The following is a 186,730-nucleotide window of genomic DNA, read 5'->3' on the forward strand; positions in this document are numbered from 1 at the left end:
CGCGAACGAACAACTCGGGTTCTCGCATCCAGACAACCCCGATTGGAATCACATCTCTTTTTGCGCCTTCTGCGGCCCCCTTTCCACTACGGACAGCGGGCTGACTGGAAAATCTGCCGTTGCCATCCAGCCGGGCAAGGTCGATCGGTCACCGACCGGAACGGCAGTATCGGCAAGACTGGCGCTGATGGCCGCGAAGGGGCAGATCGCACAGAGCCAGACCTTTGAAGCGGTGTCGATCATTGGTTCGCGCTTCACCGGCAGGATCGTCGGCACCACGCAACTTGCCGATCGCCCCGCAATCATTCCCGAGATTTCAGGCCGCGCCTGGATCACCGGCATCCATCAGCACATGCTGGACCCCGAAGACCCCTGGCCCTCAGGCTATCGCCTCAGCGACACATGGGGCGCATAGATGCCGAACGACACCCGGCAAGGCGTTTCGGAACGTTGACGCCGGACAAGGCGCCGCTTACCCCTGAATAAACAACCCGGAGACCCGCACATGACCCATGCCCTGCTCGTGATCGACGTTCAAAACGATTTCTGCCCCGGCGGTGCGCTTGCGGTGCCGCAAGGGGACGAGGTCATCGCGCCCATCAACGCCATGATGAGCCGGTTCGATGCGGTAATCCTGACGCAGGACTGGCACCCGGCAGGCCATTCCTCCTTCGCCAGCTCACATTCCGGCAAAACTCTGTTCGAGGTGACAGAGATGCCATATGGTCTGCAGGTTCTGTGGCCCGATCATTGCGTTCAGGGCACCGGCGGCGCCGCGTTTCACCCCGAACTAAGAACAGATGCCGATCTGATCCTGCGCAAGGGATTTCGCGCGGCCATCGATAGCTATTCCGCTTTTTTCGAAAACGACCACACAACGCCTACCGGGCTTGAAGGCTACCTGCGCACGCGCGGGATCACCGCCCTGACGATGGTCGGGTTGGCCACTGATTTCTGCGTCAATTACTCGGCCGTGGATGCAGCGAAACTGGGGTTCGACGTCACCGTGAAACTGGACGCCTGCCGCGCAATCGACCTGGACGGCTCACTTGCCGCCGCTCACGAGGATATGCAGAATGCGGGCGTCCGCCTGGAGTAAGGTCAACCGGGCAACAACGGATCCCCAAAGGCATCTGTGGTCACCTCGCAAAGCCCTTCGATTTCCAATCCCAGATAGTCCGGCACGGGGGCGAACCGCGCTTGAGGAATATGTTGAAACTCCAAGGTCGTATAGGGTCGTTTCCACAGCCATTCCCGGTTCTCGACAGCCCAGAGGTCGGGATCTGGCGGTGTCTCATCCGTAAAGGCGTAAAAATGCAGGTCAAATCCGAAAGCCGCCACATCCTGCCGTGACAACAGGCGCAAGCCGAGTGATTTGCACACCTTTTCTTCGGCCTGAATATCGCCCGTGCGCAAGGTAATTTGCCCGATGCCGGCATTGGAAAACGGATGTCCGGGCGTCGTCGCTCGTTCTGGTCGGTTGCCCTCGAAATCATGTTGGAGAAGTTCGATTGCGAACCCCTCCGGATCGGCCAGATGGCACATATATCCGATATCCACGAACTGAACCGGATCGCTGACGGCTACGCCCCGGTCCCGCAGATGGGCGACGGCCAGATCAACATCGGGCAAGGTGATGCCGATTTTCCAGTATCTCTGTCCCCGGTCAGCGACATATCCACCGCCACCGGGAAGCAACAAAAGATCGGCATCCTGCCCGGCATACCCGACGCGCCAGCCTTCGCCCGCGGGGGTTGTTCCCATGCCCAGAACATCGGAATAAAAACGCGCCAGTCCCGCTGGGTCGGCCACACGCAGCCGGACGGCTGAAATCCTCATCCGCACATCTCCGCGATACCCGTGGCGATTTCAGGTTTCGCGGCAAGGCTGTCGGCAACCAGATCGCGGGCAGTTGCCATCAGCGCATCGGCTTCGACAACCCGGTCCACCAATCCAAAGGTATAAGCCTCTTTTGCGGTGATCTTTTGACCCGCCATGAATATGAGCTTTGTCCGCGCCGGGCCGATCAGGGCTGCCATTCGCCTGGGGTCGGAAGGTTGCGGCAGAAACCCAAGCTTCATCACCGGATAAAAGAATTTGGCCGACGGCACGGCAACGCGCAGATCGCAAGCCAGCACCATACCATTCGCACCCCCGGCAAGCGTGCCGTTTAGCGCGGCCACGGTCAGACAAGGCAGCGCGGCGATAGCGCCCGAAAGTCGCTCCCACACGTTCGATGTTGCAAGCCCGGCCCGCGCCTCGTCCAGATCGGCCCCGGCGCTGAACACCTTTCCGATCCCGGTCAGGATCAGCGCCTTGGCATCCACGGCGGCCTCGGCAATAACCGCCAGATCCTCAAGCATCGCCCCGGTCAACGAATTGGCTTTGTCGGGGCGGTTGATGGTCGCGATCCAAAGCCCGCCTTCTTTGGTCAGTTCGATCATGCCAAACCAACCCTCTTGCGGATGCCCTCGTCCCGCAGCGAAATCTCGGTGCCGACATATTCGTCGGCATCCTCGGAACACATCCACAACAACGCCCGCGCGGGCCAGTCGGCGGGAATGTGTGCCTCCCAATCCAATTGACTGACCGGGTTGATGCCGCTGGCCTTGATTTCGCGCTGCATTTGGGTGGCGACCGTTCCCGGCGAAAGGCCCATCGCGCGGATGCCGTGGTGCCCCTCTTCAAGATGCAGGCACTCGGTCAGCATCGTAGCCCCCGCCTTGGAGGCGCAATAGTGGCTCCACGCCTCGATGGGGTTGTGCGCCGCCCCCGACGAGATGGTAAGGATCGATCCGCCACCGCCCGCGCGCATTACCGGCAGCGCGGCGCGCATGCCGTAGAAAACGCCTTTGAGATTGACGTCGATGACATGTCCCCACGTCGCCGGGTCTGCCCGCGACAGATGAGAGATCGGCTCGATCGCGCCGGCATTTCCGATCAGAACATCCAGCCCGCCGAACCGAGCCACGCAGGTGGCCACCGCCGCCTCGACCTGCGCGTAATCGCTGACGTCACACGGCACGGCGACGGCTTTTTCGCCAATTTCCGCCGCCAACGCCGAAATCTGCGCCCCGCCCCGCGCAGCCAGTACCACGTTCGCGCCCGCCGCGGCAAATACGCGCCCCGCTTCGGCGCCAATTCCACGGCTTGCGCCAGTGATCAGAACGGTTTTGCCCTGCATATCCATGAGGATGCCCTCTTTAAATTCCATCTGTCGCAAGTCGTAGCCCGCAAAGGGGGAAAGGGTCCAGCCCTTGCCCCCTTGACGCCCGCGCCCTCAAGCCCGACGATGCGCGCGAAATTGATCGAGAAGGGTTCTCTTATGACTGCTTTCTATCGCCGCAGCTGCGGTGCCGTGCTTGCCTATGTTGTCGCAACCCAGGGCGCGTGGGCCGACCTGACCGCAGCCGACGTTTGGGCTGACTGGCAAGCTTACCTGGGCGGCATGGGCTATGAAGTGACCGGCGAGACAAGCAATTCGGGTTCCGTCATGACGATCGCCAACATGGCGATGACCATGGAACTGCCCGAGGAAGACGGCCAGTTCTCGATGACGATTCCGTCCATGACACTTACCGAGAATGGCGATGGCACGGTTACCGCGGGATTCCCCGCCTCTTTTCCGATGGTCATCGACGGAAAATCCGAGGGCGAGACGTTTCGGGCAGAACTGACCTATTCGCATGATGATCTGAACATGGTGATTTCCGGCACGCCCGAAGACACAACTTATGACTATGCCGCCAACCGTGTCGGCGTTGCGCTGACCTCGGTTGACTTCGATGGTGAAACGCTTCCGCCCGAGGCGCTTTCAGCAGCCATGAACATGGTCAATGTTGCGGGCAAGTCGCAGATGAAAATCGGCGAGATGCGCGACCTCACGCAAAGCATGACAGCCGACAGCCTGACCTATGATGTCGCCTTTGATGATCCCGAATCCGAAGACCAGGGCAAGTTCAAGGGTACAATGAACGGCCTGAGCTTTGAGGGCACAGGAACGATTCCCAAGGAATTCGATCCCGCCAATTACAACAGCCTTGTCGAGTCCGGCTTCGACTTTGACGGCAAATTCACCTTTACATCGGGGGCGGGCGAAATCGCAGGCGTCGGTGATGGCCAGCAGTTCGAGATGTCCAGCCAATCCGAAGGGGGTGATTTCGCAATTGCCATGGATGCCGCACATATCGTGTACGATATCGCTCAGAAAGGCGTCAAAATTGCTGTCTCAACCGCGGACCTGCCCTTCCCGATCGAACTGGCGATGGCAAGTGCCGGGATCAAGTTCGACATTCCGGTTCAGGCATCTGACGAAGAACAACCCTTTGCCTTTGCCATGAACCTGACCGATTTCACCATGTCGGATATCCTGTGGGGCATGTTCGACCCGGCGGGCGCGCTGCCGCGCGATCCGGCAACCATCGCCCTCGACACAAGTGGAACGGCCAAGATCAAGGTGAACTTCCTTGACCCCGCCGTGGCCGAAACACTGGACGCAACCGATGCGGCTCCGGGCGAGCTGCACTCGCTCAGGATCAACGAGTTGATTGTCTCGCTTGTCGGGGCAAAGCTGACCGGCACAGGGGATTTCACGTTCGACAATTCCAACCTTGACGCCTTTGACGGTGTCCCCGCCCCGTCGGGCGAAGCGAACCTGCAATTGGTCGGGGCCAATGCGCTGATCGACAAGCTGATCTCAATGGGCTTTGTATCCGACGAAGACGCGATGGGCGCCCGGATGATGATGGGTCTGTTTGCCGTGCCGGGGGACGCGCCGGACACGCTGAACTCGAAAATCGAGATCAACGACCAGGGGCATGTGATGGCCAATGGCCAGCGGATCAAGTAATCTGAATTTCACGCCGCAAACAAAGGGCTGCCGATGTGGCGGCCCTTTTTTGTTTGCTTTGGCACAAGCCCTTCCGGATCGGGTCGCAACCCGATTCATCACCGATATGCAGCATTCTTTGGTCATCGGGCCTTGCGGCACGAACAGGGCAAGGCTAGGTCCAGAATAGACGACGGAGGCCATATGAAACGGACACCCGAAGAAATCAGCCACGCGCTTTTGGATGCGGCCCGCAAGGCGGGCGCGGATGCCGCAGATGCCATTGTGATCGACGGGTCCTCGGTTTCCGTCGAAACCCGTAACGCGACGCTGGAAAAGGCCGAGCGGTCCGAAGGTGTCGATCTTGGGCTGAGGGTTTTTCTGGGTAAGCGACAGGCCATCGTGTCCAGCTCCGACAGTCGGCCAGAAACCCTCGCCACAATGGCCGAACGCGCGATTGCCATGGCCCGCGAAGCGCCAGAAGACCCTTATGCCGGGCTGGCTGGCTCGGATCAGATCATCAAGGCGTGGGATGTCGAACCGCTGCAGCTGTTTGACCCCACGCCCGAACCCAGCGCCGAGGCGCTGATGCAGGACGCACTGGAAGCCGAGGCCGCGGCGAAAGCTGTAAAAGGCGTGACACAAGTGTCAGATGCGGCGGCGGGCTATGGCGTGCATCGCGTTCATCTGTGTGCGACAAACGGTTTCTCCGGGGGCTATGCACGATCCAGCCGCTCGATCTCTTGCGTCGCGATTTCCGGCGAGGGCACAGGGATGGAGCGCGACTATGACGGTGACAGCCGCACCTTTCAATCCGACCTTCGCTCCGCGCGGGACATCGGACAAACCGCGGGAGAGCGCGCAGTGCAGTTGCACGGTGCGCGAAAGCCCCGAACGGGAACATTTCCGGTTCTGATCGACGAGCGCATATCCTCTTCGCTGATCGGTCATCTTGTGGCGGCCAGCAACGGCGCGGCCATTGCGCGGGGGGCCTCGTGGCTCAAGGACAGTCTGGGCGAACATGTGTTGCCCGACGCGTTGTCACTGGTCGAAGACCCACACCGTCCCCGCATATCGGGCTCGCGCCCCTTTGATGCCGAAGGGTTGCCAACCGCAAAGCGTGCGATCGTGAAAGACGGCATTCTGACTGGATGGACGCTGGATCTGTCCAGTGCGCGCAAGCTGGACTTGCCCGCAACCGGCAACGCCGTACGCGGCGTATCAGGACCACCGTCGCCCAGCAACTGGAACCTGAGTCTGACACAAGGCAGCCAAAGCCGCGATGATCTGTTGCGCGACATGGGGACCGGGCTGTTGGTGACCTCGATGATCGGGTCGACCATCAACCCCAATACCGGCGACTATTCCCGGGGCGCATCCGGCTTTTGGGTCGAGAACGGCGAAATCTCGTATCCGGTCAATGAATGCACCATTGCGGGAAATCTGCGTGACATGCTGCGGCGGATCATCCCGGCCAATGACGCACGCCCCTATCTGTCCCGCGTGGTCCCGTCACTTCTTGTCGAAGGGATGACCCTTGCCGGAAACTGACCTGTCCCTGCTCGTCGAGGCCGCGCTCGAGGCCGGGCGGATTGCCACCCGGTATTCGGGCGATACCGCCCAGCGCTGGGACAAGCCGCAAGGCGGCGGACCGGTGACAGAGGCGGATCTGGCCGTCAACGCCATGCTGGAACAACGGCTGCCCTCGGCCCGGCCCGGTTATGGCTGGCTGAGCGAAGAGACCGAGGATAACGACGACCGCCTGCACCGCGAGCATGTGTTCATCATCGACCCGATCGACGGCACCCGCAGCTTTGCCGAAGGGTCGAAAACATGGGCGCATTCCCTGGCCATTGCCCGCAATGGTGTCGTGACTGCGGCAGTGATCTATCTGCCGATGCGAGACCTGCTCTACGCCGCCGCTGAGGGTGAAGGTGCTACGCTGAATGGCGCAACCATCAGCACCACCGGAACGGGCGATCTGGAAACGGCAGAAATTCTTGCGGCCAAGCCCAACCTGAACGGGCGTCATTGGCGCGGTGGCGAGGCGCCCACGTTTGTGAGGGCCTACCGGCCGTCCCTCGCCTATCGCATGGCGTTGGTCGGACAGGGGCGTTTCGACGGAATGCTCACGCTGAGACCAAGTTGGGAGTGGGACATCGCCGCTGGCGACCTGATCCTGCGCGAGGCGCAGGGGGCCTGCACCGACAAAAAAGGCCAGGCTTTGCGTTTCAACAACCCTAACCCCAGGCTTGACGGTGTCGTCGCGGCCGGGCAACGGCTGCATTCGCTGCTGCTTGCCAAACTCGAGCCGGACGAGGGTTGGACGACATGAGCCGATCACGCTCGCTCAGCCTTAAGGCCTATCGGGTATTGTCCTGGCGCGGCACGAAACCCGATAGCGGCGGCGCGCCACCGCGCCCCAAAGGCGACGTCTTGTGGGTTCATGTGGCAACCCAAGACCACGTTGCCCCGGTCAACGACTTCTGTCGCCATCTGTTGAATCAAAAACCCGATCTGTCCGTGATGCTGACTGTTCCAGACAGTTCTGCCCTGGCAAACTGGACCGGCATGATCGCACCGGTGTTTCAATTGCCCGCCGACAACACAAACTCGGTGCGCAGATTCCTGGATCATTGGCGCCCCAATATGGGTTTGTGGGTCGGGGGCGGTTTGCTACCCAACCTTGTGGCGGACGCAGCGGATCGCAACATTCCCATGATCCTGATGGAAGGGGACGCGGATGTCGTGATCCCCCGCCGCCATCGGTGGCTACCGGAAATTCCACGCCACACCCTGAACTGCTTCCAATCCATCCTCACCACCAGTGACGACAAGGCACGGCAGATCCGTCGGCTTGGCGTCCCGTTTTCCAAAGTATCCATCTCTGCCCCGCTGAAGGTCAGCCCGAACCCGCTTCCATGGCCCGAGGACGAGCTGATCGAAACCAATCACGCGCTGTCCAGCCGCCCAATCTGGCTGGCCGCCTGGGTTCAGGACAAGGAATTCATCACGGTTCTGACCGCTCATCGCCATGCGCTGCGTCTGCTGCCCCGTCTGGTGCTTGTCCTGCACGTCGCCGACGCAGCAGAGGCTGGGCCGTTGCAAGCGCGGTTGAAAGCCATGGATTTGCGCTGCGCCGACTGGGACGCGGGCGATGCGATCGAAGACAACACCCAGGTCATTCTTTGCGCCGACCCTCAGGATCTGGGCCTGTGGTATCGCGTGTCACCGCTGACCTTTCTGGGCAGTTCGCTGGAATACGGGGCATCAGGGCAAAACCCGTTGGATGCGGTGGCGTTGGGTTCAGGCATCATTCATGGCCCCTTTGTCCGGCACCACACGGACGTCTACGCCCGTCTGGCGAATGCCAAGGCCTCGCGCATCGTGCGATCCGCCGACGAACTTGGCCGGGTCGTCGTGCATCTTCTGGCCCCTGATCAGGTGGCCGATATGGCCCTGGCCGGCTGGCAGGTCGTCAGCGAAGGGGCGCAGTTGATGGACCAGTTGACGGATATGGTGCAGGAAACGCTCGACAAACGGAGGGTGGGCGATGCGGGCGCCTGAGTTCTGGAACACACCCGCCGACCGTCTGGACTGGCGGGCGCGGCTGTTGAAACCGCTGGGCGGGATATATGCCCGCGCCACGGCGCGCAGGCTGGCGGCGGGCGACGGGGATCACCCCGGCATTCCGGTGATCTGCGTCGGCAACCTCAACGCCGGGGGTACTGGAAAAACCCCGACGGTCATCTGGGTGGTCGAACAGCTGCGCGATGCGTGGCACAAGCCGCATGTCGTCACCCGTGGTCACGGCGGATCACTGGAAGGCCCGGTTCGGGTCGACCCCTCGCGCCACACTGCGGACCAGGTCGGGGACGAGCCTTTGTTGCTGGCCGCCTTTGCCGAAGTTTGGGTCGCGAAAGATCGTGCCGCCGGGGCGCGGGCAGCGGCGGCGGATGGTGCCAGCGTTATCGTTCTGGATGACGGGTTTCAAAACCCAACCGTGCGCAAGGATCTTTCCTTCATTGTCGTGGATGCGGCGCGGGGTTTCGGCAATGGGCTGTGCCTGCCTGCCGGTCCCCTGCGCGAACCCGTCGATACCGGCCTGCGCCGGGCCGATATCGTCCTGTCGCTCGGGCCACCCGAAGCGCAGGAGCAATTTGCCCGGCTATGGGGATCAAGGCTCATCATCCCGCACGCCACAGGAGAATTGAAGCCGCTGCAAACCGGCATGGACTGGAGCGGTACGACCGTTCTTGCCTTTGCCGGAATCGGACACCCGGACAAGTTCTTCCGAACCCTGCGTGGGCTGGGGGCCGACTTGAAACGGGCCGAAGCGCTGGATGACCATCAACCGCTGACGCCCGCGCTCATGAGCAGGCTGGAACACGAAGCGAAACTGCTGGGTGCACAGATGGTCACCACCGAAAAAGACGCCGTACGTCTGCCGCCCGCATTTCGCAGCAAGGTCATAACCCTGCCCGTTCGCCTGCAAGTCGAACAGGCCGACATGGTGCGCGACATGATGCTGGTCAGGGCGCCGTCGCCCTGATCAGTTGTCCTCGCCCAGTTTGGGCGCAGCCCGCGTCAGGGCCAGCTCAGCGCCTGAAAAGACAAACGGCGACCGCACCCCCGGCACACCGTCCAATTCGATCTGCATGCCGCGTGCAATCACCTGCGGGTCTGCCATGACCTCGTCCAGCGTGTTGATCGGGCCGGCCGGTATGCCCTCGGCTTCGCAGGCGGCCAACAGATCGGCCTTGCCGCGCTGCGCGGTTGCCCCGTTCAGCCGCGCAATCATCACCCGGCGATTTGCCAGACGGTCCTTGTTGCGCAGAAACTCGGGCGCTTCGGCCATGTCATCAAGCCCCAGAACCCGGCAAAGCCGCTGATACTGCCGGTCGTTACCGGTTGCGATGATGATATGCCCGTCGGCGCAGTCAAAAACCTGATATGGCGCCAGATTGACATGGGCATTGCCCATCCGCTCGGGCGCCTTTCCCGTGGTCAGATAGTTCAGCGCCTGATTGGCGGTCACGGCCACCGCCACATCCAGCAGCGCCATGTCCACCTGTTGTCCCTTGCCTGTGCGCTGCCGCTGATGCAGCGCCGCCAGCACCCCGGCGACGGCATAGATACCGGTAAACACATCCGTAATCGCGACGCCGGCCTTTTGCGGTTGGCCTTCGGGTTCACCCGTGATCGACATCAGCCCCGACATGCCCTGAATGATAAAGTCATACCCTGCGCGATGTGCATAAGGCCCGGTCTGACCAAACCCTGTGATAGAGCAGTAGATGAGGCGCGGATTGATTTCCTTCAGACTGTCATAGTCCAGCCCGTATTTCTTCAGCCCGCCAACCTTGAAGTTCTCGATCAGGATATCCGCGTCCGCGACCAGGTCGCGCACGCGCTGTTGACCCTCGGGCGTCGAAAAATCCACCGTGACCGATGCCTTGCCCCGGTTTGCCGAGTGGTAATAGGCCGCCGAAACATCCTCGTCCCGGGTTACGAATGGCGGACCCCAGGCGCGCGTATCGTCTCCCGCCGGGGATTCGACCTTGATTACCTCCGCGCCCAGATCGGCAAATGTCTGGCCCGCCCAGGGGCCAGCCAGAATGCGTGCCAGTTCGATGACCTTCAAACCGGCCAGAGGGGCCGACATCAGTTGCCCAGCTCGTCTTCGATCAGTTTCTTGAAATCGGCATAGGACTGGTTTTCGACCTTCTTGCCGTTCACCACGAAACTCGGGGTTGCGCTGATGTCGTCACGCTCGGCGTTTTCCTGATACCAGGCCACAAGGGTTTGCGCCTTGGTCGAATCCTGCAGACAGGCTTCAAGCTGTTCGTTTTCGATACCCGCAAGCCGCCCGATCTTGCGCAGCTCGTCCACAACTTCGCTTGGACCACCCGCACGCGCCCATTCCGATTGGCCGTCAAAGATCAGATCGGTGATACCAAAGAACTTGTCCGGCCCGGTACAGCGCGCGATCATCGAAGCCCACAAGCCGAACCGGTCGAAATAGACCTCGCGATAGACGAACTTGACCTTACCAGTGTCAATGAAGTCCTTTTTCAGTTCCTTGTAGGGCCCCGCGTGAAACGCGGCGCAATGGGGGCAGGTGTACGAGGCGTATTCGATGATTTCGACCGGCGCGTTCTCGTCGCCCTGAACCATCTCCACGATGGTCGAGGTATCGATATCGGCTTCCTGCGCGTTGGCTTCGGCCACCAGCGGAATCGAAGGAACCCCGGTTGGAGTGCTTGTCAGCCAATAGGCCCCTGCGGCCACGGCGATAGCCGCACAGATCACGGTTGCAATTCGGGTCATGTCCTGCCCTTTCTCAGCTTTTTTGTTTGGATAATACGTTGCGGCCCAGCCGTTCAAGTGCGGCGCGCAAATCATTGTCGTGAACATCGCTTGCGGCCTTGTCGGCCTCGGCAGCGATTTCGGGTGCGATAACGGGTTTTTCGGTCTTCGGCTTCGGTTGGAAACTGGCCTGACCTTCGGCAAACCCGGTCGGCGCGGTCTGAGTGATGCGTATTCGGCTGATCGCGTTGTAGCCGTAGACGGCATTCACCCTGGCGCGCAGCTGTTCCTTCTGCATTTCCAGCATCGGTGCCTGCGGACCGGTCGTCAGAACGGTCAGCGTCGCGCCAAAACCGCCCTTGCCATAGCCGATGTTGACCGGGCGCGCGATTGCCGCGATATCCTGCCCTGCGATTTCGGGCCAATGGGTCAGCAGCCGCGACACCGCAAACCCGCGGCTTTCCCCGGCGCGCCGGATCTGGTCATTCAGCAGCGTCGCGGTGCGTTTGAAACCGCGTGTGGTCGATGGGCGTGGCGGCATCTGGTTTCCGACTCCTCGTCCGCTATTGTAATAGGCGATGGGGCGGGTGCCAGCGAAACCCGACGAGTCGAGGAATAAATCTTGCGTGACGCAATGGACACTGATGTAAGCGCCGCCTTGCTGCGCTGGTACGATCGCAACGCCCGCGACCTTCCGTGGCGTGTCAGCCCCGCCGCGCGCAAGGCAGGCGAATACCCCGACCCTTATCGTGTGTGGCTGTCCGAGGTGATGCTGCAGCAAACCACTGTCGCGGCGGTGCGCGACTATTTCCAACGCTTCACGGCACGCTGGCCCCGCGTTCAGGCCCTGGCCGCCGCCGAGGACGATCAGGTGATGGCCGAATGGGCCGGGCTTGGGTATTACGCCCGCGCCCGCAACCTGCTGAAATGCGCCCGTGTGGTGACCCAAGTTCATCAGGGCCGTTTTCCCGATACCTATGACGCCCTGATCAAACTGCCGGGGATCGGCCCTTATACCGCCGCTGCGATTGCCGCCATCGCCTTTGACCATCCTGAAACGGTGCTGGACGGCAATGTCGAACGGGTGATCGCGCGATTTCACGACATTCACGACCCGCTGCCGGGCGTGAAACCCACACTCAAGGATCTGGCAGCAACCCTGACGCCAATTCAGCGCCCGGGCGACTATGCGCAGGCGGTCATGGATCTTGGCGCCACCATCTGTACCCCAAGGTCTCCGGCCTGCGGAATCTGCCCGCTTCGCGACCGCTGCCGGGCAAGGGAGGCAGGCACCATGGCGGATCTCCCACGGAAAACCCCGAAGAAACCCAAACCGACCAGATACGGATATGCCTATATCGCCCGTCGCCCGGACGGGGCGTGGGTGATGGAACGGCGGCCCGACAAGGGACTCTTAGGGGGAATGCTGGGCTGGCCCGGTCCGGAATGGTCCGAAATACCGGATAAAACACCGCCCTTCATGGCGGACTGGCGCATGCTGCCGGGAGAGGTGCGACATTCCTTCACCCATTTTCACCTCATCCTGCGTATTCGAACCGCCACGCTACCCGATGGCTTTTGCGCCGAAGGCACAACGATTGTCGGCAAGCACGAATTCCGGCCCTCGGCCCTGCCAACCGTCATGCGAAAGGTCTATGATCTGTGGCGCGGCGAATAGGCAGATGGGCATCCCCGATCTGTGCGCCTACTCTCCGCCTAGTTGAATAACGGATCTCGAAAATGAACGCGACCAAAGCTCCGCCCTCCGGGCAATCCGCACTCCCCTACTGGATATCGTACCTGCTGGTTCCCCTGATCTGGTTCACGGCGGTCTTGGGAGGATGGTGGTTGATCCTTGTCCCCCTTGCGACATGGTGGGCATTTGCCGTTCTGGATCACCTGACGGGTCTTGACCTGGCAAACTCCGACCCCGACACGCCCGACGATGCGCTCGGCTGGCATATCCTTTTGACCAAGGTCTGGGTGCCGGTCCAGTTCGTAACCCTGTTCGGCCTGATCTGGTATGCCACCAGCGCTAACCATTTGGATACAGGCGAAAAGATCGCCCTGTTTTTCGGAATGGGGGTGCTGTCAGGCACCATCGGCATCAACTACAGCCACGAATTGATGCATCAGAAAAGCCGGGGTGAACGGTGGCTGGGCGACATCCTGCTGGCGATGACGCTCTATTCGCATTTCCGCTCCGAACACCTGCTGGTGCATCACCGCTATGTCGGAACACCACGGGACCCGGTGACGGCACGCTATAACGAGGGCTTCCACCGGTTCTATCCCCGCGTCCTGCGCCAAAGCCTTTGCTCGGCCTTTCGCGCCGAACGGGACATGCTCGCCCGCAAGGATCTTCCATGGACCGATCCGTCAAATCCGTTCTGGCGCTACTGGGCGTTGCAGGCTGCGATGCTTTTGCTGGCGCTGCTGATCGGCGGATGGGCGGGGCTGGGCCTGTTCCTCGTTCAGGCAGCGACGGCAATCTGGCAACTGGAACTTGTGAACTATGTCGAACATTACGGCCTGACCCGGAAACATCTCGGGGACGGGAAATACGAACATGTCCGCCCCTGCCACTCCTGGAATGCGGCGCACAAGGCGTCGAACTGGCTGCTGATCAACCTTCAACGCCACTCCGATCACCACTACAAGCCCGACCGCCGGTTTCCGTTGTTGCAGAACCATACGCCCGATGCCGCGCCACAACTGCCCTATGGCTATCCGGTGATGACCGTGGCTGCCATGATCCCGCCACTCTGGCGCCGTGTGATGAACCCACGCGTTCGCGCATGGCGGCGGCAGTACTATCCCGAGATCACCAATTGGAAGCCGTATAGCAAGGCCCAGAACCCGGTCCCCCGGTAAAAGGCACGGCCGCATCGCGCGGAGTTTGCCCCGTGCGATGCCCGACCTTACGAGAGGCCGCGCATCATTGATGCGCTTCCAACTGGCGGGAGCATTTCTCAGATCGTCCAGACATCCAGTGGCTGATCGACACCACGGATATTCTGATCCTTACGCAACTCAAATCCTGTCAGCAATTCGGGTGTCGCACCGGCATCCTGCATCGCGTGTCGCCGCAAATCGTCGCTCATCACGATTCGGGTGTCGAAATCGCGGGTCAGCGCCTCAAGCTTGGCGGCAACATTCACCGCATTGCCAATGACCGCGAATTCCAGCCGGTTGGCACCGATATCCCCCAGCACGACCGCGCCGAAATGTATCCCTATGCCGACCCGTATCTCAGGCTCGCCCGCGCGGCGCCGGTCCAGGTTCCACCGGTCGATGACGTCAACCATCGAACGCGCGCAGGCCAGCGCGTTCGATGCATCCCGATCGCCCGCCAGCGGTGTGCCAAAGGTCGCCATCAGACCGTCGCCCAGATATTTGTCGAGCGTGCCACCGTGACGAAAGACCTCGCTTTCCATCCGTGCATGGAAGCCACGCAAAACCTCGATCACCGCATAAGGATCACGAGAGGCGGCGAATTTCGTAAAACCCACTATGTCGATAAACAAAACCGCCACATCGGCCTCGCGCACCTGTTTCAGCGGCTCGTCGTTCTGGCTCAGTTCCTCAACCACATTGGGCGAGAAATAGCGCGACAGGTTGGCCCGCTCCCGCTCCAGCCCCGCATTGGTCATCAACAACCGGTTGAGTCGCCGCATGGACACGCCCAGGGTCACGGCGACCATCACGAAGACAACGACCTGCTGGATACGCTGCGGGATCATGAAGCTGTTGGGATCAAGCAACTGGGCCACATCCGGGAACCCGGCAAAAGCCTTGGCGAACTGCTCGCTGAGACCCGGAACCGGAGTTGCAACCCACCATGCCACGATCCAGCCGACCGTCCACATGGCTGCGGTCCATGTTCCGATGGCAATCACCGTGCGCCAGGAATAGGCCAGCGTTCCGGCAGCCAGGATGATGAAGAAATACTGAAAGTTGTCGAACCGGTACTGCATCGCAAGCGGTCGAACGTCTTCGCTGAACGGGTTCGGAATCACCATGCCCAGCGTCATGATCAGCAAATCGGCAAAGATCAGAAACAGCTCCAACCGCGATTGCCCGACCCGCCCGGCCCGCCGGATCAGCCAGCCATTGGCGCAAATCAGCGCGAGTATGAAATGATAATAGAGAACATCCCAGTTCGGATTGAGAAACACCAAAAGCGGCGCAGTCAGACCCATCGCGATCCAGCGCGCGCGAACCGCCAGTTCCAGCCCCTCGCGCTTGTGTCGCTCCAGTGCGGCTTCGGTGTATTTGTTTTCCAGATCGAACTCATCCGGTCGCGAGATGGAAAACCGATCCAATCGTGAACGGAAGATGCTTGTGTCGGTCATGCCGGGGCCTCTTGCAGTCAAGCAGCAGACGGGAAATTCCCGGTCCATCCAATCACCCCGGACGACAAAGGAAAAGGCCCCGCCGTTTTCGGCGGGGCAAGTCATAGTGCCATGTGTCAGGCCACAGGCACCGGCGGTATGAGTGAGAATTTGAGTGAGTTTCAGTTGTACAATTCGGCACGTACCTGCTGTCGCAGCACGTCAATTGGGACAGTTTTGCCCTCGCGCTTGAAACACCAATAGGTCCAGCCATTGCAGGACGGCGCGTTTTCCAGATGCGCCCCAACCTGATGAATCGAGCCTTTGACGTTGTCTCCGATCAAAGTGCCATCGGCACGTACCTTGGCTTTGTGACGCCGGTTCATCGAGTACAACTCTTCTCCCGGACGCAAAAGGCCACGTTCAACCAACTGGCCAAAGGGAATGCGCGGCTCGGCGCGCTTGCTGGCGCTGACCTCCAACGCTTCACGATCGAACTTGCGCACATTGGCGATGCGCTTTTCTGCGACCTTGCGATAAGCCTCTTCCCGCTCGATCCCAATGAACTCCCGGCCCAGCATCTTGGCTACGGCGCCAGTGGTACCAGTACCAAAGAACGGGTCCAGCACGACGTCACCAGGGTTGGTCGATCCGATCAGCACACGATGCAACAACGATTCCGGCTTTTGCGTCGGATGTGCCTTGTCCCCGTTTTCGTCTTTGAGGCGCTCATGTCCTGTACAAATCGGCAGCACCCAGTCGCTGCGCATCTGTACACCTTCGTTCAACGCCTTCAGCGCCTCATAGTTGAACGTATATTTCGCGCCCTCGGATTTCGACGCCCAGATCATCGTTTCATGAGCATTTGTAAGGCGCTTGCCGCGGAAATTCGGCATCGGGTTGGATTTGCGCCACACGACATCATTCAAGATCCAGTATCCAGCGTCCTGAAGTGCGGACCCTACGCGGAAAATATTGTGATATGATCCGATGACCCAGATTGCACCGTTGGGTTTCAGCAAGCGCCGCGCAGCCTTGAGCCAGTCGCGGGTGAACTGATCATAGACCGCAAAGCTCGAAAACTGGTCCCAGTGGTCATCAACCGCGTCCACCTGGGAATTGTCAGGGCGGTGTAGCTGCCCCTTGAGTTGCAGGTTATAAGGTGGGTCCGCGAAAATCAGGTCCACTGACGCCTCGGGCAGACTGTTCATCGCCTCGATGCAGTCGCCGGAAAGGATCGTGTTCAACGGGAGCGCGGTTGCGCCCTTGGACTTGGTTGTGGTCATTTCTCTGCCTCAGATTCCACGGCGCTTTTGCGCTCATTTGGTTGAGACAAGGATGAGTCAATCCTGATTCGCCGTCAAATTCTTTTTTGAATCATAGGGTTACGAATTACTCTTGATACAATATATTGTGGACAGGTTTGAACGAACGCCTATGGTGTGGGGTCACACCAAGATTTCGGAGCGCCTCTTTGTGCTGTTTTGACGGATATCCGGCGTTGCTCTCCCAGCCATAGCCAGGATGCTGTTGCGCCAAATCCACCATCACCCGGTCGCGCCATATTTTTGCCGCAATTGAAGCCGCCGCAATTGATACGGATCGCGTATCGCCCTTGACCACCGCCTGACTCGGCAGGCCAAGGCCGCGCGGGATCATGTTGCCGTCGATCAACAGATAGTCGGGTGCAGGATCAAGGGCCGCGACCGCGCGCTCCATCGCCAGGTGAGAGGCACGCAGAATGTTAACTCGGTCAATCTCTTCAACGGTTGCCTCAGCAACCGATACCTCGGCGGACTCTCGTAAAATTTGATCCAGCCCCATGCGGCGTTTCGCACTCAACTTCTTGGAATCGTTCAGCCCCTCGGGGATGTTGCCCGGATCAAGAATTACTGCTGCGGCAACAACAGGCCCGGCCAAAGGGCCGCGACCCACTTCATCGACCCCTGCAATCCTGAGATAGCCACGCGCCCGAAGCGCCATTTCAATATCAAAACTGGGCATAGTCATCTTCATGGAAAACCGCGTTTTGCCTCATGGCGCAAGAAAAAAGGAAGGGCGGCCAAGTGCCACCCTCCCCAACGCGGTGCTTCTGCGGCGCCGCTGTGCTCGAAACTCAGCGATACTGGACGACGCGATATCCTTGCTGTCGCAGACAGCTTGGCTCATAGGCGTGACGTACGTGTTGCCCATTCCAGAACCCAACCTTGCAGGACTCGGGCAGCTTGCGAGCATGTTTGTAGTGTTTGTTCAGGCACCGTTGACCCAAGACGGGTCGGTTGCTCCCGTATCCATTGAATGTCCTCAAGCATCTTTGCGGAAGATCGTATCGCGCCACATGTCCCGGAATAGGACGGGCATGACGCCGGTCGCGGCTTCGGCGGTCTAAATTATTGTCATCATAGTGATGCCGGTCATAGCGATTGTCGTAGTAACGGGTCACCGATTGCGACCGATCCTCTTTCTTGTTCTTGTTGTATTGATTGACGGCGGCGCCGATTATCGCGATTGCAGCCAGGCCACCCAGAATGTCATGCGCATCTGCGGCTTTCGCCCTTGATGCAGAAATACCAGTGATTCCGATGGCGGTGGCTACGATCAGAGCGATGAATTTACGGTGCATGGTGCATGTCCCTTCAATGTAATCCGCGATCCATGGGTAAGGACCGCCCTGTGATGCACCGAACCTGTCTGCACCCGCTTCAGACAGGCAATATCGTTCCTTTGTTATCCGATATCATTGCTGGCAAGGCCCTGTGGTTATTGAATATCGCGCGAAGCCCGCGCAGGATGCCGCTTATGAAACAGATCCTCACTTTGTTGGCCACTGCGGCCCTGATATCCCTGACACCCGCAGCGCATGCGGCAGACTGCTATGCCGATTATAAAGCCAAGCAGGATTCACCTTTGCGGCTTCACTATGGGGTTATGCAGGTATCAAACTGCTCGCAGGGTGGCGCGAAACAGGAAGTGTCTGCGCGGCTGAACGCGGCGGGCTGGAAGCTTTTGAATGTGATATCGGTCTTTGGCCCGGAAGGCCTGAACAAGAGGAAGGCGAATGCCGGACAGTTCTATCTCCGTTTCTGAAGCCCGGCGCTCGGGAACGCGGCTGGTCGGACTGGGCATTGCCGCAATCGTTGTGATCCTGATCATCGCAGCAGCGCTTTTGTTCTGGACCCTACCGGATGCAAACGCATTCAATGCGCGGGTTGAGCGGCTGTTTGTTGAAAGCGACCTGACGTCGCAGGCCGAGATCAAGTTGTTGGAAATTCTGGCACAGTCCGGAACCGCGTTTGCGGACACGCTGTCGAGTTACCGGATGGTGATCTTTGTTCTTCTTGTGTTTGCCAGCGCGATGATGATCGCCGCGCTGGTTTTTCTGGCGATGCTTGTCCTGCTGAACCGCCGCATGGCACAGATCGAACGCACTGGGATTCAGGTGACCTCCCTTTTGATAAGTCGCGAAGAGAACACCGTCTATCTCAACAACATGGATTTCAAACTGACCCCGGCAGCGATGGAAACTTTGTCTGTTCTGGCCGAATCCCGACTTGACGACGAAGTTCTATCGGGCGCCGAGATCGAGGGGATGATTTCAGGCAAGCACGCGTCTGAGTGCGACGAAGCGGCCGGAGCCACGCGGATCAAGCGTCTGCGCGACGCGCTGGGGAACCAGATGGTCAGCGAGTTGCTGGTCAAGAACATCGCCCGCAAAGGATATATGCTGGCGATCGAAAAAGACGTCATTCAGATGATCTGAGCGATTGCCAGCTCTCAATCGGTAAAAACATGGAGCGTGCCCTTGGCAAGCGCAGTTGCCGCGCCCATCCTTATGTTTCAGCTCAGGGGAAAGGAGGCCGCGCATGAACGTCCACAGCACCCCGCGCACCAAAGGGTACAGCATCTCGATCGAACCGTTGAAAGGCCGTATTGCCGCCTATCGCGACGACGTTCTGCTGGCCGAGAGCGTTCGCGCCAAGGTCATGTATGAAACGCGCCTGTCACCAACGATCTACTTCCCGAAAGAAGACGTGAAGGTGGCGCTTGGCGCACCGACTGAATTGCAGACCTTTTGCCCCTTCAAGGGCACGGCAACGTATCGCGACCTGGTTTTGGGGGAAACACATGTGCCCAACTCGATATGGGCATACGAAGATGCGCTACCCGAGAGCGAAGGTATTCAGGGTTATGTCGGCTTCATGCCCGGTGCCTACACACGGATCGACCTTGGAGGAAACAAGCTTGTCGAACCCGAAGACGGGAATGTCGGCGGACCCCTGATCAACTGGCTGATGCGCGGAGCGTCGGCGATTGCGACACCCGAAGAATTCACCCAAGAGCTGGCCGAAAAGATGCTGGAACAGGGAATTGCGATCCAACGTCTGGGTATCCTCGTCTGGTCACTGCATCCGCTGATCGCGGGAAAGCACTACATCTGGGAAAAAGGGGAGAAAGAGATTTCCACCTTTGCGCCAACTTACGAAATCTATGACCATCCCGCCTATACCAACAGCCCGCTGCGGCATGTGTCGAACGGGCTGGGAGGAGTACGGCAACGGCTGACCGACGATTTCCCCGAAAACAGCTTTCCGATCATGGAGGATCTGCGCGCCAAGGGGGCGACCGACTATGTCGCCATGCCGATGCCGTTTTCCGACGGGCGGACGAATGTCTTAACGCTGACATGTGATCATCCGCAGGGGTTTACCACGGAAAATCTCGGGCTGGTGTTTGAATGCTCGGCCATCATCGGGCGGTTCTACGAAGTGTTCACACAGCGCGAAAACGCACAGACTCTTCTGGAAACCTATGTTGGAAAACGCACCGGCGCGAGGGTATTGGGTGGAGACATCCGGCGCGGAGACGGGGATGAGATTGATGCCGCGATCATGTTCTGCGATTTGCGCGGCTCGACCATGCTGGAAGAAAAACTGGGGCGAGCAGAATACATCAAGCTGTTGAATGATTTTTTCGAAACCGTCTCTGGTATCGTGCACGAGCATGGTGGTGAAGTTCTGAAGTTCATCGGCGACGCGGTGCTGGCCGTTTTCCCGGCTGGTGATGACCCGGCAATGGCGCGAATTCACTCGCAACGCTCGGCAGTCGAGATTGTCGAACGCTTGGCCGCGTTGCGTGCCACTGGCGTGGGCGCCCGGTGCGATTGCGCAATCGGCCTTTCCTATGGTCGCGTGACATTTGGCAATGTCGGCTCGCAAGAGAGACTGGACTTCACCGTCATAGGTCAGGCCGCCAATATCGCGGCTCGGTTAGGAGATTACGGCAAAACTGCCGGCCACCGAATTGTCGTTTCACAAGACATCGAACCGTCCTGTTCCGACGTGACGCCGTTGGGAAAAGTGCAGCTTCACAACGTGTCAGAGCCGGTTGTTTCGTATGCGGTTCGTACTCAAACCGACTCCGCCGGAATGGGGCACGACTAGCTTTAGTTCTGATTTTCAATCTTTCCGGCTGAATCGACTAGCTTTTCGGGAGCAGCGCAACAATCATCACCGGCCGCGTCGAAGCAAAGTCAGCGCGATGCTGGCCGAGTTGGTTCCTGTGGCAAACGTTGATATCTGCGATTGCGCCAGGAAAACAGTGGTCAGGCTTGCCAGCTTTTGCGGCTGGGTGAATTGCGACAAGTCAGAAGACCCGGTTCGGGCACGCAGTTTATCTTTGAAGACCTCTAGTTGCTTGTCGATGTCAAGTTGCGCAAATGTGGACGGCAACGCCAGCGCCGTTTCCATCATTTCGCGCAAGGGCGGCAGGCTCATCAGTCGGAACCATTTTGCATCTTCCCTACCCGGACCCCCAGCCAGCGCCGGCAACTCATGCTGTGCGTACAGTGCCACCCGCATGGACTCGTTGGATTCACTAACAGAAATTTCAAAACGGGACGACAGGTTTTTGCGAACGATTTCTGCCATTTGCGCGGACGTTCTGGTTGTCGCCGTCTCTCCGGGACCAAATCCGAAAGCGGCCGAAAAGTTACGATATCTTTGGTCCGAGAGCCGGTTCGCCAACGCGTCATCCGCGCGGGTTCCGTCTTCGAGAACCTTGCGAATAAAGTAGGTGTTGTTGATATCTTCCTCTAACCCAAAAGCCCCCAAAGCAACCCGTAGCAATTGCCGGTCGGATACCAGGTCTTTGGCCGATTTGATACTTGGGATCTTTTCGAGGAAATACTGCGATTCCCGCTCCAGCCTCGGTGATTTGGAGAAAGCCTGAAATTGGGTGAGGTAAGTGCGCTGCAAAAACCGCCACCCAACCAAGCCATCCGAGGGTATTACGGGCCGAAAGCTCATTGCCGGTACGCCATTAACCGTTCCTCGCGAGGCAAGAGTGAGCGCAGCGATTTGAGGCATCTGTAAAACTGCCCGGAAATAAGGGCATCAGTTGCCTCTGCCAGAATCGACCGACTGTCAGGATCGGTGAACACCTGGCTCAACTCTTCGACACGACGAAGCAGTGAAAGGCGTGCCGCTTCCCCGCTCATATCCCCCGACAGGACAAGCTGTATTGCATAACACACACGCCTAACCGGGGTTGTGGCTTGATCGGGGTGAATGGCATCGCGCAGCCTCAGCACATTCGCCTGTGGTGTCATGATCGAAAATCGGCTTCGGCGCTCGCCGTTTTCGATCACGACGCCGTTGATCAGAACCCGTTCTTTCGGCGCAAGTTTGAGAACCAGCCCTGTCATGCCGCAAGCTCCACTCGGCGCAACCCCCGCATTACCGCAAGGTTGATTTCTACCAACGGATCCACTGTGGCTTTGCCGGACAAGACCAGGCCGCTGTGGTAATGGGTAAACTCGGCAAGATAGAAGATTCTGGCCCGCAAGTCCTCAGGCAACGCGTTTTCCTTATCCGCAACCTCTGTAGCAAGTAGGGTCCAGAGCCTCCGGTTTTCGTGCAGAGCTTCTGCAAATCGGCCGAACTCGACATTCTGTTTGGAAGCTGCTGATTTCAGTCTGTGTGTAATGCGCGAAATCGCGTCATACTCCGTATCTCGCGGGGTACTGATCGGCACATGCGCCTGCGCATAAGCTTTCTGAGCGAGTGTTTGCGGTGTCACTTGGGATCCTTCCGATTTCTCTCAGGCTGGGTTTTGTTGCCGGAGCGCGTTTCCGCGCTCCGGCGAGGATCCACAATCAGCGGAACAGCGACAGAATCGTCTGCGGCGCTTGGTTGGCGATCGACAGCGACTGAACCGCAAGCTGTTGCTGGGTTTGCAGAGCCTGCAATCTGGCCGAAGCTTCTTCCATATCCGCGTCGACCATCGCCCCGATTCCGGACTTCAGCGAGTCGCTGAGCTTGGAGACAAAATCCGACTGTGTTTCGATCCGACCGCGAGCCGAGCCGAACGAGGCTGCCGCATCGATCGATGTCTGGATCAGGCTTTCGATTTCAGTCAGCGCACTTTTTGCGCCGGCTTCGGTGGACACATCGATACCAGCCAGCCCCTCAAGGCCGCCCCCAATCGCAACATCCGAAGTTTCAATTGCCTGAAGCGACACATTGTTGCCGGTGCCAGTCTCACCTGTGAAGGTGATCGTAGCGACGCCATCGGACGCGACAGAAACCGACGCAGCGAGGCTGGACCCTGCGGACAGCGTGCCGTCCTCAATAGCCGCAGCGACTCGTTCGTTGAACGCCTTGGCCAACCCGTTTGCAACGTCAGCCTGCGTGTCACCATCACGGGCCACATAGGATACGTCCCGGCTCGCATCATCGAAAGCCGCCCCAACCGTACCCGCAGCACCTGAAATGTTGATCTGGATGCCGGTTCCGGCCGTTACGCTGTCGACGACCAAAGTGGTCGTGGGTGCGGTTGCGGCGCCAGTCAATGCGACTGCAGAGGCAGCATCAAGACCGCCACTGATTGTTGCGCCCGATCCAGCCGCCGCAGCGGTGCCAACCGACCAATCAGTCGCTTCGATGCCCAAATCGAACTTACCGACGTCAATGTGGCTTACATCCACCGTGCCATCCGGGTTCCGGTCCAGCGAGCTGAGAACCTGAACTGTGCCAGACCCAGCGGCCGTATCCTTGTTGGTCAGCAGATTGAGGCCGTTGAACTGTGCAGCGCCGACCACCGAGTTGATCTGATCCCGCAGCGCAGAAATGTCGGTCTGGATCTTTCCTCGGTCGACGTTTTCTTCCTGTGCGGCAACGATCTTGCCTTTGATCTGAGTCAGCAGATCGGTCACGGATTCGGCACCGTTTTGCGCCACCGCCACGGTCGATTCCCCCAGCGACAGACTGTCGGAAATCCCCTTGAACCCCTTTACATCGGATTCCATGACCTTTGAAATCGCCCACACCGCCGCGTTGTCCTTGGCGGAGGCGACAGACTTGCCAGTCGAAATCTCGCTTTGGGTCATGCCGAGGTTCTTGTTGACCGCCTTCAAGGTCTGCAGCGCGACCATTGCGCCATTGTTCGTCAGAATACTGGACATTTTATTTCCTCTTTCCATGGGTGATTTGTCACCCTGTTTCATCCCGCGCGGAGTAGCGGGCTTGGTGTCTTTCTGACTTTTGCGATTGACCTTGAGGACATCGCGCCACCCGTTCGTTAGGTGCACCCTCAAATTGGGCGATGATGTCCTAATGGATTGCTAAAGGGTGCGGCCTTCATTTGGTCAATTTGAATCAACGCCGATCTATGCCCGTTTTTCCAGGGTTCGGTCATTGCGTATTGCAAAACGATCTCTGCGACCATCGCGCTGATACACCTCAAACCCTTGCTTGACGCGATTCATTTCCGCGATGCGAGAGGCAACATTATGAATACCTTCCATCGCACCCTGCAGCAGGAACTGATTCCTTTCGATCTGGCTTTGTAGTCCGCGCAGCGCGCCCGTTTCGCCGTCCTGACCATTTTTTAATTCGTTGATCAGGCTTTCTTTTTTTTCCGTCAGGGCCTCCAACTGATCAAGTCGACCCTTGATCAATATGGCCTGCTCTTTCTCCAACACCTCAAATAGCGCGCTGATCAGGTCATTCCGGCCGTCGTGTGCCATTCTCAGCCTCCATCAAAATGTTGAAAATCATTTCGGTCAGGCCGATACCGCCTGCCTTGGTCATATGTTCCGCTTGCTCGCGAACAAGCATGGATGAAAACTGTTCTTCTCCTACCCCACCGCCAAAAGCACCGCCTGATTTCGTTAGGCCTGCGGATTTCAGCATTTCTGCCAGAAAGGTCGCTTCAACATCTTGCGCCGCTTTCCAGGCGGCTTGGGCCTGGTGAGGAATTGCGCTGTCAAAAGGCACAGACGGTGCGTGTCGCGAAATCTGCATAAGACACCTCGAAAATTACGTTCAAACGGGGTGATGAAATCGTATGGCGGTTAAAAAAAAATAACCGGTTGGGGATCAATCTGGGGCGATCAACAATTGCGCAGGTGGCAATGAACACAATCAGCCCCATAAACCCGACCGGCTCTGGCCCGGCCGTAGAGCGCCGGCCCGAAACCGCTCTGTCGCGGGACGCCGCACAGCCCCCAAAAGACGCAAGGCCCTTCGACAGTTTCATGAAAGCGGCTGACGACAATAGCACGGCAGAGTCGTCCGATACCGCGCATTTGCCCGACGCAGAGAATTCGGAAACACCGGATGAGAAGCTGGGTCAGGATGATTTGCAGTTTTTATCAACAGGAGCACAAACCCCGGGTGACGAACGTCTCGAAGATGCTCGTGCATTCGAAATTTCTGGGAAACCCAATGCAGACGCGGGTGCGGGTGCGCCAAATTCAGGAAAAGACCAGGTCACCTTGACCAACGACGCGGAACAGCCGCCCGACCCCTTAAATTCTGTCGTACAGAAGGATGACCGATCTCGGGCAGAACCTGAATTAGGAAAGAACACGAAAGCACCAGAGTTCGCTGGCCCGGGCAGTCAATTTCTATCTGCGGTTACAAGCGATGCAGATTTTCGCGCGCGACAATCGCTAGCGGCCATCCGCGCTGGCGCAATTCTGGACTCCGAGAACAGCGGGGCAGCCGTATCGGAGGCCACTGTCAAAGTGGCGGGAAAACTCGAGAACACCAAGGTCGCTGCGGCGGATCTGGCGACCAGCCACGATTCGGAAGAAAAGATCAGAACAGATGTCACGGCTTCTGCCTCACCCACGCCTGCTGAGAAAGCGGACAGCTCTCTGGCGACTGGCTTCAAAGTGATGGCTCAACCAGTACAAATGTCTGCGATGTCCTTTGGCGTTTCAAACCTCGAACGGTTGCTGGATACTGATCGTGCGCACTCCGAACTTTGGCCAAGTTCGCACAGTGATGACACCATTAGCGGGTTTGACGTGACGCAAGTCGGACTGTCAAAAGAAAACAGTTACATGCCGACGACAAGGGTCGAGACAGTGCGGTTCATCGGCGGACAGTTGTCCGCCGCAATTTCCGCTAAGCCCGGGACTGACAAGATCGAAATAACCCTCAATCCCCAAGAGTTGGGGCGCGTTTCCATGGGGTTGAGCACAAAGGACGACGTCTTGGTTTTATCGATCACGGGTGATCGCGCCGAAACGCTGGACCTGATGCGCCGCCATATTTCAGAGCTTTCCGCCGAGTTTCGCGAACTGGGGTATAACTCTATCTCTTTTGATTTTCACAATCGCGATCAAGGCTCGTCCAGAAAGGAAAAGACACCAAATCCGGAGAGCTCAAGTGACGACCGTGAAATCTTCGATACCCGACCCATTCGAGTTGCGGGATCGGGTCTTGATCTGAGGATTTGAATAATGTCTGGAACTATCGAACCAATCTTGCCTACGAACACCAGAACTTCTGGTACCACATCAGCATCAAGCACGTCCGCACTTACATCCGATTTCGAGACATTTCTCAAGATGCTGACTGCACAGGCGCAAAACCAGGACCCCCTGGAACCTATCGGCTCGTCTGAATATGCGGCACAGCTGGCACAGTTTTCAATGGTCGAACAGCAGGTGAAAACTAATGAAACCCTGTCGGTACTCGTCGCAAAACTGGGACAGCCCGGTTTTTCAGAGTTGGCAGGTTGGGTCGGACTGGAGGTTACTGCAGTTGCACCTGCAAATTACCAAGGCGAGCCGGTGACCATATCCTGGCCTCGTGTACCCGATGCCGACAAAGCTATTCTGAAAATCGTCGATTCAAACGGCGCAACCGTTGACCGAATCGAATTCTCCACCACTACACAATCCGTCGTCTGGAACGGCCAGGACAGCAGCGGAAACGCTGTTCCTTTCGGCCTCTATTCTTTTGCGGTCGAAAGTTATGCCAAGGATGTACTGGTCGAAAACTCTCTGGCGGCGGTGAGTGAAAAAGTCTTTGAAGCGCAGGTGGCAGGTGGCGAAATTACTCTTGTGCTTTCCGGCGGGCAGACGATTTTGCCCTCAGATGTCGCATCGGTGCGAGCGAAGAGTTGATCTAATGGACAGGACAGGTCAAACGGTGGCGAAAAATCGCCAATGCCGAACCGTAATACAAGGAACTCACCTTGACCGTGGACTCGCCTCCTCCGGACGCTTTGATCAAGGACCTGCTGCAATTGGGCGTGTATTGCTCCGGCGACAGGTTCGAAACGCTATATGGCGGGAGGACCAACCGGGTTTGGAAACTCGCGGGCCAGCATTCGGATCAGGTTCTCAAACTGTATCAAAGCGGTTTTGCAAATCCCCTGTTTCGCAATGACGCTCGGCTTGAAGCGGAATGCCTGCGTGTCTTCAAGAGTAGCGGTTTTGTTCCACAACTGAGGGCTACTGGTGTCTGCGGCGCAGAAAGCTGGGTGCTTTATGATCATGCACCCGGATCACCCTGGCGCGAAAACCCCGAGACCGTGGCACATCTTCTGAACAGATTACACAGCAGCAATGTCACGATCCCCGTTCCCGAAGGATGTAACGGAAGCGATGACCTGGCACGCCATGCCGAGGATATCCTGAACCTTTGCGAACCGGATGACCGAGACGTAGTGATGCTCCGCCGCCCCAACGGGGATGTTCCCCCCTTGTCCGACCAACGCTTGATTCACGGCGACCCGGTCGCGGGCAACATACTGATCGCAGGAAAGCGTGCGACGCTCATAGACTGGCAATGTCCCGCCTTTGGCGACCCCTGCGAAGATTTGGCGCTCTTTTTGTCACCTGCCATGCAGTGGCTTTACCGGGGACAACCGCTGAGCCAAGACGAAATCAAGTGTTTTCTGGACGCGTATCACGATGTCGATATTGTCGCGCGATATCATGAATTGCGCCACTGGTTCGGCTGGCGCATGGCTGCCTATTGCCTGTGGCGCAGTCGAAACGGCGCCAAGGACTACGAGACCGGATTGCAGCTGGAACTGGACGCTTTGAGCGATCTCTAGATCACAGATCGGCCAGCCCCATCGCGGCATAGGCCGGCGGCATCAGTATACGACGGCAGCGACCGAACGGGAACTTCTCCGGGCGTCGTGACATCGGGCCGGGGAGACCCGAAGGCTGTCCCATTGCCAAACGCGCCAAGGCGCGCCCGGCATAAGTGCCCATTGCCACGCCGTTGCCATGATAGGCAAAACCCGTGAACACACCGTTTAGACCAGAAACAGGGCCGACGTAAGGCGTCAAGCTGCGCGCGAGACACACCATCCCCGACCACATATTTGTCGCCTCGACCATTGCCCAAGCGGGAAACATACGTTCGAAATCCCGCCTGACTTTTACTCGGATCGCACGCTCAGCGGTTGGGGACGAAAGCAATCCACCGCGCATTCCGAACAGGAACCGCCGATCCGGCATGAGCCGGAAATAGTGCAGCAGATTGCGGGTGTCATAGGCCATCTGATCCGATGTCCAGCCTTGCGCCTCAAGCTCGACTTCTGTCAGCGGGCGCGTCACCATAACCGTGGATTGGGCGGGCATGTACCGACCGGCCAGCCAATCCGGCATGTCCTCGCTTGAATACCCGTTCGTGCAAATCAAAATGGCTTTACATGTAACCCGTCCGTTCGCGGTCGCCACCGTATGGCCCGCCGCCCTGCTTTGGATCGAAAGCGCTGGGCTTTTCTGGAAAAGCCTCGCCCCCGCTTGTTGTGCCGCAAAGGCAAGACCGAACAGATATTTTCGGGGGTTCAAAGCAAAACCGACGGGATAGGTGTAGCCGCCAAAGAATTGGCCACCAAATCCCAATGCCGCCAGATCTTTGTGTTCATGAACAACGCCCCCTGCTTCCGCCCGCCGTCGCACGGCATCCATTGCCCGCGGCGTGTGGGCCAATTGCGTTTCGCCCCTCGAGTGTTTGTCAGCTTCGATTCCGTGATCCTGCAACAATCGAGACACCAGTTCCACGGCCTCGACCTCTGCCGCTTCGAATGCTTCGGTGGCGGTGTGGCCATATCGACGCCGCATGGCATCTTGGCTCAACTTGGACCCGCCGAGACAACAGAACCCGCCGTTGCGCCCGGATGCACCCCATCCCGGTGTTTCGGCCTCAAGCACGGCAGTCGAAACACCGGCTTTAGCAAGATGCAACGCCGCCGAGATGCCTGTGAAACCCCCGCCGACGATGGTCACATCCACCTCAAGATCACCTTCGAGAACTGGCCAAGACGGCGCCTGAATTGTCTGATCCCACCAGCACCCGTTCCGCGGACCAGGCCCATAGGTGTAGTCTGGAAAGATCCGCTTCATTGCGCGCGAGCCGCTGCCTGTTCATCCTGTTTTTGCCGGACCATCGCGCGTTTGGACACCAGCGACGCGGCGATAACCCCTACGGTCACGATGCCGATCATGATGGTGGACAAGGCATTGATTTCCGGGCTGACCCCCAGACGAACCGCCGAGAAGATCTTGATCGGCAAGGTGGTGGCTGAAGGACCGGTGGTAAACGACGCTATGACCAGATCATCCAGCGACAGCGTAAACGCCAGCAACCAGCCCGATATCACCGCAGGCGCAATGATCGGTAGTGTTACCAAACGAAAGGCTTGCGCCGGGGAGCAACCCAGATCAAGTGCAGCTTCTTCCAAGGATTGGTCAAACGTCACCAGACGCGACGAGACCACGACAGAAACGTAGCACATCGAGAACGTCGTATGTGCAAGCACGACTGTGAAAACACCTCGATCCAGACCAATGCCGATAAACAAAAGCAGTAGCGACAAGCCAGTGATTACTTCAGGCATTACAAGCGGGGCATAGATCATGCCAGAAAACACTGTTCGGCCCAGAAAACGGCCACCGCGCACCAGAACATACGCTGCCATTGTCCCGAGAATTGTTGCGAGCGTCGACGAAAACACCGCGACCCGCAGCGTCACCCACGCCGCATCCAGAAATGCTTCATTGCGGATCAACTCCCCATACCATTTGGTCGAGAACCCGGCCCACACGGTAACCAGTTTGCTTTCGTTGAAACTGAAGATGATCAGGATGACCATCGGGATATAAAGAAACGCGAATCCCAGCGTCAGCGAGACAACGTTGAACCAGCTAAGCCTGTTCATTTTTCCGCCTCCGCCTGTTTCTGCTGGTTGCGCTGGAATAGCACGATCGGGATCACGAGGATCAGGAGCAGCACCACGGCCACGGCCGACGCAACCGGCCAGTCGCGGTTCGAGAAGAATTCCTCCCAAAGAACCTTGCCGATCATCAGCGTTCCGGACCCTCCCAAAAGCGACGGGATCACGAACTCGCCGATCACCGGGATCATCACCAGGAAACACCCGGCGATGATGCCGGGGCGCGACAGCGGCACGGTGACGAGCCAGAAAGCCTGTGTACGAGAGCACCCCAGATCCTCGGCGGCTTCGATCAACGAGCCGTCAAGCCGGTCGAGCGCAGAATAGATAGGCAGGATCATGAAGGGCAGATAGGTGTAGACGATACCGACATAGACAGCTTTTTGTGTGTTCAGGATCGTCAGTGGCTCCGAGATAATTCCCGTCCACAACAACAGTTGATTGAGGAAACCCTCGTTGCTCAGAATACCCATCCACGCATAAACCCGGATCAGGAACGACGTCCAGAACGGCAAAATCACCAGCATCATCAGCGTCGGACGCCATTCTTCGGGCGCCCGGGCCATGCCATAGGCGATGGGATACCCCACGAGCAATGTCAGGAATGTCGAGATGATCGCGATTTTGAGGCTCGACAGATAAGCCTTCCAGTACAAGGCATCCTCGGTCAAGAAGATGAAGTTTTCGAAATCCAGCTCGCTAAGGAAGGCCCCGATGCCTTCAGCCCAGTCGAATTGCGGAACGTAAGGCGGTATTGATAGCGCCGTGTCCGACAGCGATATCTTGAGAACAATGGCGAAAGGCACCAGAAACAGCGCCAAAAGCCAGAAATACGGGACGGCGATCAGGACGAAGCGACGCATCAGTCTGCCAGCGGCACCGCAGCCGTAGCTGTCCACGACAGCCAGACAGGGTCTTCCCAAGTGAAGGAGCGGCGCGAGATGCGGCGTGTATTGGCCGTCTGCGCCTTGATGATCGTGCCGTTCGGAAGCTCAACATGATAGGTCGACAAGTTGCCCAGATAGGCAATGTCGTGCACTTTGCCCTGAACGGCATTGGCCGCATCTGCGGGACGCTCGGCTGAAATCGTCACTTTTTCCGGCCGTATCGCCAGATGGCAGGTCTGTCCGGTAGCAAACGTCTGAGCTGATCTGGTTATGATCGGTGCTTGCCCGTCGGCCCAGTCGACCTTGTAAGTATCTTCGCCGTCGGGCGTTGCCCGGCCTTCGATGATGTTCACGTCTCCAATGAAATCAGCCACATAAACCGACGCAGGGTTTTCATAGATCTTGTCCGGCGTGGCCACCTGCATCAGTTTACCCTGATCCATCACTGCGACACGGCTGGCGACGGTCATCGCTTCTTCCTGATCGTGGGTAACGATCACAAAGGTGGTGCCCGTTTTTTCTTGGATGTCCATCAGTTCGAACTGGGTGTCCTGCCTCAGCTTTTTGTCAAGCGCTCCGAGGGGTTCATCCAGCAACAGAAGTTTGGGCGCTTTGGCCAAGGACCGGGCCAGAGCCACTCGCTGTCTCTGACCACCAGAAATCTGGTGCGGTTTGCGGCGGGCGAACTGTTCCAGACGGGTCAGGCGAAGCATTTCCTCGACACGGTTTTCCAGATCCAGTTTCGGCATGTTGTCGCGGCGAAGGCCAAAGGCAATGTTGTCCCAAACGCTGAGATGCGGAAACAAAGCGTAGGACTGGAACATCATGTTCACTGCCCTTTTGTTTGGCGGAATAGGGTCGATATCCTTCCCACCCAGCATGATGTGCCCTTCGGTGGGTTTTTCGAAACCCGCAAGCATCCGCATCATGGTGGTCTTACCGCAGCCGGATGGACCCAGAAGGGCAAAGAACTCCCGCTCGTAGATATCAAGCGAAAGATTGTCGATCGCAGTGAACTGACCAAACCGTTTTGTGACGTTCTGAAATTGGATCAATGGTTTCGCCTGTGGATCTTCCCACGGCGCAAAGACGGAAGAATTCAAAACGGACCCCCGTTGAGTTGACTTCACCGATAGAATTGGCGGAGAAGGCAAAACCTACTCCGCCCATTAAGATCAGGTTCCCGACTTGATCTTGGTCCACAGGCGTGTCGCCGCGCGCTGGGTCTTTGCCGGATAGGGCGTTGTGATAAAGAGGTTTTCCATGGTCGCTTCGTCCGGGTAGATCGCCGGGTCGCCAATCACATCCTCTTCCAGGAACTCCTGGCTCGCCTTGTTGCCGTTGGCATAATAGACATAGTTTGATGCTGCTGCCATGTTGTTGGCATCGAGAATGAAATTCAGGAATTTGTGCGCGCCGTCTGGATTCGGAGCGTCAACTGGAATTGCCATTTGGTCAAACCACATCTGCGCGCCTTCCTTGGCCGCGTGATAAGCGATTTCCACCCCATTATCGGCTTCAGCCGCACGGTCCCGCGCTTGCAGGATGTCGCCAGACCACCCGACAGCGACGCAGATATCACCGTTTGCCAGCGCATTGATGTATTCGGAACTGTGGAATTTCTGGATATGAGGCCGGATCGCCATGAATACCGGCTCGGTCTTGGCGATTACATCCGGATCGTGGCTATCCGGGTCTTCACCGATGTATTTCAGCACCATTGGAATCATCTCTGCCGGCGCATCCAGGAAATGCACACCACATCCCGCCAGCTTCGACATGTTGTCCGGGTTCAGCACAAGTTCAAGGCTATCGATGGGCGCATCTTCTCCCAGGATCTCCTTCACCTTGCCAACATTCACACCGATCCCGGTGGTACCCCACATGTAGTTTATCGAATAGGCGTTGTCGGGGTCATATCCCGCAGTCCGTTCCTGGATTACATCCCAAAGATTGTCTGCATTGGGCAGCTTGCTGGTATCCAGCTTCTGGAACGCCCCGGCCTGGATCTGACGTTGCAAGAACGTTCCCGACGGAACCACAACGTCATAACCCGAGCCACCGGCGAGCATCTTGGTTTCCAGAACCTCATTGCTGTCGAATACGTCGTAGATCAGCGTCAGGCCGGTTTCTTCCTGGAACTTGGTCAGCAGATCCTCGTCGATATAGTCCGACCAGTTGTAGACGCGCACCTCTTCGGCGAATGCAGCCGAGGTCCCCAACGCGAATACGGTCGTGAGTGTCAGCGATTTGAATGTCATGTTTCTCTCCCTGCGAATGTACCGTTATCATCCCGTTTTTTTGGATTTGATCAAGTTTTGCGTTCCACGGCAATACAGTTTATGGTTTCAAGCGGCGTCGTGCGCTGCATTCCGAGACCAACAAGATCAGGATAAACCTTTTGAATATGATCAAAAATAGAGCTTCTGACCGAAATTCAAGCGACGAAAAACGCCCCGCACATGAGCAAGTTTATCACGTGCTCAGATCACAAATCCTGTTCGGCGAGATGGTTCCCGGCCAGCCTGTGACGATTCAAGGGCTGACTGATTCGCTAGGTGCCGGAATGACTCCGGTACGAGAGGCGATCAGACGTCTGATATCCGATGGGGCTCTGGTTTTTCAGGGAAATCGCAGGGTCAGCGTTCCCATTTTGAGCAAGGGCGATATCGAGCAATTGATCTTCGCAAGAAAAGTAATTGAATCAGAGCTTTCAAGGCGTGCCGGAGGTCTTATGACCCCCAAGCAAATAGATGCCCTGGAAGACATCGATCGCCGCGTTGACGAGTGCATCTCTGCTGGTGATGTTGGCGGGTATCTACTGAACAACTATGCGTTTCACACAACAATCTACAGCCATGCCGACGCTCCTGTCCTGTGCGATCTGGCAGAACGTTTGTGGCTACGATTCGGCCCCTCTTTGCGCGTCGTGTGCGGTCGCTTCGGCACGCACAGCCTTCCGGATCGACACAAAGACATAGTGGAATGCCTACGCAATAAAGACGCCGCAGGCGTCGGTCGGGCTATGGCCCATGATGTCGAGCAAGGCATGGAACTTATGGCGGGCGCTCTCTCAAAATAATCATTGCGAAGTGATTCGATTGACTTCGCCAAATTTGATCATATTGTGAAGGTCGACAGATTCCGCAGGAGATTTCACGATGTCCACGATCACCAATCACATGCCCACAGCCGAGCTTCAGGCCCTTGATGCGGCCCACCACATGCACCCGTTCACTGAAAACGACGGACTGGCAAAAAAGGGCGCGCGCGTTATCACCCGCGCCAAAGGCGTGTTTCTGACCGACAGTGAGGGGGAAGAGATTCTGGACGCCATGGCAGGCCTGTGGTGTGTAAACATCGGCTATGGCCGCGACGAGCTTGCGGCGGTTGCCGCGCGGCAAATGCGGGAACTGCCTTATTACAATACGTTCTTTCAGACGACCCATGTTCCTGCGATCGCATTGGCGGAAAAGATCGCTAACCTGGCGCCTGGTGACTTGAATCATGTGTTCTTTGCTGGGAGCGGCTCCGAAGCCAACGACACGAACATTCGATTGGTGCGTACCTATTGGGACAGCAAAGGTAAATCTGGCAAGAATATCATCATTAGCCGCAAGAACGGTTATCACGGTTCCACCGTCGGCTCTGCCTCGCTCGGCGGGATGCCGGCAATGCACGCTCAGGGCGGCATCCCGATTCCGAACATCCACCATATAAATCAACCCAACTGGTGGGCCGAAGGCACTGACATGGACCCCGAAGAATTCGGCCTTGCACGCGCACGTGAATTGGAAGAAGCCATTCTCGAGCTTGGCGAAGACCGCGTTGCCGCCTTTATTGCCGAACCGGTTCAGGGCGCGGGCGGTGTGATCGTGGCGCCCGACAGCTATTGGCCTGAAATCCAGCGGATTTGCGACAAATACGAAATCCTCTTGATCGCGGATGAAGTGATCTGTGGCTTCGGTCGTACTGGCAACTGGTTCGGCTCGGAAACTGTTGGCATCAAACCGCATATCATGACCATCGCCAAAGGCCTCAGCTCGGGCTACGCACCAATAGGCGGCTCGATCGTTTGCGACGAGGTTGCCAAAGTGATTGCAGGTGTGGAATTCAACCACGGCTATACCTATTCGGGCCATCCTGTTGCCGCAGCAGTCGCTCTGGAAAACCTCCGCATCATGGAGGAAGAAGACATTGTCGGGCGTGTGAAAAACGTGACCGCCCCATACCTCAAGGAAAAGTGGGAAGCCCTGATCGATCATCCACTGGTTGGAGAAGCCAAGATCGTCGGTATGATGGCGTCGATTGCCCTGACCCCCAACAAAGAGGCACGGGCAAAATTTGCGTCCGAACCAGGTACGATCGGATACATTTGCCGCGACAAGTGTTTTGCAAACAACCTGATCATGCGTCATGTCGGCGACCGCATGATCATTTCTCCGCCGCTGGTTATCACCCATACAGAGATCGACGAGATGTTTGTCCGCATCCGCAAGTCACTGGACGAAGCTTATGCCGAAATCCTTGACAGGGATCTTTTGAAGGAAGCTGCGTAACACTCGGCCAAAAAGCCAGGACAACTTGAGGCATGGCCGGTCATTTCGAATGACCGGCCCAATTCTTGCAACTTGTGCAACGGCAGCTTCTTCCTGTGAGCAACCAAAACCGGATACACATCCAAAGAATGTCGCATTGTCGCACAATAGTGTCGCTCTGAGTCGCTGCCGCATACCAAAGCTGCATTCAAATTCCAACGACAGAAATCAGTGACCCTATACGCGGTAATGACGAAAATCTTACTTTCGGTCACCGAATTTTATTAATTTCATGCCTAGCGCTCGTTATGCTTGGTGTGATTAGATCACAAAAAGCGCAGAGGAAATCTGCCTAACAGCAAATGGGGAGACAACTTGGCCGACGCTTCGAACAACAGCGCGTTCGTCGAATTTGAGCGCGTGCAAAAAAGCTATGACGGCGAGACTCTGGTCGTCAAAGATCTCAATCTAACAATGCCCAAAGGCGAGTTTCTGACGATGCTCGGTCCGTCGGGTTCCGGAAAAACCACTTGCCTTATGATGCTGGCCGGTTTCGAAACTGCCACTCACGGCGACATCCGGCTTGGTGGTGTATCAATCAACAACATCCCACCCCACAAACGCGGCATCGGCATGGTGTTTCAAAACTATGCCCTGTTCCCGCACATGACGATTGCAGAAAACCTCTCTTTCCCGCTGGAAGTCAGGAGTATGGGCAAGTCCGAGCGCGAAGAGAAGGTCAAGCGCGCACTCGACATGGTCGAAATGGGCGCATTCGGTGGACGCCGGCCGGCGCAGCTTTCAGGTGGTCAGCAACAGCGGATCGCCTTGGCCCGCGCTCTGGTTTTCGAACCGGAACTGGTTCTGATGGACGAACCTCTGGGTGCACTGGACAAGCAACTGCGGGAAAAGATGCAGTTCGAAATCACCCACCTGGCGCACCGCCTGGGTATCACGGTGGTCTATGTGACCCACGACCAGACCGAAGCGTTGACAATGTCCGACCGGGTCGCGGTGTTCAACGACGGCGTCATCCAACAACTCGCTCCGCCAGATACTCTGTACGAGGAACCGTCCAATAGCTTCGTGGCCCAGTTCATCGGCGAGAACAATACGCTCGAAGGCGAAGTCAAGGAAATCAAGGACGGTATCGCAGTTGTCCAGTTGGACGGCGGCGGTCTGATCGATTGCAAACCGGTCAACGTAAGCAAACCGGGGGAACGCACACGGGTTTCCATTCGTCCAGAGCGAGTTGAATACAACAAGGAACGTTTGCAGAAAGGCGCCCACACACTGAACGCCGAAGTTTTGGAGTTCATTTACATGGGCGATATCTTCCGCACACGTTTGCGCGTTGCCGGGAACGATGAATTCGTCATCAAAACCCGTAACGCGCCGGACCAAGTCCGCTTGCAGCCGGGCCAGCAGATTGAGATCGGCTGGCTTCCCGAGGACTGCCGCGCACTTGACGCTTAACAAGGCGCTCTTGCGCGCTGGATTGTCCACTTCGGCGCGCAATCCACCACAAGAACCAAGTTCAACAAGGAGAAAGATAAACATGAAACTTTCGCAACTCTCTACTCTGGTTGCTACGACGGCACTCATTGCTCCTGCCGCGATTGCGCAGGACATGGCCGATGAAATGACCATCGTGTCCTGGGGCGGCGCGTATTCTGCCTCGCAGCAGAACGCCTATCACACTCCGTACTCGGAAAAGACCGGCGTCAAGATCATCAACGACGAAAGCTCGGCCGAAGCAGTCGCAAAGCTCCGGGCAATGAACGAAGCCGGCAATGTCACCTGGGACGTCGTTGACGTCGTGGCATCGGACGCCATGCGCCTTTGCGACGAAGGCTTGGCGGAAGAACTGGATCACGATGCGATTCTCGCCGCGGCTCCCGATGGGACGCCGGCAACTGAGGACTTTGGCGAACTGATCGTTTCCGACTGCTTTGTTCCGCAAATCGTCTATTCGACAACTTTCGGCTATCGCACCGACTTGGTTGGGGATACTCCGCCGACCACCGTCTGCGACGTCTTTGACCTTGAAAAGTATCCGGGCAAGCGTTCGCTGCAGAAACGCCCGATCGACAACATGGAATGGGCTCTCTACTGCGACGGTGTTGCCAAAGAAGACATCTATGACACGCTCAGCACGCCCGAAGGCGTTGAGCAGGCACTGGCCAAACTCGACACAATCAAGGACCAAGTGGTCTGGTGGACCGCTGGTGCGGAAACCCCACAGCTTCTGGCCGACGGCGAAGTTGTCATGGGATCGACCTTCAATGGTCGTTTGTTCTCGGCTATTGCCGAACAGGGGCAGCCGATCGGTATGCTTTGGGACATGCAGTCGTTCGACCTTGATGGTTGGATCATTCCCGCAGGCCTGAGCCCCGAGCGCAAGGCACGCGCGCTGGACTACCTGTTTTTCGCTACCGATACTCAGCGTCTGGCGGATCAAGCCAAGTACATCTCCTACGGCCCGGCCCGCAAGTCTTCGGCACCGCTGGTTGGCCAGCACGCAGAACTGGGAATCGACATGGCTCCGCACATGCCGACCGATCCTGCGAATGCTTCCAACACTCATATCTACGACTACGAGTGGTGGGCAGACAACCGTGACGACCTGAACGCAAAATTCCAAGCCTGGTTGGCGAAGTAAGCCAATACGAAATCTGCAAGGGGGCGCGTCGCCTCCTTGCAGATTTACGAAAAACGACGGTCAAACAAGACCGCTCATGCTGTGAACGGGCAGCAAGAAACGGGGAAAGTAGATGAGCGATACTACGCATACCGGCCGCGTTCTGGCCGCTGATGGGACACCGCTAAAGCGAAGTCTGGCACGGGCATTGCGAATGCAAAAAATGCGCGCGCTCATGCTGATTGCGCCACTCCTGCTCTTCGTGTTGCTGACCTTCATCCTGCCGATTGTGGACATGTTGTTCCGTTCGGTAGAGAACAATATCGTTGCGGACACTCTGCCCAATACTGTCGTTGCTCTACGGGATTGGGACCCGAATACAGGTGAAGCGCCGGACGAGGCGGTTTTCGCCGCAATGGCGGTAGACATGAAGGTTGCCGCCGAAGCCAAGTTGCATACCCGCGTGGGATCGCGTCTGAACTATGAAAACCCCGGGATTTCTTCTCTGTTTCGAAAAGCTGGTCGACGCGTCAGCAAGTGGGATACCGAAAGTGATGGTCCTTTCAAGGAGCAGTTCCTCAAAATCGACGACCGGTGGGCCGATGTCGAAGTCTGGCGCACCATCCAGACCTACTCGCCAAAGATAACCAATGGGTATTTCCTGAACTCTGTCGACCTGCGCAAAGGTAACGATGGTGTCGAAGCCCGCCCGGAAAACGAGCGCATCTATATCACACTGTTCATCCGTACCTTTATCATGTCGCTTGTGATTACCGGCGCTTGCATCGTTCTGGGTTACCCGGTGGCATGGATTCTGGCCAACCTTCCGACCCGGACAGCGAACATCCTGATGATACTCGTATTGTTGCCATTCTGGACGTCGCTATTGGTGCGTACCTCTGCCTGGAAAGTGATGTTGCAGCAACAGGGCGTCATCAACGAAACGTTGGTCTGGCTGGGACTGGTCGCTGATGACTCGCGATTGGTGATGATCAACAACCAGTTCGGCACCATCGTGGCGATGACCCACATCCTGCTGCCATTCATGATCCTGCCGATGTATTCAGTGATGCAGACAATCAACCCGTCATATCTGCGTGCGGCCAAGTCTTTGGGCGCCACCAACTGGACGGCATTCTGGAGGGTCTATTTCCCGCAATCGGTGCCAGGAATCGGCGCAGGTTCGATCCTCGTGTTCATCCTCGCCATCGGCTACTACATCACGCCCGAACTCGTTGGCGGCACCAAGGGTGTCTTCATCTCCAACCGGATCGCTTTCCACATCTCGTCCTCGCTCAACTGGGGTCTGGCCGCGGCGCTCGGAACGATCCTGCTGGCGGTGGTTCTGCTGCTCTACTGGACCTACGACAAGATCGTGGGCATCGACAACGTGAAGCTGGGGTAAGAAAACATGGCACTAACACCCGTCCAACCTCAAACCCCAGGATTCGTTGCCGCCGTAGCCGGCGCTGCCGGGGCCTTCTTTGGTCTCTTCGTCGGCACAGCGCAGGGATCAGGTCTGATCGGCATCGTTGTCGGCGCGGCGCTTCTTGCTGCCTTGGGATTTTTCCTTGCAGGTATGGCCGGCAAGGAAAAAACGCTGCGCTGGATCATATTTGCAGGCTTTCTTGTCGCGGGCTTCGCGCTTGGTGGTCTATCAGCAGCCGTGGTCGGCGCCCTGTTCGGCTGGTTCGCCGGCTGGTTCATCTTTTGGCTGGCAACGTCGCGCTACCGGGCGCATCTGGCCCCCTATCTGACACCAGGACAGGTGCTTTGGCACTACACTTTCCGGGTGATCTGTGGCGCGATTTTCGTGTTCCTCATCACTCCGATCCTTGTGGTGATGCCTCTCAGCTTCAATGCCCAGGACTTTTTCACCTTTACTCCGGAGATGCTGCGCTTTGATCCTGCCGGCTATTCGCTGAAACACTATCAGGACTTCTTCACAAACGATGACTGGCAACAGGCGCTCTGGAATTCGCTGAAAATTGCTCCTATGGCGACACTGCTTTCGGTTGGCTTCGGCACACTGGCAGCCATTGGTCTCAGCCAACCCCACGTGCCGTTCCGGCGTGCGATCATGGCGGTCCTGATATCCCCGATGATTGTGCCGTTGATCATCTCGGCTGCTGGCATGTACTTTTTCTACAGCCGGATCGGCCTGCAAGGTACGTATTTCGGCGTGGTTTTGGCCCATGCGGCCCTTGGCATTCCGTTTGTCATCATCACGGTGACGGCCACGCTGGTTGGTTTTGACCGATCGCTAACTCGGGCAGCCGCGAATATGGGTGCGGGGCCGGTGACGACCTTCTTCCGAATCCAGATGCCTCTGATCCTCCCCGGAGTTATTTCCGGCGGATTGTTCGCATTCATCACGTCGTTCGACGAAGTGGTCGTGGTTCTGTTCGTAGGCTCCGCCGGTCAAAAGACGCTGCCTTGGCAGATGTTCACCGGCTTGCGCGAACAAATCTCACCGACCATTCTGGCGGTCGCGACAATTCTTGTGGTGATCTCGATTGGTCTGTTGACCACGGTCGAGATGCTGCGGCGCCGCTCGGAACGGCTCAGAGGCATGTCACCGACCTAAGACAAAGGGGCCGAAAGGCCCCTTTTCATCTTAGCCGGTTCAAAAGCTGCAGCGAAGGATAGCCATCCGGCAACAGGCCTTCTGCCAACTGATAGGATCGGACCGCGTTGATGGTCAGCGGCCCGATACGCCCATCAATCTTTTCCGTATCGAACCCGGCCCGCGTCAGTCGCCGTTGCAATTCTTTTCGCTCGGAGAAGGATAGGGCGCGATCTCCACGTGGCCAGTTGGCTTGAATCGCGGCACCGCCTCCGATCCGATCCGCCAGATGCCCTACGCCAATGACATAGGCATCGGCGGAATTATAGCGTTCGAGCACTTCGAAATTGTCGAAGATCATGAAAGCTGCGCCCTGACCGCCCGCTGGCAGCAGTATTGACGCAGGTCCGAAATCAGCGACAGACTTGCCATCGGTCCCGACAACCCCCAATGCAGCCCAATCCGACGGCGCCTGTGTGTAGTCGCGTTTGGCACTGGAATAGTCGAACCCTTCGGGAAGCACGACTTCGACACCCCAGGGTTGTCCCTTGGTCCAGCCAAACCCTGCCAGATATGACGCCGTCGACGCCAACGCGTCCGACGGGTCGTCCGCCCAGATGTCTCGTTTTCCATCACCGGTGAAATCGACGGCATGTTCCAGATAGGACGTTGGCATGAATTGTGTATGCCCCATCGCGCCAGCCCAACTGCCCGTCATATCCGAAGGCGCTACATCCCCTGCCTGAACAATCCTGAGCGCGGCGAGCAACTGCGCCTCAAAGAAATGCGCACGGCGCGCATCGAACGCCAGCGTCGCCAATGACCGGATCGTGCTGTTGTTTCCCTTGAAGGAACCATAGGCACTTTCCAGTCCCCAAATCGCCAATACGACTTCTTTTTCGACACCGTATTTAGCCTCGATCCGTTCCAGCGTTGCATTGTGTTTCGCAAGTGCTGCTCTACCATTCTGCACTCGCACATCCGAAACCGCGCTGTCCAGATAGTCCCAGATCGTCTTTGTAAACTCGGATTGGTTACGATCACGCTTCACTACATCCGCGTCATATGTCACGCTTTGAAAAGCCCGATCCAGAGTCGAATGATTGATGCCCTGATCCCGCGCACGCAACTTGAATGCCCCGATCCATGCCTGGAACCGTGCGTTCGACACACTTGCACTCACTTGCTCTACCTCTTCGACCGGGCGCAAAATCGGGCGCAGCGACGTCGTGAGGTCAGCCGATGCCAAGTGAATGACGGCCTGATCGGCCCGCACCTTTGGCCGGTTCGATTGTTGCGATGTGTCCGCTGACACGCCTGTTGCCCAAATTGCGGCTAGGGCAACGCCGTTGATGCACATTTTCATTCCGGATTTCCCGATTATCTGCTCGATAACAGGGTATCGCGAATCCGACTTTTCACAAAGCAGTCAATGTTCTGTTTCGCAAAACTCCGCCGCCCGCACGTCGTGCGCGCATCGACGCCTGAGAACAAAGGACAATTTCATCCGCCCTGCAACTTTTTGGCCGTTCTCCCGCTGCCAGTGACTTTTCTTTCAGCTACTTTTCATCTCTGGCGGCGCTTGCGTTCAATCTTTCGCTTGTTCTTGTCTTTCTTGCGCTTGGTACTGGCGATTTTCCTTTTCACCCCACGGCGGGCCGGCCCACGTCCTCTTGGAACCACTTGATCGTCGATGGACAGCAATTCCAGCTCCAACCCGCCGGTCACCGGAATCGCCTCGGTCAGTCGTATCGTAACACGCTGGCCAATTGCGATCAGCAGTCCGGTGTCGGCGCCCATCAGGGTCCCGGCCTCGCGGTCGAAATGGAAAAATTCACGCCCGAGCGAGCGCACAGGAATCAACCCGTCAGCACCGGTTTCATCAAGCTTAACAAACGCCCCAAAGCGCGCTATGCCGCTGATACGGCCTGTGAATTCGTTGCCGACCCGCTCACTCAGATAGGCTGCAAGATATCGGTCTGTCGTGTCACGTTCGGCCATCATAGACCGGCGCTCGGTATCCGATATGTGGTTTGCGGTTTCCTCAAGGCGATCAATTTCATCCTCGGTCAGACCATCTTTGCCCCACCCATGCGCCGAAATCAGCGCCCGATGCACAATAAGGTCCGAGTATCGTCGGATCGGGGATGTGAAATGCGCGTAATTTCGCAGGGCCAACCCGAAATGGCCAAAATTCTCCGGGCTGTAGTAAGCCTGCGCCATCGAACGGAGGGTGCTGAGATTGATCAGCTCCGCCTCATCCGTTCCCGCCGCCGCATTCAGCAGCGCATTCAAGTGCCGGGTTTGCAGCACCTGTCCCTTGGCCAGGTTCAGCCCTGCAGCCTGAGCGGTTTCACGCAAGGATTCAAGCTTCTCTGGCGCCGGTTCCTCATGTACCCGGAACAGCAGCGGACGCCGCTTGGCGATCAGGGTTTCGGCGGCAGAGACATTCGCCAGAATCATGAACTCTTCGATCAGTCGGTGCGCATCCAGCCGTTCCCGGAAGGCAACGCTTTCGACATGGCCGTTGTCCCCCAACACGATCTTGCGCTCGGGCAGGTCCAGATCCAGCGGCTGCCGCGCCTCGCGAGCCGCTTTCAACGCATGATAAGCGGAATAGAGCGGCTTCAGAACGTCACTTAGCAATGGGTCTGTGCGATCATTCGGATTGCCGTCTATCGCGTCCTGCACCTCGGCATAGTTCAGCGCGGCCGCCGAGCGCATCAGACCTCGCACGAAACGATGGCCAAGCTTGTTGCCATCGGCGTCGATCTGCATCCGGACGGCAATACAGGCGCGCGGCACGCCTTCGTGCAGCGAACACAAATCGCCTGACAACCGATCCGGCAGCATGGGCACTACGCGATCCGGGAAATAACTCGAATTGCCGCGCTTTCGGGCTTCTCGGTCCAACGCCGTACCGGGTCGGACATAGGCGGCAACGTCCGCAATAGCGACCCAGATGACGTGTCCGCCGGGATTCTTCGGATTGTCATCTGCATGGGCATAGCAGGCGTCATCCCGATCCCTCGCATCCGATGGGTCGATCGTGACTAGCGGCATGTCGCGCAGATCTTCGCGCCCTTCCAGGCCCGCAGGTTTGCAGCTGTCTGCTTCTTCGATCACCGCATCCGGAAAATCGTCAGGAATGCCATGCTGGTGAATGGCGATCAACGACACCGCCTTGGGCGCAGACGGATCGCCCAATCGTTCAACAATGCGCGCACGCGGCAGTCCCGTGCGGTTCTTGGGGCCTGCTTGTTCAGCCTCGACCAGTTCACCGTCCTTGGCCCCATGCACGGCCCCTTCCGGCACCAGCCACTCGGTCTGACCCGCCTTGTCGATAGGAACAATGCGGCCGCCTTCAGCGCCTTTCCGAAAGATGCCGACAATTCGGCGCGGATTGGCACCGATACGGCGGATGAGGCGCGCCTCATAGTTGTGATCTTCCTCGTGTACAAGAGTCAGGCGCGCCAGAATCCGGTCGCCTTCGCCCAACGCCGGGTCACTTGCACGTGGGATGACCACCACGATTGGTTCAACCCCTTCTCCATGCCATTCCAACGGCCGGGCGAACAGGTCGCCATCGGCGTTCGGCGCTTTGACTTGCAGAACGCTGACTGGCGGCAAACGATCCGGGTCGCGATAGCTGCGCCGGCGTTTTTCCAGATGTCCTTCGACCTCCAGTTCCTTGAGAACACGCTTGAGGTCAATACGATCCGAGCCCTTGATCCCAAAGGCCTTGGCGATATCGCGTTTCGAGGTCAGGGTTGGGTGCGCCGAGATCCATTCAAGAATCTCCTGCTTGGAAGGAATGCGAGTCATGTTTCCGCCGTAGCACGACCGCAAACCTTCGTCATCGCAAAAGCGACGAAGCCCGCCCGGTCACCATGGTCGCTTCCAGATCGGATGACGTGTCCACGTCCCTAAGCCGATCCACCAACGCGACCCGACAGCCGGAAACGGATGCCAGAGTATCCGCCAATGCGTGCTCGGTCGACCATCTCACATCCCGAAACAGGCTCCGCGGTAGAACACGTGCATGCCGTGCCCCGACCAGCCAGTACCCGCCATCAACTGACGGGCCAAAGACCATGTCGGCCCCGCCAAGGGCCGCGAATGCACGTCTCACATGGTCACGCCCAACGCCTGGAATATCTGCCCCGATCAGGCAGACGGCGCCGTTTTGCACGGACCGCAATTGCCGGGTCATTCGGGCACCCAAATCCCCGCAGCCTTGCGGCGATCGCGGCAAATCAGCGGGCCAGACCCGGCTGGCCAGACCCTCCCGATCCGGCGCAACGGCCAATACGATCCGCCAGCGTGGATCGCGCAGCCGCCGGATCAGCGCGCGCGTTTGATGCCGAAACCACCATGCCGCCCTCACCATGCCCATGTCCCGCCCTAGCCGCGTTTTGACGCGACCGGGACGAGGCTCCTTGACCATGATGACCAGTGTTTTCTGCATCGGTCAGGAAAAATAGTCCCGCAAGATACGGGCATAGATTGCCTTGAGTTGGTGAATCTGCGCAACCTCGACGCACTCATCCACCTGGTGCATGGTTTTTCCGACCAGACCGAACTCGACCACCGGGCAGCGGGTCATAACAAAACGGGCATCCGAGGTTCCGCCCGAAGTTGACAGAACGGGCGATATGCCGGTTTCGGCCTCTACGGCTTTTGCAACTAGATCGGACAGCTCACCGGGAGGTGTCAGGAAACTCTCGCCCGATATCTTGACCTTCACATCGATCTGAACACCGAATTCCCCGGCAACATGATCGGTCTCGCCTTGCAGCCATTCAGTCAGGCTCGCACCTGAGTGGAGGTCGTTAAACCGGATATTGATCGCGCCTGTGCACTGTGCCGGAATGACATTTGTGGCCGAGTTTCCAGTGTCAATCGTGACAACCGCCAAAGTCGAGGGGTCGAAATGGTCGGTTCCGGAATCCAGCTTGTGACTCGCCAGACGATCCATAAGGCGCGCCATCGCCGGCAGGGGGTTCTTTGCCCGGTGCGGATAGGCCGAATGCCCCTGCACTCCGGTCACCGTGAACCATGCTGTCATCGACCCGCGCCGACCGATTTTGATCATCTCGCCCATGCGGTCCGGGCAGGTCGGTTCACCCACCAGACAAGCCGACATGCGCTCGCCTGCCTTATCCATGTAGTCCAGCAGTGCGGTTGTGCCGTCTATGGCGTCCCCTTCTTCATCTCCGGTGATGGTCAGGACAATGGCACCGTCCGGCGGCGTCTGCCGCACGAAATCCACTGCGGCAGCAACAAACGCTGCGACGCCCGACTTCATGTCTGTCGCACCTCGGCCATACAAGGTTCCCTCCCGTATCTCTGCCCCGAATGGAGAGACACTCCACGCTGCCTCGTCACCGACAGGAACCACGTCCGTGTGCCCGTTGAACCCAAAACTGCGGGCGTGCGCCTTGTCGCCCCAACGTGCAAACAGGTTGCTAACGCCGCCGCGGTCAACCCGAACGCAAACGAACCCGGCCTCGGCGAGCACGCGTTCCAACAGAATCAGAGCGCCACCTTCGTAGGGTGTCACCGAAGGGCAGCGGATCAGTTCGGCTGTCAGTTGTGCTGCGTCTGTTGGCGTCATCGGGTCACTCTCGTTTCAGGGTTCGGGTTAAAAGCACTCATTCTATGAATCGTCCAGATTGCCAACCCTTGGGCACGGAATTCCTAAAAGCGTGATGAAACGACAAATTCTACCACAAAAAACCGAAAACAACGCCGAGTGAACTGGCGTTAACCTTGCCCGACTGACCCAAATTGCGATAGAGGGCCGCAAACAGGTGATACACAGCGATGCGCACACTTCTTGCCATACTATGCCTGACTATCGTGGTTCTGTCCCAGCAAAGCCAGGCGCAAACACTGACGGTCACGACAGTGACCCGTCCGCCGTTTTCATTTATCGAGGATGGTGCGGATACAGGTTTTTCCATCGACCTGTTAAACGCGCTCGCACGCTCGCTTAATTTTGCCTACACCATCAAAAGGGTCGACGGATTCTCCGATATGCTGGAAACCGTCGAAAAGGGCGATGCGGAACTGGCCATCGCCAATATCTCGATTACCGCTTCGCGCGAAACGCGAATGGATTTCAGCCAGCCGATATTCGAGGCGGGCTTGCAGATAATGGTGCCGTCCGATGCTGCGCGCAGCCCTTCGCTGCTCAATGCATTGCTGGTCCGAGAACTGTTCATTGCCATTGGGTTGGCGTTCGGCGTTCTCTTGGGCGGTGGAATGGTGATGTGGTATTTTGAGCGACGCGCTCAACCCTATTTCGATCGCAAACTGCACGAGGCCTGGTTTCCCTCGTTCTGGTGGGCGTTGAACCTAGTGGTGAATGGCGGGTTCGAGGAACGTGTGCCAAGAACTGCATTCGGCCGGGTTTTTGGCGTGATACTGGTCGTCTCTTCCCTCTTTATTGTTTCGGTTTTCACCGCCAAGATCACTTCGGTCATGACCGTCGATGCCATCAGCGGCGCAGTAAATTCGATCAACGATCTGTATGGCAAACGGGTCGGAACGATCAGCAACTCCACCGCCGCGAGTTTTCTCGAACGACGCGAACTTGAGTATGCGGGTTACGACGGGTTGACGCCGTTGCTGGCTGATTTCGAGGAAGGGGAACTGGATGCGGTTGTGTTCGATGCGCCCATTCTGTCATATTATGCCACCCATGATGGACGCAAGAAGGCTACGATGGCCGGTAATGTGTTCCTGAGGGAGAATTACGGGATCGCTTTCCCGTCTGGCTCTCCACTGGTCGAAGACGTTAATCAGGCACTTTTGGCGCTGCGCGAAGACGGCACCTATGACAAGATCTATCGCAAGTGGTTCGGTGTCAGGAATTGACCGTCAGATCTGTCCGACCTCGTCGTAAAACGGCGTCATCTGCGCTACGATCACTGCGTTTTCTTCCAGCGCCCTCTGCATCAAGGCACGCTCTTCAGCGTCGATCTCGTGACCTTCCGCCTCACGCTCTTCCAAGGTTCCGTAACCGGTAACGTCCAGCGGGGCAGTATCGGCTTGCTTGAGGATCGCGACCGTCTCGCGCACCGCCTCTGCCTCGTCCACGCCGCTGGCATAGCACATCAGGGCCGCTCCAGTTGCATCTTTGGGCAGCCCATCGCCTTCCTTGCGACCGATCTGGACCAGCAGCGTATAAACCTGCTGGCGCGATGCCTTCTTTTTCTTTTCCATGCAGCCGCCTTACCCTTGCGGCATTGACCGGTCAACCGAATCCGCTCAAGGCAGGCAAGTCGGCAGTCTGAAATCCTGTTGCGCACCTTTCTTGGTGGCCCATTGACCCCCTTGATGACTGCCAGTTCAGTCGCGCAACAACTCATTTATACCGGTTTTCGAGCGGGTCTTTTCGTCCACCCGTTTCACGATCACGGCGCAATACAGGTTGATCCCATTCTTAGATGGCATCGAGCCTGCAACCACCACCGAATAAGGCGGCACTTCACCATACATCACTTCGCCGGAGTCGCGGTCGACGATCTTGGTCGACTTGCCGATGAACACCCCCATGCCCAGGACCGAGCCTTCGCGCACGATGCAGCCCTCGACCACTTCCGAACGTGCCCCGACAAAGCAGTTGTCCTCGATAATGGTCGGACCCGCCTGCATCGGTTCCAGCACGCCGCCGATGCCGACACCTCCCGACAGGTGCACGTTCTTGCCGATCTGGGCGCAAGACCCGACGGTGGCCCAAGTGTCCACCATGGTACCGCTGTCGACATAAGCGCCGAGGTTTACAAACGACGGCATCAGCACCACACCCGGCGCGATATAGGCCGATTTACGCACGATGCAGTTTGGCACTGCCCGGAACCCGGCGGCGGTCCACTCATTGTCGCCCCAGCCCTTGAACTTACTGTCGACCTTGTCCCACCAATGGCCGCCCTGCGGGCCGCCATCCTGTTGCTCCATGTCTTTCAGCCGGAACCCCAGCAGCACGGCCTTCTTGGCCCACTGGTTCACGTGCCAGTCGCCGTTTTCCATCTTCTCGGCCACGCGCAGGTTGCCGCTGTCCAGCGCGTTCAGCGTGGCCTCAATGGCTTCACGGGTTTCGCCGCCGGTGGACGGCGTGACGGTGTCGCGCGCCTCCCAGGCGGCTTCGATGGCGGCTTCCAGCTGCGCGTTGGACATGGGTCTACTCCCTGCAGAATCTCGTCACGTTGGTGTGGCCTATAAGCAAGCAGGGGCCAAGACGCAATGCGACGCTCATTGGCCCCTTTGCGTCAGTCGTCGCCAAGGGCGCCCAACGCCGCAAACATTTCGCGGTCGTTGCCAGTTCCCGCGTTGGGGGCGGTCAGCAAAACATCCCCATAAAAGACCGAGTTCGCGCCAGCCAGGAAACACAGCGCTTGTTCGGCCGTTGAGAATTCAGACCGCCCTGCAGACAGGCGCACGCGCGCCTTGGGCATGATGACCCGGGCGGTTGCCACCATGCGCACCAGATCAAAGATTCCGACCTTTTTGCGATGCGCCAGCGGTGTGCCCTCGATCGGGATCAGCGCATTAATCGGAACGCTTTCCGGATGCGGGTTGAAGGTCGCCAGAACCTGCAGCATCGAGGCGCGATCACGCAGGCTTTCGCCCATTCCGATGATGCCACCGCAACACAGGTCGATGCCTGCGTCCCGGCAATAGGACAGAGTTTCCAGTCGGTCCTGATAGGTTCGCGTCCCGATGATCGCGCCATAGAACTCCGGCGATGTGTCAAGGTTGTGATTGTAGGCGGTCAATCCAGCGTTGGCGAGCCGATTGGCCTGATGCTGCTTCAGCATACCCAAGGTCACGCAGGCCTCCATACCCAGCGCACGCACACCCGAGACCATCTCCAGCACATTGTCGAACTCTTCTCCGTCGCGGACCTGTCTCCAGGCCGCACCCATGCAAAACCGTTCTGCCCCGGCCTCCTTGGCTCGTTTGGCAAGCGACAAAACCTGCTCCGGGTTCATCAGTCTTTCCTTGGTCAACTCTACCTCTCGGTGATGCGCCGATTGCGGGCAATAGGCACAATCCTCGGGACAGCCACCGGTCTTGATCGATAGCAGGCTGGCTTTTTGAATGTCTTCGGGGTCGTGATGAATACGGTGAACCGCATTCGCGCGCCCCACCAAGTCCAGCAAGGGAAGGCGCAACAGCGCCTCCACCTCGTCCACCGACCAATCGCTGCGGAGGGTTTGGCCCTGATCAAGCATCCGATTTGGTCCCGCGAATTTTGGCCATCAGGCCGCCGGGGAGCCCCAGAACAATGATAGCTGCCAGCGTGATTTTGACCAGATCGCCCGCGACAAAGGGAGTAAAGCCGTAGGCCAGCACCTTATCCGACGGCACAAACTGCGCGAGCCAAGCCAACCCAAACCCATAAACCACGCCCAACCCCAACAGCATAGCGGGCCACAGAAATAATCTGCGCAGATTGCCGGCAGCCCAGCCGACCATCGCGGCCGCCACAACAAAGCCCAACAGGTATCCGCCGGTGCCACCGAACATGTAAGCCAGACCGATGCCCTTTTCCGGGGTTCCCGCGAATACGGGGAAGCCGGCGGCCCCCGCAACAAGATATCCAACCAGCGTGGCAGTTCCCAAACGAGCACCGTAAGCGGCGGCTATTGCCATGACCGCGGCTACCTGGAGCGTCATCGGCACGGGCCAGAACGGAACCTGCACCTTGGCGCTGAGTGTCAACAGAAGAACGCCCACGGCTATGCGCAGAGCCTGACCGGACAGGCCCAACGCTCCAAAAGAAGGAAGGGCGGCTTGGTGAGAGGGTTTCATGCATCGCTCCATTTTATAGATTTAATTTATCGACTTTAAATAGTATTACATTTTTTATCTATAAATTATCAAGGCACAAAAAGTCACATCATAACGTGTTGTTATAAATGATTTTAATTAACTACCGGGCACGGCGAATGTGTTTGGTAAGAACCGAGATCGCCGAAGGAGCATCCCGACGCTTCAACGCCTGAATGATTGCCGCATGATCGGCGTCCGTTCTCTGCGCCCATTTCTGACGCCATTGCGCGAACATATGACGAGCATTGGCAATATGCAGGTCATCAATGGCATGCAGCAGCCTTGGCATGGCACAGGGTGTCAGAACCGAGCGGTGAAAGGCGCGATTTCGCGCTTCCCAAGTTGGCATATCCTTCGCCTCGTCGCACGCCGCCCGCGCCTCGTCTGCCGCCTTGATCGCGGTCGGTGTCATGTTTTGAACCGAATGCTGCAGCGCCAGCGATTCCAGCGCCACCCGCATCTCGATCACTTCGCGCACTTCAGCAGGGTTCAAGGCGGTCACACGCATACCGCGGCGCGGCTCGCTTTCTGCCAACCCGTGCGCCTCAAGCCTCAGCAATGCCTCGCGCACCGGAACGTGGCTGGTCTCATAGGCGCGCGCGATATGATCCTGCCGCAACTTTTCACCCGCAGGCAACGTGCCGGTGATGATTTGCCGGCTGAGGCGGTCATAAATCTTGTCGGCAATCGTTGCGGTCATGAATTATAGATAAAACCCGCAAAGCTCATGCTCAAGGCGATAATTCAGGATAAAAACGGGTCAGGCGCGATATTTCCACCGCAGATCAGAACCGCCATTCTTTCACCAGGCTCAGGTCGATAAACACCCGACATCAACGCCGCCAGCGCCGTCGCTCCCGCTGGTTCGACCAGTATTCGCCGCTCTTGCCACAGCGCCCCTTGCGCCCGCTCAATGGCCGCATCCGAAACCAGTACGGTTTCGATTCCCCGCGCCAAACCAAAACAGATATCGCCAATCCGGCGCGCGCCCAGCGCATTGGCAGCAATCCCCGAAACCTCGACATCCACCGGTTCACCCGCCGTCTGCGCGGCATGCAAGGCGCAAGACGTCTCGGGCTCAACCGCCACGACCTTGCGCGCGCCTTGAAACCAGCCCAAGGCACCGGAAATCAGCCCGCCGCCGCCGACCGCAATCAGAACCGTATCCGCCTGCAATCCCTGCGCGTCCCATTCGGCAAAACAGGTGCCCTGCCCTGCAACGGTCATCTGTGCGTCATAGGCGTGGATCTGCATCGCACCGCTTGCCCTTTCATGCTCGCGGGCCAATTCCAATGCATTGGCGTATTCGCCGGGCACCACAGTCAGGTCCGCACCAATCCCTTCGATCAAGGCAATTTTCGATGGTCCTGCCATCTCTGGCACAAAGATTTTCGCCGGATAACCTAGCGTCCGCGCGGCATATGCAGCGGCAGCACCGTGATTGCCGCCCGATGCCGCAACAACTCCGGCCGCCGGCACACTGCAACTCAAAAGCGTGTTGAATGCCCCCCGCGCTTTGAAACTTCCTGTATGCTGCATGTGCTCCAACTTCAACTCGACAGGATAGTCCAATCCGAACCCGCCAACCCGCATCACCGGTGTTTCCTGAACGTGGCCGGCAACCCGTTGGGTTGCCGTTGAAATCTCTGCCTTCCAATCCATTTTCACATCCTTGTCACGGGGCGGTACTGGCGCTCTGTCCGGGAAACCTATAGCTGTTTCACAAACACGCAAGCAGGGATACCCCAGCAATGAGAGAAGACCACCGTCTGAGCCCGTTCCGCGACGCCCATACTGACCGTTCGACCGCGAGCGAGGTTCCGGATACGCCGCAAACCCGTTCACCTGCCTACAAGCTGGCCTTTGCGGATGACGACTTTCTCTGCCGTGACGAATTGCGCCCGGTGCGTCTGCAGCTTGAGTTGCTGAAACCCGAAATGTTGATGGCAGAGCGCCAGATCAGCTCGACCATTGTCATGTTTGGCGGCGCGCGCATTCCTGAACCATCAAAAAAGCACACAGCACGCACGCAAACCTTGGCAAACCTGTCTCAATACTACGATGAGGCCCGGGAGTTTGCCAGGTTGATGACCGAGAAATCCAAGGAAAGCGGCGGCCGCGAAAACGTGATTGTCACTGGTGGCGGACCAGGCGTGATGGAAGCCGGCAATCGTGGCGCGCATGAGGCAGGCGGCTGTTCTATTGGGTTGAACATCGTACTTCCCCACGAACAGGCGCCGAACCTGTTCGTGACTCCGGAACTCAGCTTCAACTTCCATTACTTTGCCATCCGCAAGATGCATTTCCTGATGCGCGCCCGTGCGATCACAATCTTCCCCGGTGGCTTCGGCACGATGGACGAACTGTTTGAGTCGCTGACGCTGATCCAGACCGGGCGCATGGAACGGGTACCCTTCCTGCTGTTTGGCCGGGCGTTCTGGGAAAAGGTCATCAACTGGGAGGCGCTCGCGGATGCGGGCACGATATCGGACGAGGATCTGGACCTGTTCCGTTTTGTCGACACCGCTCAAGAGGCGGTGCACATCATCGAAAACTGGGAACCGGCGCCAGCGCGCGATTCAATTCCCGGGAGATAGCGGGAATCGTGGTAAACTGTGCTTCGACCGCATCCAAGGGAGGAGCTCATGTCCTATGTAACGGTTTCCAACTGGAGTTACGACGACACCCTCGATGAAAGCGCGTTGCTTGCGACGGCCAAAGAAAAGCTCAGCCAACTCAAGGCGATGGGCGCCAGCAGTGGCCACCTTGTCAGGGTCAGCCCCACCGAAGGACTGATCGTAATGGTTTATCCGGACGAAGGCACATGGAACCGCGTGCGCGAGTCGGTCGAACACATGCGCAAGGATACCATTGCGACCGAAGGCGGCGCGATGACGCGCGCATTCAATGGCCCAGCTGTGGTTTCGGTCTGAAACCGCTTAGTGCAGTTCCGACGGAAGAACCCCAAGTTCATCGCCACCAGGCAGCCTTGTCACAACCTGTTTGCCTTTCACATCCTTGATCGCATAGCCGAAACCTGCCAGCCGGAATTTCCATTCCCGCGCGCTCAGCGACTTCGCCCGCTCACGCTGAAGCAGGTCCAGAACGCCCGCCTCAATCCCCGTTCTTTCAAAATTAGCCTGCGCCATTTCTTCCCCTCCATGGCATTGACCCCTGAATGGAAACTAATTGTTCAACAGGGCGGAAATTCACCGGATTTTAGGTGAGTCTTAGGCATTTCTTGTGCTTCCACGGCCACAATTTGAATGCTATGGCGGTTCGAACGTGATCGTCGAAGGGGTAAAAGCCATGTACAAATCAGTGTCGGATGGCCTGAAATTGGGCGAAATGCTCCACCTTCGCGGCAACACGCTAGGCAAGGGCGACCCTGTTGCCCTGCCGCTGGTACAAAGCAGCATGTACCATTTGCCTGGAACACCTGACGGGTTTCCGGGATACGGTCGCGTCAACAATGCGACATGGGAACATCTGGAACATGTGCTGGCGCATCTCGAAGGCGCACCATGTGTGTGCTTTCCTTCAGGCATGGGCGCGATTTCAGCAGCCTTGTTTGCCGTGGTCAAGGCCGGGCAGCGGGTGCTGATTCCTTCGGATGGCTACTATGTGACCCGGCTTTTGGCCGACCGTTTCCTGGCCAAACTGGGCGTCACAGTGATCGAGCGCCCAACCATGAGCTTTGCCGATGGCGGATTTGAAGGGTTTGATGTTGTGTTTGTGGAAAGCCCATCCAACCCCGGTCTGGATATGGTCGATCTGGCGGCTATCGCCCGGGATGTTCGCGCTTTGGGAGGCATTACCATTGCCGACAATACGACTTTGACACCGCTTGGACAGCGTCCGCTGGATCTGGGGATCGACGTAGTGGTGTCCTCGGACACCAAGGCGATGGGGGGGCATTCGGACGTACTGATGGGGCATGTCGCCAGTCGAAATGCAGATTTCATGGAATCCGTCGAAGAATGGCGGAGAGTGTCCGGCGCGATCCCCGGCCCGCAGGAATCCTGGCTGCTGCACCGGGGGCTGGAAACGCTGGATGTTCGGTTTGAACGGATGTGCGAAACGGCAGGGCTGCTGGCCGGAAAACTTGCCGAACACCCGGCTATCCGACGGATCCGCTATCCGGGCCTGCCACAGGACCCGTCGCACAATCTGGCCAGCACTCAGACCAGACGGTTCGGGTTCCTGTTGTCGGTCACTCTGGAAAGCGAGGCCAAGGCCGAACAGTTCATCAATGACTGCGCTCTGATCCGGCCAGCCACGTCATTCGGCGGAGTGCACACATCCGCAGAGAGGCGCGCGCGCTGGGGTGATGCAGTTGACCCGGGCTTTGTTCGGCTTTCGGTCGGTTGCGAACCGGCAGAGGAATTGTGGCAGGCGGTCAGGGCATCCCTCGACGGGTTGCATTGAGACCTCCTATTTTTTCTGTCCACGCAGTTCCTTAAACACGAATATCGGTAGCAGAATCCCCGCGATCAGTGCTCCAAGCCAGACAAGCAAAGTGGCGGCCAGCAGGTTCGATACTCCGCCAATCGTCAACCCGGCGGCAATGAAATCGGTGATCAGCAGCCCGACGAAGATCACGACCAGCGCGATACCGCCCTTGAGAGCTGGCACGTTTTTTTCGCTGACCTTTGCGATCAGGGGTTCGGCGATCACTTGTACAAGCGTAAATATGACCACCACGACGATGAAGGACAGCGGCGCGATGGAAAAGCCCGCAAGAATGGCTGCGGCCAGCAAAAGACCAACGGCGTTGCCGACAAGCAAGGCAACGGCCGACATGAGACGTCGTGACATGAGTAAATCCCTCGCAATCAATCCTTGTTGATATTGAATACGAGCCTAGACCGGGATCAGATCAATTTCATCTTGTTTTTCAAAGGCCCGCTTCGGACTCGATCTGTTTGCGCGACTTGCGCTCGCGTTCGGTTGCGGATTTCAGCTGACCGCAGGCGGCCATGATATCCTCGCCACGGGGCGTACGGATGGGTGAGGCATATCCGGCCTGGTAGATGATGTTTGCAAACGCCCGGATGCGGTTGTTCGAGCTTCGCTTGTAGGGGGCACCGGGCCATTCGTTGAACGGGATCAGGTTGATTTTGGCCGGAATGTTGTGGCGTTTGATGTGCGCGATCAGGCGGCGGGCGTCTTCGTCCGTGTCATTCACTCCGTCCAGCATCACGTATTCAAAGGTAATACGCTCCGAGTTGGATGCCTTGGGATAGCTGGCCAGTGCGCCCAGCAATTCTTCTATATTCCAACGCTTGTTGATCGGCACCAGCATGTCGCGGGTATCGTCTGTTGTGGCGTGAAACGAGATCGCCAACAGACAGCCGATTTCATCCGCGGTGCGCGCGATTTCCGGCACCACGCCGGAGGTCGACAGGGTAATGCGGCGACGGGACAAAGAGATGCCTTCGGGGTCCATCGCGATCTTCATCGCGTCGCGGACGTTGTCGAAATTGTAAAGCGGCTCGCCCATTCCCATTAGTACAATATTGGACAAAAGGCGGGTTTCGTTCTTGGGTTCACCCGGTGTCGGCCATTCCTCAAGATCGTCGCGCGCCATCATGATCTGACCCACAATTTCCGCGGATGTGAGATTTCGTACCAGTTTCTGAGTGCCTGTGTGGCAAAATGTACAAGTCAGCGTACACCCGACCTGCGAGGAAATGCACAGCGTGCCGCGATCTTCTTCGGGGATATAGACCACCTCGACCTCGTGCCCGCCAGCGATGCGGACGAGATATTTGCGGGTGCCGTCCTCGGACACCTTGCGGGTCACCACCTCGGGGATTTCGATCACGAACGCCTCGGCCAGTTGCGCGCGATAGGCCTTGGCGAGGTTCGTCATCTCGGCAAAGTCGCGCACGCCCCATTGATAAATCCATTGCCAGATCTGGTTGACCCGCATCTTGGCCTGTTTCTCGGGCGTGCCATGTTCGATCAGAACCTCGCGCAGCCGGTCGCGGGTGAGGCCCACAATATTGACCTTCCCCTCGGCAGGCAGCTTGCGGGGGATGGTCAGGACGTCATGAGTGATCGGCGCTTTGGCGGACATGGGCAGGGACTCGGCGGATTCTGGAACGGAATGCGCCTCTATATAGGAAAGTCGGCAAAGATCAAAAGGTTTCGCGCAGCGCGACAAGGGGCGTGTTTTCACGAATCTCTTTTTTAAGCTATTCTGAACATAATACTTATGGCGGAGGGGGACATGGCCAAAGGTATTTCGGCGCCTGTGGGTAAGAACAAGGCGAACGATTCCGAGGATGTCAAACAGGTTCAGACCCTGTTGAATCCGTTTGCTCAGGCCGCCGGGTTTCCAAAACTGAAAGTTGACGGAAAATACGGCAAGAAGACTGCGGCCGCGATCGGGGTATTTCAACTCAGGGTGTGCAAGTTCAAACCCGACTATGTCATTTCGCCGGGCAAGACGACGATCAAGACGCTTGTTGCGGGTCCGGCCAAAGCCAAGGCCAATGCCAAAAAGGTGGAACAGGCCAAGGTCGAAGCCAAGAAAAGCGCGCTGAAACAGGCGGTCAAGAACGCCGAAAAGGCGGCAAAGTCCGAAAAGCTGGAAAAGAGCATTTGGGGCGACATCTTTGACAAGGTCGAATCCTATGCCGATGAGCTGTATGACGACTTTCTGAACCTGTTCGAAAAAAAGGCCGAAGCCACACCCGAAGACGCCAAAAAGATCGCGGACAAGGTGATCAAGGAGGCGCAGAAAAAGGCGGCGGACGAGGCCAAGGTTGCCGCCAAGGAAGCGGAAAAGAAACCCGAACCCAAGGCCAAGGGCAAGGTGACCGGCAAGACCAAGGGCGTGAAGAAACGGCTTTTGGATGTTCTCAACGAGGTTTCCGCCTTTTACGACAAGCCCATCCTTGTTGTGTCCGGCCTGCGGTCAAAGAAATATCAGGCCGAGTGCATGTACAAAGGTTGGAACGGGCATCTGAAGCGCGGCAATTACTACTACTATCTGGCCAGAAACCAGAAGCTAAGGGAAGAGTTGGACGGCATCCGGCAGCGCAGTGACGAGAAGGCCTTTATTGAAACGATGATGAAGAAGGCCGACTGGAAACAGGTCTCGTACCACCTGACCGGCAGCGCCGTTGATGTGGCTTTGACAACCGACAAACGGATGATTGCGGCCTTGGCCACCTGCCTGAATCACCTGCGCGAAACCAACAGCGGCAAGGTCGCCTGCCATCACTTTGACCTGAAGAAATGCGAGTGGCCGATCAAGGAGACAACCAGGGCCAAGTGGAAGAAGGCCTGAGAGGGTGGCGACACATTGGGTCTCGCGAATCACGGCAATGATTGAGGCCAACCTCGCCGTTTTTCAAAGTCGGTGCTGCTCTGGCAACTGACCGCACCATTCAAAAGAGGTCCATGGCCTGCTCAGCCAGAGAGACGGCCTAAGCAATGGTCACAGCCACTGTCTGCTAGATCCAGTCCAACACGACCTTGCCGGACAGTCCGGATTTCATGGCGGCAAAGCCCTGACGGAATTCGTCGACCTTGAACCGGTGGGTTATGACGCGGCTGACGTCGAGGCCGTTTTGCAGCATGGCGATCATCTTGTACCAGGTCTCGAACATTTCGCGGCCATAGACGCCCTTGATGGTGATCGCCTTGAACACGATGCGGCTCCAGTCCACCGGGGATTTGCCCGGCGGGATGCCCAGCAAAGCGATCTTGCCGCCCATCACCAGCGACTCGACCATCTGATCCAGCGCCGCCTGCGAGCCTGACATTTCCAACCCCACGTCGAAACCCTGGCTCATGCCAAGCTGGTGGATCACATCGCGCAGGTCTTCGTTGGTCACATCGACCGTTCTGACGGACGGAACCACGTGTTTCGCCAGATTCAGACGGTCGGGGTTGATGTCGGTGATCACCACGTGACGGGCGCCCGCGTGGCGTGCGACGGCGGCGGCCATGATGCCGATGGGGCCCGCGCCGGTGATCAGCACATCCTCTCCCAACAAATCGAAACTCAGCGCGGTGTGGACGGCGTTGCCAAGGGGATCGAGGATCGCGCCGATCTCGTCCGGGATGTCATCGGGCAGCGGTACCACGTTGAAGGCGGGAAGTTTGAGGTATTCGGCAAAGGCGCCCTGTTCGTTCACCCCGATCCCGCGCGTGCCGGGGTCGAGGTGGAATTTGCCGGCCCGGCTTTGACGGCTGTCGGTCTTGATCAGGTGCCCCTCGCCCGAGCAGCGCTGGCCGATTTTCAGATCGGTGACATTGCGGCCAAGCTCGACGATCTCGCCCGCGAATTCATGGCCGGTGATCATCGGTACCGGAACCGTGTGCGCGGCCCACTCATCCCAGTTCCAGATATGGATGTCGGTGCCGCAGATGCCGGTCTTGTTTATTCTGATCAGCACCTCATCCGGGCCGATCTCGGGCACCGGGGCCTGCACCATCCAAAGCCCTTCCTCGGGCTTGGATTTTTCCAGGGCTTTCATTGTATTGGGTCGCATCAGATTACCCCCAGTTCTTTGCCCACCTTGCCAAAGGCCGCCAGTGCCCGGTCAAGTTCGTCCCTGGTCAGCGCCGCATTCATCTGGGTCCTGATCCGCGCCTGACCCCGCGGCACGACGGGAAAGAAGAAGCCCGAGACATAAACGCCCTCGTCAAACAGCCGCGCGGCCATGTCCTGTGCCAGCGTGGCCTCGCCCAGCATGACCGGAATGATCGGGTGCTCGCCCGGCAGCAGGTCGAAACCCAGCTTTTCCAAACCTGTGCGCCAGTACTTGGCATTGCCGAAAAGTTTCGAGCGCAGCATGTCGCCCTCTTCGACCAGACGGATCGCTTCCAATCCGGCGGCGACGATGGCAGGCGGCAGCGAGTTTGAGAACAGATAGGGCCGCGCCCGCTGCCGCAGCAGGTCGATCACTGGCTGCGGCCCGGCGATGTAGCCGCCGATTGCCCCCCCAAGTGCTTTGCCCAAGGTTCCCGTCAGAATGTCCACATCAACGCCGAAATGGTCCGGTGTGCCCGCACCGTTCGGCCCCATGAAGCCGGTGGCGTGGCAGTCATCGACCATCACCACCGCATCGTATTTGTCGGCCAGCGCCCGGATTGCGGGCAGGTTGGCGAGGTAGCCGTCCATCGAGAACACGCCGTCGGTGGCAATCATGATATGCCGCACGCCATCCGCCCGCGCCTGTTTCAGCCAGGCTTCGAGGTCGTTCATGTCATTGTTCAGGTAGCGATAGCGCCTGGCCTTGCACAGCCGCACGCCATCAATGATCGAGGCGTGGTTGAGACTGTCCGAGATGATGGCATCCTCGGGACCCAGGAGGGGTTCGAACAAGCCGCCATTTGCGTCGAAACAGGCGGCGAACAGGATCGCGTCGTCCTTGTTCAGGAATTTTGCCAGGCGCTGCTCCAACTCACGGTGAATATCCTGCGTGCCGCAAATGAACCGGACCGAGGCCATGCCGAACCCGCGCGGTTCCATCGCGCCTTTGGCGGCGGCAATCAGATCCGGATGATCGGCAAGCCCCAGATAGTTGTTGGCGCACAGGTTGATGACCTGACGCCCGCCAACCGTGATCTCGCCGCCCTGGGGCGAGGTGATCATTCGCTCGCGCTTGTAAAGCCCTTCGGCCTCGATCTGGGCGAGCGTGTCGGTGACATGGGTCAGGAAATCTTGGGACATCGAATCCTCCTTCGCTTTCGTGCTGTCTATCATAACGGATTTGATTCCGAAATAAGAGAATTCGATATCACGGAAAATTTTCCCGGATAACGGAATATGCTTTGGTGCTTGTCATCAACACGGAACGCTATTGCCTTGATACCGTGCCGTCTTCCTGGAACTGTTTGGTGCTGTTCGTGCGGGGAGAGAGGTCGCCACGATTTCCAACATCCAGGAAATTGCCCACCAGCTCCCAACCGCCGCAGGTTTCATAGACCAACAGCCGATCCGCAGGGATGGTATGGCGCACTTCCTCGGCATGCGCTTTGAGCACATTGGTGGCATGCAAAGCCTTAATATCGCGCGATTTTTGGCGAATTTCCATTTGAGGAAAACCTGGCGCACTCCGAAGCATTCCCAATAAATTTTGATCCGGAAGGCATACAGCTGCGTAGAAACTGCATTGTTAGTCAGGGAGACAATGAAATGTTGAAAGTCGTACTATCTGCCGCAGCGGTTACCATGATGATCGTCCCGATCGCCTTTGCAGGCCCCGGTCAGGGCAACACCGGCAACGGCAACAGCGGGTTGGCACAGGGAATGGCGGCGTCGGTATCCGGCGGCAACGCCACGCTTGGCGATGCGCTGGGCGGGCCGGGCAAGGGAACTGCCTCGGCCGTCAGTGGCGGCGGCAATGGTGGTTGGGGCAATGTCGGCAGCCAAAGCGGCGTCGCAGGTGCTGGTCAGGTTTCCAACCGCGATGGTGACCGCGGCAAGTAACCTTTTGCCGGTCGCTTCCCGACACGGAGCGACCGGTCAACCTCTAGCCGGTTTTCACGATCAGGAAGACGCGTGCAGGCCCATCGACCGACGTTATCGAATGAGGAACATCCGCCGCGTATCTCGCCGTGTCTCCGGCGGCCAGCTTTTGATCTGCAGTACCGGACTTGACGGTCACGATCCCATCAAGAACCGTAAGCTGCTCGCGGCACCCGCGTGAATGCGGTTGGCTGCGCAAACTGCCCCCCGCTTCAAAGAAGATGTCATAAACTTCGTGCCCGCCGGCCTCTTCGGGTGGGGACAGGATCTTGATGCGGCACCCCTGCCCCATGTTGTCGATGCTGGGAACGTCAGTGTGGCGCAGCACTTCGATCTGATCGCTTGCATCGGTCTCTTCCAGCAATCCCGCGAAATCGACCTGTAGGGCACGTGTCAGGTTCCACAGCGTCGCGATGGTCGGGCTGCTTTCGCCCCGCTCGATCTGGCTGACCATCGACCGGGAAACACCGCTGAGATTGGCCACGGCCTCCAGCGACAGGCCTTGGGCGCGCCGGGCCTCTTTCAGGCGGGCAGGAAGGCGCGTCAGTATATCGTCAGTATTTTCCGTCATGACGGATTCTGTGCGCCCTTGAGCGTCATTTGTCAATTCAGGCTGTGACGGTACGTCCCATGAGACAGGGCAATGCTGCAGGTGCATAATGGCGCGGAATCGAGAGGAGTGAGACATGACCGACATCGTAATCCTGGATGGCGCACGCACCGCCATCGGCACATTTGGCGGGGCGCTGGCCTCGACCGCCCCAATTGACCTCGCCACCGTCGCGACCGAGGCGGCGCTGGAACGCGCGGGCGTCGAGGGGGCGCAGATTGGCCATGTCGTGTTCGGCCATGTGATCAATACCGAGCCGCGCGACATGTATTTATCCCGCGTCGCTGCAATGCAGGCGGGCATTCCGAACGGCACACCGGCGATGAACGTGAACCGGTTGTGCGGGTCGGGTGCTCAGGCCATCGTGTCGTCGGTGCAGGCCCTGATGGTGGGCGACGCCGATTTCGCGCTTGCCGGCGGAGCGGAAAGCATGTCGCGCAGCCCGTTCCTCATGACACAGGCCCGCTGGGGCGCGAAAATGGGTGACGTGAAATCGCTGGACATGATGCTGGGGGCGCTGAACTGCCCGTTCGGGACAGGGCATATGGGTGTCACCGCCGAGAATGTCGCCGATGAACATCAGGTCAGCCGCGAACAGATGGATGCATTTGCGCTGACCAGCCAGACCCGCGCCGCTGCCGCAATCGAAGCCGGTTATTTCGACAGCCAGATCGCGCCGGTGCAGGTCAAGGTCAAACGCGACATGGTCGATTTCAAGGTCGACGAACATCCCAAGGCAACCACTGCCGAGGCTCTGGCCGGTCTGAAAGCCGTGTTCAAGAAGGATGGCAGGGTGACGGCGGGGAATGCTTCGGGCATCAATGACGGCGCGGCGGCACTGGTGCTGGCGACGGCGGGTGCTGCCGAAAAGGCGGGATTGAAACCCAGGGCGCGCATTCTGGGCTATGCCCTTGCGGGCGTACGTCCCGAAGTGATGGGCATCGGACCGGTGCCTGCGGTTCAGAACCTTTTGGCCAAAACCGGATTGTCAGTCAGCGATTTCGACGTGATCGAAAGCAACGAGGCATTCGCAGCGCAGGCCGTGGCCGTGAACAAGGAGCTTGGCCTGGACCCGGCCATAGTGAACCCCAACGGTGGCGCGATCGCGCTGGGCCATCCGGTCGGGGCGACCGGGGCGATCATCACCGTCAAGGCGCTTTATGAGCTGGAACGCACCGGCGGTTCCAAGGCGCTGATCACCATGTGCATCGGCGGCGGTCAGGGCATTGCCCTCGCCATCGAGCGGCTTTGATGCAAGAAACGCCGGGGGCGCCAAGCCCCCGCGCGGCGGTCAGATCAACGCGCTGATCGCCAGCACCAGACCTCCACCGACGACGGCACCGATCAGCGCGGGCCAAAGTATCGCGCCGATGCCGGGCTTGTTGTTTTCTTCCGATTGGGTTTGCGCCATGAGCGCGTTTTCGACCAGACCGGGCAGGCGCGGGCCAAAACGGGCCAGCACCAGCGCTGTTTTCCCCAGGTCGCGGACCATGGCACGGGGGCCAATGGACTGTTTGATATAGTCCTCGACCACGGGCCGGGCCACTTCCCAGATGTTGATGTGCGAATCGAGCGAGCGCGCCACACCTTCGACCACCACCATTGTGCGCTGCAGCAGAATCAGCTCGGTCCGGGTTTCCATTCCGAACCGTTCGGTGACCTCGAACAGATAACTCAGCAACCGGCCCATGGAGATATGGGTGGCGTCCATGCCGAAGATCGGCTCGCCCACAGCGCGCAGGGCGCGGGCAAACTCGTCGACATCCTGATTGGCAGGGACGTAGCCGGCTTCGAAATGCACCTCGGCCACACGTTTGTAATCGCGGCGGATAAACCCGAACAGGATCTCGGCATAGACCCGGCGGGTATATTCGTCGATATGGCCCATGATGCCGTAGTCATAAGCAATGATGTCACCATTTGCGGCGACCTTGAGGTTGCCCTGATGCATGTCGGCGTGAAAAAAGCCGTCGCGCAGCGCGTGCGACAGAAACATGCGCAGCACCCTGCGGGCCAGGTCCGCACGGTCGTGATTGGCGGCATCCAGCGCGTCATTGTCGCCCAGCGCGATGCCGTCGGCCCAGCTGAGCGTCATCACCCGTCGTGCCGATAGCGACCACAGCACCGGCGGCAGCCAAAACCCTTTGTCATCCTTGGTGTTGGCCGCGTATTCCGAAGCCGCGGCGCTTTCCAAGCGTAAATCCAACTCGCCACGAACGACACCGTCAAAATGTTCGATCACGTCCAGCGGGCGCAGACGGCGGGCACCGGGCGCGAACAGGTCGACAATCCGCGCGGCGAAATAGAAGGCGTCGACATCCTTGCGAAACGCGCGCTCGATACCGGGGCGCAGGACCTTGACGGCAACCTCTTCTCCGGTATCGGCCAGTTTCGCCTTGTGGACCTGCGCGATCGAGGCGGCGGCGATCGGTTCGCTGAATTCCAAGAACAGTTCATCCGTGGAACGGCCGAGTTCCTTGGTGACCTCTTTCATTGCCTCGGCGCGCGAAAATGGCGGCAGCTTGTCCTGCAGAACGCGCAGCTGATCGGCCAGTTCGACGCCAACCACGTCGGGCCGGGTCGAAAGCACCTGACCGAACTTGATATAGGCCGGGCCCAGCGCGGTTAGCGCGCGGGTTGCGGGCGGCATCGACGGGTCGCCCTTGTAGCCCAGCCACTGGAACGGCTTGCCAAGCGTATGGGCCAGAATGCGAATGGCGCGTGGGGCCTCGAACGCGTCGAGCACGACGTTCATGGCGCCGGTGCGCTCCAGCGTGGCGCCTGTCCGGATCAGGCGGATGATGTTGTGAGGGCCGCGCATCCGTCAGATCTTCCAGCCCGAATGCAGCGCGGCGATACCCATGCTGAGGTTGCGGTACTTGGCGTTTTCGAAACCGGCTGCACGGACCATGTTCAAAAAGGTCTCCTGATCCGGGAATTTGCGGATCGACTCCACCAGATACTGATAGCTGTCATAGTCATTGGCGATCAGCTTGCCCATGCGCGGGATGACGTTGAAACTGTATAGGTCGTAGAGCTTTTGCAGCCCGTCATTGGGCAATTGGCTGAATTCCAGCACCATCAGGCGGCCACCGGGCTTTAACACGCGATAGGCCTCGTTCAGGGCGTCTTGCGGGCGGGTGACGTTCCGGATGCCAAACGAGATCGTGTAGACATCGAATGTGTTGTTGTCGAAGGGCAACGCCATCGCGTCACCCACCACCCAGTCAAGGCTTGCCACCATCTGTTCGGCCTCGGCGCGCTTGCGACCCTCGACCAGCATCGGTTCGGTCAGGTCCAGAACGGTGGCATGTCCGTGGCCCGCACGCTTCAGAAACCGGAAGGAGATGTCGCCGGTACCCCCCGCCACATCCAGCAGGCGCTGTCCGGGGCGTGGGGCCAGCCAATCCATCATCGCGTCCTTCCAGACCCGGTGGATGCCCATCGACATGACGTCGTTCATCACGTCGTATTTCGAGGCGACCGAGTTGAACACGCCCCGCACGCGCCCGGCCTTGTCGGCCTCACGGACGGTTTCGAAGCCGAAATGGGTGGTCTTGTCTTCTGACATGTCGGGCACCTTGATTCACTTGTGCCCCAGATATAGCGTCCGCCTCAGATTCACAAACGCACAAAACATCGCGGTCATATGTTTGAAAACTTTGGGCAGAGCCTTCTTTCCATTCAGCAGGCTTTTCAGTCGAATCCGAAGCTGTTCACAGGGATATTTCTTGTTGGGCTTTTAATAACCTGGATGAAGTACCGGTTGATCCGACATGGGCTGAATCGATCTCAGAAGCAGAACTATGCTGGATGGGAAATTGCGGCCAAGCGGGGAAAACGCTCGCATCCTACGGGAATCGGCCATACAGAAATTCTGATCATGCGGCCGATAAAGGTCATTCCCATAGCATTGTTCTGTTTGGTGTTCTTTGGTGGCGGGGCCATATTCGTTGCATCCAAAGGACTGCAGGACGCCCGAGCATGGGTTTCAGTAATCGCGGGTGTGATGTTCAGCCTGATGAGCATGTGGCTCATCATGTTTTCCTTTACGCGCATTACGTATGACGGCGAAACCATCGAAAAGCGTGCGCTGTTTCGCCCCGTTGTGTCTGCTTCATTGTCAAAGCTGAGCAAGGTTCGACCGATCAGCAAGACCATTGCAGGGGGCGTGTATCTTGAATTTCGGGATGGCCAGAAAATCCGCGTGGTTTCTCGGATGTCAGGCTATGGGCAGCTTTTGGAGAAGTTGGCGCAGAAAGATCCTAAATTGGCTATGATGTTGCGAATGATCAACAAGCCGAAAAGGGCGATCCAAGATGCCTGAACTGCCCGAGGTCGAGACAGTAAGACGCGGCCTGAGTCCTGCGATGGAGGGCGTGGTGATCGAAAAGGCGGATGTGAACCGGCCGGATCTGCGCTGGCCTTTCCCCGAACGGATGGCCGAACGGCTGAGCGGGCAGCGGGTAGAACGACTGCGGCGGCGGTCGAAATACATCCTGGCCGATCTGGCAAGCGGCGAGACGCTGCTGATCCATCTGGGCATGTCGGGCCGGATGACGGTCTCGGGCGATCCGCTGGGGCAATTCGCGCATGATCATCCCGCACTGCAAAAACATGACCACGTGGTGTTCCACATGGCCAACGGCGCGCGGATCACCTTTAACGACCCACGCCGCTTTGGGGCGATGGACCTGATGCCGACTGCGACGTCGGAGGCGCACAAGCTGTTGGCCGTTCTTGGCCCGGAACCGCTTGGCAACGACTTTCACGAGCAGCACCTGGTCGACTCGTTCCGCAACAAGAACACACCGGCCAAATCCGCCCTTCTGGATCAGGGAATCGTCGCGGGGCTGGGCAATATCTATGTCTGCGAGGCATTGTTTCGCGCCGGGATATCGCCACGTCGCAAGGCCGGGCAAATTTCCAAGGATCGCGTCGCGGCGCTGGTCCCGATCATTCGGCAGGTTTTGCAGGAGGCCATCGAGGCAGGCGGATCTTCCCTGCGCGATTTCCGGCAAGCTGATGGAGAACTTGGATATTTTCAGCACAGCTTTGATGTCTATGGGCGCGAGGGACTGCCCTGCCGGACACCGGAATGCACCGGTGAAATCAAGAGAATCACCCAATCCGGCCGATCGTCCTTTTACTGCGCGCAATGCCAAAGATAGCTTGATCCCGCATTCTCGCGTGATAAGGAATCATCCCTGAACGGAACAACCGAAAGCATATGCCACATGGCCTTTGAGACGATCATCGTCGAAATCGACGAACACGTTGCTCTGATCAGACTGGATCGCCCGGACGCGCTGAACGCCTTGAACACCCAACTTCTGGGAGAGCTGTGCACCGCTCTGGAAGAGGCTGACGCCAACGACAAGGTGCGCTGCATCGTCATTACCGGCTCGGACAAGGCCTTTGCCGCGGGCGCCGACATCAAGGAAATGTCGGAGATGAGTTTTGTGGATGTCTACACCACCAACCTGTTTGCCGATGCCAATGACCGGATCACCGCGATCCGCAAGCCGATCATCGCGGCCGTTGGCGGGTATGCCCTGGGCGGCGGTTGCGAACTGGCGATGATGTGCGATTTCATCATTGCCGCGGACACCGCCAAGTTCGGTCAGCCCGAGATCAATCTGGGCGTCATCGCCGGTATGGGCGGAAGCCAGCGCCTGACCCGGTTTGTCGGCAAGTCCAAGTCGATGGACATGAACCTGACGGGCCGGTTCATGGATGCCGAAGAAGCCGAGCGCGCCGGACTTGTCAGCCGCGTTGTGCCTGCCAAAAAACTCGTCGAAGAAGCAATTGGTGCGGCACAGAAGATCGCCGAGAAATCCATGCTGACGGCGATGGCGGCGAAAGAAGCCGTGAACCGCAGCTATGAACTGCCGTTGAGCGAGGGCATGCTGTTCGAACGCCGTGTGTTCCACTCGATGTTTGCGACCGAGGACCAAAAGGAAGGCATGACCGCGTTTCTGGAAAAACGCACCGCGCAGTTCCGGGATAAATAACAGACCCGTCATCGGGGATTCGGGCGGGCCACGGCCCGCCTTTTTCATGTTTGGTCGGTTTTCCCAAGAATCGACTTGGCAAACCGGGGAAACTTGGATAGTCAGCGCCGCTATACATGCGCGTGCGGCCCGCTTTGGCCAGAATCACACCCGTGATCCCTGACCCGGTGCGGCATTTGCCGTGCGCGACCCGAGACAAACCGAACCGAAAGGTCAGAGACATATGGCAAATTCGCCCCAGGCAAAGAAGCGCGCTCGTCAGAACGAAAAGCGTTTCGCAATCAACAAAGCACGTCGTTCGCGCATCCGCACCTTCCTGCGCAAGGTCGAAGAAGCAATTGCGTCAGGTGACAAGGATGCCGCAACCACCGCTTTGCGCGCGGCTCAGCCCGAGCTGATGCGCGGCGTCTCCAAAGGCGTTTTCCACAAGAACACCGCGTCGCGTAAAATGTCGCGCCTGTCGGCCCGCGTCAAAGCGCTGGGCTAACGCTGCGTCAACTTTTGACGATTCTCAGTTTGAGGGCGCCGCGATTCTGCGGCGCCTTTTTTCGTGCTGTTGCCGGAAAGCCGCGCCCTCAGGAAACCCAGAGATTCTTTCCGACAAAAATCCGAGTCAATACCAGAGTTTCGTTGCCGCCGCGCGCCTCGGCTTGCTACCACTGTTCCAGCGATTCACTCGCTTGGGGGGACAGGCTGTTTTCGGGCGAACCTGACGGGCATCAGGTTAGGACGGAAGCGAATGTCGGATACTGGCGCAAAGCCGGGTCCGGTCTGCTTGGAGTTTCGGGAAACCGAAATTCAAGCCCTGTCTAAGACTGTGATAGTAGCTGTTGGCCTGAGTTCCGGGCACAACTCGTGTTTTTGATGTTGTAGTCGGAGTATTCGGCCTGCGCTATTGCGTACCCGGAGGGTATCTTCGCCGATCCTGTTCGGCGAAACGGTACTGTTGTGCTTGTGAATCCACCCCATAACGCTGGGGACAAGATGATGAATAAGGCGAAAAGCCAACAATTGGGATGCGTGAGGCGCTGGATGACACAAGAGAAATGGGGACAGCTTCGCAACAAGTTGCTGAAGGCGGTTGGAAAGAACAACTATACCACGTGGATCGAACCGCTGGAATTTCAGGAGCTGCAGGATGGGGTTGCGGTTTTTTCTGTTCCGACGAATTTCATGGGCAATTACGTCAGCCAGAACTTTGCCGACCTCATTCTTTATGAACTGAATACAGCCGGCGCCGCAGTGAAGCGTCTGGCGTTTCGCGTTGCGGCCAATTTCCCGGCTCGCCCTGCAAGTCCTGAAGAAGAGCCTGCTGTCGCGAAGGAAGAGATGCAAACGGCATTCAATGGCATCGCAAATCCAGTCGCGGATTCGCTGCAGGCCGCACCGCTGGATACCCGCTTTACCTTTGACACATTCGTGGTGGGTAAACCGAACGAACTGGCCCATGCTGCCGCGCGCCGCGTGTCCGAAGGCGGGCCGGTCACCTTCAACCCGCTGGTCCTTTATGGCGGTGTGGGCCTTGGTAAGACGCACCTGATGCACGCCATCGCCTGGGAACTGAAAGCCAAGCGGCCCGATCTGAACGTTCTTTACCTGTCCGCCGAACAGTTCATGTACCGGTTTGTGCAGGCCCTGCGCGAACGCCGGATGATGGATTTCAAACATCTCTTCCGTTCCGTCGACGTGCTTATGGTGGATGACGTGCAATTCATCGCCGGCAAGGATTCGACCCAGGAAGAGTTCTTTCACACCTTCAACGCGCTGGTGGATCAGAACAAACAGATCATCATCTCGGCCGACCGCGCGCCGGGGGAAATCAAGGATCTGGAAGACCGGGTCAAATCGCGCCTGCAATGCGGCCTTGTCGTGGATCTGCACCCGACGGATTATGAGTTGCGCCTGGGCATCCTGCAAAACAAGGTGCAGATGCATCGCGCAACATATCCCGACCTGAAAATTGCCGATGGTGTTCTGGAGTTCCTGGCGCATCGCATTTCGACCAATGTCCGCGTGCTTGAAGGCGCGCTGACCCGCCTGTTTGCCTTTGCCTCGCTGGTCGGGCGCGAGATCGACATGGAGCTGACTCAGGATTGCCTGGCCGATGTGCTGCGGGCTTCGGAACGCAAGATCACGGTCGAGGAAATCCAGCGCAAGGTGTCTGACTATTACAACATCCGCCTCAGCGACATCATCGGACCCAAGCGCCTGCGGTCTTATGCGCGCCCGCGCCAGGTTGCGATGTACCTGTGCAAGCAGCTGACCAGCCGATCCCTGCCCGAGATTGGCCGCCGCTTTGGCGGGCGTGACCACACCACGGTGATGCATGGTGTCAAACGCATAGAGGAGCTGAAAGTGACCGACGGCCAGATCGCGGAAGACGTGGAAATGCTGCGCCGGGCGCTGGAAGCCTGAGCACCGCTCACCTGTGGTTCAGTTTGCGCCCCGGAGTTCTGCTCCGGGGCGTTTTTTGTGCGGATAGACTCATGGTTGCAACAGATGTGTGCCCTGCAAGTCACCTGCCCCTTGACGGTTTGTGCATTCCAGCCGAGAAATCCGTAAAAAAACCTTGTGCCGCAGGGGTAAACCGCTAGTTTGCCTATCCCGGCTTATGTCAGAGGAATTGAGGGTATGAAGATCAGCATCGAACGCGGCACATTGCTCAAGGCCGTGTCGCAGGCCCAGTCCGTTGTGGAACGTCGCAACACCATCCCGATTCTGGCGAACGTTCTGATCGAAGCCGACGGCGATCAGGTGCAGTTCCGCGCCACCGACCTGGATATAGAAGTTGTCGACAAGGCGCCTGCCCAGGTGGAACGTGCCGGGGCGACCACCGTTGCAGCCACCACCCTGCACGAAATCGTGCGGAAATTGCCTGATGGGGCGCTGGTCACGCTGACTGCCGACAGCGCCGCAGGCCGCCTGACAGTCGAGGCGGGGCGATCGAACTTTTCGCTGGCGACCCTGCCCAAGGAAGATTTCCCGGTGATGGCGTCATCGGAATACCAGTCGAATTTCTCGGCCCCCGCCGCGTTGCTGCGCCGCCTGTTCGACAAATCGAAATTCGCCATATCGACCGAGGAAACGCGGTATTATCTGAACGGCGTCTACATGCATGTGGCTGACGGTTCCGAGGGCGGCAAAGTGTTGCGCTGTGTGGCAACGGACGGGCACCGGTTGGCGCGGATCGATGCCGACCTGCCGGAAAACGCCGCCGACATGCCCGGCGTGATCGTGCCGCGCAAGACCGTGGGTGAATTGCGCAAGCTTCTGGAAGACGATGACATGGACATCGCGGTTTCGGTCAGCGAGACCAAGGTGCGTTTTGCGACGCCGGACATCACCCTGACATCGAAGGTGATCGATGGAACCTTCCCCGACTACACCCGCGTTATTCCGCAGGCCAACAACCGCAAGATGGAAGTGGATGCCGCTGAATTCGCGCAGGCTGTGGATCGGGTCGCAACCGTGTCGTCGGAGCGTTCGCGTGCCGTCAAGCTGCAGCTGGACGGTGACAAGCTGATCCTGTCGGTCAATGCCCCTGACAGCGGCGCGGCAGAGGAAGAACTGGCCGTCGCCTATGGAGACGAACGGCTGGAGATCGGGTTCAACGCAAAATACCTGCTGGAGATTGCCAGCCAGGTGGACCGCGAAAACGCCGTGTTCCTGTTCAACTCGGCCGGAGATCCGACGCTGATGCGTGAAGGCAACGACCATAGCGCAGTCTATGTCGTCATGCCGATGCGCGTCTGATCGCGCTGAAGCGCGATGCCTCCGGCGGGAGTTTTTTTGAAAAGATGAAGGGAGGGGTCATGGGATTGGCCCTGACCGAACTTACGGTCTCGCATTTTCGCTCGCACAAGCTGGCGCGGTTGACACTTGACGGACGCCCGGTGGCGATTCACGGGGCGAACGGGGCCGGCAAGACCAACATTCTGGAGGCGGTATCGCTGTTTTCGCCGGGTCGCGGGCTGCGGCGAGCGAGTGCCGCCGAGATGGTGCGGCGACCAGAGGCCCCGGGATGGAAACTGTCCGGTCTGTTGCAACGGCAGGGGCGGCAATACGAAATCGAAACATGGTCCGAGGGCGGAGCGGCGCGGCAGGTTCGGATTGATGGAAAGTCCGCCAGCCAGATCGAACTGGGCAGGCTGGCGCGCGTTGTGTGGCTGATCCCGTCGATGGACCGTCTTTGGATCGAAGCGGCCGATGGGCGGCGAAGGTTTCTGGACCGGCTGACGCTGAGTTTTGACCCCGATCACGCCGAGTCTGTATTGGCTTATGAAAAGTCCATGCGTGAACGGAACCGACTGTTGAAGGAAAACGTGCGGGACCCGCATTGGTACCGTGCGCTGGAAGACCAGATGGCCGAAGCCGGGCACCGCATCCATCAGGCGCGGATTGCGGCGCTGGATCACATCCGCACCGCACAGACACAGGCCGAAACAACGTTTCCCTCGGCCGAACTGGAGCTGGTGCAAACCGAAGGAGCAATGCCGGATACGGTTGCGGATCTGCGGGACGCTCTTACAGAAAGCCGGTTTCGCGATCTGGCCGCCGGGCGCACGCTGGTCGGGCCGCATCGCACCGATCTTTATGGCGTATTTGCTGCCAAGGGGGTTCCGGCCAAGGATTGTTCGACCGGAGAGCAGAAGGCCCTGCTGGTGTCGCTGATCCTGTCCAACGCACGCGCTTTGTCGGACCTGGTCGGCGCACCCCCGATCGTGTTGCTGGACGAGGTTTCCGCCCATCTGGACGCAGAGCGTCGCGCGGCGCTTTATGACGAGATTTGCGCCCTTGGGGCACAGGCCTGGATGACCGGGACCGAACCGGAACTGTTCGCGGAACTGGGCGCGCGGGCGCAGATGATCGAGGTTCACGATCATGAAGGCGTGTCGGAGGTTTTGCAGACATGACACTCTCAACGGTGGATCTGCTGCTTTATGCCAGTGCGGTTTTCGTTCTGTTCCTGACGCCGGGGCCGGTCTGGCTGGCATTGACCGCGCGCACGCTGACAGGCGGGTTTCAGGCCGCGTGGCCTCTGACGCTGGGCGTTGTGGTGGGCGACATGCTGTGGCCGGTGCTGGCCATCGCCGGAGTCAGTTGGATCACGGCGGCGTCGGTGCAACTGGCGGTCGTGTTGAAAGGCGTCGCGGTGCTGGTGTTTGTCTGGCTGGGCATCGCGACGATCCGCAAGGCCGGCCAGACCTTGCACGCCGACAGCCGGATGACCCGCCCCGGCAAGTGGGCGGGGTTTCTGGCGGGGCTGGTCGTGATCCTTGGCAATCCCAAGGCCGTGCTGTTTTACATGGGCATTCTACCCGGCTTTTTTGACCTCTCCGCCGTCACGCTTCCCGATATTGCCGCCATTGTTCTGGTGTCTCAGTTGGTGCCGTTATTCGGCAATCTGATGCTGGCGGCGTTCATTGACCGGGTGCGGCGTCTTCTTGCCTCTCCGACCGCGTTGAGGCGAATGAATCTGACCGCTGGCGCGATGCTTGTTGCGGTCGGTCTGGTCATTCCGTTTACCTGAAAATGCAGCCTGAAACGCGCGCCGAATTTCTGTGTGCAAAAAACGGTTGCGATGCACAAAATCTGGTGGGAGCGCGTGACAATCCCCACCAGAAAACGTATAAGTTACCAAAATAATATAGGTACAGACGGCATGTCCCAAGACGCACAGGCGCAGCAGGAATACGGCGCGGATTCCATTAAGGTTCTCAAAGGGTTGGAGGCCGTCCGCAAACGGCCGGGCATGTATATCGGCGACACCGATGACGGTTCGGGCCTGCATCACATGGTCTATGAGGTGGTGGACAACGGAATTGACGAAGCGCTGGCCGGACACGCCGACCATGTCACCGTGAAAATCCACGCCGATTCCAGCGTATCCGTGGCCGATAACGGGCGCGGCATTCCGGTGGACATTCACGCCGAAGAAGGCGTTTCCGCAGCCGAGGTCATCATGACCCAACTGCATGCTGGCGGCAAATTCGACTCGAATTCCTACAAGGTTTCAGGCGGTCTGCATGGTGTGGGTGTTTCTGTGGTGAACGCACTATCCGATTGGCTGGAACTGCGCATCTGGCGCAAGGGCAAGGAGCATTTCGCGAAATTCGAGGGCGGTGAGACGACCGAGCACCTGAAAGTCGTTGGCGACTGCGGCGACCGGACCGGAACCGAGGTGCGGTTCCTGGCTTCGACCTCGACGTTTTCGAACCTGGAATACTCGTTCGAGACGCTGGAAAAGCGTCTGCGCGAACTGGCCTTCCTGAACTCGGGCGTGCGCATCATCCTGATCGACGAGCGCCCGGCCGAGCGGATCGAGACCGAGCTGTTCTATGAGGGCGGCGTGCGCGAATTCGTCAAATACCTGGACCGGTCCAAATCCCCGGTCATGCCCGCCCCGATCTATTTCAAGGGCGAGCGCGATGATATCGGCGTCGAGATCGCGATGTGGTGGAACGACAGCTATCACGAGACGGTGCTGCCCTTTACCAACAACATCCCGCAGCGTGACGGCGGCACCCATGTGGCGGGATTTCGCGGCGCTCTGACCCGGACCATCAACAACTATGCCCAGTCGAGCGGCATCGCGAAGCGGGAAAAGATCAACTTCACCGGCGATGACGCGCGCGAGGGGCTGACCTGTGTTCTGTCGGTCAAAGTGCCTGATCCGAAATTTTCGTCCCAGACCAAGGACAAGCTGGTCTCCTCCGAGGTGCGCCCGGCGGTCGAGAACCTGGTGAACGAGAAACTGGCCGAGTGGTTCGAAGAGAACCCGAACGAAGCCAAGCAGATCGTCGGCAAGATCATCGAGGCGGCACTGGCCCGCGAAGCCGCGCGTAAGGCGCGGGAACTGACCCGGCGCAAAACGGCGATGGATGTCAACTATCTGGCAGGGAAGCTCAAAGATTGTTCGGAAAAAGACCCGGCGAAAACCGAAGTGTTCCTGGTCGAGGGGGACTCGGCCGGTGGCTCGGCACAAACGGGCCGCGACCGGCGTACGCAGGCGGTGCTGCCCCTGCGCGGCAAGATCCTGAACGTGGAACGCGCGCGGTTTGATCGGATGCTCGGCAGTCAGGAAATCGGCAACCTCGTGATGGCGCTGGGCACCGGCATCGGACGGGACGAGTTCAACATCGGCAAGCTGCGCTACCACAAGATCGTCATCATGACCGACGCGGACGTGGACGGTGCGCATATCCGCACGCTGCTTTTGACCTTCTTCTATCGCCAGATGCCGGAACTGATCGAGGGTGGTTATCTTTATATCGCGCAGCCGCCGCTTTATAAAGTATCGCGCGGCAAGTCCGAGGTTTACCTCAAGGATCAGGCAGCGCTGGATGACTATCTTATCCATCAGGGTGTCGAGGGCGCGGTGCTGAAACTGGGCACCGGCGAAGAAATCATCGGTCAAGACCTGACCCGTGTTGTGGACGAGGCGCGCCAGTTGAAACGCGTTCTGGATGCGTTCCCGACGCATTATCCGCGCCATATTCTGGAACAGGCTGCCGTTGCCGGCGCTTTTGTGCCCGGCGCGGTGGATGCGGACCTGCAGGGCGTGGCCGACAAGGTTGCCGCTCGTCTGGATCTGATCGCACTGGAATACGAGCGCGGCTGGCAGGGCCGGATAACTCAGGATCACGGCATCCGTCTGGCCCGCATTCTGCGCGGCGTCGAAGAGGTGCGTACGCTTGATGGTCCGATGCTGCGCTCGGGCGAGGCGCGCAAGACAGGCAGCTTCACTCAAAGCCTTCAAGAGATCTATAACACTCCCGCCACCTTGATCCGCCGCGACCGCTCGCAGGCGATTCACGGGCCGCTGTCGCTGCTCAAGGCGATTTTGGATGAGGGCGAAAAGGGCCTGTCGCTGCAGCGTTACAAAGGTCTGGGCGAAATGAACCCGGATCAACTGTGGGAGACCACGCTCGACCCCGACGCGCGCACATTGCTGCAGGTCCGGGTTAACGACATGGTCGAAGCTGATGATCTGTTCACCAAACTGATGGGCGATGTAGTCGAACCCCGCCGCGAATTCATTCAGCAAAACGCACTTAGCGTGGAGAATTTGGATTTCTGAGCTTATTGTAGGTTTGCGCATAACACGTCGCGCACCCCATAAGTTTGCGCAGTTTGCCCATAGTTTTGCGCTGTGGGTTTTTGATATCATGCGCGACATCGATGGTCGGCTTCTACCAGATGAGAGCGAACAGTTCCTCGCGCGATATGTTCATTCCCAGTATCCGGCGATATCGGGCTCTTGTTCTCGACACACTTTTCAAGCTCGCGGGTCACGAAATGCCCTGGCCACGACAGGGCACCGTGTCCAGGTGGAGTATTTCGAGGAATGCGGAGATTCTCTGAATGAAAAGCGACATGGGGCATGTCTTGGTGAGTTTTGGCGGGGTCGTATTTTCCCTGCCAATCAACAGGTTTGCTAGAATTGATTGTTAGCAGGATTGGCTCCGACGGCAGGGGTCGCGCCTATGAACAATTGATCGACGGTCAATTGTTGGTCCCAATTATGAAACACAAGAAAACAAAATCCCTTGCAGCACATTCTTCCGTGAAATTCGATCACACGGCCTGCCAAGCCAACAGCCCAGAGGCGGAACTCTTTGTTTTACTATAAAAAGTGGTGAGCCGTGCAGGATTCGAACCTGCGACCCACTGATTAAAAGTCTTACGGGCAGTGTTTCTGTCTACTCCTTGCAAGTACCATAAGATATTATTTTTATGCCAATTAGTAGAATTTCTGCACACTCCATTTCGACAAATTTCTTTAATTTTCTCTCCGTTTTGCTTACCTATTGCTTACCGGAAATCACCCAAGCAAACTGCGCCATGCCAAAACACCACCTCACGAAATCTAGGATCGATCGCATCGCGGCGACGGAGAAAGAGGTCGTCTACTGGGACGAAGCCCTGCCCGGTTTTGGTCTGCGTGTGAAACCCAGTGGCGTGAAAAGTTTCGTGATCCAGTACCGCAACCGGCAGACAGGGCGGTCCAAGCGCAAAACGCTCGGCCGCTACGGGCCGACGCTTTCACTCAATGAAGCGCGGGAAATGGCGCGCGGCCTGCTCGCAGATGTCCTGCGCGGTGCCGACCCGGTTGCAGAGGCCAGATCGATACGGCAGTCGGCCAAGATGTCGGATCTTGCCGCGCAATACCTTTCGGAACACGCCATCGCAAAGAAACGACCCGGAAGCGTCAGGAACGACCGCTCTCTGCTGGACCGATACATCCTCCCGCAACTCGGCCGTCTCCGCGTTGTGGAAGTCTCGCACAAGGACATCCAGAAACTGCACAATGGAATGAAACCCACGCCTTACCAGGCCAATCGAACACTCGCCCTGCTATCGAAGATGTTCGAATTGTCGATCCGTTGGGGGCTCCGCCCGGACAATCCGGTGCGAGGCGTGGAAAAGTTCAACGAGGAGAAACGCCAACGGTGGCTTTCCGACCAGGAACTGCAACGTCTGCTTAAGGCTCTGTCAGATCACCCCAACCAAGTCGCGGCCAATGCCATCCGGCTTCAATTGCTGACGGGCGCACGGATAGGTGAGGTCTTGTCCGCGACCTGGCTGGACTTTGACCTTGATCGCGGCGTGTGGACCAAGCCCTCTCATCACACCAAGCAGAAGCGAACCGAACATCTTCCCCTCTCAAATGCGGCCTGTGTCTTGCTGCTCAAAATGAAGGGATCCGCTTCGGGCAGCAGCCCGTTTCTGTTTCCGGGACGCAATCCGGAACAACCCTACAAGGACCTCAAGGCGTTCTGGAAATCTGTGACCAAGTCGGCCGGGCTGACCGACTACCGGATTCACGACAACCGCCATACGCACGCGTCGCACCTTGTATCAAGCGGGCTCAGCCTTCCGATTGTCGGCCGACTTCTTGGCCACACCAATCCCGCAACCACTCAACGCTATGCCCACCTCGCGGATGATCCGCTGCGCGAAGCCGCCGAAATAATGGGACGGAAGCTCAAGTTGGATGGTTGAGGTCCAAGATCAAAAAGAAAAATCTGGATGCGTGGCATCGTGCTCAACGCCTGAGATGTGAGCTGTTTGAACAGTGGGTGTTTCTCCTCACCGCTTTGTAGGCTCTCCTTTCGGGTCCGGGTGGGAGGGGGTGGGTCGATCTCTGTGGCCTTGAGGCAGGGATCGGCGGGGACAGGCAATTTCTTCTGTGGGCAAAATGAAAGAAAAACTGGCGGCCTTGGGGCGAGGCACTAGTGAGGAACAACGGTCCACGGCAACTTCCACCAACACCGGACAATGTCTGAAACCAGGTAAGCAGCCAAACCTGCGGACTTTGTGCCCGGTGCTGATGCCGCCCAATTCACCGACGCGCGACGGCCAAGTTGCAGAGCCAGTCGCGGCAACGCAGCACAGTTTCCCCAAGGCGGTCATTGAACTCGGCCAGATTGCCCCGAATCTGAACCGGACGTTCGCCGCACAGGTGCCAAGCGTCTCACATGCGGACAAAGCAGACATATGCTTACGGCGAAACCACAGCGTTGTGCCGCGTCCTTTATGTATTCGAGCTAGCTGGCACCGATAGTATCGAGGAAGAGAGAAAAGAGTTCTCCCTGCGAGTTGATCCTTAGCTTTGCGTAGACGTTCCGGCGGTGAATGCGGACGGTTCCAGGCGAGATCGAGAGCAGTCTGCCGATCGCCTCCGAAGAATGGCCACGCAGCGTCAGCTCAACGATCTGGCTTTCTCGGTCAGTCAGAGCGCCATCGCCGATCGTGTTGAAGGCGTCGGCGACTTTCCGGTTCAGGATGTCCGAGGTCTTGCTTTGGCCCGATCTGTCAACGCTCGACCAATGATGGCGGCACAATCCTTGGACGATGGGTTGGATCTCGGACAAGGCGCGCATCTCGGCCTTGCTGAATTGTTTCTCTGTCCGCATGAGCGATACAACGATCTGGAGCTCAGAATCCACGTCGATCAGAAAACCGACCTCTTCCGCCAATCCGGTCTGAGCATAGTAGCTTCGATAGTACTCGCCCTGATAAAAGCGATCGGGCGCTATGTCCTTCAATCGCCAGATACCCTGCGGAGTGTCGCCGATGCTCGCCAGAAAGAACGGATCAATGAGGTAAGGGCCCTCAAGGTAGTCGTCGACGTGGAGCTTTCGCCGCGCAGGGGTGAAATCGTCAAAGAGCGCCAGCGGCCGCTCTTTCCCCATGTATCCGAAGATCACTGTGAATTCGTAGGGCACCACGCTGCGCAGACCATCGGCGAGTGTCTCGGCGAAGGATGAAGTTCCAACGGCATCGAGGCACAGCGCGGCTTGGCAGTTCCAGTCTGTCGGCATGTCGTCCCTCAAATATCAAAAAAGGCATATAACGAATTGCATATTTACACAAACGCATATTCCACGACTAATTGTGGAATACGCGTTATAGTCGCGATCCCTCGTTTTTTCTGCTCAGGCAAGCCATTGCTGCATCACGAACAGCCCACTGAAAGGATAGAGACGCCCATCGCAGAGTTGCGCGGCGTCACCAAGAGGTTCGGGTCGCTTGTCGCGGTGGATAACATCGATCTCAGCATTGGGTCGGGCGAATTCCTGTCCTTTCTTGGCCCTTCAGGCTGCGGCAAAACAACCGCACTCCGAATGCTGGCGGGCTTTGAAACCCCGAGCGAAGGGCAGGTGTTGATCGGAAACGAGGATGTCTCCGACCTCGAACCGTACCGACGACCCGTGAACATGGTCTTTCAGAGCTATGCGCTTTTTCCGCATATGACCGTCGCTCAGAACATCGCTTACGGGCTGGATCAGCGGCGGCCGAGACTGCCGAAATCCGAAATCGCCGACAGAGTGCAACGCGTGCTCGACACCGTACGCCTGGGCGAATTCGGAAAGCGTCGCATTTGGGAGATGTCTGGCGGGCAGCAGCAGCGTGTCGCCCTTGCGCGGGCGATCGTCAACGAACCCAAGCTGCTTTTGCTAGACGAACCGCTTGCCGCGCTCGACCGAAAGCTGCGCAAGGAAATGCAGATCGAGTTGCAGGATATCCAGCGTCAGTTGGGGATCACCTTCATCCTTGTCACGCATGATCAGGAAGAGGCGCTGTCGTTGTCTGACCGGATTTGCGTAATGCGCGCAGGTGAGATCGTTCAGGAGGGAAGCCCGCAGGAGCTCTACGATCGCCCGACCACGCGCTATGTCGCAGACTTCGTGGGAACATCGAATTTCTTTGACGGAAAGGTCAAGATCGCCTCCAGCGGTGAAAGCGCGATCACGCTCGCCAACGGACAGACCTATTCCTGCGCCCTTGTCGGGGATATTTCCACTGGCCAAGCAGGCTGTCTCAGCGTGCGTCCAGAACAGATCAGACTGAGCCGAACCGAAGTACCGAATGGACTCCCGACGACGGTGCAGAACCGCATCTTCCTAGGCGAGCACACCGAGTACGTCGTCCGTCACGAACACCTTGGAAATATCACCGCACTTGCGCCTCGTCAGGCGGACGTGGGTTTATCGACACTCGGGAAAGGCGACACCGTCTGGGTCCACTGGACCCCTGAGGCCGCCCTAATCCTGAGGCCGGACTGAAGGTCAAAGAGCAGCAACCATCCAACTGGGAGACACGACATGAAAGACAAATCATACATCTCAAAACGGAAATTCATGGAAGAGTTGCGTCGCTACGAAAATGGCTCGGTCACGCGGCGACATTTCCTTGGCGTCACAGGGCTTGGCACCGCGTCGGCCGTGATGGCCGGCGCACTTCCCGGCCTCAGCCCGTCACGCGCGCTGGCCGGCAGCCATATCGGCGACCGTGTCGTTCTGGCGACTTGGCCGAACTATCACGATCCTGAGAACTTCGAGATCTTCACTGATCAGACAGGCGCTTTCACACAGGTGAACGTCTTTGGTTCGAACGAGGAAATGCTGGCAAAGCTTCAGGCCGGGGGCAGCGGCTGGGACGTCTACGTTCCAACGAACTACACGATCACGACCTATGTTGAGGAGGGCTTGATCGAGCCGCTCGATCTGTCGAAACTTCCGAACTATGACCCGGATGCATTCGATCCCCGCTTTGCCGATGCCGGGATCGTTGACGGGGTCGTCTATGCGGTGCCGAAGAACTGGGGTACCACCGGTATCGCCAGCAACACGTCGCACAACGGCGGTGCCGCCATCGACAGCTGGAAAGACTTCTTCGATCGCACGATGGATGACTTCTCCGGCCGCACAATGGTGCACGACTATCAGTTGACCACCATCGGCGCTGCGCTGAATTATCACGGATATTCATTCAACTCAGTCGACGCGGCGGAACTGGCAGATGCCGAAAGACTGCTGATCGACGTCAAACCGCACCTCTTCGCGATCACGTCGGATTACCAGCCCGCAATGCGGTCGGGTGACGCCTGGCTTACCATCTGCTGGACCGGTGACGGCAAGCAACTTAATACCGACATCCCCGAGATTGCCTTTGCGCTGGGCAAGGAGGGTGGTGAACTCTGGAGCGACTACTACGCCATCCCCAAAGGCGCACCGCACATGGAAGCGGCCTATGCGCTGATCAACTTCATGCTCGATCCTGAGGTCAATGCGCGAGAAGTCCTTGCCCATGGTTATCCGGTCGCGGACAGCCGCACGAACGCCTTGTTGCCGGAAGAGATCTTGAACGACCCGATCCTTTATCCGGCGGCAGAGCGCCTTAATGCGCTCGAATTCGGGGCTGCGGCAACCCTGACCGACCCGAACCGCGCCGAGTTGCTCGCGCGCTTCAAGTCGGCCTAATCGGACGAAAGGGATGACGGAGCGCGAAAGGAACTGGCTTCTGGTCGCACCTGCGGGTGCCTGGCTGCTGGTGATGCTCGTGCTTCCGCTCTCCGTTGTGCTGATCTTCAGTTTTGGAGAGCGGGCACCTGCCGGCGGCTGGGTGCCCGCTTTCACCTTCGAGCAATATGCGAACCTGCCAGCGCGCTTCACCGCTTTCAAGAACACTCTCACACTCGCTCCGTTGGGAACTCTGGCGGCGCTGATCATCGCATATCCACTGGCCTATCAGCTTGCCGTACGAACAGACCCCAGATGGAAGACGATCCTGCTCGTTCTGGTGATCGTACCGTTCTGGACCTCGATCCTGATCCGCAGCTATGCGTGGATTTTCATTTTGGGCGGACAGGGATTGCCCGCACTTCTCGAAACCTTCGGCATCGAGGGGGTACGGTTGATCTACACGCCCTTCGCGGTCACCGTCGGCATCGTCTACGGCTACTTGCCGCTTATGGTTTTTCCGATCTACGTGGCGCTGGATCGTCTCGACAAACGGCTTTTGGAAGCCTCGTCCGATCTCGGGGCGAGGCCGTTCACGACCTTTCTCAGGGTCACGCTGCCGATGTCCATCTCGGGCATCGCAACCGGGTGTATGTTGGTCTTCATCCTGCTGATGGGCGAATTCCTGATCCCGGCCCTTCTTGGCGGCGGCAAGGTCTTTTTCGTCGGCAATGCGCTGGTCGATCTCTTCCTGCAATCCAGAAACTGGGCCTTTGGCTCGGCAGTGGCGGTCATGCTCATTCTCGTCATGCTGGTGACGGTCACGGTCTACATGCGTCTTATCGCGCGCCTGAGCGCCACGCGTGAAGACGTGTCGATCATGTGAGGGCCTGATCGATGCGCATCTACTCCCTTTTCGTCTATGTGTTCCTCTACACACCGATCGCTATCATTGCGCTCTTCAGTTTCAGTGCGGGCCGCAGTGCAAGTCAGTTCGAAGGGTTTTCTCTCAAGTGGTACGGGCGGGCCCTCGACAACCCCTTCGTGATGGACGCGCTCGGCAACAGCCTCTTTGTGGCCTTCGTGTCAGCAACACTGGCCAGCATTCTTGGCACGCTGGCGGCGGTTGGCCTGCAAGGGATCAGAGGACCGGCGCGCGCATTCTTCGATGCGATTATCTACATCGCCGTAATGATCCCAGGCATCGTAATCGGGATCGCGACTCTCATCGCGCTGGTGACCGTTTTCGACGTGGTCAACCCGTGGCTGGCCAGTATATGGCCCGAAGGCCGCGAGCCGCCGGCCCTGTCGATGGGCATGCCGTCCCTCATCGCCGCGCATACAATGTTCACACTTGCGCTGGTCGTCCTGATAGTACGTGCCCGTCTGCAGGGACTTGAGGGAGCCTTGTCCGAGGCTTCTGCAGACCTTTATGCACCGCCCTTGCGCACGTTTCGGCTTATAACGCTTCCGCTGATCGCACCGGCGATTCTGGCCGGGTTTCTGCTGAGTTTCACCTTCAGCTTCGACGATTTCATCATCGCCTTTTTCGTTGCCGGCTCCGAGACGACGCTGCCCATCTATATTTTCTCTTCGATCCGGCGCGGGGTGACACCTGAGGTCAACGCCATCGGGACGATGGTGATGCTTGCATCGCTCGTCCTTCTGGTGATCGCACAACTGATTCTACGGCGCGGCGACAAGCGCTGAGAGCAAAAAACCTGGGAGGTTTCAATGCTGCTGGAAAATCGCGTTGCTTTCGTAACGGCTGCTGGCTCGGGGATCGGCGCTGCCGGAGCCGAGGCCCTTGCACGCGAAGGAGCAATGGTCGTGGTCACGGACAAAGACGGAGCGGCTGCCACAGAGGTCGCGAAACGCATCGTGAACGAGGGTCACAAGGCGAGGGCGCTTGAGGTCGACGTCACGGATGATGCTGAACTGGTCGCGACGATCGCCGACGTGGCGCGGGACGAAGGGAGGCTGGATATCCTTCATTCACACGCAGGCGTTCAGATCGAAGGCAAGCTGGAACAGGTCGCGGTCGCGGACATGGACCTGTCTTGGAGGCTCAACGTGCGGTCCCACTTTGTTGCCGCGCAGGCGGCGCTTGCTCCGATGCGTCGTCAGGGAAGGGGAAGCATCATCATCACATCTTCGAATTCCGGCGTTCAGTACGATCGCGAGATGATTGCCTATGCCACGACAAAGCACGCGGTTCTCGCGATGACGCGCCAGATGGCTGCCGATTACGCAAAGGAAAACATACGGTTCAATGCGCTCTGTCCCGGGTTTATCGACACGCCCTTCAACCTCGGTTTCGAAGTTCAGATGGGCGGACGCGACAAGCTGGAGGAATACATCCGCGATGCTATCCCAATGGGCCGCTTCGGTACTGTCGACGAAATCGCGGATGCCATCGTATTTCTGGCGTCGGACAAATCGTCATTCATGACCGGTCACGCCTTTGTGGTCGATGGTGGCGAATGCATCTGAGTACGCAGCAAGGGAGACGAACATGACCGGAAGACTGGCTGGAAAGACGGCGGTGATATCGGGTGGAGCCGCAGGCATGGGGCGCGTCACATCTCTTCTGTTCGCCAATGAGGGCGCGCGCGTTGCCATCATCGACATTCAGGAAGAGGCGGGCCGCGAAACCGTTAAGATGATCCACGACGCCGGCGGAGAGGCCTGGTTCTTTCAGGCCGATGTCGCCAGGTCCGTAGATGTCGACCGCGCCTTTGACGCAATCAAGACGGAGGTTGGCCCCTACGATGTGCTCTTCAATCACGCTGGCACAATCATCGTCAAACCGCTCCACGACTCCACCGAGGAGGACTATGACCGGCTCATGGACATAAACGTGCGGTCTGCCTTTCTAGTGTGTCGGCGCGCCTTGCCGGAGATGGTCGCGAATGGTGGTGGGTCCGTCGTCATAACCGCCTCGATCGCTTCTGAGTTGGGATATGCACTCGAGTCGCTCTACTGCATGACGAAAGGGGCTGTCCTGCAGCTCTCACGCGCCATCGCGGTCGAATATCGCGAGCAGGGCATCCGGTGCAACGCCGTCTGTCCGGGTTTCGTGAAAACCGCACATGGTCTGCGAGAGATCGCCGAACTGGATGCGCAGGGCCAGCACTGGGAAGACGGCGATCTTGCAGCGACCCAAGGGCGCATTTGCGAACCCGAGGAGGTTGCCCACGCCGTCCTGTTTCTTGCGTCGGACGAAGCAAGTTTCGTGAACGGCTCCGCGCTTTACGTTGACAATGGTTGGTACACGCGCGGCTAGAGACCTGTACTTTTGGGTCCAGTGAGGCAAAAACCCCAATCCGACAACACCCAAGAACTGCGGTCTTGATCATGTCTTGCTCCAGCAATTTGCGTTTGCGATATGGCTGCTTTGGGCTCTCAACCGTCGTTGACGGGGCCTTGGCTGTCCGTCCGGTCTCGGAAAGCGAACGGCACCTTATGCCGTTCGCCGTTCATTTACATGTCGATCTTCTCGGCGATTGCCAACGCATCTTCGAGCTCGACCCCAAGGTATCGCACTGTACTGTCGACCTTGGTGTGTCCGAGCAGGAGCTGGACCGCACGAAGGTTGCCGGTCTTTCGATAGATTTGAGCGGCCTTAGTGCGCCTCAGCGAATGCGTGCCGTATCCGCTCGGGTCCAGGCCGATCGCCGATACCCATTCCCGGACAAGGCGCGCGTACTGCCGGGTCGATACATGCAGTCGATCATGGATCCTGCTAGGAAACAGAAACGCACACCCGAACATCTCGGGCGACGAAACCCAGTTCCAGACGGACTCACGCGTGTTTTCCGAGACCTCGAACTGGACCGGTCGTTGTGTCTTGCTTTGGATGACAGAGACACGATCTCGGACACTGTCCCCAACAACGAGGTCAGCGACCTTTAATCGGACGAGATCACAGCCACGCAATTTGCTGTCGATCGCGAGGTTGAACAGGGCCAGGTACCTGAGATTACCCGCCAGTTCGAGGCGGGCACGAATTGCCCAGACCTGTTTCGGGAGCAGTGGGCGTTTCTGTCCAACAAGCCGCCCCTTGTTCCAGGGGCGGCGCATCGGTTTGACAGCTGGGAGTTGGACTTCGGACATGGGATTTCCTCAATCCGTCCCTCCCGCTCCACGCGTCGACACCGTGTAGACGAGGTGATTCTAGCTCAGTCCTTGAATGGCAGGTTCCGAATCCGAAGTTTCGTTTCATGCTGCTGCATCACCGCATGGCGGCTTGGAGCCCACTTTGACCGATGCTGCGCGATGCCCCAATTACAGCTATGCGCAAATTCCGGACTTTGCAAAGTCGAATGCCAAGGACTGAGCAAAGGCTGAACTGGCGCAGACCAGCAGACGCCAAGCATTCTGCGAACCTGACGCACGCTGGCGTGTGGCCAAGCCAAATGGAACATCCCAGACGCTTACCTTTTCCAAATTTGCGACTGCGCGGTTCGTGTCGTATGGACATTATCCCGGCGTGTACCAAATGGGCGAAGTATACGCGCGTTCCTGAGTGATCAGCGGCACCTCCTCAGGGAGGTCCAGATTGAACTTGACCGCGTCGTAGGCCGTCCAACGGGGTGTCGGGATTTCGATCACGCGGGCGTAATAGAATGCCCGTTCGGTAGGATCGAAGTCCGGGTCAATCCAGACGGCGCCCAGTTCTGGTGCACCAATTGTGTTGGTCCAGGATGGGATGCTCAGGTCGACCGTGTTCCCAACGGCGGGCAGTTTTCCGTCTGCGCCTGGCACACGTTTGTCGGACCATGCGACGTCATAGACCTTTTCTTGTTGCTCGCCGTTTTCGTCCAGCCAGCCTTTGACGATCTGAATTCGGTCAAGGTTCGCGCCCATGGGATCGCGCAACGCGTAGACAAGGAAGGACGGAGCCCCATCACCGGGTAACAAGTCCGCTCCCATCGGCACGCCTTTCGAATAGCCAATTTGTGCCAGGTCGCGGCGCAGCGCGTCGCCTTCTTCAAAGTCCCAACCGCCGAACAACCGAACACGTATGCGCGGCCCGGTTGTGCCATAAACTTCGCGGCGCTTCATAGCATCCCATATTGCGCCGCGCGTGTTGTCTTCTGCCCATACCGCCGTCAAACCGGCAGAACTGTAGCGCCAGGATTCGTAGCTCAATCCCGTATCCGGGTTCTGATGCGCGACTTTGGTAGACCGGTTTGGGTTTGGTTCGTAGGCTGCATATTTACCGTAAAAGTTGTCATCGTCGGACGTCGTCATACCAGTATGCGTATCGGTCCCGCTGACCATACCGAACTTGTACGGATTGACGCCAAGTTCGCTTTCCAATTCCAGACCGCGTTTCAACCCGCCGCGGGCATAGTCGCCCGGAAGCATCTCTGGAGTCTTGGCCTCGGTTAGGTTGAGGTTGCCCCAGTCCCACGTCTCATAGTCTGCAAACTCGTCATCCGGTGAAAGGAAAGGGTGTGATTCACTGTCTCCCTTGACCTGGGAGGCCTCAAAGAGCGGCTCCCATTTCTGCCGCTGTTCCGCATACGCCGGATCAAGATCTGGTGACCCGTCAGCAAAGTCGTCCTTCATAGAGAACATCAGGCCGTTTGACAGGTTACCGTTATGTGGAATGGCCAACACGCTTCCACCGGTGACCTGCTCGTAATTTTCCATCCAGGCCCATAGATCGCGCGGGTCTGTGCTGCCAATGGGTGGTGCTGTCGTATAAGGCTCAACCTGACTTGTCCGTTCAGGGCCGTCACGCATAATGACATTTCGGTGCAAGTTGCCACCGCGATAGACGGACGTCCACTCAAAGGCCGCAAAGGTCGTGAATATGCCGGGTTGATAGAACTCCTCAGCCGCGGCAATCACATCATTCCAGACGCGTTTGAAAGCCGGGTTACCCGGCTGATAATTGATTGCCGGAGACAGTGTTCCGTCCGAGAAAACTGTGCTCAACCGAAAAGCCGCTTCTTGCGCTTGCGCACCGCCAGCATTGAAGTCTTCGTGGAATTGTTTGCCCTGCTCATCGGCCATCACATTGGGCGTGCCCTTCAAGACATCAATGATCGCACCCATGCCGTCAGAGTGATCTGTGATCATGTAGAAATCCAGCGGACGCGATAGCTTGACAGGCTGCCCGGTGTTTGACGTGACTTGCTCGCCCCGTGCGAAGCGGTAGCTGTCACGGGGAAGAAGCGTCGTGCCCGCGCCGCCTGCATCGCCCGAAAGCCCGGTGTGCACGTGCGTGTCGCCAAAATACACCTGCGTCGGAAAGGCACGATTGGCGTACGGAGAATAGGGCCGCCCGGCAAACTGATCTTCGGCAGTGTTCAACCCGGCGACGTCCTGTTCTTGCGCTGTGGCAAAAGCGACACTGGACAGAAGGACGGCTGTTGCGATGGACAGGTGTTTCATATCATTGCTCCGTTGAATACCAAATTGGTGAGGAATACGCCCTCTGTTGGCTGATCAGTGGGATGTGATCTGGCAGCTCCAGATTGAATTTGACTGCGTCATAAGCTGTCCAACGCGGCGTCGGAATTTCAAGGACGCGGGCGTAATAGAAGGCTTCGATGGCTGGATCGAAATCAGGATCTTGCCAAACTGTGCCCAATTCCGGCGCGCCAATAGTGTTGGTCCAGCTGGGAACTGACAGGTTGACCGTTGATCCCACGGAAGGGAGCTTTCCGTTTTCGTCAAGTTGACGATCACCAGACCAGGCGATGTCATAGATTACCTCTTGAGGGGTCCCTTCGGCATCAATCCATCCTTTGACGATCTGAATGCGATCGAGGTTCGCGCCCATTGGGTCTCTCAAAGCGAAGACAAGGAATGACGGAGCCCCTTCGCCTTCCGGTAAATCCGCTCCCATAGGCACGCCTTTGCGATAGCCGATACGTCCCAGATCACGGCCCAGAAGATCGCTTTCGTCAAAGTCCCAACCGCCGAACATGCGCATACGAATACGCGTTCCGGTGGTGGCATAAACTTCGCGGCGCTCCATCGCATCAAACAACGCACCGCGTGTATTGTCGGTCGCCCAAATGGCCGTCAAACCGGGCGTCACATACTGCCAAGAATAGTACTCCAAACCGAGATTGTCGTTCTTTTTTGCGACGTGGACAGCGCGTTCGGGCGATGGTTCATAAACGGCGTACTTTCCAAAGAAATTTGCTTCATTTGGCGTGGTCAGGCCCGTATGCGTATCCGAGGCACCAACAAGTCCGAACTTGAATGGATTGACTCCGAGCTCGGACTTTAACTGCAAGCCGCGTTGCAATCCCGAGCGGGCATATTCGCCTGGCAGCATATCCGACTCTTTGGCGGCCGTCAGATCGAGATTGCCCCAGTCCCATGTCTCAAAGTCCGCAAACTCATCCGTTTGAGACAAAGCGGGGTGCGCTTCACCGTCTCCTTTTGGTTGCGTGGTTTCGTACAATGGCTCCCATTTCTGACGCGCTTCTGCATAAGCCACATCGTAAGGCGCGCCGCCGTTGAAATCATCTCTAAGTGCAAACATCATGCCGTTGGACAGGTTGCCATTGTGTGGAATGGCAAGAACGTCACCGCCTGTGACCTCTTCATAGTTTTCCATCCACGCCCAAAGGTCTTTGGGGTCAGGGCTCCCCATCGGGGGGGTTGTTGAATAAGGCACCATTTGCCCAGCCCGCTCGGCCCCGTCGCGGAAGATGACATTCCGATGCAGATTGTTCCCTTTGATAAGCGACGTCCATTCATAAGCGATGAATGTCGTGAACACACCGGGGTCGTTAAACTCTTCCGCGGCAGCGACGATGTCATCCCAGACCCGCTTGTAGGCTGGATTTCCGGGTTGGTAATTCAAGGCGTCTGGCAGTTGTCCCTGTGCAAATATCGAAACGAGTTCCTGGGAGGCCAGCAAAGCCTCCTGTCCGCCTTGCGCAAAACGGTCATGCATATCGCGACCCAATGGATCGGCCATAACGGACGGCGCGGCACTCTTGATATCCGTGATCAATCCCATGCCGTCGGAATGGTCTGTGATAATATAGAAATCGAGTGGTTGTGCGAGCTTTACAGGCTGACCGCTGTTCGAGACCACCTGCTCTCCACGCGCAAACCTGTAGGAGTCGCGCGGCATCAAAGTGGTGCCACCGCCCCCGGCATCGGCGGAAAGCCCTGTATGAACATGCGTGTCGCCGAAATAGACGTTTGTGGGATAAGCGCGATTTGCGAAAGGCGAGTAAGGCGCGCTTGGTGGCCCTGAGATGCCCTCCGGGTTCGTCGCACTCTGAGCTGCAGCAAGCGCGGGCCAAAGTGCAACAATTCCGCAGACAACAGGCAGGGAAAGTGGGAGTCTCATGGTGCCCTCCATCGATGAGTCGCTTTCAACCTGACACAAACCATGTGAGTATGCCGTCCGTATCTGGATGCGTTTGATTGAAACTCTATGGAAAAGAATACGAAAAAACGGCTTCTGTCGGGATGGCTGGGCAAGATCGAGCCGGCGCTCGCAGAGTTAATTTTGGAAAAGGGCCAGTTCGAATACTACCGGAACAAGGAAACGATCTATGGGTTTGACGAAAAACAGACCTGTATTCGCGGGATAGCATCCGGCCATGTTCAAATGTGGGTCACGATGAACGAACAGCCGCCCCAGTTCGGACATCTTGTTGGTCAAGGTTTCTGGTTCGGAGAAACCGAAGTCGTGACGGGCCAAAAGGGCATAATGGAAATGACGGCAGTTGGCGATGTCGAGGTGTTTGCGTTGAATAGAACTCAGATGGATGAAATCGCGGAAATGCACCCTGGCATGTGGCCGTCTTTGACGCTCCTGGCAGTCTTGAATCAGGGATTGGCCATCGGAGTAGCTGAAGATCTGATGTTAAAAACATCTGCGAAAAGACTGTCCGCGACGCTCTTAAGGTTAAGTGCGCAGCGCAATGCCTATCAAGATGTGCCGCCAGTCAATCCAATTCCAGTGAGTTGGGCTGAACTGTCCGATGCGGCAAACCTTTCACGGACAATTGTTGCAAAAACTTTGGCTGAGTTCTCCGAACAGGGTCTTGTGTGCACAAGCCAACGCGCTATTGAAATCCAAGATGCCAGCGGGCTGGCGCGTCTACTCGAAAAATAATTTCTGACGCTCGGACCCGCGATCCAACGGTTTTGTTGAGTGATTAGGCGACCCGGGAATGAACGTAGATTTGGACTGACTGCGGTCATTCTGTTTACGCGGGCCAATGACGGAAAAGTCCGCATGGCAGCCGTTCGTCAGATCGGATCGAATGACCGCTCCTAACCCATTTCAGACACTCCAACACGAACCAACCTTCAGGTATCCGCGATTTTTGGGCCGATGGCGACGACAAGGTGATCTTTCGAAAGGCACTTGATGCACCACCGACCGAACCAGATCGAGAAGGTCCAGTCGGTCGCTCAGCAAACTGGAAACTCATTATATCCCCATCCCCAAAAAAACCCGCAACGTTCGGAGGGAAACCAAGTGAACAACGCGGGCGGTAGTTTTTGGGTGTTGGTGTTACGGTACTGATCGAAAGATGGATCAAAGTTCCCCGCGTCACCTCTATCTGGGATGATGGGCAACGCGGGGATTTAGCCTGACCATGGGACTAGCCAGACTAAGTCGAATGAGCACTTGGCCGCTGTTAGTCAACCAAGTTAGCATGAGCGCAAATTCTGTTCGCTACAGTCAAAGTTCGTCACCCGCCATCTGCACAGCGCAGCCACGTTTTCTGTCGCGGATGTGTAGGTTGAAACAAACAAGAATTTCTCATGCACGCGAGAGCAAACTTTTTGGCGCGCGTAAAATTACTTGATTTGTTATATTTTAGATTCAAGTATTCGAATGCGTGGCTTATTTGTATTACCTCTGTTGCTCGCGCGTTCGCCAGATCCGTCTGGTTGCCTCCCGGAGATTTTAGTGAGTGGTGTCGCCGGGAGGCCATTATTTTCGGTTTAATGTTCAACAAATTAGAGGCCCGTGCGTTACCAAGCTACTGAAACAATATGGCTGCTTTGGTCCGCACAGCAGACCATTAGGGGCTTGAAACGCTCGTTCAGGAATGACAACCCAAAAGGAATCAGCGTCACGTGGGAAATGCCAAATGAAAAACATTTTTCTAACGTGCTGCTTTGGAGCTATTTCTCTAGGATTTGCAGCGTTACCTTCAGCCGCGCAGCCCCGGCTAGGTTGGGCGTATCAGGTTGATGGGCTTGCTGCGTTTCAAGGGGACGCGGATTTGAGTGACGGTGGCGAATTCTCTGCAAGCCGAGCATTTCTACGCGCTACCGCACTTTACAATCTGGAAGGAGGAAGCTCCATCGGACTTTCAACCAGCTTTGGCAAGCTGGATTATGACTTTAGTCAATCGAACAATCAGCCATGGGAGAACATCCGTGACTTGCGCGTTGCTGTTCCCATGCGATTTCGTGCGAGCGATACCGCAACAGTTTTTGTGTCACCACAGATCAGGTGGGATTATCAAAGTGGAGCTACCGCATCTGATGGTAGGACATACGGTGTTTTTGCGGGTATTGCTTGGCAACTTAACGAACGCCTTACGATAGGACCGGCCTTTGGCGCGTTCTCTCAATTTGACGATGGTAATACAGATTTTTTTCCGGCTCTGCTGATCGATTGGGACATAAATGACCGCTGGAACTTGAACACTGGCTCAGGGATTGGAGCGACACAAGGCCCCGGGTTGACGCTGAGCTACACGTTGACTGAGGCCATAGACCTTTCCTTGACTGCACGATCGGAGAGAATCCGATTCAGGTTGGACGGGGAAGGCCTTGCCCCAGATGGGGTGGGTGAAGATAGGAGTATCCCTGTGGTTCTTTCTGTTGGGTTTAATCCAAATCCTGGAGTTTCACTGAGCGTATTTGCAGGCGCAGAATTTGACGGCCGCCTTACGCTAGATGATGCGAATGGAGCAGAAATTAGTCGCCAGAGCTACGATACTGCGCCATTGGTTGGACTGGCGTTTAGGGTCAGGTTCTGATCACAGCATTGAGCCAGTTTGCCAATTGTGCGCGGAGTTACTATTGCGTCTGAGTTCGAACGTCCGCTTTGTCCGGATAGTGTTGAAAAAGTCAGTTTTTGGCGAAAGTCAGTGGAAAAGCAGGCCATGGAACGACGTCACGAGATTTCGGTCAGAGGGTCGGCCAAATCATCAATGCGGCGCTGTATGTGGCGCTCATGACCTGTTGAGCGCAAACCGACACGACTTTTCTCAAGTTCTGAATTTTTGCGGAAAACTAAGAGCCAGGAAATTTCTGACTTTTTCAACACTATCTCCGCACAGCAGACGCTCACGAGTACTTTGCAAATGACCGCATCGAGCCCTTTGCGGACCTCTTAGCCGGTTGCGTCCAACAATGTTTTGACCCTGTGACCAGTCACTTTTGCTGAGCCGGCTCGAGACCATGGCCTTCAATGATGCGTTGCGCCGCGCCCTCTTCGAATAGCGATCTCCAGGCATCGAAGAAACGTTGGACGACAACGGCGTTAGGGTAGTCCTTGCGAATACCTGCGTAATAGAGGATCGCTTTGTCGGCTCCTGCATAGCGGATGCTGTCGCGCAAATCTTCTTCAGCAACGATTCCCCAACCGCGGTCGCGGTTAGAATAGACCGCGTCAAGTCGGCCCGCCGCCAGCTTGCGGATACCGGCCGCATCGTCCGGATGGCCTTCAATTTCGATCGGTGCCTCGCCAACGGCGACCAGCTTGTCACGCAGCTCCCTTAGCTGGGTTTCGGTATTCGAAGGCGCGAATACGCCCACCCTGTAGCCAGCGACCTGTCTAGGAGACTCGTAGACCAGAGTATTGCCTTGCTGGACGAAGAATCCGTATTCGGTGCGGAACATGGGCGGTGAAAAGTTCAACCATTCCTCCCGCGCCTGATTGCGGCCGATAACCATCATGCCATCAGCGTCGCCGGCCGTCATCAGTTCCTGTGCACGGCGCCAAGGGTAGATGTCGAAAGAGCAATTCACCGAAGCTCGTTCGCACACGGCGGCAATCACGTCGCGTCCGGGACCTGCAACTTGCTGATTTTCGCCGTAGATGAAGGGCGAAAACTCCAAGGTGACGAAACGCAACCTGTCCTCAGCGTGTAGTGGAAGAACATTTAGCCAGAGAAAGATACCGGAAAAGATCAGCCTGAACATTTGTACTCTCCACCGCGTTGTCTCGCATTGGGTTATCGAGTTACTATGGAATAAATTACGGTTGGAACACAACGACCGAGGGAGGCTATCCTGAACGGAAACGCGGAGAGGTCCGGGAGCCTCAGAACAACGCCAACGCGCGGATTCCGCACTCTCAGGGCCAAGTTCCTGCGTGTAACGATCCCTCTGATCTTCCTGTCTGTGATCGCGGTGTTCAGTGTGATCGAATATATGACGCACCGCGCTGCAGTCGAACGGTTGGAACGTGGCCTTGAAGGTCAGATCCGAACGCAGGGTGCTGCACTCGCAAATCCGCTCTGGAACCTCGACGATGAACAGATCGGACTGGCACTTGCTGCAGTCGTAACCAGCCGTGAAATCCTGTCAGCCCGCGTACTGGACGAGGATGGAACGTTGATGAGCACGGCGGGCAAGGTGCCTGAAACGGCCTCGCCCGGCGACCTGATGCGCCTGAGCCGGGAGATTGTCTTCGATGCGGGAGCCGGACCGAAGACGATTGGTACATTAGAGTTCGTGGCGACGAGGCAGTACCTGTGGGCGCAGACCCGGAATCGACTGGTTTTCGCGGCGCTGATTGCGCTGGTGGCGGTGACGATCGAAGTTGCGGCCGCCCTCTACGCGCTGCGAACGATCATCGGGCGCCCACTAGCGGCGCTTCTTGCGTCGATAAGTGCGCAGCGCAACGGCGGGGAACGGAAGCGCGTCCCGTGGGAAAGTTCGGACGAGCTTGGCCAAGTCATCGAAGCCTATAACGGGATGCAGGAGAAACAGGCTGTCTACGAAGCGGAACTGCGCGATGCTCGTGACACACTGGAGGAACGGGTGGAGGAGCGGACGGCAGAACTTGCGGCCGCGCGCGACGAGTCGCTCACGGCGCGCGCGCGTCTGAACGACGCGATCGAAGCGATTTCAGAGGGCTTTTCGCTCTACGATCGGCACGATCGTCTGGTGATCGCCAATTCGCAATACAACGAAATCCTCAACATGTCAGACACCGACGTCATGCGCCCGGGGCGGGCCTTTCGCGACATTCTCGCCGCCGCGGTCAAGCGCGGGCTCATCGCGGACGCAGAGAAGGACCCGGAACGCTGGATAGCCGAACGGATCGCGCGACATCACGAGCCGGGCAGTGAGCACGTCCAGCGTTACGCTAATGGCCGTTGGGTTCGGGTCAACGAGCGTCGCACGGAGGACGGCGGCACCGTCGCGGTCTACTCCGATATCACCGCGCTGAAACATCGCGAAGAGCAGCTTGCCGCAAAGTCCTCCCAGCTTGAGCAACTCTCGACGCAGCTTTCCAAATACCTGTCCCCGCAGGTCTACGAATCCATTTTCCAGGGTCGGCAGGAGGTGAAGATCGCCTCCACACGCAAGAAGCTGACAGTGTTTTTCTCGGACATCGCCGACTTCACCGAGACTGCTGACCGTATGGAATCCGAGGAACTCACGCAGGTCCTGAACCACTACCTGAATGAAATGTCGAAAATCGCCCTCGAGTATGGTGCGACGATCGACAAGTTCGTGGGCGATGCAATCCTGATCTTCTTTGGCGACCCCGAGACTCGGGGTGTACGGGAAGACGCGCTCGCGTGCGTTCGCATGGCGATCGCCATGCAAGCGCGGATGCTCGAACTGGCGCAGGAATGGCGGGCAGTCGGAATCTCGCGCCCCTTGCGCTGCCGGATGGGAATCCACACTGACTTCTGCACGGTCGGCAACTTCGGCAGCGAGGACCGGCTCGACTACACGATCATCGGCCGTGGGGTCAACATTGCATCGCGCCTCGAAGGCCTGGCGGCACCGGGTGAAATATTGGTCTCCTACGAGACCTATGCTCAGATTGCACCTGAAATCGACTGCGCGTCGCAGGACGAAGTAGCCGTCAAGGGATTGGCATACCCTGTGGCCAGCTACCGCGTGATCGGCGAGAAAGCAAAGGCAAGAACCGGTGTATCGACGCTGGATCTGGAAGTGCTCGAGCGCGCGGACCCTGCCTCAATGTCGGAAATTGAACGAAAGACCACGATTGAGCGGCTTTCCGAGTTGATGCGACGTTTCGAGACGTGATCGATGATACACAGTCATTCATCCAAAGAAAGGCCTCAATAATTATTTGTTTCGAACGGCAGAAAAGTCCGCATTGTGTGAAATCGTCCACCATCTGATCTTGCTGGTGCAGCGAATGTCGGCAATGCGGGCTGCGATCGCGGCATGGCCGAGGGTTAGTCAAGGTCCGCAAAGGGCCGATTTCCAATTTTCGTCGCATAGTCCGTTGGTTTGCGCAGTTTAGGCGGGCGCAGTACACGGGGCAATTTGCCGGGTTCTATCGCATTGGTCGGTATTCAATTCATTCGAAGAAGCCGAAACCCGATGCACCTATGTCGCAAACTCTAACAGGATGTGCGCACAGGCCGACGGTCCTATACCGGCATATTTGGTTTCTTTCGCAGATCATAACGGATTTGGATCATTCCAATGGAGGAGACCAATATGTCTGCGATTGAAGACAATATACGGCAACCCGGCTTGGTGCTGGCGCTTGTGCCAATAGTGCTCACCCTGTGTGTACTTGGGCTGCAGCTATTCTATTTCGGTGACTTTACGCCGCACATCCCTCTCGCATTCGGGATCGCTATTACTGGTATCGTTGGCCTCATGTTGGGTCACAAATGGCCCAGCATTGAAGAAGGCGTGTTCCACGTCATCAATATCTCTCTGCCTTCGGTCTCGATACTGATCACAGTTGGTATGATCATTGGTGTATGGATCGCAAGCGGCACCGTCCCGACGCTGATCTATTACGGTCTCAAGATCTTGTCGCCCGAGCTTTTCCTTGCCGCAGGAATGATCCTTTGCTCCATAGTCTCTGTTTCATTGGGCACCTCGTGGGGAACAACTGGCACGGTCGGCCTGGCGCTGATGGGGATCGGTGCCGGGTTTGGTATCCCAATGTATTGGACTGCGGGGGCGGTGGTCTCTGGCGCATTTTTCGGAGACAAAATCTCGCCTTTGTCGGACACGACAAACCTGGCCCCAGCAGTGACAGGGACCAATCTGTTCGACCACATTCGCAATATGCTCCCAACGACAGTTCCTTCGATGCTGATCGCGCTGGTGATCTACTTTGTCGTCGGGTTCACTCTGATTGACACGTCTCAGGTTTCGTTTGACCGCATTCACGCAATTACGACTGCATTGGATGATGCGTTCTGGATTTCGCCAATCATGCTGTTTCCGGCTGTCCTGGTCATCGTATTAGCCGTCATGAAACAACCTCCGATCCCATCGTTGTTTGCAGGGGCCGTTGCGGGCGGCATCATGGCTATCTTCTGTCAGGGGGCCGGGCTACATGAGACGTTCACCTTCGCCAACAGCGGATACTCGATTGATACTGGTGTTCCGGAGATCGATCCCCTGCTGAACCGCGGAGGTATTCAGTCGATGATGTGGACGATTTCACTGGTGCTGCTGGCCCTGGGTTTTGGCGGAGCGCTTGAGCGCGTGGGCTGTCTTCAGGCCATCATCAAAGTTGTCATCTCGAAAGTGAAGACGTTCGGTGGAATACAGATCTCGGCTATCATGACATCTGTCGCCACCAATACCGTTGCGGGCGACCCATACTTGTCGATTGCACTGCCAGGCCGAATGTATGCGCCGGTCTATCGCGCGATGGGCTATTCCCCGTTGAACCTGTCCCGGGCCGTCGAAGAGGGCGGAACGCTGGTGTCCCCTCTGATCCCGTGGAATGCGGGTGGCGCCTTTGTCATCACGGCACTTGGCTTGGGGATCGCGGACGGGAACTTCGAAAACCTGCTGTATATCCCCCTCGCATTTGCTTGCTGGCTGTCGCCGGTCATCGGTATCATCTATGCCATAACAGGGCTCTTCTCACCGAAAGCGAGTGAAGATGAGATCCGTTCGTGGGAAGAAAGCGGTGAGCCTGTTGCGCAGATGACCACCTGACCGTTCTGCACCAACACCGCAACAGGTGTTGGTGCCCTTCATCCGTCTTGGTCGATACTGGGAGGAGAGATATGGACCCGAGAAACTTTGTCCCTAAAGGCGCGGCCAGCTATCGAATAGACTATGATGGATCAGCCAGGGAAATCTACTTCCTGCTGTTGCCAAAGCTGACCATGCTGGCCTTTAGCGCCGCAGTGGAACCACTGAGGATTGCCAATCAGGTCACAAACAAAGAACTGTACAAGTGGTTTCTGATCACCGAAGACGGAACTCCGGTTTCGTGTTCGAACGGGATTGAAATAACGCCGGATTTTGCATTGCGCAATCTTCCGCGATCCTCGCGGCTATTTGTTTGCTCAGGCATTGAACCGGCGGAGAGTACAAACCCCAAAGTCCTGTCGTGGATCAGTCGACAGAGAACCTTTGGCTGTAATTTGGGTGGTATTTGCACGGGCGCTTTTGCCCTTGCGAAGGCCGGGGTACTGTCAGGGAAAAGGTTCACATTGCACTGGGAAAACCACCCGGCTTTCGTCGAAAATTTTGTCGATCTGGAGCCATCGGCAAACCTGTATGAAATCGACAACGAACTCATGACATGTGGCGGTGGAAGTGCCGCAACTGACATGATGTTGGACATGATCGAATCCGACTTCGGAAACGATCTGGCGGTCATCGTATCGGACATGTGCATCCACTTCCGATCCAACAACAGCAAAACGCTTCAGAAATCAGCCTTCTCGGTGGCCCTGGGCAGCCGCAACCAATACCTGATCAATGCCATGCAGATCATGCACGAAAACCTGGAAGAGCCTTTGGATATCTCTGAAATAGCAGAAGCCGTACAGATATCGCGTCGTCAGTTGGAGCGTCTCTTCCAAAAGTATGTCGAAATTTCACCTGTGCAATTTTACATCGAACTGCGCGTCGCGAGGGCTTACGCATTGCTCAGCGAGACCGAGATGGCGGTTGCAGAAATTGCGGCAGCTACAGGCTTCAGCAGCGCTACCCAACTTACGGTACGATTCAAGAAACGCTACGGCGAAGCGCCAACTTCATTCAGGAGGGGATGGTCTGAAAGACGCGAATGACTTGCGCCTGACCAGTGTCAGAATTCGAAACTTCAGAACAGCTGATTAAAGTTCGGTGCAGTTAACCAAAGTCCGCTTTGGCAACGCTGCAATGCGGTATCTTTGGTTTGGTGAAAGTCAGCTAAGGGCCGTCCCTGCTGGGGCGGTACGACCCACCCGTTGAACATGCTGCGATCGATCTAACGGCGGCCATGAGCCCATAGTGCGTGATGCTGCGCTCCGCTCGAAATAGTGCAATGCCCGATCAGCGGACATAGCCCATGATGGTGTGGGTCGACTGCGACGATCCCCCGAGCGCCGTGCCGCTGCAACGCTGCTTCGCCAATCCGGCCGTTCGTTTGCCCTCGTGTCCAAAAAATCGTCGCACGTTCTTTGGCGACGCCCGACCAGCAAGCACACACATTCCTTTCCCAAGGTTGGCAGGTGATTGGATGGAATTCGAAATCGACGCTGTTGCAGTGGCGTGAGGAACGCCTCGGGCTCGCCCCGACCATGTGAGTGGTTCTGTCAGGTAACCGCGCGATCACTTTCGCCGAATGACTGGGGCGCGGGACCTATCCGACGTTCCTCGATCAGCACCCATTAGCTAAAACGACGCGTGCCCGGGATTGGCTAGATAGGTTCTCCGCCTTTCCCGCGTGCACGAAACCCTATGTCAATGCAAGGCGCCCGCTTCACCAAGGGCAGATCACTGAGGAACTTCAATTATCGACGAAAACGCGACACCCTTCATGTCATTCCAGAAAGGTACCGGGTGTGTGCCGCGATTGTTCTTGAGATTCGCCAGCGACTGGTTTCCGTTGTAGTTGTCGGGACCTCCGGGTTTCCAGTTTATGTAGTCCAACGGATCACCGTTCAGCCAGTTCCAACCCCCATCCGGCTCCTGTGACCCCGGTTCTTGAACCAGGCCGATCATTGGCCCATTGAACCCTGAATCCGTTTCGATCCAATGCCCTTCCTCTGACATTGACAATTCAAAGACAAAGTCGTTCTCGGCAGCGGAGTTGATAGCAACCAGATGACCATTCAACTGCGAAGCAAGTTCTTCAATCTGGTCAATCGTGCCGCCCCAGGTCCGGATAATGTAATATCTTGAGCTTTCGAATTCGCCATAGGTGACAAGATCAAACTGAGACAACAACTCTTCAGGCGGAAGGTTCTGGTCAAGAATTACATCCAGATCATTTCTGGGCGGACGCGTTTCAAAAATCTGAAAGTAATCCAAAATTAGCAATGCCGAAACTGCACACACCAGGAAGAACAGGGATAGTTGCCAAGCCGTGCTTTTGAAGAACTTGTCACGCGTCCGCACCAACCCCCGGTATCTGTGCGCGAATTCGCCGGTCGTTGAGTAGGCCTTGATCGGCTTGTCGATGTTCTTGACGTAGTGCTCGCCAATCAGGTGGAAGTCGGTTTCAATCTTCCCTTCCACTTGCTCGACAACATTCTTGGAAACGCAGATGCCGCCCGGCACCGCGATCGCCTCCAACCTTGCCGCGATGTTTACGCCATGGCCAAGAATATCTCCATTTCGTTTCTCCGAGACGTCCCCGATGTTTATGCCGATTCTGTACATCAGGCGCTTTGCCTGATCGATTGGCTCATTATAGGATGAGTGACGCCGCTGAATCGTTATTGCCGCGTCAACCGCGTCAACCGCGCTCTGGAAAGCGGCCACGACACTGTCACCAGCTGTATTGGCTATTCTTCCGTTGTGATTGCGGATTTCTTCTTCGATGATGGAATGAAGATTTTCAAGATGATCAAGAGTTTTACGTTCATCTTCGGCAATTAGTCTGCTGTACTCGGCCACATCGGCAGCGAGGATCGTCAGTAGCCTTCTGTCCAGTTCTGCTCTTTCGGATCTTCCTAGAGAACTGTTAGCCATCGCCGAGACAACATCCCTGAATTACGTTTGACGGCACGAGTAAATATGGAGATTGGCGCGCGCGTCCAAAACGACCAGATCCATGCATTTCTTGCCGGGAGCATTCAGGAAAAACACCGATTTCCTGCCTTGCGGACCGTTGATTTTCAGGCGCTGTCCATGAAAAATGCCGTTTCTGTTCAAATAGAAATGCGGGCGCCCCGAAGAGCCTAGATTCCTGATATAGAAGTCTTCATCTCCATCGCCGTCAATGTCGGCGAAGCGAATAAAGTATGTCTCTCCGCCACCCGGGGAAATCACACTTCGGAGTTTGGCACCAGAAACATCGATGAACTTTCGCCCATCAAACTCGAAAAGCTGAAGTGCGTACCCGCTGTGACCTTCCTTGTGTCCGGGAAACTTCTGCGAAGCGAGCGCGACCATCGGGACGCCGTTGACGGAAGTTCCACCGATCCCAAAGGCCGAATTGTCTTTGCCAAAAGGTGGATTTGGCAGGTCGTAGCGATTACCGCCGAAGCCGCCCTTGTTGAATATCACGTACGAAGAGTATCTGTATTTGGTACCCGAAGGTTCAGGTCCGTCTCCCTCCGAGGGCTTCCAGGCCTCTACGGCAAACAAGGCATCGCAGTCGCCATCTCCGTCGATATCCTTGAGTGCGACGAAATTGTTGCTGCCACGACCCAACCACTTGCTTCGAAACACACTCTGTTCAGATCGCTCACGTACACCGCCACCACTAACGGTATAGACGTGAGACTTTAACCGGGGATAGATTTTGAACCGCGCTGCGCCATTGTTGATGTAAAGTTCGGTACGGCCATCGCGGTTTATGTCGCAGGCAGCTGCATTGTCGGATGTGCTGAGCTCCTTCCCTTCGAACACCAGGCCGATTCCAACCTTGCCGCCCTGCTCTCTGATTGAAAAGATGCTCGTGGGTTCACCGGGGTTGTCATACGGTCCGCCAAGTTCTCCGTTTCTGGCCAAAGCGAGGAAAACGGGGCCAGACCGGCCATTCCTGAAAAACGCTCCAGAGAAAGTTCGGTGTGTTCTTCCTGCTTCTCCAAGACTGAACATCGCGAACTTGCCGGCACTTATTTGGTTGAGGCCGAACAAGCTGCTGACCTTAGGAGCGCTGTGGAGATCGCCACTTCTTTTGTTCGGAATTCTTGCGCTCAGAGCAATGTCATCTGCACCGTCACCGTTTACGTCAATAGCGTCCAGGATATACGGTTTTTGAATATTCGCTCCGAACGGAACCTTTACCTTTCCGACTTTCTGGTAAGATGGAACAGCATCAGCACCGGCTTTGGACTCGACGGCAGACAAACATAGAAATGCTACCATGAACAAGAGAATTGAGCCACGATTAAAGGCAGCGCCGAGTTCCATTTCCAATCCCTCGAGTTAGTGCAAAGCGTTAATGCTCTATCGTATACTGCTATTTTGTCTATTCGTACTCGCGCTCTAAAAGGTTGTAATTTGGTTCAACTTTTATCATGCGTATGATGGCCGATATGTCAACATGCGTGCCTTACTCGGCTACATGAGGTCCGCCTTGGGCTATGGGCCGTCATCTGAGCTTTTCAGCTGGATATCCCGTGGCTGAGCGACCGCTTATCCCGTCTTCGTCGAGTTCTGTTTGCAGCTGCAGAAAACTGAGGAAGCCTGTCAAAGCGATGTAGGTCAGGGTCGCGAAGCCGCGGACACCAGCCGTTCATGAGTGGAAGCTGAATGGCAGCAATGTCCGCGAAGCGGTCATAGGTCCGTCCGAAATTACTGCGCCTCCAATGAAGGGTAGCTTTACTTTTTGTGGAGCAACCAATGATTGGTCGGGCAATTCTGCTGCTGGCCCATGCGATCCTTTCCCGGGACGAATTCTCCCGCGGTCCCTGAGACCGGCAACAATGAACAAGTCCCTGTATTCGGACATAATGATAGAGCTGGCGTCCAGACAACGGCCCACAAGGGTCAATGTCCGAGCGCCTTGTCACGCGATCTCGCCGATCTGTCACAAGTTTCGATCCGACGCTCATAAATATCAGCATGTTACCGGCCGCGGGTGTCACGGCTTTCTCGCCCCTGACCACATACATCCGGACCTTTGAGCCACACAATGATGCCATGAAGCCGGGCGTAGTAACGCGCCTTGCAACGAAGCCACGAGGCATTGATGGCGAAGATCACGCAAGAGCAATTGGCGGAGCGGTGGCACCTGTCGCCGCGCACGCTGGAACAATGGCGCTGGCTCGGGAAGGGCCCGCGTTTTCTCAAGATTGGCGCGCGCGTCCTTTATGACGAGACGGAAATCGAGGCCTACGAGAACGCTCAGGTCTGCAAGAACACCAACGACCCCCTGCCGCAGGAGGGCCGGTAATGGCACACCGGCCGTCACCGAAACGCATCAAGACCCACCGCGTCTACGAGGTCTGGGAAGCGGCGGGCACCCTAGGCGTTCACCGCCAGACCGTCATCAGGTGGATCCGGCAGCACGGGTTGCCGGCGGACATCAGCCGCAAGCCCTGGTTGATTCGAGGTCGCGATCTCAAGGCCTTCCTGGGTCAGCGACAGAACCGAGGCAAATGCAAACTGGAGCTGCACCACTGCTACTGTGTCGGGTGCAAGGGTCCCCGCGCGCCGGACGGCAAAATCGCGGATTACACGCAGCAGACAGCCACGAGCGGCCTGCTGTCCGCTCTGTGCCCGACCTGCGGCAACATCATGAACAGGGCCGTCCGCCGGGCCGACCTCGACGTGATCCGGTCCAAAATCGAGGTCACAATCCAGAAGGCAAACACAAGATTAGTGTCCCCGGCAGAGCCCCCCTTGAATGTCACCTTGGAAGAGGACCGGAAGACCCATGTCAAAAAGCACTCGTGAGAACCTGCGCATCAAGCACAAGTACCTGGTCTGGCTCCAGGTTGCGAAAGGCTTTTCGGAAGCAACGATCGACAAGGCCGCAGCCGCGATCTCGGTTTACGAGGCGTTCCTTGGTGGCAAGGATTTCCGTGCCTTTCACTCCGAACGGGCCCGTGCCTTCAAACGGTACCTGGCGACGCAAAAGAACGTGCGGAACGGAGCACCGTTGTCGCCGTCGACGATCAACAGCACCCTGCGGGAGGTGAAGGCCTTCTTCTTCTGGCTCGCCGATCAGCCCGGCTACAAGTCGAAGATTTCCCACTCCGACACCGACTACCTGACACCGGACCAAAAGTCCGAGGCAGCCCGGCGGTCGACCCTATGGAAACCGCACCCCTCGCCGGCACAGGTGCAGCACCTGCTTGAACGGATGCCCACGGACAGCGTGCTTCAGCGCCGGGACCGCGCCCTCGTGGCCTTTCTGTTTCTTACCGGCTCCCGGATTGGTGCCGCCATCGGCCTCCGCCTGGGCCATGTCGATCTGCCGAACGCTTGTGTTCAGTTTGACGGGCGCAGCGTCAAGACCAAGTTCGGCAAGTCCTTCACCACTGCTTTCTTCCCGATCGGTGGCCCGGCCGATCAGATCCTTCGCGACTGGATCGGGGAATTGCGCACCACCCATCTGTTCTCGGATGCGGACCCGCTGTTTCCCAAGACACGGGTCGGTGTTGACGGATCCCGCAAGTTCGCCGCCCTTGGTATCGCACGCGAGCCTGGGTCGAACCCGTCCAGCGCGGCGCGCATCTTCAAGCAGGCCTTCACCGATGCCGGGCTGTCGCCGTTCTCTCCGCACCGGGTGCGCGATACGCTGGCGGAACTGACCCGCGAGTATTGCCGCACTCCGGAGGACTACAAGGCCTGGTCGCAAAACCTTGGGCATGACAATGCCCTCACGACCTTCACCTCGTACGGGGCTGTCGGTCCCGGTCGCCAGATCGAGCTGATGGCCCGGTTCCGCAAGCGCGGGCCGCTCGGCGATGATGATGTCGAGGTCATCGAGTAGGTTTGGCTTTGGGGGCCACCCGAACCTCGACCAGGTCCGGGGCCAGACGGTAGCCTTGCCCGGGAACGCTTTCGATGATGGCCGTCCCACGGTCCTTGTCCAGGCCCGCCGATGCGAACTTCTTGCCCAGTTCGGTGCGCGACCGGTTCACCCTCTGCCGGACGCCTTCGTCGGAGGACAGGTTCAACATTTTGGCCAGCCGCCTTGCCGGGATCGCGGGGAAGTCGAACGGATCCAGCCCCTGCCCCGCGGCTTCAAGAAACGCGTCGGACAGCACCAGTATCAGCCCGGCCGTTGCCCCCTTGGCGAGAACAACCACGCCGTCGACGCTAGCCGTTTCGCGTTTCCGATCAATCACGATGGTCAGTTTCCGAAACTGATGGGTGTCAATCAGACCGCTCACGACCCCCGGCACCCCGGCAAACAACCGTTCCCTCTGCGCCTCTCCGTATAGTCTGGGCAGGCTGTTTTCGGGAAAGGCGTCCAGCGGTTGCGACCCACGAACGGCTTGCATCACGCCCGCAACCGATGCGCCATGACGTTTCAGAAGATCGGCGATCATCGACAACGACGTCTTTGCGGGCTCGCCAAGGCTGCCCACGGCATCCAGAACGGCCGGATAGTGCTGCGCCAGGACGTCCGCTGAGAGATGTTCGAATTGTTCGGCATTGCGGACATAGGACAGGGCGATCTCCTTGTCCTCGACCCGCTCTCTGCGCCCGTTCAACAGATCAACCCGGTAGGCCTCTTCCGGATCATTAGATTCCAGCCCTGCGGCCAACACTGCAAAACGCCGGTCGATACACTGAGAGCAGCGACCACAATGCACATGTTGCTTGGTCTGGTTGTGAACATCCGCGCAACTTCGGGTATGCCGGATTTGATCTGCCGCGCCCAATCGCGCAATCGTCGATACAACCTCCGTCTTCGTGCGCCAGAAGAACGGGTTGTCGACCCTCATTCCGCCATCGAACACTTGTGACAGGAACCCGGTCATCAGGGTCAGGGTCCTGGGATGCGTGGTTCGTGTCGCACGGGTTCCCAACACGTTGCCGACCGGCGGCAGATTGAGGCTGACAATACCGTTCTCGTAAAACGACACGCGATCCCGCCCAAAAGCCTGCGCGGTCATCGCTCCCAACACTGCAAACAGGAAAGACCGGCTTCGATGCGTACCTTCCCTGGTTTTGCCCCCGACAAGCTGGATATGCACCGGAACATGGCGGGAGAGGTCCCTTCCATGTTCATCTGAGAGGTATTCCTGCAAGTGCCGTTGAACTGGCGCTATCTTGGTGGCCGAGAAATGACTGACTAGGGCAGTTCTCTGTTTTTGCTCGACGATCTCTTCGAGCGCACCTGCAAAGGAATCCAGACCACCGGAAAACATCAGAATGCGATCCGCTTTCCAAGCGCTCTTACCGCCGAACTTGAAAAACCGGTTTCGCTCCGCATCAGGATAGAGACGTGTGGTAAACGTGAACTCGAACCGGTCGCCACTCAGGAACATCAGCAGGTCTTCCAGAGCCTGTCCTACTCCGGCCCCCTGCCAATGCGGCAGGTCCCGAACCGGCATCTCCACCACGAACCGCCGATGCCACCGTTTGCCCATGTGCTGAAGCGCGGGACCGCCGCGGCTCACGGCTGAATCCACCGCGTAGACCAATGCCGCGAGTTCGAGCAGATCCAGCGCCCGGTCTGGCAACCCGGCAACCATCTGCCGGTTCAGTTGTGAAATGCGAAGTGAAACGCCATGTTCCTGGCCATCAAGATCAAAACGCAGGACCTCGTCCCCGCCGGCCTTGGTCAGCGGAGCGAGCAGGCGAACCCGGTGCTCAGGCTGCGCGGCGCCGTCCAAGTTCCGACCTCATTTTTTTGAAGGCATATCTCGTGAAGCCGTTGATGGCCTCCTGATCCAGCCTATGCTCTTTCCAGACGGTCTTGCCGTACCAGCCGCCCGCGAACTCCTGCACGATTCGGGAGGCCTCGAACGTGTGCTGTGCCAGCGCTTGCTGGAACTGCACACGTTCGGCATCGGAGGCGAACCTTTTGTCCTCTCCGGTATGATTGGCCAGTTCACGGCTCAGGTAGTAATCCAGCGACCGGTAGGTGAGCCTGGCGAAGAAATCGCGGGCCAGATGCGCGAAATGCTGGCCGCTGCCGAAAGACGCCAGGGCTCGCCGGATTTCCGCTGGCGTGGGCTCAAACAGCGTCGGCAGCCGGTCGTGAAGCTGGACCGACAGGCTTTCCAGCAATGCACCCTTTGCCAAGTCCGCCGCATCGGATGACCGGCCATGTTCAAACGTATTGCGGTCAATCGCCCGGCTCAACCCGGCCAACAGGTCCGTGACCGACTGCACATCGGCACCATTGATACCAAGGTCCTTTAGGAACGCGTGATACTCCGGCGACCGCGCCTTGAGCGGTGCGTTGACCAGCAGGCCGGAAATGAACTGGAAACTTGGATCATCCGAAGCCCGCGCCAGATCCCGCTCCGAGGCATGTACAGCGGCTTCTGCAATCCGTTCGACCGGCGCATCCGCGTCCAGCAGGCCCACGACCTCGCGCCACTTCTTCGACTGCGGCAATGTCCCCAGCCTGATATGGCCCATACGTTTTCCTCCCGTTCACCCAAGGGTTGAATCAGGCAACATCGAAAAGCAACGAAAAAAGAAGAAAACCATGCCCGCAAGCTTACCCCACGCTTACCCGAAGACATGACGTGCGCGGAGGATGTCGTGTAAGTTATTGAAAACAGTGGTGAGCCGTGCAGGATTCGAACCTGCGACCCACTGATTAAAAGTCAGTTGCTCTACCAACTGAGCTAACGGCCCACTCTTTTGGATCTTTTCGATCCGTGGCGCTCTGTAAGGCATTTTACCGGTCAGGTTCAAGGCCTTATTTGCACCGCGCGCCCCCTTTGGTTCAGAACCATCCGGCGACCCGATAGGCGGCCTAATTAGGGAGGTGGCGCGAGGGGGTCAAGCCCTTTTTTGGCGAAATATCGCGACAGGCTGGATTCATCACTACAGCAGCGCTATATGCCCGCCATGCAGGATCAGACACATACCGGATTACCATTCATGAAGATGCACGGGCTGGGCAATGACTTTGTCATTGTTGATGCGCGAGCGCATGAAATCGGAATCACCCCGGCTGCGGCGCAAGGGATCGCGCATCGCCAGTTCGGGGTCGGCTTTGACCAATTGGCCGTGATCCAGAACGGCAAGGGCGATGCGCATCTGGTCTTTTACAACGCCGACGGCACGACCTCGGCCGCCTGCGGAAACGCGACCCGTTGCGTCGCACGCCACCTGATGACCGAGACCGGCAAGACCGAGTTGGTGCTGACCACCGACCGCGGCGAGCTGCGCGCAAGGGACGTAGGCGACGGGCTGACTTCGGTGAACATGGGACAGCCTCAGCTGGACTGGCAGGATATTCCACTGGCCGAAGACGTGGACACGTTGGAGCTGCCGATCGAAGGCGGGCCGGTCGCCACAGGTATGGGCAATCCACATTGTACCTTCTTCGTCGAGGATGCCGAGGCGATTCCGTTGACAGAATTCGGCTCGCGTTATGAATACCACCCGCTTTATCCGCAGCGGACAAATGTTCAGGTGGCCCAGATCGTTGGCCCCGACCATATCCGTATGCGCGTGTGGGAGCGGGGCGTCGGTATTACGCTGGCGTCCGGTTCTTCTTCCTGCGCGACTGCTGTCGCGGCGGCGCGGCGCGGACTGACGGGGCGCAAGGTGCGGGTTGATCTGGATGGCGGCACGCTTTGGATCGAGTGGCGCGAAGACGGGGTCTGGATGACCGGGCCGACCTGCCATGTGTTCTCGGGCACGATGACGCCTGAATTCCTGGACGGGCTGAAATGAACGCGCCCAAATTCACAACGCTCGGCTGCCGCCTGAACGCCTATGAAACCGAAGCGATGAAAGAGCTTTCGCAGCAGGCGGGGCTTGCGGATGCGGTGATAGTCAACACATGTGCGGTCACAGCCGAAGCGGTGCGCAAGGCGCGACAGGAAATTCGCAAGCTGCGGCGGGAAAACCCTCAGGCGCGTCTGATCGTAACCGGTTGCGCCGCCCAGACCGAGCCAGAGACTTTTGCCGCCATGACCGAGGTCGACGCGGTGATCGGCAACACCGAAAAGATGCGCCCCGAAACCTGGAAGGGCATGGCCGCCGATTTCATCGGTCGGACCGAGGCGGTGCAGGTCGACGACATCATGTCGGTCACTGAAACCGCCGGTCATCTGATCGACGGTTTTGGCACGCGCTCGCGGGCCTATGTACAGGTCCAGAATGGGTGTGACCACCGCTGCACCTTCTGCATCATTCCCTATGGCCGGGGCAATTCACGCAGCGTCCCAGCCGGCGTCGTGGTGGACCAGATCAAGCGGCTGGTGGATCGCGGCTTTAACGAGGTGGTGCTGACCGGGGTCGACCTGACTTCGTGGGGTGCTGACCTGCCCGCTCAACCCAAGCTGGGCGATCTGGTGATGCGTATCCTGAAACTGGTGCCCGATCTGCCGCGTCTGCGGATCAGTTCGATCGACTCGATCGAGGTGGATGAGAACCTGATGCAGGCCATCGCGACCGAACCGCGCCTGATGCCGCATCTGCACCTCAGCCTGCAGCATGGCGACGACCTGATCCTCAAGCGAATGAAGCGGCGCCACCTGCGCGATGATGCGATCCGCTTTGCCGAAGAGGCCCGCAAGCTGCGCCCCGAGATGACATTCGGCGCCGACATCATCGCCGGTTTCCCGACCGAGACCGAGGCCCATTTCGAAAATTCGTTGAAACTGGTGACCGACTGCGACCTGACCTGGCTGCACGTCTTTCCCTATTCCAGACGTGACGGCACGCCAGCGGCGCGCATTCCGCAGCAAGTCAACGGCAAAGTCATCAAGGACCGCGCTGCACGGTTGCGTGCGACGGGCGATGCGCAGGTCCAAAAGCACCTCGCGGCGCAGATCGGAAAAACCCATCGCATTTTGATGGAAACCCCGGTCATGGGCCGGACAGAACAATTCACCGAGGTCCGCCTGAGCCACCCGCAATCCGAAGGTCAGATCGTCACCGCGACGATCAGCGGTGTGTCGGATAGCCGGCTCATCGCCTGAACGCACCTCAAGGCTGGTCAGTTTTCCCCACAGCTGGTCCAAGGATCGCTGTCCTAACCGTGCTGAGTACGAATATGCTTCGTCAGCTTTTGGTTGGCTGGTCGGTCCAGACAAGGATCGGTTCTTGGCGACCGCGCAACTTGTGCCGGCCGGACGGGCTGAGACCCAGCTTACCAGCCCGAGCCAGTGCTTCCGGTTCGGATTGCACGAGCGCCTCGGACAGGGCTATGGCCGCACCGTAGGATTTGGCAAAATCCTGCAATCGGCTGGCGGTGTTGACCACGTCACCGCTTACGGTCAGCTGTCTGTGATGCCGTCCACCGACCACTCCGGTCTGAACGGGGCCAGCGTGGCCACCCACCCGCAGACCGAGGCCAGGCCAGTCAGCCGCCCTTCCAACGCTTTCATACAAATCTTCGATGAACCGCAAAGCCTGCGTTGCGTCATCGGGTCGAGGTTTCGGCAGACCAAAGACAACCATTGCGCCATCACCGGCGAAATGCGCAATGACCCCGCCCAAGGGCTCCACCGTCTGTTCGACCAGGCCATGAAAAACTCGCAGGAACTGTGCGGTGCCTTCGGGGCCCAGCTGTTCTGAATAGCCAGTAAAATTCTCAACATCGACAAACAGAACGACGGCTGGCCGCGCCGCTGTTTCGAACTGGGGATCGGCGGCGCTTGCAAGCCGTTCCACCAACAGCGGTGAATGATAGAGAGCGAGGTTCGCCGCGCGACGGCGATGATCCAAAAGCCGCAGCCCGGCGCCGAATCCGACCCCGAGCAACAGCGAAAGCAACACAGTTGTCACATCCAGCCACCATCCCGCGATAAACGCGGCCTGCAACACGGCCGCCAGTGCAACTGTCACGGCAGCGGTTCCCGACAGGGCAAGCCAGGGTCGGTTCACTCCGGCCACGATGAACCCCAAGGTACTCGCCACGAGCGCAAGTGCGATATCCCAGAACCACGCAACCGCGTCACGTCGCAACAGGCGCTTTTCAAGCATGTTCGCGGCAAGCGTCGCATGCAGCTCGGCGCCGGGGAAGGCCGCGTCGAACGATGTGGCGTGCCGGTCTCCGAATCCGGTCGCGGTTGCCCCGAGGAACACGATCTTGCCCTCAAGGTCTGCGTCCTGAACCTCCGTGACGGAAAAGGTCTGGATTGTGCCCCCCGGCCCGTAGAACTTGAGTGGTATCGCACCCAGCATGTCCAGCGGAATGGTGGATTCTCCGACCGTCAGCTTCCCTCCGGTAGCAGACAACCACAGTTGCAGATCAAGATCGTTACCTGCATCGGTCAGGGCCGCCATAGCAAGCGCAGGATACCAAACGATACCATCTTGCGTTGCCAGAGGATGCGCCGCGTCAATTCGGCGGACAGCTCCATCTGCGTCGTGGCGCAGAATGACATGGCCGAGAGAGGTCGTACCGCGCAACGCCTCTGTCGGACCCAGTGCAGGCAGAGGATTGCGATGATCCGTGGCGACGACAACCGAAAAGCCTTCCCCATCAAGTTCGAGGAGCGGAGCATCCGAAGACGCCTCTGCAACGCCCAGAACGGCATCAACTCCGGTCAAGGCACCGGCAAGGGCTTGATCATCCTCGCGCGGCTCGATCAGCAGGAAGTCCAATGCAATAACCTTCGCCCCGGCCCGCGCGGCATCCGACACGGCGGCAGCAAGCGTTTTGCGAGGCGGAGGGAAGGTCCCGATCCGGGAAACGGCAGCATCGTCGAACGCAACAATTGCAACACCTTCAGGCGGCGCAATCGGACCGCGCCAAAGGAAGCGGGCATCAAGGAATTGCCCTTCGATCCCCTGCCAGAACGCGCTTCGGCTGCCGGGATGCCAAAGGGCAATGCCCAAAGTTGCCAGCATCACCACCACTGCGGCGACGCGGCGTGTGCGCCGGAACCTGTCGCGCGTTACCAATCGGGACCAAGCAATGCGTCGAACCGGTCGATGCGCGCCTGCCCCCACCGTGTGACTTGCCCCATTTCGCCGGAGGAAGTCACGTCAATGCCGTCACCGGGGCCGAGGCGCGCTTCGCCACCATTGGCAAAGACGAATACTGTTCCCTCGCGTGCAAATACTGCGCTTGCGCGGCGCTCAACCTGCATCGCCCATTGCGTCGAACGCACGGCGGCAACGGCGGACGGCGTGCGAATCTGAACGCCGTTTCCGTCCTGAGATGAGAACAGGAACCCGGCTAGCCCGTCGATCAGCCGAAATCCCAACGGTTTCGTGCCCCCCTCCAGAAGGCCAAGCACATCGACCTCGCTTTCGGGGCCGACAACGACAGCAAGCCCGCCAAAACACCGCAGGGTGACACGGGCTCCGGCCTCGGTGCGCAATTTGGCATTGCGACCCAACCCAAGGCCCGTCACCGCGGCCTGTACGCCTGCGCCGCGGGCAGAGACCTCCGCACCCCCTTCCACACGGGTAACAACACACGCGCCGGGCGTCTGGGCACCGGCGGGAAGGGCCAGCCCGATCCAGAGGCTTGCGAATAAGGTTCGCAGCAGGTTCCGACAAGTCATTGTGGCCTCTCTGCGCAGGGGTACCCATTCAGGATGAACGGTCGCCAGCGATAGGTCAACAACCAGAACGTTTCACCCGCCCAAGGCGCGCGGGCGTGAAGGGACTAGGCCTGCAAAGCTGACGGCGACATCTCTGATTTTCCCAGAACCACAAAAGTCATCATGCCAAATGGAGGCAGGGGCGTTTGTTCTTCGAGGGTCAATGCCGCCTCTTTCAGCACGGTTTCGATCTCGAAATCGGAATGCCAGCCGATCGTGTTGGCAAGTGGCGCAATTGCCTTTTCAAGCGATGCAAGCAAACCCTGCTCTCTCTGAAAATGATTGGTGATAACCACTTTTCCGCCCGGTTTACAGACCCGCGTGATTTCCGCCATCACTCTTTCCGGTTCCGGAACAACGGAAAGCACATGCATCGCCACAACCGTGTCGAAGTGGTTGTCGGGGAAATCGAGTGTCCGGGCATCCATCTGACGAAGCTCTGCGACATTGGTCAGTCGCATGGCGCTTACTTTTTTCCGGGCTTTCTTCAGCATGTCCTCGCTGAAATCTATACCGATCACCTGAAGTTCGGGAGCATAGTGTTCCAGCGAAAGGCCGGTACCCACCCCAACCTCCAGAACCGACCCGGAGCGGCCGTTTACATACTCGGTCGCGCGCCGCCGTCCGGCATTCGTTATGACACCGAATGTCTTGTCGTAAACCGGTGCCCAGCGCGCATAAGAGGATTGCACAGCTTGAATATCCATTTCAAATTCCCTGATGGTTTGAATGTTTTTCACTTCCGAACCACGCTTTGGCAACCATCACCACATATCCCACACACAGCGCGATCAAAGTGATCCAGGCAAAGGTCAGCAGCGCAGACCCTGCAATAGCGATGCCGATCAGAAAATACTTCACGTTCCCGCGGGAGATTCGGGTGGTCTTGAATGACCAGGTCGGAATGCGGCTGATCAGCAGCAGTCCGATAAACACCATATAAATGCAGATCAGATAGCCGGGCAGCACCGGCCTGTCAGCAAAGGCAAAAGAGAGGTACATGGGCAGCATGACCAAAAGCGCCCCTGCCGGTGATGGCACTCCTTCGAAATAGGCTTTGTCGTGGTCGCAGGTCTCGGACTTGCTGGTCACATTGAAGCGCGCCAGACGCATGACACAACACACCGCAAAGAACAGAACGGCGATCCAGGCCAGACTTCGGATATCCTGCAAAGCCCAGAAATATAGGATAAGCGGCGGCGCCACCCCGAAGTTCAGGAAATCCGCAAGCGAATCCAGCTCGGCACCCAGCTTGCTGCCACCGTTGACCAGGCGGGCGATGCGCCCGTCCAGCCCATCCAGAACACAGGCCGCGATAACCAGCTGTACCGAAAGCACGTAATTGCCCTGTACGCCGAACCTGATTGCCGACAAGCCTGCACAAATGGCCAGAATGGTCAGCGCGTTCGGCAGCAAATGGATCAGCGCAAACCCAGTCTCATCATGTTTGGAAGGTTCTGTCACTGATCCAGCCGCCTATTGTTCATCCGGCGCGCTCAATTCGGCAAGAACGGTTTCACCGGCGATCATCGTTTGCCCCACGCGCACCAGCGGATCCACATCATCAGGCAGATAGACATCCAGCCGGGACCCAAACCGGATCAGGCCAAACCGCTCACCGGTTTGCATCGCGTCACCTGGATTTACAAAGCATACGATCCGACGGGCCACAAGGCCCGCGATCTGGACAACCGCCAGGTCCTGACCGTTCCGCATGCGGATACGCAGACTGTTGCGTTCGTTATCGGCGCTGGCCTTGTCCAGCGACGCGTTGAAAAACTTGCCGGGGCGATAGGCGACAGCGACGATTTCGCCGTCGATGGGTGTTCGGTTCACATGGCAATTGAACACGCTCATGAAAACGCTGACACGCGTCAGGGGCATGTCGGGCATACCCAGTTCCTTTGGCGGCACCGCCTTTTCGATCAGCGAAACCACGCCGTCTGCCGGGCTGACAACCAATCCTTCACCCAACGGCGGCACGCGTTCGGGATCGCGAAAAAAGTAGTAACACCAGACCGTCAGGCCGACACCGATCCAGCCCAGGACGTCGGACAGGAAAAACAGGCCGACAGTTATCGCCGCAAAGATCGCGACAAACCGGATGCCTTCGGGATGCATCGGCTTGATGAACGTGTCACGCATTCGCATCGCGGTCTTTCCCTCAGCTCATTTGTCGGGACCTTCATAGGTAGATTGGCCCCGAACGCAAGAGAGGTCGATATGACACGGTGTGTTCGACACTGGCTTTCGACTACGCCCGATCAGAAATCCTTGAGCAGCCGGGTGGTTTCCGGGTCCAGAAACCCGGCAACGGTCGCCTCGGTTTCCAGCTCCAGTGCCCGGTGAATTCCGCCCGCTGTTGCCTGATTCAAGACACGTTTCATTGCACGTGTGGAAAGCTGAGGCAGGGCAGCCAGTTGTTTCGCGACCGCTTCCGCCTCGGCCAGCAGACCGTCATCAGGCACGACCTTCCACGCGACGCCGATTTCCTTGAGTTCGGCCGCCGCGTAACGCTGTCCCAGAAACAGCATCTCGCGCGCTTTTACCGGCCCGACAAGCGCAGGTAGAATCGAGGTCACGGCACCGGTCACAAACAGGTTGAGCGACACCTCGGGAAAAAACCCCCGCGCGCTTTCCGCCCAGATCGGAAAGTCGCAATTGATCGCCCATTCAAAGCCCCCCCCGACGGCCCAGCCGTTGATGGCGCCGACAACCGGCTTGGCGCCAAGCACGATTGCCACGGTCGCGCGCTGTATGGCATCCACAACTGCGCGCGCTTCTTCCTCGGTCTCCGGATGCACATGTTCGTGCCGGTCATCGCCCGCGCAAAACGCACTTCCCTCGCCGGTGAAAATGATCGCCCGTGTCGCGGGGTCGCGGTTCGCATCGTCGAACGCCAGCGTGACTTCATCGATCAAAAGGCGATTCATCGCGTTCATTGCATACGGTCTGTTCAGGGAAATCGTGCGCACACCATCTGCGGTCAAATCCGAGCGGATGGTTTCATAGGTGAAAGTTGTCATTCATGGCTCCTTATGACCCGCCTTGTTTTTCCTTCGGTTCGCGGAAACGTCGCGTAGGGTAGAATTCTCACCCGTATCGTCGCCCCGAGCTTTTTCTTGAACCTCTCCGCGATCCGCCGCGCTAGGGTTCCGTCATCCCGACCGTCGGCTGCCAACTCGACATGCACGGGCAAGACGTCATAAGGCGGCGGAACATCCAGCATGATCCGATAATCACCCGACAGTTCGTCGAATCCGGTGATGACGGCTGCGACCATGGACGGGAACATGTTCAGCCCCCGGACCACCACCATGTCGTCGGAACGGCCAATCACCCGGAACCGAAAGCCGGTGCAGCCGCACCGGCACGGGTCCGTATTGTCAATGCGGATGATATCGCCGGTCCGAAAGCGCACCAGGGGTTGGCATTCACGGCTGAGATGGGTGAGAACCAGTTCTCCTTCGTTGCCAGAGAGCATTTCCCTGGGTTCCCCGTTGTCAGGGTCGATCAGTTCGGCATGCAGGACATCATGCGCCACGAAATGCAATGAGGTGTCATGAAAGCATTCAGAGGCGAAATTGCAAAACACGTCAGAGACGCCGTAATTCGCGTTTCTTGGCTGCAAACCCCAGATATTGCTTAGGCGCCGGCGAAATTCCGGATCGTCAATGCCGGGCTCGCCGCCAAACAGCCCGAGTTTCAGGCCAAGATCACCAGGCTTCAAGGACGGAAACTTGTCGGCAATCACGCGCTCCAAAACAGCGGGATAAGACGGGGTGCACGAGATGGCAGTGATCCCGGTTTCCAATATGGTGTTGATCAGCAGTTCGGTCGATCCAACACCGAAAGGAACGACCGTTGCGCCCGTGCGCTCCAGCGTCAGATGGTCGGTCAGTCCTCCCATCCACATCTGATAGTTCAGGCAGTGAACAACGGTTATCCCCGGCTTCAGCCCGGCAAGGGACTGCGCGCGACCTCCAACGATTTCCGTTGTTTCGCAATCTCTTGCGCTCATGGCAAGGTTCATGGCCTGTCCGGTCGTGCCGGATGTACGATGCAGTCTGGCGACTTTCTCCGCCGGGGCAGCAAGGTAATCCCCGAACGGGGGCGATGCCGGTTGCGCCAGTCTCAGCCCCGCCTTGTCCGAGAACGGCAGCTCCGCAAGATCTTCCAGTCGTTTAGGAGGGCGCTTGCCGTTCCAAATCCGTTGATAGAAAGCCGAGTTTCTTGCGACATAGTCGCTTTGTCGTTGCCACGATTCCTGCCTGTGCAGTGATAACTCATTGAGGGGCACCAAGTGCCCGTGGTGCAGCAAGCTCATTCGCCCATGCCTTTCGTCCAAAGCGTTGTAAGAGTGTCGACAACGGTGTCCGGGTCTTTCGAGATCGACCCCACCCAGGGATCTTTGGTTACGAACAGTGCTGTCAGATACTGATCGACCATTCCGCCAAGCGCGTAAGCGCGCCGCATCAGTTCATCTTCGGCAGGTCCACCGCCCCGGTGATTTTTCAGATACGCACGCACAACGGTTCTCGCCCACTCGTTGTTGAGCCGTTGAAAAGCTGCCCTGGCTTCGGGAAAAGCGTCGATGCCCACGACAAGGCATTTCATCAAGCCTGCATTGGCCTTGAATAGCTCGAAATAACCTGCCGTGGTATTGCGGATCGGGTCGCCATCTTGTCTGGCTGCGCCCCGCATCTGAACTTGCAGATAGTCCACGAACTTGCTCAGCAGGTGGCCCGCCAGGTCGTTTCGATCTTTGAAGTACAGATAAAACGTACCGTGCGCGACGCCCGCTTGCTGGCAAACGGTCGACACGGTCAGCAAATCAAGTGTGTTGTCGGCAAGGAAGGTCGTGCCGGAAATGAGAAGATCAAGCCGGGTACGCTCGCCCTTGCGCATGCGCTCCCGGCCGATGGATAACCATGTCTCAAACGGGTCGGTTTTCGGACCAGATATTCCATTGGCAGGGATCATTGTACCTCCATTTTATGAAACTGACATCAGTATCATAAATGATTCGAGTCAAGAGCCTGAATAGTCTGCGCTGGCCTTCGGCGGTGAAGGCGACCATCGCCCGCGCTACACGGAGTCGGACAAAAGCTCCTCCATAAAGAGACTCAGCAACTGAGCTCGCCCATCCACCCCAGCCTTGGCATAGATAGAAGTCGATTGCGCCCGTACGGTTCCCGCCGCCCGACCGCGAATGCGCGCGATGGAATCGTTGTCCAACCCTTTCAGGATCAGCAGGGCGACATCCCTTTCGGCTTGTGTCAGGCCCCATTGCGCAAAAAAGCCTTCGATGACTTCCGCCATCTCGCCACGCGCCGCCTTCAGACCGGTGGTAACGCGGGTCATCTTTGCAAGCAGCGCGCGCAGTTCGAACATGAAGAACAGGATGCCTGCACACAGCACGACTGCGACAAAGCTTTCCAGGACAAGATGCCCTCCACCCTCCCCGGCAGGCTCGCGTACGTCCAGAATGACATCGACGATAAAGAACAACGCACATAGCGACTGGATCACGATCATCGCCGCCATTAGCGCAGCCCGGCGCGCGTCAGCGTCGCCGGACCTCAGGGTCTGAATGACCCTGTTGATCATTTGACCGACCAACCGTCGGGAATGTCCTTGCGTCCCGTAATCATTGCTTTCACCAAACCTACGCCTGTCCGCCTTTGATCCAGAACCACTCCGCCAACATGGATCACCACGGACAACACCAGCCAGTTGAACGCCAGTTCGTGCACCTCTTCAACCCACTGCACGCCAAAAAACCGGATCGAGCCCATCATGACGCCCGTGCCGCAAATCACCAGCAGGGTCAGCCAGATACTATAGGCCATCAGAGCACCCAGCGGATTGTGGGACAAGTGCACGACCCGGTCCCCCGCCCATGCCTCCTTTGCATGGTTCAGCACGGCCCGCGGGTAAGGGACAAAAGCAGAAAACCGGGCCGAAGCCGGGCCTATGACGCCCCAGAGCAGCCTGACAAGAACAACCGCCAGAACCGCATATCCAATGAGTTCATGCGCTTTCCCCTCATCATCGACAATCATCCCGTTCAACACGACACCAAGAACGACAGTCCAGTGAACAAGCCGCACCAGAGGATCCCACACCCGATAGCTGCGGGCACTCAGGTGCCCGCGCTCTGTTTCAGCATGACCAGCCATCCGGCTTCACTCCTGCTCGACCTTGGAAATCTTGCCGCTTGCCGGATCGACATACACTTCGGCAAGTTCCTTACCCTTCACGACATAGGCTTCGATCTTTCCGTCTTCCATTTCGATCTTGCGCACATCGAACCCCATATCGGTCAGGCTTGTGCGCACTTCAGCTTCGGTTTTTCCCACCTCTGCACCGGGAGCAAGGTCAAGCGCCAGAACCGGCGAAGCAACAAGCAGGCCCGCAATGATCGACAGATATCTCATGATATTTCTCCGTTTTCAGATCCCGTGGCGGACTGCCCGCCAGCAAGGCCAACCTGTGCCGCTCGCCCCGATCGAACCATTGGGTTCGGGCTTAAACACGGGGATCTAAGCGCGCGCTGACGTTTGAAAACCGAACCTGTCCCAACAAAAAACCCCCGCGCGACGCGCGGGGGTTTTGACTTCAGACGTGTTTGTCAGGGATCAGTGTCTCTTGCCCTTAACCGGCGCCCAAAGGCGCTTGTTGGTCAGGTACAACAGCACCGAAAGGATGGTCAGGAAGATCACACCCACGAATCCGGCCTGCTTGCGGGCCATCATCTTGGGTTCTGCCGTCCACATCAGGAATGCGGCGACGTCCTGTGCCATGGCCTCGACGGTGTTCTCGTGGCCATCGGCAAACTCGACCTGCTCGTCGAACAGCGGTGGCGCCATCGAAATCCAGCCGCCGGGGAAGGCGGTATTTTCGTACAGGATGGTGCCGGCCTCTTCCTTTTCATGGCCGGTATAGCCATGCAGCAGCGAGGCGATGTATTCCGCGCCGCCCATGCCCTTGAACAGCTGGTTGATGCCCAGGCCGTAGGGGCCATGGAAACCGGCGCGCGCCTTGGCCATAAGACTCAGATCAGGCGCGCCAGCCGCCGTGTTGGCCGGGAAATGGTCAACGGGCTTGGCCGGCACGTCCTCGTCGAGCTCCGGATCGTAAACAGTGAAGTTGTCAGCCGCATAGGCGCGAACCTGATCCATTGTGAACCCGACACCGCCCTCATCGGCCAGTGTGCGCAGGGGAACATATTGCAGGCCGTGGCAGGCCGAGCAGACCTCGGTATAGATCTGCAGGCCGCGTTGCAGCTGGTGCTGATCATAGGTGCCGAACGGGCCTTCGAACGAGAACTGGAAATCCTCGATATGCTGTTCGCCGCCACCTGCCGCGAATGATGCGGCAGGAACAAACGCCAGAGCAACAGCGGCGCCGATTGCAAGTTTCTTGAACATGGTTTTCTGTCCCTCTTCTTACTCGGCGGGTGTGGCGTCGGCGTCAGCCTTGCCATAGTGCGCGTTGAAGTCTTCTTCGATGGTTTCCGGCTGCGCCTCGGGCTTTTCGATAACGCCCAGGATCGGCAGGATCACGAAGAAATAGGCGAACCAATAGGCCGACGCGATCAGCGAGAAGGATGCATAGGGTTCTTCTGCAGGCATCGCGCCCAGCCACATCAGGGCCATGAAGTCGATGATCAGCAGGTAGAACCACCACTTGAACATCGGACGGTACTTGCCCGAACGCACCGACGAGGTGTCCAGCCACGGCGCCAGCGCCATGGCCAGGATCGCGCCGAACATCGCCATCACGCCAAAGAACTTGGCGTCAATGATGCCACCGGTGATGAAGCTGGCGAACTGAACAACCCAGACCTCGCCGGTAAAGGCGCGCAGGATTGCATAGAACGGCAGGAAGTACCATTCCGGCACGATATGCGCGGGCGTCACAAGCGGGTTGGCTTCGATATAGTTGTCGGGGTGGCCCAGATAGTTCGGCATGAAGCCGACGATGGCCCAGAAGACAACCAGAACAACTGCCAGAGCAAAGAAGTCCTTGATCACGAAATAGGGCCAGAACGGCAGCGTGTCCTTCTCGGCCTCGGCTTTCGACCCTTTGCGAACATCAACGCCCGTGGGGTTGTTGTTGCCGGTGGTGTGGAAGGCCCAGATATGCACCACGACCAGCGCCGCAATGACGAACGGCAGCAGGTAGTGCAGCGAGAAGAAGCGGTTCAGCGTGGCGTTGTCCACCGCGGGTCCGCCCAACAGCCAGGTCTGGATGCTTTCGCCGATGAACGGGATCGCGCCGAACAGGCCGGTGATCACGGTTGCGCCCCAGAACGACATCTGCCCCCAGGGAAGAACGTAACCCATGAATGCAGTGCCCATCATGCACAGATAGATCAGCATGCCGATGATCCACGTGATCTCGCGCGGGGCCTTGTACGAGCCATAGAACAGACCGCGGAAGATGTGGATATAAACGGCGACAAAGAACAGCGACGCCCCGTTCATGTGCAGATACCGCAGCATATGGCCGCCGTTCACGTTGCGCATGATGTGCTCGATGCTGGCAAAGGCCAGATCGACCTGCGGGGTGTAATGCATCACCAGCACGATGCCAGTGATGATCTGCAGTGCCAGGCAGAAAGCCAGAACAATTCCCCAGATCCACCACCAGTTCAGGTTCTTCGGGGTGGGGATCATGATGGTGTCGTAAAGCAGACCGACGATGGGCAGGCGGCTGTGCAGCCACTTTTCCGCGCCTGTCTTCGGTTCGTAATGGTCGTGCGGAATTCCGGACATGAGCGCGTTTCCTTATCCCAGCTTGATAACGGTAGGTTCGACGAACTCGGCCACCGGAACCGGCAGGTTCTCGGGCGCGGGCCCTTTGCGGATGCGGCCAGACGTGTCGTAGTGCGAACCGTGACAAGGGCAGAACCAACCATGATAGTCGCCGGCGCCATCACCCAGCGGCACACAACCAAGGTGCGTACACACGCCCATCATCACCAGCCATTCGCCACTCTCGTCCAACGAACGGTTTTCGTCCGCGGCGTCAAGGCCGGGCTTGTTGGCGTTGCGATCGTTGTTGTCCGGCAGTTCTGCCAGATCGACCGAACGCGCCTCTTCGATTTCCTCGGGTGTCCGGCGGCGGATGAAGACCGGTTTGCCCAGCCACTTCACGGTGATCTGGGTGCCTTCTTCGACGCCACTGATATCCACGCGGATCGAGGACAGCGCCTGAACGTCGGCCGACGGGTTCATCTGATTGACGAGCGGCCAGACGGCAGCCCCTGCGGTTACAGCACCTGCGCCAGCCGTGGCGTAGTAGAGGAAATCTCTGCGGGTGCCTTCGTGATCTTCTGCGTGGGACACGAGGTTTTCTCCGAATTCCAACGCCCGGCGGACGGGCAAACATGCATCAGCACCGCAACAAAGCGGCGTCTCATCGCGCGTATCTATCCGGGAGAAAACGGTTCGTCCAGCGGTCATAGGCGCGCAGGACCCCGCATCAGCCCTTTCATGTCGCAATGCGGACACAAATTTCAAGATCGGGGCGGCAAAATCATGAAAACGCGCCCGTATTTGGCGGAATACCGAAAATCCCTGCCCCAGGCGATTCGCTTTTGTCGCGCTATGCTCACCATACAGTCGGTGGCTTTCAGCCCCGATGCAGCCACGTCGCGGGGACGCTTCGCTCACAGTCAGTCCAGTTCAGCCTGATGAAGTCCGGCAACTACCCCTTTGGTTGTACACGCTCCATTTAAACATCTATTTTATATAGAAATTTTATTCCTCAAAATGGCCACATTCCTGCTATTGCACCTATTGCGAGAACCACGCTATGTCCCGGTGGACGCATATTCAGGATGGAGGTTGGGCGTGATTAAAACGATTTTTGCGGCCCTTATTCTTGCAACCGCCTCTACGGCGACGGCCCATGCCGCCGGAGATCCGGCAAAAGGCGAACAACTTTACAGCCGCTGTTCCTCCTGCCACGCAATCATCAAGGACGGCAAGGTGCTGGTCAAAGGCGGGATCACCGGCCCGAACCTGTACGGGGTCATCGGTCGGGTCGCCGGAACCGAATACGACTACCTCAATGGCAGCGAGCGCTTGCCCATCGGCATGTTCACCGACGACATGATCCGCGCCGGCCAAGAAGGCCTCGTCTGGACCGAAGAGAACATCACCGCCTATGCCGCCGACCCCATTGGTTTCATTCAGGAATTCCTGAACGATGAAACTGCCCGCCCGAACATGAGCGTCAAGCTCAAATCCGGGGCCGAAGACATCACTGCCTATCTGGCGACCTTCAGCCCCCAGTAAACCCGGCGCCTGATGCTGGCTAAGCCTTGTGCATCAAGGCGGCCAGCCGGGCGGTTTCACTGCCAAAGCCGTTGGAAACCTGATCAGCGGCCGCATTTCGCGCGTCCTCGGGTTTGTTCTGACCAAGCTTCCAGGTGCCCTGAATATCCTCTACCTGCATGCGGCACGGTACGATCATGCGCATCATCCTGTTCAGCGCTTCACTGGACATTTTCCCTGTTCCCCATGGGGCTTTGGGCAGCAGCCGCTTCTCATAGAATGCAGATTGGCGGTCAAGCAAGCCACGTAGCTCGTCCTGCGGGCGCAGTTCAAGCTTTCCGGTCAGGTGCACGGCAACGTAGTTCCACGTCGGAACCTGATCTTCGACACCGTACCAATCGGGCGAAATATAGGCATCCGGCCCCTGCACCGCGATTTTCGCGTACTGCGTCTCGCGCAGAACCCGCACTATGGGGTTCGAGCGCACAAGATGCAGGTCAGCCAGTGAACCGTCTTCGGACAGCAGAAACGGGACATGACTTAATAACGGGGCCTCGCCCGCAGAGAGTGCCAGAACGCCGAACGCCCGGTCGCGGGCGAATTCAACATGACGCGCGCGGTCCTCGGCGCGGAAAGCTGGATTTGGATGCATAAAAGTCCTCCTGTCAAATCTCTTGCAGCGGCAGCCGGTTCTTGGCAAGGTCCGCCTCGTTCTCAGGGCGGGGCGGAATTCCCCACCGGCGGTATGCGGGCCACGGCCCGTAAGCCCGTGAGCGGCCCCGGTTTTAGGGGTGTCAGCAGATCTGGTGAAATGCCAGAGCCGACGGTTACAGTCCGGATGAAAGAGAACGCACGGCCAGGCCACGCCCCCGCGTGTGCTCGTCCGTTCGTGATCGCCTTGGGTGACGTGTCTAACCTATGGAGATTACGATGACACACACCCGCTATGCCTTCGTCAAAGCCAACTGGCATTCCGACATTGTTGACCGCGCGCTCGACGGGTTTCTTGAACTCGTCCCCGCAGAACAAGTCGATGTCTTCGATGTTCCCGGCGCGTTCGAGATGCCCCTGCTGGCCCGTGATCTGGCCCAGACTGGGCGTTATGCCGCCGTCGCCTGCGCTGCCTTTGTCGTTGATGGCGGCATCTATCGCCACGACTTCGTCGCAAAAGCCGTGGTCGATGGCCTGATGCGCGCCGGGCTTGATACAGGGGTTCCCGTCCTGTCGGTCTCGCTGACCCCGCACCAATATCAGGAAACCGATCATCACAATTCGATCTACCGCGACCATTTCGTACAAAAAGGGCGCGAAGCGGCTCAGGCCGCGCTGATGATTTCGGAAACCCGTGCGAAAGTCGCGCAGGCTGCCTGATCTTCATCCTTTCGAAAATACTCAAAATGCGCCGCCCGCAGGGCGGCGTTAAACCCGTCAACGGCCAAATCCGCTTGAGGCCGGGGGCCTTGCCCGCTAATCACGATCCGCAAAGGAGCACGCCCCATGTCAATGAACAGCTTTGGCCATCTTTTCCGCGTCACCACCTGGGGTGAAAGCCATGGGCCCGCCTTGGGCGCCACTGTCGACGGTTGCCCGCCGGGGGTCACAATAGACGAAGCGATGATCCAGCATTGGCTGGACAAGCGCAAACCGGGACAGAACAAATTCACCACGCAGCGACGCGAGCCGGATCAGGTCAAGATCCTTTCGGGCGTGTTCGAAGGCCAGACCACCGGCACACCGGTGCAACTGATGATCGAAAACACCGATCAGCGCTCGAAAGACTACGGCGACATCATGGACAAGTTCCGCCCGGGCCACGCCGATATCACCTATTGGCAGAAATACGGCATCCGCGACTATCGTGGCGGCGGGCGCAGTTCAGCCCGGGAAACCGCGTCTCGCGTTGCCGCAGGCGGGCTGGCGCGCGAGGCCATCAGGCAGATCGCGCCGAATGTGCAGATCACCGGCTACATGACCCAGATCGGACCGCACAAGATCGACCGCGCCAAATTCGACTGGGCGCAGATCGAACAGAACCCGTTCTGGACGCCTGATGAACAGGCGGCCGGGGATTGGGCCACCTATCTGGATGACCTGCGCAAATCGGGCAATTCTGTCGGGGCCGTGGTCGAGGTTGTGGCACGCGGTGTCCCGGCAGGGCTTGGGGCGCCGATTTATGCCAAGTTAGACACTGATCTCGCGGCCGCGATGATGTCGATCAACGCTGTCAAAGGCGTCGAGATCGGCGAAGGTATGGCTGCCGCCGAACTGACTGGCGAAGCCAATGCCGACGAAATCTTCATGGGTCAGGATGGCCCGCAATACAGTTCAAACCACGCAGGCGGCATCCTGGGCGGCATCTCGACCGGACAGGACATTGTCGTACGTTTCGCGGTCAAGCCGACCAGCTCGATCCTGACCACCCGCAAGACCATCACAAAATCCGGCGAAGAGACCGAGATCATCACCAAGGGCCGCCACGACCCCTGCGTCGGCATCCGCGCAGTGCCGGTCGGCGAAGCGATGATGGCGTGCGTGATCCTCGACCACCTTTTGCTGCATCGCGGCCAGATCGGTGAAAATCGTGGCCACATTGGCTGAGCTGCGCACCCGGCTGCGCGACATCGCCCGCGATCTGATGGCTTCCGACCCGGCGCACGATCTGGCGCACCTCGACCGGGTCTGGGTCAATGCCAGCGCCATTGCCGATGGGCAAACCGACCAGCGTATCCTGCTGGCGGCCTGCTATCTGCATGATCTGGTCAATCTGCCCAAGAACAATCCCGATCGGCACCTTGCCTCGCGCCGCTCGGCCGAGGCAGCCGCGCCTATCCTGGCCGGCCTGGGCTTTTCCACGCCTGAAATCGAGGCCACGAAACACGCCATCGCCGCGCACAGTTTCTCCGCCGGAATCGCACCGCAGTCGGCCGAAGCCCGCATCCTGCGTGACGCCGACCGGCTGGATGCACTGGGCGCCATCGGCATCGCGCGCAACTTTTCCGTCGCCGGTTCCCTGGGTCGCGCCCTTTATGATCCCGCCGATCCCTTTGCCGTAGACCGCCCGCTGGACGACCTGCGTTATTCGGTCGATCACTGGAAGATCAAATTGCTGAGCCTGCCAGCGGACATGCTGACCAAAGGCGGCGAACGGATCGCGCGCCAACGTGTCCAACGCATGTTGCGGTTTCTCGAGGCGTTCGCCGAGGAAATCGGCCGCGCCCTGCCCGCGGACTGGACCGCCGAATAGGACCGGGATTTTCCATTATTGATCTTTGCCCGGCAAAGGCGCAGGGTCGCGCGCATGGCGACCCCCTTAACATCGCATCGACCTGTACTTGCCGTGACGCTCAAGCTGAGTGCCCTGTTTCTGTTCACGTTGATGTCGGCACTGGTCAAGGCGCTGTCAGACACTTTTCCGCCGGGTGAGATGGTGTTCTTTCGTTCGCTTTTCGCCATTCCGGTGATCGTCGTATGGCTGATCGTGCGCGGGGAGCTGAAACAGGGATTTGTCGCGAAAAGACCGATGGGGCATTTCTGGCGCGGCGTTCTGGGCACCACCGCCATGGGCCTGACTTTCACCGGACTCAGCCTGTTGCCGCTGCCCGAGGTGACCGCCATCGGCTATGCCACGCCCATCTTCACCCTGATACTGGCCGCCCTGATGCTGGGCGAAACTATCCGGATGATCCGCATCGGCGCGGTTGCAATTGGTCTTTTGGGTGTTCTCATCATGCTCTGGCCCCGCCTTGGCGGCAGTGACCTGCAGACCTCTGCCACCATCGGCGCGCTTTGTGTTCTGGGCGCGACCATCGCCCGCGGGTTCGTACAGATCCACCTTCGCCAGCTTGTGCAGGTCGATCACCCCGCAGCCATCGTGTTTTATTTCTCGGCCACCGCGTCGGTTCTGTCTGCGCTGACCGCCTTCTTCGGATGGACAATGCCGACCTGGGATGAGGCCGCGCTTTTGATCCTGACCGGGCTGGTGGGCGGTGTGGCGCAGATTCTGGTTACGTCATCCTTTCGTTTCGGTCAGGCCTCGATGCTGGCCCCTTATGACTATACCAGCATGCTGTTCGCCATCTTCATCGGCTACGTCTGGTTCGACGAGTTGCCGACGCTGGTCATGCTGTCGGGCGCGGCATTGGTCATTGCCGGAAACGTGCTGGTGATCTGGCGCGAGCACCAACTTGGGCTGGAGCGCGGCAAAGTGCGTGCGGTCACCGATCCCAAAGCCTGACCTTTACCTTTCGCTCACTTTCCCTAGGTTGACCCCGACAATGAACAAGGATTCTCCGATGAGCGACGCACAGGACCACAAGGAAAAGATGCAACAGGTGCAAGCCCAGCACCGCAAGAAAGTGTCCGAAGCGGTCGACCCCTATCGCGGGTTGGTGCTGATCAACACCGGCAAGGGCAAAGGCAAATCCTCGGCCGCTTTCGGTGTCGTCATCCGCGCGCTGGGCTGGGGCAAAAAAGTGGCCGTCGTCCAGTTCATCAAGGGCAAATGGAAAACAGGCGAGCGCCGGTTCTTCGAGGAACACGGGCTGGTCACCTGGCACACAATGGGCGAAGGCTTCACCTGGGATACCCAGGACCGCGAACGCGACATCGCCGCGGCGACGGCGGCCTTTGGCAAGGCCCGCGAACTGATGGAAAGCGGCGGATACGATCTGGTGGTGCTGGACGAGATCAACATTGCGCTACGCTATGAATACCTGACGGTGGATGCAGTCATCGAAGGACTTGAGGCGCGGTCCGGGAAAACCAGCGTGTTCCTGACGGGCCGCGACGCACCGCAGGCGCTCAGGGACTATGCCGATCTGGTCACTGAAATGACCGTGGAAAAGCACCCGTTCGATGCCGGGATCAAGGCACAAAGGGGTATCGATTTCTAAGCCAGCCGCAACCATTCAATGGAGGAGGCGCAAATGACCGCAAACCGACTGATGATCCTGTCAGGTGTGTCGTTTGTCCTCTTCGGTCTGCTGCTGGGCGCCAGCGGCTCAGAGGCGTCGAAAAACCTCTGGGGCGGGTTGAGCACGGCATCGCTTGGCACCTTTGCCCTGGCGATGGTCGCCGATGCGCTGGCCAACGGCAGGATCAGGTTTCAGTTCGACGTGATCGAGCGGGACAAACGCCCGCGCCTGTTTCTGGCCGCCATATCCCTCGTTGCATTTGCCGGGCTGGTCGTGATGGGTTGCGCCGTTTGGGTCTTGTTTTTCCGGGGCCGATAGAACCCGCGAAAAAGCCGTGGCAACCAAGGCCACGGCTTTTTCTTCTGCATGGGTCGGGCCGTCAGGCCGCAACGCTCTCTTCTGGCGCGCTCAGCGAAATCACCGCTACGACCGCGATCCCGTTCAGCCAATAAAAGGAAGCGTCGAGGCCGGAGAAACCGAACAGGCTGGGCGCGAACAAAAAGGTGATGCCGACCAGCAGGTCCACCGCCAGATGGAACTTGTACGGCAGAACCCGCCAGATCCCCAGATGGTGGTCGGTCAGGACCGTCAGCACAAAGGCCGCCATGCCGGTGACAACCGACAGCCACAGCGCTATCGGGTTGGACTGCCCCAGTCCCAGCAGGAACGGCAGCCCCATCAGCGCGAAAGCAACCGGATAATCGAGATAGGCGTGAATATTGCGGGTAACAAAACGAATGGACATGAGATTTTCCTTTCTCTGATCGATGTGAAGCAAAGATAAGGGATCTTTCTCGAACGATTGAGCCTTGAGCGTACATATGATCTTGCCATTCGTACAAAGTTTGATCGTATCAGTGCATCGCCTTATAGGCCGCCGGTGATACGCCGATTTGTTTCTTGAACACGCGCGAAAACGCCGCCTCGGAGCTATAGCCCGCCTCGGCGGCCGCATCCGCGACGTTCCAGCGGTTCTCGACCAACCCGTGACAGGCGATCTGCATGCGCCATTCCGTCAGGTACTGCATCGGGGTCGTTCCCATCTTCAGCGCAAAAAGCTGGGCAAAGGCTGTTCGCGACATCCCGGCCTCACGTGCAAGCGTCTCGACGCTCCAATCGCGCGCGGGGGCGCGGTGAAACGCCGTCAGCGCCCGCGATATTCGCTGATCGGCAAACCCGGCCAGTGCGGAATAGTTTGGGCTTTGATGTTCCAGATGCGCCCGGATGGCCTGGGCAAACAGCACTTCCGAAAGCTTCAGCGCGATCAGGTCGCCACCGATCCGGGCCCCATTCACTTCCGACCCGATCATGCGCAATGTCGCCTCGATCCAGGCGCCGGCCTCCTCGCCATAATTTTCGATCAGGATATAGGGCGGCAGCCGGTCTATCAGCATGTGACCGGATCCCTTCCCGCCCGGCGCAGCGGAAAACGAGAAATGGCCGCAGATCAGCTGCGTATCGCGCTCTTCGTCCGCGCCGCCATAAATCAGAACGCCGTCGCCCTTGTACCCGGCTTGCTCCAGAACCTGATCCAGCGGCAGGGCGTCGATCGGCTTGACTTCGTTGCACAGCAGCGCATGCGCCGCCCCATGCGGGATCAGGATCAGGTCCCCCTGCCTCAGCCGCAGCGTCTCGGCGGTTGACGGGACATACACCTTCAACTCGCCCCGCTGCACGAAATGAAACCGGGCCACGTTCTGGTAACTCGGCACCTTGATCCCGAACGGCGGTGTGAACGACGTGCGGAAATACAGGGTTCCACGCAGGGACAGGCGGGTCAGGATATCGCTGAGAAGGTCCAACATGATGCGAACGTAGTCGTATTTTGCCCTTCGTCCATATGCCTGAACGAACTGCAATGTATTTTGAACGATGGGTTTATGTTGCGTCATGACCAGCAAACCGCAGTTATGCACGCCCGGCCCCGCAACCCATTGCCAGCTGCGATTCCTGCCCATTACACTCTACCGACTTCATACAACAGTCATTCAGCCACCGGCAGGGGATCATCGAATGAGTCACGACAGAATGACCGAATTCCGCGACCGCCTGATCCGGCAGGGGATCGACACCGCCTTGGTCACGGACGAAGATAATGTCTATTACCTGACCGGATACTATGACTACCTGCACATGGAATTCGGGCGACCGACGATCCTGGTGATTCCAGAAGACGGCGACAGCCTGCTGATCACTCCCACGATCGACGAAGTCATGGCCATAAAGGTTGCGCAGGTTGACAGGATTGCAGCCTGGAACGACGGCGCGGGGGAGGAATGGCGACAGGAACTGCCCGCCATCCTGAAAGCCGCCGGGTCGGTGGCGATCGAGCCGGACCGGATGCCGCCGATGGTCAGGCGCTATGTCGATACGCTTGTGGAATCATCCCGGTTACGAGACGTCTCGCCCATCCTCGATGACATGCGGATGATCAAATCAGCGTCCGAGTTGCAACTTGCGCGCCATGCCGGTCAGGTCGCCATGGCGATGATGGAGGCCGGCCGCGACGCAATCGGCGACGGTGTTCCCGAATACGAGGTCGCGCTGGCAACCGGGCGCGCGGGAACCCGCAAGGCAGCACAGATCCTGTCCGACCACTATGCTGATACGCCAATGTCGCCCAACACACATTTTCTCCAGATCATGGCCTCTGGCGACACGATCACCAGAACGCACCAACGGGCATCCACCCGGATAATGAAACGGGGAGAGCCGGTATTCCTGTGTTTCTGCGGCATGACGAATTTTCACCGCTTCAAGCTGGGCTTCGACCGGACCTTCTGGATCGGTGAAATTGCAGACGCGTCACAGGCCGGGATCTACGAGATTGCCGTCGCCAGCCAACAGGCCGCCTTGAATGAATTGAGGCCGGGAATATTGGCCGAGGAGGTGCACCGCGCCTATGCCGAGGTCATTCAGGGGGCCGGATTCGACTATCCTTTCCGCTGCGGGCGGGCAACGGGGTTCAGTTTTCTCGAAAAACCGCAGCTGGTGACCGGGGACAAAACCGTTTTGCAACCGGGCATGGTATTTGCGGTTGACGGGTCAGTGTCCGTTGACACCTTCCGCGCGCAGGTCGGCGACAGCTTTATCATCACCGAGGACGGCTACGAACCCGTCACATTCCACTCAAAGGCGCTGGCTGATGTGATCTTGTGAAATCGCATCAAACGCCGGGCACGGGCCCCGCATTTACGCGGGGGCCGCAGTCTCGATCAACTACGAACGCACCAGCTTCTCGTAGGATTCCGCGATATCGCGGGTCAGGTCACCGACCTCAAAGGTATATTCCCCGATCTGCCCCACCGGCGTGACCTCGGCGGCGGTGCCGGTCAGCCAGCACTGTTCGAAATCCGCCATTTCCTCGGGCATGATGTGACGCTCGTGCACGGTGAGGCCCTTGTCCTTGAGCATCTGCACCACGGTTTGGCGGGTGATCCCGTTGAGGAAGCAATCCGGCAGCGGTGTGTGCACTTCGCCATCCTTGACAAAGAACACGTTGGCGCCGGTCGCCTCGGCGACATAGCCGCGATAGTCCATGAACAGCGCATCGGAACAGCCCTTGGCCTCGGCCTTGTGCTTTGAGATGGTGCAGATCATGTAAAGGCCCGCCGCCTTGGCATGAACCGGAATGGTTTCCGGGCTCGGGCGTTTCCATTCCGCGATGTCCAGCTTGGCGCCCTTCATCTTGGCGTCGCCATAGTATGCGCCCCAACCCCAGACCGCGATGGCCATGCGCACCGGGTTGCGGGCCGAAGCCACGCCCATATCCTCGCCCGAACCGCGCCAGACCAGCGCCCGCACATAGGCGTCCTGCAGGCCCGAGGCCTTCAGTGTCTCTGCCTTGGCGGCCTCGATCTGATCGACGGTATAAGGCATCGGCATATCCAGAGCCTCGGCGCTGGCGACCAGCCGTTCGGAATGCGCCCGGCTTTTGAATATCTTGCCGTTATAGGCGCGCTCGCCCTCGAACACGGACGAGGCATAGTGCATGGCGTGGGTCAGGATATGTACCCTGGCATCGCGCCACGGCACCATTTCACCATCCATCCAGATGACACCATCACGATCATCATAACTCGCCATGCCAAGACCTCCAGAACGGCAGTTTTCCATTTATTGCGTCAATTAGGTCCGAACCGGACACTTTGTTGCGCAAAAGCTGCGATTCGATACCTGTTCACCCTTGGAATGTCAACAAGACTGACTTAAAGTCGGTCCAAGCAACAAACGAGGCATATCATGTCCGAAACCCGCGCCGCATCGGCCTTTGGTGGCGAAAGCCTGCTGTTTCTGACCGACGAGCAGTTGCGGCAGGGGATCGAGGCAATGTTTTTTGCCTATCGCGGCTTTACCGCCGATCCGGACCGCATTCTTGCCGAAATGGCTTATGGCCGCGCCCATCACCGGGCGGTCCACTTCATCAACCGCGCGCCGGGAACGACCGTGAACAACCTGCTGGCCATCCTGGGCGTCACCAAACAGTCCCTCAACCGGGTGCTGCGCACGCTTATTGCCGATGGTCTGGTCGAAAGCCGCGTGGGGACTGTGGACAAGCGCGAGCGCCACCTTTTCCTCACCGATGCGGGACGGGCGCTCGAGGCGAAACTCTCCGACGCCCAGCGCGCCAGGATGCGCGCAGCCTACAAGGATGCCGGCCCCGAAGCCGTGGCCGGGTTTCGCAAGGTACTTGAAGCGATGATGGATACTGATATGCGTAGTGCCTATACCAAACTGCGGGATACGACCTCATGAGCAACATGGATGCCCATCTTCTGATCATCGACGATGACGAACGCATTCGCGACTTGCTGAAGAAATTCCTGATGAGGCACGGCTTTCTGGTTACGTCGGCCCGCGATGCCGCGCATGCCCGCCGGGTGCTGACCGGGCTGGACTTCGACCTGATCGTCATGGACGTGATGATGCCCGGCGAGGATGGCGTCAGCCTGACGCGCGCCCTGCGCGAAACCCATACGACGCCGATCCTGTTGCTGACCGCGCGCGGCGAAACCGAACACCGCATTGCCGGGCTCGAAGCGGGGGCCGACGACTATCTTGCCAAGCCGTTCGAACCCAAGGAATTGCTGCTGCGCATCAATGCGATCCTGCGGCGCATGCCCGAAACCTCGGCACAGGACGCCGCGCCGAAAATCCTGCATCTTGGGCCGATCCGTTACGACATCGAACGCGGCGAGATGTGGCAGGGCGAAGACCCGGTGCGTCTGACCGCCACCGAAAGCCAGCTGATGCGGATTTTCTCGGCCCAACCCGGCGAAGCGATCAGCCGCGCCAAGCTGGTCGAGGATCTGGGTCGCGACAAGGGCCAGGCACAGGAACGGGCCGTCGACGTCCAGATCACCCGGCTGCGCCGCAAGATCGAATCCGATCCGAAACAACCGCGATACCTGCAAACGGTGCGCGGAGCCGGGTACATGCTCGCCCCGGATTGATCAGCTGAACCAGGCTCTGTTCCGGGCCGCTCGAACAAGGGATCATGATGAAAACCACCCTGATCACCCATGCTGACTGCCTTGGGCATGTCACACCTGCAGGTCATCCCGAACGGGTCGCGCGGCTGGAACACATCCTGCACGCACTCGAACCGCTGGATCTCAACCGTGTGACAGCGCCATTGGCCGCGGACGACGATCTGCTGCGCGTCCATCCCGAAAGCCATGTCCGCGCGATCCGCGCCACCCGGCCTGCCGACGGCTTTGCCCAGATCGACGCCGATACGTTCATGTCGCCCGGCTCGGTCGATGCCGCCTATCGCGCAGCGGGCGCTGTGGTGCGCGCGGTCGACATGGTTCTGGGCGGCGAAACCCCCAACGCCTTTTGCGCCATCCGCCCGCCGGGACACCATGCGGAAACCGAGACCGCGATGGGGTTCTGCCTGTTCGGCAATGCGGCGCTGGCGGCCAAACACGCGCTGGATCACCACGGGTTGTCCCGCGTCGCGGTGGTGGATTTCGACGTCCACCACGGCAACGGCACACAGGACCTTCTGTGGGACGAGCCGCGCGCATTGGTGATCACCAGCCAGCAGATGCCGCTCTGGCCCGGCTCCGGCCGCCCCGACGAGGATGGCGCGCATGGGCAGATCCTCAACATGCCATTGGCCCCCGGAACCGGCGGCGCCGAGATGCGCGCGGCATATCAGGGGCAGGCCTTTCCACGTCTGCGCGCGTTCAAGCCCGAACTGATCATTATCTCGGCCGGATTCGACGCGCATCAGGACGACCCGCTTGCCAATCTCAACTGGTCCACCGCCGATTTCGCGTGGATCACCGCCGAGTTGTGCAAGATTGCCAAAGACGTGTGTCAGGGCCGTATCGTCTCGACTCTCGAAGGCGGGTATGATCTGAACGCGCTAAGCGCCGCAACCCGGGCGCATGTGGAAGAACTGATGAAGGCCGCGACATGACCGATACACCCGTTGACCAGATGACGTTCGAACAGGCGATGAAAGAGCTGGAGGCCGTCGTCGGCCAGCTTGAACGCGGCGATGTGGCGCTGGATCAGTCGATCGCGCTCTATGAACGCGGTGCGGCGTTGAAAAAGCGCTGCGAGGACGAGCTGAAGCGCGCCGAGGAAAAGGTCGCCGCCATCACGCTGGACGCCAGCGGCCAGCCCACAGGGACAACACCCGTCGAAGGCCTTTGATGTTTCAGGAAAGGCTGGCGCAGGACGCCGCGCTGATTCAGGACCACTTCGATCTGGTTCTGGGCGCGCTCGACCCGATCGATGTGACCCAGGCCATGGCCTATGCCACGCAGGGCGGCAAACGGCTGCGCGGGTTTCTCGTGCTGGAAAGCGCCCGCCTGCATGATGTCGGACCCGATCGCGCGATCTGGCCCGCAACGGCCATCGAGGCGCTGCATGCCTATTCGCTGGTTCATGACGACCTGCCCTGTATGGACAACGACGATCTGCGGCGCGGCAAGCCGACGGTGCATGTGAAATGGAATCAGGGTACCGCCGTGCTGGCCGGCGACGCCCTGCAGACGCTGGCCTTTGAGCTGTGTACCCGGTCCGAAACTGGCCCTGCGGACACCCGCGCCGAACTGGCGCTGACGCTGGCACGGGCCAGCGGCGCGCAGGGCATGGTGCTGGGGCAGGCGCTGGACATCGCCGCCGAAACCGCCGACCGGCCCCTGACATTGGATCAGATCACCCGCTTGCAGGCCGGCAAAACCGGTGCGTTGATCGAATGGTCCGCCTGCGCCGGGGCGCGGCTGGCCGGGCAGGACACGGCCCCATTGCTCCAATACGCGCAGGCGCTTGGTCTTGCTTTTCAGATCGCCGATGACATCTTGGATGTCGAGGGTGACGCCAAAAAGGCCGGAAAGCGCCTGCAGAAGGATGCGGATGCAGGCAAGGCCACTTTCGTCTCGCTTCTTGGGCTCGATGGGGCGCGATCGCGCGCGCTGGAACTGGTAGAGGCCGCCTGCACCGCGTTGGAAATTTACGGCACGCGGGCCGATACCTTGAAGGAGGCCGCCCGTTTCGTTATTGCCCGGGACAGCTAACCGCAAAGGACGCCATGTCAGATCGCCCGAAAACCCCGCTGTTGGACCTTGTGAACCGCCCTGCGGATCTCAAGCAGTTCTCGGACGCGCAACTGACCCAGCTTGCGGGCGAATTGCGGGCGGAAACCGTCTCGGCCGTTTCGGTGACCGGCGGCCATCTGGGCGCGGGCCTTGGCGTGGTGGAACTGACCGTGGCGCTGCATGCGGTGTTCGACGCACCGCGTGACAAGATCATCTGGGACGTCAGCCATCAGTGCTATCCGCACAAGATCCTGACCGAACGGCGCGACCGCATCCGCACCCTGCGCCAGAAAGACGGGCTCAGCGGCTTCACCAAGCGCAGCGAAAGCCCCTATGACCCGTTTGGCGCAGCGCATAGTTCGACCTCGATCAGCGCCGCTCTGGGGTTCGCCGTCGCCCGCGATCTGGGCGGCGCAATCCCCGAAGGTTTGGGCGATGCCATTGCCATCATCGGCGACGGTTCGATGTCCGCCGGCATGGCATTCGAGGCGATGAACAACGCAGGCCACCTGAACAAGCGCCTGATTGTCATCCTCAACGACAACGAGATGAGCATCGCACCGCCGGTCGGTGCGTTTTCCAACTATCTCTCGCGCCTCTACGCCGAAGAACCGTTCCAGGAACTCAAGGCCGCCGCCAAGGGCGCGGTTTCGCTTTTGCCAGAACCCTTCCGCGAAGGCGCCAAGCGTGCCAAGGAAATGCTCAAGGGCATGGCCGTCGGCGGCACCCTGTTCGAGGAACTGGGCTTTTCCTATCTCGGCCCCATCGACGGCCATGATATGCACCAGCTGTTGCCGGTCCTGCGCACCGTCAAGGCGCGCGCGACCGGCCCGATCCTGATCCACGTGCTGACCAAAAAGGGCAAGGGCTATGCCCCGGCCGAAGCCGCCCGGGATCGCGGCCACGCAACGGCGAAGTTCGACGTCGTCACAGGCGAACAGAAAAAGGCGCCTTCGAACGCGCCCTCCTACACTTCGATTTTTGGCAAGACCCTGGTGGCCGAGGCCGCGCGCGACGACAAGATCGTCGCCGTCACTGCCGCAATGCCGGACGGCACCGGGCTGAACCTTTTTGCCGAACGCTATCCCTCGCGCTGTTTCGACGTGGGCATAGCCGAGCAGCACGGCGTCACCTTCTCCGCAGCGCTGGCCGCCGGCGGCATGAAACCCTTCTGCGCGATGTATTCCACCTTCCTGCAACGCGGCTACGATCAGGTTGTGCATGACGTCGCGATTCAGCGCCTGCCGGTGCGCTTCGCCATCGACCGCGCCGGTCTGGTGGGGGCCGACGGCGCCACTCACGCGGGGTCGTTCGATATCGCCTATCTCGCCAACCTGCCCGGCATGGTGGTCATGGCCGCCGCGGACGAGGCAGAGCTGGTGCACATGGTCGCCACCGCCGCCGCCCATGACGACGGCCCCATCGCCTTCCGCTATCCGCGCGGCGAAGGTGTGGGTGTGGACCTGCCCGAGCGTGGCGAGGTGCTGGAAATCGGCAAGGGCCGTCTGATCCAGCAAGGTGCGCGTGTGGCGCTCCTGTCCTTCGGCACCCGTCTGGCCGAGGTCCAAAAAGCCGCCGAGGCTCTGTCGGCGCGCGGCATCACCCCCACCATCGCCGACGCCCGTTTCGCCAAACCCCTTGATCAGAGCCTGATCCTGGACCTCGCTACCACGCACGAGGCGCTGATCACCATCGAAGAAGGCGCCATCGGCGGCTTCGGCAGCCACGTGGCGCAGCTTCTGGCCGAAGAGCGCATCTTTGACACCGGTCTGAAGTTCCGCTCGATGGTCCTGCCCGACACATTCATCGATCAGGCCAGCCCCGCCGACATGTACACCGTCGCGGGCATGAACGCCGAACATATCGAGGCCAGGGTTCTTGACGTTCTCGGCGTCGCCCAGATCACCGGAAAACGCGCCTAGGGCCTCTGCCCCCCGCACCGATTTTTCAGTTGCTCAACCTGTGGCTTTCGCCAAGACCCAATCGACGCCGCGCAAAAAGTCGTCGATTGACAAAGTGTTTTTTTCTCCGCTGGACGCTGAGAGAACAAAACCGTGTGTGTAGTCGATGAGAAGGTGCAAGAGCACATCATTCTTGTCACCATTGTCGAGTTCCCGAGTGCAGCCTCGCAACTCGTTTGTGATCTGTATGAGATCCTCGCTCATGAGAGAAACATCTTCGAGAATGGCCCGCAACAGGTTGGCATTCAGCAAGGCACGTTGGAAGTATGCTCTCAATATGTTGCGCGCCTTCGCTGTCGGACTCTCTCCCGATACGTCCTGCAGCGTGTTCTCAAAGGCCAAACCAACCAAATCTGCCAGCAACGCATGCTTGCTGCCGGAATGATAGGTCACAGCCATCGGCGTGACCTTCAGCTTTTCGGCCAGCAAGCGAAACGAGAGTGCATCTGCTCCTTGCTTTTGCACAATGGGTAACGCGGTTTGCAACACAAGCTGTTTTGACAGACGCTGGGTTGATTTTGGCGGCCGTCCGACCGCAGACGATTTCGTCATGCGCCCTTCACTTTGTAGACCAGCTCGACAAGGCCGGACGGAAATGGCGTGGCCGAGATCAGCTCAAGGTCAACGTCACCGTCAGTTTCACCGAAAATTCGGATGCCATCCCCCAGCAGAATGGGAACCATGGCAATCTTCATGTCTTGCACGAACCCGGCCCTGAGAAAGGACTGAATGATCGCGCCACCATCGACATATACACGCTTGTGGCCGCGTTGGCGTAAGGTCTCCCATAACTCCTGTGGCCGTTCCGTTGTGAATTCGACTTTGCTCTGCAGATGTTCAGGCAATTCCCGACTTGTCATGGAACGGCTAAGGACAACGACTGGCTTTTCATAGGGCCACTCGCCAAATCCCAGGACAGTTCTCAGCGACCCGGAACCCATGACAAGAACATCGACACTGTCCATAAACTCATTGAATCCGTGGTCTTCATTGGATGTCGGCTGTTTCGTCAACCAATCGAGGCTGTGATCTTTTCTTGCCACGAAGCCGTCAAGGCTCATTGCCATCATGATATGTCGGACAGGCATGGAATTCTCCATCAGACATTAATTATACATCATATAATTAATAGAGAAGAATTTCCAATAAGACGCATCTGATACGATGCTTTGCCAGGGAATGTGGACATTTGCCTCGCTTACAGCATTCGTCAAAACAGGCTCAAGACAGACCAACGTACTTTCGCGGCTTGATCTATTATTTTGTGTCCCGCCACTTGAACGCCGATTGCGACATACCGATCTGTGTCCTGACGCGAGATGGCCGGACAGCTCCGTTGCGGTACCAGTTGATGGACTGAGCACGCCTCACTTTCTCCGAAGCATGACGACACGCCTGCCCGCCTTGCACGGCGCAGCGACGGATGTCGTTAGCCCTGGGAACCGCGCCCTCCGGCGTGCATCTGACTGATAGAGAACGTCATGTCGGTAAAATCCATTCTGGCGCGAAAAGGTTTCTTCGTGCCGCGTATCGACCCCAACTCGCCCGTCAAAGGCGCCCTTTTGCATTTGGAAAAGGATGAGATCTCGGCCTTGATCGCCACGTCCGATGGCCAGCAGATCGACGGCATCCTGACCACCGCCGATATCACCCGAGGCCTGCATCACTTCGGCGCCAGGGTCATCGACATGCCGGTGAGCCGGGTGATGACCAGGGACGTGAAAACATGCGATGTCTCGGCATCCATCGCCGAAATCCACCTTTTGATGACCCGGCACCACATTCGTCATCTTCCGGTGACACGGAATGGAAAGCTGTGTGGCCTGATCAACATTCTCGACGTGATCCGCCAACAACTCGAAGACAGCGAAGCCGACGCGAAATCCATGCGCGCCTATATGGCGGGACGCGTTTGATGCGATACCTCGGACAATGCAATCAGACGTTGCGAGGGACTGTCCTGCCGGATTGGTCCGGGAAGAATAGACTGAACCTCAAAGGCCTTTTTCCCGGCCCCAACACACACCACTCCAAGATGGACGGCTCGCAATGACATATGTGACCCTGATACTGGGCCTTTTCCTTCTCGTGGCCGGGGGCGAGGCGCTTGTCCGTGGTGCCGTGGGGATTGCACGACACCTGAATATCTCGCCGATTCTCATCGGTCTCACCCTCGTGGGGTTCGGCACCTCGACACCTGAACTCGTGACCAGCCTGCAGGCCATGATGAAGGGCGCGCCGGGCATCGCCGTCGGAAACGTCGTAGGCAGCAACATCGCCAACATCCTGCTGATCCTCGGCATCGCGGCGCTTCTGCTTCCGATCCACGTCAACGCCGCGGCATTCCGGCGCGATGGTGTCGTCGTGGTGCTGGCAAGCCTCGCCTGCCTGGCGGTGGTTCTGGCAGGGGCCATCCCGCGCTGGATTGGGCTCGTCTTTGTTCTGGCGCTCATCACCTACCTTGTCCTCACCTATTTGCTGGAACGCGGCAACGGCTCCGACTCGGCCGCCCTGCACAAGGCCGAGGCCGATCTTGCACCAACACCGCCCATACACCTCCTGTCGATGATCGGCAGCTTTGTCGCCGGTCTGGCGCTGACGATCTTCGGCGCACGCTTGCTGGTGGACAGCGCCATTGATCTGGCGCGCCTTGCCGGTGTGTCCGAAACGGTGATCGGCCTGACCATCGTGGCGGTCGGCACATCGCTGCCCGAACTTGCAACATCGGCCATCGCGGCGCGCCGGGGTCAGGGCGATGTGGCGCTCGGCAACATCGTCGGCAGCAACATCTTCAATATCCTCTGCATTTTGGGTGTAACGGCCCTTGTGGCACCGATTCCTGTCCCCGCAGAGATCGCTGAATTCGACATCTGGGTGATGCTGGCGGCAACCGCCGCGCTCATCGCGGTCGCCGTCACCGGCTGGTCGATCCGGCGGTACGAGGGCGCCCTGCTGGTGCTCGGATACGGTGCATATCTGGCCGCACTTCTGGCCATGGCGCACACAATTTGACCGTCCTCAAAAAGAGAAAAGAAGCCTCTTGAAATGAAACGCAACCAAGCGCATTTTCGCAACGTCCGAGTGCAGCGACAGAAACGACGATTGGCGCGCGACGGCTCTCTCGGCACCGGAACCTTATCCGAATGGATCAAGAACTCGCTCCTGTATCGGAGCCTCCAGATCTCGGGCATCTCGCCGGATCAACCTTCTTCCCTTTTGAACCCAACCAATCGATTTCAATACCCGGCCGCCCGTCTCTGCGCGCGCCACGGTTTCCGATTGGCAAAGTCACCGCAGAATTCCGCAAGCGGTTCTTCCCCGACACTACGACGGCGGATTGGAACGACTGGCGCTGGCAGATGCGGGCGCGAATCCGGTCAACCGCCCAGCTTGAGCGGATCTTCCAACTCGGCCCGGACGAACGCGAAGCGCTGGGTCGCCATGTCGGCGGACTGCCGGTCGGCATCACACCCTATTATGCCAGCCTCATGGGGCACGACGACCCGTCCGAACCATTGCGCCGCACGCATATCCCGGTGGGTCAGGAATACCTGCGCACGCCCGGCGAGGCGGACGATCCCTTGGGCGAGGATCACGACACATCGGTTCCCGGTCTCGTGCACCGATATCCCGACAGGGTTCTGTTCCTGACCACCGGCACCTGCTCGACCTATTGCCGCTATTGCACACGCTCGCGCATGGTCGGCCAGGCGGGCGGCGAGTACCAGTTCTCGACCCGCCAGTGGGAACAGGCCTTCGCCTATATCGAAGCCCACCCCCAGATCCGCGACGTTCTGCTCTCGGGCGGCGATCCGCTGACCCTGTCGGATGAAAAGCTCGACCATCTTCTGGGCCGTCTGCACGCCATCCCGCATGTCGAGTTTGTGCGCATGGGCACCAAGGTTCCGACCGTGCTGCCGATGCGGATTACGCGCACTCTGATCCGCGTCCTGAAAAAGCACCACCCCCTGTGGATGTCGATCCACGCGACGCACCCAAAGGAACTGTCCCCCGAAGCGACCGAAGCCTATGCGCGGCTGGCCGATGCCGGCATTCCGCTCGGCTCTCAAACCGTGCTTCTGAAAGGCATCAACGACAATGTCGAGACGATGAAATCGCTCAATCACGGTCTGCTCAAGCGGCGGGTGAAACCCTATTACCTCTACCAATGCGACCCGATTACCGGCTCGGCCCATTTCCGCACCCCGGTCGCAAAAGGCCTTGAGATCATCGAAGGTCTGCGCGGTCACACAACAGGCTATGCCGTGCCGCAATTCGTCATCGACGCCCCCGGCGGCGGCGGCAAGATTCCGCTTTTGCCGGACTACATCGTGGGCCGCGACGGCGATGACCTGATCCTGCGCAACTTCGAAGGGCACCACTACCGCTACCACGATCCGGACCAAAGCCCGCTTCCATCCAGGGAATCCCCATCATGCTGATCGGCCTGACCTATGATCTGAGGGATGACTATGCCGACGCAGGCCTGTCGGACGAGGCACTGGCCGAATTCGACAGCCCCGAAACGGTTGCGGCCATCGAAATTGCGCTGGCGCGGGCCGGGTACCGGACCGACCGCATCGGCAACATCCGGGCGCTGGCCTCGCGACTCGTGGCTGGAGACCGCTGGGACCTCGTATTCAACATTGCCGAGGGCGTCTCGGGCCGCTCGCGCGAGGCGCAGGTTCCCGCCCTGCTCGAAGCATATGGTGTGCCCTACACCTTTTCCGATCCGCTGACGCAGGCGTTGGGCCTCGACAAGGCAATGGCAAAGCGGGTCGTCCGCGATGCCGGTCTGCCCACCGCACCATTCGCGGTGTTCGAAACCGCCTCCGACGCAGTAGACTCTGAACTGCCGTACCCGCTGTTTCTCAAGCCGCTCGCCGAAGGCACCGGCAAGGGCTGCGAAAACGCCTCGAAGGTCGGCGATGCAAAATCCGCCGAGCTTGTGGCGCAGAACCTGATTGCCCGGTTCGAACAGCCCGTTCTGGCCGAAACCTACCTGCCCGGGCGCGAGTTCACCGTGGGCATTCTCGGCAATGGTGCCGGGGCCCGCGTCATCGCCGTGATGGAGGTTATGCTGCGCGACCGGTCGGGCGATCAGATCTACAGTTTTCACAACAAGGAACACTGGGAACAGCACGTGCATTACGAACTGGCCGATGACGCCGAGGCGATCGAGGCGGGGCAGGTCGCCCTTGCCGCCTATCGCGCCTTGCAATGCCGCGATACGGCCCGCGTCGATCTGCGATCCGACGCGGCTGGCTGGCCTCATTTCCTCGAGGTCAACACGCTCGCCGGCATGCACCCGACCCACTCGGACCTGCCGATGCTGTCGGCCAAGTCCGGCCTCACCTATGACGACCTGGTTACCGGAATCGTCGCGGCGGCACTGACCCGCACAGGGCAACTGACAGAGGCGCAGCGCGTCGCATCATGAATGGTTTTGATATCCCCGTTATTCACGGGGCGACGGGGAACACCCCCGACGAGCTTGACACTGTCCAGACCGCAATAGCGGTGATGGACGCACTGGCCGATTTGGGCGCGCGGTCGCGGCTGATCACGCTGAACGAAGGCGAGGCCGTCCTGGATCAGCTGGCCGCCGAGCGGCCCGATCTGGTCTTCAATCTGGTCGAGGCCGTCGGCGGATATGCAGCGCCGGCGGCCGCCATCCCCCAGGCTTTACAGGCCCGTGGCCTGTCCTTCACCGGATGCGGGGCAGAGGCCTCCTGGACATGCCAGTCAAAGGTCATGCAGAAAGAGCGGTTGCGCGAGGCCGGGTTGCCCACACCGGATTGGAGCGTCAACGGCGTTTCGCTGGCCCGCACGCCTCAGGTGATCGTTAAATCGATCACCGAACACGCCTCGGTCGGCATTGATCAGTCCTCGGTGATGCCGGGCAAACAGGCCGCTGGGGCAATCGCCGAAAAGACCGCGCGCACGGGTGATCCCCATTTTGCCGAAACCTATGTCGACGGTCGCGAATTCGCCCTGTCGCTGCTGGACACGGACGATGGCCCCCGTGTGCTGCCGCCCGCCGAAACGCAGTTTCTGGGCTACGGCCCCGACAAACACCGCATCGTCGATTACGACGCCAAATGGGTCGAGGACACGCATGCCTATAACAACACCCCGCGACGGTTCGAGTTCCCACCCCGGGACCAAGCGCTGCTGACCGAACTGAAACGCCTTGCGCGCGCCTGCTGGGATCTGTTCGGCCTGTCGGGATATGCGCGGGTCGATTTCCGCATCGACGCAAGCGGCCGACCCTGGATTCTCGAGGTCAACACCAACCCCTGTCTCGCCCCCGACGCGGGCTTCGTGGCCGCCGCTGCGCAGGCCGGGCTCAGCTTCGAGGACCTGATCGGGCAGATCGCCTCTGCCGGTCTGCGCAAAACCGAATTGGCGGCCTGACATGTTCCGGATCAGAAAGGTTCCCGACGCACGGGCCCCCAGCAACCGGACCGCCGTCACCGAGGCGCAGGCAATCCTGCGCGCGCAGTTCCCGGGCATGGCGCCCGGCGACATCGACGCATTGCCCGACCGGCTCGAAGATCCCTATACCCACAGGTTCGTCGCGGAACTGCTTGTGGCCGAAGACGCCCGGTCACACGTTCGCGCCGCCGCCGTCATGCTCTATGATCCCGAGCTTGCTTTTGCCTTTCTCGACATGCTCGCCACGTCACCCGGGGCAAAACCCGGGCGCGGCGCGGGCGGCGCGCTGTACGAACGCGTGCGGCTCGAAGCAGCGGCGCTTGGTGCAAAGGGTCTCTATTTCGAATGCCTCCCGGATGACCCCGACCTCAGCCCCGATCCGGAAATCCGCGAACAGAACGCCGCGCGGCTGAAATTCTACGAACGCTTCGGCGCCCGCCCGATCACCGGCACAGGCTATGAAACCCCGCTTTCGCCAAACGACACCGACATGCCGCATCTGGTCTTTGACGGGCTTGGGCGTCACGATCTGCCGGACGCAATGCGATTGCAAGACATCGTGCGCGCGATCCTCGAACGGAAATACGGCAGCCTGTGCCCGCCCGAGTACATCGAACATGTGGTCACCTCGATCGAGGACGGTCGCTTTGCCCTCCGCCCCGCACACTATGGCAAGACCATCTCAGCCCGAACGCCGCCGGACCTGCGCCGATCCATTCCGCTGATCGTCAACGACCGCCACGACATCCACCATGTGCGCGAACGCGGCTATGTGGAAAGCCCGGTCCGCATTCAGACCATTCTCGACGATCTCGACGCAACGGGCCTGTTCGTGCGCCATGAAGCCCAGCACTTTCCCGACCGCTGGATACGGGGGGTGCACGACGCCGGGCTTGTCGCCTATCTCAAAAGCGCCTGCGCCGAGGCGCCGGAAAAAACCTCGGTCTATCCCTACGTCTTCCCGGTGCGCAACGCCACGCGCCCGCCAAAGGAACGTTCGGTACTTGCAGGATACTGGTGCATCGACACCTTCACGCCGATCAACCGCAACGCCTGGCCCGCCGCACGCCGCGCCGTAGACTGCGCGCTGACGGCGGCCGAGGCGGTTTTGTCCGGCTCGCCCGCGGCCTATGCGCTGGTGCGCCCGCCGGGCCACCATGCCGAGCGCAAGACATTTGGCGGCTTCTGCTATCTTTGCAATGGCGCCATCGTGGCCAATTTCCTGTCCCGCTACGGCAAGGTCGCCATCCTCGACATCGACTATCACCACGGCAACGGCCAGCAAGATATCTTCTATGACCGTGCCGATGTCCTGACCGTGTCGATCCACGGCGATCCCAGCTTTGCCTATCCCTATTTCACCGGCTTTCGCGACGAAACCGGGCGCGGCCCGGGCGCGGGATACAATCTCAACATACCGCTGCCCGAAACCGTTTCACCCGCCGACTATCTTGCGGCGCTGGAACGCGCGCTGAACCGTATCGGGACGTTTGCACCGGAATACCTTGTCCTTTCGCTCGGCTTCGACACCGGGCGCGGCGACCCCACCGGCACATGGTCGAACCGGCCCGAGGATTTCCGCCGCATCGGCGCGCGGATCGCCAGCACCGGATACCCCACCGTTCTGGTGCAGGAAGGCGGTTATCGCATCCGCACGCTGGGCGCCAATGCCCGCGCCTTTTTCGAAGGTTTCGCAAGCGGTCTGGAAACCGCGCGGCGCGCACCAAAGGTACCACAACGGCCCATGTCAGAGGCCACACGCCGACAGTGGCGCAGCGCCGTCCGGCCCGAAGACCCGGAAAAAATCCGCGCGCTGGTCGCCACGACCGAACGGTTCTCTGCCGAAGAGATTGCGATTGCCGAAGAACTTGCGCAGGAACGGATCGAACGCGGGCTGGCTTCCGGCTATCACTTCATTCTGGCGTCCAGGGGCGACCGTCTGGAAGGATACGCCTGTTACGGTCAGATCCCCGGATCGGACACAAGCTGGGATCTCTACTGGATCGCGGTGTCGCCTGAACTTCAGGGCCAGGGCCTGGGTGCCGAACTCCTGCACCGGGTCGAAGCCGCCATCTCGCATGCTGGCGGGCGGCGGGTCTATATCGACACCTCCTCCAGCCCGGCCTACGCGGCAACCCGCGCCTTCTATCTGCGGCAGAACTATCAGCTGGCCGCCGAACTGACCGACTTCTACCGCAAGGGGGACGGCAAGGCGATTTACACCAAGGCATTGGAGTCGTGACGATGTCAAAGCTGTCCATCCGGCCCGTGCCGGGAAAGGGGCTGGGCGTTTTCGCGGCGGCCCCGCTGATGGCTGGCGAGGTTCTGGAAAAAGCCCCGGCGCTGGAACTCGACGCGCATACCGTTGACACCATCGCCCAGACGTCGCTGGATGATTACCACTTCGCTCATCCCGGCGATGCCAAAGGCGGGCTTCTGGTGCTCGGCCTGTCCACTCTGGTCAACCACGCGGATAGTCCAAACACGCAAACGGCAGCCGCTTTCGAACGCCGCATCGGTTGGACTGTCACGCTGCGCGCCACACAGGCGATTCCTGCAGGCACCGAATTGACCCGCCGATATGCCTGCCCGGTCTGGTTCGATCCGATCTGACAGCGCATCAATCCGTCAGGCCCAAGCGCCCGCGAAATGGATTGGTGCACTCTGCGTCACCTTTAGATTTGCGACTTCGCAAAACTCTGAAGCAGACGCGCCGCCTCGGCGGGAATGCCGTCGGTTTCGCTGGTGAGCGCGTAAGAGGCATAGCCGAACCGGGGCATGTCCTCTACCAGCCGCAACCACCCCTGCGCAATTTCCGGGGCCACCACGTGATGCGGGAAATACCCAGATGCCGGCACTGTCTTGAGGTATTCCAGCCCAAGCGTCCCGATGCCCAGTTGCAAGGCGGGCTTTGACAGGTGGGGAAAGTTCAACAGGTGATCGGCGCGGAATTCCGGCCCCCAGTCGATCAGCACGTACCCATCGCCCAACGGGTCCGCTGTCGGATCGGGATTGCTGCTGACCAGAACGAACTCGTCCTCGAAAAGCTGAATGGCGTTCAGTTCGGCGTTGTTTCGTGGTCGATAGGTCACGGCAAGATCCAGGCTGCCATCCTCGATCTGCCGCGCAAGTGTCTCGGACCGTTCCGAGATCGCGTTGATCGCAACGTTGGGAAACCGCTTCATCAACACCGGCAGCGCCCCGACCAGCAGCTTGTGCCAAAGGCTCGGAACCGCACCGATTTCCAGCGACATGTCGAACGCCTCGGGAAGCGAAGCGTCAAGCCGCGCCTGTGACCAGGTCCGAACCAGCGTCTGCGCATGCCTCTGAAACCGTCGCCCGGCAGGGGTCAGTGTCGCACCGGATTTGCCGCGGTCAAAGACCGGTCGGCCAAGCTGATCTTCCAATGATCGAATGCGCATGCTCACGGTCGATTGCGTCACATGAACCTTGTTGGCAGCATCAAAGAAACTGCCGGTCTCGACTACCGCCAGAAAGGTGCGCGCCAACTCGATATCCATTCCCTATCTATTTGCCTATCCGATAGATGCGTCAATATAAATTCGTTTTTCAAAGGGATGCGCAGCAGCCATATATGCACCGTAGCGGTTGGGGGCCGTCACATCTCCGGAACGCGATCCATACCTTCTGCCACTGGATCAACTTGGTTCCGCCGTGACGGTGTCGGGTGCTCATGCCGACAGGCTGACTCCCGCACCGAAACCCTCGCTACCGACTTGGACTTTACCGGGGATCGTCATCTTGGGGCGTCCCAGCACATGGAGAATACAATGGGCCGAGTTTCGATTGGCGCCTTGCTCGCGGCGCTGATGGCAACGTCAGGCTTCGCAATGCCAGCGGAAATTGACACCGATGGCGATGGCATGGCCTCTTTTGCGGAACTGCAAACGTTCTATCCCGATGTCACCGAAGAGCTGTTCGGAGAGATCGACCTGGATGAGGATGGATTCATCAACGACGAAGAATTCCTGGCGGCGATCGGTGCCGAAATCCTGCCCGATCCAAAAACCAACCTGTAACGCCGGATCGGTGGAGTGATCACCCCATGCGCCAAACAACTCATTTTCTTGGTCAGTTCCTGACGGCCGCAGGCATCTGGTTGCTGCTGTCCCCGTTCGTCCTGTTCAACGCGGCCAGCCTGTCTGCCGGGACATCCGATCAGGCCACGCTCGCGACGATGTCCATGGGCTTTCTTGCCCTTGTCGTCGCCGGTTTGAACACCCGATACCACCACTGGGTCCGCATCGGCCTTGGCATGGCCTTGGGCATCATAACCGTGATCGACCCATGGATCTTCGGCTTTGCGGACATGACCGTTGCAACGACCAATGCCGGCATTGCCGGGGTTGCCATCGTATCGGTTGCGATAGCCGAACTTTTGACGGCCCGCCACAGGCGAAGCTATGCCTGAATAATTGCGGGGCGGGCTGCCGCCCCGTATCCTGAGTTCGCGCCGATCTATCCAATAAACACAAAGTACCCGACATGGAAACGGACGAACTGGAAACTCCCGACCAAGCGCTTGGCCCCGACATTGGAGCTGCCGCAGCGAACGGCGATACCGATCTGGTGACTGATTTGCTGCGTCAGCGATCTCGCAGTGAGGGGCTGCGTGAATTGCTTTTGCTGCCAAGCGAAATCCGCCACAGCGTCCTCGCGCTTGTTCCGGTCGAGCTTGCGGCCGAGCTCGTCGAGCAGGCGCCGAACGAGCTGGCGGTCGATCTCGTCGAAAGCCTTGAACCCGAACGCGCGGCCGAGATACTCGACGTTCTCGACAGCGATATTCAGGCCGATGTGATCGGCGAGCTCGATACCGAAGACGCCGAAGCGATCCTGTCCGAGCTGGACGAAGACGACGCCGCCGACATACGCCGCCTTGCGGAATACGAAGACGATACCGCCGGTGGCCTGATGATGGCCGAGGCCTTCTGCTTTCTCGAGGCCGACACGGTGGGCAAGGTCCTTCGCGATATCGTCGCCGCAGAAGACGAGTTCGAACGCTATCGCGGCCAGCACCCCTATGTCACCGATGCCAACGGCAAACTGACCGGCGTCGTGTCATTGCGCGGCCTGTTGACCGCCAAACGCAGCGCCACGCTGCAATCCATCATGATCCCGCCGATATCAGTTTCGGTCGAAACCCGGCTCGATGTTCTGGAAGACCTGTTCGACCTGCATTCCTTTCTCGGCCTGCCTGCGGTCGACGAAAACGGCACGCTGGTCGGCGTGGTGTCCCGCTCTGCCGTGGCAGAGGCGATGCTGGAACGCGCCGAGACCGAAAGCCTCAAACGTCAGGGCGTCGTCGGAGACGAGCTGCGCTCGATGCCCGTATGGCTCAGATCCCGGCGCAGGCTGGCATGGCTCTCGGCCAACATCGTGCTCAACATCATCGCGGCCAGCGTCATCGCCGCCTATGAATCGACTCTGGCAGCCGTCATCGCACTGGCGGTCTTTCTGCCGATGGTGTCCGACATGAGCGGCTGTTCCGGCAATCAGGCCGTCGCCGTCACCATGCGCGAGCTGAGCCTTGGCCTGATCAGGCCGATCGACGTTTTCCGGGTCTGGCTCAAGGAAATATCGGTGGGCGTCATCAACGGCATCGCCCTTGGCGTCCTCATCGGCATCGTTGCCTGGATCTGGAAGGGCGTCCCCGCGCTGGGGCTGGTCATAGGCCTGGCGCTGGCGCTGAACACGATGCTGGCCGTCTCGATCGGCGGTGTCGTGCCTTTGCTTCTCAAGCGCATCGGGCAGGATCCGGCCGTTGCCAGCGGGCCGTTGCTGACCACGATCACCGACATGGCGGGGTTCTTCTTCGTTCTCAGCCTGGCAACGGTCATGATGCCCTGGCTGGTCGGATGACCCATCCGGGAAATGCCGCATCAGGCACCTGCCTCACATGACAAGCCCCAGAACCGCCAGCGCACCAACCGAAACGATCCCCACCACAAATACGCTTGTAACCGCGCTCAACAGCAAACCGCACATGAACCAATAGCCGTCGCGTTCGCTCAGACCCAGCGCCAGCATGATGATCGACAGCGCGGGCAGCCCGTTGGCAAACGGGATGGGCAGGAACAGAAACACCGACAAAGCCAGCGTCGCAACCCCGATCACCCGTTCCGCAACAAGGTACGAGGTCGGCCACCACCGGGGTTTGGCAAGGCGTTCGATCCGCTCGACATAGGGAACCGATACCGCGACGATGCGGCCAAACGCGGCCCGCTCGATCGAACGGTCGGCCACGAATCGCGGCAGCCACACGTCAGGACGCCCGAGAACCAGCTGAAGTCCCAGAAACATCAGGGGCACGGCGGTAAAGACCGACGAACCGGGGATGAACAACAACACGTTCGGCGCCGCAAAGATGACCATCAGCGGCGCAAAACTCCGGTCGCGCAGCGCGCTTACGATATCCCCGACCGAAATGCGCGGCCCCTCGCCGGCATCGAGATCGCCCAGCACCTCCGACAAACGCCGACCGGGGCGGCGCACCAACAGCGCTTCGACCGTCTCAAGCTTGGGCATTCACTCTGCACCATATCCGGCACTGCCGTTCCCCCGCCGGGGCTTGCCCCATGGCCGGCGGAACATCTGCGCGCGGGTCAAAATCGGCCTCAGCCGTCCGAATCCTTCACGACAGCCACGGCCAGCCGGTCGATCGCGGTGATGGCGGTCAGGCCGTCTTCACCGGCGGTGGCGTATTCGATCTGGATGCGGTCGCCCCGCCCAAGGTCCGCCGGGGTTTCGACCGTCTCAGGCAATTCCCAGACCGTCAGGTCCGTCATGACAAGAATTCGATCGACCCGGTCGAAACTCAGGATAAGTCCCTCGGTTTCGTCCGCCACGGCGGGGGCCGCCAGCGAACCGGCGACGACAACTGCAAGAAATGAGCGCATGTATTGCTTCCGTCAGAGGAGGAAGCCCTGGGCGCGCGTGTTCGCGCTTGCGGCAGCCGGGCGGAGCCTCGCACCCGGCCCATCAGATATGGAGCGGCGCCCGGCCATCACAAGAGCCCAGACGGCGCGGATCAGAGAATATTTAAACGTGTCGCGACAGCGTGCTGGTCTATTTTCAAGAAAAGAGAGTCTTGGCGCGAGACGCAGTGTTTTTACTGCAGGGCGGGAAGCTGACTTTCGCTGCGTTTGCGTCGGCTCTCTGCCGGGCTCGCGAAAGCTGCCGTTCTTTTGAACATTGAACTCAAGAATGCTGCGACCGATCTAGTGGCCGCGAAGAGCCCATTTTGCCGGATGCTGCAGGCCAAATGGAGGCACGCAAATGCGCCAGAGCAGCCATTCAATTTCCAAGTTCAGGAAGGTGCCTGTGATGCAAGGGTAGGACGGAGCCTTGTGAGCGCGACAAATCGCAAACTGCGTCATCCGTTCGATACGCCATGCAGATTACGGTATTCAGTCGGGGATTGCTGATATTTCTCTCGAAACGCACGGTTGAACGGCCCAATGGAGGCGAACCCGACATCGTAGGCGATTGACAGCACAGGTGTATCGGCCCGCGCAGGATCGGACAGAACCTCACACGCCGCCTCTATCCTGCGTTCGTTCACGAATTGGGCGAAGTTGCGATACCCGAGCCCCTTGTTGATCGCGCGTCGGACCCTGTGCTCAGGCGCATCCACTGCTGCTGCGAGCCGCGCGATTGTAAGCCCTTCCTGTCGCCAGATACCATCCGCCATTGCCGCTTCGACCCTTTGCAGAACTGCGGCATCGGCGCCTGACAATGGCCTGGCAGGTTCCGGTTCAGGCTCCGGCCGAAGGGGCCAGAGATCGGATGTGATCCGCACGGCCCAGGACAGGAACAGCAGCGTCAGCACCAGAAATCCCGAGGCATGGATCGGGTACATCAGGGGTGGCAGATCGGCATCAAGCTCCAGGAACTCGACCACCGAGATCCCGAGGCCGGTAAGGGCCATGAGTGCCACGAACCACCTGCGGAACCGGCGCCGGGTTTCGACCAGATCGCCGGCGGCTGTAGAAAACACGATGTAGAGCAAGCCCGCATAAAGCAACACGACAAGGATGCCCCGGAGCGTCGCCGCGAAGGGCAGGATGGGTGCAAGCCAGGCACCTGCGGTGACCAAGACTGCCAGCATGCCGTGCCATGGCCGGTAAACCGGCCGGTCGAGGAATATCTCTGCCCCGGCCCAGACCGCCAGGATCGGCACCACACCGGCCATCATGACGAGACCGGTCTCGGCCCAGGTCCCGGAGAGCCCCAGGTTCGGCGACGACACAAGCAAGTAAGCACCAAGTCCGAGGCAGAGGGCAGGCACCGACAGGCCCCTGGGCCAAACGGCACGATTGGCCAGGAAGATCAGCGCACAAGTCGCCAGCGCCGTCACCGCGCCGCCCCTCAAAAGGAGATCAATTCTAACGATCAAATCTTCCATGGATCGAGCGAAGCCCAGACCGGGGAGCCGGTCAACCGTGAACGACGCGCCGATTCCGGAAAAGCCGCGCCGATTCCGAAAATCGCGCGGCACTTTTCGAATACAGCGCGCGCTGCAATGCCCTGTCGTCGCATGTGGTCCGGAGCACCCGGAAACAGGAGACCATCATGGAAGATCAATGCATTATCAGTCATCTCGCTGGGGTTTTCTCCGGCGTTCTCGCCACGGACTTTCTGCGCTACGCCGTCGGTGCAGGTGGCGTTTACCTGACAGTGAACCTGGCGCTGGCGGCCCGGCTCCGGGCGCGGAAGATCCGGGCCGATGAACCGCCGCAAGGCCAGATCGGCCGCGAAATCCTCGCAAGCTTGCGCACGGTTCTGATCTTTGCGCTGAACGGGACGCTGATCGTTGTCGGAGCGGAGGCGGGACTCGTCCCGATCTATACGGAAATCGCCACCTACGGCTGGGCCTATCTCATTTTCAGCACGGCGGTTCTGATCGTCGCCCATGATACGTGGTTCTATTGGTCGCACAGGCTTCTGCACTACCCGCCGATCTTCCGGCGCTTTCACAGGCTGCACCACAAGTCGCACAACCCGACGCCCTTTACCTCCTACAGTTTTGATCTGGGTGAGGCGGTGTTGAATGCGGTCTACCTGCCGCTGATCCTGCTCGTCCTGCCCGCCCATCCGGCGGCGATCCTGGTATTCGTCACGCACATGATGCTGCGGAATGCGATCGGGCATTCGGGTTACGAACTTTTCCCGGCCAACCGGTACGGCAGACCGCTGTTCGACTGGATGACGACCGTCACCCATCATGACATGCACCACGCCCATGCCGGCTATAACCTCGGCCTCTACTTCACATGGTGGGACCGGCTGATGGGGACGGAGCATCCCGGCTATCGCGAAGCTTTCCGCCGGGCGGCCCAACCGGTTCCGGCACAGGGCGTCCGTAGGGCACTTCGGCGTACCCTGGACAACGCCGAATGAAATCCCCCTGCTGGAGCAACAGAGATGAGGAAACCGGAATTCATCGCCCGTCAGAGCCGCCGACCTACAGGTCTGCTCGGTGCAATTGTTGCTCGCGTCATGGCGCGCGAGACACGTCCCGAAAACGAACGCGCGCTGCACCTCCTCGATCTGGCAGATGGCGACAGCCTCATCGACATCGGCTGCGGCCATGGCGAAACGCTTTTCGAGGCAGACGCGATGGTACGTCTTTCGGACAGCGCCGGCGTGGATTTCTCAGAGGTTATGCTGAAGCGTGCTCGTGCCAGGAACCGTGATGCGGTCTGGGACACGCGCCTGACGTTTCATTGTGCCGACACTGCTGCGTTGCCCTTTCCGGACACGCGGTTCGGCAAGGCGCTTTCGGTGCATACGATCTATTTCTGGCCGGACCCGGCGGCCCATCTTGCCGAGGCGTTTCGCGTTCTTCGCCATGGTGGGCGATTCGTGCTCTGTTACCGATCGACCGCCGACAGTCGGGCTGTGGATGGGTTCCCCGACACCGTCTATCGTTTCCCGAGCGTTCAGGAAGTGGAGGAGACGTTGAAGCTGGTCGGGTTCCTGGACCCGGAGACCACAACTGAGGACATCACAGGACGTTTGACGCATTGGAGTATCGCGGAGAAGCCATGAAGCGAAGGACCGCAAAGGCGGGCTGAGCCGTCGCTTCGGCTCGTGCTGCGAATTGGCGCTTTGTCCGCGATCTGTGAATTCGAGGAAGCCCGGATTTCGCACTTGCAGCGAATGACCGCAAAGCGGGCTGCGACCGCAGAATCTTGAAGGTGGATCGAAGGTCGGCTCTGGGCCGGTCACGCTTAACAGAGCCGTTCGCCCGGAGGTTTGCATCGTCCGTGAAGCAGACAAATAACTTCAAGACATGACCAAATTTTTTGGACGGGTTCGTCCGGCCGGAAAATCCACTCCCATTTGCTGCGTTCGGCAGGGCAGGAAAGCGGCGGTGGGGGCGCGATTTGACCGTTCCGGAACTGTACAAAACGGCACGTTGCCTTCTGGGACCGGTACAAATTGGACAATTCATCCGGATTCCGTGCCGTCAGTCTCCTTCATCAGCGCTTCAAGCCCGACCCGGTAGTTCGGATAGATCAGCTCGATTCCCAGCTCATCCTTGATCCGATCATTGTGTACCCTCTTGTTTTCCATATAAAAACTGCGGGCCATCGGGGTCATGTCAGCCTCGTCGAACGGCACGGCGGGCGGCAGCGGCAACCCCTGCAACTCAGCAGCATACCCAATCACATCCTGCGGCGGCACCGGCTCATCATCACACACATTGTAAATCGCACCCGGATTTGGGCGTGCCATCGATGCCGCCAGAACCTGTGCGATATCGTCAACGTGTATACGGCTAAATACTTGTTCAGGCTTGATAATTCGCCGCAACCCACCTTTTCGCAACTTGGAAAATGGTCCCCTCCCCGGCCCATAGATTCCCGCCAGCCGGAAGATGTGCAGAGGCAATCCCGGGATAGCGGACCACTGTTCCTCGGCCATCACCCGCCAGCGCCCGCGCTCGGCGGCCGGTTCCGGTGGCGTGGTTTCATCCACCCATCCACCATCATGATCGCCATAGACCGCCGTTGTCGACAAATAGCCGACCCACTCGAGTTGCCCCGCCCTCGCCACGATCTCATCGCCCAGCGCGGCAAGTACAGGATCACCCGCCGAGGTGGGAGAGGTCGAGATCAGCATGTGAGTCACACCATCAAACGACGGCAAGGAACCCGGCCAAATAGTCGGTTCTGCTCCGGAATTCTGAATTTTATCAACCTGTTCTGTGTTTCGCGTCGTGCCGATAACGCGCCATCCACGGGGGATCAGCAGACGCGACAGCGCCTGAGCAGAATATCCGTGTCCAAAAGAAAGAAGTGTGCCTGTCATGTTACCTTGATGGGCTGCAATGCTGGACGATGCAAGCGCCCGATGGACGCACTTGATTCGAATCTCCGCTTGGGCCTTTCATGGGGCATGAGCAAAAAGACACCCGACCTGCACGCCGCCTATGCGCTGGAAACACCGGAAGACCACAAACGGCTTTATGCCGAATGGGCCGGTGATTATGACGACAGTTTCGCAGCGCTCGAAGATTATCAACTTCACGTCCAAACCGCCCGCGCCTTTGTTGCCGCCGGGGGGCAAGGTCCGGTACTGGATGTGGGAGCGGGAACCGGACTGTGCGGCGCGGTGCTGGCCGGTTTGGGCGTCGGCCCGATCGATGCCACCGACATAAGCCCCGAGATGCTGGCCGAAGCGATGCGCAAGGACATCTATCGCGATGCCATCGAGGCCGATCTGAACCTGGGTATTCCAGTTCCACGGGAAAGCTATTCCGGCATCGTTTCCTCGGGTACTTTCACGCACGGCCACCTTGGCCCCGAGGCGCTTCCTGCCCTGCTGCGGGTCGCCCGGCGTGGGGCGCAGTTTGCCTTGTCGATCAATGCAAAGCATTATGAAGCAAAAGGTTTTGCTGACATATTACGCGACTTGCAGAACGGACAGATTGAGAACCTGAAACTCAAAGAAGTCCGTATTTACGGAGATCTGGCAGCCGGACCGAACAAGGACGACACCGCCCTTGTCGCCCTGTTCGAAAAGACCTGAGCCGTCTTATTTCCCTTTCCAGACCGGATCGCGCTTTTCGGCGAATGCGCGGGCGCCTTCGAGATTGTCCTCGGACGCATAAAGGATATCGACCGTCGCCAGCTGACGTTTGGTGATCCGATTCATGATATCCTGAAACTTGGAATCCTCCGCCTCGCGAACGATCTCTTTTATCGCGGAATAGACCAGCGGCGGGCCGCTTGCGAGAAGGCGCGCCAACTCCCAAGCGCGATCCATCAACTGATCGGGCGGGACAATCTCGTTCACCATCCCCCAACGTTGTGCCTCGGTCGCGTCAAACCAGCGGCCGGTCAAAAGCAACTCCATCGCGATATGATAAGGAATGCGTTTGGGCAATTTCACACTGGCGGCGTCGGCCACGGTGCCAGACCTGATTTCGGGCAATGCAAAGGTCGCATGATCCGCTGCCACGATCATATCAGCGCTCAACGCCAGTTCCAGACCGCCACCGCAGGCTATTCCGTTCACTGCCGCGATAACGGGCTTGTTCATGTCGCGCAATTCCTGCAAACCGCCAAAGCCGCCGACGCCATAGTCACCATCGACGGCGTCGCCATCGGCTGCGGCCTTCAGATCCCAACCAGGGCAAAAAAACTTCTCGCCACCACCCGTCAGAATGGCCACGCGCAAATCCGGGTCGTCGCGAAAGTCGCGAAATACCTCACCCATAATCCGGCTTGTCTGCAGGTCGATCGCATTCGCCTTGGGGCGGTCCAGGGTGATTTCAAGGATCGCGCCATCACGCTTGGTTTTAACTGGATTCATGAGCTTGCCTTTCGAATGAGGGCATCCACAGCGACCGCGCTGGTCGCCGTACATATCAACGGATTTATTTCAACTTCACCAACGCTGTCCGCATTGGCAATGACATAGGCTTGCACCGCCTCGACCGCATCAAGCACCGCGTCGAGATCGACACCTGGTCTTCCACGATATCCTGCCAACAGCGGGGCGCAGGCCAAGAGATCAAGTGATTCACGAATGGCCGCGCGGGCGGAGGGGATCAGCATTGAGACGGTGTCGCGCAGGATTTCAGCCAGTATGCCACCTGCCCCAATAGTCAGTACATACCCATGCGCCGGGTCGCGGGTGACGCCCACCAACAACTCGGCAACGCCTCCGGTTGCCATTTCTTCAATCAGAACTTCCGGTGTTCCAACTTTGTCGACAGCATCTGCAATGTTTTTGATCTCCACGCCCAGCAAAACCGCCCCATGTTCGGACTTGTGTGCCAGACCAACGCCCTTGACCGCAAATGGCCCCTTCATGGATCGGATTGCGTTGACGGCTTGATCCGGCCGCACCGTCACGCTGCGAGGTATTTTCAGACCGAAGGCCGCCAACTCTGCCTTGGCTTCCGCCTCGGTCAGAACAACGTCAGCCTCGAGGTTTCTTGGCAACAACACGGCGTCCGCCAAGCTCGGCAAGGGCCGAGTCGCCGCCTCTGCTGCTGCCAAGGCTTCATGCAGGCCGGCAAAGGGAACAACCCCGCCAGCCATGAGGGTTTTTGCAACGGTTTCCGGCATAAGTTCTGGCAAGGTCGCGGCGACAGCGAATGGCTTCCCTTCTTGCGCACAGTTCAGCGCGGCTTGTGTCGCGCATTCCCAATCGGTGGCATCTGTGTGCGGATAGTCAACAATGGCTAATGTTAGAGCCACATCCGGACCGGTCATGCTCATCCACGCCCGGGTCATTGCTGGCGTATCGCGCCAGATATAGGTGTGATAGTCCAGAGGGTTCGCCAAGGCGACCATCGGCCCAAGTGCTGCGCGCAAATCAGCCTTTTGACAATCGGTCAGGGGCGGGAAATGCAAGTTACGCCCAACAGCCATGTCAGCGGTCAGACTGGCCTCGCCACCCGAGCAACTGATTGTGCTGATCCCGTTTCCTTCCAGCCGGCCTGAAACATGGAGCAGCTTCAACGTCTCCAGAAAACTTGGCACGTCGTCCAACCGCGCGATCCCAAGCCGGTCCAGAAAGGCTTGCGCACCGGCATCACTGCCGGCAAGCGAGGCGGTATGCGACACGGTCGCGGTCTGTGCATGCGAAGACTTGCCCATTTTCAGCGCGACGATCGGTACATCCCGTTCACGCGCGCGGGCGGCCAGGGCTTCCCACTTTCTCAGATCACCAAAGCCTTCTATGTGAACGCCGATTGCGGTGATCCGGGGATCATCCAGCAGGGCCATTGCGATCTCGGCCTGATGGGTCTGGGCCTGATTCCCACATGTCAGCATGAAAGCCAATGGCAAGGCGCGCCGCTGCATCGTCATGTTGATAGCGATGTTCGAACTTTGCGTCAGGATGGCAACGCCGCGGTCGACATGCCGCATGCCGTGCTGGTCCGGCCAGATCACGACGCGGTCGAGCGCGTTTATGAAACCATAGCAATTCGGCCCAAGGATCGGCATGTCTCCAGCCGCCGCCACCAACCGCGCCTGCAAGTCCGCTGATCCGGCATCCTCGGCCAGGGCCTCTGTAAAGCCGGAAGCAAAGCAGATCGCTCCGCCGACGCCGCTTCGCGACAGAACTTCCACGGCCTCGATAGTGGCGTGGCGGTTGATGCCGATAAAAACGGCATCCGGCGCTTCGGGCAAGGCCTCGATGGTCTCGAACACGGGCTCACCGGCGATCTCGGTCGCCTTTGGGTGAACCGGCCAAACCGGGCCGGAAAACCCGAACTTTCGAACTTGCCGAATGATTTCGGCGCACCACACTCCGCCACCAATAACCGCAAGAGAACGATAATGCAGAACGCGTTTCAGAGACTCTAACTTGGTGGTTTCTCGCATTTCTGGAGTGAATTCTGACACGGAGGTCATGCCCCAAGCGCCCTCAACAAGTCACGGCTGATGATATGGCGCTGGATTTCCGATGTGCCGTCCCAGATCCGCTCGACCCGCGCGTCACGCCAAAACCGCTCCAGTGGATAATCGTCCATCAGACCCATACCGCCGTGAATCTGGATTGCGGCATCGGTTACCCGCGCCAGCATCTCGGACGCATAGAGCTTGGCCGAGGCAATCTCGCGGTTGGCAGGAAGTCCCTTGTCCAACCGGTCCGCTGCTGAAAGGGTCAGCAGATCGGCTGCGTCAATCTCGGTGATCATGTCCGCGATCTGGAAAGATACGCCCTGAAACTTGCCGATTTTCTGGCCGAATTGCTCGCGTGTTGCGGCGTAGTCCAAGGCATAGTCAAAGCACCTGCGCGCGCGACCGACCGACATGGTCGCCACCGTGATCCGGGTGGCATAAAGCCAGGTGTTCATCACCTCGAACCCGCCGTCGACATTGCCCAGAACCTGTGCGTCCGGCAGGCGGCAGTCGTCGAAATCAAGGATCATGTTCTTGTATCCCCGATGACTGACCGACTTGTACCCATCACGGATCGTGAATCCGGGCGTTCCGCGATCGACGAGAAAGGCCGTAATCCGCTTCTTGGGGCCTTTGGGTGTCTGGTCTTCTCCGGTCGCGATGAACACGATGAGGAAATCCGCGTGATCGGCACCCGAGATGAAATGCTTGGTGCCGTTGACCACCCAGTCGCCTCCGTCGCGGACGGCCGAGCATTTCATGCCCCGGACATCCGACCCCGCGCCCGGTTCGGTCATCGCCAGTGCATCCATTCGCTCACCGCGCACGGCGGGCATCAGGTAACGTTCAATCTGCTCGCCTTCGCAGGCCATCAGGATATTCTGCGGGCGCCCAAAAAAATGGTTCAGCGCCATTGACCCACGCCCCAACTCTCGCTCGACCAACGCGAACTCAAGATGGTTCAGCCCGGCGCAGCCGACACTTTCGGGGAAATTGCAGGCGTAAAATCCAAGTTCGAGCGTCTTGCGCTTTATCTCGTCCGCAATCTCCTTGGGCACTTCGCCGGTGCGCTCTACCAGGTCTTCGTGCGGGTAAATCTCGTTCTCCACGAAACTGCGAACAGTTGCGGCAATCATTTCCTGTTCTTCGGACAAGCCGTATTGCATTCTGTGTCTCCGGACTGAGTTGGGTTTATCCTGAACAGGGTTGCAGCGATATTCATGCAGAAATAGACATCAGTCATGCAAGATTGGATAAAATCAACCTCTGCAATGCAGCAATTCGGCGTGCTGCTGTTCGATGGCTTTTCCAATCATTGCCTTGCCAACACGGTTGAACCGCTGCGTGCCGCCAATACACTGTCGGGGAAGGCATTGTACCGTTGGCAATTCCTGTCGCTCGGCTCCGACCCTGTGACCTCATCCTCTGGCTTGCAGGTGTCACCGCATGACACGCTTGGCAATGCATCCGGCGACATGTTGGTCGTGATGCCGTCCTATGGGTATCTTGGGCACAGTGGGTGGCGCACGCAGGCAAGCCTGCGTGCGGCTTCGACCCGTTTTTCCATGATAGCAGGAATGGACACAGGAAGCTGGCTGCTGGCTGAGGCCGGGTTGCTGGATGGTCATCGCGCCACGATCCATTGGGAGGAGATGACCGGCTTTTCCGAACGCTTTCCCGAAGTCGATGTACATCGGGAAAGGTTCATCATCGATCGGCGCAGGATCACCTGTTCGGGTGCGATGGCCGCGTTCGATTTGGTAATGCACCTGATCGGACAAGACCACGGGCAGGCCCTTGCGCTGGAGGTAGCGCAGCTTTTTATGACGCGGGAGTCTGCGCGATCTCACAGTGGCGGCGCAGGGTCGTCCAGCGCTTTTGTAAACAAAGCTCTAGCGCTGATGCAGGAACACCTGGAAACGCCGCTGCCAATCCCGGTAATTGCCCGCCGCGTCGGACGGACACAAAAGGTGCTCGAAGCAAAGATGCGTGCCGATCTTGGTGCCGGCCCAGCGCAGGTTTATCGCCGCCTGCGCCTGAATTTGGCGCGCAAACTGGTGGTGGAAACCCAACTCTCAATTGGCGAAATTGCTCTGCGGGCAGGGTATGACGATCCTAGCGCCATGACGCGGGCATTCAGGACAGAGTTCGGCACCACTCCACGCGCGTTACGCGGCTAACCGCGCCCGCGATAGGTCGGCACGCCCTGATCCGGGATCCAGACACCTGACAGTTCCGGACCGGATTGGTAGAACACGTCGATCGGAATACCACCCCGCGGATACCAATAGGCACCCACGCGCAGCCATTTGGGTTTCAGCACCTCTTCCAGCCGCTTGCCGATGGTCACGCTGCAATCTTCGTGGAAGGCACCGTGATTGCGAAAGGCGCCGAGAAACAGCTTGAGCGACTTGCTCTCGACCAGCCAATCACCCGGAACATAGTCGATCACGATATGGGCAAAATCGGGTTGGGCCGTCAACGGGCAGAGTGAGGTAAACTCCGGCGCCGTGAACCGCACCGCATAATCCGTTCCGGCCTGCGGGTTGGGTACTTTTTCCAGCACCGCTTCATCGGGAGATTTGGGCAACTCGGTCTTGCCGCCAAGCTGGGTCAGGTTCGCATAGATGTCTTGATTAGCCATGTTAGAGCCTCATACGCCGCGCCTGTTGCCCCAAATCAGGACATGCAGTTGCGGCAGGATGGTGGGGGCATACCAACGATCCCCCAGGGTTTTTTCGATCAGCCATTCATACCGGTTCATGATACCGCCCATGTCAATGACAGCATCATACGAGTCTGGCGGCGGTGGCGTGTGGTTGCCCGGTTGCAGATAAAGCGGCAGTTGCGGGTAGCGCGCGGCAACCTCGCGCGCCCAGTTGTAGTCAGCGTTATCAAAGACCACGATCTTGAGTACCTTATGCGTTTTCATTGCGGCACAAGCACCGAACACGTCCCAATCCATCACTTCGCCGGAGGACGGCGGTTTGGGGCTGAGGATCAGTGTTTGCAACTCGTCGAACCAATTCCGCGCGACCGAGCCCTGGGTTTCCATCACAAAGGAATAACCTTTGGACTTGCCCAATGAGATCACGGGCGAAAAGTCTTGTATGGCGGGATTTCCGCCGGAAATAGACACTGTTATTGGTGTTTCTCCGGATAACTGTTCGACTTTGGCCATGATCTCTGCCGGTGTCACGGGCAACCATTCAAGGCGGAACCGACTGTCAACAGCATGCAGGCTGTCACACCACGAACAGCGATAATCACAGCCGCCGGCACGCACGAAAACGGTCGGTACACCGATCACGGCCCCCTCACCCTGAATGGTCGGACCGAAGATCTCGGCAATGCGCAGGCGCGTCATGGCCGGTATTCCGCCCATGTCTTTGGCGTCTCGCTGACGCGCACCGCACTGGTTTGTGCCCAGCGTGTCTTGCAGAAATCATAAACCTCTTTCGCCAACCGTTCTGAAGTTACCATGTCATGACCAAACACGTCGTTGAGGTGTCGATGATCCAACTCGTCATCGATCCAGGTTTTGAGCGGCTTCAACTCGCGATAGTCCACCACAAACCCGTTCAAATCCAGTTCGCTAGCGCTCAGTTCCACTTCGACCACGTAGTTGTGCCCGTGCAATCGGGCACAGGGATGATCGTCGGGCAAGTCGCACAGCTGGTGCGAGGCCGAGAAATGGAACTCCTTGGTGATACGAAACATCAGGCCACCCCCACAGCCGCTTTCCAGAACTCCGGATCGGCATAGATGGTGGGGTCTTCGACACCTGCAATGTGAAACGCTTCTCGTCGTTCCACACAGGTACCGCAGCGCCCACAATGGGTTTCACCGCCCTTGTAGCACGACCATGTGTCAGCGAAGGGAGTGCCATGCTTTGCGCCTTCGGTCACGATAGCCGACTTTGACACCCGGACAAAGGGTGTATAGAGTCTAACACTGGCATATCCGTCCAGCGCCTTTGCCTGCATTGCCTCGAATGCTTCGGTGAACTCCGGCCGGCAGTCGGGATAGATGAAATGATCACCGCCATGAACTGCTGTCGCCACAGCATCCGCCTGTTTGGCGGCGGCAACACCAAAGGCGATGGCCAGCATGATGGCGTTGCGGTTGGGAACTACCGTAACTTTCATGGTCTCTTCGGCATAGTGCCCATCTGGCACATCCACATCGTCGGTCAGGGCCGAACCGCTGAGATGCCTTCCGATATGCCCCATGTCGATCAGGTCGTGCGGTACACTCAACCGGTCGGCACAACGGGCTGCGAATTCGACCTCTTTCCGGTGGCGCTGGCCATAGTCGAAGGAGATCAGCCCGACCAAATCACGCTCGGCGGCCACCTTGTGCGCCAACGAAACCGAATCCAGCCCGCCGGAGCAGATGACAATTGTCTTCACTTTTCAGATCCTTGTTTTGTAAGCCGGGTAGGCTGCGACCGGCGTCCGGACCATCCGGACCGGGTGCGTTTAACAGATGGGCAGTGGGCAGGTAAAGTCCCTGACCCCAATTCAAGGACGATGCGGACGGGGGCGACCCAGAAGCCTCCCCGCCCGATAGTGATGTGTAATTCAGGTGTACATCTGCTTTTTGAAAGCCCGGGTTCGGTCGGTCGCGGCTGCGGTTCCGTCGTGATAGGTGCCGAACCATTTGTCGAACGGAATTTCCGAAGTGCCATAGTTGCACTCGAAATACCGGTGATGCAGTTGGTGAAAGAAATCCCCGGCACGCGCGGCTTCTGTATCGTTTGCCTTGATTTTTTCAAAGCCGGAGTGTGACAGGATCGGGCTCACCTGCTGGAAATACACATGATACAACAAATGCAGCGGGTGCGAGGCCACGAGCAGATGGATGAAATAGGTCGTGAAGTAGAGCATGTTTTCGTACCAATGGTTCGAGATACCCGACCACGGCCCAACATTGACATTACGATGATGTACCGCATGCACATGCTTGTACAGTTTCGGATGGTGTTCCAACCGGTGGACCCAATAGAAATGAAGCCCTGACCACATCGGGATAAAGAACATCCACACCACGAACCAGACCGGCGCCTGTTCCCAGGTGATAACAGGTGCCCAGCCATTTGCCATCGCCCAATAGATGATCCACTGATAGACGGTTGCCACGGTCATCGCGCTGCCCAATGTCCACCAGATATTGTCCCATACCTGATTACGAAAGGTGAAAATACCGTTGTTGCGGGTCAGATCACGGCGGTCGAATTTCTTGTGCATTCCCTGGCCCTTGCGCATGTAGAGCCACCAGTGCAATCCACCGGCAACCAGCGTCTGAGGCACCATGTTCAACAGCCAGACACGGAACATCCAGCCAGGCGAAAAGCTCTGCATCGACTCAAGCGATGGCAAGAAAAAGACATAGGCAATGAACGCCACCGTCATGCACAAGGTGAGCGACGTGATCTGCAGCCACGCGCCACTGTACCATTTCAGAACCGCCGCGGGGCGTGGTGGCCAATTGAAAAGGGGGTTGAGGGGAACAGCCGTTTCGGGGCGATAATTCCAGCGGTTGGATTCGGGATCTTGTAACACTTCAGCCATGGTGTGAGCACTCTGCAAAGGGTGAGTCAGTTTGCGTAATCGGAGCCTTCAGCATCCAGAACGGCCTTGATTTCGCGCATATGCGCCTCGGCCTGACCGGGATAATCCTCAAGTTCCTGAGCGGTCTTTTCTGCGATTTCATCGGGCAGAACCCGCAGTTTTTGTCCGGTTTGCAACGCGCGGATATATGTTTCAGCCGCGCGTTCAAAATAATAGAGTCGATTGAAGGTATCAGCCGGGTCCTTGCCGATGACCAGTACGCCGTGATTACCCATGATCATCACGTTCTTTTTTGGGTCCGACAGCATCGAGGCACAACGCGCGCCTTCGCTTTCGAAAGCCAAACCGCCAAATTCTTCGTCAATCACATAGCGATTGTAAAACGTCGCGGTGTTCTGATCGATGGGCGGCAAAGTGCTGTCTGCGAGCGAGGCCAGAACCGTTACAAAAGTGGAATGGACATGCATGACACAGCGCGCGTGCGGACAAAGCCGGTGGATCGAGCCATGCAATCCCCACGCGGTAGGGTCCGGGGCGCCGGGTTTCTTCATTGTGTCCGGATCGTTGGCGTCGAGCAGCAGAAGGTTCGACGCCGTGATGCGCTTGAAATGCATCTGGTTCGGATTCATCAGGAATTGCGTGCCATCCTCGTTCACAGCGAGGCTGAAGTGGTTGGCAACTCCTTCGTGCATATTCAGTCGTTCGGTCCAGCGAAAGGCAGCAGCCAAATCCACGCGATCCTGCCAATGGTCGATGTTGGGACGCAGGTTGGTGACACTCATGGCGATTCTCCTGAGGAATAAGGCAGCGACTTCGGTCATCTGAAAACCTGCATGCGCAGTGTGATTTTGACCAACGAAAAAAAAGCGGCTACTTCATTAGCAAAACTTATGCCAAGGTTATGCAAATGCAGACACGCCTTCCTCCGCTCGGTTGGCTTCGCACGTTCGAGGCAGCGGCGCGCCACTTGTCTTTCACCGGCGCGGCGCGGGACCTGAACATGACGCAAAGCGCTGTCAGCCAGCAGATCAAATCTCTGGAGGGCCATCTGGGCCGACCCTTGTTTCATCGCCGCCCGCGTGCACTGGAACTGACCGAAGCGGGAATCACCTATTTGCCGGTCGTGCGCGACGCGTTTCGGACCTTGCTGAGGGGAACGCAGGCCGTGACCGGAGACCGGAAAAACACCGTTCAGGTTCAATGCAACATCACGTTTGCTGTGAACTGGCTTGGCCCGCGCCTGCCGAAGTTCCGAGCAATGCATCCCGAAGTGCACCTGAGCATCTATACCGAGCTGTGGGAGCCCCGGGAAATGGCCGAAGGCGCGGCGGTTGAGATTCGGTATTCGCTGCGCCCAGCGGATACGGTTCGGACGGAATTGCTGACAACCGATTACTATTTTCCTGTCTGCGCCCCGAGTTTCCCGGTCACGCTGGAAAACCTGCACGACCAGCCGCTTTATGACTGTTCAAACTTATTGGCAAATTGGGCCGCCTGGGCCGAAGATATGGGTCTAAATTGGCAGAATCCTCCGATTACCTATTCCACCACATATATGGTCGGTCTTTCTGTAGCGATGGCTGGGGGAGGGCTGTGCATGGGTCACAAAGTGATCGTTTCGCGCCTTTTGGCCGAGGGTCGGCTGGTGGCGCCATTCAAACACAGCGTACTGATGCCCGAGGCCTATTATCTGCTGTTGTCACCTCAAGCCGAAGAGATGCCTGGAGCAATCTCGTTTGCAAACTGGATACGGTCCGAAATCGCGGCCGAAGAATACAAATGAGGTTCACACGATGTCATGCCTCGTTCGTAGGCATCAGATCTTTTGGACGACTAGGCACCCAAGCATATCCATTTTCGCACAGAATGTACGCCTCGCGCAGACCATGCGGTTTGTCCGTCGCTTCTTGCAATACAGTAACACCGTATTTCATTGCCTTTGCGACCGAAACGTCGGGGTTTGTGTCATATAGGCGGATCTCGATACCAACACCCCTAGGCGGATTTTCTGGAAGGAGGCCTTGGAGGGGATTGGAATGATACGTTGCGTCGGAATGCAGCTGAAACACCTGGTTTCCATACGTAACGATTGCGAAGTCTGCCGTAACTTGATGACATTTCGCCGCAAAAACAGTCTCTAAAAAATGGCATTCAGCCTTCACATCCCGAACGAGAAGGTTCAATCCGATGCCCTTCAGGGACCGGCCGAACGTATCGGCCTCTATCGTTTCATAATCCATGGCGAGAGCTTCCTTGTTCCCGATCAGCCGGTCAAGCAGTGTTTCGTGATCCTTTGGTGACAAACGCATCACAGGGGTTGCGCACGTCCTGACATTCGGGAAAGTTGAGCCATGGAACACACACCTTTCCCAACCTGGCCCGACGTTGCACCTCGGCTCATTGCCGTTGCCGCAGGACGCGAGGCAGCGGATACCGTTGTCCGCGGTGGTATCTGGGTCAACGTGCACAGTCGCGAAGTGCTGTCCGACCATTCGATAGCGATTGCCGAAGGTCGGATTGCCTTTGTCGGACCTGATGCGTCACACTGCATTGGTCCCGATACGCATATTATCGAAGCACAAGGCCGCTACATGATCCCCGGACTTTGCGATGCCCATATGCACATCGAGTCGGGTATGCTGACGCCGGCCGAATTTGCCCGCGCCGTGATCCCGCATGGCACCACGTCGATGTTCACCGACCCGCATGAAATCGCCAATGTGCTGGGGTTGGCCGGTGTACGCATGATGCATGACGAAGCGTTGATGCAGCCGGTCAACATCTTCACTCAGATGCCGTCCTGTGCACCCTCCGCTCCGGGGTTGGAAACCACCGGGTATGAAATCTCGCCAGAAGACGTGACCGAAGCTATGGCCTGGCCCGGTATCATCGGGTTGGGCGAGATGATGAATTTTCCTGGCGTATCGAATGCCGATCCCAAGATGCTGGCCGAGATTGCAGCGACGCAACGGGCAGGAAAAACGGTTGGCGGACACTACGCTTCACCTGATTTAGGGCCCGATTTTGCTGCCTATGTCGCCGGAGGCCCTGCTGACGATCACGAAGGAACCTGCGAAGACGATGCCATTGCCCGCGTACGTCAGGGCATGCGGTCGATGATGCGGCTAGGCTCGGCCTGGTACGATGTGGAAAGCCAGATTACCGCCGTTACGGAAAGGGGTCTTGATCCGCGCAACTTCATCCTGTGCACCGACGATTGCCATTCAGGCACGTTGGTCAATGAAGGCCACATGAACCGCGTCGTCCGCCATGCCATTGCGTGCGGATGCGATCCGTTGGTCGCGCTTCAGATGGCGACGATCAACACAGCAACACATTTCGGGTTGGAGCGCGAGATCGGCTCCATCACCCCAGGACGTCGCGCAGACATTATCCTCAGTTCAGATCTGCGGGATTTACCCATCGATGTGGTCATCGCGCGGGGGCAGGTGGTGGCCGATAATGGTGAGATCAAGGTTGATTGCCCACATTTCGACTGGCCGGACACGGCCCGAAATACGGTGCATCTAGGGCATTTGCTGACCTCTGCCGACTTTGAAATCCATGCTCCCGGCGGCGCAAACCAGGTGCGTGCCAATGTGATCGGCGTGGTGGAAAACCAAGCCCCGACCAAAGCATTGAAAGTTGAACTTCCGGTTGTCGACGGTTTGGTAGGAGGTGATGGCGAGACTTGCCAGATCGCATTGGTCGAACGGCACCGAGCAACCGGAGGAGTCACCAACGCTTTTGTGTCCGGGTTTGGGTACAAAGGCAGGATGGCAATGGCCTCGACCGTGGCGCATGACAGCCATCACATGATTGTCGTCGGCACCGATCGGGAACAGATGGCCCTTGCCGCCAATCGCCTGGCCGAAGTTGGCGGCGGCATCACCATTTTTCGCGATGGCGAAGAACTGGCATTGGTGGAGCTTCCAATTGCCGGCCTGATGTCTGACAGCCCAGCCACCTTGGTTGCGGCCAAGGCTCAGGCCATGGTCGATGCAATGCAGGACTGCGGTTGCAAATTGAATAACGCCTATATGCAGCACTCTTTGCTGGCGCTGGTGGTCATTCCCGAACTTCGAATATCCGACCTTGGGCTGGTCGATGTGCGCACATTTGAAAAGATTGACCTGTTGGAACCGCTTGAATGACAAGAATAGGAATACCCGAATCTCCGGCAACGGAATCCTTTTCCGACCCAAACGCCGCTGTAAGAAGGCTGGAAGAGTTGTACCAGCAAGCTACGCAATATCTGTGCGACCGGTTCTCGGAAACTCTTAAAAACGGGCCACCGTCAGGGCGCTTTCGTGCATTTTACCCCGAAATTCGGATCAAGACTTCATCTTATGCACATATCGACAGCCGTCTGAGTTTTGGTCATGTCGCTGAACCTGGACATCATGCCACGACAGTGACGCGGCCCGACCTGTTCCGATCTTACCTGACGCAGCAGATTGCATTGCTGATCAAGAACCATGACCAGCCCGTGTTCATCGGACCGTCCGACACGCCTATCCCGGTCCATTTCGCGGTGGCCAACAATTCCGATCTAGTCGTTCCGCATCAGGGCGCGGCAGGTTTCACGTTGCGCGATGTCTTTGACGTGCCGGACCTGACGACTACGAATGACGATATCGTCAACGGGACCCATGTTCCCGAAAACGGAACCGGTCCACTGGCGCTGTTTACCGCGCAGCGGATTGATTATTCGTTGGCGCGACTGGAACACTATACCGCCACGAAAGCCGAACACTTTCAAAACCACATTTTGTTCACCAACTACCAGTTCTATGTATCCGAGTTCGAGGCTTATGCGCGCGCGCAGCTGGCCAATCCGCAGAGCGGTTACACGAGTTTTGTTTCCACTGGGAACGTCGAGATACTTGAACCCGAAGCACCGATCGACTCCCCGCTGAAGCTGCCGCAGATGCCGACCTATCACCTCAAGCGCGCGGATGGATCGGGCATCACGCTGGTCAATATCGGCGTCGGTCCATCAAATGCAAAGACCGCGACGGATCATATCGCGGTTCTGCGTCCGCATGCGTGGTTGATGGTAGGTCACTGCGCGGGGTTGCGGAACACTCAGGCGCTGGGCGACTTCGTTCTTGCGCATGCCTATCTGCGGGAAGACAAGGTGTTGGACGACGACCTGCCGGTATGGGTTCCGATCCCGCCCCTTGCCGAGATTCAGATTGCGCTGGAAAAAGCTGTGGCCGAAGTCACGGAGCTGGAAGGATATGAGCTTAAGCGTATCATGCGCACCGGAACGGTTGCTTCGGTCGACAACCGGAACTGGGAATTGCGCGACCAGTCCGGACCGGTTCAGCGGCTCAGCCAGTCGCGGGCCATCGCACTGGACATGGAAAGCGCCACCATCGCGGCAAACGGATACAGGTTCCGGGTTCCATACGGCACGTTGCTGTGTGTTTCGGACAAGCCGCTGCACGGCGAACTAAAGCTTCCAGGCATGGCCTCATCCTTCTATAACACTCAGGTAAACCGCCATCTGGCGATCGGAATCCGAGCAATGGAGGCCCTCAGAGGGATGCCATTGGAACGATTGCACAGCCGGAAATTGCGTTCTTTCGACGAAACAGCCTTTTTGTGAAGCAAAAAAGCAACGAAATCCTCATATTTTTGGGGATTCCGACGCTACTATTCGTTGTGTTCCCCCACAATATGCCGTTACAGTTGCGCGGTGAGGCCCTATGGATCGGGCACTGTAAGGAGACCAAGAAATGGCAAAGCCTATGACCAAGACTCAGCTGGTTGCTGCTCTCGCTGAGGAAATGGGAACTGACAAGAAATCCGCAAACTCCGCACTGGAGGCCATCACCGGCCTGATCACGCGCGAAGTTTCCGCCGGCGGTGCGGTCACCCTGCCGGGCGTTGGCAAGATCTATTGCCGTGAGCGCCCTGAGCGTCAGGTTCGCAATCCCGCCACCGGAGAGACCTTTACCAAGGAAGCCGACAAGGTTGTGAAAATGACCATCGCCAAAGCGCTGAAAGACAGCGTGAACGGCTAATTCGTAATACACACGAATTTGGAAAAGGGGTCGCTGATGCGGCCCTTTTTCTTTTGGCACGTCGAAACTGGAGACACTTGGCTGCTACTTGGCGACAGATCTCTTGCGACCCACCAAAAAATGCGAAACAGTCCGGCCAGTCACGTTGGGGGGTTTAATTGGATCTTCGTGCAATTGCCATGGGGCTGGCCTTTGCCTTTATGTGGTCATCGGCCTTTACGTCGGCGCGCATTATCGTCGCCGATGCATCGCCGTTGTTTTCGTTGGCTTTGCGCTTTCTGATTTCTGGGATGATCGGTATCCTGATTGCAAGAGCGATGGGACAAAACTGGCGCCTCACCCGCTCACAATGGTACGCGACGATTCTATTTGGAATCTGCCAGAATGCCCTTTATTTGGGTCTGAACTTCTATGCCATGCAGACAGTCGAAGCGTCGTTGGCGGCCATTATTGCTTCAACGATGCCGTTGATCGTCGCTTTGGCCAGTTGGGTCTTGTTCGGTGAAAAACTGCGCCCGCTCGGTGTCTTGGGGCTTTTGGCAGGTTTCGTCGGCGTTGCCCTGATAATGAGCGAAAGGATCAGTGCGGGGATCGACCCGTTTGGTGTAATCCTGTGTGGAATTGGCGCATTGGCATTGGCCTTTGCAACACTGGCGGTGCGAGGGGCCACGTCGGGCGGAAATTTCATGATGGTTGTCGGGTTGCAAATGCTCGTTGGATCGGCAATCCTTTTTGTTGCCGCACCGGTCTTTGAAAGTATTCGGATCAACCCGACTTGGCCTCTGGCGCTGGCCTTTGCCTACACGACGTTCATTCCCGGACTGACAGCCACATTTGTCTGGTTTCTATTGCTCAACCGCATTGGCGCGACCCGTGCGGCCACCTTTCATTTTTTGAATCCGGTTTTCGGTGTCGCCATCGCCTATGCCCTGCTGGGAGAGCGCCTTGGAATACTGGATGCCATCGGCGTTGCCATAACCACAGTTGGCATCCTTGCGGTGCAACTCTCACGGCAACCTTCTTCAAAAAACGCATAGATTGCCAAGGCATCACTTGGCCGACTGTTTCCACTGTCGTGCCACTTGCACGTCTGCGCGAGCAGGTTGAAATATGTCTTTGCTTTCCGCAATCGGTACACCATTTACTGCGAAAGTATAGCCAAAACAGGAGAGGCCATGACCCGGTACAAAAAGGACCACGAGGCCATCGCCGCACTTTCCCGTGAGGAGTTTCACGTTACGCAACGCAGTGGAACAGAACGCCCGGGAACAGGCAAACATCTGTACAACAAAGAACCCGGCATCTACGTCGATATCGTTTCGGGCGAACCTTTGTTTGCGTCGACACACAAATACGAATCCGGTTGCGGCTGGCCGAGTTTCACAAAACCCATCGAACACACCCATGTCGAAGAGTTTGAAGACCGCAGCCTGGGCATGATCCGTATCGAGGTACGTTCAAAACACGGCGAAAGTCATCTCGGGCATGTTTTTCCGGATGGCCCGCGCCAACATGGCGGACTAAGATATTGTATCAATTCGGCCGCACTTCGATTTGTGCATCGTGATGACATGGAAGCCGAAGGTTATGGCGAATATCTGGATCAGGTGGAGGATATCTGATGAGCGAACAACGGGCCGTTCTAGCCGGAGGGTGTTTTTGGGGTATGCAGGATTTGGTCCGGAAACTGCCCGGGGTCAATCGAACCCGGGTCGGCTATACCGGTGGCAACGTACCTAACGCGACCTACCGCAACCACGGAACCCATGCGGAAGGAATCGAGATCTGGTTCGATCCGGCAAAAATCTCGTTCCGCCAATTGTTGGAGTTCTTCTTTCAAATTCACGATCCGACAACCGTGAACCGTCAGGGCAACGATATCGGGATGAGCTATCGCTCTGCCATCTATCATGTGGACGAGGATCAAAGGCAAGTCGCGCTGGAAACAATCGCCGATGTGAACGCCAGTGGATTATGGCCAGGCAAGGTCGTGACCGAAGTGGAACCAGTTGGCGATTTTTGGGAAGCCGAACCGGAGCATCAGGACTATCTCGTTCGCCTACCCAACGGTTATACTTGCCACTTTCCACGACCAGATTGGGTGCTGCCAAAGCGGGCTGATGCAGCTGAATAGGCTCTGACAACGGAAAGGCGCGGGTTTTTGCCGTGCCTTTTTCAGCTTGTTGCGACGCGCGGGCGGCCGCTGGCTTCGACCGTCAGCATGCCTTCGACAAAAACCTGTCGCCCTTCGACCTGCACAGATTTGATATCGCGTTCGACAATGACACGGATATCCTCGGCACCGGCAGCCTTGGCCGCACTTTCCGTCTCAGCGCGCAAAACTGCTTCGAGCAACGCCAGAGCTTCGTCCGAGTTTCCGTAATCTTCAGGCCCCTCCTCCAAATGCACCCGGAACCGACCTTCGGACGGGCTAGTCACGGTACCGGCTCGCCGGATCGTTACGCGCCCAACCACAGCACCGATCGCGTTTGCCACGCCCGCATGTTCCGGTAGAATCATATTCGACCGCAGTCTTTTCCCGACCGCAGGATAATAGCTTGGCGCCGATGCACCCAGCCCCACCACATCCACGTTGAGCGCAGCATCCAAAGCCAGCAAACCGCGATGCGCGGAAAGCCCTCGATGCGTCAGAATATGCCTGGCCAGTTGCTCTGGCGGAAGGCCGAAATCCTCTGCTTCTTCGGAGAATGCAGTCTCTAACAGGGTTAAACTTGTCTGCTCGGTCAGTTGATCGATGATTGCCTGTGCAAGTTCCTCGGCGTTCTTTGCCAGCCTTTCACCGGATCCGACTCGCTTTCTGGAATAGAGTTCCAGCGCTTTTTGGGCTGCGTCTGTGTCCCAGGCATCCAGCCGTCCGAGAACGTGACTAGCGTCCGAAGGCGTCACGCCCGAGATCTGAACAATGCCTCGGTCCACCAACCGCGCCAGAGCGCTGTTTTCCATGCGTGTGTGCAGCAACTTTCCCAGCGGCAGAACCTGATCACCCAGCCTTTCCAACAATATCCCTTCTCGCGGGCCAACTCCTTCGGTCGGAACGCCGGGAACAATACGGGCGAAACGGGCATCGTGTTCGCTGACCGATGTTGAACGCAGCTGTTCGTCAAGGATGTCGTGTATGGCGTCGCCTTCTTCTGCAGCAATCAGGGACACAGGCAAAACGCGTCGAGGGCCAAGGAAAACGCCCCCTGCCAACCCGTCGGTAACAACGTGAACCTGACTGTCTCCGCCCAGACCGTGCGTGCGCATAGCGACGGCCTCGACCATTGTCCGAAATCCGCCAACCCGCGCACCTGCCGGATCGATGGCTGGTTTTCCGTCACGGATCAAGGCCACGTCCGTCGTCGTTCCTCCGATATCCGAGACAATCGCGTTTTCTACGCCGGTCAGCCAACGCGCGCCCACGATCGAGGCTGCGGGGCCGCTCAGAATCGTTTCGATTGGTCGCTCACGGGCTTGTTCGGCACTCATCAAAGCACCGTCCCCCCTAACAACCATCATCGGCGCGGTTACCCCCATTTCGCGCAGCGTATCCTGCGCCCGCCCGATCAGTCGATCAATCAAACCGATCAGGCGAGCATTCAAAACGGCCGTTACTGCGCGTTTCGGCCCGTTCAACTTGGCCGAAAGCTGATGAGAACAGGTGACAGGCGCGCCGGTCATCTCGGCAATGATCCGCGCCGCTTCCAGCTCATGGGCCGGATTGCGTGTCGCAAATTGTGCCGCAACCGCGAACCCAGAAATCCCCGTGTTGGTCTCGAGAAAGTCCCGCAAGGCCGCGACATCAAGTGGCTGAATCTGATTGCCCGCGTGACTGTGCCCGCCGGAAATCTCCAGTGCGGGATCGCCTTTCAGCGCATCGCGCAGGCCGTGCTTTTCAAGATCACCGTCGCGGAACCCAACATAGATCAACGCCACCCGCCCGCCTTGGCCTTCGACAAGCGCATTTGTGGCGAGAGTCGTAGAAAGAGACGCTAACGATACCTCGCTTGCGGATATGCCAGCCTGTTCCAGGACCGCCGAAATCGCCTTGCCCACACCAATCGCCAGGTCCACCCGCGTAGTCAACGACTTGGCCGAGGCGACGACCTCTTTCTCGTCCTTGACCAACACGGCATCAGTATATGTTCCGCCGGTATCCACACCCAAAGCTAACGCCATCGGGTCTCTCCTTCTATTCGCTGTTGCGGGGTTTAGCGACTTGGCGTGATGCGTCCAGCCTGTTTGCGTCATTTATGACAACTGTTTCACCGCCCAGCGCGCCGCGTCCGCGACTGCATGGTCGGGATCGGCCGTCAGCGCACGCGCGGTTGGCAACAGTACCGCTGAACCGGAGTTTCCGATGGCGTAAAGCACATTTCGCACAAACCGGTCCCGGCCAATTCGTTTGATTGGAGAACCAGAGAACATCTGTCGAAAGGCCGCGTCGTCCAGAACCGCAAGTGCTTTCAGCCTTGGTGCCTTTAGTTCATCGCGCGCAGAATAGCGTATGTCGCTGGCAGCTACGGCGAACTTGTTCCAAGGGCAGGCGGCAAGGCAGTCGTCACACCCATAGATGCGATTCCCCAGCTTTCCGCGCAATTCTTCATCCACCGGGCCCTTGTGCTCGATCGTGAGATAGGAAATGCAGCGGCGAGCATCCAACTGATAAGGGCTTGGAAAAGCGTTCGTGGGGCAACTGTCCAGACAAGCTCGGCACGACCCGCAGCGATCCTTTTCTGCACCATCTGCAGGCAGATCGAGGGTTGTGAAAATCGACCCTAAAAAGGCCCAATTTCCCCAATCCCGGCTTACCAGATTCGTGTGCTTTCCCTGCCAACCAAGGCCAGCCGCCTGCCCCAGCGCCTTTTCAGGAACCGGTGCGGTATCCACAAAAACTTTCACCTCGCCGCCCGCTTCGGCAATCAACCAGCGCGCCAGCCGTTTCAAGCGCTTCTTGACCAGATCGTGGTAGTCCTTGTTCTGAGCATAGACCGAAATTGCTCCGGATTCCCGCTCCGCAAGTATGGCTGTAGGATCATGTTCGGGTGTGTAGCTTTCCGCCAACATGATCACTGACCGAGCTTCCGGCCACAACGCCGCTGGATTGCCGCGCCACGCCATCCGCTCCGCCATCCAACCCATTTGACCGTGAAAACCAGATGCAACAAATGCGGCCAGTCGCTCAGGTGCCTTCGGCACATCCCAAGGCCGGCAGACGCGACAGGACACAAACCCTTCCTGCAGCGCCATCGCGATCAGCTTTTCCTTCAACTCCTGGCTCATGCTTCTTTCTGGTCCCAAATACCCCGGGGGAGACGCCCGCAGGGCGGCGGGGCAGCGCCCCCGAAACTGCTCAGAAATCAAGATCGGCGTAATGCGAAGGTGGCCTGAATCCGGGCACCTGATCCGCCAGTATCGACCGAAAGGCCGGGCGCGACTTGATCTTGGCATACCAGTCTTTGACCACCTGGCTGCGATTCCAGTCTACGTCGGATATATAGTCCAAAGACGACAGATGGGCAGCCGCGGCAAAATCCGCCAGCGTCATCTGATCCCCCGCCAGCCAGCGTCGGTGATCCAGAAGCCAGGCCATATAGTCGAGGTGGTATTTGATGGCGCGGGCACCATCCTTGACGTTCTTGCTGTCCGGATACCCTTGCCCCGTCACTTTCTTGTTGACCCGCTCGTAAAGCAGCTTCGAGGTTACTTCGTGGTGAAACTTGTCATCAAACCAGCCCACCAGTCGTCGCACCTCGAACCGGGCCTCGGGCGGCTTGGGCATCAATGACGGTTCAGGCCGGGTTTCCTCGATATACTCGCAAATCGCAGCGCTTTCAGCCATGACATGACCATCCAACCGAAGAACCGGAACCTTGCCCGCAGGGTTTCGGCGAAGAAAATCGGGATCTCCTTCCCAATAGCGCTCCTCGACAAGTTCGACTTCGATTTTCTTTTCCGCAAGTGACAATCGAACCTTGCGGCAATACGGAGACAGGGGAACGTGAAACAGGCGCGCCATGTAAATCCAATCGAACGAGTGACGGTGTCCCAGCAATAGCCTTGCTGGCCTTCTGGTTTCAATCCTCGAAGCAATCCGAGCGACCATCTGCGCGGATGGTGGCCGCACCGTCACGGATGGCTGCGGCCCGCCGTCGGACGCGCACAGATGGATCAGTCACCGACCTGCGCCGCGGGGACGGCAGGATTGCAGCAATCCGCGCTGCCTGCGTTTCTGACAACTCGGCTGCCGGAATACCAAAGTACTTCCGCGAGGCGGCCTCTACACCAAAAACGCCCTCTCCCATCTCTGCGACGTTCAAATAAACCTCTAATATACGGCGCTTGCTCCATAACAATTCGACGACAGGCGTGATCGAGGTTTCCATCGCCTTTCGAACCCAACTGCGCCCCTGCCAAAGAAACACGTTCTTGACCACCTGTTGTGAGATGGTTGACGCGCCGCGCTCGCTGCCTTGTTCGATCGCAGCCCTGATCGCGGTTACGTCGAACCCCCAATGCAGGCAGAAATTCGCATCCTCTGCCGCGACTGCCGAGCGGGCCATGACCGGCGCTATTTCATCCATCGCCACCCAATCGCGTTCGATTCTCCCTAAGCGCCGCCATTCTGCCCAGATCGTGTGGGTGACCGGTGGATTGACAATGGAGTAAAGTGCGACAAGCGCCACAATCAAACCAGCCACACCAGCAGCGACCAGGGCTGCAATACGCGTGACCCGACGCAACAGCCCCGTGCGCCCTCCCTGTCGTGAACCAACTTTCTTTTTGCCGCCTGTTTTGCGCGCTGCTTTCTTTGCCATGCCCCAGCTATAAAAGGGCTTGGCCGTCAGAAGAAAGCCCTAAATTGCGACCAATGCAGCCTCATACGCCTTCAGAACAGGGCGGGTGGCCAGAAACGCCTGGGAACTGACGTGATCTAGCTTGGGGAACAGAGCCAGAATCTCTGCCTGCGTTTTTCGGTCCGAGGCCGCCAGGGCATTTCCCGGGAAATAGCTCTCACTGGCCGCGCCATTGGCGAAGATCACTTCGTGTTGGGCGAAAAGCAGATGGATATAGTCCACATTCCCGCCTTCGACCCGAGTAACGGTTGTTCCGTTAACCATTGTATGCGCTGGTACAAGCACTTCCTTGTGACCAAAAAAATATGCGCTACGCCAATCTTTGATCACCATACGATGTTGGGGCGAAACCATCAGAGGACGAGTCAGACCAAGAATACCCGCTTCGAACCGGATCGGTGCAAGGGTTCCCTCGGCCATGACTTGCGTGCGTCCTATCCACAGTATTGGCTGAGGGCCGTTGTCCGCCGTGACAACCAAATCGCCGGGCTGAAGGGCTTCGATGGCCTGTTCGCCGGTCGGTGTCATGATCATCGTCCCTGGCGTAAAGCACGCAGGCCCGAGGTCATCCGGGACAATGAGAGGACCTTGCGTTGTTACGAATGTCGAACTTACGAATGTCCCTTCTTGCAAAAGCTGCCCATCGGTGGGTGTGAAAACCCTAAGACCACCTGCAAGATAAAAGGTTGTGCCAGTATAGGTCACTTCGCCCTCACCAGGGACATCGATTGTAACTGTATCACCCGGCCAGGATTGGATGACGTCAAAGCCATTGACGGAATCTTCGTTAAAGCGATCCACATCACCATCATCGTTTTGGTCGACAAGATCGTAAAATTGAACCTGCAAAGTCGATCCGACGTTCACAGGATTTGCCGGGTCCAGGATAAAAAACTGGTCTGAATATGTTGTGGCCATCCGCCGTTCCTAACTCGTAATTCTAACAATGCTACCTGAATACACGTCAAGCAGCCCAAATTGGGGAAACAACTGGTCGTTTTTTGGGAATTTCGCAAGATTTTGGCCGCTCTGCAACCGGCATCAATAAAATACCCTTACGCGCTTTTCCAACGCGTAAGGGAACATCATTTTAGTCGGCGTCTACTCGGCTGGAACGGCAGTCCGTTCGACACTCAACGGATAGGCCAGTTTGTCGAGCATCTCTTTTGGGCAAACCTGTAGGAAGTTCGATTTTTCAACTTCCCAATGCTGCAGGATGTCCAAGGCCTTCCGGCTGCCGGTCTCCTGTGCATGCCGTTCGACTAGGCCCTTCAGTTGATTTTCCCAATGCTCTGCTTCCACCGGACATGTCACCAAAGTTTCTTTGTTCATCAATACTTTGGACTTACCATCAGGGTCGTAGAGATACGCCATACCTCCGGTCATCCCGGCTCCGAAATTGGCCCCGATATCACCCAGAATGACTGCGACACCGCCCGTCATGTACTCACATCCGTTGGAACCGCAACCCTCAACAACAACGGTTGCGCCCGAGTTGCGAACTGCAAATCGCTCACCAGCGCGCCCGGCGGCGAAAAGGAAACCATCGGTTGCGCCATACAAAACAGTGTTTCCGATAATGGTGTTTTCATCGGCGTGCAGGGAGCTGATTTGTGGCGGGCGTACAACAATTATCCCACCCGACAGACCCTTTCCAACATAATCATTGGCGTCACCAGAGACTTCCAGCTTGAGACCCGGGGCCGCAAACGCGCCGAGCGACTGCCCAGCCGACCCTTGCAACTTGACGTGCAGGTGGTCCGGTTGGAAGGTGTTCCTCATGCCAAAATTCTGCACGATATGGCTGGATACACGTGTGCCTACAGTTCGATGCGTGTTTTGCACGGCGTAGGACAGTTGCATCTTTTCACCGTCCTTCAGGAATCGCGCCGCATCGCGCACAATTTCGGCGTCCAGCGTATCGGGAACCGAATTGCGCTCCTTGTCGCGGTTATAGACAATGTCATGAGCGCCATCGACTGTGATCAACAGTGGATTGAGATCCAGATCGTCGAGGTGCGCGGAACCCCGGCTGACCTGCGCCAACAGGTCGGCTCGCCCGATGATTTCGTCTACCGAGCGCGCACCGATTGAGGCAAGAATCTCCCGCACTTCCTGCGCATAGAAAGTGATAAGGTTCACCACCTTCTCCGCGCTTCCGTTGAACTTTGCCCGCAGGCTTTCGTCTTGCGTACACACGCCAACCGGGCAGGTGTTCGACTGGCACTGTCGCACCATGATACAGCCCATCGCAATCAGCGCGGCGGTACCGATGCCGTATTCCTCGGCCCCCATCATCGCCGCCATAACGATGTCACGCCCGGTCCGCAGGCCACCGTCGGTCCGCAAGGTCACGCGGCCCCGCAGGTTGTTCATCGCCAGAACCTGATGCGCCTCGGTCAGGCCCATCTCCCACGGCAGACCAGCGTACTTGATCGAGGTCGCAGGCGATGCGCCCGTACCGCCATTGTGACCTGAAATAAGGATAATATCCGCTTTGGCCTTGGCCACACCAGCAGCAATCGTACCAACGCCCGAGGACGCCACCAGCTTGACCGTCACCTTGCAACGCGGGTTGATCTGTTTCAGGTCGTAGATCAGCTGCGCCAGATCCTCGATCGAATAGATATCGTGGTGCGGCGGCGGTGAGATCAGCGTCACGCCCTTGGTCGAATGGCGCAGGCGCGCAATCAGGTCGGTGACCTTCATACCCGGCAACTGACCACCTTCGCCGGGTTTTGCACCCTGAGCGACCTTGATCTCAAGCTCCTCACACTGGTTGAGGTATTCCGCGGTCACGCCAAACCGGCCCGAAGCCACCTGTTTGATCTTGGCCGAAGGGTTGTCGCCATTGGGTTCAGGCACGAAATGCGCCGGATCTTCGCCACCTTCGCCACTGTCGGATTTCGCACCGATACGGTTCATCGCCACGTTCAGTGTTTTATGCGCCTCGGGCGACAATGCACCCAGCGACATACCTGGCGTGACAAAGCGTTTGCGGATTGAGGTGATCGATTCCACCTCTTCGATCGGCACTGGTTTACCAAGCGGTTTGAAATCCATCAGATCGCGCAGATGAATTGGCGGGTTCGACTGCATCTTGGCCGAATACTGCTTCCACAGCTCATACGATGCCTTGTTGCAGGCCATCTGCATCATATGCATCGAGGTCGCTTCCCACGCGTGGGTCTCACCCGATTTACGCGCCTTGTAGAATCCACCGATGGGCAACACGTCCAGACCGCTGTCCCAACCCTTGGCGTTGATTTCTTCGGCCTTGGCCTGAATCCCCTTGATACCGATACCCGAGATACGGCTGGTCATGCCTGGGAAGTACTCGGCGCACATTGCACGGCTCAGTCCCACTGCCTCAAAATTCAATCCGCCACGATAGGAAGACACAACCGAAATCCCCATCTTGGCCATGATCTTGAGCAGCCCCTGATCAATAGCCTCGCGATAGCGCGCAATGTTCTCGGTCAGGCTGCCTTCAAGCAGGCCACGCTCGATGCGATCGGAAATCGAATCCTCCGCCAGATAAGCGTTAACAACGGTCGCGCCGCAACCGATGAGCACCGCAAAATAGTGAGGATCGATGCATTCCGCCGAACGTACGTTCAGCGAGCAAAATGTACGCAAGCCCTTGCGAGTCAAATGCGAATGCACGGCACTGGTCGCCAGGATCATCGGCATCGCCACCTTGTCAGTGCCCGAGTGTTGGTCGGTCAACGCCAAATGTCCGGCGCCAGATCGCACCGCTTCTTCGGCCTCGGCCCTGATGCGGGTCAGCGCTGAACTTAATGCACCCGCTCCGGGTTCGAAGGTGCAGTCGATTTCGACTAGCGGGGCATTGAAATGGTCCGCCAACTTGTCCCATTGAGCGTTCCCGACAAAGGGGCTTTCCAGAACGATGATCTCGGTCTGGCTGCTGTCTTCGTCCAAAACGTTCTTCAGGTTGCCGAACCGGGTCTTAAGACTCATCACGCGGTATTCGCGCAGCGAGTCAATCGGCGGGTTGGTGACCTGGCTGAAGTTCTGACGGAAGAAGTGACTAAGCGGGCGGTACAATTTGGAAAGAACCGCCGACGGGGTGTCGTCACCCATCGAGGCCAACGCCTCCTTGCCGTCTTCGGCCATCGGCGCAAGGATCTGTTCCAGCTCCTCGACGGTGTAGCCAGCCGCGATCTGGCGCTGGCGCAACTCCTGGCCTTTGAACAGCGCTTGTTCCACGACGCCCTTCAGTTCGTCTTCGAGGTTGTTGATCTTTCCGACCCAATCACCAAATGGCCGTGACGCCGCCAGCAGATCTTTCAACGCCTTGTCGTGATACAGCCGACCCTCGGCCATATCGACTGCGATCATCTGGCCTGGACCCAACGCGCCTTTCTGCACCACCGAAGCTTCGTCAATCGGCACCATCCCCGCTTCGGAACCTGCGATCAGCAAGCCATCGCCGGTGACCACATAGCGCATCGGGCGCAGGCCGTTTCGGTCCAGCCCACCGCAAACCCAGCGGCCATCGGTCATTGCCAGCGCGGCGGGGCCATCCCACGGCTCCATGACCGAGTTGCAATATGAATACATGTCGACCCAGGCCTGTGGCAGTTCAACCGCCTGCTTTGACCAGCTTTCCGGAACCAGCATGGTTTTGGCCATCGGCGCATTGCGGCCCGCCCGCACCATCACCTCGAACACGCAATCCAGCGCCGCCGAATCGGATGCCCCACCCGGGACGATCGGTTTGATATCCTCGGCCAGATCACCAAAGAAAGTACTCGCCATGCGGATCTCATGGCTCTTCATCCAGTTCAGGTTGCCCTTGAGTGTGTTGATCTCACCATTATGGGCCAACATGCGGAACGGCTGTGCCAGCCACCATTGGGGAAAAGTGTTGGTGGAATAGCGCTGGTGATAAATCGCAAAAGCGGATTCGAACCGTTCATCCAACAGATCGGGATAGAACACGGCCACTTGTTCGGCCAGCATCATGCCCTTGTAGATGATCGAGCGACAGCTCAACGATGCGATGTACAGACCCGATATTCCGGCGGCATTTGCAGCCTTCTCGATCCGGCGACGGATCACATAGAGCTCGCGCTCAAAGGTCTCTTCGTCCACCCCTTTTGAGTTCGACAGCAAAATCTGCTCGATCTCGGGTCGGGTCGCGTTGGCTTTTTCTCCAAGACACGACACATCGACGGGCACATGCCGCCAGCCATAGATCGAGTAACCCATCCGCAATACTTCGGTTTCCACGATGGTCCGGCAGCGTTCCTGGGCACCAAAGTCGGTGCGCGGCAGAAACACCTGACCTACGGCGACCAACTCATCCATGCGCGGCTTGTGGCCGGTGCGTTCGATCTGATCATAAAAGAACGGAACAGGGATTTGCACATGGATACCTGCGCCATCGCCAGTCTTGCCATCTGCGTCAACCGCACCTCGGTGCCACACGGCCTTGAGCGCTTTGATCCCGGCCTCTACAACTTTCCTGCTTTTCTTGCCGTCGATGGAAACCACAAGGCCCACACCGCAGGAAGAATGCTCTTCTTCCTCGGAATAGAGACCGTTATCGGCCATCCACTTGCGCTTTGCTTCTTCGGCCCGCACCCAATCGGCATCATATTTGGTCATTGGCTGTCTCCTTGTTCCGACGGGGCGTACATGGCCATGACCTCTGCTTCGGTCATTTGCCGGCGTTCGCCTTCGAACGCATAACCCTCGGGCTTTTTGTCGATGAAAAGTTCGAGTTTCAGTGTATTGCCGCCAGCGTTATCGAAAAGCCCGGCAGCCATCTGTGTTTGTCCGTGCATTTCTCCGGGTGCTGTTAGGCGATACCACAGGGAAGAGCCGCAATCGTCGCAAAAAGCGCGTTCCGCCCAGTCTGACGACTTGTAGGTCTTTACCGGTCCCAGGGCGGCATACCCTGGCTCGGCTGGAAAGCTCATGTAGGCGCCGCTGCTCCACCGGCGGCACATATCGCAGTGGCAAGCGCCCAGTGTCTCTCGCGCGGGGGTCGCTGTAACCGTCACCGCGCCACACATGCATTGGCCTTGTAACTCGCTCATTCGGTTGATCCCGTTCTGGCTGGCCGTAGTTCAGCTCTATTCCGCAGCAACCGCGGCCTTAATGTTAAAACCCTCGATAATCGCGTTGGCACAGTCGCGACCATCTCGAATGGCCCAGACTACAAGCGAAGCGCCGCGAACGATGTCACCGACGGCGTAGACGCCGTCCATCTCGGTTGCGCCGGTCTGGAACGCAGCCTTGATCGTGCCCCAACGGGTCACGGGCAATTCGGGCTGGCCAAACAGCGTGGGCAGGTCTTCGGGCTCAAACCCCAATGCCTTGATCACCAGATCGGCGTCTTCAACATAATCGGCGCCTTCGATCACCTCGGGTGCTTGCCGGCCCGAAGCGTCCGGTTGACCCAGCCGCATCTTCTGAACCATTACGCCTGAAACCACATCGTCGCCGGTGAATCCCTTGGGCGCGCTCAGCCACTCAAACACCACGCCTTCTTCTTCAGCGTTTTGAACTTCGCGTTGCGACCCGGGCATGTTGGCGCGGTCGCGGCGATACAGGCATTTGACAGAGGTCGCACCCTGACGGATCGACGTGCGCACGCAATCCATTGCGGTATCACCACCCCCGATGACAACCACCCGCTTGCCATCGGCATTCAGGCGGCCGCTGTCGAAATCTTCGACCGAATCGCCAAAGCTTTTCCGGTTCGACGCCATCAGGAAATCAATCGCCTTTTCAATGCCCTGCAATCCGCTGCCCGGCATGGACAGATCGCGTGATTTATAGACACCGGTCGCAATGATGATCGCGTCATGCGTTTCTTGGATTTCGGCGAACTTGGCTGCATCAACATCACAGTTCAGCACGAACTGTACCCCACTATCCTCAAGTAGTTTGTTGCGGCGCATCACCACGTTTTTTTCCAGCTTGAAGCCCGGAATGCCATAAGTCAGCAATCCGCCCGCGCGGTCATATCGGTCATAAACAGTCACCTGAATACCTGCCTTGCGCAGCATGTCAGCGGCGGCCAATCCGCCGGGACCCGCGCCGATGATACCGACGCTCTCAGTGCGCTCGACGCCCGGTTTTACCGGCTTGACCCAACCTTTTTCCCAGGCTGTGTCCGTGATGTATTTCTCGACCGAACCGATTGTAACCGTGCCGTGCCCGGATTGTTCGATCACGCAGTTGCCCTCGCACAGCCGATCTTGCGGGCAGATCCGGCCGCAGATTTCTGGGAACGTATTGGTGGCCTGACTGGTTTGATAAGCCTCTTCCAGTCTCCCCATTGCGGTCAAACGCAACCAATCGGGGATGTTGTTGTGAAGCGGGCAGTGGCTTTGGCAATACGGTACGCCGCACTGACTGCAGCGACTGGCCTGCTCCGCTGCTTTCTCGGCTGCATATTCCGCATAAATCTCGTTGAAGTCTTCCTTGCGAAGATCTGCAGCACGCTTTTGAGGCATGTCGCGTTCAATCTGCACAAATTTCAGCATCGGTTGCGTGGCCACGGGTAGACTCCATGATTTGGCTTGGTCGCGCCTGCATACGAAACCCCAATTGAAATTAAAAGTCAATTATGCTGACCTAATATAGAATTTATTTTTATGCCAGTCAGCTTTTCACAATAGCGTACTCTATTATTAGGTCCGTTTCGGATATAATTGAGTTCTTTCCTTTTGATACAAGACACTTATACCAGTTGGGTCAATGCAGACGAAACAACAGCTGAGCAGCACAAATGAGTCTATTTCACTTGGTTCTGGTGGCGGTCATTCAGGGGATCACCGAGTTTCTGCCGGTTTCTTCGTCAGGGCACCTGATTTTGCTACCGAATCTGACCGGGCTTCAGGATCAGGGGCAGACCATAGATGTCGCCGTGCATGTCGGAACGTTGGGCGCAGTGGTCCTTTATTTTTGGTCTGACGTTAAGGTCGGCCTGGCTGGTCTGCCGCGCGCGCTAACTGGCAACACGGACACGGCAGGCTCAAGGCTTGCAATGGGATTAATCGTAGCGACTATTCCGACTGTTGTTGCCGGCGCGGTCTTGCATTTCACGGGTCTCAGCGGTGCGCTCCGGTCGACGGCGGTTATCGGCTGGACAATGTTGCTTTTTGGTCTGTTGCTTTACTTTGTTGACCAGAAAGGCCCGCAGGAAAAGAATGCCGCTGATTGGGGGCTGCGCGACGCTTTGATCATGGGCCTGTGGCAAACGCTGGCTTTGGTCCCAGGCACGTCCCGATCCGGCATCACCATCACCGGTGCCCGGCAATTGGGCTATGTACGCGCGGAAGGTGCCCGCATTGCAATGCTCATGTCCATTCCAACAATCATTGCTTCGGGGGTTTTGCTGGGGGCAGAGGTCGCAGCCGACGCCAATACTCAATTGGCCAGAGACGGCGCAATTGCTGCTGCGTTTGCCTTCCTTTCGGCGCTGTTGGCGTTGTCCCTGATGATGCGGTTTTTGCGCAGCACCACATTTACCCCATATGTGATTTATCGGGTCCTTTTGGGCACGGTGCTGTTGGCGATTGCCTATGTCTGATCAGACTTCCAGATTCTTGGCTGAGTTCTGAATGTCGTCGTATTGCCCGGATGGGCGGAACTTCCACAGGTATTCCGGCAAAACGGATTCCATCGGAGTCGGCTTTATGTCCAATTCCGCAAACCCGCGCGCGCCCTGGGAAACCACATTGTCGCGCCCCAGGTTCTTGAGCTGGTCGCGCGTCAGAATGTTGTTCGGAAACAGCTGAAAACTCACGAACTTGAGGATATCCAGCAACCCGGCCATGATCCGTGCTGCCCAGAAAGGCAGTCCGATTACAATGCGACGGCGATGAATTATTTCAAGCATTTGCACCATTAATTCGCGGAAACTTGCGGCTTCTGGACCACCCAACTCATAAACGCCCGCTCCAGCCTGACCCAGCACGCCTTTAACCGCAGCATGCGCGACATCGTCAACATAGACCGGCTGAAACCGCGTATCCGCGCCGACCAATGGCAAGAACGGTCCCATCTTGGTCATAGCAGCAAACCGATTAAAGAACTGGTCTTCGGTTCCGAAAACAACCGAAGGACGCAAAACAACGGCATTTGGCATGTGGCGCAGGACGGCCTCTTCACCTCTGGCCTTAGTTCTGGCGTATTTACTGTCCGAGTCCGCATCCGCTCCGATGGCCGAGATATGAACCATTCGAGCCACACCCTGTTCGGCGGCGATACGGGCCACTCGTTCTGCGCCATCGATTTGAACCGCCTCGAAGCCGTTCTTTCCCATCTCGTTCAGAACACCAACGCAATTGACCACGGCATCCGCACCGCTCATCGCCGAGGCAACCGACGCATCATCCCGGATATTGCACAAAACCGGCTCGACCTGACCGACGGCGCCATAGGGTTTCACAAACATCGCCTCATTCGGGCGGCGGACCGCGACACGCACGCGCCACCCTTCGATTGCCATGCGCCGCGTGATGTAGCGGCCAACAAATCCCGATCCGCCGTAAATCGTGACCAGTTTTGACATAGAAGGGCTCCTGTTGTCTGGATCTTGATCCGATCTACCTTTCCTTCCCACATCAAACAAGGCGCAAAAACGCCGCGCGGCCACCATGACCGAGGTGGTTTCCAGTGTCTTGGAGCTGTTTCGACTAATGGTGTCAAAAAAACTTTCAAAATTCACTTCGAATCCCATTGACGCTGTTCGTCAGTCGGCATAAACGCCCCCTCACGACACCTGCCCAGGTGGCGGAATTGGTAGACGCGCTAGCTTCAGGTGCTAGTGTCCGTATGGACGTGGAGGTTCGAGTCCTCTCCTGGGCACCATAACTCATGTACAATATCTATCTAATCCGTTGTTTCTGGTAGATTTACTAGGGAAACAGGTAGTTTTTCATGCGGCAGCTGTATCACATTTTGTAGCACACCAAGGTCTTTTTGCGTGTTTCCTTGTCGCCACATAGCAAGCAGAAATTCCTACCTAAACAATACCCAGAATCGATGCAAAGGTGGTCGGAATGGGCTTTGATGATGTGACCGCCCCCCGACGGCATCATTGTGCCAAGGTGGGTCTGCAACGATCCACAAAGGAGAGCGGTCATGTCAGAGATTATCACGGTCGGGCTCGATCTGGCGA

At 58.3% G+C, this 186,730-nt stretch carries 184 protein-coding genes, 2 tRNA genes and 1 riboswitch (1 of these 187 only partly in view); of the genes, 91 read left to right on the plus strand and 95 right to left on the minus strand.

Annotated features, from left to right (window positions below; translation table 11 throughout):
* Window positions 1-415, plus strand: partial view of a trans-3-hydroxy-L-proline dehydratase gene (locus ACR0LZ_RS06090; protein ID WP_480748889.1) — the 3' end only. 611 nt of this gene lie to the left of the window's left edge; only the last 415 of its 1,026 coding nucleotides appear in the window; its start codon lies off the left edge, out of view; its stop codon occupies window positions 413-415.
* A 90-nt stretch (window positions 416-505) separates the two neighbouring features.
* Window positions 506-1,099 carry a bifunctional nicotinamidase/pyrazinamidase gene (gene pncA / locus ACR0LZ_RS06095; RefSeq protein ID WP_480748890.1) on the plus strand — a complete coding sequence of 198 codons (594 nt, stop codon included), beginning with the start codon at window positions 506-508 and terminating at the stop codon, window positions 1,097-1,099.
* Between the two features lie 2 nt (window positions 1,100-1,101).
* On the opposite strand, the gene ACR0LZ_RS06100 is transcribed toward pncA, so the two are convergent.
* From ACR0LZ_RS06100 to ACR0LZ_RS06110, 3 genes are read right to left on the minus strand one after another with little or no spacing between them, the layout of a single operon-like run.
* Window positions 1,102-1,839, minus strand: coding sequence for a VOC family protein (locus tag ACR0LZ_RS06100; protein WP_480748891.1), 738 nt, complete (start codon window positions 1,837-1,839; stop codon window positions 1,102-1,104).
* Window positions 1,836-2,444: an enoyl-CoA hydratase/isomerase family protein gene (locus ACR0LZ_RS06105; protein WP_480748892.1), complete on the minus strand. Its 609-nt coding sequence runs from the start codon at window positions 2,442-2,444 to the stop codon at window positions 1,836-1,838. The genes ACR0LZ_RS06100 and ACR0LZ_RS06105 overlap by 4 nt, the downstream gene beginning before the upstream one ends.
* A complete protein-coding gene (locus ACR0LZ_RS06110; protein ID WP_480749068.1) occupies window positions 2,441-3,190 on the minus strand; it encodes an SDR family oxidoreductase in 750 nt (249 codons plus the stop codon). The genes ACR0LZ_RS06105 and ACR0LZ_RS06110 overlap by 4 nt, the downstream gene beginning before the upstream one ends.
* A gap of 135 nt (window positions 3,191-3,325) precedes the next feature.
* Here ACR0LZ_RS06110 and ACR0LZ_RS06115 point away from each other — a divergent pair, with 135 nt between their 5' ends.
* From ACR0LZ_RS06115 to lpxK, 5 genes are all read left to right on the plus strand, one after another.
* Window positions 3,326-4,849, plus strand: coding sequence for a DUF2125 domain-containing protein (locus ACR0LZ_RS06115; protein WP_480748893.1), 1,524 nt, complete (start codon window positions 3,326-3,328; stop codon window positions 4,847-4,849).
* A gap of 183 nt (window positions 4,850-5,032) precedes the next feature.
* Window positions 5,033-6,379 (plus strand): TldD/PmbA family protein, encoded by a 1,347-nt coding sequence (locus tag ACR0LZ_RS06120; protein WP_480748894.1) that lies wholly within the window; start codon window positions 5,033-5,035, stop codon window positions 6,377-6,379.
* Entirely contained in the window at window positions 6,366-7,163 is a 798-nt protein-coding gene (locus ACR0LZ_RS06125; RefSeq protein ID WP_480748895.1) for a 3'(2'),5'-bisphosphate nucleotidase CysQ, read from the plus strand. Before ACR0LZ_RS06120 ends, ACR0LZ_RS06125 begins: the two co-directional genes overlap by 14 nt.
* On the plus strand, window positions 7,160-8,395 hold the full coding sequence (locus ACR0LZ_RS06130) for a 3-deoxy-D-manno-octulosonic acid transferase (RefSeq protein WP_480748896.1): 1,236 nt from the start codon (window positions 7,160-7,162) through the stop codon (window positions 8,393-8,395). Before ACR0LZ_RS06125 ends, ACR0LZ_RS06130 begins: the two co-directional genes overlap by 4 nt.
* On the plus strand, window positions 8,382-9,380 hold the full coding sequence (lpxK, locus tag ACR0LZ_RS06135; protein ID WP_480748897.1) for a tetraacyldisaccharide 4'-kinase: 999 nt from the start codon (window positions 8,382-8,384) through the stop codon (window positions 9,378-9,380). Before ACR0LZ_RS06130 ends, lpxK begins: the two co-directional genes overlap by 14 nt.
* Here the strand turns inward: lpxK and ACR0LZ_RS06140 are convergent, their stop codons facing one another.
* From ACR0LZ_RS06140 to ACR0LZ_RS06150, 3 genes are read right to left on the minus strand one after another with little or no spacing between them, the layout of a single operon-like run.
* The gene (locus ACR0LZ_RS06140; protein WP_480748898.1) at window positions 9,381-10,493 is read right to left on the minus strand and encodes a CaiB/BaiF CoA transferase family protein; all 1,113 of its coding nucleotides are present in this window, start codon (window positions 10,491-10,493) and stop codon (window positions 9,381-9,383) included. It lies immediately after the preceding gene.
* Window positions 10,493-11,158, minus strand: coding sequence for a DsbA family protein (locus tag ACR0LZ_RS06145; protein ID WP_480748899.1), 666 nt, complete (start codon window positions 11,156-11,158; stop codon window positions 10,493-10,495). The genes ACR0LZ_RS06140 and ACR0LZ_RS06145 overlap by 1 nt, the downstream gene beginning before the upstream one ends.
* Before the next feature lie 13 nt (window positions 11,159-11,171).
* Window positions 11,172-11,678 carry a DUF721 domain-containing protein gene (locus ACR0LZ_RS06150; RefSeq protein ID WP_480748900.1) on the minus strand — a complete coding sequence of 169 codons (507 nt, stop codon included), beginning with the start codon at window positions 11,676-11,678 and terminating at the stop codon, window positions 11,172-11,174.
* 93 nt (window positions 11,679-11,771) lie between these two features.
* Between ACR0LZ_RS06150 and mutY the strand changes: the two genes are divergently transcribed.
* On the plus strand, window positions 11,772-12,815 hold the full coding sequence (mutY, locus tag ACR0LZ_RS06155; protein ID WP_480749069.1) for an A/G-specific adenine glycosylase: 1,044 nt from the start codon (window positions 11,772-11,774) through the stop codon (window positions 12,813-12,815).
* Between the two features lie 62 nt (window positions 12,816-12,877).
* Window positions 12,878-14,011: an alkane 1-monooxygenase gene (locus tag ACR0LZ_RS06160; protein WP_480748901.1), complete on the plus strand. Its 1,134-nt coding sequence runs from the start codon at window positions 12,878-12,880 to the stop codon at window positions 14,009-14,011.
* Between the two features lie 98 nt (window positions 14,012-14,109).
* Here the strand turns inward: ACR0LZ_RS06160 and ACR0LZ_RS06165 are convergent, their stop codons facing one another.
* From ACR0LZ_RS06165 to ACR0LZ_RS06180, 4 genes are all read right to left on the minus strand, one after another.
* On the minus strand, window positions 14,110-15,492 hold the full coding sequence (locus tag ACR0LZ_RS06165; protein WP_480748902.1) for an adenylate/guanylate cyclase domain-containing protein: 1,383 nt from the start codon (window positions 15,490-15,492) through the stop codon (window positions 14,110-14,112).
* A gap of 161 nt (window positions 15,493-15,653) precedes the next feature.
* Window positions 15,654-16,757 (minus strand): DNA methyltransferase, encoded by a 1,104-nt coding sequence (locus ACR0LZ_RS06170; RefSeq protein WP_480748903.1) that lies wholly within the window; start codon window positions 16,755-16,757, stop codon window positions 15,654-15,656.
* Between the two features lie 106 nt (window positions 16,758-16,863).
* Window positions 16,864-17,481, minus strand: coding sequence for a ribonuclease HII (locus ACR0LZ_RS06175; RefSeq protein WP_480749070.1), 618 nt, complete (start codon window positions 17,479-17,481; stop codon window positions 16,864-16,866).
* A 106-nt stretch (window positions 17,482-17,587) separates the two neighbouring features.
* Window positions 17,588-18,094 (minus strand): hypothetical protein, encoded by a 507-nt coding sequence (locus ACR0LZ_RS06180; RefSeq protein WP_480748904.1) that lies wholly within the window; start codon window positions 18,092-18,094, stop codon window positions 17,588-17,590.
* A 176-nt stretch (window positions 18,095-18,270) separates the two neighbouring features.
* Between ACR0LZ_RS06180 and ACR0LZ_RS06185 the strand changes: the two genes are divergently transcribed.
* The 3 genes from ACR0LZ_RS06185 (at window position 18,271) to ACR0LZ_RS06195 (ending at window position 20,912) form a co-directional block, all read left to right on the plus strand.
* The gene (locus ACR0LZ_RS06185) at window positions 18,271-18,558 is read left to right on the plus strand and encodes a hypothetical protein (RefSeq protein ID WP_480748905.1); all 288 of its coding nucleotides are present in this window, start codon (window positions 18,271-18,273) and stop codon (window positions 18,556-18,558) included.
* Entirely contained in the window at window positions 18,530-19,231 is a 702-nt protein-coding gene (locus ACR0LZ_RS06190; RefSeq protein ID WP_480748906.1) for a winged helix-turn-helix domain-containing protein, read from the plus strand. Before ACR0LZ_RS06185 ends, ACR0LZ_RS06190 begins: the two co-directional genes overlap by 29 nt.
* A 103-nt stretch (window positions 19,232-19,334) precedes the next feature.
* Window positions 19,335-20,912, plus strand: coding sequence for a DUF427 domain-containing protein (locus tag ACR0LZ_RS06195; protein ID WP_480748907.1), 1,578 nt, complete (start codon window positions 19,335-19,337; stop codon window positions 20,910-20,912).
* A 66-nt stretch (window positions 20,913-20,978) separates the two neighbouring features.
* Here ACR0LZ_RS06195 and ACR0LZ_RS06200 read toward each other — a convergent pair whose 3' ends face one another.
* The 6 genes from ACR0LZ_RS06200 to ACR0LZ_RS06225 all read right to left on the minus strand — a co-directional run bounded on the left by ACR0LZ_RS06200 (window position 20,979) and on the right by ACR0LZ_RS06225 (window position 24,773).
* On the minus strand, window positions 20,979-21,836 hold the full coding sequence (locus ACR0LZ_RS06200) for a DUF1217 domain-containing protein (RefSeq protein WP_480748908.1): 858 nt from the start codon (window positions 21,834-21,836) through the stop codon (window positions 20,979-20,981).
* Window positions 21,773-22,174, minus strand: a complete 402-nt coding sequence (gene flbT / locus ACR0LZ_RS06205) for a flagellar biosynthesis repressor FlbT (protein WP_480748909.1) — start codon at window positions 22,172-22,174, stop codon at window positions 21,773-21,775. Before flbT ends, ACR0LZ_RS06200 begins: the two co-directional genes overlap by 64 nt.
* Window positions 22,171-22,548: a flagellar biosynthesis regulator FlaF gene (gene flaF / locus ACR0LZ_RS06210; protein ID WP_480748910.1), complete on the minus strand. Its 378-nt coding sequence runs from the start codon at window positions 22,546-22,548 to the stop codon at window positions 22,171-22,173. The genes flbT and flaF overlap by 4 nt, the downstream gene beginning before the upstream one ends.
* 76 nt (window positions 22,549-22,624) lie before the next feature.
* Complete coding sequence (locus ACR0LZ_RS06215; RefSeq protein WP_480748911.1) at window positions 22,625-23,932, minus strand: flagellin N-terminal helical domain-containing protein; 1,308 nt, start codon at window positions 23,930-23,932, stop codon at window positions 22,625-22,627.
* Window positions 23,933-24,136: 204 nt separating this feature from the next.
* Complete coding sequence (flgN, locus tag ACR0LZ_RS06220) at window positions 24,137-24,496, minus strand: flagellar export chaperone FlgN (RefSeq protein WP_480748912.1); 360 nt, start codon at window positions 24,494-24,496, stop codon at window positions 24,137-24,139.
* Entirely contained in the window at window positions 24,474-24,773 is a 300-nt protein-coding gene (locus ACR0LZ_RS06225) for a rod-binding protein (RefSeq protein ID WP_480748913.1), read from the minus strand. Before ACR0LZ_RS06225 ends, flgN begins: the two co-directional genes overlap by 23 nt.
* 233 nt (window positions 24,774-25,006) lie before the next feature.
* On the opposite strand from ACR0LZ_RS06225, the gene fliK reads away from it, so the two are divergent.
* From fliK to ACR0LZ_RS06240, 3 genes are all read left to right on the plus strand, one after another.
* Complete coding sequence (gene fliK, locus ACR0LZ_RS06230) at window positions 25,007-26,218, plus strand: flagellar hook-length control protein FliK (protein ID WP_480748914.1); 1,212 nt, start codon at window positions 25,007-25,009, stop codon at window positions 26,216-26,218.
* 3 nt (window positions 26,219-26,221) lie between these two features.
* Entirely contained in the window at window positions 26,222-26,890 is a 669-nt protein-coding gene (locus ACR0LZ_RS06235) for a flagellar hook capping FlgD N-terminal domain-containing protein (protein ID WP_480748915.1), read from the plus strand.
* 77 nt (window positions 26,891-26,967) lie between these two features.
* The gene (locus ACR0LZ_RS06240; RefSeq protein ID WP_480749071.1) at window positions 26,968-27,828 is read left to right on the plus strand and encodes a phosphotransferase family protein; all 861 of its coding nucleotides are present in this window, start codon (window positions 26,968-26,970) and stop codon (window positions 27,826-27,828) included.
* Window position 27,829: 1 nt separating this feature from the next.
* On the opposite strand, the gene ACR0LZ_RS06245 is transcribed toward ACR0LZ_RS06240, so the two are convergent.
* The 5 genes from ACR0LZ_RS06245 to ACR0LZ_RS06265 form a co-directional block, all read right to left on the minus strand.
* Window positions 27,830-29,131 (minus strand): NAD(P)/FAD-dependent oxidoreductase, encoded by a 1,302-nt coding sequence (locus tag ACR0LZ_RS06245; RefSeq protein WP_480748916.1) that lies wholly within the window; start codon window positions 29,129-29,131, stop codon window positions 27,830-27,832.
* On the minus strand, window positions 29,128-29,946 hold the full coding sequence (locus ACR0LZ_RS06250; RefSeq protein ID WP_480748917.1) for an ABC transporter permease: 819 nt from the start codon (window positions 29,944-29,946) through the stop codon (window positions 29,128-29,130). Before ACR0LZ_RS06250 ends, ACR0LZ_RS06245 begins: the two co-directional genes overlap by 4 nt.
* Window positions 29,943-30,824: an ABC transporter permease subunit gene (locus tag ACR0LZ_RS06255; RefSeq protein WP_480748918.1), complete on the minus strand. Its 882-nt coding sequence runs from the start codon at window positions 30,822-30,824 to the stop codon at window positions 29,943-29,945. Before ACR0LZ_RS06255 ends, ACR0LZ_RS06250 begins: the two co-directional genes overlap by 4 nt.
* Window positions 30,824-31,951, minus strand: coding sequence for an ABC transporter ATP-binding protein (locus ACR0LZ_RS06260; RefSeq protein WP_480748919.1), 1,128 nt, complete (start codon window positions 31,949-31,951; stop codon window positions 30,824-30,826). Before ACR0LZ_RS06260 ends, ACR0LZ_RS06255 begins: the two co-directional genes overlap by 1 nt.
* Before the next feature lie 72 nt (window positions 31,952-32,023).
* Window positions 32,024-33,109 carry a polyamine ABC transporter substrate-binding protein gene (locus tag ACR0LZ_RS06265; RefSeq protein WP_480748920.1) on the minus strand — a complete coding sequence of 362 codons (1,086 nt, stop codon included), beginning with the start codon at window positions 33,107-33,109 and terminating at the stop codon, window positions 32,024-32,026.
* Between the two features lie 146 nt (window positions 33,110-33,255).
* Here ACR0LZ_RS06265 and ACR0LZ_RS06270 point away from each other — a divergent pair, with 146 nt between their 5' ends.
* From ACR0LZ_RS06270 to ACR0LZ_RS06295, 6 genes are all read left to right on the plus strand, one after another.
* Window positions 33,256-33,930, plus strand: a complete 675-nt coding sequence (locus ACR0LZ_RS06270) for a GntR family transcriptional regulator (protein WP_480749072.1) — start codon at window positions 33,256-33,258, stop codon at window positions 33,928-33,930.
* Window positions 33,931-34,009: 79 nt separating this feature from the next.
* Window positions 34,010-35,407 (plus strand): aspartate aminotransferase family protein, encoded by a 1,398-nt coding sequence (locus ACR0LZ_RS06275; protein WP_480748921.1) that lies wholly within the window; start codon window positions 34,010-34,012, stop codon window positions 35,405-35,407.
* 354 nt (window positions 35,408-35,761) lie between these two features.
* Window positions 35,762-36,862 (plus strand): ABC transporter ATP-binding protein, encoded by a 1,101-nt coding sequence (locus ACR0LZ_RS06280; protein ID WP_480748922.1) that lies wholly within the window; start codon window positions 35,762-35,764, stop codon window positions 36,860-36,862.
* Between the two features lie 82 nt (window positions 36,863-36,944).
* Window positions 36,945-38,048: an extracellular solute-binding protein gene (locus ACR0LZ_RS06285; RefSeq protein WP_480748923.1), complete on the plus strand. Its 1,104-nt coding sequence runs from the start codon at window positions 36,945-36,947 to the stop codon at window positions 38,046-38,048.
* A 112-nt stretch (window positions 38,049-38,160) separates the two neighbouring features.
* On the plus strand, window positions 38,161-39,432 hold the full coding sequence (locus ACR0LZ_RS06290; RefSeq protein ID WP_480748924.1) for an ABC transporter permease: 1,272 nt from the start codon (window positions 38,161-38,163) through the stop codon (window positions 39,430-39,432).
* A 6-nt stretch (window positions 39,433-39,438) separates the two neighbouring features.
* On the plus strand, window positions 39,439-40,614 hold the full coding sequence (locus tag ACR0LZ_RS06295) for an ABC transporter permease (RefSeq protein WP_480748925.1): 1,176 nt from the start codon (window positions 39,439-39,441) through the stop codon (window positions 40,612-40,614).
* 25 nt (window positions 40,615-40,639) lie between these two features.
* Here the strand turns inward: ACR0LZ_RS06295 and ACR0LZ_RS06300 are convergent, their stop codons facing one another.
* From ACR0LZ_RS06300 to dapE, 4 genes are all read right to left on the minus strand, one after another.
* Entirely contained in the window at window positions 40,640-41,959 is a 1,320-nt protein-coding gene (locus tag ACR0LZ_RS06300; protein WP_480748926.1) for a lytic murein transglycosylase, read from the minus strand.
* Window positions 41,960-42,159: 200 nt separating this feature from the next.
* Window positions 42,160-44,418 carry a ribonuclease R gene (gene rnr, locus ACR0LZ_RS06305; RefSeq protein ID WP_480748927.1) on the minus strand — a complete coding sequence of 753 codons (2,259 nt, stop codon included), beginning with the start codon at window positions 44,416-44,418 and terminating at the stop codon, window positions 42,160-42,162.
* 31 nt (window positions 44,419-44,449) lie between these two features.
* Window positions 44,450-45,061, minus strand: coding sequence for a TIGR04282 family arsenosugar biosynthesis glycosyltransferase (locus ACR0LZ_RS06310; RefSeq protein ID WP_480748928.1), 612 nt, complete (start codon window positions 45,059-45,061; stop codon window positions 44,450-44,452).
* A 3-nt stretch (window positions 45,062-45,064) separates the two neighbouring features.
* Window positions 45,065-46,210 carry a succinyl-diaminopimelate desuccinylase gene (gene dapE / locus ACR0LZ_RS06315; RefSeq protein ID WP_480748929.1) on the minus strand — a complete coding sequence of 382 codons (1,146 nt, stop codon included), beginning with the start codon at window positions 46,208-46,210 and terminating at the stop codon, window positions 45,065-45,067.
* Window positions 46,211-46,419: 209 nt separating this feature from the next.
* On the opposite strand from dapE, the gene ACR0LZ_RS06320 reads away from it, so the two are divergent.
* Window positions 46,420-47,475, plus strand: coding sequence for a transporter substrate-binding domain-containing protein (locus tag ACR0LZ_RS06320; protein WP_480748930.1), 1,056 nt, complete (start codon window positions 46,420-46,422; stop codon window positions 47,473-47,475).
* Between the two features lie 3 nt (window positions 47,476-47,478).
* Here ACR0LZ_RS06320 and ACR0LZ_RS06325 read toward each other — a convergent pair whose 3' ends face one another.
* From ACR0LZ_RS06325 to ACR0LZ_RS06350, 6 genes are all read right to left on the minus strand, one after another.
* Window positions 47,479-47,823: a hypothetical protein gene (locus tag ACR0LZ_RS06325; protein WP_480748931.1), complete on the minus strand. Its 345-nt coding sequence runs from the start codon at window positions 47,821-47,823 to the stop codon at window positions 47,479-47,481.
* A gap of 126 nt (window positions 47,824-47,949) precedes the next feature.
* The gene (dapD, locus tag ACR0LZ_RS06330; RefSeq protein ID WP_480748932.1) at window positions 47,950-48,777 is read right to left on the minus strand and encodes a 2,3,4,5-tetrahydropyridine-2,6-dicarboxylate N-succinyltransferase; all 828 of its coding nucleotides are present in this window, start codon (window positions 48,775-48,777) and stop codon (window positions 47,950-47,952) included.
* 92 nt (window positions 48,778-48,869) lie between these two features.
* Window positions 48,870-49,835 carry a biotin synthase BioB gene (gene bioB / locus ACR0LZ_RS06335; protein ID WP_480748933.1) on the minus strand — a complete coding sequence of 322 codons (966 nt, stop codon included), beginning with the start codon at window positions 49,833-49,835 and terminating at the stop codon, window positions 48,870-48,872.
* Entirely contained in the window at window positions 49,828-50,415 is a 588-nt protein-coding gene (locus ACR0LZ_RS06340; RefSeq protein WP_480748934.1) for a biotin transporter BioY, read from the minus strand. The genes bioB and ACR0LZ_RS06340 overlap by 8 nt, the downstream gene beginning before the upstream one ends.
* 121 nt (window positions 50,416-50,536) lie before the next feature.
* The gene (locus ACR0LZ_RS06345) at window positions 50,537-51,136 is read right to left on the minus strand and encodes a GntR family transcriptional regulator (RefSeq protein WP_480748935.1); all 600 of its coding nucleotides are present in this window, start codon (window positions 51,134-51,136) and stop codon (window positions 50,537-50,539) included.
* A 44-nt stretch (window positions 51,137-51,180) separates the two neighbouring features.
* Window positions 51,181-52,098 (minus strand): threonine/serine dehydratase, encoded by a 918-nt coding sequence (locus ACR0LZ_RS06350; RefSeq protein WP_480748936.1) that lies wholly within the window; start codon window positions 52,096-52,098, stop codon window positions 51,181-51,183.
* 89 nt (window positions 52,099-52,187) lie between these two features.
* Here ACR0LZ_RS06350 and ACR0LZ_RS06355 point away from each other — a divergent pair, with 89 nt between their 5' ends.
* Complete coding sequence (locus ACR0LZ_RS06355) at window positions 52,188-53,033, plus strand: LOG family protein (protein ID WP_480748937.1); 846 nt, start codon at window positions 52,188-52,190, stop codon at window positions 53,031-53,033.
* A gap of 48 nt (window positions 53,034-53,081) precedes the next feature.
* Window positions 53,082-53,369: a hypothetical protein gene (locus ACR0LZ_RS06360; RefSeq protein ID WP_480748938.1), complete on the plus strand. Its 288-nt coding sequence runs from the start codon at window positions 53,082-53,084 to the stop codon at window positions 53,367-53,369.
* Between the two features lie 6 nt (window positions 53,370-53,375).
* Here the strand turns inward: ACR0LZ_RS06360 and ACR0LZ_RS06365 are convergent, their stop codons facing one another.
* Window positions 53,376-53,585: a hypothetical protein gene (locus tag ACR0LZ_RS06365; protein ID WP_480748939.1), complete on the minus strand. Its 210-nt coding sequence runs from the start codon at window positions 53,583-53,585 to the stop codon at window positions 53,376-53,378.
* Between the two features lie 160 nt (window positions 53,586-53,745).
* Here ACR0LZ_RS06365 and ACR0LZ_RS06370 point away from each other — a divergent pair, with 160 nt between their 5' ends.
* Window positions 53,746-54,864 (plus strand): cystathionine gamma-lyase, encoded by a 1,119-nt coding sequence (locus ACR0LZ_RS06370; RefSeq protein ID WP_480748940.1) that lies wholly within the window; start codon window positions 53,746-53,748, stop codon window positions 54,862-54,864.
* 6 nt (window positions 54,865-54,870) lie between these two features.
* On the opposite strand, the gene ACR0LZ_RS06375 is transcribed toward ACR0LZ_RS06370, so the two are convergent.
* Both ACR0LZ_RS06375 and rlmN read right to left on the minus strand, forming a co-directional pair.
* Window positions 54,871-55,254: a hypothetical protein gene (locus ACR0LZ_RS06375; RefSeq protein ID WP_480748941.1), complete on the minus strand. Its 384-nt coding sequence runs from the start codon at window positions 55,252-55,254 to the stop codon at window positions 54,871-54,873.
* Between the two features lie 79 nt (window positions 55,255-55,333).
* Window positions 55,334-56,518 carry a dual-specificity RNA methyltransferase RlmN gene (gene rlmN, locus ACR0LZ_RS06380; RefSeq protein WP_480748942.1) on the minus strand — a complete coding sequence of 395 codons (1,185 nt, stop codon included), beginning with the start codon at window positions 56,516-56,518 and terminating at the stop codon, window positions 55,334-55,336.
* A gap of 153 nt (window positions 56,519-56,671) precedes the next feature.
* Here rlmN and ACR0LZ_RS06385 point away from each other — a divergent pair, with 153 nt between their 5' ends.
* Window positions 56,672-57,736, plus strand: coding sequence for a peptidoglycan-binding domain-containing protein (locus ACR0LZ_RS06385; RefSeq protein WP_480748943.1), 1,065 nt, complete (start codon window positions 56,672-56,674; stop codon window positions 57,734-57,736).
* Window positions 57,737-57,902: 166 nt separating this feature from the next.
* Here the strand turns inward: ACR0LZ_RS06385 and tdh are convergent, their stop codons facing one another.
* From tdh to ACR0LZ_RS06400, 3 genes are all read right to left on the minus strand, one after another.
* On the minus strand, window positions 57,903-58,931 hold the full coding sequence (gene tdh / locus ACR0LZ_RS06390) for an L-threonine 3-dehydrogenase (protein ID WP_480749073.1): 1,029 nt from the start codon (window positions 58,929-58,931) through the stop codon (window positions 57,903-57,905).
* A 14-nt stretch (window positions 58,932-58,945) separates the two neighbouring features.
* Window positions 58,946-60,130, minus strand: coding sequence for a glycine C-acetyltransferase (locus ACR0LZ_RS06395; protein WP_480748944.1), 1,185 nt, complete (start codon window positions 60,128-60,130; stop codon window positions 58,946-58,948).
* A 127-nt stretch (window positions 60,131-60,257) separates the two neighbouring features.
* On the minus strand, window positions 60,258-60,494 hold the full coding sequence (locus tag ACR0LZ_RS06400; protein ID WP_480748945.1) for a sulfotransferase: 237 nt from the start codon (window positions 60,492-60,494) through the stop codon (window positions 60,258-60,260).
* Window positions 60,495-60,595: 101 nt separating this feature from the next.
* Here ACR0LZ_RS06400 and ACR0LZ_RS06405 point away from each other — a divergent pair, with 101 nt between their 5' ends.
* A complete protein-coding gene (locus tag ACR0LZ_RS06405) occupies window positions 60,596-60,889 on the plus strand; it encodes a hypothetical protein (RefSeq protein WP_480748946.1) in 294 nt (97 codons plus the stop codon).
* Window positions 60,890-60,932: 43 nt separating this feature from the next.
* On the opposite strand, the gene ACR0LZ_RS06410 is transcribed toward ACR0LZ_RS06405, so the two are convergent.
* On the minus strand, window positions 60,933-61,499 hold the full coding sequence (locus tag ACR0LZ_RS06410; RefSeq protein ID WP_480748947.1) for a helix-turn-helix domain-containing protein: 567 nt from the start codon (window positions 61,497-61,499) through the stop codon (window positions 60,933-60,935).
* 115 nt (window positions 61,500-61,614) lie between these two features.
* Here ACR0LZ_RS06410 and ACR0LZ_RS06415 point away from each other — a divergent pair, with 115 nt between their 5' ends.
* Window positions 61,615-62,790 carry an acetyl-CoA C-acyltransferase family protein gene (locus tag ACR0LZ_RS06415; RefSeq protein ID WP_480748948.1) on the plus strand — a complete coding sequence of 392 codons (1,176 nt, stop codon included), beginning with the start codon at window positions 61,615-61,617 and terminating at the stop codon, window positions 62,788-62,790.
* Between the two features lie 39 nt (window positions 62,791-62,829).
* On the opposite strand, the gene ubiB is transcribed toward ACR0LZ_RS06415, so the two are convergent.
* The gene (ubiB, locus tag ACR0LZ_RS06420; RefSeq protein WP_480748949.1) at window positions 62,830-64,359 is read right to left on the minus strand and encodes a 2-polyprenylphenol 6-hydroxylase; all 1,530 of its coding nucleotides are present in this window, start codon (window positions 64,357-64,359) and stop codon (window positions 62,830-62,832) included.
* 3 nt (window positions 64,360-64,362) lie between these two features.
* Window positions 64,363-65,109, minus strand: coding sequence for a bifunctional demethylmenaquinone methyltransferase/2-methoxy-6-polyprenyl-1,4-benzoquinol methylase UbiE (ubiE, locus tag ACR0LZ_RS06425; protein WP_480748950.1), 747 nt, complete (start codon window positions 65,107-65,109; stop codon window positions 64,363-64,365).
* Window positions 65,110-65,187: 78 nt separating this feature from the next.
* Here ubiE and ACR0LZ_RS06430 point away from each other — a divergent pair, with 78 nt between their 5' ends.
* The 10 genes from ACR0LZ_RS06430 (at window position 65,188) to ACR0LZ_RS06475 (ending at window position 77,557) form a co-directional block, all read left to right on the plus strand.
* Window positions 65,188-65,865 (plus strand): hypothetical protein, encoded by a 678-nt coding sequence (locus tag ACR0LZ_RS06430; protein ID WP_480748951.1) that lies wholly within the window; start codon window positions 65,188-65,190, stop codon window positions 65,863-65,865.
* The gene (gene mutM / locus ACR0LZ_RS06435; RefSeq protein WP_480748952.1) at window positions 65,858-66,709 is read left to right on the plus strand and encodes a bifunctional DNA-formamidopyrimidine glycosylase/DNA-(apurinic or apyrimidinic site) lyase; all 852 of its coding nucleotides are present in this window, start codon (window positions 65,858-65,860) and stop codon (window positions 66,707-66,709) included. Before ACR0LZ_RS06430 ends, mutM begins: the two co-directional genes overlap by 8 nt.
* Window positions 66,710-66,775: 66 nt before the next feature.
* Entirely contained in the window at window positions 66,776-67,552 is a 777-nt protein-coding gene (locus ACR0LZ_RS06440) for an enoyl-CoA hydratase (protein WP_480748953.1), read from the plus strand.
* Between the two features lie 223 nt (window positions 67,553-67,775).
* The gene (gene rpsT, locus ACR0LZ_RS06445) at window positions 67,776-68,039 is read left to right on the plus strand and encodes a 30S ribosomal protein S20 (protein WP_480748954.1); all 264 of its coding nucleotides are present in this window, start codon (window positions 67,776-67,778) and stop codon (window positions 68,037-68,039) included.
* A gap of 545 nt (window positions 68,040-68,584) precedes the next feature.
* Complete coding sequence (gene dnaA / locus ACR0LZ_RS06450) at window positions 68,585-69,967, plus strand: chromosomal replication initiator protein DnaA (RefSeq protein ID WP_480748955.1); 1,383 nt, start codon at window positions 68,585-68,587, stop codon at window positions 69,965-69,967.
* A gap of 216 nt (window positions 69,968-70,183) precedes the next feature.
* On the plus strand, window positions 70,184-71,305 hold the full coding sequence (gene dnaN / locus ACR0LZ_RS06455) for a DNA polymerase III subunit beta (protein ID WP_480748956.1): 1,122 nt from the start codon (window positions 70,184-70,186) through the stop codon (window positions 71,303-71,305).
* A 59-nt stretch (window positions 71,306-71,364) separates the two neighbouring features.
* Window positions 71,365-72,465 carry a DNA replication/repair protein RecF gene (gene recF / locus ACR0LZ_RS06460; protein WP_480748957.1) on the plus strand — a complete coding sequence of 367 codons (1,101 nt, stop codon included), beginning with the start codon at window positions 71,365-71,367 and terminating at the stop codon, window positions 72,463-72,465.
* Window positions 72,462-73,082 carry a LysE family translocator gene (locus tag ACR0LZ_RS06465; RefSeq protein ID WP_480748958.1) on the plus strand — a complete coding sequence of 207 codons (621 nt, stop codon included), beginning with the start codon at window positions 72,462-72,464 and terminating at the stop codon, window positions 73,080-73,082. The genes recF and ACR0LZ_RS06465 overlap by 4 nt, the downstream gene beginning before the upstream one ends.
* A 132-nt stretch (window positions 73,083-73,214) precedes the next feature.
* Window positions 73,215-75,632 (plus strand): DNA topoisomerase (ATP-hydrolyzing) subunit B, encoded by a 2,418-nt coding sequence (gene gyrB / locus ACR0LZ_RS06470; protein ID WP_480748959.1) that lies wholly within the window; start codon window positions 73,215-73,217, stop codon window positions 75,630-75,632.
* 764 nt (window positions 75,633-76,396) lie between these two features.
* Window positions 76,397-77,557: a tyrosine-type recombinase/integrase gene (locus ACR0LZ_RS06475; RefSeq protein ID WP_480748960.1), complete on the plus strand. Its 1,161-nt coding sequence runs from the start codon at window positions 76,397-76,399 to the stop codon at window positions 77,555-77,557.
* Window positions 77,558-78,102: 545 nt separating this feature from the next.
* Here ACR0LZ_RS06475 and ACR0LZ_RS06480 read toward each other — a convergent pair.
* Entirely contained in the window at window positions 78,103-78,879 is a 777-nt protein-coding gene (locus ACR0LZ_RS06480; RefSeq protein ID WP_480748961.1) for a helix-turn-helix transcriptional regulator, read from the minus strand.
* Between the two features lie 126 nt (window positions 78,880-79,005).
* On the opposite strand from ACR0LZ_RS06480, the gene ACR0LZ_RS06485 reads away from it, so the two are divergent.
* Genes ACR0LZ_RS06485 through ACR0LZ_RS06510 form a run of 6 tightly spaced genes read left to right on the plus strand, consistent with a single transcriptional unit; the run spans window position 79,006 to window position 84,586 of the window.
* Window positions 79,006-80,124 carry an ABC transporter ATP-binding protein gene (locus ACR0LZ_RS06485; protein WP_480748962.1) on the plus strand — a complete coding sequence of 373 codons (1,119 nt, stop codon included), beginning with the start codon at window positions 79,006-79,008 and terminating at the stop codon, window positions 80,122-80,124.
* A 39-nt stretch (window positions 80,125-80,163) separates the two neighbouring features.
* Window positions 80,164-81,321, plus strand: a complete 1,158-nt coding sequence (locus ACR0LZ_RS06490; RefSeq protein WP_480748963.1) for an ABC transporter substrate-binding protein — start codon at window positions 80,164-80,166, stop codon at window positions 81,319-81,321.
* A 13-nt stretch (window positions 81,322-81,334) separates the two neighbouring features.
* Complete coding sequence (locus tag ACR0LZ_RS06495; RefSeq protein ID WP_480748964.1) at window positions 81,335-82,186, plus strand: ABC transporter permease; 852 nt, start codon at window positions 81,335-81,337, stop codon at window positions 82,184-82,186.
* Window positions 82,187-82,197: 11 nt separating this feature from the next.
* Window positions 82,198-83,010: an ABC transporter permease gene (locus ACR0LZ_RS06500; protein ID WP_480748965.1), complete on the plus strand. Its 813-nt coding sequence runs from the start codon at window positions 82,198-82,200 to the stop codon at window positions 83,008-83,010.
* Between the two features lie 24 nt (window positions 83,011-83,034).
* Entirely contained in the window at window positions 83,035-83,793 is a 759-nt protein-coding gene (locus ACR0LZ_RS06505; RefSeq protein ID WP_480748966.1) for an SDR family NAD(P)-dependent oxidoreductase, read from the plus strand.
* Between the two features lie 22 nt (window positions 83,794-83,815).
* On the plus strand, window positions 83,816-84,586 hold the full coding sequence (locus ACR0LZ_RS06510; protein ID WP_480748967.1) for an SDR family NAD(P)-dependent oxidoreductase: 771 nt from the start codon (window positions 83,816-83,818) through the stop codon (window positions 84,584-84,586).
* Between the two features lie 197 nt (window positions 84,587-84,783).
* Here the strand turns inward: ACR0LZ_RS06510 and ACR0LZ_RS06515 are convergent, their stop codons facing one another.
* The 3 genes from ACR0LZ_RS06515 to ACR0LZ_RS06525 all read right to left on the minus strand — a co-directional run bounded on the left by ACR0LZ_RS06515 (window position 84,784) and on the right by ACR0LZ_RS06525 (window position 89,647).
* Entirely contained in the window at window positions 84,784-85,416 is a 633-nt protein-coding gene (locus tag ACR0LZ_RS06515) for a tyrosine-type recombinase/integrase (protein WP_480748968.1), read from the minus strand.
* Window positions 85,417-85,782: 366 nt separating this feature from the next.
* Window positions 85,783-87,708, minus strand: coding sequence for a DUF3604 domain-containing protein (locus ACR0LZ_RS06520; RefSeq protein ID WP_480748969.1), 1,926 nt, complete (start codon window positions 87,706-87,708; stop codon window positions 85,783-85,785).
* Between the two features lies 1 nt (window position 87,709).
* On the minus strand, window positions 87,710-89,647 hold the full coding sequence (locus ACR0LZ_RS06525; protein ID WP_480748970.1) for a DUF3604 domain-containing protein: 1,938 nt from the start codon (window positions 89,645-89,647) through the stop codon (window positions 87,710-87,712).
* Window positions 89,648-89,722: 75 nt separating this feature from the next.
* Here ACR0LZ_RS06525 and ACR0LZ_RS06530 point away from each other — a divergent pair, with 75 nt between their 5' ends.
* Together ACR0LZ_RS06530 and ACR0LZ_RS06535 are read left to right on the plus strand one after the other, a co-directional pair.
* Window positions 89,723-90,409: a Crp/Fnr family transcriptional regulator gene (locus tag ACR0LZ_RS06530; RefSeq protein ID WP_480748971.1), complete on the plus strand. Its 687-nt coding sequence runs from the start codon at window positions 89,723-89,725 to the stop codon at window positions 90,407-90,409.
* A 991-nt stretch (window positions 90,410-91,400) separates the two neighbouring features.
* On the plus strand, window positions 91,401-92,300 hold the full coding sequence (locus ACR0LZ_RS06535; RefSeq protein WP_480748972.1) for a hypothetical protein: 900 nt from the start codon (window positions 91,401-91,403) through the stop codon (window positions 92,298-92,300).
* A 137-nt stretch (window positions 92,301-92,437) separates the two neighbouring features.
* Here the strand turns inward: ACR0LZ_RS06535 and ACR0LZ_RS06540 are convergent, their stop codons facing one another.
* Window positions 92,438-92,587, minus strand: a complete 150-nt coding sequence (locus ACR0LZ_RS06540) for a hypothetical protein (protein WP_480748973.1) — start codon at window positions 92,585-92,587, stop codon at window positions 92,438-92,440.
* A gap of 110 nt (window positions 92,588-92,697) precedes the next feature.
* On the minus strand, window positions 92,698-93,468 hold the full coding sequence (locus ACR0LZ_RS06545) for a substrate-binding periplasmic protein (protein WP_480748974.1): 771 nt from the start codon (window positions 93,466-93,468) through the stop codon (window positions 92,698-92,700).
* A 219-nt stretch (window positions 93,469-93,687) separates the two neighbouring features.
* Between ACR0LZ_RS06545 and ACR0LZ_RS06550 the strand changes: the two genes are divergently transcribed.
* The 3 genes from ACR0LZ_RS06550 to ACR0LZ_RS06560 all read left to right on the plus strand — a co-directional run bounded on the left by ACR0LZ_RS06550 (window position 93,688) and on the right by ACR0LZ_RS06560 (window position 98,540).
* The gene (locus ACR0LZ_RS06550) at window positions 93,688-95,556 is read left to right on the plus strand and encodes an adenylate/guanylate cyclase domain-containing protein (RefSeq protein ID WP_480748975.1); all 1,869 of its coding nucleotides are present in this window, start codon (window positions 93,688-93,690) and stop codon (window positions 95,554-95,556) included.
* 423 nt (window positions 95,557-95,979) lie between these two features.
* Window positions 95,980-97,452, plus strand: a complete 1,473-nt coding sequence (nhaC, locus tag ACR0LZ_RS06555; protein ID WP_480748976.1) for a Na+/H+ antiporter NhaC — start codon at window positions 95,980-95,982, stop codon at window positions 97,450-97,452.
* Between the two features lie 71 nt (window positions 97,453-97,523).
* Entirely contained in the window at window positions 97,524-98,540 is a 1,017-nt protein-coding gene (locus tag ACR0LZ_RS06560; protein ID WP_480748977.1) for a GlxA family transcriptional regulator, read from the plus strand.
* Window positions 98,541-99,228: 688 nt separating this feature from the next.
* Here the strand turns inward: ACR0LZ_RS06560 and ACR0LZ_RS06565 are convergent.
* Both ACR0LZ_RS06565 and ACR0LZ_RS06570 read right to left on the minus strand, forming a co-directional pair.
* Window positions 99,229-100,428 (minus strand): adenylate/guanylate cyclase domain-containing protein, encoded by a 1,200-nt coding sequence (locus ACR0LZ_RS06565; RefSeq protein WP_480748978.1) that lies wholly within the window; start codon window positions 100,426-100,428, stop codon window positions 99,229-99,231.
* A gap of 21 nt (window positions 100,429-100,449) precedes the next feature.
* Window positions 100,450-101,817: a hypothetical protein gene (locus ACR0LZ_RS06570; RefSeq protein WP_480748979.1), complete on the minus strand. Its 1,368-nt coding sequence runs from the start codon at window positions 101,815-101,817 to the stop codon at window positions 100,450-100,452.
* Window positions 101,818-102,598: 781 nt separating this feature from the next.
* On the opposite strand from ACR0LZ_RS06570, the gene ACR0LZ_RS06575 reads away from it, so the two are divergent.
* The 3 genes from ACR0LZ_RS06575 to ACR0LZ_RS06585 are packed head-to-tail and all read left to right on the plus strand — an operon-like array spanning window position 102,599 to window position 104,347.
* Window positions 102,599-102,802 (plus strand): helix-turn-helix domain-containing protein, encoded by a 204-nt coding sequence (locus ACR0LZ_RS06575; RefSeq protein ID WP_480748980.1) that lies wholly within the window; start codon window positions 102,599-102,601, stop codon window positions 102,800-102,802.
* Window positions 102,802-103,305, plus strand: a complete 504-nt coding sequence (locus tag ACR0LZ_RS06580; protein WP_480748981.1) for a helix-turn-helix domain-containing protein — start codon at window positions 102,802-102,804, stop codon at window positions 103,303-103,305. The genes ACR0LZ_RS06575 and ACR0LZ_RS06580 overlap by 1 nt, the downstream gene beginning before the upstream one ends.
* On the plus strand, window positions 103,286-104,347 hold the full coding sequence (locus ACR0LZ_RS06585; RefSeq protein WP_480748982.1) for a tyrosine-type recombinase/integrase: 1,062 nt from the start codon (window positions 103,286-103,288) through the stop codon (window positions 104,345-104,347). Before ACR0LZ_RS06580 ends, ACR0LZ_RS06585 begins: the two co-directional genes overlap by 20 nt.
* On the opposite strand, the gene ACR0LZ_RS06590 is transcribed toward ACR0LZ_RS06585, so the two are convergent.
* The 3 genes from ACR0LZ_RS06590 to ACR0LZ_RS06600 form a co-directional block, all read right to left on the minus strand.
* Window positions 104,337-106,202: a 7-cyano-7-deazaguanine synthase gene (locus ACR0LZ_RS06590; RefSeq protein ID WP_480748983.1), complete on the minus strand. Its 1,866-nt coding sequence runs from the start codon at window positions 106,200-106,202 to the stop codon at window positions 104,337-104,339. The two genes, ACR0LZ_RS06585 and ACR0LZ_RS06590, sit on opposite strands and share 11 nt — an antisense overlap.
* A complete protein-coding gene (locus tag ACR0LZ_RS06595) occupies window positions 106,180-106,956 on the minus strand; it encodes a hypothetical protein (RefSeq protein ID WP_480748984.1) in 777 nt (258 codons plus the stop codon). The genes ACR0LZ_RS06590 and ACR0LZ_RS06595 overlap by 23 nt, the downstream gene beginning before the upstream one ends.
* A gap of 146 nt (window positions 106,957-107,102) precedes the next feature.
* Window positions 107,103-107,178: transfer RNA gene (locus ACR0LZ_RS06600), tRNA-Lys, on the minus strand.
* A 207-nt stretch (window positions 107,179-107,385) separates the two neighbouring features.
* Here ACR0LZ_RS06600 and dapF point away from each other — a divergent pair.
* Both dapF and mtaB read left to right on the plus strand, forming a co-directional pair.
* Window positions 107,386-108,228, plus strand: coding sequence for a diaminopimelate epimerase (gene dapF / locus ACR0LZ_RS06605; protein WP_480748985.1), 843 nt, complete (start codon window positions 107,386-107,388; stop codon window positions 108,226-108,228).
* Window positions 108,225-109,481, plus strand: coding sequence for a tRNA (N(6)-L-threonylcarbamoyladenosine(37)-C(2))-methylthiotransferase MtaB (gene mtaB, locus ACR0LZ_RS06610; RefSeq protein ID WP_480748986.1), 1,257 nt, complete (start codon window positions 108,225-108,227; stop codon window positions 109,479-109,481). The genes dapF and mtaB overlap by 4 nt, the downstream gene beginning before the upstream one ends.
* Window positions 109,482-109,563: 82 nt before the next feature.
* Here mtaB and ACR0LZ_RS06615 read toward each other — a convergent pair whose 3' ends face one another.
* The 14 genes from ACR0LZ_RS06615 to petA all read right to left on the minus strand — a co-directional run bounded on the left by ACR0LZ_RS06615 (window position 109,564) and on the right by petA (window position 121,414).
* Window positions 109,564-111,357: a CHASE2 domain-containing protein gene (locus ACR0LZ_RS06615; RefSeq protein ID WP_480748987.1), complete on the minus strand. Its 1,794-nt coding sequence runs from the start codon at window positions 111,355-111,357 to the stop codon at window positions 109,564-109,566.
* A 47-nt stretch (window positions 111,358-111,404) separates the two neighbouring features.
* Window positions 111,405-112,019 carry a FecR domain-containing protein gene (locus ACR0LZ_RS06620; protein ID WP_480748988.1) on the minus strand — a complete coding sequence of 205 codons (615 nt, stop codon included), beginning with the start codon at window positions 112,017-112,019 and terminating at the stop codon, window positions 111,405-111,407.
* A gap of 104 nt (window positions 112,020-112,123) precedes the next feature.
* Window positions 112,124-112,765 (minus strand): class I SAM-dependent methyltransferase, encoded by a 642-nt coding sequence (locus ACR0LZ_RS06625; RefSeq protein WP_480748989.1) that lies wholly within the window; start codon window positions 112,763-112,765, stop codon window positions 112,124-112,126.
* Window position 112,766: 1 nt separating this feature from the next.
* Window positions 112,767-113,522 (minus strand): CDP-diacylglycerol--serine O-phosphatidyltransferase, encoded by a 756-nt coding sequence (gene pssA / locus ACR0LZ_RS06630; RefSeq protein ID WP_480748990.1) that lies wholly within the window; start codon window positions 113,520-113,522, stop codon window positions 112,767-112,769.
* 12 nt (window positions 113,523-113,534) lie between these two features.
* Entirely contained in the window at window positions 113,535-114,209 is a 675-nt protein-coding gene (locus ACR0LZ_RS06635) for a phosphatidylserine decarboxylase (protein ID WP_480748991.1), read from the minus strand.
* Window positions 114,210-114,322: 113 nt separating this feature from the next.
* Entirely contained in the window at window positions 114,323-115,084 is a 762-nt protein-coding gene (locus tag ACR0LZ_RS06640) for an enoyl-CoA hydratase/isomerase family protein (RefSeq protein WP_480748992.1), read from the minus strand.
* Window positions 115,081-116,385 carry a phenylacetate--CoA ligase family protein gene (locus ACR0LZ_RS06645; RefSeq protein ID WP_480748993.1) on the minus strand — a complete coding sequence of 435 codons (1,305 nt, stop codon included), beginning with the start codon at window positions 116,383-116,385 and terminating at the stop codon, window positions 115,081-115,083. The genes ACR0LZ_RS06640 and ACR0LZ_RS06645 overlap by 4 nt, the downstream gene beginning before the upstream one ends.
* Entirely contained in the window at window positions 116,382-117,041 is a 660-nt protein-coding gene (locus tag ACR0LZ_RS06650) for a TetR/AcrR family transcriptional regulator (protein ID WP_480748994.1), read from the minus strand. Before ACR0LZ_RS06650 ends, ACR0LZ_RS06645 begins: the two co-directional genes overlap by 4 nt.
* A 105-nt stretch (window positions 117,042-117,146) precedes the next feature.
* Entirely contained in the window at window positions 117,147-117,668 is a 522-nt protein-coding gene (locus ACR0LZ_RS06655; protein ID WP_480748995.1) for a helix-turn-helix transcriptional regulator, read from the minus strand.
* Window positions 117,665-118,240: a cytochrome b/b6 domain-containing protein gene (locus tag ACR0LZ_RS06660; protein WP_480748996.1), complete on the minus strand. Its 576-nt coding sequence runs from the start codon at window positions 118,238-118,240 to the stop codon at window positions 117,665-117,667. The genes ACR0LZ_RS06655 and ACR0LZ_RS06660 overlap by 4 nt, the downstream gene beginning before the upstream one ends.
* A gap of 6 nt (window positions 118,241-118,246) precedes the next feature.
* Window positions 118,247-118,498 carry a PepSY domain-containing protein gene (locus ACR0LZ_RS06665; RefSeq protein ID WP_480748997.1) on the minus strand — a complete coding sequence of 84 codons (252 nt, stop codon included), beginning with the start codon at window positions 118,496-118,498 and terminating at the stop codon, window positions 118,247-118,249.
* A 201-nt stretch (window positions 118,499-118,699) separates the two neighbouring features.
* Window positions 118,700-119,491, minus strand: coding sequence for a cytochrome c1 (locus ACR0LZ_RS06670; RefSeq protein ID WP_480748998.1), 792 nt, complete (start codon window positions 119,489-119,491; stop codon window positions 118,700-118,702).
* 18 nt (window positions 119,492-119,509) lie between these two features.
* On the minus strand, window positions 119,510-120,841 hold the full coding sequence (gene petB, locus ACR0LZ_RS06675; protein WP_480748999.1) for a cytochrome b: 1,332 nt from the start codon (window positions 120,839-120,841) through the stop codon (window positions 119,510-119,512).
* A 12-nt stretch (window positions 120,842-120,853) separates the two neighbouring features.
* A complete protein-coding gene (gene petA / locus ACR0LZ_RS06680; protein WP_480749000.1) occupies window positions 120,854-121,414 on the minus strand; it encodes a ubiquinol-cytochrome c reductase iron-sulfur subunit in 561 nt (186 codons plus the stop codon).
* Window positions 121,415-121,921: 507 nt separating this feature from the next.
* Between petA and ACR0LZ_RS06685 the strand changes: the two genes are divergently transcribed.
* A complete protein-coding gene (locus ACR0LZ_RS06685) occupies window positions 121,922-122,368 on the plus strand; it encodes a c-type cytochrome (RefSeq protein WP_480749001.1) in 447 nt (148 codons plus the stop codon).
* 19 nt (window positions 122,369-122,387) lie between these two features.
* Here the strand turns inward: ACR0LZ_RS06685 and ACR0LZ_RS06690 are convergent, their stop codons facing one another.
* The gene (locus ACR0LZ_RS06690; RefSeq protein WP_480749002.1) at window positions 122,388-122,999 is read right to left on the minus strand and encodes an FMN-binding negative transcriptional regulator; all 612 of its coding nucleotides are present in this window, start codon (window positions 122,997-122,999) and stop codon (window positions 122,388-122,390) included.
* 54 nt (window positions 123,000-123,053) lie between these two features.
* Window positions 123,054-123,201, plus strand: a riboswitch (FMN riboswitch).
* Between the two features lie 76 nt (window positions 123,202-123,277).
* Between ACR0LZ_RS06690 and ACR0LZ_RS06695 the strand changes: the two genes are divergently transcribed.
* The 6 genes from ACR0LZ_RS06695 to ACR0LZ_RS06720 all read left to right on the plus strand — a co-directional run bounded on the left by ACR0LZ_RS06695 (window position 123,278) and on the right by ACR0LZ_RS06720 (window position 127,578).
* The gene (locus ACR0LZ_RS06695; RefSeq protein WP_480749003.1) at window positions 123,278-123,718 is read left to right on the plus strand and encodes a 6,7-dimethyl-8-ribityllumazine synthase; all 441 of its coding nucleotides are present in this window, start codon (window positions 123,278-123,280) and stop codon (window positions 123,716-123,718) included.
* 126 nt (window positions 123,719-123,844) lie between these two features.
* Window positions 123,845-124,945 carry a chorismate synthase gene (gene aroC / locus ACR0LZ_RS06700; protein WP_480749004.1) on the plus strand — a complete coding sequence of 367 codons (1,101 nt, stop codon included), beginning with the start codon at window positions 123,845-123,847 and terminating at the stop codon, window positions 124,943-124,945.
* Complete coding sequence (locus ACR0LZ_RS06705; protein WP_480749005.1) at window positions 124,929-125,591, plus strand: HD domain-containing protein; 663 nt, start codon at window positions 124,929-124,931, stop codon at window positions 125,589-125,591. Before aroC ends, ACR0LZ_RS06705 begins: the two co-directional genes overlap by 17 nt.
* A 54-nt stretch (window positions 125,592-125,645) precedes the next feature.
* Window positions 125,646-126,581 carry a DMT family transporter gene (locus ACR0LZ_RS06710; RefSeq protein ID WP_480749006.1) on the plus strand — a complete coding sequence of 312 codons (936 nt, stop codon included), beginning with the start codon at window positions 125,646-125,648 and terminating at the stop codon, window positions 126,579-126,581.
* A gap of 58 nt (window positions 126,582-126,639) precedes the next feature.
* Window positions 126,640-127,239 carry a cob(I)yrinic acid a,c-diamide adenosyltransferase gene (gene cobO, locus ACR0LZ_RS06715; RefSeq protein WP_480749007.1) on the plus strand — a complete coding sequence of 200 codons (600 nt, stop codon included), beginning with the start codon at window positions 126,640-126,642 and terminating at the stop codon, window positions 127,237-127,239.
* Window positions 127,240-127,272: 33 nt separating this feature from the next.
* Complete coding sequence (locus ACR0LZ_RS06720) at window positions 127,273-127,578, plus strand: hypothetical protein (RefSeq protein ID WP_480749008.1); 306 nt, start codon at window positions 127,273-127,275, stop codon at window positions 127,576-127,578.
* A gap of 61 nt (window positions 127,579-127,639) precedes the next feature.
* Here the strand turns inward: ACR0LZ_RS06720 and ACR0LZ_RS06725 are convergent, their stop codons facing one another.
* Window positions 127,640-128,005 (minus strand): hypothetical protein, encoded by a 366-nt coding sequence (locus ACR0LZ_RS06725; protein WP_480749009.1) that lies wholly within the window; start codon window positions 128,003-128,005, stop codon window positions 127,640-127,642.
* A gap of 109 nt (window positions 128,006-128,114) precedes the next feature.
* Window positions 128,115-129,065: an AraC family transcriptional regulator gene (locus tag ACR0LZ_RS06730; protein WP_480749075.1), complete on the minus strand. Its 951-nt coding sequence runs from the start codon at window positions 129,063-129,065 to the stop codon at window positions 128,115-128,117.
* Between the two features lie 208 nt (window positions 129,066-129,273).
* On the opposite strand from ACR0LZ_RS06730, the gene ACR0LZ_RS06735 reads away from it, so the two are divergent.
* Entirely contained in the window at window positions 129,274-130,419 is a 1,146-nt protein-coding gene (locus ACR0LZ_RS06735; RefSeq protein ID WP_480749010.1) for a M24 family metallopeptidase, read from the plus strand.
* 60 nt (window positions 130,420-130,479) lie between these two features.
* Here the strand turns inward: ACR0LZ_RS06735 and ACR0LZ_RS06740 are convergent, their stop codons facing one another.
* Window positions 130,480-131,346 (minus strand): branched-chain amino acid aminotransferase, encoded by an 867-nt coding sequence (locus ACR0LZ_RS06740; RefSeq protein ID WP_480749011.1) that lies wholly within the window; start codon window positions 131,344-131,346, stop codon window positions 130,480-130,482.
* A 156-nt stretch (window positions 131,347-131,502) separates the two neighbouring features.
* Here ACR0LZ_RS06740 and ACR0LZ_RS06745 point away from each other — a divergent pair, with 156 nt between their 5' ends.
* From ACR0LZ_RS06745 to dxs, 6 genes are read left to right on the plus strand one after another with little or no spacing between them, the layout of a single operon-like run.
* Window positions 131,503-132,015, plus strand: a complete 513-nt coding sequence (locus ACR0LZ_RS06745; RefSeq protein ID WP_480749012.1) for a MarR family winged helix-turn-helix transcriptional regulator — start codon at window positions 131,503-131,505, stop codon at window positions 132,013-132,015.
* Window positions 132,012-132,713, plus strand: a complete 702-nt coding sequence (locus tag ACR0LZ_RS06750) for a response regulator (RefSeq protein ID WP_480749013.1) — start codon at window positions 132,012-132,014, stop codon at window positions 132,711-132,713. Before ACR0LZ_RS06745 ends, ACR0LZ_RS06750 begins: the two co-directional genes overlap by 4 nt.
* Before the next feature lie 47 nt (window positions 132,714-132,760).
* Window positions 132,761-133,687 (plus strand): histone deacetylase family protein, encoded by a 927-nt coding sequence (locus ACR0LZ_RS06755; protein ID WP_480749014.1) that lies wholly within the window; start codon window positions 132,761-132,763, stop codon window positions 133,685-133,687.
* Window positions 133,684-133,926 carry an exodeoxyribonuclease VII small subunit gene (locus tag ACR0LZ_RS06760; RefSeq protein WP_480749015.1) on the plus strand — a complete coding sequence of 81 codons (243 nt, stop codon included), beginning with the start codon at window positions 133,684-133,686 and terminating at the stop codon, window positions 133,924-133,926. The genes ACR0LZ_RS06755 and ACR0LZ_RS06760 overlap by 4 nt, the downstream gene beginning before the upstream one ends.
* Window positions 133,926-134,792 (plus strand): polyprenyl synthetase family protein, encoded by an 867-nt coding sequence (locus ACR0LZ_RS06765; protein ID WP_480749016.1) that lies wholly within the window; start codon window positions 133,926-133,928, stop codon window positions 134,790-134,792. Before ACR0LZ_RS06760 ends, ACR0LZ_RS06765 begins: the two co-directional genes overlap by 1 nt.
* A 14-nt stretch (window positions 134,793-134,806) precedes the next feature.
* Window positions 134,807-136,735, plus strand: coding sequence for a 1-deoxy-D-xylulose-5-phosphate synthase (dxs, locus tag ACR0LZ_RS06770; protein ID WP_480749017.1), 1,929 nt, complete (start codon window positions 134,807-134,809; stop codon window positions 136,733-136,735).
* Between the two features lie 33 nt (window positions 136,736-136,768).
* Here the strand turns inward: dxs and ACR0LZ_RS06775 are convergent, their stop codons facing one another.
* Window positions 136,769-137,326, minus strand: coding sequence for a TetR/AcrR family transcriptional regulator (locus ACR0LZ_RS06775; RefSeq protein ID WP_480749018.1), 558 nt, complete (start codon window positions 137,324-137,326; stop codon window positions 136,769-136,771).
* Complete coding sequence (locus ACR0LZ_RS06780; RefSeq protein ID WP_480749019.1) at window positions 137,323-137,862, minus strand: dihydrofolate reductase family protein; 540 nt, start codon at window positions 137,860-137,862, stop codon at window positions 137,323-137,325. The genes ACR0LZ_RS06775 and ACR0LZ_RS06780 overlap by 4 nt, the downstream gene beginning before the upstream one ends.
* A gap of 393 nt (window positions 137,863-138,255) precedes the next feature.
* Between ACR0LZ_RS06780 and ACR0LZ_RS06785 the strand changes: the two genes are divergently transcribed.
* The 7 genes from ACR0LZ_RS06785 (at window position 138,256) to ACR0LZ_RS06815 (ending at window position 145,825) form a co-directional block, all read left to right on the plus strand.
* Entirely contained in the window at window positions 138,256-138,690 is a 435-nt protein-coding gene (locus ACR0LZ_RS06785) for a CBS domain-containing protein (RefSeq protein ID WP_480749020.1), read from the plus strand.
* A 133-nt stretch (window positions 138,691-138,823) separates the two neighbouring features.
* Window positions 138,824-139,786: a calcium/sodium antiporter gene (locus tag ACR0LZ_RS06790; RefSeq protein WP_480749021.1), complete on the plus strand. Its 963-nt coding sequence runs from the start codon at window positions 138,824-138,826 to the stop codon at window positions 139,784-139,786.
* A gap of 131 nt (window positions 139,787-139,917) precedes the next feature.
* Entirely contained in the window at window positions 139,918-141,216 is a 1,299-nt protein-coding gene (locus ACR0LZ_RS06795; RefSeq protein ID WP_480749022.1) for a KamA family radical SAM protein, read from the plus strand.
* Window positions 141,210-142,214 (plus strand): D-alanine--D-alanine ligase family protein, encoded by a 1,005-nt coding sequence (locus tag ACR0LZ_RS06800; RefSeq protein ID WP_480749023.1) that lies wholly within the window; start codon window positions 141,210-141,212, stop codon window positions 142,212-142,214. The genes ACR0LZ_RS06795 and ACR0LZ_RS06800 overlap by 7 nt, the downstream gene beginning before the upstream one ends.
* Window positions 142,211-143,191 (plus strand): D-alanine--D-alanine ligase family protein, encoded by a 981-nt coding sequence (locus ACR0LZ_RS06805; protein WP_480749024.1) that lies wholly within the window; start codon window positions 142,211-142,213, stop codon window positions 143,189-143,191. Before ACR0LZ_RS06800 ends, ACR0LZ_RS06805 begins: the two co-directional genes overlap by 4 nt.
* A 1-nt stretch (window position 143,192) precedes the next feature.
* The gene (locus ACR0LZ_RS06810; protein WP_480749025.1) at window positions 143,193-145,454 is read left to right on the plus strand and encodes a GNAT family N-acetyltransferase; all 2,262 of its coding nucleotides are present in this window, start codon (window positions 143,193-143,195) and stop codon (window positions 145,452-145,454) included.
* A 2-nt stretch (window positions 145,455-145,456) separates the two neighbouring features.
* Window positions 145,457-145,825, plus strand: coding sequence for an SET domain-containing protein-lysine N-methyltransferase (locus tag ACR0LZ_RS06815; protein ID WP_480749026.1), 369 nt, complete (start codon window positions 145,457-145,459; stop codon window positions 145,823-145,825).
* 62 nt (window positions 145,826-145,887) lie between these two features.
* Here the strand turns inward: ACR0LZ_RS06815 and ACR0LZ_RS06820 are convergent, their stop codons facing one another.
* Window positions 145,888-146,733: a LysR family transcriptional regulator gene (locus ACR0LZ_RS06820; protein WP_480749027.1), complete on the minus strand. Its 846-nt coding sequence runs from the start codon at window positions 146,731-146,733 to the stop codon at window positions 145,888-145,890.
* A 270-nt stretch (window positions 146,734-147,003) separates the two neighbouring features.
* On the opposite strand from ACR0LZ_RS06820, the gene ACR0LZ_RS06825 reads away from it, so the two are divergent.
* From ACR0LZ_RS06825 to mgtE, 3 genes are all read left to right on the plus strand, one after another.
* Window positions 147,004-147,252 (plus strand): EF-hand domain-containing protein, encoded by a 249-nt coding sequence (locus ACR0LZ_RS06825; RefSeq protein WP_480749028.1) that lies wholly within the window; start codon window positions 147,004-147,006, stop codon window positions 147,250-147,252.
* A 26-nt stretch (window positions 147,253-147,278) separates the two neighbouring features.
* The gene (locus ACR0LZ_RS06830) at window positions 147,279-147,644 is read left to right on the plus strand and encodes an SPW repeat protein (RefSeq protein WP_480749029.1); all 366 of its coding nucleotides are present in this window, start codon (window positions 147,279-147,281) and stop codon (window positions 147,642-147,644) included.
* 74 nt (window positions 147,645-147,718) lie between these two features.
* Window positions 147,719-149,092 carry a magnesium transporter gene (gene mgtE, locus ACR0LZ_RS06835; protein ID WP_480749030.1) on the plus strand — a complete coding sequence of 458 codons (1,374 nt, stop codon included), beginning with the start codon at window positions 147,719-147,721 and terminating at the stop codon, window positions 149,090-149,092.
* 33 nt (window positions 149,093-149,125) lie between these two features.
* Here the strand turns inward: mgtE and ACR0LZ_RS06840 are convergent, their stop codons facing one another.
* From ACR0LZ_RS06840 to ACR0LZ_RS06850, 3 genes are all read right to left on the minus strand, one after another.
* Entirely contained in the window at window positions 149,126-149,758 is a 633-nt protein-coding gene (locus tag ACR0LZ_RS06840; RefSeq protein ID WP_480749032.1) for an exopolysaccharide biosynthesis protein, read from the minus strand.
* 89 nt (window positions 149,759-149,847) lie between these two features.
* Window positions 149,848-150,129 (minus strand): hypothetical protein, encoded by a 282-nt coding sequence (locus ACR0LZ_RS06845; protein WP_480749033.1) that lies wholly within the window; start codon window positions 150,127-150,129, stop codon window positions 149,848-149,850.
* Between the two features lie 476 nt (window positions 150,130-150,605).
* On the minus strand, window positions 150,606-151,589 hold the full coding sequence (locus ACR0LZ_RS06850; RefSeq protein WP_480749034.1) for a helix-turn-helix domain-containing protein: 984 nt from the start codon (window positions 151,587-151,589) through the stop codon (window positions 150,606-150,608).
* A 215-nt stretch (window positions 151,590-151,804) separates the two neighbouring features.
* On the opposite strand from ACR0LZ_RS06850, the gene ACR0LZ_RS06855 reads away from it, so the two are divergent.
* Both ACR0LZ_RS06855 and ACR0LZ_RS06860 read left to right on the plus strand, forming a co-directional pair.
* A complete protein-coding gene (locus ACR0LZ_RS06855; protein ID WP_480749035.1) occupies window positions 151,805-152,632 on the plus strand; it encodes a sterol desaturase family protein in 828 nt (275 codons plus the stop codon).
* Window positions 152,633-152,656: 24 nt separating this feature from the next.
* Window positions 152,657-153,283: a class I SAM-dependent methyltransferase gene (locus tag ACR0LZ_RS06860; RefSeq protein ID WP_480749036.1), complete on the plus strand. Its 627-nt coding sequence runs from the start codon at window positions 152,657-152,659 to the stop codon at window positions 153,281-153,283.
* A 402-nt stretch (window positions 153,284-153,685) separates the two neighbouring features.
* Here the strand turns inward: ACR0LZ_RS06860 and ACR0LZ_RS06865 are convergent, their stop codons facing one another.
* Complete coding sequence (locus tag ACR0LZ_RS06865) at window positions 153,686-154,549, minus strand: SDR family oxidoreductase (protein WP_480749037.1); 864 nt, start codon at window positions 154,547-154,549, stop codon at window positions 153,686-153,688.
* 87 nt (window positions 154,550-154,636) lie between these two features.
* Between ACR0LZ_RS06865 and ACR0LZ_RS06870 the strand changes: the two genes are divergently transcribed.
* Window positions 154,637-155,269, plus strand: coding sequence for a class I SAM-dependent DNA methyltransferase (locus tag ACR0LZ_RS06870; protein WP_480749038.1), 633 nt, complete (start codon window positions 154,637-154,639; stop codon window positions 155,267-155,269).
* Window positions 155,270-155,275: 6 nt separating this feature from the next.
* On the opposite strand, the gene ACR0LZ_RS06875 is transcribed toward ACR0LZ_RS06870, so the two are convergent.
* Genes ACR0LZ_RS06875 through ACR0LZ_RS06885 form a run of 3 tightly spaced genes read right to left on the minus strand, consistent with a single transcriptional unit; the run spans window position 155,276 to window position 159,269 of the window.
* A complete protein-coding gene (locus ACR0LZ_RS06875; protein ID WP_480749039.1) occupies window positions 155,276-156,055 on the minus strand; it encodes a carnitinyl-CoA dehydratase in 780 nt (259 codons plus the stop codon).
* Window positions 156,052-158,112, minus strand: a complete 2,061-nt coding sequence (locus ACR0LZ_RS06880; RefSeq protein WP_480749040.1) for an acetate--CoA ligase family protein — start codon at window positions 158,110-158,112, stop codon at window positions 156,052-156,054. Before ACR0LZ_RS06880 ends, ACR0LZ_RS06875 begins: the two co-directional genes overlap by 4 nt.
* Window positions 158,109-159,269, minus strand: coding sequence for an acyl-CoA dehydrogenase family protein (locus ACR0LZ_RS06885; protein ID WP_480749041.1), 1,161 nt, complete (start codon window positions 159,267-159,269; stop codon window positions 158,109-158,111). Before ACR0LZ_RS06885 ends, ACR0LZ_RS06880 begins: the two co-directional genes overlap by 4 nt.
* Before the next feature lie 75 nt (window positions 159,270-159,344).
* On the opposite strand from ACR0LZ_RS06885, the gene ACR0LZ_RS06890 reads away from it, so the two are divergent.
* The gene (locus ACR0LZ_RS06890; protein ID WP_480749042.1) at window positions 159,345-160,283 is read left to right on the plus strand and encodes a GlxA family transcriptional regulator; all 939 of its coding nucleotides are present in this window, start codon (window positions 159,345-159,347) and stop codon (window positions 160,281-160,283) included.
* Here the strand turns inward: ACR0LZ_RS06890 and queF are convergent.
* From queF to ACR0LZ_RS06920, 6 genes are all read right to left on the minus strand, one after another.
* Entirely contained in the window at window positions 160,280-160,747 is a 468-nt protein-coding gene (gene queF, locus ACR0LZ_RS06895) for a preQ(1) synthase (RefSeq protein ID WP_480749043.1), read from the minus strand. The genes ACR0LZ_RS06890 and queF overlap by 4 nt on opposite strands.
* 9 nt (window positions 160,748-160,756) lie before the next feature.
* Window positions 160,757-161,470, minus strand: coding sequence for a 7-carboxy-7-deazaguanine synthase QueE (queE, locus tag ACR0LZ_RS06900; protein WP_480749044.1), 714 nt, complete (start codon window positions 161,468-161,470; stop codon window positions 160,757-160,759).
* The gene (gene queD, locus ACR0LZ_RS06905) at window positions 161,467-161,823 is read right to left on the minus strand and encodes a 6-carboxytetrahydropterin synthase QueD (protein ID WP_480749045.1); all 357 of its coding nucleotides are present in this window, start codon (window positions 161,821-161,823) and stop codon (window positions 161,467-161,469) included. The genes queE and queD overlap by 4 nt, the downstream gene beginning before the upstream one ends.
* On the minus strand, window positions 161,823-162,515 hold the full coding sequence (queC, locus tag ACR0LZ_RS06910; protein WP_480749046.1) for a 7-cyano-7-deazaguanine synthase QueC: 693 nt from the start codon (window positions 162,513-162,515) through the stop codon (window positions 161,823-161,825). Before queC ends, queD begins: the two co-directional genes overlap by 1 nt.
* A gap of 171 nt (window positions 162,516-162,686) precedes the next feature.
* Window positions 162,687-163,676 (minus strand): sterol desaturase family protein, encoded by a 990-nt coding sequence (locus ACR0LZ_RS06915; RefSeq protein ID WP_480749047.1) that lies wholly within the window; start codon window positions 163,674-163,676, stop codon window positions 162,687-162,689.
* 26 nt (window positions 163,677-163,702) lie between these two features.
* Window positions 163,703-164,458 carry a class II aldolase and adducin N-terminal domain-containing protein gene (locus ACR0LZ_RS06920; protein WP_480749048.1) on the minus strand — a complete coding sequence of 252 codons (756 nt, stop codon included), beginning with the start codon at window positions 164,456-164,458 and terminating at the stop codon, window positions 163,703-163,705.
* A gap of 125 nt (window positions 164,459-164,583) precedes the next feature.
* Between ACR0LZ_RS06920 and ACR0LZ_RS06925 the strand changes: the two genes are divergently transcribed.
* Window positions 164,584-165,459 carry a LysR family transcriptional regulator gene (locus ACR0LZ_RS06925; RefSeq protein ID WP_480749049.1) on the plus strand — a complete coding sequence of 292 codons (876 nt, stop codon included), beginning with the start codon at window positions 164,584-164,586 and terminating at the stop codon, window positions 165,457-165,459.
* Window positions 165,460-165,472: 13 nt separating this feature from the next.
* On the opposite strand, the gene ACR0LZ_RS06930 is transcribed toward ACR0LZ_RS06925, so the two are convergent.
* Window positions 165,473-165,916, minus strand: coding sequence for a VOC family protein (locus ACR0LZ_RS06930; RefSeq protein WP_480749050.1), 444 nt, complete (start codon window positions 165,914-165,916; stop codon window positions 165,473-165,475).
* 111 nt (window positions 165,917-166,027) lie between these two features.
* On the opposite strand from ACR0LZ_RS06930, the gene ade reads away from it, so the two are divergent.
* From ade to msrA, 6 genes are all read left to right on the plus strand, one after another.
* Window positions 166,028-167,830 (plus strand): adenine deaminase, encoded by a 1,803-nt coding sequence (gene ade, locus ACR0LZ_RS06935; protein WP_480749051.1) that lies wholly within the window; start codon window positions 166,028-166,030, stop codon window positions 167,828-167,830.
* Window positions 167,827-169,290: an AMP nucleosidase gene (locus tag ACR0LZ_RS06940; RefSeq protein ID WP_480749052.1), complete on the plus strand. Its 1,464-nt coding sequence runs from the start codon at window positions 167,827-167,829 to the stop codon at window positions 169,288-169,290. Before ade ends, ACR0LZ_RS06940 begins: the two co-directional genes overlap by 4 nt.
* A 130-nt stretch (window positions 169,291-169,420) precedes the next feature.
* The gene (locus ACR0LZ_RS06945) at window positions 169,421-169,708 is read left to right on the plus strand and encodes an HU family DNA-binding protein (RefSeq protein ID WP_117871130.1); all 288 of its coding nucleotides are present in this window, start codon (window positions 169,421-169,423) and stop codon (window positions 169,706-169,708) included.
* 158 nt (window positions 169,709-169,866) lie between these two features.
* The gene (locus ACR0LZ_RS06950) at window positions 169,867-170,745 is read left to right on the plus strand and encodes a DMT family transporter (protein WP_480749053.1); all 879 of its coding nucleotides are present in this window, start codon (window positions 169,867-169,869) and stop codon (window positions 170,743-170,745) included.
* A gap of 138 nt (window positions 170,746-170,883) precedes the next feature.
* Window positions 170,884-171,330 (plus strand): peptide-methionine (R)-S-oxide reductase MsrB, encoded by a 447-nt coding sequence (msrB, locus tag ACR0LZ_RS06955; protein WP_480749054.1) that lies wholly within the window; start codon window positions 170,884-170,886, stop codon window positions 171,328-171,330.
* Window positions 171,330-171,842 carry a peptide-methionine (S)-S-oxide reductase MsrA gene (msrA, locus tag ACR0LZ_RS06960; RefSeq protein WP_480749055.1) on the plus strand — a complete coding sequence of 171 codons (513 nt, stop codon included), beginning with the start codon at window positions 171,330-171,332 and terminating at the stop codon, window positions 171,840-171,842. Before msrB ends, msrA begins: the two co-directional genes overlap by 1 nt.
* A 41-nt stretch (window positions 171,843-171,883) precedes the next feature.
* Here msrA and ACR0LZ_RS06965 read toward each other — a convergent pair whose 3' ends face one another.
* From ACR0LZ_RS06965 to ACR0LZ_RS07000, 8 genes are all read right to left on the minus strand, one after another.
* Window positions 171,884-173,887 (minus strand): hydantoinase/oxoprolinase family protein, encoded by a 2,004-nt coding sequence (locus ACR0LZ_RS06965; RefSeq protein WP_480749056.1) that lies wholly within the window; start codon window positions 173,885-173,887, stop codon window positions 171,884-171,886.
* Window positions 173,888-173,959: 72 nt separating this feature from the next.
* Window positions 173,960-174,991, minus strand: a complete 1,032-nt coding sequence (gene queG, locus ACR0LZ_RS06970; protein WP_480749057.1) for a tRNA epoxyqueuosine(34) reductase QueG — start codon at window positions 174,989-174,991, stop codon at window positions 173,960-173,962.
* Between the two features lie 70 nt (window positions 174,992-175,061).
* Window positions 175,062-175,727, minus strand: a complete 666-nt coding sequence (gene fzlA, locus ACR0LZ_RS06975) for an FtsZ-binding protein FzlA (RefSeq protein ID WP_480749058.1) — start codon at window positions 175,725-175,727, stop codon at window positions 175,062-175,064.
* Window positions 175,728-175,785: 58 nt separating this feature from the next.
* On the minus strand, window positions 175,786-176,526 hold the full coding sequence (mtgA, locus tag ACR0LZ_RS06980) for a monofunctional biosynthetic peptidoglycan transglycosylase (RefSeq protein WP_480749060.1): 741 nt from the start codon (window positions 176,524-176,526) through the stop codon (window positions 175,786-175,788).
* Window positions 176,527-176,565: 39 nt separating this feature from the next.
* On the minus strand, window positions 176,566-177,483 hold the full coding sequence (locus ACR0LZ_RS06985) for a Hint domain-containing protein (protein ID WP_480749061.1): 918 nt from the start codon (window positions 177,481-177,483) through the stop codon (window positions 176,566-176,568).
* 183 nt (window positions 177,484-177,666) lie between these two features.
* The gene (gene gltB, locus ACR0LZ_RS06990; RefSeq protein ID WP_480749062.1) at window positions 177,667-182,199 is read right to left on the minus strand and encodes a glutamate synthase large subunit; all 4,533 of its coding nucleotides are present in this window, start codon (window positions 182,197-182,199) and stop codon (window positions 177,667-177,669) included.
* Window positions 182,196-182,633 carry a GFA family protein gene (locus tag ACR0LZ_RS06995; protein ID WP_480749063.1) on the minus strand — a complete coding sequence of 146 codons (438 nt, stop codon included), beginning with the start codon at window positions 182,631-182,633 and terminating at the stop codon, window positions 182,196-182,198. The genes gltB and ACR0LZ_RS06995 overlap by 4 nt, the downstream gene beginning before the upstream one ends.
* A gap of 36 nt (window positions 182,634-182,669) precedes the next feature.
* Window positions 182,670-184,103, minus strand: a complete 1,434-nt coding sequence (locus tag ACR0LZ_RS07000; RefSeq protein ID WP_480749064.1) for an NAD(P)-dependent oxidoreductase — start codon at window positions 184,101-184,103, stop codon at window positions 182,670-182,672.
* A gap of 230 nt (window positions 184,104-184,333) precedes the next feature.
* Between ACR0LZ_RS07000 and ACR0LZ_RS07005 the strand changes: the two genes are divergently transcribed.
* Window positions 184,334-185,137, plus strand: coding sequence for an undecaprenyl-diphosphate phosphatase (locus ACR0LZ_RS07005; RefSeq protein ID WP_480749065.1), 804 nt, complete (start codon window positions 184,334-184,336; stop codon window positions 185,135-185,137).
* On the opposite strand, the gene ACR0LZ_RS07010 is transcribed toward ACR0LZ_RS07005, so the two are convergent.
* Window positions 185,138-186,121, minus strand: a complete 984-nt coding sequence (locus ACR0LZ_RS07010; RefSeq protein ID WP_480749066.1) for a complex I NDUFA9 subunit family protein — start codon at window positions 186,119-186,121, stop codon at window positions 185,138-185,140.
* Window positions 186,122-186,333: 212 nt separating this feature from the next.
* Here ACR0LZ_RS07010 and ACR0LZ_RS07015 point away from each other — a divergent pair.
* Window positions 186,334-186,420: transfer RNA gene (locus tag ACR0LZ_RS07015), tRNA-Leu, on the plus strand.
* Window positions 186,421-186,730 lie beyond the last annotated feature (310 nt).

It is taken from the genome of Ruegeria sp. CI1, from assembly GCF_056536925.1.

Coding starts and splice junctions, on each gene's coding strand:
- pncA (WP_480748890.1), top strand. CDS start 506: ATGACCCATGCCCTGCTCGTGATCGACGTTCAAAACGATTTCTGCCCC.
- ACR0LZ_RS06100 (WP_480748891.1), bottom strand. CDS start 1,839: ATGAGGATTTCAGCCGTCCGGCTGCGTGTGGCCGACCCAGCGGGACTG.
- ACR0LZ_RS06105 (WP_480748892.1), bottom strand. CDS start 2,444: ATGATCGAACTGACCAAAGAAGGCGGGCTTTGGATCGCGACCATCAAC.
- ACR0LZ_RS06110 (WP_480749068.1), bottom strand. CDS start 3,190: ATGGATATGCAGGGCAAAACCGTTCTGATCACTGGCGCAAGCCGTGGA.
- ACR0LZ_RS06115 (WP_480748893.1), top strand. CDS start 3,326: ATGACTGCTTTCTATCGCCGCAGCTGCGGTGCCGTGCTTGCCTATGTT.
- ACR0LZ_RS06120 (WP_480748894.1), top strand. CDS start 5,033: ATGAAACGGACACCCGAAGAAATCAGCCACGCGCTTTTGGATGCGGCC.
- ACR0LZ_RS06130 (WP_480748896.1), top strand. CDS start 7,160: ATGAGCCGATCACGCTCGCTCAGCCTTAAGGCCTATCGGGTATTGTCC.
- lpxK (WP_480748897.1), top strand. CDS start 8,382: ATGCGGGCGCCTGAGTTCTGGAACACACCCGCCGACCGTCTGGACTGG.
- ACR0LZ_RS06140 (WP_480748898.1), bottom strand. CDS start 10,493: ATGTCGGCCCCTCTGGCCGGTTTGAAGGTCATCGAACTGGCACGCATT.
- ACR0LZ_RS06145 (WP_480748899.1), bottom strand. CDS start 11,158: ATGACCCGAATTGCAACCGTGATCTGTGCGGCTATCGCCGTGGCCGCA.
- ACR0LZ_RS06150 (WP_480748900.1), bottom strand. CDS start 11,678: ATGCCGCCACGCCCATCGACCACACGCGGTTTCAAACGCACCGCGACG.
- mutY (WP_480749069.1), top strand. CDS start 11,772: ATGGACACTGATGTAAGCGCCGCCTTGCTGCGCTGGTACGATCGCAAC.
- ACR0LZ_RS06160 (WP_480748901.1), top strand. CDS start 12,878: ATGAACGCGACCAAAGCTCCGCCCTCCGGGCAATCCGCACTCCCCTAC.
- ACR0LZ_RS06165 (WP_480748902.1), bottom strand. CDS start 15,492: ATGACCGACACAAGCATCTTCCGTTCACGATTGGATCGGTTTTCCATC.
- ACR0LZ_RS06170 (WP_480748903.1), bottom strand. CDS start 16,757: ATGACCACAACCAAGTCCAAGGGCGCAACCGCGCTCCCGTTGAACACG.
- ACR0LZ_RS06175 (WP_480749070.1), bottom strand. CDS start 17,481: ATGACTATGCCCAGTTTTGATATTGAAATGGCGCTTCGGGCGCGTGGC.
- ACR0LZ_RS06180 (WP_480748904.1), bottom strand. CDS start 18,094: ATGCACCGTAAATTCATCGCTCTGATCGTAGCCACCGCCATCGGAATC.
- ACR0LZ_RS06185 (WP_480748905.1), top strand. CDS start 18,271: ATGAAACAGATCCTCACTTTGTTGGCCACTGCGGCCCTGATATCCCTG.
- ACR0LZ_RS06190 (WP_480748906.1), top strand. CDS start 18,530: ATGCCGGACAGTTCTATCTCCGTTTCTGAAGCCCGGCGCTCGGGAACG.
- ACR0LZ_RS06195 (WP_480748907.1), top strand. CDS start 19,335: ATGAACGTCCACAGCACCCCGCGCACCAAAGGGTACAGCATCTCGATC.
- ACR0LZ_RS06200 (WP_480748908.1), bottom strand. CDS start 21,836: ATGCCTCAAATCGCTGCGCTCACTCTTGCCTCGCGAGGAACGGTTAAT.
- flbT (WP_480748909.1), bottom strand. CDS start 22,174: ATGACAGGGCTGGTTCTCAAACTTGCGCCGAAAGAACGGGTTCTGATC.
- ACR0LZ_RS06215 (WP_480748911.1), bottom strand. CDS start 23,932: ATGTCCAGTATTCTGACGAACAATGGCGCAATGGTCGCGCTGCAGACC.
- flgN (WP_480748912.1), bottom strand. CDS start 24,496: ATGGCACACGACGGCCGGAATGACCTGATCAGCGCGCTATTTGAGGTG.
- ACR0LZ_RS06225 (WP_480748913.1), bottom strand. CDS start 24,773: ATGCAGATTTCGCGACACGCACCGTCTGTGCCTTTTGACAGCGCAATT.
- fliK (WP_480748914.1), top strand. CDS start 25,007: ATGAAAGCGGCTGACGACAATAGCACGGCAGAGTCGTCCGATACCGCG.
- ACR0LZ_RS06235 (WP_480748915.1), top strand. CDS start 26,222: ATGTCTGGAACTATCGAACCAATCTTGCCTACGAACACCAGAACTTCT.
- ACR0LZ_RS06245 (WP_480748916.1), bottom strand. CDS start 29,131: ATGAAGCGGATCTTTCCAGACTACACCTATGGGCCTGGTCCGCGGAAC.
- ACR0LZ_RS06250 (WP_480748917.1), bottom strand. CDS start 29,946: ATGAACAGGCTTAGCTGGTTCAACGTTGTCTCGCTGACGCTGGGATTC.
- ACR0LZ_RS06255 (WP_480748918.1), bottom strand. CDS start 30,824: ATGCGTCGCTTCGTCCTGATCGCCGTCCCGTATTTCTGGCTTTTGGCG.
- ACR0LZ_RS06265 (WP_480748920.1), bottom strand. CDS start 33,109: ATGACATTCAAATCGCTGACACTCACGACCGTATTCGCGTTGGGGACC.
- ACR0LZ_RS06270 (WP_480749072.1), top strand. CDS start 33,256: ATGATCAAAAATAGAGCTTCTGACCGAAATTCAAGCGACGAAAAACGC.
- ACR0LZ_RS06275 (WP_480748921.1), top strand. CDS start 34,010: ATGTCCACGATCACCAATCACATGCCCACAGCCGAGCTTCAGGCCCTT.
- ACR0LZ_RS06285 (WP_480748923.1), top strand. CDS start 36,945: ATGAAACTTTCGCAACTCTCTACTCTGGTTGCTACGACGGCACTCATT.
- ACR0LZ_RS06290 (WP_480748924.1), top strand. CDS start 38,161: ATGAGCGATACTACGCATACCGGCCGCGTTCTGGCCGCTGATGGGACA.
- ACR0LZ_RS06295 (WP_480748925.1), top strand. CDS start 39,439: ATGGCACTAACACCCGTCCAACCTCAAACCCCAGGATTCGTTGCCGCC.
- ACR0LZ_RS06300 (WP_480748926.1), bottom strand. CDS start 41,959: ATGAAAATGTGCATCAACGGCGTTGCCCTAGCCGCAATTTGGGCAACA.
- rnr (WP_480748927.1), bottom strand. CDS start 44,418: ATGACTCGCATTCCTTCCAAGCAGGAGATTCTTGAATGGATCTCGGCG.
- ACR0LZ_RS06310 (WP_480748928.1), bottom strand. CDS start 45,061: ATGCAGAAAACACTGGTCATCATGGTCAAGGAGCCTCGTCCCGGTCGC.
- dapE (WP_480748929.1), bottom strand. CDS start 46,210: ATGACGCCAACAGACGCAGCACAACTGACAGCCGAACTGATCCGCTGC.
- ACR0LZ_RS06320 (WP_480748930.1), top strand. CDS start 46,420: ATGCGCACACTTCTTGCCATACTATGCCTGACTATCGTGGTTCTGTCC.
- ACR0LZ_RS06325 (WP_480748931.1), bottom strand. CDS start 47,823: ATGGAAAAGAAAAAGAAGGCATCGCGCCAGCAGGTTTATACGCTGCTG.
- dapD (WP_480748932.1), bottom strand. CDS start 48,777: ATGTCCAACGCGCAGCTGGAAGCCGCCATCGAAGCCGCCTGGGAGGCG.
- bioB (WP_480748933.1), bottom strand. CDS start 49,835: ATGCTTGATCAGGGCCAAACCCTCCGCAGCGATTGGTCGGTGGACGAG.
- ACR0LZ_RS06340 (WP_480748934.1), bottom strand. CDS start 50,415: ATGAAACCCTCTCACCAAGCCGCCCTTCCTTCTTTTGGAGCGTTGGGC.
- ACR0LZ_RS06345 (WP_480748935.1), bottom strand. CDS start 51,136: ATGACCGCAACGATTGCCGACAAGATTTATGACCGCCTCAGCCGGCAA.
- ACR0LZ_RS06350 (WP_480748936.1), bottom strand. CDS start 52,098: ATGGATTGGAAGGCAGAGATTTCAACGGCAACCCAACGGGTTGCCGGC.
- ACR0LZ_RS06355 (WP_480748937.1), top strand. CDS start 52,188: ATGAGAGAAGACCACCGTCTGAGCCCGTTCCGCGACGCCCATACTGAC.
- ACR0LZ_RS06360 (WP_480748938.1), top strand. CDS start 53,082: ATGTCCTATGTAACGGTTTCCAACTGGAGTTACGACGACACCCTCGAT.
- ACR0LZ_RS06365 (WP_480748939.1), bottom strand. CDS start 53,585: ATGGCGCAGGCTAATTTTGAAAGAACGGGGATTGAGGCGGGCGTTCTG.
- ACR0LZ_RS06370 (WP_480748940.1), top strand. CDS start 53,746: ATGTACAAATCAGTGTCGGATGGCCTGAAATTGGGCGAAATGCTCCAC.
- ACR0LZ_RS06375 (WP_480748941.1), bottom strand. CDS start 55,254: ATGTCACGACGTCTCATGTCGGCCGTTGCCTTGCTTGTCGGCAACGCC.
- rlmN (WP_480748942.1), bottom strand. CDS start 56,518: ATGTCCGCCAAAGCGCCGATCACTCATGACGTCCTGACCATCCCCCGC.
- ACR0LZ_RS06385 (WP_480748943.1), top strand. CDS start 56,672: ATGGCCAAAGGTATTTCGGCGCCTGTGGGTAAGAACAAGGCGAACGAT.
- tdh (WP_480749073.1), bottom strand. CDS start 58,931: ATGAAAGCCCTGGAAAAATCCAAGCCCGAGGAAGGGCTTTGGATGGTG.
- ACR0LZ_RS06395 (WP_480748944.1), bottom strand. CDS start 60,130: ATGTCCCAAGATTTCCTGACCCATGTCACCGACACGCTCGCCCAGATC.
- ACR0LZ_RS06400 (WP_480748945.1), bottom strand. CDS start 60,494: ATGGAAATTCGCCAAAAATCGCGCGATATTAAGGCTTTGCATGCCACC.
- ACR0LZ_RS06405 (WP_480748946.1), top strand. CDS start 60,596: ATGTTGAAAGTCGTACTATCTGCCGCAGCGGTTACCATGATGATCGTC.
- ACR0LZ_RS06410 (WP_480748947.1), bottom strand. CDS start 61,499: ATGACGGAAAATACTGACGATATACTGACGCGCCTTCCTGCCCGCCTG.
- ACR0LZ_RS06415 (WP_480748948.1), top strand. CDS start 61,615: ATGACCGACATCGTAATCCTGGATGGCGCACGCACCGCCATCGGCACA.
- ubiB (WP_480748949.1), bottom strand. CDS start 64,359: ATGCGCGGCCCTCACAACATCATCCGCCTGATCCGGACAGGCGCCACG.
- ubiE (WP_480748950.1), bottom strand. CDS start 65,109: ATGTCAGAAGACAAGACCACCCATTTCGGCTTCGAAACCGTCCGTGAG.
- ACR0LZ_RS06430 (WP_480748951.1), top strand. CDS start 65,188: ATGTTTGAAAACTTTGGGCAGAGCCTTCTTTCCATTCAGCAGGCTTTT.
- mutM (WP_480748952.1), top strand. CDS start 65,858: ATGCCTGAACTGCCCGAGGTCGAGACAGTAAGACGCGGCCTGAGTCCT.
- ACR0LZ_RS06440 (WP_480748953.1), top strand. CDS start 66,776: ATGGCCTTTGAGACGATCATCGTCGAAATCGACGAACACGTTGCTCTG.
- rpsT (WP_480748954.1), top strand. CDS start 67,776: ATGGCAAATTCGCCCCAGGCAAAGAAGCGCGCTCGTCAGAACGAAAAG.
- dnaA (WP_480748955.1), top strand. CDS start 68,585: ATGACACAAGAGAAATGGGGACAGCTTCGCAACAAGTTGCTGAAGGCG.
- dnaN (WP_480748956.1), top strand. CDS start 70,184: ATGAAGATCAGCATCGAACGCGGCACATTGCTCAAGGCCGTGTCGCAG.
- recF (WP_480748957.1), top strand. CDS start 71,365: ATGGGATTGGCCCTGACCGAACTTACGGTCTCGCATTTTCGCTCGCAC.
- ACR0LZ_RS06465 (WP_480748958.1), top strand. CDS start 72,462: ATGACACTCTCAACGGTGGATCTGCTGCTTTATGCCAGTGCGGTTTTC.
- gyrB (WP_480748959.1), top strand. CDS start 73,215: ATGTCCCAAGACGCACAGGCGCAGCAGGAATACGGCGCGGATTCCATT.
- ACR0LZ_RS06475 (WP_480748960.1), top strand. CDS start 76,397: ATGCCAAAACACCACCTCACGAAATCTAGGATCGATCGCATCGCGGCG.
- ACR0LZ_RS06480 (WP_480748961.1), bottom strand. CDS start 78,879: ATGCCGACAGACTGGAACTGCCAAGCCGCGCTGTGCCTCGATGCCGTT.
- ACR0LZ_RS06490 (WP_480748963.1), top strand. CDS start 80,164: ATGAAAGACAAATCATACATCTCAAAACGGAAATTCATGGAAGAGTTG.
- ACR0LZ_RS06495 (WP_480748964.1), top strand. CDS start 81,335: ATGACGGAGCGCGAAAGGAACTGGCTTCTGGTCGCACCTGCGGGTGCC.
- ACR0LZ_RS06500 (WP_480748965.1), top strand. CDS start 82,198: ATGCGCATCTACTCCCTTTTCGTCTATGTGTTCCTCTACACACCGATC.
- ACR0LZ_RS06505 (WP_480748966.1), top strand. CDS start 83,035: ATGCTGCTGGAAAATCGCGTTGCTTTCGTAACGGCTGCTGGCTCGGGG.
- ACR0LZ_RS06510 (WP_480748967.1), top strand. CDS start 83,816: ATGACCGGAAGACTGGCTGGAAAGACGGCGGTGATATCGGGTGGAGCC.
- ACR0LZ_RS06515 (WP_480748968.1), bottom strand. CDS start 85,416: ATGTCCGAAGTCCAACTCCCAGCTGTCAAACCGATGCGCCGCCCCTGG.
- ACR0LZ_RS06520 (WP_480748969.1), bottom strand. CDS start 87,708: ATGAAACACCTGTCCATCGCAACAGCCGTCCTTCTGTCCAGTGTCGCT.
- ACR0LZ_RS06525 (WP_480748970.1), bottom strand. CDS start 89,647: ATGGAGGGCACCATGAGACTCCCACTTTCCCTGCCTGTTGTCTGCGGA.
- ACR0LZ_RS06530 (WP_480748971.1), top strand. CDS start 89,723: ATGGAAAAGAATACGAAAAAACGGCTTCTGTCGGGATGGCTGGGCAAG.
- ACR0LZ_RS06535 (WP_480748972.1), top strand. CDS start 91,401: ATGAAAAACATTTTTCTAACGTGCTGCTTTGGAGCTATTTCTCTAGGA.
- ACR0LZ_RS06545 (WP_480748974.1), bottom strand. CDS start 93,468: ATGTTCAGGCTGATCTTTTCCGGTATCTTTCTCTGGCTAAATGTTCTT.
- nhaC (WP_480748976.1), top strand. CDS start 95,980: ATGTCTGCGATTGAAGACAATATACGGCAACCCGGCTTGGTGCTGGCG.
- ACR0LZ_RS06560 (WP_480748977.1), top strand. CDS start 97,524: ATGGACCCGAGAAACTTTGTCCCTAAAGGCGCGGCCAGCTATCGAATA.
- ACR0LZ_RS06565 (WP_480748978.1), bottom strand. CDS start 100,428: ATGGCTAACAGTTCTCTAGGAAGATCCGAAAGAGCAGAACTGGACAGA.
- ACR0LZ_RS06570 (WP_480748979.1), bottom strand. CDS start 101,817: ATGGAACTCGGCGCTGCCTTTAATCGTGGCTCAATTCTCTTGTTCATG.
- ACR0LZ_RS06575 (WP_480748980.1), top strand. CDS start 102,599: ATGGCGAAGATCACGCAAGAGCAATTGGCGGAGCGGTGGCACCTGTCG.
- ACR0LZ_RS06580 (WP_480748981.1), top strand. CDS start 102,802: ATGGCACACCGGCCGTCACCGAAACGCATCAAGACCCACCGCGTCTAC.
- ACR0LZ_RS06585 (WP_480748982.1), top strand. CDS start 103,286: ATGTCAAAAAGCACTCGTGAGAACCTGCGCATCAAGCACAAGTACCTG.
- ACR0LZ_RS06595 (WP_480748984.1), bottom strand. CDS start 106,956: ATGGGCCATATCAGGCTGGGGACATTGCCGCAGTCGAAGAAGTGGCGC.
- dapF (WP_480748985.1), top strand. CDS start 107,386: ATGCCCGCCATGCAGGATCAGACACATACCGGATTACCATTCATGAAG.
- mtaB (WP_480748986.1), top strand. CDS start 108,225: ATGAACGCGCCCAAATTCACAACGCTCGGCTGCCGCCTGAACGCCTAT.
- ACR0LZ_RS06615 (WP_480748987.1), bottom strand. CDS start 111,357: ATGCTGGCAACTTTGGGCATTGCCCTTTGGCATCCCGGCAGCCGAAGC.
- ACR0LZ_RS06620 (WP_480748988.1), bottom strand. CDS start 112,019: ATGACTTGTCGGAACCTGCTGCGAACCTTATTCGCAAGCCTCTGGATC.
- ACR0LZ_RS06625 (WP_480748989.1), bottom strand. CDS start 112,765: ATGGATATTCAAGCTGTGCAATCCTCTTATGCGCGCTGGGCACCGGTT.
- ACR0LZ_RS06635 (WP_480748991.1), bottom strand. CDS start 114,209: ATGCGAATGCGTGACACGTTCATCAAGCCGATGCATCCCGAAGGCATC.
- ACR0LZ_RS06640 (WP_480748992.1), bottom strand. CDS start 115,084: ATGACAACTTTCACCTATGAAACCATCCGCTCGGATTTGACCGCAGAT.
- ACR0LZ_RS06645 (WP_480748993.1), bottom strand. CDS start 116,385: ATGAGCTTGCTGCACCACGGGCACTTGGTGCCCCTCAATGAGTTATCA.
- ACR0LZ_RS06650 (WP_480748994.1), bottom strand. CDS start 117,041: ATGATCCCTGCCAATGGAATATCTGGTCCGAAAACCGACCCGTTTGAG.
- ACR0LZ_RS06655 (WP_480748995.1), bottom strand. CDS start 117,668: ATGATCAACAGGGTCATTCAGACCCTGAGGTCCGGCGACGCTGACGCG.
- ACR0LZ_RS06660 (WP_480748996.1), bottom strand. CDS start 118,240: ATGGCTGGTCATGCTGAAACAGAGCGCGGGCACCTGAGTGCCCGCAGC.
- ACR0LZ_RS06665 (WP_480748997.1), bottom strand. CDS start 118,498: ATGAGATATCTGTCGATCATTGCGGGCCTGCTTGTTGCTTCGCCGGTT.
- ACR0LZ_RS06670 (WP_480748998.1), bottom strand. CDS start 119,491: ATGTTCAAGAAACTTGCAATCGGCGCCGCTGTTGCTCTGGCGTTTGTT.
- petB (WP_480748999.1), bottom strand. CDS start 120,841: ATGTCCGGAATTCCGCACGACCATTACGAACCGAAGACAGGCGCGGAA.
- ACR0LZ_RS06690 (WP_480749002.1), bottom strand. CDS start 122,999: ATGCATCCAAATCCAGCTTTCCGCGCCGAGGACCGCGCGCGTCATGTT.
- ACR0LZ_RS06695 (WP_480749003.1), top strand. CDS start 123,278: ATGACACACACCCGCTATGCCTTCGTCAAAGCCAACTGGCATTCCGAC.
- aroC (WP_480749004.1), top strand. CDS start 123,845: ATGTCAATGAACAGCTTTGGCCATCTTTTCCGCGTCACCACCTGGGGT.
- ACR0LZ_RS06710 (WP_480749006.1), top strand. CDS start 125,646: ATGGCGACCCCCTTAACATCGCATCGACCTGTACTTGCCGTGACGCTC.
- cobO (WP_480749007.1), top strand. CDS start 126,640: ATGAGCGACGCACAGGACCACAAGGAAAAGATGCAACAGGTGCAAGCC.
- ACR0LZ_RS06720 (WP_480749008.1), top strand. CDS start 127,273: ATGACCGCAAACCGACTGATGATCCTGTCAGGTGTGTCGTTTGTCCTC.
- ACR0LZ_RS06725 (WP_480749009.1), bottom strand. CDS start 128,005: ATGTCCATTCGTTTTGTTACCCGCAATATTCACGCCTATCTCGATTAT.
- ACR0LZ_RS06730 (WP_480749075.1), bottom strand. CDS start 129,065: ATGTTGGACCTTCTCAGCGATATCCTGACCCGCCTGTCCCTGCGTGGA.
- ACR0LZ_RS06735 (WP_480749010.1), top strand. CDS start 129,274: ATGAGTCACGACAGAATGACCGAATTCCGCGACCGCCTGATCCGGCAG.
- ACR0LZ_RS06740 (WP_480749011.1), bottom strand. CDS start 131,346: ATGGCGAGTTATGATGATCGTGATGGTGTCATCTGGATGGATGGTGAA.
- ACR0LZ_RS06745 (WP_480749012.1), top strand. CDS start 131,503: ATGTCCGAAACCCGCGCCGCATCGGCCTTTGGTGGCGAAAGCCTGCTG.
- ACR0LZ_RS06750 (WP_480749013.1), top strand. CDS start 132,012: ATGAGCAACATGGATGCCCATCTTCTGATCATCGACGATGACGAACGC.
- ACR0LZ_RS06755 (WP_480749014.1), top strand. CDS start 132,761: ATGAAAACCACCCTGATCACCCATGCTGACTGCCTTGGGCATGTCACA.
- ACR0LZ_RS06760 (WP_480749015.1), top strand. CDS start 133,684: ATGACCGATACACCCGTTGACCAGATGACGTTCGAACAGGCGATGAAA.
- ACR0LZ_RS06765 (WP_480749016.1), top strand. CDS start 133,926: ATGTTTCAGGAAAGGCTGGCGCAGGACGCCGCGCTGATTCAGGACCAC.
- dxs (WP_480749017.1), top strand. CDS start 134,807: ATGTCAGATCGCCCGAAAACCCCGCTGTTGGACCTTGTGAACCGCCCT.
- ACR0LZ_RS06775 (WP_480749018.1), bottom strand. CDS start 137,326: ATGACGAAATCGTCTGCGGTCGGACGGCCGCCAAAATCAACCCAGCGT.
- ACR0LZ_RS06780 (WP_480749019.1), bottom strand. CDS start 137,862: ATGCCTGTCCGACATATCATGATGGCAATGAGCCTTGACGGCTTCGTG.
- ACR0LZ_RS06785 (WP_480749020.1), top strand. CDS start 138,256: ATGTCGGTAAAATCCATTCTGGCGCGAAAAGGTTTCTTCGTGCCGCGT.
- ACR0LZ_RS06790 (WP_480749021.1), top strand. CDS start 138,824: ATGACATATGTGACCCTGATACTGGGCCTTTTCCTTCTCGTGGCCGGG.
- ACR0LZ_RS06795 (WP_480749022.1), top strand. CDS start 139,918: ATGGATCAAGAACTCGCTCCTGTATCGGAGCCTCCAGATCTCGGGCAT.
- ACR0LZ_RS06800 (WP_480749023.1), top strand. CDS start 141,210: ATGCTGATCGGCCTGACCTATGATCTGAGGGATGACTATGCCGACGCA.
- ACR0LZ_RS06805 (WP_480749024.1), top strand. CDS start 142,211: ATGAATGGTTTTGATATCCCCGTTATTCACGGGGCGACGGGGAACACC.
- ACR0LZ_RS06810 (WP_480749025.1), top strand. CDS start 143,193: ATGTTCCGGATCAGAAAGGTTCCCGACGCACGGGCCCCCAGCAACCGG.
- ACR0LZ_RS06815 (WP_480749026.1), top strand. CDS start 145,457: ATGTCAAAGCTGTCCATCCGGCCCGTGCCGGGAAAGGGGCTGGGCGTT.
- ACR0LZ_RS06820 (WP_480749027.1), bottom strand. CDS start 146,733: ATGGATATCGAGTTGGCGCGCACCTTTCTGGCGGTAGTCGAGACCGGC.
- ACR0LZ_RS06825 (WP_480749028.1), top strand. CDS start 147,004: ATGGGCCGAGTTTCGATTGGCGCCTTGCTCGCGGCGCTGATGGCAACG.
- ACR0LZ_RS06830 (WP_480749029.1), top strand. CDS start 147,279: ATGCGCCAAACAACTCATTTTCTTGGTCAGTTCCTGACGGCCGCAGGC.
- mgtE (WP_480749030.1), top strand. CDS start 147,719: ATGGAAACGGACGAACTGGAAACTCCCGACCAAGCGCTTGGCCCCGAC.
- ACR0LZ_RS06840 (WP_480749032.1), bottom strand. CDS start 149,758: ATGCCCAAGCTTGAGACGGTCGAAGCGCTGTTGGTGCGCCGCCCCGGT.
- ACR0LZ_RS06845 (WP_480749033.1), bottom strand. CDS start 150,129: ATGCGCTCATTTCTTGCAGTTGTCGTCGCCGGTTCGCTGGCGGCCCCC.
- ACR0LZ_RS06855 (WP_480749035.1), top strand. CDS start 151,805: ATGGAAGATCAATGCATTATCAGTCATCTCGCTGGGGTTTTCTCCGGC.
- ACR0LZ_RS06860 (WP_480749036.1), top strand. CDS start 152,657: ATGAGGAAACCGGAATTCATCGCCCGTCAGAGCCGCCGACCTACAGGT.
- ACR0LZ_RS06865 (WP_480749037.1), bottom strand. CDS start 154,549: ATGACAGGCACACTTCTTTCTTTTGGACACGGATATTCTGCTCAGGCG.
- ACR0LZ_RS06870 (WP_480749038.1), top strand. CDS start 154,637: ATGAGCAAAAAGACACCCGACCTGCACGCCGCCTATGCGCTGGAAACA.
- ACR0LZ_RS06875 (WP_480749039.1), bottom strand. CDS start 156,055: ATGAATCCAGTTAAAACCAAGCGTGATGGCGCGATCCTTGAAATCACC.
- ACR0LZ_RS06880 (WP_480749040.1), bottom strand. CDS start 158,112: ATGACCTCCGTGTCAGAATTCACTCCAGAAATGCGAGAAACCACCAAG.
- ACR0LZ_RS06885 (WP_480749041.1), bottom strand. CDS start 159,269: ATGCAATACGGCTTGTCCGAAGAACAGGAAATGATTGCCGCAACTGTT.
- ACR0LZ_RS06890 (WP_480749042.1), top strand. CDS start 159,345: ATGCAAGATTGGATAAAATCAACCTCTGCAATGCAGCAATTCGGCGTG.
- queF (WP_480749043.1), bottom strand. CDS start 160,747: ATGGCTAATCAAGACATCTATGCGAACCTGACCCAGCTTGGCGGCAAG.
- queE (WP_480749044.1), bottom strand. CDS start 161,470: ATGACGCGCCTGCGCATTGCCGAGATCTTCGGTCCGACCATTCAGGGT.
- queD (WP_480749045.1), bottom strand. CDS start 161,823: ATGTTTCGTATCACCAAGGAGTTCCATTTCTCGGCCTCGCACCAGCTG.
- ACR0LZ_RS06915 (WP_480749047.1), bottom strand. CDS start 163,676: ATGGCTGAAGTGTTACAAGATCCCGAATCCAACCGCTGGAATTATCGC.
- ACR0LZ_RS06920 (WP_480749048.1), bottom strand. CDS start 164,458: ATGAGTGTCACCAACCTGCGTCCCAACATCGACCATTGGCAGGATCGC.
- ACR0LZ_RS06925 (WP_480749049.1), top strand. CDS start 164,584: ATGCAGACACGCCTTCCTCCGCTCGGTTGGCTTCGCACGTTCGAGGCA.
- ACR0LZ_RS06930 (WP_480749050.1), bottom strand. CDS start 165,916: ATGGATTATGAAACGATAGAGGCCGATACGTTCGGCCGGTCCCTGAAG.
- ade (WP_480749051.1), top strand. CDS start 166,028: ATGGAACACACACCTTTCCCAACCTGGCCCGACGTTGCACCTCGGCTC.
- ACR0LZ_RS06940 (WP_480749052.1), top strand. CDS start 167,827: ATGACAAGAATAGGAATACCCGAATCTCCGGCAACGGAATCCTTTTCC.
- ACR0LZ_RS06945 (WP_117871130.1), top strand. CDS start 169,421: ATGGCAAAGCCTATGACCAAGACTCAGCTGGTTGCTGCTCTCGCTGAG.
- msrB (WP_480749054.1), top strand. CDS start 170,884: ATGACCCGGTACAAAAAGGACCACGAGGCCATCGCCGCACTTTCCCGT.
- msrA (WP_480749055.1), top strand. CDS start 171,330: ATGAGCGAACAACGGGCCGTTCTAGCCGGAGGGTGTTTTTGGGGTATG.
- ACR0LZ_RS06965 (WP_480749056.1), bottom strand. CDS start 173,887: ATGGCGTTAGCTTTGGGTGTGGATACCGGCGGAACATATACTGATGCC.
- queG (WP_480749057.1), bottom strand. CDS start 174,991: ATGAGCCAGGAGTTGAAGGAAAAGCTGATCGCGATGGCGCTGCAGGAA.
- fzlA (WP_480749058.1), bottom strand. CDS start 175,727: ATGGCGCGCCTGTTTCACGTTCCCCTGTCTCCGTATTGCCGCAAGGTT.
- mtgA (WP_480749060.1), bottom strand. CDS start 176,526: ATGGCAAAGAAAGCAGCGCGCAAAACAGGCGGCAAAAAGAAAGTTGGT.
- ACR0LZ_RS06985 (WP_480749061.1), bottom strand. CDS start 177,483: ATGGCCACAACATATTCAGACCAGTTTTTTATCCTGGACCCGGCAAAT.
- gltB (WP_480749062.1), bottom strand. CDS start 182,199: ATGACCAAATATGATGCCGATTGGGTGCGGGCCGAAGAAGCAAAGCGC.
- ACR0LZ_RS06995 (WP_480749063.1), bottom strand. CDS start 182,633: ATGAGCGAGTTACAAGGCCAATGCATGTGTGGCGCGGTGACGGTTACA.
- ACR0LZ_RS07005 (WP_480749065.1), top strand. CDS start 184,334: ATGAGTCTATTTCACTTGGTTCTGGTGGCGGTCATTCAGGGGATCACC.
- ACR0LZ_RS07010 (WP_480749066.1), bottom strand. CDS start 186,121: ATGTCAAAACTGGTCACGATTTACGGCGGATCGGGATTTGTTGGCCGC.